At 46.5% G+C, this 230,686-nt stretch carries 195 protein-coding genes, 4 tRNA genes, 1 rRNA gene and 4 pseudogenes (1 of these 204 cut by a window edge); 140 read left to right on the top strand and 64 right to left on the bottom strand.

From position 1 onward, the window contains the following. From PRUB_RS03670 to PRUB_RS03635, 9 genes and pseudogenes are all read left to right on the top strand, one after another. A protein-coding gene (locus PRUB_RS03670; RefSeq protein ID WP_010383669.1) for an RHS repeat-associated core domain-containing protein crosses the window boundary here: on the top strand, positions 1-5,557 show its end. It extends 5,699 nt beyond the left edge of the window; 5,557 of the gene's 11,256 nt are visible here — the last part of the coding sequence; the start codon falls outside the window, past its left edge; it ends in the stop codon at positions 5,555-5,557. Positions 5,558-5,989: 432 nt separating this feature from the next. After that, positions 5,990-6,109 (top strand): annotated as a pseudogene (locus tag PRUB_RS26395) (transposase); the annotation flags it as partial. 94 nt (positions 6,110-6,203) lie between these two features. Continuing rightward, positions 6,204-6,431 (top strand): annotated as a pseudogene (locus PRUB_RS03665) (transposase); the annotation flags it as partial. 143 nt (positions 6,432-6,574) lie between these two features. Next, entirely contained in the window at positions 6,575-6,868 is a 294-nt protein-coding gene (locus tag PRUB_RS03660; protein WP_010383666.1) for a hypothetical protein, read from the top strand. A 287-nt stretch (positions 6,869-7,155) separates the two neighbouring features. Then, positions 7,156-7,914 (top strand): hypothetical protein, encoded by a 759-nt coding sequence (locus PRUB_RS03655; protein WP_010383665.1) that lies wholly within the window; start codon positions 7,156-7,158, stop codon positions 7,912-7,914. Between the two features lie 17 nt (positions 7,915-7,931). Next, positions 7,932-8,366, top strand: a complete 435-nt coding sequence (locus PRUB_RS03650; RefSeq protein WP_010383664.1) for a hypothetical protein — start codon at positions 7,932-7,934, stop codon at positions 8,364-8,366. 14 nt (positions 8,367-8,380) lie between these two features. Then, positions 8,381-8,623, top strand: a complete 243-nt coding sequence (locus tag PRUB_RS03645) for a hypothetical protein (protein WP_010383663.1) — start codon at positions 8,381-8,383, stop codon at positions 8,621-8,623. A gap of 134 nt (positions 8,624-8,757) precedes the next feature. Next, on the top strand, positions 8,758-9,459 hold the full coding sequence (locus PRUB_RS03640) for a hypothetical protein (RefSeq protein ID WP_010383662.1): 702 nt from the start codon (positions 8,758-8,760) through the stop codon (positions 9,457-9,459). 310 nt (positions 9,460-9,769) lie between these two features. Then, entirely contained in the window at positions 9,770-10,231 is a 462-nt protein-coding gene (locus PRUB_RS03635) for a hypothetical protein (RefSeq protein ID WP_010383661.1), read from the top strand. 273 nt (positions 10,232-10,504) lie between these two features. Here the strand turns inward: PRUB_RS03635 and PRUB_RS03630 are convergent, their stop codons facing one another. Further along, complete coding sequence (locus PRUB_RS03630) at positions 10,505-13,507, bottom strand: bifunctional diguanylate cyclase/phosphodiesterase (protein ID WP_010383660.1); 3,003 nt, start codon at positions 13,505-13,507, stop codon at positions 10,505-10,507. A 444-nt stretch (positions 13,508-13,951) separates the two neighbouring features. Between PRUB_RS03630 and mraZ the strand changes: the two genes are divergently transcribed. From mraZ to lpxC, 16 genes are all read left to right on the top strand, one after another. Next, positions 13,952-14,410, top strand: coding sequence for a division/cell wall cluster transcriptional repressor MraZ (gene mraZ, locus PRUB_RS03625; RefSeq protein WP_040644569.1), 459 nt, complete (start codon positions 13,952-13,954; stop codon positions 14,408-14,410). Between the two features lie 21 nt (positions 14,411-14,431). Continuing rightward, the gene (gene rsmH / locus PRUB_RS03620) at positions 14,432-15,367 is read left to right on the top strand and encodes a 16S rRNA (cytosine(1402)-N(4))-methyltransferase RsmH (protein ID WP_010383656.1); all 936 of its coding nucleotides are present in this window, start codon (positions 14,432-14,434) and stop codon (positions 15,365-15,367) included. Next, positions 15,367-15,687: a cell division protein FtsL gene (ftsL, locus tag PRUB_RS03615; protein ID WP_010383655.1), complete on the top strand. Its 321-nt coding sequence runs from the start codon at positions 15,367-15,369 to the stop codon at positions 15,685-15,687. The genes rsmH and ftsL overlap by 1 nt, the downstream gene beginning before the upstream one ends. Continuing rightward, positions 15,684-17,498 carry a peptidoglycan glycosyltransferase FtsI gene (locus PRUB_RS03610; RefSeq protein WP_010383654.1) on the top strand — a complete coding sequence of 605 codons (1,815 nt, stop codon included), beginning with the start codon at positions 15,684-15,686 and terminating at the stop codon, positions 17,496-17,498. Before ftsL ends, PRUB_RS03610 begins: the two co-directional genes overlap by 4 nt. Next, positions 17,488-18,966: a UDP-N-acetylmuramoyl-L-alanyl-D-glutamate--2,6-diaminopimelate ligase gene (locus PRUB_RS03605; protein ID WP_010383653.1), complete on the top strand. Its 1,479-nt coding sequence runs from the start codon at positions 17,488-17,490 to the stop codon at positions 18,964-18,966. The genes PRUB_RS03610 and PRUB_RS03605 overlap by 11 nt, the downstream gene beginning before the upstream one ends. After that, entirely contained in the window at positions 18,963-20,366 is a 1,404-nt protein-coding gene (locus PRUB_RS03600; protein WP_010383652.1) for a UDP-N-acetylmuramoyl-tripeptide--D-alanyl-D-alanine ligase, read from the top strand. Before PRUB_RS03605 ends, PRUB_RS03600 begins: the two co-directional genes overlap by 4 nt. Further along, positions 20,360-21,442 (top strand): phospho-N-acetylmuramoyl-pentapeptide-transferase, encoded by a 1,083-nt coding sequence (gene mraY, locus PRUB_RS03595; protein ID WP_010383650.1) that lies wholly within the window; start codon positions 20,360-20,362, stop codon positions 21,440-21,442. Before PRUB_RS03600 ends, mraY begins: the two co-directional genes overlap by 7 nt. A 22-nt stretch (positions 21,443-21,464) precedes the next feature. After that, complete coding sequence (gene murD / locus PRUB_RS03590; protein ID WP_010383649.1) at positions 21,465-22,790, top strand: UDP-N-acetylmuramoyl-L-alanine--D-glutamate ligase; 1,326 nt, start codon at positions 21,465-21,467, stop codon at positions 22,788-22,790. Then, positions 22,784-23,959, top strand: coding sequence for a cell division protein FtsW (gene ftsW / locus PRUB_RS03585; RefSeq protein ID WP_010383646.1), 1,176 nt, complete (start codon positions 22,784-22,786; stop codon positions 23,957-23,959). Before murD ends, ftsW begins: the two co-directional genes overlap by 7 nt. After that, positions 23,956-25,020 carry an undecaprenyldiphospho-muramoylpentapeptide beta-N-acetylglucosaminyltransferase gene (gene murG / locus PRUB_RS03580; protein ID WP_010383645.1) on the top strand — a complete coding sequence of 355 codons (1,065 nt, stop codon included), beginning with the start codon at positions 23,956-23,958 and terminating at the stop codon, positions 25,018-25,020. The genes ftsW and murG overlap by 4 nt, the downstream gene beginning before the upstream one ends. Positions 25,021-25,058: 38 nt before the next feature. Further along, positions 25,059-26,468 (top strand): UDP-N-acetylmuramate--L-alanine ligase, encoded by a 1,410-nt coding sequence (gene murC, locus PRUB_RS03575; protein WP_052026387.1) that lies wholly within the window; start codon positions 25,059-25,061, stop codon positions 26,466-26,468. After that, positions 26,465-27,373 carry a D-alanine--D-alanine ligase gene (locus PRUB_RS03570; protein ID WP_010383643.1) on the top strand — a complete coding sequence of 303 codons (909 nt, stop codon included), beginning with the start codon at positions 26,465-26,467 and terminating at the stop codon, positions 27,371-27,373. The genes murC and PRUB_RS03570 overlap by 4 nt, the downstream gene beginning before the upstream one ends. Position 27,374: 1 nt before the next feature. Next, on the top strand, positions 27,375-28,154 hold the full coding sequence (locus PRUB_RS03565) for a cell division protein FtsQ/DivIB (protein ID WP_010383642.1): 780 nt from the start codon (positions 27,375-27,377) through the stop codon (positions 28,152-28,154). After that, positions 28,151-29,386, top strand: coding sequence for a cell division protein FtsA (gene ftsA / locus PRUB_RS03560; protein WP_010383641.1), 1,236 nt, complete (start codon positions 28,151-28,153; stop codon positions 29,384-29,386). Before PRUB_RS03565 ends, ftsA begins: the two co-directional genes overlap by 4 nt. A 20-nt stretch (positions 29,387-29,406) precedes the next feature. Next, complete coding sequence (gene ftsZ, locus PRUB_RS03555; protein ID WP_010383640.1) at positions 29,407-30,621, top strand: cell division protein FtsZ; 1,215 nt, start codon at positions 29,407-29,409, stop codon at positions 30,619-30,621. A 95-nt stretch (positions 30,622-30,716) separates the two neighbouring features. Next, positions 30,717-31,640, top strand: coding sequence for a UDP-3-O-acyl-N-acetylglucosamine deacetylase (gene lpxC, locus PRUB_RS03550; protein WP_010383639.1), 924 nt, complete (start codon positions 30,717-30,719; stop codon positions 31,638-31,640). Between the two features lie 38 nt (positions 31,641-31,678). Here lpxC and PRUB_RS03545 read toward each other — a convergent pair whose 3' ends face one another. Then, entirely contained in the window at positions 31,679-32,164 is a 486-nt protein-coding gene (locus PRUB_RS03545) for a DUF721 domain-containing protein (RefSeq protein WP_010383637.1), read from the bottom strand. Positions 32,165-32,585: 421 nt separating this feature from the next. Here PRUB_RS03545 and secA point away from each other — a divergent pair, with 421 nt between their 5' ends. The 5 genes from secA to nagP all read left to right on the top strand — a co-directional run bounded on the left by secA (position 32,586) and on the right by nagP (position 42,208). Continuing rightward, positions 32,586-35,294 carry a preprotein translocase subunit SecA gene (gene secA / locus PRUB_RS03540; RefSeq protein WP_010383636.1) on the top strand — a complete coding sequence of 903 codons (2,709 nt, stop codon included), beginning with the start codon at positions 32,586-32,588 and terminating at the stop codon, positions 35,292-35,294. A gap of 76 nt (positions 35,295-35,370) precedes the next feature. Next, positions 35,371-35,778: an 8-oxo-dGTP diphosphatase MutT gene (gene mutT, locus PRUB_RS03535; RefSeq protein ID WP_010383635.1), complete on the top strand. Its 408-nt coding sequence runs from the start codon at positions 35,371-35,373 to the stop codon at positions 35,776-35,778. 39 nt (positions 35,779-35,817) lie between these two features. Then, the gene (locus PRUB_RS03530) at positions 35,818-37,887 is read left to right on the top strand and encodes a M13 family metallopeptidase (protein ID WP_010383634.1); all 2,070 of its coding nucleotides are present in this window, start codon (positions 35,818-35,820) and stop codon (positions 37,885-37,887) included. A 175-nt stretch (positions 37,888-38,062) separates the two neighbouring features. After that, a complete protein-coding gene (locus PRUB_RS03525) occupies positions 38,063-40,648 on the top strand; it encodes a family 20 glycosylhydrolase (protein ID WP_010383633.1) in 2,586 nt (861 codons plus the stop codon). A 258-nt stretch (positions 40,649-40,906) separates the two neighbouring features. Further along, on the top strand, positions 40,907-42,208 hold the full coding sequence (nagP, locus tag PRUB_RS03520) for an N-acetylglucosamine MFS transporter NagP (RefSeq protein WP_010383632.1): 1,302 nt from the start codon (positions 40,907-40,909) through the stop codon (positions 42,206-42,208). A gap of 242 nt (positions 42,209-42,450) precedes the next feature. On the opposite strand, the gene PRUB_RS03515 is transcribed toward nagP, so the two are convergent. Next, positions 42,451-42,526: transfer RNA gene (locus PRUB_RS03515), tRNA-His, on the bottom strand. Between the two features lie 185 nt (positions 42,527-42,711). Here PRUB_RS03515 and PRUB_RS03510 point away from each other — a divergent pair. The 44 genes and pseudogenes from PRUB_RS03510 (at position 42,712) to hpf (ending at position 95,935) form a co-directional block, all read left to right on the top strand. Further along, a complete protein-coding gene (locus PRUB_RS03510) occupies positions 42,712-43,527 on the top strand; it encodes a mechanosensitive ion channel family protein (RefSeq protein ID WP_010383629.1) in 816 nt (271 codons plus the stop codon). A 21-nt stretch (positions 43,528-43,548) separates the two neighbouring features. Further along, positions 43,549-44,349 carry a DUF481 domain-containing protein gene (locus tag PRUB_RS03505; RefSeq protein WP_010383627.1) on the top strand — a complete coding sequence of 267 codons (801 nt, stop codon included), beginning with the start codon at positions 43,549-43,551 and terminating at the stop codon, positions 44,347-44,349. 115 nt (positions 44,350-44,464) lie between these two features. Continuing rightward, the gene (locus PRUB_RS03500) at positions 44,465-47,095 is read left to right on the top strand and encodes a polysaccharide biosynthesis/export family protein (protein WP_010383626.1); all 2,631 of its coding nucleotides are present in this window, start codon (positions 44,465-44,467) and stop codon (positions 47,093-47,095) included. A gap of 31 nt (positions 47,096-47,126) precedes the next feature. Beyond that, positions 47,127-48,074, top strand: a complete 948-nt coding sequence (locus tag PRUB_RS03495) for a Wzz/FepE/Etk N-terminal domain-containing protein (protein WP_010383625.1) — start codon at positions 47,127-47,129, stop codon at positions 48,072-48,074. A gap of 55 nt (positions 48,075-48,129) precedes the next feature. Beyond that, the gene (wecA, locus tag PRUB_RS03490) at positions 48,130-49,173 is read left to right on the top strand and encodes a UDP-N-acetylglucosamine--undecaprenyl-phosphate N-acetylglucosaminephosphotransferase (protein WP_010383624.1); all 1,044 of its coding nucleotides are present in this window, start codon (positions 48,130-48,132) and stop codon (positions 49,171-49,173) included. Positions 49,174-49,201: 28 nt separating this feature from the next. Further along, complete coding sequence (gene wecB, locus PRUB_RS03485) at positions 49,202-50,338, top strand: non-hydrolyzing UDP-N-acetylglucosamine 2-epimerase (RefSeq protein ID WP_010383623.1); 1,137 nt, start codon at positions 49,202-49,204, stop codon at positions 50,336-50,338. 81 nt (positions 50,339-50,419) lie between these two features. Beyond that, positions 50,420-51,589, top strand: a complete 1,170-nt coding sequence (locus tag PRUB_RS03480) for an oligosaccharide flippase family protein (protein WP_010383622.1) — start codon at positions 50,420-50,422, stop codon at positions 51,587-51,589. After that, complete coding sequence (locus tag PRUB_RS03475) at positions 51,558-52,061, top strand: acyltransferase (RefSeq protein WP_010383621.1); 504 nt, start codon at positions 51,558-51,560, stop codon at positions 52,059-52,061. Before PRUB_RS03480 ends, PRUB_RS03475 begins: the two co-directional genes overlap by 32 nt. After that, complete coding sequence (locus PRUB_RS03470) at positions 52,058-53,125, top strand: polysaccharide pyruvyl transferase family protein (protein WP_010383620.1); 1,068 nt, start codon at positions 52,058-52,060, stop codon at positions 53,123-53,125. The genes PRUB_RS03475 and PRUB_RS03470 overlap by 4 nt, the downstream gene beginning before the upstream one ends. A gap of 1 nt (position 53,126) precedes the next feature. Then, positions 53,127-54,254 carry a glycosyltransferase family 4 protein gene (locus PRUB_RS03465; protein ID WP_010383619.1) on the top strand — a complete coding sequence of 376 codons (1,128 nt, stop codon included), beginning with the start codon at positions 53,127-53,129 and terminating at the stop codon, positions 54,252-54,254. Further along, complete coding sequence (locus tag PRUB_RS03460) at positions 54,221-55,384, top strand: hypothetical protein (RefSeq protein WP_010383613.1); 1,164 nt, start codon at positions 54,221-54,223, stop codon at positions 55,382-55,384. The genes PRUB_RS03465 and PRUB_RS03460 overlap by 34 nt, the downstream gene beginning before the upstream one ends. Beyond that, positions 55,375-56,235 (top strand): ATP-grasp fold amidoligase family protein, encoded by an 861-nt coding sequence (locus tag PRUB_RS03455; RefSeq protein ID WP_010383612.1) that lies wholly within the window; start codon positions 55,375-55,377, stop codon positions 56,233-56,235. The genes PRUB_RS03460 and PRUB_RS03455 overlap by 10 nt, the downstream gene beginning before the upstream one ends. Then, on the top strand, positions 56,225-57,037 hold the full coding sequence (locus tag PRUB_RS03450) for a glycosyltransferase (RefSeq protein ID WP_010383611.1): 813 nt from the start codon (positions 56,225-56,227) through the stop codon (positions 57,035-57,037). The genes PRUB_RS03455 and PRUB_RS03450 overlap by 11 nt, the downstream gene beginning before the upstream one ends. Then, positions 57,037-57,915, top strand: a complete 879-nt coding sequence (locus PRUB_RS03445; RefSeq protein WP_010383609.1) for a glycosyltransferase family A protein — start codon at positions 57,037-57,039, stop codon at positions 57,913-57,915. Before PRUB_RS03450 ends, PRUB_RS03445 begins: the two co-directional genes overlap by 1 nt. Before the next feature lie 466 nt (positions 57,916-58,381). Further along, positions 58,382-59,548, top strand: a complete 1,167-nt coding sequence (locus PRUB_RS03440) for a nucleotide sugar dehydrogenase (RefSeq protein ID WP_010383607.1) — start codon at positions 58,382-58,384, stop codon at positions 59,546-59,548. Between the two features lie 14 nt (positions 59,549-59,562). Continuing rightward, entirely contained in the window at positions 59,563-60,567 is a 1,005-nt protein-coding gene (locus PRUB_RS03435) for an NAD-dependent epimerase (RefSeq protein WP_010383606.1), read from the top strand. 988 nt (positions 60,568-61,555) lie between these two features. Beyond that, positions 61,556-62,677, top strand: a complete 1,122-nt coding sequence (locus PRUB_RS03430) for a polysaccharide export protein (protein ID WP_010383604.1) — start codon at positions 61,556-61,558, stop codon at positions 62,675-62,677. Positions 62,678-62,688: 11 nt separating this feature from the next. Further along, positions 62,689-63,123 (top strand): low molecular weight protein-tyrosine-phosphatase, encoded by a 435-nt coding sequence (locus tag PRUB_RS03425; RefSeq protein ID WP_010383603.1) that lies wholly within the window; start codon positions 62,689-62,691, stop codon positions 63,121-63,123. Between the two features lie 14 nt (positions 63,124-63,137). Then, on the top strand, positions 63,138-65,375 hold the full coding sequence (locus PRUB_RS03420) for a polysaccharide biosynthesis tyrosine autokinase (RefSeq protein ID WP_010383602.1): 2,238 nt from the start codon (positions 63,138-63,140) through the stop codon (positions 65,373-65,375). Between the two features lie 265 nt (positions 65,376-65,640). Then, a complete protein-coding gene (gene wecB / locus PRUB_RS03415) occupies positions 65,641-66,756 on the top strand; it encodes a non-hydrolyzing UDP-N-acetylglucosamine 2-epimerase (protein ID WP_010383599.1) in 1,116 nt (371 codons plus the stop codon). Positions 66,757-66,817: 61 nt separating this feature from the next. Next, positions 66,818-68,083: a UDP-N-acetyl-D-mannosamine dehydrogenase gene (wecC, locus tag PRUB_RS03410; protein WP_010383597.1), complete on the top strand. Its 1,266-nt coding sequence runs from the start codon at positions 66,818-66,820 to the stop codon at positions 68,081-68,083. Further along, entirely contained in the window at positions 68,080-69,357 is a 1,278-nt protein-coding gene (locus PRUB_RS03405) for a nucleotide sugar dehydrogenase (RefSeq protein ID WP_010383596.1), read from the top strand. Before wecC ends, PRUB_RS03405 begins: the two co-directional genes overlap by 4 nt. Positions 69,358-69,372: 15 nt before the next feature. Beyond that, positions 69,373-70,329 (top strand): Gfo/Idh/MocA family oxidoreductase, encoded by a 957-nt coding sequence (locus tag PRUB_RS03400; RefSeq protein WP_010383595.1) that lies wholly within the window; start codon positions 69,373-69,375, stop codon positions 70,327-70,329. A gap of 3 nt (positions 70,330-70,332) precedes the next feature. Beyond that, the gene (locus PRUB_RS03395) at positions 70,333-70,908 is read left to right on the top strand and encodes an N-acetyltransferase (RefSeq protein WP_010383594.1); all 576 of its coding nucleotides are present in this window, start codon (positions 70,333-70,335) and stop codon (positions 70,906-70,908) included. 19 nt (positions 70,909-70,927) lie between these two features. Further along, on the top strand, positions 70,928-72,004 hold the full coding sequence (locus tag PRUB_RS03390; protein ID WP_010383592.1) for a DegT/DnrJ/EryC1/StrS family aminotransferase: 1,077 nt from the start codon (positions 70,928-70,930) through the stop codon (positions 72,002-72,004). Then, a complete protein-coding gene (locus PRUB_RS03385) occupies positions 71,997-73,238 on the top strand; it encodes a lipopolysaccharide biosynthesis protein (protein ID WP_010383591.1) in 1,242 nt (413 codons plus the stop codon). The genes PRUB_RS03390 and PRUB_RS03385 overlap by 8 nt, the downstream gene beginning before the upstream one ends. Next, positions 73,239-75,110, top strand: a complete 1,872-nt coding sequence (gene asnB, locus PRUB_RS03380) for an asparagine synthase (glutamine-hydrolyzing) (protein WP_010383589.1) — start codon at positions 73,239-73,241, stop codon at positions 75,108-75,110. Positions 75,111-75,177: 67 nt separating this feature from the next. Beyond that, on the top strand, positions 75,178-76,353 hold the full coding sequence (locus PRUB_RS03375; protein WP_010383588.1) for a carboxylate--amine ligase: 1,176 nt from the start codon (positions 75,178-75,180) through the stop codon (positions 76,351-76,353). Positions 76,354-76,655: 302 nt separating this feature from the next. Further along, positions 76,656-76,802 (top strand): annotated as a pseudogene (locus PRUB_RS26710) (DapH/DapD/GlmU-related protein); the annotation flags it as partial. Positions 76,803-76,929: 127 nt separating this feature from the next. Beyond that, a complete protein-coding gene (locus PRUB_RS03365; protein ID WP_155946225.1) occupies positions 76,930-78,216 on the top strand; it encodes a polysaccharide deacetylase family protein in 1,287 nt (428 codons plus the stop codon). Continuing rightward, a complete protein-coding gene (locus PRUB_RS03360) occupies positions 78,203-79,483 on the top strand; it encodes a hypothetical protein (RefSeq protein WP_010383584.1) in 1,281 nt (426 codons plus the stop codon). Before PRUB_RS03365 ends, PRUB_RS03360 begins: the two co-directional genes overlap by 14 nt. Beyond that, entirely contained in the window at positions 79,476-80,507 is a 1,032-nt protein-coding gene (locus PRUB_RS03355) for an acyltransferase family protein (protein WP_010383583.1), read from the top strand. The genes PRUB_RS03360 and PRUB_RS03355 overlap by 8 nt, the downstream gene beginning before the upstream one ends. Then, a complete protein-coding gene (locus PRUB_RS03350; protein ID WP_010383582.1) occupies positions 80,504-81,649 on the top strand; it encodes a glycosyltransferase family 4 protein in 1,146 nt (381 codons plus the stop codon). The genes PRUB_RS03355 and PRUB_RS03350 overlap by 4 nt, the downstream gene beginning before the upstream one ends. A gap of 1 nt (position 81,650) precedes the next feature. Then, complete coding sequence (locus PRUB_RS03345) at positions 81,651-82,799, top strand: N-acetyl sugar amidotransferase (RefSeq protein WP_081694278.1); 1,149 nt, start codon at positions 81,651-81,653, stop codon at positions 82,797-82,799. Continuing rightward, positions 82,796-83,419 (top strand): imidazole glycerol phosphate synthase subunit HisH, encoded by a 624-nt coding sequence (gene hisH, locus PRUB_RS03340; RefSeq protein ID WP_010383580.1) that lies wholly within the window; start codon positions 82,796-82,798, stop codon positions 83,417-83,419. The genes PRUB_RS03345 and hisH overlap by 4 nt, the downstream gene beginning before the upstream one ends. Beyond that, positions 83,413-84,198, top strand: a complete 786-nt coding sequence (locus PRUB_RS03335; RefSeq protein WP_010383579.1) for an AglZ/HisF2 family acetamidino modification protein — start codon at positions 83,413-83,415, stop codon at positions 84,196-84,198. Before hisH ends, PRUB_RS03335 begins: the two co-directional genes overlap by 7 nt. Before the next feature lie 141 nt (positions 84,199-84,339). After that, positions 84,340-86,472 (top strand): bi-domain-containing oxidoreductase, encoded by a 2,133-nt coding sequence (locus tag PRUB_RS03330; protein WP_040644567.1) that lies wholly within the window; start codon positions 84,340-84,342, stop codon positions 86,470-86,472. 97 nt (positions 86,473-86,569) lie between these two features. Continuing rightward, positions 86,570-88,138, top strand: coding sequence for a heparinase II/III family protein (locus PRUB_RS03325; RefSeq protein WP_162144638.1), 1,569 nt, complete (start codon positions 86,570-86,572; stop codon positions 88,136-88,138). Positions 88,139-88,143: 5 nt separating this feature from the next. Then, complete coding sequence (locus PRUB_RS03320; RefSeq protein ID WP_162144637.1) at positions 88,144-89,262, top strand: glycosyltransferase; 1,119 nt, start codon at positions 88,144-88,146, stop codon at positions 89,260-89,262. After that, complete coding sequence (locus tag PRUB_RS03315) at positions 89,259-90,170, top strand: NAD-dependent epimerase/dehydratase family protein (RefSeq protein WP_010383571.1); 912 nt, start codon at positions 89,259-89,261, stop codon at positions 90,168-90,170. Before PRUB_RS03320 ends, PRUB_RS03315 begins: the two co-directional genes overlap by 4 nt. 17 nt (positions 90,171-90,187) lie before the next feature. After that, positions 90,188-90,736, top strand: a complete 549-nt coding sequence (locus PRUB_RS03310) for a sugar transferase (RefSeq protein ID WP_010383570.1) — start codon at positions 90,188-90,190, stop codon at positions 90,734-90,736. A 302-nt stretch (positions 90,737-91,038) separates the two neighbouring features. Beyond that, the gene (locus PRUB_RS03305) at positions 91,039-92,988 is read left to right on the top strand and encodes a polysaccharide biosynthesis protein (protein WP_010383569.1); all 1,950 of its coding nucleotides are present in this window, start codon (positions 91,039-91,041) and stop codon (positions 92,986-92,988) included. Between the two features lie 244 nt (positions 92,989-93,232). Continuing rightward, entirely contained in the window at positions 93,233-95,368 is a 2,136-nt protein-coding gene (locus PRUB_RS03300; protein WP_010383568.1) for a YjbH domain-containing protein, read from the top strand. Between the two features lie 210 nt (positions 95,369-95,578). Next, positions 95,579-95,935: a ribosome hibernation-promoting factor, HPF/YfiA family gene (gene hpf / locus PRUB_RS03295; protein ID WP_010383567.1), complete on the top strand. Its 357-nt coding sequence runs from the start codon at positions 95,579-95,581 to the stop codon at positions 95,933-95,935. A 46-nt stretch (positions 95,936-95,981) separates the two neighbouring features. On the opposite strand, the gene trmL is transcribed toward hpf, so the two are convergent. Continuing rightward, entirely contained in the window at positions 95,982-96,446 is a 465-nt protein-coding gene (gene trmL, locus PRUB_RS03290) for a tRNA (uridine(34)/cytosine(34)/5-carboxymethylaminomethyluridine(34)-2'-O)-methyltransferase TrmL (RefSeq protein WP_010383566.1), read from the bottom strand. Positions 96,447-96,644: 198 nt separating this feature from the next. On the opposite strand from trmL, the gene PRUB_RS03285 reads away from it, so the two are divergent. Continuing rightward, positions 96,645-97,535, top strand: a complete 891-nt coding sequence (locus PRUB_RS03285) for a cation diffusion facilitator family transporter (protein ID WP_010383564.1) — start codon at positions 96,645-96,647, stop codon at positions 97,533-97,535. Here PRUB_RS03285 and PRUB_RS03280 read toward each other — a convergent pair. The 3 genes from PRUB_RS03280 to PRUB_RS03270 are packed head-to-tail and all read right to left on the bottom strand — an operon-like array spanning position 97,528 to position 100,565. Further along, on the bottom strand, positions 97,528-98,508 hold the full coding sequence (locus tag PRUB_RS03280) for an alpha/beta fold hydrolase (protein WP_010383562.1): 981 nt from the start codon (positions 98,506-98,508) through the stop codon (positions 97,528-97,530). The genes PRUB_RS03285 and PRUB_RS03280 overlap by 8 nt on opposite strands. After that, entirely contained in the window at positions 98,498-99,877 is a 1,380-nt protein-coding gene (locus PRUB_RS03275; protein ID WP_010383560.1) for an ATP-binding protein, read from the bottom strand. The genes PRUB_RS03280 and PRUB_RS03275 overlap by 11 nt, the downstream gene beginning before the upstream one ends. A gap of 1 nt (position 99,878) precedes the next feature. Continuing rightward, positions 99,879-100,565 (bottom strand): response regulator transcription factor, encoded by a 687-nt coding sequence (locus PRUB_RS03270; RefSeq protein ID WP_010383559.1) that lies wholly within the window; start codon positions 100,563-100,565, stop codon positions 99,879-99,881. A gap of 207 nt (positions 100,566-100,772) precedes the next feature. On the opposite strand from PRUB_RS03270, the gene PRUB_RS03265 reads away from it, so the two are divergent. After that, positions 100,773-101,282 carry a Spy/CpxP family protein refolding chaperone gene (locus PRUB_RS03265; RefSeq protein WP_021032730.1) on the top strand — a complete coding sequence of 170 codons (510 nt, stop codon included), beginning with the start codon at positions 100,773-100,775 and terminating at the stop codon, positions 101,280-101,282. A 70-nt stretch (positions 101,283-101,352) separates the two neighbouring features. Here PRUB_RS03265 and yacG read toward each other — a convergent pair whose 3' ends face one another. The 7 genes from yacG to nadC form a co-directional block, all read right to left on the bottom strand. After that, positions 101,353-101,595: a DNA gyrase inhibitor YacG gene (gene yacG, locus PRUB_RS03260; RefSeq protein ID WP_010383557.1), complete on the bottom strand. Its 243-nt coding sequence runs from the start codon at positions 101,593-101,595 to the stop codon at positions 101,353-101,355. Positions 101,596-101,666: 71 nt separating this feature from the next. Continuing rightward, the gene (gene pilB / locus PRUB_RS03255) at positions 101,667-103,343 is read right to left on the bottom strand and encodes a type IV-A pilus assembly ATPase PilB (protein WP_010383556.1); all 1,677 of its coding nucleotides are present in this window, start codon (positions 103,341-103,343) and stop codon (positions 101,667-101,669) included. 108 nt (positions 103,344-103,451) lie between these two features. After that, positions 103,452-104,063 carry a dephospho-CoA kinase gene (coaE, locus tag PRUB_RS03250; protein ID WP_010383555.1) on the bottom strand — a complete coding sequence of 204 codons (612 nt, stop codon included), beginning with the start codon at positions 104,061-104,063 and terminating at the stop codon, positions 103,452-103,454. 4 nt (positions 104,064-104,067) lie between these two features. After that, positions 104,068-104,943, bottom strand: a complete 876-nt coding sequence (locus tag PRUB_RS03245; RefSeq protein WP_010383554.1) for a prepilin peptidase — start codon at positions 104,941-104,943, stop codon at positions 104,068-104,070. A 22-nt stretch (positions 104,944-104,965) separates the two neighbouring features. Beyond that, positions 104,966-106,198, bottom strand: a complete 1,233-nt coding sequence (locus PRUB_RS03240) for a type II secretion system F family protein (protein ID WP_021032729.1) — start codon at positions 106,196-106,198, stop codon at positions 104,966-104,968. Between the two features lie 53 nt (positions 106,199-106,251). Further along, a complete protein-coding gene (locus PRUB_RS26570; RefSeq protein WP_010383551.1) occupies positions 106,252-106,713 on the bottom strand; it encodes a pilin in 462 nt (153 codons plus the stop codon). Between the two features lie 398 nt (positions 106,714-107,111). After that, complete coding sequence (gene nadC / locus PRUB_RS03230; protein ID WP_010383550.1) at positions 107,112-107,951, bottom strand: carboxylating nicotinate-nucleotide diphosphorylase; 840 nt, start codon at positions 107,949-107,951, stop codon at positions 107,112-107,114. A gap of 189 nt (positions 107,952-108,140) precedes the next feature. Here nadC and ampD point away from each other — a divergent pair, with 189 nt between their 5' ends. Then, positions 108,141-108,677, top strand: a complete 537-nt coding sequence (ampD, locus tag PRUB_RS03225; protein ID WP_010383549.1) for a 1,6-anhydro-N-acetylmuramyl-L-alanine amidase AmpD — start codon at positions 108,141-108,143, stop codon at positions 108,675-108,677. 11 nt (positions 108,678-108,688) lie between these two features. Beyond that, the gene (ampE, locus tag PRUB_RS03220) at positions 108,689-109,573 is read left to right on the top strand and encodes a beta-lactamase regulator AmpE (RefSeq protein ID WP_010383548.1); all 885 of its coding nucleotides are present in this window, start codon (positions 108,689-108,691) and stop codon (positions 109,571-109,573) included. A gap of 40 nt (positions 109,574-109,613) precedes the next feature. Here ampE and PRUB_RS03215 read toward each other — a convergent pair whose 3' ends face one another. Next, positions 109,614-112,115 carry a PilZ domain-containing protein gene (locus PRUB_RS03215; protein WP_010383546.1) on the bottom strand — a complete coding sequence of 834 codons (2,502 nt, stop codon included), beginning with the start codon at positions 112,113-112,115 and terminating at the stop codon, positions 109,614-109,616. A gap of 136 nt (positions 112,116-112,251) precedes the next feature. On the opposite strand from PRUB_RS03215, the gene radA reads away from it, so the two are divergent. Both radA and PRUB_RS03205 read left to right on the top strand, forming a co-directional pair. Continuing rightward, positions 112,252-113,622, top strand: coding sequence for a DNA repair protein RadA (gene radA / locus PRUB_RS03210; protein ID WP_040644566.1), 1,371 nt, complete (start codon positions 112,252-112,254; stop codon positions 113,620-113,622). Positions 113,623-113,636: 14 nt separating this feature from the next. Continuing rightward, on the top strand, positions 113,637-114,551 hold the full coding sequence (locus tag PRUB_RS03205; protein ID WP_010383543.1) for a hypothetical protein: 915 nt from the start codon (positions 113,637-113,639) through the stop codon (positions 114,549-114,551). 62 nt (positions 114,552-114,613) lie between these two features. On the opposite strand, the gene PRUB_RS03200 is transcribed toward PRUB_RS03205, so the two are convergent. Next, a complete protein-coding gene (locus PRUB_RS03200; protein ID WP_010383542.1) occupies positions 114,614-115,951 on the bottom strand; it encodes a peptidoglycan DD-metalloendopeptidase family protein in 1,338 nt (445 codons plus the stop codon). A 162-nt stretch (positions 115,952-116,113) separates the two neighbouring features. Between PRUB_RS03200 and tyrS the strand changes: the two genes are divergently transcribed. Further along, positions 116,114-117,313, top strand: coding sequence for a tyrosine--tRNA ligase (gene tyrS / locus PRUB_RS03195; RefSeq protein ID WP_040644590.1), 1,200 nt, complete (start codon positions 116,114-116,116; stop codon positions 117,311-117,313). 56 nt (positions 117,314-117,369) lie between these two features. On the opposite strand, the gene PRUB_RS03190 is transcribed toward tyrS, so the two are convergent. From PRUB_RS03190 to folE2, 4 genes are all read right to left on the bottom strand, one after another. Further along, the gene (locus PRUB_RS03190) at positions 117,370-118,320 is read right to left on the bottom strand and encodes a cobalamin biosynthesis protein CobD/CbiB (RefSeq protein WP_021032727.1); all 951 of its coding nucleotides are present in this window, start codon (positions 118,318-118,320) and stop codon (positions 117,370-117,372) included. Position 118,321: 1 nt separating this feature from the next. After that, positions 118,322-119,029 (bottom strand): 5'-methylthioadenosine/S-adenosylhomocysteine nucleosidase, encoded by a 708-nt coding sequence (gene mtnN, locus PRUB_RS03185; protein WP_010383539.1) that lies wholly within the window; start codon positions 119,027-119,029, stop codon positions 118,322-118,324. Positions 119,030-119,156: 127 nt separating this feature from the next. Then, on the bottom strand, positions 119,157-119,747 hold the full coding sequence (locus tag PRUB_RS03180) for a DUF2726 domain-containing protein (protein ID WP_010383537.1): 591 nt from the start codon (positions 119,745-119,747) through the stop codon (positions 119,157-119,159). A gap of 144 nt (positions 119,748-119,891) precedes the next feature. Next, positions 119,892-120,812 carry a GTP cyclohydrolase FolE2 gene (gene folE2 / locus PRUB_RS03175; protein WP_010383535.1) on the bottom strand — a complete coding sequence of 307 codons (921 nt, stop codon included), beginning with the start codon at positions 120,810-120,812 and terminating at the stop codon, positions 119,892-119,894. Positions 120,813-121,083: 271 nt separating this feature from the next. On the opposite strand from folE2, the gene arcB reads away from it, so the two are divergent. After that, positions 121,084-123,411: an aerobic respiration two-component sensor histidine kinase ArcB gene (gene arcB, locus PRUB_RS03170; protein ID WP_010383534.1), complete on the top strand. Its 2,328-nt coding sequence runs from the start codon at positions 121,084-121,086 to the stop codon at positions 123,409-123,411. A gap of 7 nt (positions 123,412-123,418) precedes the next feature. Here arcB and arcA read toward each other — a convergent pair whose 3' ends face one another. From arcA to trmB (PRUB_RS03145), 5 genes are all read right to left on the bottom strand, one after another. Continuing rightward, positions 123,419-124,138 carry a two-component system response regulator ArcA gene (gene arcA / locus PRUB_RS03165; protein ID WP_010383531.1) on the bottom strand — a complete coding sequence of 240 codons (720 nt, stop codon included), beginning with the start codon at positions 124,136-124,138 and terminating at the stop codon, positions 123,419-123,421. A 107-nt stretch (positions 124,139-124,245) separates the two neighbouring features. Continuing rightward, entirely contained in the window at positions 124,246-124,773 is a 528-nt protein-coding gene (locus PRUB_RS03160; RefSeq protein WP_010383529.1) for a YfiR family protein, read from the bottom strand. Beyond that, positions 124,770-126,392, bottom strand: coding sequence for an ATP-binding protein (locus PRUB_RS03155; protein WP_010383527.1), 1,623 nt, complete (start codon positions 126,390-126,392; stop codon positions 124,770-124,772). Before PRUB_RS03155 ends, PRUB_RS03160 begins: the two co-directional genes overlap by 4 nt. A 187-nt stretch (positions 126,393-126,579) precedes the next feature. Next, on the bottom strand, positions 126,580-127,617 hold the full coding sequence (locus tag PRUB_RS03150; RefSeq protein ID WP_010383526.1) for a methyltransferase: 1,038 nt from the start codon (positions 127,615-127,617) through the stop codon (positions 126,580-126,582). A 49-nt stretch (positions 127,618-127,666) separates the two neighbouring features. Continuing rightward, positions 127,667-128,392 (bottom strand): tRNA (guanosine(46)-N7)-methyltransferase TrmB, encoded by a 726-nt coding sequence (gene trmB / locus PRUB_RS03145; RefSeq protein WP_010383525.1) that lies wholly within the window; start codon positions 128,390-128,392, stop codon positions 127,667-127,669. Positions 128,393-128,522: 130 nt separating this feature from the next. On the opposite strand from trmB (PRUB_RS03145), the gene mutY reads away from it, so the two are divergent. Both mutY and PRUB_RS03135 read left to right on the top strand, forming a co-directional pair. Continuing rightward, complete coding sequence (gene mutY / locus PRUB_RS03140) at positions 128,523-129,581, top strand: A/G-specific adenine glycosylase (protein WP_010383524.1); 1,059 nt, start codon at positions 128,523-128,525, stop codon at positions 129,579-129,581. Positions 129,582-129,615: 34 nt separating this feature from the next. Beyond that, positions 129,616-129,888, top strand: coding sequence for an oxidative damage protection protein (locus PRUB_RS03135; RefSeq protein ID WP_010383523.1), 273 nt, complete (start codon positions 129,616-129,618; stop codon positions 129,886-129,888). A gap of 55 nt (positions 129,889-129,943) precedes the next feature. On the opposite strand, the gene ispB is transcribed toward PRUB_RS03135, so the two are convergent. After that, positions 129,944-130,915 (bottom strand): octaprenyl diphosphate synthase, encoded by a 972-nt coding sequence (ispB, locus tag PRUB_RS03130; RefSeq protein ID WP_010383522.1) that lies wholly within the window; start codon positions 130,913-130,915, stop codon positions 129,944-129,946. A 358-nt stretch (positions 130,916-131,273) separates the two neighbouring features. Between ispB and rplU the strand changes: the two genes are divergently transcribed. The 6 genes from rplU to galU all read left to right on the top strand — a co-directional run bounded on the left by rplU (position 131,274) and on the right by galU (position 135,323). Beyond that, positions 131,274-131,585: a 50S ribosomal protein L21 gene (rplU, locus tag PRUB_RS03125; RefSeq protein ID WP_010383520.1), complete on the top strand. Its 312-nt coding sequence runs from the start codon at positions 131,274-131,276 to the stop codon at positions 131,583-131,585. 17 nt (positions 131,586-131,602) lie between these two features. Next, positions 131,603-131,860, top strand: a complete 258-nt coding sequence (gene rpmA / locus PRUB_RS03120) for a 50S ribosomal protein L27 (RefSeq protein ID WP_010383519.1) — start codon at positions 131,603-131,605, stop codon at positions 131,858-131,860. A 195-nt stretch (positions 131,861-132,055) separates the two neighbouring features. Beyond that, a complete protein-coding gene (gene cgtA, locus PRUB_RS03115) occupies positions 132,056-133,204 on the top strand; it encodes an Obg family GTPase CgtA (RefSeq protein WP_010383517.1) in 1,149 nt (382 codons plus the stop codon). Positions 133,205-133,294: 90 nt separating this feature from the next. Beyond that, positions 133,295-133,786, top strand: coding sequence for a type 3 dihydrofolate reductase (gene folA / locus PRUB_RS03110; RefSeq protein ID WP_010383516.1), 492 nt, complete (start codon positions 133,295-133,297; stop codon positions 133,784-133,786). A gap of 77 nt (positions 133,787-133,863) precedes the next feature. Then, positions 133,864-134,238 (top strand): DUF3718 domain-containing protein, encoded by a 375-nt coding sequence (locus tag PRUB_RS03105; protein ID WP_010383515.1) that lies wholly within the window; start codon positions 133,864-133,866, stop codon positions 134,236-134,238. A gap of 209 nt (positions 134,239-134,447) precedes the next feature. Beyond that, positions 134,448-135,323: a UTP--glucose-1-phosphate uridylyltransferase GalU gene (gene galU, locus PRUB_RS03100; protein ID WP_010383514.1), complete on the top strand. Its 876-nt coding sequence runs from the start codon at positions 134,448-134,450 to the stop codon at positions 135,321-135,323. A gap of 90 nt (positions 135,324-135,413) precedes the next feature. On the opposite strand, the gene PRUB_RS03095 is transcribed toward galU, so the two are convergent. Further along, positions 135,414-136,097, bottom strand: coding sequence for a site-specific integrase (locus PRUB_RS03095; RefSeq protein WP_010383513.1), 684 nt, complete (start codon positions 136,095-136,097; stop codon positions 135,414-135,416). Between the two features lie 134 nt (positions 136,098-136,231). Beyond that, complete coding sequence (locus PRUB_RS03090; RefSeq protein ID WP_010383512.1) at positions 136,232-136,507, bottom strand: ribbon-helix-helix domain-containing protein; 276 nt, start codon at positions 136,505-136,507, stop codon at positions 136,232-136,234. Between the two features lie 13 nt (positions 136,508-136,520). On the opposite strand from PRUB_RS03090, the gene PRUB_RS03085 reads away from it, so the two are divergent. Continuing rightward, entirely contained in the window at positions 136,521-136,916 is a 396-nt protein-coding gene (locus PRUB_RS03085; protein ID WP_010383511.1) for a VOC family protein, read from the top strand. 19 nt (positions 136,917-136,935) lie between these two features. Here PRUB_RS03085 and recG read toward each other — a convergent pair whose 3' ends face one another. Genes recG through asnC form a run of 3 tightly spaced genes read right to left on the bottom strand, consistent with a single transcriptional unit; the run spans position 136,936 to position 140,232 of the window. Beyond that, on the bottom strand, positions 136,936-139,020 hold the full coding sequence (recG, locus tag PRUB_RS03080) for an ATP-dependent DNA helicase RecG (RefSeq protein ID WP_010383509.1): 2,085 nt from the start codon (positions 139,018-139,020) through the stop codon (positions 136,936-136,938). Between the two features lie 2 nt (positions 139,021-139,022). Beyond that, positions 139,023-139,721 carry a tRNA (guanosine(18)-2'-O)-methyltransferase TrmH gene (gene trmH / locus PRUB_RS03075; protein ID WP_010383507.1) on the bottom strand — a complete coding sequence of 233 codons (699 nt, stop codon included), beginning with the start codon at positions 139,719-139,721 and terminating at the stop codon, positions 139,023-139,025. Positions 139,722-139,773: 52 nt separating this feature from the next. Further along, complete coding sequence (asnC, locus tag PRUB_RS03070; RefSeq protein WP_010383506.1) at positions 139,774-140,232, bottom strand: transcriptional regulator AsnC; 459 nt, start codon at positions 140,230-140,232, stop codon at positions 139,774-139,776. A gap of 179 nt (positions 140,233-140,411) precedes the next feature. On the opposite strand from asnC, the gene asnA reads away from it, so the two are divergent. Beyond that, entirely contained in the window at positions 140,412-141,407 is a 996-nt protein-coding gene (gene asnA / locus PRUB_RS03065) for an aspartate--ammonia ligase (RefSeq protein ID WP_010383505.1), read from the top strand. 42 nt (positions 141,408-141,449) lie between these two features. On the opposite strand, the gene PRUB_RS03060 is transcribed toward asnA, so the two are convergent. From PRUB_RS03060 to PRUB_RS03035, 6 genes are all read right to left on the bottom strand, one after another. After that, positions 141,450-143,060 carry a DUF342 domain-containing protein gene (locus PRUB_RS03060; protein ID WP_010383503.1) on the bottom strand — a complete coding sequence of 537 codons (1,611 nt, stop codon included), beginning with the start codon at positions 143,058-143,060 and terminating at the stop codon, positions 141,450-141,452. Positions 143,061-143,291: 231 nt separating this feature from the next. Further along, positions 143,292-143,684, bottom strand: a complete 393-nt coding sequence (locus PRUB_RS03055; RefSeq protein ID WP_010383501.1) for a RidA family protein — start codon at positions 143,682-143,684, stop codon at positions 143,292-143,294. A 10-nt stretch (positions 143,685-143,694) separates the two neighbouring features. After that, the gene (gene spoT / locus PRUB_RS03050; RefSeq protein WP_010383500.1) at positions 143,695-145,797 is read right to left on the bottom strand and encodes a bifunctional GTP diphosphokinase/guanosine-3',5'-bis pyrophosphate 3'-pyrophosphohydrolase; all 2,103 of its coding nucleotides are present in this window, start codon (positions 145,795-145,797) and stop codon (positions 143,695-143,697) included. Positions 145,798-146,057: 260 nt separating this feature from the next. Beyond that, complete coding sequence (gene rpoZ, locus PRUB_RS03045) at positions 146,058-146,333, bottom strand: DNA-directed RNA polymerase subunit omega (RefSeq protein WP_010383499.1); 276 nt, start codon at positions 146,331-146,333, stop codon at positions 146,058-146,060. A 164-nt stretch (positions 146,334-146,497) separates the two neighbouring features. Next, positions 146,498-147,121, bottom strand: coding sequence for a guanylate kinase (gene gmk / locus PRUB_RS03040; RefSeq protein WP_010383498.1), 624 nt, complete (start codon positions 147,119-147,121; stop codon positions 146,498-146,500). A 110-nt stretch (positions 147,122-147,231) separates the two neighbouring features. Next, positions 147,232-148,404 carry a MerR family transcriptional regulator gene (locus PRUB_RS03035; protein ID WP_010383497.1) on the bottom strand — a complete coding sequence of 391 codons (1,173 nt, stop codon included), beginning with the start codon at positions 148,402-148,404 and terminating at the stop codon, positions 147,232-147,234. A 421-nt stretch (positions 148,405-148,825) separates the two neighbouring features. Between PRUB_RS03035 and PRUB_RS26565 the strand changes: the two genes are divergently transcribed. Both PRUB_RS26565 and PRUB_RS03025 read left to right on the top strand, forming a co-directional pair. Continuing rightward, a complete protein-coding gene (locus PRUB_RS26565) occupies positions 148,826-149,011 on the top strand; it encodes a helix-turn-helix transcriptional regulator (protein WP_277925290.1) in 186 nt (61 codons plus the stop codon). 3 nt (positions 149,012-149,014) lie between these two features. Further along, positions 149,015-149,551 (top strand): hypothetical protein, encoded by a 537-nt coding sequence (locus tag PRUB_RS03025; RefSeq protein ID WP_010383493.1) that lies wholly within the window; start codon positions 149,015-149,017, stop codon positions 149,549-149,551. A gap of 993 nt (positions 149,552-150,544) precedes the next feature. On the opposite strand, the gene PRUB_RS03020 is transcribed toward PRUB_RS03025, so the two are convergent. Continuing rightward, positions 150,545-151,147: a DUF4377 domain-containing protein gene (locus PRUB_RS03020; protein WP_010383491.1), complete on the bottom strand. Its 603-nt coding sequence runs from the start codon at positions 151,145-151,147 to the stop codon at positions 150,545-150,547. A gap of 370 nt (positions 151,148-151,517) precedes the next feature. Between PRUB_RS03020 and PRUB_RS03015 the strand changes: the two genes are divergently transcribed. Beyond that, entirely contained in the window at positions 151,518-152,864 is a 1,347-nt protein-coding gene (locus tag PRUB_RS03015) for a HEAT repeat domain-containing protein (protein ID WP_010383490.1), read from the top strand. Positions 152,865-152,980: 116 nt separating this feature from the next. On the opposite strand, the gene PRUB_RS03010 is transcribed toward PRUB_RS03015, so the two are convergent. Next, positions 152,981-153,841, bottom strand: a complete 861-nt coding sequence (locus PRUB_RS03010; RefSeq protein WP_010383488.1) for a YicC/YloC family endoribonuclease — start codon at positions 153,839-153,841, stop codon at positions 152,981-152,983. 245 nt (positions 153,842-154,086) lie between these two features. On the opposite strand from PRUB_RS03010, the gene rph reads away from it, so the two are divergent. The 8 genes from rph (at position 154,087) to trmB (PRUB_RS02970) (ending at position 161,372) form a co-directional block, all read left to right on the top strand. Further along, positions 154,087-154,800, top strand: a complete 714-nt coding sequence (gene rph, locus PRUB_RS03005; RefSeq protein ID WP_010383487.1) for a ribonuclease PH — start codon at positions 154,087-154,089, stop codon at positions 154,798-154,800. A 25-nt stretch (positions 154,801-154,825) separates the two neighbouring features. Further along, on the top strand, positions 154,826-155,470 hold the full coding sequence (gene pyrE / locus PRUB_RS03000; RefSeq protein WP_010383485.1) for an orotate phosphoribosyltransferase: 645 nt from the start codon (positions 154,826-154,828) through the stop codon (positions 155,468-155,470). 192 nt (positions 155,471-155,662) lie between these two features. After that, complete coding sequence (mpl, locus tag PRUB_RS02995; protein WP_010383484.1) at positions 155,663-157,012, top strand: UDP-N-acetylmuramate:L-alanyl-gamma-D-glutamyl-meso-diaminopimelate ligase; 1,350 nt, start codon at positions 155,663-155,665, stop codon at positions 157,010-157,012. A 4-nt stretch (positions 157,013-157,016) separates the two neighbouring features. Then, positions 157,017-157,634 carry a flavin prenyltransferase UbiX gene (locus tag PRUB_RS02990; protein WP_010383483.1) on the top strand — a complete coding sequence of 206 codons (618 nt, stop codon included), beginning with the start codon at positions 157,017-157,019 and terminating at the stop codon, positions 157,632-157,634. A gap of 208 nt (positions 157,635-157,842) precedes the next feature. Further along, positions 157,843-158,763: an ABC transporter ATP-binding protein gene (locus tag PRUB_RS02985; protein WP_010383482.1), complete on the top strand. Its 921-nt coding sequence runs from the start codon at positions 157,843-157,845 to the stop codon at positions 158,761-158,763. Positions 158,764-158,765: 2 nt separating this feature from the next. Beyond that, complete coding sequence (locus tag PRUB_RS02980) at positions 158,766-159,533, top strand: ABC transporter permease (protein ID WP_155946230.1); 768 nt, start codon at positions 158,766-158,768, stop codon at positions 159,531-159,533. A 178-nt stretch (positions 159,534-159,711) separates the two neighbouring features. After that, on the top strand, positions 159,712-160,533 hold the full coding sequence (locus PRUB_RS02975; RefSeq protein ID WP_010383480.1) for a hypothetical protein: 822 nt from the start codon (positions 159,712-159,714) through the stop codon (positions 160,531-160,533). A gap of 173 nt (positions 160,534-160,706) precedes the next feature. Then, positions 160,707-161,372, top strand: a complete 666-nt coding sequence (gene trmB, locus PRUB_RS02970) for a tRNA (guanine(46)-N(7))-methyltransferase TrmB (RefSeq protein ID WP_010383479.1) — start codon at positions 160,707-160,709, stop codon at positions 161,370-161,372. Positions 161,373-161,408: 36 nt separating this feature from the next. Here the strand turns inward: trmB (PRUB_RS02970) and PRUB_RS02965 are convergent, their stop codons facing one another. After that, positions 161,409-163,307, bottom strand: coding sequence for a GGDEF domain-containing protein (locus tag PRUB_RS02965; RefSeq protein ID WP_010383477.1), 1,899 nt, complete (start codon positions 163,305-163,307; stop codon positions 161,409-161,411). 314 nt (positions 163,308-163,621) lie between these two features. Between PRUB_RS02965 and panP the strand changes: the two genes are divergently transcribed. After that, positions 163,622-165,250 carry a pyridoxal-dependent aspartate 1-decarboxylase PanP gene (panP, locus tag PRUB_RS02960; RefSeq protein ID WP_010383476.1) on the top strand — a complete coding sequence of 543 codons (1,629 nt, stop codon included), beginning with the start codon at positions 163,622-163,624 and terminating at the stop codon, positions 165,248-165,250. 146 nt (positions 165,251-165,396) lie between these two features. Then, positions 165,397-166,431 (top strand): sensor domain-containing diguanylate cyclase, encoded by a 1,035-nt coding sequence (locus PRUB_RS02955; protein WP_010383475.1) that lies wholly within the window; start codon positions 165,397-165,399, stop codon positions 166,429-166,431. 32 nt (positions 166,432-166,463) lie between these two features. Here PRUB_RS02955 and PRUB_RS02950 read toward each other — a convergent pair whose 3' ends face one another. Next, positions 166,464-169,892, bottom strand: coding sequence for a PAS domain-containing hybrid sensor histidine kinase/response regulator (locus PRUB_RS02950; RefSeq protein WP_010383474.1), 3,429 nt, complete (start codon positions 169,890-169,892; stop codon positions 166,464-166,466). Positions 169,893-170,258: 366 nt separating this feature from the next. Between PRUB_RS02950 and PRUB_RS02945 the strand changes: the two genes are divergently transcribed. From PRUB_RS02945 to PRUB_RS02895, 11 genes are all read left to right on the top strand, one after another. Next, positions 170,259-170,522 (top strand): DUF4212 domain-containing protein, encoded by a 264-nt coding sequence (locus tag PRUB_RS02945; protein WP_010383473.1) that lies wholly within the window; start codon positions 170,259-170,261, stop codon positions 170,520-170,522. Positions 170,523-170,533: 11 nt separating this feature from the next. Beyond that, positions 170,534-172,258: a sodium:solute symporter family protein gene (locus PRUB_RS02940; RefSeq protein WP_010383472.1), complete on the top strand. Its 1,725-nt coding sequence runs from the start codon at positions 170,534-170,536 to the stop codon at positions 172,256-172,258. Positions 172,259-172,354: 96 nt separating this feature from the next. Further along, positions 172,355-174,193, top strand: coding sequence for a DUF294 nucleotidyltransferase-like domain-containing protein (locus PRUB_RS02935; RefSeq protein ID WP_010383471.1), 1,839 nt, complete (start codon positions 172,355-172,357; stop codon positions 174,191-174,193). Then, complete coding sequence (locus PRUB_RS02930; RefSeq protein ID WP_010383470.1) at positions 174,190-174,807, top strand: 3'-5' exonuclease; 618 nt, start codon at positions 174,190-174,192, stop codon at positions 174,805-174,807. Before PRUB_RS02935 ends, PRUB_RS02930 begins: the two co-directional genes overlap by 4 nt. 157 nt (positions 174,808-174,964) lie before the next feature. Next, positions 174,965-175,978 (top strand): erythrose-4-phosphate dehydrogenase, encoded by a 1,014-nt coding sequence (epd, locus tag PRUB_RS02925; RefSeq protein ID WP_010383468.1) that lies wholly within the window; start codon positions 174,965-174,967, stop codon positions 175,976-175,978. A 31-nt stretch (positions 175,979-176,009) separates the two neighbouring features. Next, on the top strand, positions 176,010-177,188 hold the full coding sequence (locus PRUB_RS02920; protein ID WP_010383467.1) for a phosphoglycerate kinase: 1,179 nt from the start codon (positions 176,010-176,012) through the stop codon (positions 177,186-177,188). 199 nt (positions 177,189-177,387) lie between these two features. Beyond that, the gene (gene fba, locus PRUB_RS02915; protein ID WP_010383466.1) at positions 177,388-178,452 is read left to right on the top strand and encodes a class II fructose-bisphosphate aldolase; all 1,065 of its coding nucleotides are present in this window, start codon (positions 177,388-177,390) and stop codon (positions 178,450-178,452) included. A 477-nt stretch (positions 178,453-178,929) separates the two neighbouring features. Continuing rightward, a complete protein-coding gene (locus tag PRUB_RS02910) occupies positions 178,930-179,868 on the top strand; it encodes a porin (protein WP_010383465.1) in 939 nt (312 codons plus the stop codon). 492 nt (positions 179,869-180,360) lie between these two features. Beyond that, the gene (phoB, locus tag PRUB_RS02905; protein WP_010383464.1) at positions 180,361-181,050 is read left to right on the top strand and encodes a phosphate regulon transcriptional regulator PhoB; all 690 of its coding nucleotides are present in this window, start codon (positions 180,361-180,363) and stop codon (positions 181,048-181,050) included. Between the two features lie 56 nt (positions 181,051-181,106). Next, complete coding sequence (phoR, locus tag PRUB_RS02900; RefSeq protein ID WP_010383463.1) at positions 181,107-182,435, top strand: phosphate regulon sensor histidine kinase PhoR; 1,329 nt, start codon at positions 181,107-181,109, stop codon at positions 182,433-182,435. Positions 182,436-182,511: 76 nt separating this feature from the next. Continuing rightward, complete coding sequence (locus PRUB_RS02895) at positions 182,512-183,480, top strand: PstS family phosphate ABC transporter substrate-binding protein (RefSeq protein WP_010383461.1); 969 nt, start codon at positions 182,512-182,514, stop codon at positions 183,478-183,480. Positions 183,481-183,536: 56 nt separating this feature from the next. Here the strand turns inward: PRUB_RS02895 and PRUB_RS02890 are convergent, their stop codons facing one another. The 8 genes from PRUB_RS02890 to sfsA form a co-directional block, all read right to left on the bottom strand. Continuing rightward, positions 183,537-183,776, bottom strand: a complete 240-nt coding sequence (locus PRUB_RS02890; RefSeq protein WP_010383459.1) for a hypothetical protein — start codon at positions 183,774-183,776, stop codon at positions 183,537-183,539. A 79-nt stretch (positions 183,777-183,855) separates the two neighbouring features. After that, positions 183,856-184,710, bottom strand: a complete 855-nt coding sequence (gene panC / locus PRUB_RS02885) for a pantoate--beta-alanine ligase (protein WP_010383458.1) — start codon at positions 184,708-184,710, stop codon at positions 183,856-183,858. After that, positions 184,710-185,504 (bottom strand): 3-methyl-2-oxobutanoate hydroxymethyltransferase, encoded by a 795-nt coding sequence (gene panB, locus PRUB_RS02880; protein WP_010383457.1) that lies wholly within the window; start codon positions 185,502-185,504, stop codon positions 184,710-184,712. The genes panC and panB overlap by 1 nt, the downstream gene beginning before the upstream one ends. Positions 185,505-185,559: 55 nt before the next feature. After that, complete coding sequence (gene folK / locus PRUB_RS02875) at positions 185,560-186,069, bottom strand: 2-amino-4-hydroxy-6-hydroxymethyldihydropteridine diphosphokinase (RefSeq protein WP_010383456.1); 510 nt, start codon at positions 186,067-186,069, stop codon at positions 185,560-185,562. Then, positions 186,066-187,427 carry a polynucleotide adenylyltransferase PcnB gene (gene pcnB, locus PRUB_RS02870; protein ID WP_081694282.1) on the bottom strand — a complete coding sequence of 454 codons (1,362 nt, stop codon included), beginning with the start codon at positions 187,425-187,427 and terminating at the stop codon, positions 186,066-186,068. The genes folK and pcnB overlap by 4 nt, the downstream gene beginning before the upstream one ends. 259 nt (positions 187,428-187,686) lie before the next feature. Beyond that, on the bottom strand, positions 187,687-188,631 hold the full coding sequence (gluQRS, locus tag PRUB_RS02865) for a tRNA glutamyl-Q(34) synthetase GluQRS (protein ID WP_040644562.1): 945 nt from the start codon (positions 188,629-188,631) through the stop codon (positions 187,687-187,689). Positions 188,632-188,649: 18 nt separating this feature from the next. Beyond that, the gene (dksA, locus tag PRUB_RS02860; protein WP_010383453.1) at positions 188,650-189,093 is read right to left on the bottom strand and encodes an RNA polymerase-binding protein DksA; all 444 of its coding nucleotides are present in this window, start codon (positions 189,091-189,093) and stop codon (positions 188,650-188,652) included. A gap of 260 nt (positions 189,094-189,353) precedes the next feature. Next, positions 189,354-190,061, bottom strand: coding sequence for a DNA/RNA nuclease SfsA (gene sfsA, locus PRUB_RS02855; RefSeq protein WP_010383452.1), 708 nt, complete (start codon positions 190,059-190,061; stop codon positions 189,354-189,356). An 81-nt stretch (positions 190,062-190,142) separates the two neighbouring features. Here sfsA and pepB point away from each other — a divergent pair, with 81 nt between their 5' ends. Continuing rightward, positions 190,143-191,438, top strand: a complete 1,296-nt coding sequence (gene pepB / locus PRUB_RS02850; protein ID WP_010383451.1) for an aminopeptidase PepB — start codon at positions 190,143-190,145, stop codon at positions 191,436-191,438. Positions 191,439-191,480: 42 nt separating this feature from the next. On the opposite strand, the gene PRUB_RS02845 is transcribed toward pepB, so the two are convergent. The 5 genes from PRUB_RS02845 to gpmM form a co-directional block, all read right to left on the bottom strand. Continuing rightward, positions 191,481-191,900, bottom strand: a complete 420-nt coding sequence (locus PRUB_RS02845) for a CBS domain-containing protein (protein WP_010383449.1) — start codon at positions 191,898-191,900, stop codon at positions 191,481-191,483. A 284-nt stretch (positions 191,901-192,184) separates the two neighbouring features. Then, positions 192,185-192,946, bottom strand: a complete 762-nt coding sequence (locus tag PRUB_RS02840; protein WP_010383447.1) for a divergent polysaccharide deacetylase family protein — start codon at positions 192,944-192,946, stop codon at positions 192,185-192,187. 9 nt (positions 192,947-192,955) lie between these two features. Continuing rightward, positions 192,956-194,176: a S41 family peptidase gene (locus PRUB_RS02835; protein WP_010383445.1), complete on the bottom strand. Its 1,221-nt coding sequence runs from the start codon at positions 194,174-194,176 to the stop codon at positions 192,956-192,958. 38 nt (positions 194,177-194,214) lie between these two features. Further along, positions 194,215-195,351: a murein hydrolase activator EnvC family protein gene (locus PRUB_RS02830; RefSeq protein WP_010383444.1), complete on the bottom strand. Its 1,137-nt coding sequence runs from the start codon at positions 195,349-195,351 to the stop codon at positions 194,215-194,217. 3 nt (positions 195,352-195,354) lie between these two features. Beyond that, positions 195,355-196,899: a 2,3-bisphosphoglycerate-independent phosphoglycerate mutase gene (gene gpmM / locus PRUB_RS02825; protein WP_010383443.1), complete on the bottom strand. Its 1,545-nt coding sequence runs from the start codon at positions 196,897-196,899 to the stop codon at positions 195,355-195,357. A gap of 264 nt (positions 196,900-197,163) precedes the next feature. Between gpmM and PRUB_RS02820 the strand changes: the two genes are divergently transcribed. The 6 genes and pseudogenes from PRUB_RS02820 to gpsA (PRUB_RS02795) all read left to right on the top strand — a co-directional run bounded on the left by PRUB_RS02820 (position 197,164) and on the right by gpsA (PRUB_RS02795) (position 200,695). Further along, positions 197,164-197,595: a rhodanese-like domain-containing protein gene (locus tag PRUB_RS02820; RefSeq protein ID WP_010383442.1), complete on the top strand. Its 432-nt coding sequence runs from the start codon at positions 197,164-197,166 to the stop codon at positions 197,593-197,595. A gap of 8 nt (positions 197,596-197,603) precedes the next feature. Next, a complete protein-coding gene (grxC, locus tag PRUB_RS02815; RefSeq protein ID WP_010383441.1) occupies positions 197,604-197,858 on the top strand; it encodes a glutaredoxin 3 in 255 nt (84 codons plus the stop codon). 70 nt (positions 197,859-197,928) lie between these two features. Next, complete coding sequence (gene secB, locus PRUB_RS02810) at positions 197,929-198,411, top strand: protein-export chaperone SecB (protein ID WP_010383440.1); 483 nt, start codon at positions 197,929-197,931, stop codon at positions 198,409-198,411. A 3-nt stretch (positions 198,412-198,414) separates the two neighbouring features. Then, entirely contained in the window at positions 198,415-199,422 is a 1,008-nt protein-coding gene (gpsA, locus tag PRUB_RS02805; protein WP_010383439.1) for an NAD(P)H-dependent glycerol-3-phosphate dehydrogenase, read from the top strand. 112 nt (positions 199,423-199,534) lie between these two features. Beyond that, a pseudogene (locus PRUB_RS02800) lies at positions 199,535-199,684 on the top strand (protein-export chaperone SecB); the annotation flags it as partial. Positions 199,685-199,687: 3 nt separating this feature from the next. Beyond that, the gene (gene gpsA, locus PRUB_RS02795) at positions 199,688-200,695 is read left to right on the top strand and encodes an NAD(P)H-dependent glycerol-3-phosphate dehydrogenase (protein ID WP_010383439.1); all 1,008 of its coding nucleotides are present in this window, start codon (positions 199,688-199,690) and stop codon (positions 200,693-200,695) included. 237 nt (positions 200,696-200,932) lie between these two features. Here gpsA (PRUB_RS02795) and PRUB_RS02790 read toward each other — a convergent pair whose 3' ends face one another. After that, entirely contained in the window at positions 200,933-201,889 is a 957-nt protein-coding gene (locus PRUB_RS02790; protein WP_010383438.1) for a methylenetetrahydrofolate reductase, read from the bottom strand. A 301-nt stretch (positions 201,890-202,190) separates the two neighbouring features. Here PRUB_RS02790 and PRUB_RS02785 point away from each other — a divergent pair, with 301 nt between their 5' ends. The 3 genes from PRUB_RS02785 (at position 202,191) to PRUB_RS02775 (ending at position 206,778) form a co-directional block, all read left to right on the top strand. Further along, entirely contained in the window at positions 202,191-205,064 is a 2,874-nt protein-coding gene (locus PRUB_RS02785) for a M16 family metallopeptidase (RefSeq protein ID WP_010383437.1), read from the top strand. A 202-nt stretch (positions 205,065-205,266) separates the two neighbouring features. Next, positions 205,267-206,088 carry a serine O-acetyltransferase gene (cysE, locus tag PRUB_RS02780; RefSeq protein ID WP_021032726.1) on the top strand — a complete coding sequence of 274 codons (822 nt, stop codon included), beginning with the start codon at positions 205,267-205,269 and terminating at the stop codon, positions 206,086-206,088. Between the two features lie 27 nt (positions 206,089-206,115). Next, positions 206,116-206,778, top strand: a complete 663-nt coding sequence (locus tag PRUB_RS02775) for a hypothetical protein (protein WP_010383435.1) — start codon at positions 206,116-206,118, stop codon at positions 206,776-206,778. Here PRUB_RS02775 and xseA read toward each other — a convergent pair. Continuing rightward, positions 206,775-208,139 (bottom strand): exodeoxyribonuclease VII large subunit, encoded by a 1,365-nt coding sequence (gene xseA / locus PRUB_RS02770; RefSeq protein WP_010383434.1) that lies wholly within the window; start codon positions 208,137-208,139, stop codon positions 206,775-206,777. The two genes, PRUB_RS02775 and xseA, sit on opposite strands and share 4 nt — an antisense overlap. 131 nt (positions 208,140-208,270) lie before the next feature. On the opposite strand from xseA, the gene guaB reads away from it, so the two are divergent. The 7 genes from guaB (at position 208,271) to rimI (ending at position 214,365) form a co-directional block, all read left to right on the top strand. Continuing rightward, positions 208,271-209,740 (top strand): IMP dehydrogenase, encoded by a 1,470-nt coding sequence (gene guaB / locus PRUB_RS02765; RefSeq protein ID WP_010383433.1) that lies wholly within the window; start codon positions 208,271-208,273, stop codon positions 209,738-209,740. Between the two features lie 184 nt (positions 209,741-209,924). Then, positions 209,925-211,499 (top strand): glutamine-hydrolyzing GMP synthase, encoded by a 1,575-nt coding sequence (guaA, locus tag PRUB_RS02760; protein WP_010383432.1) that lies wholly within the window; start codon positions 209,925-209,927, stop codon positions 211,497-211,499. Between the two features lie 274 nt (positions 211,500-211,773). Continuing rightward, positions 211,774-212,415 (top strand): hypothetical protein, encoded by a 642-nt coding sequence (locus PRUB_RS02755; RefSeq protein ID WP_010383431.1) that lies wholly within the window; start codon positions 211,774-211,776, stop codon positions 212,413-212,415. Continuing rightward, complete coding sequence (locus PRUB_RS02750) at positions 212,415-213,245, top strand: hypothetical protein (protein WP_010383430.1); 831 nt, start codon at positions 212,415-212,417, stop codon at positions 213,243-213,245. The genes PRUB_RS02755 and PRUB_RS02750 overlap by 1 nt, the downstream gene beginning before the upstream one ends. Positions 213,246-213,399: 154 nt before the next feature. After that, positions 213,400-213,476 (top strand) — tRNA-Trp (locus PRUB_RS02745). A 107-nt stretch (positions 213,477-213,583) separates the two neighbouring features. Continuing rightward, positions 213,584-213,895, top strand: coding sequence for a hypothetical protein (locus PRUB_RS02740; protein ID WP_010383428.1), 312 nt, complete (start codon positions 213,584-213,586; stop codon positions 213,893-213,895). Continuing rightward, on the top strand, positions 213,892-214,365 hold the full coding sequence (rimI, locus tag PRUB_RS02735; RefSeq protein WP_010383427.1) for a ribosomal protein S18-alanine N-acetyltransferase: 474 nt from the start codon (positions 213,892-213,894) through the stop codon (positions 214,363-214,365). Before PRUB_RS02740 ends, rimI begins: the two co-directional genes overlap by 4 nt. Positions 214,366-214,397: 32 nt before the next feature. Here the strand turns inward: rimI and PRUB_RS02730 are convergent, their stop codons facing one another. Together PRUB_RS02730 and efpL are read right to left on the bottom strand one after the other, a co-directional pair. Beyond that, complete coding sequence (locus PRUB_RS02730) at positions 214,398-217,061, bottom strand: ATP-binding protein (RefSeq protein WP_010383426.1); 2,664 nt, start codon at positions 217,059-217,061, stop codon at positions 214,398-214,400. Positions 217,062-217,249: 188 nt separating this feature from the next. Beyond that, positions 217,250-217,822, bottom strand: a complete 573-nt coding sequence (efpL, locus tag PRUB_RS02725) for an elongation factor P-like protein EfpL (protein WP_010383425.1) — start codon at positions 217,820-217,822, stop codon at positions 217,250-217,252. A 150-nt stretch (positions 217,823-217,972) separates the two neighbouring features. Between efpL and PRUB_RS02720 the strand changes: the two genes are divergently transcribed. Continuing rightward, positions 217,973-218,572, top strand: a complete 600-nt coding sequence (locus PRUB_RS02720) for a DUF6151 family protein (RefSeq protein ID WP_155946222.1) — start codon at positions 217,973-217,975, stop codon at positions 218,570-218,572. Here the strand turns inward: PRUB_RS02720 and PRUB_RS02715 are convergent. The 5 genes from PRUB_RS02715 to recQ all read right to left on the bottom strand — a co-directional run bounded on the left by PRUB_RS02715 (position 218,569) and on the right by recQ (position 224,594). After that, positions 218,569-219,906, bottom strand: a complete 1,338-nt coding sequence (locus PRUB_RS02715) for an outer membrane protein assembly factor BamD (protein ID WP_010383423.1) — start codon at positions 219,904-219,906, stop codon at positions 218,569-218,571. The two genes, PRUB_RS02720 and PRUB_RS02715, sit on opposite strands and share 4 nt — an antisense overlap. Before the next feature lie 78 nt (positions 219,907-219,984). Further along, positions 219,985-220,551 (bottom strand): mechanosensitive ion channel domain-containing protein, encoded by a 567-nt coding sequence (locus tag PRUB_RS02710; protein ID WP_010383422.1) that lies wholly within the window; start codon positions 220,549-220,551, stop codon positions 219,985-219,987. Between the two features lie 57 nt (positions 220,552-220,608). After that, a complete protein-coding gene (locus PRUB_RS02705) occupies positions 220,609-222,333 on the bottom strand; it encodes a BamA/TamA family outer membrane protein (RefSeq protein ID WP_010383421.1) in 1,725 nt (574 codons plus the stop codon). A gap of 119 nt (positions 222,334-222,452) precedes the next feature. Beyond that, positions 222,453-222,755, bottom strand: coding sequence for a DUF3630 family protein (locus PRUB_RS02700; RefSeq protein ID WP_010383419.1), 303 nt, complete (start codon positions 222,753-222,755; stop codon positions 222,453-222,455). Positions 222,756-222,779: 24 nt separating this feature from the next. Then, positions 222,780-224,594 (bottom strand): DNA helicase RecQ, encoded by a 1,815-nt coding sequence (recQ, locus tag PRUB_RS02695; RefSeq protein WP_010383417.1) that lies wholly within the window; start codon positions 224,592-224,594, stop codon positions 222,780-222,782. Between the two features lie 149 nt (positions 224,595-224,743). Here recQ and rarD point away from each other — a divergent pair, with 149 nt between their 5' ends. Further along, entirely contained in the window at positions 224,744-225,649 is a 906-nt protein-coding gene (gene rarD / locus PRUB_RS02690) for an EamA family transporter RarD (RefSeq protein ID WP_010383416.1), read from the top strand. Positions 225,650-225,691: 42 nt separating this feature from the next. Here the strand turns inward: rarD and PRUB_RS02685 are convergent, their stop codons facing one another. Beyond that, positions 225,692-226,069: a MaoP family protein gene (locus PRUB_RS02685; protein WP_010383415.1), complete on the bottom strand. Its 378-nt coding sequence runs from the start codon at positions 226,067-226,069 to the stop codon at positions 225,692-225,694. 86 nt (positions 226,070-226,155) lie between these two features. Between PRUB_RS02685 and PRUB_RS02680 the strand changes: the two genes are divergently transcribed. The 5 genes from PRUB_RS02680 (at position 226,156) to PRUB_RS02660 (ending at position 230,517) form a co-directional block, all read left to right on the top strand. Further along, positions 226,156-227,004: a LysR family transcriptional regulator gene (locus PRUB_RS02680; RefSeq protein ID WP_010383414.1), complete on the top strand. Its 849-nt coding sequence runs from the start codon at positions 226,156-226,158 to the stop codon at positions 227,002-227,004. Between the two features lie 142 nt (positions 227,005-227,146). Next, complete coding sequence (locus PRUB_RS02675; RefSeq protein WP_010383413.1) at positions 227,147-228,076, top strand: porin; 930 nt, start codon at positions 227,147-227,149, stop codon at positions 228,074-228,076. Between the two features lie 564 nt (positions 228,077-228,640). Next, positions 228,641-230,173: ribosomal RNA gene (locus tag PRUB_RS02670) — 16S ribosomal RNA — on the top strand. Between the two features lie 76 nt (positions 230,174-230,249). Continuing rightward, a tRNA-Ile gene (locus PRUB_RS02665) sits at positions 230,250-230,326 on the top strand. Between the two features lie 115 nt (positions 230,327-230,441). Further along, a tRNA-Ala gene (locus PRUB_RS02660) sits at positions 230,442-230,517 on the top strand. Positions 230,518-230,686 lie beyond the last annotated feature (169 nt).

Genomic DNA, 230,686 nt, shown 5'->3' with positions numbered 1-230,686 from the left:
TAAAAAACAGTTTGCTACACCGTTAGGATTAAAGCTCTTCAGCACTGATGATTGGCTTGGCGCAGTGAGTGAAGAGGATGGAGAGTGGTTCCTGACAGATATGAATGCCGATGGTCTGGCTGATATTGTGTCGTTGAAATGTGCTGGTGGTTCTAAATGTGATGACAAGCAGTCAAACAGTGTCTATGTGTTTTACAACCATGGTATAGAGGGCACAGGCACTAACCAGGTACAGCGTTTCAGAGCAAAATCAATTGTCTCCTCTAAAAAAGTGCGCTCGCTACAGCTTAACGATGCCAATGCTGATGGCCTCGTCGATCTGTTATTTTTGGATGTTAGCGAGTGGGATGAGTACAAAGGCGATCAGACAGGTAGCTGGCAGTTGTGGATCAACAAATCTCAGTCTGAGCCTATGTTTGAGCATAACTTTACGTACGATGTTGATCTTGATTTGAGCGATCGTAGTGAAATCCACAAAGATGTCACTACACCCACAGCCATTGATGTGGACCGAAATGGTAAACCAGACCTGTTCTTCCGGGGCAAGCTAGATACCAACTGGACACATTATGAGTGGTCACCAAAAAACAATACGCTGGAGCAGGTCGACAAGTTTGTGCTTCCAACTGCGACTTTACAGTCTCTGGCTGGTGACTATCTGACAACCTTCGACTTCGACTATGATGGCAACAATGATCTGCTATTCAAAAATGGTGGTTCTATTGAAATCCGCTACGATAACAGCATGCTGCCAACCAGTGGCCTATTGAGGACGGTTACACAAGGGTACGGTAGCGTAACTGCAATTGACTATGCCTCCATGACTGATCCAAGCGTATATGAGGGCAACGTAACCTTGTTTACGCAAGATGAAAACGTAAAACGTTCTGATCTTAAGGTGAGCAAGTATATAGCGCCATTGCAGCTGGTCAGCGAGGTCACAACGGACAGCCCGAACAGTAATAATGTTGGTACGGTTTCTGTCGATTACTTTTATGAAGGTGCACGGGCGCAATTTGGTGGGCGCGGTATGCTGGGCTTTCAGTCTCTGACTACAACCACCTATAAACAAGAACAGCTGACAGATGAACAATATGCCATTGTTACAACAACGCGTTATTTGCAGCACTTCCCGTTCACAGGCATGCCTTTATCGACTGACAAATACTTCAAAAAAGCGGGCGAAGCGGATTCGATTATTTCAACAAACCGATATCTGAGCCGGGCTTACAATACATACAAGTATGTTGAAATCGAACATCGTGGTGGTAAGGCGTATCAGGCCCTGCTGCAAAATGCCCGTGAATGTGATGCGCGATTAAATAGCAATTATACAATCAGTGGTTATGGATGTAGTGAAACGGACATGACCTATGATGAGGATAACAATGCGAATCTGATCGAGTCTGTTGTCACTAAATTCAATGTCAGTGCTGCGGGTAGTCATACTTTCGTTCGTTCTGGTAGTGGTGGAACAGCACTGTCTAAAGTCACCACCACCAATGAATATACCGGCACGGCACAAGCCAAACGCTTTGGCCGGATCACTAAGGCAACAGCAACACATGCGGATGGTAGCGGTAATAACGGCATTAGCAAGACATCAGCGTTTGTGTATTACGGTGCAAGTGACACACATCCGTACATGCTTAAGCAGGAAATCATTGCCCCGGGCGGGAGCTGTGATGCGCAATTGACCAAAACGTATGTCTATGATGACGTGGGGAATATCAAACGTACTGAGACAAGTAACGACAGTGATCAATGTGCGATTGAAGACAAGCAAACGCGAGTGACCGAGCATGTGTATGATGCGGATGGTCGTTACCTGCGTTATAGCTTGCAAAATGTGGATGCCGCTCCCGCTGACTTGAGTGCCGGGCTGGAAAACTCAGGCGCTCTGGTAGCAAAAAGTGCAGAAATCCTGGTCCGTAACGGACATGGTGCACCGACTCGTATTCTTTCTCCGGGCGGGGTATATACCTATAAGCTGTATGATACGTTTGGCAGTGCCATTGGCCAGTATCAGACGACTGGTGCGCATAGTTATACTTATCTGAGTGAATGTACTGAGCTCCAGTGTTCAGTGAAGTCACAGCGTTACGTTAACGGTGAGTTGCTCGAAACACAGTATCTGGATAAAGCCGGCAGACCTTATAAATCGATTGTACCCAGTGTGAAAGGTAGCACACTGGAAATGAAGAACTTCTATGACAAATACGGCAGATTGCTTCACACTGAGGCCCATAAGGCTGAGCCGGTAAAAACCTACCATGATATTTTTGATCGGGTTCAGAAAGTCGTAGATGAAAACTCCGGCATGACAACGGCAACGACGTTCAATGGGTTGGAATCGACAACCACGATCCGTGGTCATATTGGCGATGAATCTGATGCTTCACAATCGACGACGACGACCAAGAATACACTGGGTCAGGTCGTTCAGGTCACTGACAGTATGGGTAACACGCTTACCTATACTTATGATGTGATGGGCAATCAGGATACCGTTTCTTCGTCAGCGGATAATGGTCGTGTCCTGGTAGACAATGAGTACAATGCGCTTGGTCGCAGAATTGAGCTGAAAGATGCTGACAGAGGCACCTGGACATACACGTATAATGCGTTCGGTGAGCTTACAAGCCAGACTGATGCGCGTAAGGTCACTCAGTACTTTACCTATGATTTACTGGGTCGTAAAACACATCAGAGTCAGGTACTAGGGGCGGAGCCCGGCGGTAAGGACAGTGCGGCTTATCTGCAAACTGAACGACTTTCAGAAGGGGACAGCGTCTGGGAATACGGTCAAAGCCCCGCTAATGTGCATCAGTTAATTTCTGCTTCTCAGGGGCAGGACTGGCGTCAGTTTTATTTCTACGATAATTTTGGCCGCGCGGTTGCGACCCTGACATCGCTCGAGCGCGCAAGTGCTTGTGATAAAAACGATGTTGAGCTGGATACCAACCACTATGATTTACGTATCAAAGTATCAGATCCGGACAACTTACCGGCTATAGCTGATCCTTTAACTTCATTGTGTGTCATTCAGCAGCAAGCCTATGATGCTCATGGCAGACTAGCCTTCCAGTTTGATGACTACCGCCGTATGAATAACGGTGGGGAAGACAAATATATTGAAGCCAGAGGTGTGAAAAATACCTATCAATATGGTCAGTTGTTTGAGCGAAGGGAAGCTCGTGAAGGAAGCAGAGGACGTATCTACTACCAGGTTAAGTCCTTAAATACACGCGGACAGGTGAGCCAGTACATCAAAGGTGGTAAGACGATGGCAATCACCTATGACCCTGTTACCGGAGATCTGACTCATATTTCAGGTGAAGGAGAGCTTGAGGCCGTCCAGTCAGACAGTTATGCCTTTGATGGTCTGGGTAACCTGATCAATCGCACCCTGACCGGGTTTGAGCTGGAAACGTTTGGCTATGATGATCTCAATCGGGTGACGCATATCAATGGTACACAACAGTTTGAATACGATAGCAATGGTAACCTCACAAAAATAGGGAAATGGCATCAGCAATACGGGCAACATGGTGCAGCCCTCCATGCGCTAACTTCCAGAAGTAACTTTGTGAGTGATGATGGTAATGGCGTGCCTATCATTCTTCCGCCACCACCTCCAAAGTTTGATACCTGGGGTAGTGAGGAAGCAAAGAGTCCGTTGATGGAGAATCGTTTTTCTGCCTCGCTTAGTAGTGCCAGTGTGAGTGATGATGTACGTGTAACAGAGTCTTATTTCTACGATGCTAACGGTAACCAGACGCGCATGAAGCGTGGTTTATCCACGATAAGGACCCTGAAATACAGCACCCGTAACAAAGTGAAGGAAATCGAAGGCCGTAATGAAACCGTGATCTTCGACTACGACATTAACAACCGCCGCTATAAGCGGGTGGATGGCAATCAGACTGTTTACTATGTGGGTGCGCTGGAGTTAACGACCAAATCGGGCAATGACAAGCAGGCTTACATTAAGCGTTATGTGGGTAATGACGCGACGATAAAGTACACCTCGGGCGATGAACAAGCTCAGGGAAGCACGATACAGTGGCTGTTTACAGACCATCAGGGATCGATTGTGGCCATTACTGATCAGTATTTTAATGTTGTAAAGCGGATGAGCTACGACGTGTTTGGCCAGTTGCGTACCTCAGAATCTGAAACGGAAAAAGCTGCGAAGGCGGTTGGGTTGCACCCTGATCTGGCGTTCCTGTTTGATATTTCTGACAACACCCGCGGTTATACCGGCCATGAGCCAGTCTCGGTTGACGGTGAAAGCCGCATCATACATATGAATGGTCGTATTTATGACGCACTCACCGGGCGTTTTATGCAGCCGGATCCAATTACGCAGGCACCGGGCAATTTGCAAAACTACAATACCTTTAGTTATGTGTATAACAATCCGCTGTCTTACACCGACCCGAGTGGTTATGTTATTAAGCCACTGAAAAAGCTGACGCGAAATATCATTCGTGCTTCTGCTAAGGTGTTTGGTAAAGATTTAACGCATATTGCGGGTTCTGTTGCATCGGCATTCTGCGGGCCAGGTGCACCAGCCTGTTCAGCAGCTTGGAACTATGAATATAACCGGGCGATGGGCGTCCCATCTGAATATGCCAGAGAGTCTGCTTATATTGCCTATATGAGCGCGACTGTATTGAATGCAATTGGCTCCAACTTCTCTAAGATGGGAGCACAAAACGTAGATGACGTGGTCTTTAATGGTGCTCAATATTCTAATTACATCGACTTTGGTGGAAATTTACTGACATCCGGTCAGGTTGCAGGTCAAATCACGGCACATGCTATGATTGGAGGGATATCTTCCGTCATGGCAGGCGGTAAATTTGGCCATGGTTTCTTTAGTGCTGGCGTAACGAAAGGAGCTGGTGGCGCTTACTTGCCAGGGGGCAGTGATCTGACAGTTGGTCAGGTTGCACAGGGCACCGTTATTTCAGCTGTTATTGGCGGCACTGCGTCCGTTGTGTCAGGTGGCAAGTTCTCTAATGGTGCGCGTTTTGCTGCTATGCAGTACTTGTATAATCAGGCTAAAGACGTGGATTACGGAAAAATCTGGGATGATGCTACTCGTACGTTGGGAGAGTATTGGAGTGGCGTGTATGAGCAAGAGTATAAGGCTGCTCAAGAAGTTTTAGGTACTGAAAACCTTCACAGGCTATCTCAAGGAGCGGCAGGAGTTGCTGAAATAACTGGTGCGGTTGCCATTTGTGGCTCGACTAGTGGGATAGGTTGTGCTGCTGGAGGGGGTCTTATGTTTATGCATGGCGCGTCTAATCTGTATGAAGCTATGAGTGGACGTAATCCAATGGCGCATGCATACGGTGGTTTTGGAGCAGACCCTGAGTTTGGAAAAAAGGCATTTATCATTATTGATGCAGGCATGGCAGGAGCAAGTGGTGTGAACACTCTTCGTATTGGAACTCCATATTCACCAGCCGGCTCCCTGAATCGTGCAGAAAAACTGTGGATCGGTAATGATGCTTACCAGGTCTATAAAGGTGTGTTTGGTAACTAAAGAGGTTTTAATGATCTTAGATTTTTTCATATTTTTGTATTTAGTTTTCTGCGCAGTCCTTTGGCAAGTTGACATAACGCGTTCAAAATTAATCAATAGAATATTTGAGGGTGTACAGATTTCTGGAATACTAATCGCTTTGAGTTTCACTGGGATATATTTTTTCTCAGGTCAGCTAATTAAGTTGATAGCTATTTTACCTTTTACTATTTATCTACAATCAAAGTTTAAGAAGTTCAAGCAAGAAGACTAGTCAAAAAAAGCTGAATGGATATATATGGACGTTCCAGCGATTTCAAGCCGAGTAGGCCTGTGTGGAAAGTTACATGGAGGAAAGTTGGGAAAGTTACATGGACAGCCACCTAAAATTGGCGTACAAAATGTACGCCGTCTACCTTTAGACAATACTCAATGGATTGAGGATGCTAGATTATGCCAATGGCAAGGAAGAAGCAGGTCAGCTTATCAGATACTAAGTACTACCACTGTATATCCCGGTGTGTTCGCCGGGCATTTCTATGCGGTAAAGACCGTGTCACGGGCAAGTCTTATGTGTGAAGTTACATGGACAGCCACCTAAAATTGGCGTACAAAATGTACGCCGTCTACCTTTAGACAATACTCAATGGATTGAGGATGCTAGATTATGCCAATGGCAAGGAAGAGACAGGTCAGCTTATCAGACACTAAGTACTACCACTGTATATCCCGGTGTGTTCGTCGGGCATTTCTGTGCGGCAAAGACCGCGTCACGGGCAAGTCTTATGAACATCGGCGAGATTGGGTTGAGGAAAAATTGCAGACCCTTGCGAAGGTGTTTTGCATTGATGTGTGTGGCTATGCCGTTATGAGCAATCACACGCATATTGTGTTGTAAGAGTTATATGGACAGTCACCTAAAATTGGCGTGCGGATTGTACGCTATGTTTTGCGTCCTTGGAGGATGTCACTTAAAACTATATCTAAATTATACTAAGAGTCCCTGGGGCTTGTTAAAGGTGGTGCAGGAGTTAAGGTTTGACAGATTTAATATTTTTTATAAGTTTCTTTTTTGTAATGGGCATATCGATAAGGGGCTATTTTCTGGCTAGTAGGCTGAGGGATGAGCTGGATATAGAAAAGGGCACAATGGAGCTTTATTATTTGATTAACTCAGAAGCATTGGGTAACTCCAAGCAATCATTCCTCAAGCTTGATAGTAGCAAAAAACTGGCTTTATACCGCTCTTGTATAAAAAACACGAGGCTTTCCATGGTTGTTATATTTTCTTGCACACTTTTCGTAATGCTCGCAGAGGCTGGTGGTTGGTAGTTGAGTGGTTTTACCTTCATTGCAAGTGTGAGATTTCCCCTTATCTGTGGGCGCTTTTAAGATTTAAAACTAAAAGTATTGTAACCGTACCACTGTGATTATGTTGCAACCATTGGGCTTTCGTGTGGAGCTTAATCGTGGAGCATGGCTTTTATTTACAACAAGGTTCGCATTGTGCTCAGTTGCCTGATTTCAGATAACAAGTGTGACATTTATGGGGTACATAGAAGAGGGAGCCATTGCTGAAAGTGATATGCTCTTTTTATTGAGACAAAAAGGAATAAGCTGTGCAGTTTGGGTTTTTAATGCGTACTTTGGGTGATGACATGATTAGAACAGGAATGAGTTATAGGGGCTTTTTTACCCCTGCTGTTTTTTATATCGTATGTTCTTTATTCGTGCTTCATGTACATGCGTTTGATTTGAATGTTTCGATTCCTTCAAAAACGTTTTGTCAGAAACTGGAAGAAGGTGGGGCTATGAATCAGAAGGAGCCTGATTTAAACCGGCCACACATGAATGATCTTTTTATAAGTCAATTGAATACATTTGGTAGGTGCCTATATAAAAAAGGAAAAGAAAAGGAGGCGATTGAGTTTTGGCTACTTGCGTCGTCTTATGGCTCTGAACATGGCGCTGAGCTTGCCGGTAGTTACTTGTTTAATCATGCCAGCAGCGCGACAGAGCTATTGTCGGCGATGTCAATTCTGAGAGGGGTGGGCCAGTCAAACACAAAGGCGCTCAATCGGTTTCATATTCAATCAGCGCTGGCGATACTAAAAGGTGAGTATCTTAATAAAAGTAATAAACAGGCACTGTACAACCTTTACACTGCGATGAAAAATGGCTCTGCTGAAGCCGCCTATCTTATTGCATACTTTAAAGAGACAGGGATTTTTCCAAATAAAAACAAGCAATACTCAGAAGAGTATTGGATAGCGATCGGAGACAAGTTACTTGGGGAGCCTGCATATAAAGTGTTTACCCATGAGGCGATATTGAGTGATTTGTATGGGGCGTCACTAAGGCAGCTATTAGAGAAATAGGGCAAAGGCCGTTTGTAATGTTATTAAAAGATAAATTAACGCTGATAGGCCTGGCATTTGGGGCAATTGCTATGATTGTATATTGGGGCTTTATAGAAAGTAGAGAGCCTGTTTCTGCCACTGGTACGCTGCAGCAATATGAGTGCAGGTATTTTGGGGGGAAGGGTAAAAAGTTTATACATGAGTTTCTAATAGAAGGGGATGAATATACCTTTACTTCCAAAGCAGCTTGTGAAAACTTTTCTAAGCCGATAGTTGGAAATCAATATAGCTTTTATTATTTTGAGAGGTTGCAGGGAGCATCGGACATTGTTTTCTTTGAGAGTGTGATATCTAAAGCGCAGGGAGAGAAGGAAATTGGACGGTCCAAACAAGCAATCGTGCTTATGGCTCTGATGTTTACTGTCTTATTTTGTGTAAAGCTCTGTAAAGTGAAAGCGGGAGCCGAGTAGGCAAGAGCGGTGAAATGATGTTAGATTTTTTTATCTTTTTGTACTTACTCATTTGTACAACACTCTGGTTTGTGGATGTCACACGTTTTCATTTCATTCAGCGCAGCTTTGAAGGTATCCAAATTGCCGGTATATTAATTTCGGTGAGCTTTTCCGGGATATACTTTTTCTCAGGTCAGTTTGTTAAGTTGATACTTATCTTACCTTTTTCCATCTATTTGCAATCTAAATTTAAGAAGTTCAAGCAGGTCAGCTAAAAGTCAGTAACTCAATGGTGCACATTGATGTCCTTATTGAAGTCTGTGTTAGATATATAACGACTGTGCCTGAAAAACTGATATGTTTTGGGAGCCCAAAGGAGCTTACTGGATAAGTTATTAGGAATTGAGATATGAAGCTTATTTTTGCTGTTTTGCTTTTATTCGTTGTCCTTGCATCGAAAGTAGTTAATGCAACCAGTTTCGAGGGTGATATTTTGACACCTACAAAAGAGGTGTGTGATAAGTTCATTGAAGAGGGAGTTAAGCAAAGAGAACCAGATTTATCCAGGCCCTATGCCGATTCGCTTTTTGTAAGCCAGCTAGATACTGTTGCACGCTGTTTGTATAAAAGGGGTCGTTCTAAACTTGCGATAGAGTTTTGGCTGCTGGCGTCTTCTTATGGCTCGACTTCGGGTGGAGAGCTTGGTGGCGTATTATTAATTGTACATGCGGAAACTGCGCTTCAGATGCATTCAGGTGTGGCCTTGTTGCGTCAAACAGCTGAGCATAGTGCTCAGGTGATGAACCGATACCATGTTCTTCGAGCGCTGGCGTTATTACAGGGAAAATTTGAAAAGAGAAACAGGAAGCTGGCGCTTAAAAATCTGGTGGATGCCTGGAAAGCGGGCTCTGCTCAGGCCACCTATTTAATTGCCTACTTCATTGACACAGGGATTTATAAAAAGAGTGAAAAACTGTCGAGTGCATACTGGAAGAAAGAGGGGGATAAACTGAGTGGAAATATTGGTTATGACCACTTTATTGAGAATGCGCTTTTGAGTGATGTATATGGGCCCCTTCTTAAGGGAATTAGAAACGGGCAATTCGATTAATAATTGATATTTGCTGTAGCACCCGCCCATGTTTCACTGTGGGGAGGGGTAACTGCTTGTTGCGATTGTCTTTAACGGTTGGTGGCCATAAACACAGCAGTTTTGACTGTGTCACTAGTCGACACGCTAAAGTGATTAGGTTTATCTGTAGTAAAATTAATCGGGTGTTCCATCGCTTTTGCCGATAAAGTATCGACAGTGCGCTCTGTTTATCAAAATCTGTCTAATCATAGAAATTAATCCAATACAAACCTGAGGTCTTGCTTGGGTGGCTTAGATAAACAGCGGGTTAGATAGAGGAGTCTTGGGTTTGGTACAGATTGATAAAATAAACTTGGGTAAAGTGCTTCAGTCTTTATTGTTGGTGTTTTTGTTATGTTTTTTTATACCTGCTGCAAATAACTTTTCAGTCAAGAGTATAAATGAAGGTAACTATTACTCCGAAAATTACACTAGGGTAATGGAAAAGGGGTATGCCACCGAGCTGGAAATGAAATTCCTCGAGGAAATGGAAGAAAAGTACCTGGCAGACTCAGAGCTAAGAAATAGTATGAGAGCCGAATATTATTCGATTCTGATTTTTAGTTTATTTTGTTTATGCTCGATAGTGTTTTTTCTTGGTTTGAAAAATATTTTAAATTTACCTTTTTATGTTTTTTCTACAATTTCAGTCTTGGCTATTTTGCTGTCATCTTCTAGTTTTGGTCAGGGAATAATATGGTCTATTTGCGTTTGTTTTAGTTTTGCTTTTTCTCAGGTGAGGAAAAATTAGTCTATTCTAAGGCGGCGACTGTTATTATGTGCGTGATTTGACTTGTCAGTTACTCATAATCGCAAGTCATTTCAGATTGTGGACTATGCTTCATGACGGTGAACAGTCCACAATGTTTGATGGATGAGAGCCCGTGCAGTGGTTGAATTTTGCAGGATCTGCTGTCAATAAAACTCCATGCTTTAGGCTGTGTTACGCCGCTAGGCAGCACTCATATTCCTTCCCCATTAATTCTCACGGGTAAACTTTAAAGTGGGTCAAAGTCGTGCTTCTTTATTGCCGCTGCTGTGACTTTTCTAACAGCAAAGCCTCTAAATCTGCCTGACTCATAGGTTTGGCATAAAAATACCCCTGGCCAAAGTCACAGCCTGCCTGCTTGAGCAGTTCATGTTGCGTGGCGGTTTCTATTCCCTCAGCAATCACTCTGAGCCCCAGCTGGTGTGCCATCATGATCATGGTTTCACACAGCACCAGGTCGTCTTCGTTGTGTTCTATGCCGTCAACAAAGCGTTTGTCTATCTTGATAAAGTCGGTGTCCATTTGCTTGAGATAAGCCAGGGAGGAATAACCAGTTCCAAAGTCGTCCAACGCAATTGAAAAACCTTGCTGGATCAGCTGACCAAGTCGAGCCTGACTGCGGCCTTCTCCCTGCATCATCAGGCCCTCTGTGATCTCAATGACGACATCTTCGGGCTGCAAATCAGCGTCGTTAAGCTGATCCTGCCATTTCAGTAAGCTGGTATGCTTAGCGTTGAATTGCACCGGCGATACATTCAGGCTGATCTGAAAGGCACCGTGTTGCTGCTGCAAGTGACTGAGTGTCTGCAGAGTTTGCTGGAAGGCAAACTCGCCGAGTTGATGGATCAGCTGGGTTTCTTCCGCCAGCGGAATAAAATGTCCCGGGCTGATCATGCCTTTGTCGGGATGTTGCCAGCGGATCAACGCTTCGGCTTTGTGGATCTGCTGATTGTGCATGGTCACAATTGGCTGATAGTACATTACAAACTGTGCGTCGGATAAGGCCTGACGCATGTCTCTGAGCATCAGTAGGCGTTGTTCGCTCTGTTGGCGTAAGGCGGAGTCGAAACAGGCATAACCATTACGACCCAGAGCTTTCGCCCGATACATGGCCTGATCTGCGGCCTTCAGCAGCAGCTCACTGCTATCGCCGTCTCTGGGGCTGAGCGCAATACCTATACTGGCGCCTATGTGACAGTGCTCACCGTCGAGGGTAAAGTCTTGCTTAAACAAGTTGAGCACGCGCTCTGCCAGCGCAATGGCATCGTTTTCAGTACGGCAGTGTTCACAGATAATGACAAATTCATCGCCTCCGATCCGTGACAAGGTCACGCCGGGTTGCTCCAGTGATTGTAATACTTTAGCAACCTGGGCAAGTAACTGATCGCCATAATAGTGCCCCAAAGTGTCGTTTATATCCTTAAAGTGATCGAGATCCAGTAACAGGATGGCCAGCGATGTATCGGGTGTTGCAAGCAAAGTATTAAGGTGTTTTTTCAGGCTGTTTCGATTGGGGAGATCGGTCAGCGAGTCATAGTGACTTTGTCGCCAAAGTTGCTCATCTTTCAGCTTGTTGTCGGTAATATCCGTAAAAATGGCCACTCTGCGATAGGGCGAACCTTGCTCATCATAAACCGTATCTATGGTGAGCCATTCCGTATACAGTTCGCCATTTTTGCGTTGGTTAACTATCTCACCCTGCCAGCGACCTGTTTCGTTGAGGCCGTGCCACATCTGGCGATAAAAAGCGCGATCATGTTTACCTGAGTTGAGAATTGCGGTGGTTTTTCCAATCGCTTCCTGCGCAGAGAATCCGGTCACGGTCTCAAATGCCAGATTCACATCCAGGATGTAGCCATGGGCATCGGTGATGACCATGCCTTCACTGGAGTTGTTATACACCAGCGCTGCCAGGTTGAGTGCTTCTTCCTGGCGCTTACGGTGGCTGATATCACGGATCACGATAACGGCCTCTTCACCGTGGTTCATACCCTGAACACGTACTTCATACCCTTGCTGGTTGTCACCCTGGGTGTATTCCAGCAACAGATGCGGTTGATCTTTGAGGAGTGTCAGCGCAACCCGGATCCGTTTATGGATATGATTCGGAAATAGCTCGCTCAGTGTATTGCCTTGTTGTACCAGGGAACCATGTTTTGCGAGTACCTGGCCTTGTGAATCAACCCGTAAATAACTGTCGGGCAGTGCCGAGAGCAGCGTTTGCAGTTCGGTGTGTTTATGGCTTAACTGTTGCTCGGTGTGCAGGCGCACTTTGGCCATGCTTTCAAAGTGTTCACCCAGCTTTGCCAGTTCCTGCGGCATAGTATGACTGGTGAGGTCGACTGAACGCCCCTGTCCCAGTGCTGCGATGGCTTGTCTGAACTGGGTCAATGGTTGTAACAGGGTTTTGTGCAGGCGATGACGAGCCAGCCAGATAAGCAGGCATAACAACACAAAAAAGCTGCTCAGGACCAGCGCAAAGTGGCGTTGTGTTTGTTGCCACGCGGCTTCAAACGGAAATGCAAAATAGATGGTCAGTTCGCCGCGCGCGGCGAGTAAAGGCAGCCGAATATAGACATGGTGGTGGCCATTAGCATCACTCAGCAGCACCGCCTGTTCATTCAGGCCATCAGGCCAGTCTTCGGCAACGGCTCTGCCCAGTGGTTCATTGCTGTAGGGGTATTCGGCGACAATGGCACGGGTGTGGTCGGCAACCATCACGCGGGTGCCCTGGGGCAGCGTCAACCTGGACAGTGACCGGCTCCAGTGCGATAGACGTTTTACTGCAATGATCACCATCGCGAGCTGACCATCCTGATAAACCGGGTGGGCAAAGTTCAGTGTGGCAGTGTTGATACTTCTGTCATGCTGATACTCACCAATGCTAAAGGTTCCTTCATCGATCGCCTGCTGAAAATAGGGGCGATCAGCGATCGAAATGGGACCCGATATCTTTGACAAAGAACAGGTGACGGTGCCATCGGGTGTTGCCAGGCCAAAGTTAGCGAAGCTGGGCGACAGGTGCTGTGCACTCGACAGCAACTGTGGGCAAAGGCCGCGTTGGTGTTGCAGATTTTTGGGCTGATAAGCAAGTTGTTGCAGCAGTCGGCGTGTTGCGGCGATTTCGGCATGTTGCAGGGTGGCAACCTGATTGGCATACATCAGGGCTTGCTGCTCTTGTAGTTGCAGCATATTGCTGCGTTGTGCGAACAGCAACGCCAGGATCAGCAAAAGACCAGGCAAACTGAGCACTAGCATCAATCGGTAAAATCGCTGTTTTATTGATATTTCTTTAATAATAAAAACTCGCCTGGGTTTGAGGTGGCGGCATGATACAAGCGCACGGCGCTTTAACCAACCCGTTTAAGCTAAATACTAGTCGAGAGTTATTAATTTTTCGGCCTTTTGGTAACACCATCGTGCCTAAAAACGTCATGAATGAAATATTCTTTAGTAATCAAAAAAGGGACGTTTTTGTGTGCAAAGATCCCAGATTATTTGTCTGCCCACATTTTCCCACCGATTTCATAGAGTTCCGCAAAACCCGCGATTTTTCTGGCCTGTAGGCGAGTTAAGCCGTGTGATCCAACTTGACAAAAAGGCTTGTCAAGCCCTAGACTGTCATCCTGTGGGAAAATGTGGGTTAGAGTGGATCAAATTGGATCAAAGATTAGCTTATCGCAACAGGCCAAGCGGGTAGTTATGTTCCGCGGCGCAAACTCTCTGAGTCTCGATGACAAAGGGCGCTTTTCGATACCTACCCGGTATCGCCAGCCGCTGTTGTCTGAAGAACAGGGCGCCGTGATCTGTACTATTGCGATCAACGAACCATGCCTGTGGCTCTATCCGCTGTCTGAATGGCGCGAAATAGAATCCCGATTACAGCGGCTATCCAATACTAACCCCAGAGTCAGACGCTGGCAGCGCATGTTGTTAGGACATGCAGAAGAATATCAGCTGGACAAAAATGGCCGTATTTTACTGGCGCCCACGTTGCGTGCCCATGCTGGTCTTGGCAAAAAGCTGATGCTGGTGGGATTGCTCAACAAATTTGAGATTTGGGATGAAGCACGCTGGTATGAGCAAATGCAGGCCGATACCGAGATAGAGCGCAGTGGTGACGTGGAAGCGTGCCCTGAGCTGGACGACTTTTCTTTATAACTGGGGTGAAAACCAAACTTTATGGCGACAGAATGGCAACATATTTCAGTGCTGATGGCTGAAACGCTGGATGCATTGAATATCCAACCCGATGGCACCTATATCGACGGCACATTTGGCCGCGGAGGCCACTCGGGTGAAATACTGAAGCGGCTGAACGAGCAGGGCAAATTGCAGGCCATCGATCAGGATCCGCAAGCGATTGCGGCCGCTCAGAAATTTGCCGACGATCCGCGTTTTAGTATCGCCCATAATCGCTTCTCGCACATTGAGAGCGTTGCCCTTGATGCCGGCCTGTTGGGTCAGGTCGATGGTATTTTGTTGGATATTGGTGTGTCGTCACCTCAGCTGGATGACGCTGAGCGTGGCTTTAGCTTTATGAAAGATGGTCCGCTGGATATGCGGATGAACCCGACTGCCGGTCGTAGTGCTGCACAATGGCTGGCGGAAGCCGAGCTGGAAGATATGGTGTTTGTGATCAAAAAATATGGCGAAGAAAAGTTTGCCCGTCGGATTGCGACCAAGATCATTGAAACCCGTGAACATACTGAGATCACTTCCACCAAGCAGCTGGCCGAGTTAATTGATGAAGCGGTGCCGGTCAAAGACAAGCACAAGCACCCGGCAACACGTACCTTTCAGGCTATCCGCATTTACATCAACAGTGAGTTGGAAGAAATTCAGACGGCACTGCAGGCCGCACTGGCTGTGCTGAAACCAGGTGGTCGCCTGGTAGTGATCTCGTTCCACTCTCTGGAAGATCGCATCGTTAAGCAGTTTATCAAGAAACAAAGCAAAGGGGAGGCTGTACCTCGAGGTTTGCCACTGACAGACGCGCAGTTAAAACAAAACCTGACCTTAAAGGCGGTGGGTAAAGCCATTAAGCCCAGTCAGGCTGAAATTGATGCCAACCCGCGGGCACGGAGCTCGGTACTGAGAATTGCCGAGAAACTGTAATGAAAAAACATCAGCGTCAGCCGAAATTGTTCATAGAGATGTGCCAGTTACTACTGGCCAACAAGCTGACGTTTGTCCTGCTGGCGGTGACCTTAGGGTCGGCACTAGCTGTGGTACAGGTGACCCACCTGACTCGCCAACAGCTGATAGAGCAGGACAGGTTGTTACAAAAACGCGACGAGCTGGATCTGGAGTGGCGCTATTTGCTGGTTGAGGAAGAGTTTTACTCACAGCATGCACGCATTGAAGAAGTGGCCAGAACCCAGTTACAGATGAAGCGGCCAACCAGTAAAGAAGAGCAGGTGATCATACTACCATGAGTCCGGCGAAAAAGACCTCAGTCAATCTAATCAGCTGGCGCTTTGCGCTGGTCAGCGTGATGCTGGTGCTGGTATTTGCTGCGCTGATCGCCCGTGCTGCCTATTTACAGGTGATTGAGCCCGATAAAGCTCGTTCGGAAAACGCTAAACGGACAGTCCGGGTAGAAACTGTACGGGTGCAGCGCGGTATGATCTTCGACCGTAATGGCAAGGAGCTGGCAGTCAGTGTGCCTGTGGTCAGCGTCTATGCCGATCCTAAAGCGCTGGATAAGGCATTGTCGAAAAAAGTGCTGAGAAAAGCTCGGCGCAACGGTGAAGATACGCAAGCTTTGGCCGATAATGCGGTTGAACTGAGTGCCCGTAAACAGGCATTTTATCAGGACGAAGTGCGCTGGCGTGAGCTGGCAGATGTCCTGCAAATCAAACAAGAAAAGATAGACAAACGCCTGCGCGACAATCCCAAGCGCCGTTTTGTCTACTTAAAGCGCCAGGTGACGCCTGCGGTCGCCAATTATATTCGTCAAATGCGCCTGCCGGGGATCCACCTGCTCGATGAATCTAAGCGTTATTACCCCAATGGTGAAGTGACTGCGCATGTACTGGGTGTGACCAACATTGATGGTATCGGCATCGAAGGGATTGAAAAACTGTATGATAAAGCGATGACAGGTACCGAAGGGCGCCGCACCATTCGTAAAGATGCGCAGGGACGTGAGGTCCAGGTATTGGCTGAAGAAGAACGGGTAGAGCCGGAAGATGTCCACCTGAGTATCGATCTGCGGATCCAGGCTATCGCATATCAGGCGCTGAAATCGGCAGTACTGACCTATCAGGCAACATCGGGCTCGGCTATGGTGGTTGATGTGCATAGCGGCGAGATCCTGGCAATGGTCAACAGTCCGAGTTTTAACCCCAATGACATGAGCGATGCTGCGCCGTATAAACGTCGCAACCGGGCCATTACCGACCTGTTTGAGCCGGGCTCAACACTTAAACCTTTGGCTGTTTTAGCAGGTCTGGATCATGGGGTTATCCAGGCAGACGACACCATAGATACGTATCCGGGCTGGATGCGTCTCAATGGCGGACTGGTCAAGGACGAGCGCAATCACGGCGAAATGACACTGCGCGAAATTCTTAAAATTTCCAGTAACATGGGTGTCGCTAAAATCAGCCAGATGTTGCCCAAAGAGTATTTTGTTGGCCTATATCAACAGGTTGGCTTTGGCGAAGACACCGGCACTATGATGATTGGCGAAAGCTCAGGCTTGTTCTATCCTAATCGCCGTTGGTCAGACTTTGAGATTGCAACTTTATCTTATGGCTACGCTGTTTCCGTTAGTACGGCACAAGTGGCCAGACTCTATGCGACGTTTGGCGCTGGGGGGATCTCCCGGCCGCTAACCATTATGAAGCAGGATGGACCGGTACCAGGCGAACGGCTGTTCCGTGAAGAAGACGCCCTGGCAGTCGTTGAGATGATGGAGTCGGTTTTTGAAAAAGGGGGCACCGCATCCAATGTGATTGTTGATGGTTATCGGGCTGCTGCTAAAACTGGTACGTCAGAAAAGGCCATTGCAGGCGGGTATGGTGACGAGTATGTGGGTTATTTTGCCGGTGTCGCACCGGTCAGTGACCCTCGTCTTGCAGTGGTGGTTATGATCAATGAACCTGGTGGTGATGTTTATTACGGGGGTCATACGGCTGGGCCTGTGTTTGCTGAGATAGTCTCTAATGCACTGAGGATTTTAAATGTGGCGCCGGACAAAGACCGCGTTGCTTATTTATCGAGGCCTGACAATGACACGTGACTTGAGCCAGGCACTGGCTAACATCGGGGTTTCATACCCAACGATCGTGATTAATGAATTGCGCCTGGACAGCCGAGAAGTGGGTCCGGGCGATTGCTTTATTGCTCTTCGCGGTCATCAACAAGATGGTGGTCACTATGTTGCTGCGGCATTGAGTCGTGGTGCTGCGTTGGTGTTGGCAGATGCAAACTGTGCTGTCGATGTGGCAGATGCGCGCGTTTTGCAGATCACCGCTCTGGCAGACAAAGTGGCTAAGCTGGCCGCGACATTCTATGGTGACCCCAGTCATGGCATGACCTTAGTGGGTGTGACGGGGACTAACGGTAAGTCCACTACAACGGCGATGATAGCGCACCTGGCCAGTGCGTGTGGTTTGCCAGGTGGCGTGATTGGTACTTTGGGATATGGGGCGCCTGATTCGCTTACTCCATTGCATAACACCACGCCGTCTCACGTGGATTTACAACGTATTTTAAATGAGTTGCGTCACAGTTATCAGCTGGCTGCCATGGAGGTGTCTTCTCACGGACTCGTGCAGGGACGGGTGGCTCAGTGCCAGTTTGATGTAGCCGTGTTTACTAATCTCAGTCGCGACCATCTGGATTATCACGGCACTATGGAAAATTATGCCGAGGCGAAGCTGCAACTGTTTAGCGAATGCCAGCCGCACTATGGGGTGGTTAATATTGATGATCCCTGGGCACAGCGCTGGCTGCAAGCGGGTAAAATCGGCCACCCGGTAGGCTTTGGCCGCAAGCCGGTTGATGACCGCTTACACGAAACGTTACAACACTTTGTGTACTTTAGTGAGGCGCAATTTAACAGTCAGGGGATACATTGCAGGCTGCATACCAGCTGGGGTGACGCTGAGATCAGTACCCCCTTATTTGGTGAATTTAACTTGTATAACCTGAGTGCAGCATTTGCAGTACTGCTGACTCAGGGGATCCCTTTAACGCAGTTGGTTAAAGGGGCGGCACAATTACAGCCCGTAACTGGTCGCATGCAAGCGATTGACGTGGCTGGACAGCCAACATGCGTGGTGGATTACGCCCATACGCCAGATGCACTGGCACTGGCACTGCAGGCACTGCAGCTACATGTACCAGGCAAAGTGACCTGTGTGTTTGGTTGTGGTGGGGAGCGCGACAAAGGTAAGCGCGCGCTGATGGCGCAGGCGGCTGAGCGCTATGCGGATACCCTGGTGATCACCAGTGACAATCCGCGCGGGGAAGATCCACTCGCCATTATTAACGACATTAAGGCTGGGCTCAGTAAGCCTGAGTATGCTCTTTGTCAGCCTGATAGGGCAACTGCCATACGCGAGGCAATTCAGGGCGCTGATCAACATAGCGTGATCCTGATCGCCGGTAAAGGGCATGAGGACTATCAGATCATAGGTAACCAACGCCTGGCTTTTAGTGATATTAGCTGGGCTCAGACAATTTTATCAGGGGAAAGTGCATGATCAAGATGGATCTCTCTTGGCTTGCGGATGTACTGAAGGCCCCTTTTGACGGGCAAAACTGCAGTGTTTCCAATATAAATACAGATACACGTACAATTAGCGAAAACGAAGTGTTTCTGGCACTAAAAGGGCCAAATTTTGATGGCCATAAGTTTGTTGCCCAGGCGCAACAAAAAGGCGCAATTGCCGCCATTGTGGACCATCCAGTCGACGTTGATATTCCTCAGCTGGTTGTAAAAGACACCAGGCTTGCGCTGGGACAACTTGGTCAGGCTGTTATACGTCAGGTGTCGCCAAAAACCCTGGCGATTACTGGTAGTGTGGGCAAGACCACGGTGAAAGAAATGTCGGCGGCGATTCTTTCTCGTCTGGGCAAAGTGCTGGCCACAGCCGGAAATTTTAACAATGACATTGGCGTGCCACTGACCTTGTTAAGACTCAGCGAAGACGATGAGTTTGCGGTCATTGAACTGGGGGCAAACCACATCGGTGAGATAGCGTATACCAGCAACCTGGTAAACCCTGATGTGGCCGTGGTGTGCAATGTCGCACCGGCACATATCGAAGGCTTCGGCTCGATAGAGGGCGTTGGTCAGGCTAAAGGAGAAATTTTCTCCGGACTCAAAGACAACGGCGTCGCTGTGTTGAACTGCGACTGTCGCTTTGCGCCAATGTGGGAGCACACTCTGACCACCCAGCGGACCAGTCGTTTTTCCATGGCACAACAGCTTGATCTGTGGGTAGAGGAAATCAGCCTGGACACACTGGGCCGCGCGACCTTTGCTCTGTGTCAGGGAACGCAACGCGTCACCATCACACTTCCATTGCCTGGTGAACACAATGTTATGAACGCCTTGATTGCGGCATCCTGCACCGTGCAGTTAGGTGCGACGCTGGAAGATGTCAAAGGTGCGTTAGAAAGCATGGCTGAGGTGAAAGGGCGCGTTAACCTGATTGAAGTGTCTGAGACGTTGCGGGTAATAGATGATAGCTACAACGCCAATGTGCGCTCCGTTAAAGCGGCTATAGACTTACTGGCCGGCATGCCGGGCTATCGGGTGTTTGCGCTGGGGGATATGAGCGAGCTGGGCGAAGAGGCACGGCAATATCATGAGGAAGTAGGTGAATATGCCAAAGAAAAAGGCATTGATGCGCTGTTTTCTCTGGGGGTGCTGAGTCGCTATGCCAGCGATGTGTTTGAAACTGCGAATCGTCACTTTTCTCAGCGCGAACATATGTTACTGGCAATTAAGCAATTACTGGCTCAGCGCGATGACATCTGCACTGTGGTGGTGAAGGGGTCGCGCAGTGCGCGTATGGAGCTGCTGGTTGCCGACCTGGTCGAGGCTTCAAAAGTGAATAACATCGACGCTGATAGTGAAGAGGAAAAACCATGTTAGCCTGGTTAGCAGAATATCTGACGCAGTACTATAGCGGCTTTAACGTTTTCTCCTACCTGACGTTGCGCGCGATCCTGGGGATCCTGACGGCGTTAATGATCTCTTTGTATTTCGGGCCTAAATTGATCCGGGGCTTACAAAGAATGCAAATTGGCCAGACTGTCAGAGACGACGGTCCGGAATCACATTTATCTAAGTCAGGCACACCCACCATGGGCGGGTTATTGATTTTAGGGGCTATTTTTGCCAGTACGCTCCTGTGGGGTGACTTGGGCAACAAATACGTCTGGGTCACCTTGTTCGTGATTGGTTCATTGGGTGTCGTCGGGTTTGTTGACGACTATCGCAAAGTGATCCGCAAAGACAGCAAGGGCCTGATAGCCAGATGGAAGTATTTCTGGCAGTCAGTGATTGCCATTTCTGTGGCTGCGTTTATCTATTTCACTTCTACGGACCCGTCTGAAACGGTGCTGGTGGTGCCCTTTTTCAAAGATGTACTTCCTCAGCTTGGGCTGTTTTATCTGGTGATGAGCTATTTTGTGCTGGTGGGCACCTCTAACGCAGTAAATTTGACCGATGGACTTGATGGCCTGGCCATTGTGCCGACCATTTTAGTGGCATCCGCACTCGCCATTATCGCCTATGTAACCGGTAATGCTGTGTTTGCAAATTATCTCCACATTCCTCATATAGCCTCTGCCAGCGAGCTGGTGGTGGTCTGTACCGCGATTGTTGGCGCGGGACTAGGGTTTTTGTGGTTCAACACCTACCCAGCACAAGTGTTTATGGGCGATGTCGGCTCACTGGCGTTGGGTGGCGCACTGGGTATCATCGCTATTTTAGTACGTCAGGAGTTAGTGCTGGTCATTATGGGTGGCGTATTTGTGATGGAAGCCTTATCGGTGATTTTACAAGTGGGCTCTTATAAGCTGCGGGGACAGCGAATATTCCGGATGGCCCCGATCCACCATCATTACGAATTAAAAGGGTGGCCGGAGCCCAGGGTGATTGTGCGATTTTGGATTATTTCAATCATATTAGTGCTGGCGGGGCTGGCAACGTTAAAGATCCGCTAAAGCAGTACACTAAGGTGTTGATATGGGTTATTTAGAAACCTTAAAAAACAAACACATTACCGTGCTCGGACTGGGTGTAACCGGTCTGGGCATTGTGCGCTTTTTGGTGCGCCATGGGATCACACCTAAGGTTGTAGACTCTCGACCAGTGCCGCCAGGGGCAGACTGGATGAACCATAATCTGCCAGAGTGCGAAGCGGTATTTGGCCCGCTTGCAGAGGCTGCACTGAGTGCCACCGATCTGGTTGTGATCAGCCCTGGAGTACCGTTATATGAGACTTGTGTTGCGCAGGCTATCGCCGCTGGCGTCGAAGTGATCGGTGACGTGGAGCTATTTGCACGGCTAAATGAAAAACCTGTGATTGCCGTGACTGGTTCGAATGGTAAATCTACCGTTGTGAGTCTGGCTGCTGAAGTGTGTCAGCAAGCTGGCCTGAAGGTCGGGTTGGGTGGCAACATTGGTACATCCGTGCTTGACCTGCTGGAGCAGGACTTTGATGTGTTTGTACTGGAACTGTCGAGCTTTCAGCTAGAAACGACGCACAGTTTGCACTGCCTGAGTGCGATGATCCTCAATATCACCGAAGATCACATGGATAGATACCCGGACTTTGCCGCGTATTGTGAAGCAAAATTACGTATCTATCAGCAGGTCGATTGTCTGGTCTATAACGCTGAAGACCCGCGTACCTTTGTACCTCATGACAACGCATTGAGCGTGGCACTTGATAAGGCTGATTGTTGTTTAGCAGAAGAAGGTGAACAGACCTACTTTGCATTACATGGCAACAAGCTATGTCCGACAGAGGCGCTGGCAATGCCAGGCAAACACAACCAGTTTAATGCATTAGCTGTGATCGCACTTTTGTCTCCGCTGGGGCTGCCAGATAGCGCTTTCATTGCGGCCTTTGGCACTTTTAAAGGGTTACCACATCGCTGCCAGTTGGTTGCTGATGTGCAGGGCGTACGCTATTTCAATGACTCTAAAGCAACCAATGTAGGCGCGACCGTCGCGGCGTTGGAAAGCCTGGCGGGTGAACAAGGCCAGATCCTGTTGATCGTGGGGGGCGACGCCAAAGGGGCTGACCTGTCTCCACTCAAGACCCCCTTACAGCACTACTGCAAAACAATTTTCTGTTTTGGTAAGGATGGCGCTGACTTTATGCCATTACACCCCCGTAGCCAGAAGGTCGATAATCTGAGTGAGGCGGTGGCACTGGCTGCTCAGCAGGCAACGGCCGGGGATCTGGTATTACTGGCACCGGCTTGTGCCAGCATTGATATGTATGCCAACTATATGGCCCGTGGTGAGGAGTTCTGTCGATTAGTTGAGGGGCAGACATGCTGAGTATGACCGCACTGCGGCACAACTTCACCCCAACCTCTTCGGATTCGTTGTTCGATGTTCCGTTGTTGTACGCCATGTTATGCCTGGTTGGGATTGGGTTTGTGATGGTGACCAGTGCTTCTATGCCAGTGGCGGAGCGCTTGTATGATAACCCGTATCACATCGTAACGCGTCATAGTATGTTCCTGGTAATGGCAATGGTATTGTTCTGGCTGAGCACCACAGTGCCCATGACCTGGTGGAAACGGTTTAATCCATATTTACTCTTGTTGGGCCTGGTCTTATTGGCCGTTGTGCTGGTTGTGGGACGCGAAGTGAATGGTTCAAAACGCTGGTTGCCCGTTGGTCCAATCGGTTTTCAAGTCGCTGAAGCCGCAAAGCTCTTTTTCTTCAGTTATATTGCCGGCTATCTGGTCCGTAAACGAGATGAAGTACAGGAAAACCTTAAAGGGTTTGCAAAGCCCATTATTGTGTTTGCTGTGTATGCATTTCTGATCCTGATGCAACCCGACCTGGGGACCGTCGTGGTGATGTTTGTCACCACTGTCGGGCTGTTGTTTTTGGCGGGTGCAAAACTTTGGCAGTTTTTTGCTCTGATGCTGACCGGTGTGTTGCTGGTGGTGATGTTGATCATTTTTGAACCTTATCGTATGGCGCGTGTGGTGGGTTTCCTGGAACCCTGGGAAGATCCCTTTGGCAAAGGTTACCAGTTAGTGCAATCGCTGATGGCTTATGGTCAGGGGGGCTGGTTTGGTCAGGGGCTGGGTAACAGTGTTCAGAAGTTACAGTATTTACCGGAAGCACATAACGACTTTATTTTTGCTGTGGTCGCTGAGGAACTTGGCTTTATCGGCGTTTTTTGTGTCCTGATGACGCTGGCCACACTGGTTTTCAGAGCTTTACTCATCGGACAAAAAGCACTCAAAGCGGGTAAAGAGTACGAAGGGTATTTGGCACTGGGTATTGGGATCTGGTTTGCATTCCAGACCGTGGTTAATGTCGGTGCCAGTGCGGGCATGCTGCCGACCAAAGGGCTGACTTTGCCCTTCATCTCCTATGGAGGCTCAAGCTTATTAATCATGACCATTGCAGCTGGTCTATTACAGCGCATTGACTTTGAAACTAAGCTGTCAACGCGTCAGGCAACCTCGCGTGGAGGTAAAAAATGACCAAGCGCTTATTGGTGGTCGCAGGCGGAACTGGCGGACATATTTTCCCGGGAATAGCGGTGGCCAAAGTGCTTGAAGCTCAGGGCTGGCAGATATCCTGGATCGGCACCGCAGATCGGATGGAGGCACAAGTGGTGCCTGCGCATGGGATTGACATCGATTTTGTTGATGTCAAAGGCGTGCGTGGTAATGGCATTAAGCGTTTGCTCAATGCCCCTTTGATGGTGCTCAGGGCCGTTTTTGCGGCTAAAGCGATTATTCGCCGCCGCCGTCCGGATGTGATTCTGGCAATGGGTGGCTATGTGACCGGACCTGTTGGCCTTGCCGCCAAGTTAGCCGGGGTCCCTTTGGTGATCCATGAGCAAAATGCAGTGGCCGGATTGAGCAATAAATTGCTGGCGCGTATTGCAAGCAGAGTATTGGCCGCATTTCCCGACGCTTTTGCCGAGCGTCGTCATGAGGTTGTCGGTAATCCTGTGCGCTTAAGTGTGGCTCAGATCAGCCCAAAGCGACCAGGTCAGGCTGTTAACGTGTTAGTGGTGGGCGGTTCTTTGGGGGCTAAGGTGCTGAATGACACCGTGCCTGAAGCGATGGCACTGCTTATTGACACGACATCGTGTGATTTACAAGTCTGGCATCAAAGCGGCAGGGGGAATGATACCGGCCTTGAGGCTGATTATCAGCGTTATGGCCTGAATGCCAAAGTAGCAGAGTTTATTGATGATATGGACCAGGCCTATGACTGGGCCGACGTGGTTGTGTGTCGCGCAGGTGCTTTGACGGTCAGCGAAATTGCGGCCGCAGGCAAAATGGCAGTGTTCGTGCCTTTGCCTCATGCCGTGGATGACCATCAGACTGCCAATGCGCGTTTCTTAGTGGATGAGTCGGCGGCCTTGTTGATCCCGCAGTCCGACTTATCTGCACAGCATTTATGTGACACTTTGGTACCTTATTGTCGTGATCATGCCCTGATCTGGGAAAAAGCGAATAAAGCAAAAGCCTGCGCTCAGTTGTCTGCAACTCAGTCAGTCGCAGCCATTTGCGAAGAAGTAACGAATTAAAAGAGATAACAGTGAAAGAAATTAACAGACGCAGAGCCATGAGGCGCATTAATACCATCCACTTCATCGGAATAGGTGGTGCTGGTATGGGTGGTATTGCGGAGGTACTGGCCTTTGAAGGGTACCGAATTACGGGCTCTGACATTGCCCAGAATGCGATGACGGAGCGTCTTATTCGTGCTGGGGCTGAAGTGTTTATTGGCCATGATGAGAATAATATTAAGGATGCCGACGTCGTAGTGGTCTCCAGTGCCATCGATACCAGCAACCCTGAGATCCAGGCGGCCAAGCGTGCCCGGGTGCCAGTCGTACGACGTGCCGAGATGTTGGCTGAATTGATGCGTTTTCGCCATGGTATTGCAGTGGCGGGCACACATGGTAAAACCACAACGACCAGTTTAATTGCCAGTATTTTTGCTGAAGCCAGGTTAGACCCCACTTTTATTATTGGTGGCTTACTTAACAGCGCCGGGAGCAATGCGAAGGTAGGGAGCAGTGATTACTTGATCGCAGAGGCGGACGAAAGTGATGCGTCATTTCTGCATTTGCAGCCTATGGTCTCAGTGATCACAAACATCGAAGCGGATCATATGGATACATATGATGGTGATTTCGAAAAGATGAAAGACACCTATGTCGAATTTGTACATAACTTGCCATTCTACGGCCTGGCAGTAGTGTGTACCGACTCGGAGGTAGCCAAAGAGCTATTGCCACGATTCGCCAGACCTGCAATCACCTATGGGGAAAATCCCGAGGCGGATTACCGTATGGTGGACTTTGAACAAACGCAGAATCGTAGTCGCTTTAAAGTGGTGCACAAATCCGGTGAGCAGCTCGAGGTGACGCTGAGTATGCCAGGTAAGCACAATGCGTTGAATGCCACAGCGGCCATTGCAGTGGCAAAAGATCATGATATAGGGAATGAGGCTATTTTAGCGGCTCTGGATAAATTTGCCGGGATTGGACGCCGCTTCCAGCACTATGGCTCGTTCCAAAATGAACGTGGTGAAGTGATGTTGGTTGATGACTATGGTCATCACCCGTCAGAGGTGGCAGTGACTATCCGTGCTGCGCGTGCAGGTTGGCCGGATAAACGTTTGGTTATGTTGTATCAGCCGCATCGTTATACTCGTACCCGCGACCTCTATGAAGACTTTGTTAAAGTGCTTAGCGAAGTAGATCAATTGTTGTTGTTAGACGTGTATAGTGCGGGTGAAAATCCCATTGTTGGGGCTGACAGCAAGAGTTTATGTCGTAGTCTGAGGCAACGCGGTGTGGAACCAATCCATGTTGTGGATGGCCAGGATTTAAAAGCGGTTCTGGCAGATGTGCTGCGTGATAATGATCTGGTGATCACTCAGGGTGCAGGGAATATTGGGCAAATTGTAAAACAACTGGCAGCAACAGAGTTGTCGGTCGAAAAGCTGAAGCAAGGTGCATTATGAGTAAGTTTGGCAAAGTCGCGGTGTTGCTGGGTGGCTTGTCTGCTGAGCGAGAAGTGTCGTTAAAGTCGGGTCAGGCAATTATCAATGCACTGGAAGAAGCGGGTGTTGACGTCGTGCCATTCGATCCGGCCGAGCGTAATTTGTGGGAACTAAAAAGCCTGCAAGTAGATCGAGTCTTTATTGCTTTGCATGGTCGTGGTGGTGAAGATGGCACTGTGCAGGGCGCGCTGGAATTTATGGGTTTGCCTTATACCGGCAGTGGGGTGTTGGGCAGTGCACTAGCGATGGATAAAATCCGCTGTAAACAGTTGTTTGAGTCTGCCAAGTTGAGTACGGCTCGCTATTGTGTGGTCAAGGCGGAACAAGAAATAGATACCACGGCACTGATGGCTAAGTTCGGAAAGGTCATGGTTAAGCCCAGTCATGAAGGGTCAAGCATAGGTATGACTCAGGCGGCGTCGGCGCAGGAGCTGCAAGACGCGCTCAACGAAGCATTTAAATATGACGATGAAATTCTGATTGAGCAATGGATTGACGGCCGGGAGTTTACCGTTGCCATGCTGGGGGAAGAGGCGTTACCTGTGATAGAAATGCGCACGCCTCGAGGGTTCTATGACTATCAGGCTAAGTATCAGGTTAACAGTACGGAGTATTATTGTCCGGCAGACATCAACACTGCTTACACTGAGCAGTTACAGGTAATGGCTAAGCATGCGTTCGAATTAGTGGGCGCAACAGGCTGGGGCCGAGTGGATGCGATGCAAGATGGGAATGGCCAGTTTTATTTGCTGGAAGTGAATACGGTCCCTGGCATGACAGAGAAATCACTGGTGCCGATGGCCGCGAAGCAAAATGGGTTGTCATTTAAGCAATTAGTTATTCGCATTTTGGAGCAAACCCTTTAATATGCGTGCTCTTTTGGGAAAAATCGTCGCAATAAGGCAGAGTGTCAACTGGTCTTTGCTGTTTGGTGTCGGCTTTTTCCTGATCGTGCTTATTGGTCTGATGCAAAGTGGGTTGTGGATCCGAGACTGGTTGACCCAGCACAGAGACACCCAAATTAAGACACTGACAGTGCTTGGTCAGCCATATTATACGGCCGAAAATGACATTGTATTGGCGATCCGTAAAACAGATCTGTCGAGTTTTTTTGAACTGGATGTTAAGGCAGTACACGATGCGGTACAAGCACTACCTTGGGTAGCCACCGTTTCAGTCAGGAAGCAGTGGCCTGATGCCTTGCAGGTGTATGTGGTAGAGCATCAACCGGTTGCATACTGGAATAGTGACCTGTTGTTAAATCATGCTGGTGGCGTATTTCAGGCTAACAGCACGCGGCTGCCAGAGACTTTACCGGAGCTCTATGGCCCGGAAGGCAGTGAAGTGGAAGCCTGGCAGACCTTTTTACAATTAAAAGAAATGCTGGCTGTAAATCAGTTTAATTTGGTCAGTCTGGCACTCTCTGAGCGCTTTGCCTGGCAGCTGTGGTTGGATAATGGTATACGGCTTAACCTCGGTCGGGAAGACAAAGCACAGCGTGTGCAAAGATTTATAGATGTTTATCCGAGGCTGGAAAAGCCAGAGGGAGCTCAGGTCGATGTAATTGACCTGAGATATGATACGGGACTGGCGGTTAGCTGGAAGTTCAGCCAGAACGAAGACAATAAAGATAAGAGTAAAGCATGACCAAGTCGGCAGAGAGAAACTTAGTGATTGGACTGGATGTGGGCACTGCTAAAGTGGTCGCAACGGTTGGGGAGATCACCGCAGACAACCAGTTGAGCATTGTGGGTGTCGGGAATCAGGTTGCCCATGGTATGGACAAGGGCGGCGTGAACGACCTGAACCTGGTGTCTGACTCCATCAAACGGGCAGTTGATGAGGCCGAGTTGATGGCTGATTGCCGAATTAGTTCCGTCTATCTGGGGATTTCGGGTAAACACATTCAGTGCCAAAACGAAAGTGGCGTGGTTGCCATAAATAATAATGCTGAAATCACTGATGATGACATTGCCAATGTGATCCACATTGCTCGTTCAGTGCCTATGTCTGCCGAGCGTAAGATGCTGCACTCATTACCCCAAGAATACAGTGTGGACATGCAAGAAGGCATTAAAAACCCACTGGGTATGAGTGGTGTGAGGATGGAAGCGAAGGCGCACATTATCACTTGCTCAAATGACATGGCAAAAAACATTGAGAAATGCGTTGAGCGTTGTGGTTTACAAGTCGACCAGCTGACCTTTACGGCACTGGCATCCTGCTACTCTGTGCTTACTGAAGATGAGAAAGAATTGGGTGTGGCAGTGGTGGATATTGGTGGCGGTACCATGGACATAGCAATCTATGTCAATGGCGCGCTACGTCATACCGCCGTGATCCCGGTTGCTGGCAATCAGGTGACGGGTGACATTGCGAAAATTTTCCGCACTCCTATTTCTCACGCAGAATCGCTGAAGGTACAATATGCCTATGCCAGCAGCCAGATGGCCAGCAATGAAGAAACGATTGAAGTACCCAGCGTGGGGGGACGACCTGCGCGAATTATGTCTCGACATACCTTATCTGAGGTGGTCGAGCCCAGATTTCGAGAGCTGTTTGAGCTGGTGCTTGAAGAGATCCGACGTTCTGGATTTGAAGATCAGATTGCCGCAGGGATCGTACTGACCGGCGGCAGTGCAAAAATGAAAGGCGCACTGGAAGTGGCAGAAGACATTTTCCAGATGCCCGTTCGTGTTGGTAAGCCAGTAGGGATAACTGGGTTAACCGATTATGTTGATGATCCGGCATACGCAACAGCGGTAGGTTTGTTACAATACGGCCGAACGCTGCAAGTCAAGAATGCACACAGGACAAAAGCGGATGCCGAAGATGGTTGGTGGAACCGGATCACTAAGTGGTTCCAAGGTGAGTTTTAAGCTCAAGTCGGAGAGTGAAGATGTTTGATATTATGGAACAACACGGCGAAGAAGCCGTTATTAAAGTCATCGGCGTCGGTGGCGGTGGTGGTAATGCCGTAGAGCACATGGTAAAGCAGGAAATTGAAGGCGTTCGCTTTATAGTGGCGAACACGGATGCGCAGGCATTACGCAAATCCTCAGCCGATGTGACCGTGCAGCTGGGTACTCAGATAACCCAAGGTCTGGGTGCCGGTGCGAATCCTGAAGTAGGTCGCAGCGCAGCAGAAGAAGACGTTGAGGCTATCAAAGCCAGCCTGGAAGGCGCCGATATGGTGTTTATCGCTGCCGGTATGGGTGGCGGAACAGGCACAGGTGCAGCACCGGTTGTGGCACGCGTTGCCAAAGAGCTTGGGATCCTGACCGTCGCTGTTGTAACGCGTCCTTTCGACCTGGAAGGCAAAAAGCGTATGGCTGCGGCTGATCAGGGCATAGGTGAGTTGTCAGAAATTGTAGATTCACTTATCACAATTCCTAACAACAAGTTACTTAAAGTTTTGGGTAAAGGCACTACATTATTAGATGCCTTCGCTAAAGCAAACGACGTATTGTACGGCGCGGTACAGGGCATTGCTGAACTGATCACCCGTTCAGGTCTGATCAATGTGGACTTCGCGGACGTACGTACGGTTATGTCAGCGATGGGTACCGCAATGATGGGCACCGCGGCGGCCAGTGGTCCAGATCGGGCACAGGAAGCGGCTGAAGCTGCGATTTCCAGCCCACTGCTTGAAGATGTTGATTTAACGGGTGCTAAAGGCATCTTGGTTAACATCACCGCAGGTATGGATATCACAATCGAAGAATTTGAGATTGTGGGGAACCATGTGAAAGCATTGGCGTCTGAAAATGCAACTGTGGTTGTTGGTGCGGTTATCGACCCTGAAATGAGTGAAGAGCTGCGCGTGACCGTTGTTGCAACTGGACTCGGTGGTGAGCGTAAACCGCAATTTGGCATTGTCGATAATGGCCTGAAAAAGGCGGTTGGCTCTGACAGCGAAGGCGGTAAAGGGCAGAATATGTTTGTGCCAAGCTTTACGCAAACAGCGAGTGAAGGTAGTGAGCCTGAGCAAGGTAGCGCTGCACCATCTGAGCCTAAATCGCCAAGTACACCTGCATCTTCGAATAACGCTGGTGGCAAGGAAAAAGGGGATTACTTTGATATCCCTGCGTTTTTACGCAAACAATCTGATTAACGTCAGGTTAAAAAACAAACGATTGGCAGCTGGTTCTATCTGTGATAGAATTTGCGGTCTATTTATTCATTAACCAGTCAGAAGCGGACGAACCTATGATAAAACAACGAACGATTGCTGAAGTCGTTAAAGCCACAGGTGTAGGATTACACAAAGGTGAAAAGGTCACGATCACTCTCCGACCTGCGAGCGTAAATACGGGGATCGTATTTCGTCGCGTGGATCTCGACCCGGTTGTCGATTTTGAAACAACCCCTGAAGCTGTGGGCGACACGCAATTGTGTACTTGTTTGACCAACAAAGACGGGGTTCGTCTGTCAACAACGGAGCATCTCATTGCTGCTGTTGCTGCACTGGGGATTGATAACCTGATCGTTGAGCTGGATAGTGCAGAAGTACCAATTATGGACGGTAGTGCATTACCTTTCATTTACTTGCTGCAAAAAGGTGGGATCGCAGAGCAGAATCAGGCGAAGCGCTTTATTCGTATTAAAGAAAAAGTGCGCGTGGAAGACGGCGATAAGTGGGCAGAAATTGAGCCTTATGACGGTTTCCATATTGATTTTGAAATTGCGTTTAACCACCCGGCTATTAATGCCAGTCGCCAACGCATTGGTCTGGATATCACAGCGCAGAGCTTTACTGAAGAAATCAGTCGAGCACGTACTTTTGGTTTCATGAAAGACATCGAGTATATGCACGCCAATAACCTAGCATTAGGTGGCAGCATGGACAACGCGGTAGTTTTGGATGAGTTTAAAGTGCTGAACCCGAATGGCTTACGCTACAAAGACGAGTTTGTGAAGCATAAGATACTGGACTGTGTGGGTGATATGTTTATGGCTGGGCACAACATCTTGGGCAAGATCACGTGCTTTAAATCAGGACATGGTCTGAACAACAAGTTACTACGTCAGGTTATGGCGACAGAATCTGCCTGGGAATGGGCAACGTTCGACGAACCAGTCACTATGCCGGCACCAGGCATGGAAGTGGATTCGACTCTCGCCACTGCGTGAAACGCAAATTAAATTAAAAAAAATGACGCTTTTTAGCGTCATTTTTTTTGTCCGCCATGTTTAGCAAGGCGTAGTAATTTTTCCTTTAACCCGGCCGGAGCAAGCTCGGCAAGCGCCATTAGATCGTCTGCCGTTTGTGCACTCATATGGCGCCCGGTATACGTTGCCTGTGGTGCCTTTACCTGGTTCACAGGCTGAGTCAGGCGCTGTTGTGCCTCTGGGTTTGTGCCTATTTTCACTTGGCAACAATCGTGTAAACCAGCAGCACGAAAACTGCTCAGGATCTCCATTTTCAGGTAATTTAATCGGGTTGCTAAGGTCGCTGATGCGGCTTCAACGTACAGGGTTCCGTCTTGATAGTTAGCAACACGGCATTTTTTACTGAGCACAGGACCTAACGCATTGTGCAGAGGCTGTTGTAATTCAGCGATACCTTGTGCTTTTTGCATATACCCATGCAGTTTATCCGACCAGCTGCCGGCTAACTCGTCCAGGGGTTTAGGATCAAATCGGTTTTTACTCATAGTAACAACTCACTAGCGTGTACCTTACAGACAATCGGCCACTTCCTTTCAAGTATAACGCGTGCGCGTCATTACAGATAGCACAATGCGCCTGTGGTGATGGTTGAAATACGCAGACATCGCCCACATAGATAGGGTTAGTACCTCGAAAACTGTGTCTCCTTTCTTTTTCTGGAAGCCGTTAATGCGGCATTGCCGGTGTGTCATTAGATGGTTTGGGTGTGTTTCCCCGGACTTGTATGGTTAAATAGGAACAGATTACTTTTTGATGGTTTGCAGACGCGCATAGTCTGGTATGATAGGGCACAAATTTAACTCGGCACACAGCAAGGTCCGACTTTGTCGCCAACAGGACGAGCGAGCGTGATAACCGCGTTACCCAAGTAGGTGCTCGCAAATAGATGAGTGAAATGGTTTAAACATGATAACGAAAATTTTTACCAAGATTTTTGGTAGCCGCAACGACCGAATGATTAAAAATCTGAAAAAAACGGTCGCCCTGATCAACGCCCTAGAAGAACAATACAAGGCGCTGTCAGACGAACAACTGCAAGCTAAAACCGCGGAATTCAGACAAAGATTTGAGCAAGGCTCTAGCCTGGACGACATGCTTCCTGAGGCCTTCGCAACGGTGCGAGAAGCCTCTAAACGGGTATTTGGCATGCGTCACTTTGATGTGCAAATGATCGGTGGTATTGTGCTGCATCAGGGGAGAATTTCTGAAATGCGCACAGGTGAAGGTAAAACACTCACCGCGACCCTGCCTGCTTATTTAAATGGTCTGACGGGTAAAGGCGTACACGTCATTACTGTTAACGACTATCTTGCCAAACGTGATGCTGAGAACAATCGTCCACTATTTGAATTCCTGGGCCTGACTGTAGGCTGTAACGTGCCGGGTATGATGCCTGCCCAGAAAAAAGAAGCGTATGCGGCCGATATCACTTATGGTACCAACAACGAATTTGGCTTTGACTATCTGCGCGACAACATGGCATTTAGCATTGAAGAGCGTGTTCAGCGTCCATTACACTACGCCGTTGTGGATGAAGTTGACTCCATCCTGATCGATGAAGCGCGTACACCGCTGATCATCTCAGGTCCAGCTGAAGACAGCTCAGAGCTGTACACCAAGATCAATACTATCGTGCCTGAACTGACCTTACAGGAAAAAGAGGACGAGGAAGGGGTTGAAGGTGATGGTGACTTCACACTAGATGAAAAGAGCAAGCAGGTTCATTTAACTGAACGTGGTCAGGTTAAAGTAGAAGAGTTACTGGTCAAGAATGACCTGATTGAAGAAGGCGACTCGCTGTATTCAGCAGGTAATATTACATTGCTTAGCCATGTCTATGCGGCGCTGCGTGCACACAAGCTGTATCAAAAAGATGTCGACTATGTCGTGAAAGACAATGAAGTCATCATTGTTGATGAACACACAGGTCGTACGATGGAAGGACGTCGCTGGTCAGAAGGCTTACACCAGGCGGTGGAAGCAAAAGAGAGTGTGCGTATTCAGAATGAAAACCAAACGCTGGCATCCATTACCTTCCAGAACTATTTCCGTTTATATGACAAACTGGCTGGGATGACAGGTACCGCTGATACAGAAGCGTTTGAATTCCAGTCGATCTACGGATTGGATACAGTGGTTATCCCAACCAACAAGCCAATGATCCGTGATGATCGTGCCGACCTGGTTTATCTGACTCAGGATGAAAAGTTCGAAGCGATCCTGACTGATATCCGCGATTGTCAGAAGCGTGGTCAACCTGTATTGGTTGGTACCATTTCCATCGAAAGCTCTGAATACCTGTCGCACTTCCTGCGTAAGGAAAAAATTGAACACAATGTCCTGAATGCGAAATTCCACGCACAGGAAGCGGATATTATTGCTGATGCCGGTTTGCCTGGCACCGTAACAATTGCAACCAACATGGCGGGCCGTGGTACGGACATCATGCTGGGTGGTAACTGGCAGAATGACGTGTCCAAGCTGGATAACCCAAGCGACGCGCAGATTGACGACATTAAGGCGCAGTGGCAGAAGCGACATGACGCCGTTTTAGAAGCAGGTGGTCTGCACATTATCGGTACTGAGCGTCATGAATCTCGCCGTATTGATAACCAGCTGCGTGGTCGTTCTGGTCGTCAGGGTGATGCGGGTTCAAGCCGTTTCTACCTGTCAATGGATGATGCGTTGATGCGTATCTTCGCCGGTGAGCGTATGACTAACATGATGCGTAAACTAGGCATGCAACGTGGCGAAGCGATCGAGCATCCATGGGTAAACCGTGCAATTGAAAATGCGCAGCGCAAAGTAGAAGCACGTAACTTTGATATTCGTAAACAGCTGCTTGAGTATGATGATGTTGCCAATGACCAGCGTCGAGTGGTGTATGAGCAACGTAATGAATTGCTTGAAGAAGGGGATATTTCGGAAACGATTTCAGCTATCCGTGGTGATGTCATCAATAGTGCGATTGATCAGTACATTCCGCCGCAGAGCCTGGCTGAAATGTGGGATATTCCGGGCCTTGAAGAACGCCTGAAGAATGACTTTATGGTTGAGCTACCGATTGCGCAATGGCTTGAGGAAGACAACAAGCTGTACGAAGAGCGTTTACGCGAGCGTATCGGTGAAGAAATTGATGCTGCTTATAAGCAAAAAGAAGAGATGGTGGGTGCACAGGTACTGCGTCAGTTCGAAAAGGCTGTGATGCTACAAAGCCTGGATCAGCACTGGAAAGACCATCTTGCAGCAATGGATCACTTACGTCAGGGTATCCATTTACGTGGTTACGCACAGAAAAACCCGAAGCAGGAATACAAGCGTGAGTCGTTTGAATTGTTCTCTGAAATGCTGGAAAACCTGAAGGTTGATGTGGTTGGGGTGCTAAGCAAAGTGCAGGTGCGTGCTGAAGAAGATGTTGAGAAAGTTGAAGAGCAGCATCGTCGTAGCGAGCAGGCTCCGCGTCAGTATCAGCATGAAGAGTCTGAGCCTGTGGGCGGTGAAGCACCACAAGGTGCAGCGGTTGCTGCACGCACTGAGCCTAAAGTTGGACGTAACGAACCGTGCCCGTGTAAATCAGGCAAAAAGTACAAGCAGTGTTGCGGTAAGCTGAAATAAGCTTTCAGCAACCCTATGAAAAAGCGACCTAGAGTCGCTTTTTTTATCTCAGAAAAACAGAATATTTGAGTTAGATATGACAAAGAAAATTGTGAATGTAGCGGTCGGTGTCATCATTCGGGATGCACAGTTTTTTGTATGTAAACGCGCAAAAGAGCAACATCAGGGGGGACTATGGGAGTTCCCGGGTGGAAAAATTGAAGCGCAGGAGACGGTGACTGAGGCCTTGGCCAGAGAGTTAAAAGAAGAAATCGGTATTGATGTGCATAGTTCTGAACATTTACTGACGATTGAACATGACTATGGCGATAAACAGGTTAAACTGGAAGTGCATAAGGTCGAAGATTTTTCGGGACACGCAGAGGGTCTGGAAGGGCAAGCCAGCCAGTGGGCAAACTGGAATAAACTAAATCAACTGGCTTTCCCGGCAGCCAATGTGGCTATCCTGGAAGCGCTGGCGCAACAGTATGGCGCGGATCAGTAACAACGGCCGTTGAGCAAATTTGATGTGAAGGACATAAAAATGAAAAATATAGCAGTTACTGCCGCCGCGGTTGCACTTGCATTGGGTCTGACAGCGTGTAGCGAGCCCGTCAAAACCGAATCGCAATCAGAAGTTACGCAAGCTGAGAGTCAGCTAAACTCAGGGATCGCATTGAACAATATTGACAGTGCCGTTCGTGCACAGGATGATTTTTACTATCACGTTAATGGCAAGTGGTTAGCGCGCACAGAGATACCGGCAGACAAGTCGAACTATGGTTCATTCACCGAACTGTATGATGCATCACAAAAAGCACTGCGCAAAACACTGGAACAGGCTGCGAGCAACGATCAGGCCAAGCCAGGATCGGACGAAGCTAAACTGGGTGACTTCTATCGCAGCTATACGGATGAGCTGGCTCGGGAAGAGTTGGGGACAACACCGCTGCAGTCTTATCTGGCACCATTTCAGGCATTACAAAGTAAATCTGAGTTGCCTGCCTTATTTGCCCGTGCTTTATCTCAGGGTGGTACTACGCCACTTAGCTGGTATGCAAATAACGATGCCAAAAACTCGACCGTGAATACACTTTATCTGTGGCAATCGGGTCTGGGTTTACCCGACCGCGATTTTTATCTTCAGGATACGGAAAAGTTCACACGCATTCGGGCCGAATATAGCCAGTATATTGAGCGCTTGTTACAGGTCATGGGCTATGATCAGCCTCGTGCGGAACAGGCGGCTAAGCACATCATGGCACTTGAAACCGCATTAGCTGAAATTCAGTGGTCACGGGTTGAAAGCCGGGATGCGGATAAAACTTACAACAAGTTTCAGGTTGATGCGCTGAATGCACAACTGCCACATTTTGATCTCTCAGCCTATCTGGCAGGGTTTGGTTTGAATACCAAAGAGCTGGTTGTGACCCAGCCCAGTTATCTGGAAGGCTTATCTGCTTTGATTGGCACTACTGAGGTAGCTGCCTGGCGTGATTATCTGACTTTTCACTTTGCCAGCGATTATGCGCAGCTGCTACATAAAACGGCGGTTGACCTGAAGTTTAACTTCTATGGCAAAACGCTACGCGGGCTGGAAGAGCAGGCTCCTGTATGGAAGAAAGCGGTGAATGCCAGTAATGATGTACTGGGCGAACTGCTGGGTAAAATTTATGTCAAAGAGTACTTTCCGCCAGAAGCCAAAGCCCGCATGGGAGAGCTGGTCGACAATTTGATTAAAGGGTTTGATCAGTCCATTGACGAGCTGGAGTGGATGAGTGCTGAAACAAAGCAGGCCGCGAAGGTCAAGTTAAGCAAGTTTACACCCAAAATTGGCTATCCGGACAAATGGCGTGACTATTCAGGTCTGGAGATCAATGCCGACGATCTGGTGGGTAACTATGTTCGCTACAATGAATGGGCTTATCAGGACATGGTGGGCAAGGTCGACAAACCCGTTGATCGCAGTGAGTGGTTTATGACACCGCAAACGGTGAATGCCTACTATAATCCGGTGAACAACGAAATTGTGTTCCCTGCGGCTATATTACAACCCCCATTTTTTAACCTGGATGCGGACGATGCCGTTAACTATGGCGCGATTGGTGCCGTGATTGGTCATGAGCTAGGGCATGGGTTTGACGATCAGGGTGCTAAATATGATGGTGATGGCAATTTGCGTAATTGGTGGAGTGAACAAGATCTGGCGCAGTTCCAGGCGCGCAGTCAGAAACTGGTTGAGCAATATAATCAGTATCGGCCGTTTGAAGACGCAAATGTGAACGGCGAACTGACGCTGGGCGAAAACATTGGTGATTTGGGTGGCCTGAGTGTGGCGTTAAGAGCCTACCAATTATCCCTTGAAGGCAGGCCTGCACCGGTGATTGATGGTTATACTGGTGAGCAGCGCTTCTTTATGGGCTGGGCACAGATCTGGCGTCGACAATATCGTGATGAAGAGTTACGCAACCGTCTGATGACCGACTCGCATTCACCCAGTCACTATCGTGTCATTGGGGTGCTGCCAAATATGTCTGCGTTTTATGATGCATTTGATGTCAAAGAAGGCGATAAAATGTATCTTAAACCGCAAGAGCGGGTCAAAATCTGGTAAGTGTTTACTGCTATTTTAGCCGCCAGACAATGGCGGCTTTTTTGTATTAACCAACTGATAAGGTTGAATATAGAGATCTTGTAAGGAAAAATTGATAGCGCTGTCATTTTTTCTTCTATATGATGGTATTTACAACAATTTGAAGTTTGCGCTCAGCGCAGGTTAAGGAGCCGGAATGAAAATACAGAAAAAACTGCTCACCCGGGCCATCGCGGCCACGCTTTTAGTCCCGATGATGGCCAAAGCCGCCTGGGATAGCTCGCAACTGCAAGCCTTTACTGATAACACCACCTTTATGTTTGCGGTAGAAAATAATCACCATAATGGCAGCAGTAGTTTTCTGGCTTCTATTACCTTACAAAACAACTCCAAAATTGCCCTACCGGCCGGTGAAAGTGACTGGCAGATCTATTTCCACTCAATCAGGAAAGTTGCTACGCAGCAGGCCGCGGGCCTGAAATTCGAACATGTGAATGGCGACTTGCATCGCTTGGTACCGACTAAAGCATTCGCCGGGTTAAAGCCGGGTGAAACATTGGAAATCCCTTATGAAGCGGCTGCCTGGATAGCAGCGTATACCGATTTTATGCCCCGGGCATTTATGGTTAGCGGTGACGCAAAGCCGGCCGTATTCGCCAACACAGACAGTGAGAATATGCTGGATTTTGTCGCCCCAATTGTGCGTGATAACCAGTTGGATCGTCATGCCGAGCCAGAGGATTTATCTCCACGCGCCACAGCTACATGGCGTTATGAGCAAAATCAACAGGCTGGTAAACTTTCACGCGAAGATGCCCTGAAACGCATTATTCCCAAACCAATGGATGTTGACTTTAACCGGGGTTATGCTGAGCTCAGCAATCAATGGCAGATCCGCTATGCGGGCAGATTACAGAGCGAAGTGACGGTATTTCAAGAAGATTTAGCCGATTATGGACTGAAGCTGGACGCTCAGCCAGACCACATCAGTGCCGGCAAGATTAAGACCATTTATTTGCGTGTGGCAGAATTAGCCGACCTGGGCAGTGAAGGCTATCAGCTCGAAGTAGACGACGACAAAATTGTGATCACAGGCCATGACAATGCCGGTGTGTTTTATGGTATTCAGAGTTTGCTTGCTTTATTCCCGGTTGAGCAACAAGGCCAGATCAGCGTGCCTAACGTTGACATCAAGGATGCTCCGCGTTTTGGTTGGCGAGGCATGCACTATGATAACGGCCGTAATTACCATGGTAAGGAGGCGCTGTTCAAGCTGGTTGAGCAAATGGGGCGTTACAAGCTGAACAAGTTCCACTGGCACTTTTCTGAAGATGAAGGATGGCGGCTGGAGATCCCGGGTTTACCTGAGCTGACCGACATAGGCGCATATCGCTGCTTTGACTTAAGTGAGCGTGAGTGTTTACTTACTCAGCTTGGTACAGGCCCTCATAAGTCAGGCTCGGGTAACGGGTATCTGACCAGAGACGAGTTTGTAGAATTACTTAAATTTGCCAAAGCGCGTCATGTACAGATTATTCCTGAGATTGAAGGCCCAGGTCACGCCAGAGCATCGATCAAGGCAATGGAAGCGCGTTACCATACACTCATGGAAGCAGGTAAACCTGAGCAGGCACGTGCTTATTTACTGAGCGATCCTCAGGACACTTCAAAGTACATCACAGTGCAGAATTATACTGATAACTCTATGAACGTGTGTCAGGACTCGACTTATGCATTCATTGAAAAAGTCACTTATGAATTGCAAGGTATGTATCGAGAAGCGGGTACCCGTCTGACAAATCTGCACTTTGGCGGAGACGAAGTCGGGGCTGGCTCCTGGGTGGACTCTCCTGTCTGTCAGGCTATGTTTGCTGATCCTAACAACGGGGTTGCAGGCCCTGCCGATCTGAAACCTTATTTTACTCAGCGCGTTGCAACGCTGCTTGCAAAACGTGGGATTGCCCCGGGCGCATGGGAAGATGGTCTGATGTATGACAGGGTCAATCCGTTTAACCGCGATGCATTTCCAAATGAAGTTTTCACAGCAAACGTGTGGGACAATATCTGGGAATGGGGGGTTGCTGATCGGGCACATCGCCTGGCAAATGATGGTTACCAGGTGGTGTTGTCACATGGCACGCACCTGTACTTCGATCATCCTTATGAGCCGCACCCGGCTGAACGCGGATATTATTGGGCCGCGCGCTATACAGACAGCAAAAAAACGTTTAGCTACATGCCGGATGATGTTTATGCCAACGCTGATTTTACCCGCAGTGGTGCACCGATTGAAAATTTAGAGGCGCTGGTTGGTCGCGCGATGCCTGCACTTGAAAAGCCAGAAAACATCCTTGGCATTCAGGGCCAGGTCTGGAGTGAAACTATCCGTACTGAAGCACAGGTACAGGCGATGGTGTTCCCGCGTTTACTGGCAATGGCAGAGCGAGCCTGGCACAAAGCGGGTTGGGAAGGCAAGCGTATTGATAAGAAACGCTTTGCTCAGGACTGGCACGGTTTTTCAGCTGCACTGGCGTTAAAAGAACTGTCTAAGTTGGCTAAAGCCGGTGTTAACGTGAACTTACCTGTGCCCGGAGCAAAAGTGATTGACGGTCAGCTGCATGCCAACAGTGCATTTGAGTACCTAACGATTGAAGTCAGCCTTGATAAGGGGGTGAGTTGGCAAACTTACACAGCTCCGATGAGTGTAAGTAACACTGATGGCGTATTATTACGTACCCGTTTAGGCGATAAAAAGTTCAGTCGTACCACCCAGTTAGATTAATCGTCTGGTTACTTTGTTGTGGGGAAGGTGTTATTACCTCCCCATAATGAGAACAGTTGATTACAAAACTAACTAGAAAAAGGCTAAACTTTAACGTAAAGTTAAATGTCAGCGCTGTCATTTTGATTCTGAGTTGTTAAAAGCCGTCATCATGATGCGACTGTCTGGGCCGATAGCACAGAAAATAATAATCCGGATTACTTTTAATTCGTTTTAATCCGACCTGTATTAATCTTAATTAGCAACAAGAAGAGTTTTATGGAAGCGACAGTGGAAAAAGATGACCTCGAAAAGCAGAGTGTCTGGTTACCTATGACACTTGCTGGCTCAATGTTTTTTATATTGGGCTGTATCACCTGGTTAAATGGTGCTATCACACCATTCCTTCAGCAAATGCTGGAACTGAGTCCGCTACAGGCCTCTTTCATTATTTCCTCATTTTATATCGCCGTAACCGTTGCGGGGATCCCCTCAGCGATGCTGATAAAGCGAGTTGGGTATAAAAATGGCATGGCGATTGGTTGTGCAATTATGGCGTTGTCCGCGCTGATGTATATTCCGGCAGCGAAGATGCAAATGATAGAGATCTTCTTGTTTGCACAGCTCATGATAGGTGTTGGTCAGACGGTGCTTCAGACCGCGGTAAATCCGTATGTGGTTAAAATGGGCTCAGAACGTTCCGCTGCTGTACGTGTATGTATCATGGGCTTGTTGAATAAATCGGCGGGCGTAATTGTTCCGATCGTATTCGCTGCTGTGGTTGTAAGCGGTGTTGTAAACGAGGGCGAATCACTGAGTCAGGCTCAGAAAGATATGATGGCGAATAGCCTGATTGCACCTTACCTGGGTATTGCTGGGTTGATTTTCTTATTTGCGGCATTTGCTAAATTTTCGCCACTGCCAGACTTAGTGTTTGAAGAGGAAGGTCAAACCAGTAAAGGGGAAGTGAAAGAAGCCCTGAGTCACCCTCATCTCGCTTTAGGTGTGATCGGTATTGCATTGTATGTTGCGGTAGAAGTAATCGCAGCAGATACCATTGGCTCCTACGCTTTGCAGTTAGGGATTGCTGATTACTCTGTAATGACTTCTTATACTATGGGCTGTATGTTGATTGGTTATGCAATAGGTATCGCCCTGATCCCGCGTTTTATGTCACAACAAAATGCACTCGTCATGTCTGCAATCGCTGGTATTGTTACCGTTTTTGCTGTAGTTTTAGGGGACAATGAATCGACTGCGCTAGCAAATTTATTGCTCGTTCCATTTGGTGGCCCTCAGCTACCGGATCCGCTTCTGTGTATTGCTCTGTTAGGCTTTGCAAATGCGATGGTGTGGCCTGCTATCTGGCCTTTGGCACTTGATGGTTTAGGGCGTTTGACCGGAACAGCATCAGGCCTGTTAATTATGGGTATTGCAGGGGGCGCGTTAGGACCGCTATTGATTGGCGTCGGTAATGTTGCTGGCCTTGGTGCTCAAGGTGCGTACAGTTTAATGCTACCCAGCTATCTGTTTATTCTATTCTATGCCCTGAAAGGCCATAAAATGAGAAGCTGGAAATAGCAAAAAGAATTTCTATCTGTAAAGTAGAAATAATCCCGTGTGTAATGCCACCGTAAGGTGGCATTTTTTATGCCTGAAAATCGACATAATCATTGATATGTAACGAAAATGTGTCTATATCTAGCATGAAGGAAATAGTTATGTAAACCTGAGACAAACGGACACTTGGAACTTGGGAAGCAATATAAATGCGTATAAGGCGTTTGTGGAAATAAATAAAGGAATTAACAGAAAGGAGGAAGTGGGGCGACTGACGAGGCTTGAACTCGCGACAACCGGAATCACAATCCGGGGCTCTACCAACTGAGCTACAGCCGCCACAAAATAGATAACACCTTTGTTGGTGTGGCGCGCATAATACATAAAAACACGGGCTTTGCAAAGGGTTAAATTGAAAAAAATCTCAAAGAAGTCTGTTGAGGATCCTAGTCTGTAAAGCGAATATTCATACTGGCGGAGTACACTCACCCCGCTATCTCACTCAAGTGCACACAGGAGTCACTATGGAATCAATCGTTCATTGGGTCGATGATAACTCTTCTCTTATCATTCACTACCTTTTGCAAGGGCTATTAGCGCTTGTCATCTTCTTTGTAGGTATGAAGCTGGCGAAGCTTGCTGCAAACCTCACAGAAAAGGCGTTTAACAAGCGTAAGGTAGATAAAGCTGTTGGGGCGTTTGTTGGCAATATTGCATACAGTATTGTTTTCGCTGCGACCTTACTTATGGCGCTTTCACAGGTAGGCATAGAAACGACCTCTTTTGTGGCTATTCTCGGTGCAGCTGGTTTGGCAATTGGTTTAGCGTTGCAAGGCTCGTTGTCGAATTTCGCTTCAGGTGTTTTGATTATTATTCTCAGGCCATTTAAGTCAGGAGATTATATTGAAGCAGGTGGAAAAGGTGGCAGTGTACAGCGCATTGAGATTTTTTCGACCGAACTCAGAACACCGGATAACAAAGTTATCATTATGCCAAACTCAGCGATTATGTCGGGCGCAATCGTCAATTACTCTCGAGAAAAAACACGCCGTATCGATTTAGTTATCGGTGTAAGTTACGAGGCTGATCTCAGAGAGGCAAAAAATGTGTTAAAATCCGTGCTGGACAAAGATCAGCGGATCCTGAAAGAGCCCGCGTATACGGTCGCTGTATTGGAAATGGCGGATTCAAGTGTCAATTTTGTTGTGCGGCCCTGGGTGGCGACTTCTGATTATTGGCCTACTTACTTTGACCTTGTAGAGAATATAAAATTAGCATTAGATGATGCTAATATCGAAATTCCATTCCCACAAATGGATATTCACCTTCACAAAGACTAATTAATGACAGGTTTATAGGCAATGAAATTAAAATTTTTATCTCTGTGCGTATTGGCAGCGATTAGTACGAATGTTGCTGCAGAAGACGCTCCTGCAACGAAGCCAAAACAGGAAAAAGCCTGGGATATCACCAGTGAGGTGGGCGCCATCATTACCAGTGGTAACACTGAAACTACAACGCTTAAGGGCGCGCTTAAAGCCAAGCATAACCTTGAAAACTGGCGTAATGAGTACAAACTGGACGGGATCTACAAGGAAGATGAAATCGAAAATGATGATGGCGAACGTATCAGCGAGCGTACCAATGAAAAGTACTCAGTGTCGATGCAGGGTAACTATAAGCTGAACGAAGACCACAGCCACTTGTTTATCTACGGCTCCTACGATTCGGATTACTTTGGCGCCTATCGAAGCGAAACTGTTGTGTCAGTGGGTTATGGCTTACGCCTATTGAGCCTGGACACAATGTACCTGGATGCTGAAATTGGACCTGGTATGAAACGTTTTGAGTATCAGGACGATAGTACTGAGGTTGATGAAAATGGTAACCCGCTTGCTGGCACAACGGATAATGAAGTGATTGGTGTTGCCAAGGTTGATTTTGAGTGGCAAGTATCAGATAACGCGCGCTTCACTCAAGTGGTTGGCGTGGAGTATGGTGATACCAATACCAAAACAACTTCCGAGTCAGCATTAATGACGAAGATCAACGGTTCTTTGCAGATGAAGGTGGCGTACAATATTACCCATAACTCAACAGTCGACGAAGGCAAGGAAAATACTGATACCGAAACATCTTTGACCTTAGTTTACAGCTTTTAACATAATTAACTAAAGTTATATCAAAAAAAGGGCGATAAGCCCTTTTTTTATGGCGTCATTTTTATGTAAAATACGCAATCTTTTTGGCCAATTGTGAAACAGGATACAAAACCGGATGTCTTTTAAACGTATTTTTGCAGCAACCTTGCTGGTGTTTAGTGCGGTTTCTATTGCTTTTACACCGACAGCGCAACAAATAGAACAGTTTAAAAAATTGCCAAAAAGCCAGCAACAAGCACTGGCACAACAATATGGTTTTGATTTATCCAGCATATCTAATAGTCAGCCGCAAATTGACAACACGTTTAATAGTGCACAAAGCGTTTTCCCACGCGAAGAGATGAACGAAGAAGATGAGTCAACAGATCCTATGGCACCGCAAGAAGAGCGGTTGACTCCTTTCGGGTATAACCTGTTTTCTGGTGAGCCAAGTAGCTTCGCTCCGTCAGAGATGCAGACCGTGCCAAATGACTATGTCATTGCAAGTGGTGATTCAGTGACCGTCAACTTGTATGGCAAAGTGACTTCATCATATACGGTGATGGTTGATCGTGAAGGTAGATTGAGTATTCCTGAATATACCCCGGTCAATGTTGTTGGGTTGACATATGCTGAGCTGAAAACTCTGTTAGTCGAAAAAATCAAAAGTGAATCAATTGGCCTGAATGCATTTGTCTCAATGGCTGAGTTACGCAGCATTCAGGTGCTGGTCGTCGGCGAAGCGTACCGCCCGGGCAGCTATACCCTTTCCCCTTTATCCAATGTGACACACGCATTATTTGCCAGTGGCGGTCTGACCGATATTGCTTCATTACGTAATATTGAAGTGAAAAGACAAGGCAAGACAGTAACTACGCTTGACCTTTATGATTTGTTGCTCAAAGGAGATAGCAGTGGCGATGCAGCATTGCAGTCTGGCGACGTTATTTTTATTCCTTCAGTCGGGCCACAGGTAAAAGTTGAAGGTCAGGTAAAGCGTCCTGCAATTTTCGAATTGAAACAAGGAGACACTGCTGAGTCATTGACTCGTATGTTTGGCGGATTCAAAGAAGATGCCTATTTACAAAGTGTACAAGTCAATCGCGTATTGAACGCAGCAGTAAAATCGACCGTGTCTGTCGATTTCAGTGATGCGCAGGTGAGCTATACACCTCAAGGTGGTGATGAAATTAAGGTCCATGCCATTAACGAAGGGATAGTGGATTCAGTCACTTTAATAGGTGCAGTGGCCAGGCCTGGGTATTATCAGTGGTACGAAGGCGCGACATTGGGTGACTACATTTCTGAAATGAAGACAGATCTGCTTCCACAAGCGGATTTAAATTACTCTATTATTGTCAGAGAAGGGGAGCGACTTGGAGAAATAGAGGTCGTTCAGTTCGCTTTAAAAGAAGCCCTAACTCACAAACCTATTCCGTTAAGAAAAAATGATGAGATCTACATCTTTAGTCGCTTTAACTCGCAGCAAGAGGAAGAAAAGGCACTAAAGCAATTAGCCATTACAGCCGAAGAAAAAGCGTTACAAGAGAAAGTAAAGTTATGGCACCTCTATGAACGTCGTCAGTTTGAGCAAACAGTCACCTTTGATGAGGCCATCAGCAAACTTCAAAAAGAAGAAGCGGGTGTAGAAGAAGATGAGCCAGTTCCAGGCTATGGACTGAAAGAGGGTGACACTGCTACGGTATTTGGCCGAGAGTCTTTACTGTCTCCTATTTTGGCTCAACTTGAGTATCAATCTTCCTCAATGAAAGAGAACTTGACTATCAACATTGCGGGTCAGGTTCGTTTCCCTGGGGCCTACCCTGTTTCTGTTGACATGACGACCTCTGCTGCGATTAATGCAGCAGGAGGACTGCTCGAGTCTGCGTATACTAACTTTGCGGAAATTACGCGAGTGAATAAGCGTGGCGAAATCAAACATATTAAGTCTTCTCTTATTCCCGGCACTGACGGCTACAATATTGCGCTTACTGGTCGCGATACCATCAATGTACTCATTCAGCCGAACTGGCAAGACAGCTATAAAGTGCAGCTAAAGGGCGAAGTCGTATTCCCTGGCGAGTACATTATTAAGCGTGGCGATACTATGATCGACGTACTTAATCGCGCAGGTGGCCTTACAAAATACGCTGAGCCAAAAGCCGCGGTCTTCACGCGCGAATCTATCAGAGAGCAAGAGCGTAAGCAGCTGTTCAGGTTGTCTGATGAGCTGAGAAAAGATGTGGCTGCGAGGAGCTTTCAAAAGTCGATAGGGGTGAATAATACTCTGAGCTACAGCGAGACGAATAGGTTACTTAATGACTTAGCCAATGTAGAGCCTGTAGGCCGCTTAGTCATCGATTTACCATCTATCCTGGCTCAGTCTGAATCACTGAGACTACAAGATGGTGATGCCTTATACATTCCGGGCCAACGTGATTCTGTTTCCATCATCGGAGAAGTGAACTATAGCTCTTCTCACTTATTCAAAGCTGGTACGTCTATCGAAGAGTACATCAATTTGAGTGGTGGGGTACGAGATCGTGCTGACGAAGAGAAAATATACGTGATCAAAGCAAATGGTTCAGTGCTGATCCCCAACCGAGGTTCATGGTTTGCTGTGAACAACGGTGTTGAGTTGGAAGCCGGTGATACCATTGTAGTTCCAATGGATTCGTCGCATATGGATAATTGGACGTTATGGAGCACAGCAACGCAGATTTTATATCAGTTAGGTGTTGGTGTTGCAGCAATTGCAAGAATATAAGCTAAACTAAATTGGTTTTAGGAAGTCAGTAGTGAAAGATTACATTTCAAATCAACAGGATTTTTCTACCAGCGATAGTTTTACTTTGCGGCAGTTGCTAGAACAGCTATGGCTTGGAAAGTGGATAATTATCGTTGTGTGTGCTTTAGCTTCAGTTGCGTCTGTTTTTTATGCATTGAATGAGAAAGACATATATAAAGCAGAAGTTTTACTAGCGCCTGTATCTGAAAATAACGGCGCTGGGGTCGGCGGGTTAATTTCAGGTCAACTTGGTGGTTTAGCGAGCCTTGCAAATATAAACCTAGGCTCAAATACAACGGTGAACAAAACACAGTTGGCAATGCAAATCATCAGTTCAAGAAAATTTGTTTCTGAGTTTGTTGAAAAGTACAAAATACTGCCTGACCTCATTGCCGCAAATGGATGGGACCGCACTTCGGACCAGGTTACCTATGATAGTGAGGCATATGACACAGCTAATGAACGCTGGATCAGACAGGTACCTTTCCCATTGACACAAATTCCCTCTCATCAAGAAGCACATCGGGCTTTTTTGAGAATTTTTAATGTTAATCAGGATAAGGAAACTGGCCTTATTTCAATATCTGTTCGTCATTACTCACCTACAATAGCGAAACGCTGGGTAGACAAGCTTGTGGTAGAGATAAATGAGGTAATGAGAAAGGCTGATATTTTAGAAGCTGAGAAAAGTATTTCGTTTCTGGAAAAAGAGCTTAATAAAACAAAAGTAGCAGATTTTAAAAATGCATTTCATAGCCTGATCGAAGAGCAAACGAAAACCATCATGTTTGCTAAAGTCAGGGATGAGTATGTATTTAAAACGGTCGATCCGGCTTTAGCTCCTGAACAAAAGGATGGCCCTAACCGGGCATTTATATGTGTATTAGGGTTTATGGCAGGGCTATTATTTGGTGTGTTCATAGTGGTTGCTAGGTTTTTTAGTCGTCTTAAAGACTGAGCTGAAAGAGTGTAATTTTATGAGTAATTCTAGTATTGTTCAGGTGTTATGATTTATGAGTGATATCCTACCTTTAGTTACAGCATTCTCTTTTTGCTTTCTCGTAATAAGGTTTGCACAACCTTTCGCGATTAGAGCCGGACTCGTCGATATACCTTGCTCACGGAAAAAGCATGAAGGAAGAGTTCCGCTAATTGGTGGTGTTGCAATATATATTGGTGTCTTAATTTCATCACTATTTTTCTTCGAATATTCATATCAGTATAAAGTTTACTTGGCGTTGGCGTCTTTTATCCTGGTGTTAGGTGTATTGGATGATAAGTTTTCCCTGAGCGTGCGTTTGAGGGTTGTCGCGCAGATCTTAATTGGTCTTGTGATGATCTACGAGGGAGAACTGGTACTGAGTAGTTTTGGATACATATTTGGTTTCTTCGAGCTTAATTTAGGTGTCGCTGGAAATATAGTGACTGTGATTGCGGTCATAGCAGCGATCAATGCATTTAATATGGTTGATGGCATAGATGGCCTTGCAGGTGTTTTAAGCATGGTTGCATTTGCTGGTTTAGCTATTATGTTGAGCGCGGTCAACTCTCACTGGTATTTACTTCCCGTTTTATTTATTGCCGCTATCGTTGCATTTTTGCTATTCAACTTGCGCTGGCCAAAGAAAAGCATGAATAAAGTTTTTATGGGTGATGCTGGCAGTATGTTGATTGGCTTAACTATGGTGTGGCTGTTAATCATCGGAACGGATCCGGATGTACAGGCATTTAAACCTGTTACAGCTCTTTATTTAATAGCAGTACCATTGATGGACATGGTCGCGATAATGTATCGACGAGTTAAGAAAGGGGTTTCTCCATTTAAGCCTGACAGAGAGCACTTACACCATATATTCGAGCGCGCAGGGTATACCAGGAAGCAGTCCCTTATCAGAATCGCCTCTATGTCTATTTGTCTAGCATCGCTAGGATGCTTTTTGGATAGTATAGATACACCTGATTGGATCATGTTTTCTATATTTATACTCATTTTCTCAGTTTATATCTATAGCTTACTTCATGTTTGGCGCATTCTAAGCTGGCTTAGAAAACACTAAAAGTTACATCTCGATTAGGTAATATGCAATGACAATTAAAGTTCTGACAGTCTTTGGCACCAGACCCGAAGCGATAAAAATGGCGCCTTTAGTTAAGGGACTGGAAGCAGATACCAGGTTTAATGCTAAAGTTTGTGTAACTGGCCAACATCGTGAAATGCTTGATCAGGTTCTTGAGCTATTTAATATTGTTCCAGATTTTGATTTAAATATTATGAAATCTGGGCAGAGTCTGTCAGATATTACTGCGAGAATATTGGTTGAAATGTCTCCTGTACTTCAGTCATTTCGTCCAGATATTGTCCTTGTTCATGGTGATACAGCCACGACATTTGCTGCCAGCTTAGCGGCTTATTATGAACAGATTGCTGTAGGCCATGTCGAGGCTGGTTTAAGAACTGGTGACATTTATTCCCCCTGGCCTGAAGAGGCAAACAGAAAGTTAACTGGTGCGTTGACGAGTATTCATTTTGCACCTACCGAATCATCGCAAGCAAATTTGCTGGCTGAGGGGTATGGAAAAGAGCGTATTATTGTAACGGGAAATACCGTTATCGATACTTTATTACTGGTCAAGAATAGACTAGATACGGACGCTGACTTACAGGCTGAGTTCTCGGACTCCTACTCATTCATTGATGAATCAAAGAAAATGATTTTGGTAACAGGCCACCGCAGAGAGAGCTTTGGACAAGGGTTTGAGAATATATGTAAAGCCCTGTGCTCGGTTGCAAGAGCAAACCCGGACGTCCAGGTCGTCTATCCGGTGCATTTAAATCCAAATGTTCAGGAGCCTGTGAATCGCATGCTAAAAGATATTGATAATGTCTTCTTGATTGAACCACAACAGTATCTTCCTTTCATATATTTAATGGATAAATCCTATCTAATATTGACCGACTCAGGGGGGATACAAGAAGAAGCCCCTAGTCTAGGTAAACCTGTACTGGTGATGCGAGAATCAACAGAGCGACCAGAAGCTGTGAGTGCCGGCACTGTAAAGCTGGTAGGAACAGATCCAGAGAATATAATAAATGCTGTTAATGAGCTAATATCAAACGATACTGAATACAAAAGAATGAGTGAATCACATAATCCGTATGGTGATGGTAAAGCTGTTGAGAGAATATTGAATAGCATTCATGACGTATTAAATGACAACTAATAAACTCGACTATATCGCTTTTTTAAGCAATTTATGGACCTGCCGTAGTTTATTTTTAAAAGATAATACGAGATGTGATAAATGGTTCTGCTAAAGGCTGTATTTAATATTGGTGCATCTAGGCTGATATCTGCATTCATCGCTTTTTTGATTTCAATGGTAATAATGTCTAAGTTGTCAGTTGAGAGCTTTGGACACTTTTATTTTTACCTTTCAATTATTACTTTAGCTACGACGCTGCCTGCTATTGGAATTAATAATAGCTATGTATTTAACAGCGATAAAAGCCTAGAAAGCCAGTTTATATCATTAAAGTTAGTTATGACTTTAGTTTATAGTCTGGCTTCGTATCTATTGTATTTATTAGGGTTAATATCTGACACATTGGTATTGGTTTGCTTGTGTACAGGCTTTCTTTTTTCATTTTTTGACAGTCATTTGTCAAACTTTCAGTGTAAAAAGAAGTTTAAATCATACGCAATTCAGTTACCAATAAAGAATCTGTTCATATTGTCTATTGCAATTTTCTTTCTATCATACTTCGAAAACGCAATATACATATATAGTTTGATATCAATAGTCATTTTCTTTGGATTGATATTTTATTACTTAAAGTCGTTCACTTGGAACTTAGACCTAAAGAAGTTTCAGTTAATGGCTGGCGGATTCTACTTTTTTGAAATATCGTCTTTGATAATGATAAGATCGGAGACTTGGTGGCTTAAGTACTTCACAGAGTCAGGGGCGATCAATGCAGATAGTCTGGGCATTTTTGGTGCGGCTTTTACTGTATGTACGGTAGTTTCTATTGCCTCTACAGCCATCAACTCTGCTTTGCTGCCATTTATTAAGAAAGACCATACACTACTGAGTGTTAAGAATATATTTTTCTTTTCTATAGCTGCTGTTTTATTTCTATCTGTTTACTATTTTGCACTATACTTTGTTGTTGAGATATTTTTTAAAGAGAAATTTCAAGACTCCTTGACTTATGTTCCACTTATTTTGTTGGGCATGCTTTTTAGCTTTTTAGCAGGGATTATACGCTTGGACTTAATTAGAAGGGAACTGCTTTCTTATTTGAACAAGGTATACATTGCACAGCTACTTTTGACAATTATAGCGGGATGTATCTTAATTTACCTTTATGGTATTAAAGGTGCAGTTATTGTTTTCTTTGGTGTTCGATTAATCGGTTTTATATTAATAGCAATTAAATATGATTTTAAAACGCATAAAACGTTTTCTTAGACCCTATAAGTTTAAGGCATTGGGTACCAATTCAATAGTATCCGAGGGTAAGTTTTTTGGACAAGAGAACATTTCCATCGGCAAAGCCTGCTATGTAGGGCCTGAAGCATATTGGTACGGCGCTGGCGGCATTGTTATTGGAGATGGAACCATTTTTGGCCCTCAATCAGTTGTCTGGAGCGCAAATCACGACTACGAGTCGAAACTACTGGTCCCCTATGACAGCGGTATTACAAACAAGCAAGTCGTTATTGGTAAAGCTTGTTGGATTGGCTTTGGTGCTAAAATTTGTCCTGGTGTCAGGTTAGGTGATGGGGTCGTTGTTGCTATGGGAAGTGTAGTAACAAAAGATTTTCCTGATTATTCAATTATTGGCGGAAATCCAGCTAAGGTGATTGGGTCAAGAAAAGAAGTTGAAAGCTTTAAAGCCTTATTAAAGTCAGAAAGTTACTATATAGAGTCTAAGAGATGAAAAAGTATAAATGTCTAATTCGCGGTGCTTACGGAGCTTACAACTTTGGTGATGATGCCCTTCTCGATGTCATTTACACAAAATTACTCACAAGATTTGAGCCTGCTGAAATAGGTATCTGGGGAAGCAGTGAGTCGTATATTCCAAATTGGTACCCGCAAGCAGGTGTGATATCAAAGAAAGACTTGTATAAAGTTAGCTGTGAGAATCTGATTTACGGTGGTGGAACGCAGTTCTATGACTTTGGGAAGCCTAGAAATAAAAAGCAGATCTTAGGTTTCCTAAAAAGTCCTGGTTATGCTTTTAACAAGATACAAAATAAGCTGTTTAATAGCGGTAAAAAGCCAGTCGAATATAATAATGAGATCTATATGGCTGTCGGGCTGGGTCCGTTTAAAGAGGGCTCTAAGATCAAAGAGGATACGCTTCGCAGAATGGAGCGTGCTAAGTTTGTAGCGTTACGCGATGAAAAAAGTATCGCTTATGCTGCGACGAGAGAGGTTGATATAATACAAACCGTCGATCTTTGCTTATCGAAAGAGGTTGATGAGGGCGCTAAAGATTCAGGCAGAATAGCTGTAATACTGAGAGACTGGGCGCATACCGACTCCGACTATACAATCGAGCACCTATATGCGCAACTCAGTCAACTTGATTTGACTAGAGTCGATTTTGTGACTTTTGGTAAAGATAGCCAGTTAAAAGAGTTTATTAAAGATAAAGGGCTTTCTCTCTACGAGTGGGACCCTTCCTCGATGACACTAGATACATTTCTTAAGAAATTAGGTCGTTATGAAATGATATTTTCTAGTCGCTATCATGGTGTTATTTACTCTGTGTTACTAGGTGTGCCCGTAGTCGCATTGCCTATTGAACCAAAGTTGATCCAAGCCAGTAAAGAGCTGGATGGTGTCCTTTTGTTTGATCCAAACAAACGTTTTACCGATTATGTTGATTTGATAACAGACAATTATGAAAACATCGTGTCTACGCTGCTGGAAACCAAAAAATCTAAGAATCAAGAATCAAATAAAACGATAAACTTGATGCTGGAGTCACTTTAGTATGAAGCATTTTATTATTTTGATTGATCGGTTGTATTCGTTGGATGGTGAGAGGATAACAATCGGAGGTATCCAAACATACCTTAGCGCATTGTCTAAAGTTATCCATGATAACTTTGGTGTTAAAGCTTATATATACCAAAGTGCGCAGAGAAACTTTGAAATAGAAGCTGAGCATTTCATTGTTAGGGGCGTGGATACGCAAGGGAAGATCAACCCTAAGCAAACAATGAACGCAATTAAAGAGCGCTTTTCTCCTGCTGACACACTACTTATTTGGGGATCTGATCAGTACTCGCTGCCTCAAAATACCTTTAAGTCTATAAACATTCAGCATGGGATCGGCTTCGATACTGAGGCGATGCACACGCCGATTAAAAAGCTCATGGTGAATGCAGGTTTCACTTGGCTGTATAAACTGATGCAAAGGTATAAAGCGATAAAGATTTTTGAAAATACCTCAGCTGCAGTCTGTGTTGATTATAATTTTCTAAATTGGTACAGAACGTTTAGGTCGTCCAAGCAAATTTCAAAAGATGTGTATGTGATCCCTAATTTCACAGACATACCAGACGCGCCTTTTGCTAAATCCGGCGATAGAATTAAAATTGTCTTTGCTCGTCGATTTGTCGCACGAAGAGGGGTTGATATTGCAATCCCGCTGGCGCGCTATTTGGTTGAAAAGTACGAAAATGTGGAGTTTCACTTCGCCGGGGATGGACCTAAAAAGCAGGCCGTAGAAGCTTTGGCGCAGAGCCACGAAAGGATTTTAATGACTCGCTTTGAGAGTTCAAAGTCTTTAGAGTTTCATTCAGATTATGCTATTGCCCTCGTTCCGTCAGTTGGGTCTGAGGGCACGTCATTGTCTCTGTTAGAAGCCATGGCTTCGAATTGTGCGGTGGTGGCATCGAATGTTGGTGGTATGACAAACATAGTGTTGAATCAGTTCAATGGCTCACTGGTACCGCCGACATTGGAAGCTTTTAAAGCAGAAGTTACCTCGCTCATCGAAAACCGCGAAAAACTGAAAGAGTATCAAAACAACGGGTTCAAGACGGTCAAACAGGCGTTTTCAAAATCCAAGTGGGAATCGGAATGGGTAAACGTTATTCGTTCAGTGCTGAAGTAATACTATCTAACCTGGTTTTGATGTGGATCTTCATGGCGTTGTTTCTTCCATCCATGAAGTTCTTTTTTTTCAGCCCAGTGTTAAATTTTTTGTGCCTGGCAATCGGGGTTGCCATTGCAATAACTGGCATCAAATACTTCAAAGTTGATAAAGAGGGTTTATTGGCCCTCATGATATTTTCACTTTTTTTTGCTTTATTAACGTCGTCGTTTTGGCAGGGCTACAGTGATCCCGATGCCTCATATGCAATGAAGCTCATTAGCATCGTCATGTTCGTATTTCTTACCGTCTACTTTGCGAACAAGACAGATACGTCCGGCGATTTCTTATTAAAGCTTTCCGTATGCTACGGCTTGGCGTTTTGTTTGTTTAAGTGGGTTGGCATTATTAAGGCATCTAGCGCCGGCGCTCTGAGCTACCTCAATTTGGCGTTGCCAATTGGGATGGCAGTGATCGGTGCCTATTTAATGCTCTTGAGGTCGAATGGTGGCTTAAAAAAGGCAGTAATATTACTCGCTCTTTTGTTCCTGTTGGTCTCTATGCTGACGACACCCGCCAGAGGCGTGTTATTAGGTACTTTTTTGATACTTGTTTTCATGAGTTTTCGCTATCAAAGAAAACGGCATATTGCCTATTTGGCATTATGCTTTACGCCGGTGTTAGTTTTGTATTGGGAACAGATCCAATCTGTATCCACTTTCTTTCTTTCGAAAATGGAGCGGTTGATTTTCTCTATCGAGGAAGAAGCGCGGTATAAATATTATGTAGGTGTATTTGAACTGGTTTCCGAACAGCTTTATGGCTTTGGCCTGCGGTCTTATTCCGTGTTGCTTGGTTTTTATCCACATAGCCTTTCTTTAGAGATGCTGATCGTCGGGGGCTTTGTCCTTGCCGGCGTGTTTTGGTTTATAATTTTTCTCTCTTTTACGAAAATATATAAGCTTTTAGGTTTGAAACCTGACCTAGACTACATTTATTTATTAACTGTGTACTTTTTAATTCAGTGGCACCTTTCTTATGAGTTGAGCTCAGCCTATGGGGTGTTTATTTGTCTGAGCTTCATTTTGAGTAAGTCAGTGAAGCTTCCTAGTAAAACAGAAGCTTATCCTGGGGGGAAACTTTGCGTTTAAAATCTATAGTAGCACTTTTACTTAAGCCTATTTCGGACAGAACTTTTTCTGTATTGAAATACATTATTTATCGCAAGCAATTCCCAAATTTAAATGGTCACAGCTTCAATGAGAAGATCTTGCGTAAGAAATGTGGTTTGATTTCAGAGGAAGAAAAGTCTCTGAGGGAAGTTTCCGCAGATCGCCTGCTAGTGAGAGATTACGTTGAAACTTTGAAGAGTAATGTTGAGCTGATCCCCCTGTTGTGGAGTGGCAAAGTGCTCATGAAAGAGGATTGGGAGAGCCTGCCTGATAAGTTTGTCATAAAGGCTCGACATGGTTCTCAGATGGTGCTCATTGTTGATAAGAAAATTCATAGTTATGAATTTGTACTAAAGAAAACAGAGCAGTGGAAGAAAAATGACTACTACTTACTGGGACGTGAGTGGGTATATAAAAATACCCCCAGAGAACTGGTCGTTGAAGAGTTCATTACTTTTGAGTCTGACGTTCCACCAGACTATAAGTTTTTTTGTTTGAACGGACGTGTAGAGTTGGTGCAAGTAGACCTAGATCGATTTAGTTCACATTCCCGGAATTTGTATAATCGTCACTTTGAACTACTAGATGTAAAGTTCAAATATGAGCAGGGCGAAAAAATTGCCAAGCCAAACTTGTTCGATGAGGCTGTGGAAATTGCGACCAACTTATCTAAAGACTTCGACTTTATTCGTGTCGACCTTTATGTATTAGACGATAAGGTTTATTTTGGTGAGTTAACAAACTTTCCGGAGAATGGCCTGGGATGCTTTTCACCTCAAAGCTTCGATCAAGAATTGGGAGCTAAGCTGGAGTTGAATCATGTCAAATAAGATTGCCGTCCTGATGTCAGTATATAAAGCGGACCGGTTAGAGTTTTTGAAGTTATCTGTTGAGAGCATTCTAAATCAGACTTGCCAAGATTTTCACTTCTACATCGCTGTTGACGGCCCTGTTTCAGAGCAGGTAAAAGCCTATTTGGAAGACGTGAGCTTGAACACGCAAGTGTCTATACGCTTTTATGATGATAATCGGGGGCTTGCGAGTCGTCTGAACTTATTGCTTGAAGAGGTGTGTCGTGAAAATTATCGTTATATAGCACGCATGGACGCCGATGATATCTCAGAACCAGAACGCTTTACTAAGCAATTGAGTTATATCGAGAAATTTAATGTTGATGTGCTAGGCACAGATGTGACTGAAATTGATGAGCTTGGTCAGTTTAAGCAATACAAGTCAATGACCGCCAAACACGTTGAGATCAAGGATAAGATAGTCCGGCGATGCCCAGTCAATCACCCGACAGTGATGATCAAGGCAAACTGGTTTAGAGAGAAGGGCTTCAGATATGACGATTCTCTCATGAATACTCAAGATTATGAGCTGTGGTTGAGGTTAATGAAGGCGGGCGCCGTTTTCTCAAATGTGAACGAGTCTCTTCTACAATTCCGCGTGGATAAGAATTTTTTCAAAAGAAGGAATATTAAGAAGGTGTTCAATGAAGTTAGGTTTAAGTATCTAGCCTACGTTGAATTTTCAAAAAGAATCTCTGATCTGATTTTTATTGGTGCATTTTTTATTTTGAGAGTTTCACCTAAGTTTATTCAGAAAATTGCATACAAGAGGCTTAGATAATGGGCATTTCAGTCGTAATAACCACTAAGAATAGAGTTGAATACCTGCAGCGTGCGGTTAACTCAGTGTTTGAACAGACTCTAAAGCCAGATGAGCTCATTATTGTTGATGATTTCTCTGATGTTCGTTTATCGGACAGAGTATTGAGCGACTTTGAAAATACAGCAACAGCTCACGATATACGTTTCTTGTATATCTATAACGAGAGTCCTAAAGGGGGCAATTACTCCAGAAACCTCGGGGTTTATGAATCTCAGGGAGCGTACGTTCATTTCTTAGACGATGATGACGTGTGGCTCGAGAATAAAATTGAAATTCAGCAACAAGTGCTACAAAAGAACGAAAAGCTTGGAATTGTCTATACAGGAAAGCAATTCGTCAAAGATACGGCCCTGGATACTTGTTATCGAAAGAGTAGCCATAGTGCGCAGGCGGAGTCTATTTGGAGCGGTAATTTTATAGGGTCTACGTCAGGCGTAGCTGTCAGAAGATCGGTATTTAATCTTGTGGATGGATTTGATGAGTGCTTAAAATCACTGCAGGATTATGATTTATGGATCAGAATGCTTAAGCACAGCGAAGCATGCTGGGATGGTCAATTCAATTTAATCTACACGGTGCATTCTTCAGTTAAAGGTCAAATTACCGGTAATGTGGATAAGCATATTGAAACCGTAAACTACTTGCTTGATAAGTATAAAGAAGACCTGAACGCTTTGCCAAAAAAGCAACGCAGTATTTTTGAGTCGAGACTGCAACATGTGTTGGCAAGGGCATACAGGTTGCAAGGAAATAAGTTGTTTTTTAAACACTTCATGAAGTCACTGACTTTGCGCCCTTCTCTGAGAACACTCGCACTAATATTTAATGTGCGCTGATATAATCCATTGTTTTATAGTGGTATTAGTGAGTAGTTAGTCGGGAATGCATTTTTAACTGTAAAATGGCGAAGCATGATGCTTATCTTAACTAATGTATATCACAAAGCTCTGACTGGTCGCATTTAGTATGTAAATTTGCGAGTGATGTTGCTCACATGAGCTTAGCTGCATCATTTTTATGGTCAGAACTCTAAGCATAGTTGCACGTCAATCGCTCCACTCAGTATCCACCTAAAGTCGTTAACTTGTTTGGATAGCCAGTCTACACAGCCAGGAGTTATAGGGTCGTGAGCACCGAGAAAAAGCAGCATGAATGTGATATATGCCCCGTAACTACTGGGCTATAGTTATACGGTGAGTTATCTGAAGTAGAAGATTACAGCCTCTACTTTGTTTGCTACAATGATATTTTTGAACTAGCGATAGAGTTGGTTGATTTAACTGTAAAGTAGGTTTTTTTAGAATGAAAATTACTGTCGTGGGTACTGGTTATGTTGGATTGTCTAATGCGCTTTTACTAGCCCAAAATAATTCAGTAACTGCTCTAGACATAGATGTCGAAAAGGTAAGATTGCTGTGTGAGCGAAAGTCTCCGATTGAAGACGCGCACATCTCTGAGTATTTGCAAAATGAGTCTCTGGACTTTGTTGCGACAACAGATAAATTTTCAGCATTAAAAGGTGCCGAGTTTGTAGTCATTGCAACACCAACGGATTATGATCCCGATACGAATTACTTCAACACGTCGTCAGTTGAAAGCGTGGTTAAAGATGTGCTTGAGATTAACCCTGACGCCGTTATGGTAATTAAGTCAACAGTGCCTGTTGGTTACACAGAGTCGATTAAGGACAAGTTCGACAGTGAACAGATTATCTTTTCCCCTGAATTCCTAAGAGAAGGTAAAGCACTTTACGATAACCTACATCCCTCCAGGATCATTGTCGGTGAACGCTCTGAAAGAGCAGAGACATTTGCCAGGTTGCTCGTACAGGGTGCTGAAAAAGAAAATATAGATATTCTGTTCACTGACCCGAGCGAAGCTGAAGCTATTAAGTTGTTTTCTAACACATATTTAGCGATGCGTGTCGCCTATTTCAATGAACTTGATAGCTACTCAGAATCTCATGGTCTGAATTCAAAGCAAATTATTGAAGGGGTGTGTTTAGATCCTCGGATAGGCAATCACTATAATAACCCGTCATTTGGTTATGGTGGTTATTGCTTACCCAAAGATACCAAGCAATTGTTAGCCAACTATAAAGATGTGCCGAATAATATAATTCAGGCTATCGTGGATGCTAACACTACCAGAAAGGACTTCATTGCTGATTCAATTATTAAGAAAGACCCTCAAGTAGTCGGTGTATATCGATTAGTGATGAAAAGCGGGTCTGATAATTTTCGGGCTTCTGCAATTCAAGGCGTGATTAAAAGAATTAAGGCTAAGGGTATTGAGGTGGTTATTTATGAACCAACCTATACTGAGAGCGAGTTTTTTCACTCTAAAGTTGTCAAAACAGTGGAAGAGCTAAAATCTGTTTCCGATGTGATTATTTCGAATCGACTGTCTGATGATCTAGCTGATGTCGCAGACAAGGTGTACACCAGAGATTTATTCGGTATCGATTAGTAAAAAGGTTTAATGTGAAATATCTAGTTACTGGCGCAGCAGGGTTTATCGGTGCTGCAGTCAGCAAAAAGTTGGTTGAGTTAGGGCATGATGTTGTCGGTGTTGACAACATAAACGATTATTACAGTGTTGAACTTAAACACGCAAGATTGAAATTGCTGTCTGATGAAGAGGCATTTAAGTTTATTGAGCTGGATATAGCGGATCGCAACTTGATTGAACAGTTGTTTGCTGAACAAGGGTTTGACAAAGTTATTCACTTAGCAGCACAAGCTGGGGTGCGTTATTCGTTAGAGAACCCTCACGCATATGCTGAAAGTAACTTGACTGGACATCTGAACATACTTGAAGGGTGCCGTCAAAATGCGGTAAAGCATCTAGTATATGCTTCTTCTAGTTCTGTATACGGGTTAAACGAAAAAACGCCATTTAGTACAGCTGACTCGGTTGATCATCCAATTTCTTTGTATGCAGCCACAAAGAAATCGAATGAATTGATGTCGCATAGCTATTCTCACTTATACGACCTGCCGACAACAGGCTTACGCTTCTTTACCGTCTACGGACCTTGGGGAAGGCCTGATATGGCCCCATTTATTTTTACAAATAAGATACTCAATGGAGAGCCTATCAATGTTAACAATAACGGTGATATGTGGCGAGATTTCACATATATCGATGATATTGTTGAGGGAGTGGTTCGAATCGCAGATGTTATCCCAGATAGACGTACGGGCTGGAAAGTAGAATCAGGCACACCAGCTAGCAGTTCAGCACCTTATAGTGTCTATAACATAGGGCATGGCAGTCCAATCAATCTAATGGATTTCATCGAGGCAATAGAAAGTGAGCTGGGCGTTACCGCGAATAAGAATTTTCGAGGCATGCAGCCTGGGGATGTTTATAAAACTTATGCGGATACCAGCGACCTGTTCGAGGCAACCGGCTATAAACCTCAAGTTGATGTGAAAGAAGGCGTTAAAAGGCTCGTGGATTGGTACAAAGACTTCTACAGTTAACGTTCTTTGAGTGTTCATACAACACGGTTTGAGTTTACTCTGGTGCCTTAATTTGGGTGTGTGCAAGAGTTCGATGGGGAGTGTGGTATGGGTCGCTTAACACTCTTCCCCTCAATGTACACGCAGCGTGGTGAGTGAACTCTCAGTGCTGGGAGCTAGACTCAAGTGATAAAGTTAGTATAATAAAGCCTATCATTATTGGGTTCTCAATTTGAAAAGTCCGTGCATGGAAAGCAATTAGTCATACGATATAAAGTCTGAATAGACTTATATTGGGTTCAAGGATGTGAAACTACTCTATCCTATCTATGCCCTTGTAGTGCCAGAGGTAGTCCTTAGCGCACAATATTCGTTCATTTGCTCCGATTCTGACTTCATCTTAGCTTAGTGATTGTATGATTTATACTTTATTCTGGTAGAAAGCTTTGAAGACTCAGCACTTTGTAGTTTGGTTACATTGCTAACACGGGCAGTAAAAGGTGACATGTTATGAGCAAGTATCCCTTAGGGAGAGTGCTTGTATTTTATTGCGATTTACGAACTAATTAAACGCTATGTTAATGTGAGTTCTAATTCTTTAGGGTGATTTTGTTAGGGTTGAATGGACACGATGTTTATTTTTCCTCAGGTATTTTTGGCGTTATCTAGAAAAACGAATAGCCGAATACTCCTGTCGTCTAAAGGAGCATTGCGCTTAGTTTGGTCGGATGAATATGATAGTCTCGATGTGGTAATATTTGGGTCATATAGTGGGATAGAAGCCCTTTTTAACTGAAAGTTTGTGGAGTTGGTACTTTAAGTTAGTAGGTCTTCATTTATGAATTCTGCAGAAGTAAAAGAGAGCATCGCAAAGCCTCCAGGGTAAGCAGCGCGGGCATTGGTGGATTTGTCACTTGCGATTAACAATCGTGCATGCTTTAATTGGTGCTGCGAAATATCACACCATTAAGAACTGAAAGAAATAACTATATATTTTTGGGAAAAAATAATGGCGCTAAGCTGTAAAACTATCATTGCTTCTACTCTATTTCTTGCAATGACTGGCTGTTCGATTGTTCCCGGCGGCCATTTTGAAGGAATAAGCTCAAGTGAGCAGACCGCAAGTTTGCAAAATGACCTCGAGAATATCAATATCCATTTGATTGATGCTCAACTCATTCAGGAATACAAAAGAAATCAAAATCAAGGTGATATAAAACCTATTCAGCTTAATAAAGGGGTTGATGTATCAGGTTTTGAATACCGCCTTGGTGTCGGAGATGTACTTACTATCGGTGTCTGGGACCACCCAGAATTAACAATTCCAGCTGCAGTTCAACGTACTGCTGAATTTGATGGTTTCAGAATTCAGGCTGATGGCACCGTTACTTTTGCTTATGCGCCGAATATTCCGGCTGCAGGTCGCACTGTTACCGAGTTACGTGCTGAACTGGTAGAACGGTTGAGTCGAGTCATCGAAGACCCTCAAATTGATGTTAAAGTTGTGGGCTTTAAAAGTCAGAAAGTTTACGTCACCGGCGAGGTAAACAAGCCTAACGTGTTACCTATTACTGAGACCCCGCTTACCTTGATTGACGCAGTAAACCAGGCGGGTGGATTGACCGAACACGCTGACTGGGAAGTCGTGAACTTTACTCGTGGCAATGTAACAGAGCAGATCAAGCTTGACGAGTTTTATAGTAACGGTGATATCTCTCAAAACCGATTGTTGCAACATGGAGATCTCATCCACGTGCACCGCAATGATAAGCGAAATGTTTATGTGCTGGGAGATGTAACCAAAGCAGGTAAAGTCAGCATTAATCGCTATGGTCTAAGTCTCGCAGAGGCGCTCTCTGAGGTGGGCGGGATTAATGAACGCACTGCAGACGCTAATGGTGTCTTTGTTTTGCGTAAACGTGATTTAGACAGCGATGGTGTTGTTGCAGATGTATATCAGTTGCATGCCAGAAATATAGCGTCTCTAGTGTTGGCAGAACAGTTTGAACTGGAGCCACAAGATATCGTTTATATTACTAGCGCCCCTCTTGCTAGATGGAACAAAGTTATCAGTCTCTTATTGCCTTCACTTGCAACAGTGGATGCACTACAAGATATCGACAATCAATAGTGTGAAAATTCATGTTTGATAGTGTTTTAATGGTATGTGCCGGGAATATTTGCCGTAGCCCCACGGCAGAATATGTCTTGAAGAATAAACTCAAAGGCCGAGATATAAAAGTAGCTTCAGCGGGTCTTACGGCTTTAGTTGATAAACCGGCAGATCAGATGGCTAAAGAGCTTGCATCGCAAAATGGCATTGATATGTCTGCGCATAAAGGGCAGCAAGTTAACACATCATTGGTTGCCCAGAACAGTGTGATATTGGTGATGGAGCAGCGTCATCTAGAAGACCTTTGCTCTCGTTACCCGCAAGCACGAGGAAAAACATTCTTGCTAGGGAAATGGTTAGGAGATAAAGAAATACCTGACCCATACCGTCAAAGCCGCGAAGCTTTCGAGCATGTATATGATTTAATCGATAGCGCGTGTGGCGCTTGGCAGAAGTATTTATAAGGATGAAAGAGTCAATGAATGCTCAATCAAACCTATTGAGTGGAGTGCAACCAAAGCAAACCACACAACAAGCGCAAGAAATCGATCTAATGGCATTACTAGGTGCTTTACTCGACCGCAAATTATTCATATTCGGTGTAACAGTGTTGTTCATGATAATAGGTGTCGCAGTAGCTGTCTTTAGCGCACCTGTTTATCAAGCCACGGCAATGATACAGGTTGAAGAAAAAGGGGGCTCAGTTCCTGGTTTTGACGAGCTGGGGGGAATGTTTGAAAGTACTTCTGCTGCAGTCACTGAAATTGAGCTACTTAAATCACGGAGCATTATTGGTGAGGCGGTCGATAGCCTTAAGTTAGATATCGTAGCAAAGCCAAAGCTTTACCCAATAGTCGGCGGCCGTGCGTTTCGTCAATTTACACCTATGCAGCCGGGGGATTTGGCCGAGCCGAGTTTCGCAGCATCTAGCTATGCGTGGGGTGGCGAAAAAATTGATATCTTTAAATTCTCAGTTCCAAATACCGCAATTGATCAAGAGTTTACTTTGGTAACGCTTGCAAATAATCGATTCAAATTATTAGGTGGAAATGATGAGGTTATTCTCGAGGGGGCAGTGGGAGAAGAGGTATCAAATGGTACATTCACTCTGACACTTAAAACCTTAACTGCCCGTCCTGATACCGAATTTACCTTGGTCAAACGTGATCGTTTAAACACGATTATAGACTTGCAAGCGGCCATTGGTGCAAGCGAAAAAGGCAAAGATTCGGGTATAATTAACTTAAGTTTACAAGATCCCAATCCAGAATATGCCGAAGCAGTGCTCAACAAAGTGGCGAACATATATGTGCGTCGAAATGTAGAGCGTAGCAGTGCGGAAGCACAAAAGTCTTTAGACTTCTTGGAATATCAGTTACCACAAGTTAAGAAGCAGCTAGAGGCAGCTGAACAACGTTTTAACGACTACCAGGTAAAGCAGCAGTCTGTGGACATTACGTTGGAAACCGAAGGTGTGTTAAAGCAACTGGTTAAGCTGGAGACTCAACTGCAAGAGCTTGAGCTGAAAAAGCTTGAGCTTGGGCGCAAATTTAAGCAAAGCCATCCAAGCTATCAAGCTGCGGTTGAGCAGATTGAAGCGGTAGAAAATCAAAAGCGACGCTTAGCAGCAGAAGTTAAAGTGTTACCAGAGACACAACAAGAGTTGCTACGTTTAACCAGAGATGTCGAAGTCAATAATGAAATCTACACTTTGTTACTGGCCAAAACTCAAGAACTAGATATTGTACGCGCAGGTACAGTTGGTAATGTACGTGTTATAGACTTGGCTGAAGTTAACACCTCAAAACCAGTTAAACCCAAAAAAGCACTGATTGTTGTCATGGCGATTATGCTCGGTGGCATGTTGGCAGTGGGCATTGTATTGGTCCAAAAGGCTATGCACAAAGGTATTGAAGATCCTAGTGAAATCGAAGCATTGGGCCTGCCAGTCTATGCGAGTGTACCTTATTCTGAATATCAAGTTAAACTAACTGGCTTTGCTAAAGCACGTAAAGGTAAAACGGCTAAAGCGAAATCAATTCTTGCTATGGACAACCCAGCAGACCTTTCTATAGAAGCGTTAAGAAGCCTTCGCACAAGCCTGCATTTTGCAATGATGGAAGCTAAAAATAACGTAATAGCTATTTCGGGCCCCAGTCCTGGCGTAGGTAAATCATTTATTTCGGTTAACTTAGCAACGGTTTTGGCACAAAGTAATAAGAAAGTGCTTATCATTGATGCAGACATGCGTAAAGGCTATCTGCAGACCCAATTTGGGATGCAATGGGACAATGGTTTAAGTGATTACTTATCGGGTAGGATCAGCCTGGAGGAAGCAATAAAGCAAAGCCAAGTTCAAGGCTTAGAAGTAATGACCCGAGGTCAAATACCGCCGAATCCATCTGAATTGCTAATGCACGCTAATTTTACCAAATTGATTGAAGAAGTGAGCGCAAAGTACGATCTTGTCATTATTGATACTCCACCAATTCTAGCAGTAACAGATCCTGCTATTGTTAGCGCTCATGCGGGAAGTACTTTACTCGTCACTCGCTTTGGGCAAAACCACGTAAAGGAGCTAGAAATTACGCGCAATCGTTTCGAACAAAATGGCATAGACGTGAAAGGCGTTGTATTTAACGGTGTAGTGAAAAAAGCCAGTAATGCCTATGGCTATTATGGTTACTACAACTACGAATATAAATCAGACAAATAGCAACCTTGCGATCCTGAGCTTGTCTCAGGATTTAAAATAACATGGCAACATCAGCTTAAGCCGGGCAGGCTTAGGTAAGAAATTATGAGTTTGTGAGATGAGTGATAGCTCTTATTTTGTCGAAGCAACAGAGTGAACGCAATAGCTAAGATTTAATAGTCTGACTATTTAAAGTCTTGAAACTCATATTATTTCAAATAGAAAGTAACAGAAGAAGCCACAACGTTTCTTCACAAATATGCACCAATAAAATAAAGGAACACCTGTGAAAGTTCTTACAGTTTTCGGCACTAGGCCAGAAGCAATCAAAATGGCACCTCTTGTACATGCTCTAGAGATGGACAAGCGTTTTGAAGCTAAAGTGTGTGTCACCGCACAGCACCGTGAGATGCTAGACCAGGTTTTAGAGCTTTTCAAAATCACGCCTGACTACGACTTAAACTTGATGAAAGCTGGGCAAACTTTGCCAGAAATAACCAGTCGTATTTTATTAGAGCTAACACCAGTATTAAAAGAGTTTAAACCCGATGTTGTACTAGTCCATGGTGACACGGCAACTACTTTTGCTGCAAGCCTTGCGGCATACTATGAGCAAATTGCAGTTGGTCATGTTGAAGCTGGATTACGAACAGGTGACATCTATTCGCCCTGGCCAGAAGAAGCAAACAGAAAGCTGACAGGTGCATTAACTAAGTTTCACTTTGCTCCAACAGAAACATCCAAAAATAACTTATTGGCAGAAAACTACAATGAGGAAAATGTTTTTGTGACGGGTAATACTGTGATTGATGCTTTATTAATGGTTAAGACACAAATTGAGCAAGACAGCGGTTTATCATCAACGCTTGATGCTCAGTTCCCATTTTTAGATCGATCAAAAAAGCTTATCTTAGTAACTGGTCATCGCCGTGAGAGTTTTGGTGGTGGTTTTGAGCGTATCTGTGAAGCCTTAGCTCAAACAGCGAAGGCCCACCCAGAAACACAGATCCTTTACCCTGTGCATCTGAACCCCAATGTACGAGAGCCCGTAAACCGCATCTTAAAAGATATTAATAATATTCATCTAATTGAACCTCAACAATATCTACCATTTGTTTATTTAATGAACCGTGCTCACATAATCCTAACTGACTCTGGTGGTATACAAGAAGAGGCTCCGAGTTTAGGTAAGCCGGTGTTGGTAATGAGAGATACTACAGAACGCCCGGAGGCGGTTGAGGCTGGCACTGTTAAGTTGGTTGGCACAAATATAGAGCTAATCACCTCATCTTTAACTAAGTTGCTAACAGATGAAGCTAGTTTCACTGAAATGAGCAGAGCGCATAACCCTTATGGTGATGGCAATGCATGTCAACGTATTTGTGATATCTTAGCTAGCTAATTAATACAACTTTAAATTCAAATTTCGCTTATAGCATACAGACTTTAGAAAAAGGGATACCATGTCTTTCAATACAATTTCGGTTATCGGCCTTGGTTATATTGGCTTGCCTACAGCGGCAATGTTTGCCTCTCGAAAGAAAAAAGTAGTCGGTGTTGACGTTAACCAACATGCTGTTGATACAATTAACCGAGGTGAAATTCACATAGTTGAACCTGAGCTCGATATGATTGTTCATGCAGCCGTCACAGAAAACTATCTGAAAGCGACAACGGTTCCTGAAGCTGCTGACGCTTTTCTTATTGCTGTACCTACTCCTTTTAAAAACAATAACTCTGAAATACCTGAGCCTGACTTATCTTATATCCAGTCTGCTGCCTTAGCTATTGCCCCCGTTTTGAAAAAAGGTGATTTGGTTATACTTGAGTCGACTTCGCCTGTCGGTGCGACTGAGCAAATGGCTGAATGGCTTGCAGAATCAAGAACTGATTTAACATTTCCACAACAGAACGGGGAAGAATCAGATATTCGTATTGCGCATTGTCCTGAGCGAGTGTTACCTGGTCATGTTGTACGTGAATTGGTTGAAAATGACCGTGTAATAGGTGGGATGACAGCTAAGTGCTCTCATATGGCTATCGAACTTTACAAAACGTTTGTAGAGGGGGAGTGTGTAACTACGAATGCACGTACAGCGGAAATGGCCAAATTAACTGAAAACTCTTGCAGGGATGTTCAAATTGCATTCGCTAATGAACTTTCGGTAATTTGCGACACATTAGACATTGATGTTTGGGAACTTATTTCGTTAGCAAATCGCCATCCGCGTATTAATATTCTTCAGCCTGGTCCTGGTGTAGGGGGGCATTGTATAGCCGTAGATCCTTGGTTCATCGTAAGCAAAACACCTGACGAAGCGCGGATCATCCATACTGCAAGACAAGTCAATGATTCAAAACCTGACTGGGTTATAAATAAAGTGAAATTAGCAATTTCTGACTTCTTACAGAATAATCCAAGTAAAACAGTTTCAGATGTCACAGTCGCTTGTTATGGTTTGGCGTTTAAACCCGATATTGATGATTTGCGAGAAAGCCCCGCGATGCTGATTATGAACAGCATCTCAAAAATGCATCAAGGACCAACCATAGCTGTTGAGCCCAACATTGACTGTGATCAGAAAGAACTTGGCACTGCTAAATTGGCTAATCTTGAGTCTGCAATTCAAGAGGCGGATATTCATGTAATGCTAGTTGATCATAAACAGTTTAAACAAATTTCAGCCCCTAAGGGCTTGATCGTTGATACTAAGGGGATCTGGTCATGAATCTAACAAGGGATACTAAAATTGCCATCATCGGCTTAGGTTATGTCGGTTTACCATTGGCAGTTGAGTTATCGAAGAAGTTTAATGTGTTAGGTTTTGACATTAACTCTGCTCGTGTTGAAGAGTTGCAATCTGGCCACGATTCAACGTTGGAAGTGTCAGATGATGCGTTGCAAGCTGCAGCATCATTGCGTTTTTCTAGCAATAAAAACGAACTGGCAGACAGCACGGTTTACATAGTAACTGTCCCGACTCCAATTGATGATAATAACGCACCTGATTTAACACCGTTGCAAAAAGCGTCAGAAATGCTCGGTGAGTTTGTCAAACAAGATGATATTGTCATTTATGAGTCGACGGTTTATCCAGGCGCAACAGAAGAAGTGTGTTTGCCAATTATAGAGAAGGTGTCAGGCTTAGAGTTCAACAAAGGTTTCTTTGCAGGCTATTCACCCGAACGTATTAATCCAGGTGATAAAGTTAACACGCTAACGAAAATTGTGAAAATTACGTCGGGTTCGACTCCTGAAGTTGCGGATTTTGTCGATGCATTATATGGAACGATAGTCGAGGCTGGAACACATAAAGCAAGTTCTATCAAAGTGGCTGAAGCTGCTAAGGTGATCGAAAATACGCAGCGTGATCTGAATATTGCGATTATTAATGAGTTTGCAAAAATCTTTAATCGCCTGGGTATTGATACTGAAGAGGTCCTAAATGCAGCAGGGACTAAATGGAATTTCTTAAAGTTTAAACCTGGTTTAGTTGGGGGACACTGTATTAGTGTCGACCCTTATTATCTGACATACAAGGCCCAAGAAGTTGGCTATCGCCCTGAAGTCATTCTAGCCGGGCGTCGTATTAATGATGGTATGGGGGAATATGTTGCTACTCAATTAGTTAAGAAGTTATCCAGTAAGAAAATTCATATTGATGAAGCAAAGGTACTGATATTAGGGTTTACCTTTAAAGGTGATTGTCCTGATGTTCGCAATACAAAGATTATCGATATTGTTAAAGAATTAAGAGACTTCAATATGTCGGTAGACGTATACGACGATTGGGCAAATCCAGAGGAAGTGAAGCACGAATACGATATTGACCTTATCAATGAGTTAGATGAGGGTAAATACGATGGTATTGTGCTTGCAGTCGACCACTCAGAGTTGAAGAAAATGGGTGAAAAGAAGCTGCGGTCATTTGGTAAGAAAAATCACGTACTGTACGATGTTAAACATGTATTAAAACCATCTGAAGCAGATATAAGACTTTAAGGAACTTGTTGTAGCATGAAAAATTTTGCATTAATTGGTGCGGCGGGTTACATCGCACCACGTCACCTTCGCGCCATAAAAGATACCGGAAATAACTTAGTTGTTGCGATGGATATTAATGACTCAGTAGGTATTATGGATAGTCATTTTCCAGACGCTGAGTTTTTCACTGAATTTGAAGACTTCACAGCGTATGTTGAAGATCAGGCTTTACAAGGTAATAAGCTTGATTACATCGCAATTTGTAGCCCTAACTACCTTCATGCACCGCATATGAAGTACGCTTTAAAAAATGGTATTGATGTTATTTGTGAAAAGCCATTAGTTCTACATTCACAAGATATGGATGTTTTAAAAGGGTACGAGCAAAAATATAGCGCTAAAGTAAATTCTATTCTTCAATTACGTTTGCACCCATCTATTATTGCCTTAAAAGAAAAGGTGGCTGCGGCTCCAGCAGATAAAGTATTCGATGTAGACCTAACTTACATGACCTCGCGTGGTAAGTGGTATATGAAATCCTGGAAAGGATTTGATCATAAGTCCGGCGGTGTAGCAACGAATATCGGTGTTCACTTTTATGACATGCTGCACTTCATCTTCGGTGAGTTGAAAAGCAATGAAGTGCACTTTAGAGATGAGAAAACATCAAGTGGCTATCTGGAGTATGAACGAGCGCGTGTAAAGTGGTTTTTATCAATCGATGCCAACAACTTACCAGAGAACGCTATCCAAGGTGAGAAGCTAACTTACCGAAGTATCACCATTAATGATGGTGACAACACTGAAGAGTTAGAATTCTCAGGTGGATTTACCGATCTACACACGCAAAGTTATCAAAACATTCTTGCAGGCAACGGCTTCGGTATAGATGAGAACCGTATAGCCATTGAAACTGTTGAAAATATCCGAACTCAAAACATTGTTGAAGCGGGCGATAAAGCGCACCCACTTTTAAATAAGGTACTTTAGTCTATGAGCTACCATGTACATGAAAGCGCTATCGTAGACGAAGGTGCGCAAATTGGTGCAAACACACGTATATGGCATTTTGTACATGTATGTGGTGGTGCTCACATAGGTGAAGGTTGTTCTTTGGGCCAAAATGTTTTCGTGGGCAATAAAGTTATCATAGGTAACAATGTAAAGGTCCAAAACAACGTTTCGGTATACGACAATGTCTATTTAGAAGATGATGTTTTTTGTGGGCCAAGCATGGTGTTCACTAATGTTTATAACCCTCGTTCATTCATCGAACGCAAAACAGAGTATCGTGACACGATAGTAAAGCGAGGCGCAACACTGGGCGCAAATAGCACTGTTGTGTGTGGAGTTACTATCGGTGAATATTCTTTGGTCGGAGCCGGTGCTGTGATAAATAAAGATGTTAAACCGTTTGCATTAATGGTTGGTGTGCCGGCGAAGCAAATTGGCTGGATTAGTAAATATGGTGAGCAGCTAGAGCTGCCAATAGAAGGAAATGGTACTGCGATCTGTGAGCACACAGGTGAGCAGTATCAATTAGAAAATGGCTTTGTTTCAATCAAATAATTATTACAAGTAATTAAAAATGCAATTTATAGATTTAGCTGCGCAATATCAGCACTTAAAAGACAAAATTGACGCCCGAATTCAAACCGTATTAGATCACGGTCATTACATTATGGGACCTGAAGTTCAAGAGTTAGAGCAGCAGTTGTCCGAGTTCGTTGGCGTTAAACATACGGTGAGTTGCGCTAATGGTACCGACGCATTAACACTTGCGCTGATGGTACTAGAAGTTAAAGCGGGGGATGCCGTTTTTTGTCCAACGTTTACGTTCTTCGCTACGGCGGAAACTATCGCATTTGAAGGGGCAACACCGGTTTTTGTTGATTCAAATGCGCAAACATTCAATATTTGTCCGGTGGACTTAGAGAAGCGTATCGAAGCGGTAATAGCGGAAGGTAAATTAAAACCAAAAGCAATTATTGCGGTTGATCTGTTTGGTTTACCAGCTGATTATCCCGCGATAAGAAAAATTGCGGACAAGTATGATTTGAAAGTTATCGAAGATGCTGCGCAAGGGTTCGGCGGTGAAATCAACGGTAGGCGTGCAGGTTCATTTGGTGATATTGCTACCACCAGTTTTTTCCCGGCGAAGCCCTTAGGTTGCTATGGTGATGGTGGTGCGTTATTCACAGATAATGATGACTATGCAAAGCTCCTAAGATCATACCGTGTGCATGGTAAAGGCAAAGATAAATACGATAACGTGCATATTGGTATGAATTCTCGCCTTGATACCATTCAAGCTGCAATTTTACTTGAAAAGCTAGCTGCATTTCCCGAAGAGTTAATTAATCGCAATCAAGCTGCAGAAAGGTATTCTTCTGAATTAGCTGGAAAGTATGAAACGCCAGTTGTGCCAGAGGGCTATTTAAGTTCCTGGGCACAATACACGCTAAAGACAGAAAACCGTGACGCAGAAATGGCGAAGTACAAAGATCAAGGTATTCCGACCATGGTTTACTATGGTACATGCATGCATCAACAAACTGCATTTAAGGAACTTGGTTACCAGGAGGGAGACTTTCCTGTTGCAGAAAGCTTAGCAAAAACGGTATTTAGCTTGCCAATGCATGGTTATATGCAAGTAAATGGGTAACTCATATCTTAAAAAAGTTGCCACTTTAGTTAGTGGCACAGTTTTTGCTCAAATGTTCTCTCTTGGAATTTACCCCCTACTGACGAGATTATTTGATGCAGAACAATTCGCTTTATTTGGTGTTTTTCTTTCTATTACAAGTCCTCTGGCCATTTTTCTAACATTACGTTACGAAGCATCTATCGCTTTGCCGAAAAAGCCTGTGGACTCACTACATTTGTGGGCCGGTAGTCTACTACTGGCTGCTATGATAGCTCTCTTGTGCTTTATCATTACAAGTATATTTAGCGAGTCAATAATAAGCCTATTTTCTGGGAGAATTAGCGCTGATGCTCTTTATCTAGTACCTCTGGGCGCTTTTACAATTTCGCTGTTTCAGGCAACTACATATCTTGGCATTTCTAAATCAGCATTTGTATCAATCTCTAAATCCAAAGTGGTGCAGAGCGTCACTATCGGTTTAAGTCAGATCGCGCTAAGTGTAGTGTTCTTCGACTCTCTATTGTATGGCTTTATTTTGGGTCAAGTTTTTGCAAGTGCTTATTTAATATATGTACTTAAACCAGATATAAACAAGGTGGAAAGTCACTTGTTGAAGCATAACGGGGTAAAATATATTGATTACCCCAAGTATAATGCGCTTCCATCTTTTATCGATACCTTTACCTTGCAACTGCCTGTATTACTTATTGCAACAGGTAGTGACTTTGCAGTGGCTGGTTTTTTTACATTGGTATTTAGAATTCTCGCTGCGCCTTCAGCTGTTATCGGCCATGCGATTGGGCAGGTATATCTCAAAGAAATAGCAGATAGATTAAATTCTGGTAGTACATCGCTAGCGGATGTCGTATTTCCGACTCTAATCAAATTAGTCATTTTGGCCATACTTTCATTCACTCCCGTTGTATTTTTTGGTGAAGAGCTATTTGGTTTTGCTTTTGGTGAAGAGTGGAAAAGAGCAGGAGAATATGCTGAGATAATTGTTTTTGCTATTGCTGCACGATTTATTGTTTCCCCATTAAGTACTATCTTAGGGGTAACAAACCACCTTAAGCTGGGAGCAATATGGAAGGTACTCTATTTTTTAAGCTCTTTTGTTATCTTATCACTCTCAATTGATAAAGGGACTGAAGAGTTTATCTTTTGGTTTGTCGTTAACGAGCTTGTAATGTATGGATTATATTTATGCGTCATCTGGTACGCGAGCGTAAATATCAAGGTTAGGAATGTTTAAATGTGCGGTTTAGTTGCTGTTATATCTAAAAATAGGAATATTAATTTACAAAATCTGGTTTCAATGAATGATGCCATTGAACATAGAGGACCTAATGACGAAGGTTATTTTTTCCTTAATACAGCTGATAGTCAGTTGGATGGGAAAAAAGCAAAATTTTTAGAGCATGACTCAATTTCGGCATCTATCGGCTTTGCTCATAGGCGCTTGTCCATACAGGACCTAAGTGATCTCGGACATCAACCAATGTGTTATATGGACCGTTATTGGATTGTTTATAACGGAGAAGTATATAACCATATTGAGATAAAGGAAGAGCTAGAAGAAAAGGGTTATACATTCAAATCTCATTCAGATACGGAGGTTATCCTAGCTGCGTACAGTGAGTGGGGAGAAGATTGTGTAAAGAAATTCAACGGTATGTGGGCTTTTCTTATATTTGATACCAAAGATGAAACTGTATTTGTTTCCAGAGATAGATTTGGTATTAAGCCACTTTATTATTATGAAAGTGAAGAATCTTTAGTTTTTGCATCTGAAATAAAGTCTTTAATGGAATATGAGTCGATAATTACGGAGCCGTGTAAATCATACTGCGAAGATGTTATTGATAGTGGTTCTCAGGAACATATTAAGCAGACTGCATTTGAAAATATATATAGGTTTGATTTCTCTTCTAATGCAATAATAAAGTTAAATGATACTAAACTGTCTTTTTCTGAGTCTCGTTTTTGGGACTATGAAGTCAACTTATCAAATGAGAAGTTTTGCGAGAAGAAAGCAAAAGAAATCGCTGATGACTATTACGAACTTCTAAAAGATGCTGTCAGGCTGAGACTGAGAGCCGATGTTCCTTTTGGCAGTGCTCTTTCTGGTGGCCTGGATAGTACCGCGATAGTTTATTTAATTGAAGAAATATTGAAAGAGCAGGATTCAGCTTATAAGCAACAAACATTCTCAACAGTTTACGATAAAAAGGAAGATAAAGAGTGTGACGAAAGTTATTACATAAAACTCATAACCGATAAGTTAGGAATTAAATCTAATACTATTGTTCCGACTGAAGATGAGTTTTTAGAACTGCATGAGTTAGTTGTCAAGAATCTAGAGAGTCCTAGTGCTGGCACGGGGATGGGGGGGATCTCTACATATACCCTTATTAAAAACTCAGATGTAGTTGTTACACTTGACGGTCAGGGGGCGGATGAACAGCAGGCCGGTTATCTATATTATATTAGTAATTATCTTTTTAATATCCCTTTAATCGAGGCAATTAAGCAGTCGTTAAAGTTAAAGTCCATACCTATGGCTAAAACACCTATTGCACTGGGCCTTTCAGCATGCCTAATGAGATGCGTTATTGGTAAAAAGCTTAGTGAAAAGATATTATCCAAAGTATTAAAGAGAGACATGTCTAGATTTTTAATACCTCTTAATGAGCTTTTGAAAAAAGAATCTAACAGTAACTTGATTAATTTAATTCATTACTCAGATAGTCGCTCAATGTTATTTTCAATCGAATCTAGAATGCCTTTTATGGACTATCGACTGGTCGAGTTTACAGCGAAAATTCCCGCTTGCTATAAAATACACAATGGTTGGACAAAGTACTTCGCTCGCTTAGCATTTGATAAACGTCTACCTGATGAAATTTGCTGGAGAAAGGATAAAATGGGTTGGCCTGTTCCAGATAAAAGATGGTTCAATGGTCCTTTAAATACCTTTGTCAATGAAAGCATTAAGCAGTGCCCTTTAGTTAACAGTATCAAGGAATTGGAACTGGAAAAAGACATTGTGACGACGTACGGTGTTGATAGCTCGGTTAGACTACTCAATGTGTCATCATGGAATAAAGTATTTTTTGGTAAGTAACAAATGTATTTTTTAAAACCAAAAAGCTTAAATAATTTTATAAATATCGATTAAAGGATGCTCTCTAATGAAAGGTTGTGCACTTATTCTGGGTGGTCATATTAATGGATATTCAATAGTTAAAGAACTTTCTCAGGACAAAGAAATCGATATCCTACTAATGGATTATGGTCATTCGATTGCCAAATATAGTAATAAGTGCACCTATCACGGGTCTATTCCGGGTAATGATGACGATTTTATTAAAAAGGTCCGCTTGTTATTTGAATGCCACGGAAAGGTTGTTATCTACCCAACAGATGATGAACAATTGGAGTTACTACATAGAACTTATGATGCTCTAGTGCAATATGCATATGTTCCAGTAAATCCAACCAACTTATTGGATAATCTTGATAAGTCAAATCAGTACAGTTTATGCGAGGATATTGGAATACCGTATCCCCGCTCAATGACAATAGAGACTGTTTCTGACTTAGATGAAGAGGTTAATTTGATGTTTCCTCTTTTAATCAAGCCAAATACTCGAAAGGACTTGTCAATTCCGGTCTTTAGGAACAAATATTTTGAGAGTCATGAACATTGGCTAAATGCTAAACAAGAAATTGCCGACTTTATAAGTCAGGGAGTGACTTTCTTGCTATCTGAGTTCATACCCGGTGATGACACTAATATTTATGCCTACACATGCGTACAAGACAAAGATTCAAAAGTTAGAAATGAATGGATTGGAAAAAAGCTAACTCAGTATCCAAACGAATACGGTGTTTTCTGTAGCGCTAGTAATGACTCGCCACAAGTAGTACTCACGCAAGGAAGAAAGTTGGTGGAAGCTATGAGAAATATTGGTGTTTGCGAACCTGAGTTCAAGTATGATCATCGTGATGGTTTGTACAAGTTAATGGAAACTAACCTGAGATCTATGATGTGGCATAGAGTGGGATGTATAACAGGTGTGAACTTACATTTAACTCAATACTACCTAGCTACCAACCCCGATAAAGTAAAACATGAACAGCAAGAGCTTGATGAACCTCAGCACTTAGTGTTGATGTTGCATGAAATACCAAACCTAATTGCAAGAAAGGGATACTTCAAGCACTTCAAAGCAAATATATTTGGTAAAGGAAAACGGACCTGGGCTGTTTTAGACAAAACAGACTTAAAACCTTTTTTTGTTAGTATCCCTTTGCTTTTTAAAATGATGGTATCAGCATGCCTAAGACGTTTAAATCTTCGATAATTCAAATTGTAAAAAGATATAGCCTTAGACTCAAGGGAGTATTTTTATACAATAATACAGTTTGTAGTAATGTGGAATTTAGGGGGACTGCCAAAATAGAACCTTATTGCAGGTTAGTTGGTGCTCCTAAGATATCATTTGGTAATAATTTCTATGCCAATGCACATTGTCACTTTCTTGGTGAAATAACGTTTGGCGACGATGTAATGATAGGGCCAAAAACCGTTATTTGGGGACGTGATCACGGAATTGAATTAGGGAAGCCAATGAAGAGTCAGCCGCATATTAATGCTCCAATTAATATTGGAAATGACGTTTGGATAGCTGCTAATGTAACGATTCTAAAAGGTGTGACTATTGGCAATGGAGCAGTTATTGGGGCTGGTAGTGTCGTCACAAAAGATGTTCCTGAGAATGCGATAGCAGTGGGTAACCCGGCAAAAGTAATTAAATATCGAACCTAAAATGAAGCTTATAATAACAGTCCCAGAAAATAGTATTCTCGAGCTAGAATATAGCTTGGAAGTTGTTTTTCAGAATATATTATCTGTTGAATATGAGGTTAGAACTCATGGAATGGATAATTTAGTAATACATAATCAAGAAGATGATAGTAAGCGATTAGTATTTAGCTTATGCTTTTTTAAACTACTGTCCGGAATAGCTTATAGTGAAAGTTTGACACCAGATGAAGTGTCATATTTGGACCTGAGTAATTACATTTCAGACTATAAAGAAAGAATGCTGCCCGTTTTTTTTGGTGAGGCTTCAGTCGAAGTTGGTGAAGAGATTTTTATTAGGTTTGACCTTTTCGGAACCATATTCTTTATGCTGAGTGGTCTGGCGTCCGCAAATAATACTGGTATAGATAAGCATGAAAGGGAGATTGGGGGTAGTACTTTTTTACATAGGAATGGTCTAATTTCTCGACCTGTAGTAGATGAGAATGTTTGGTTCTTGCTGTCGTTGTTAAAATCACATCTAAATGTTGATATAAAACGAGTTCGTCAGCCAAAAATAACTCTCACCTGCGACGTCGATCATCCTTTTTACAGAACAGGTGGTAGCCTTTCCAGGTATATCAAGGCCTTTGCTTCAGATCTATTGATTAGAAAGCAGCCTGCACTGTTCCTTAAGCGCTTTGCTAATTTGATTTGCTCAAACTTTAGCTGCTATAAGTTTGATCCTTATTATACTTTTGATTGGTACTTAGAACAGCTGGGTAAGAATAAAATAAAGTCAAGTTTTTATTTTATTTGCGATCATACACATGAACAGTTAGACGGATTCTATGACATCAATGAGGTGCCGGTGGGAAACCTTATTCTGAAGCTTCACAAAGCAGGGCATAGTATCGGTGTACATAGTAGTTATAATTCGATACTTGGTATAGAACAAATAAAAAAAGAAAAAAAGATTTTTCAAGAAAGGACCCAAGCCCTCGGAATTAACTTGAACTCATATGGCAACCGTCAGCACTATTTACGCTGGAAGCCCTACTCCACACCTGATTATCTTAATGAAGCTGGATTTGAATATGATAGCACAGGCTCATTTGCTGACTTATGTGGGTTCAAGTATGGTACGTCTTTTTCCTTCCCAATGTGGAGCTTATCAGCAAAGAAAAAATTAAAACTCATTCAAAAGCCTTTGATATTGATGGAAGCTTCTTTGCTGTCTGAAGATTATATGAATATGGGTTATGAAGAATCAGTGCCCTTTATAAAGGAAATGTATGAAACCTGTGTTTATTATGGTGGCTGCTTTAGAGTGCTCTGGCACAATTCACATTTAGTTTCTCAAAATGACAAAAGGCTATTCGAGTATATCTGTAAGCTAAGTGGGTCTTATGAAAGTAGATAAAAACACTATTGCATTTTTTACTTCTGTTGTGCTGTTTCGAGTTATTCTCGAAGTTTCATACGTATACCTTATCCATCCGATCTATGGCGATAGCTACTTACATTTTGGACTTTCCTTTGAAACAGTATCATATACACTAAGTTGGGCTCTTTTTATATTCTCATTAAGGTTCTTGAAGCCAAATATGAATAAAGTGAGTGACTTCGCTTTGTTGACGATTATAGTTAGTGTTTTAACTCCAGTGAGTGTTATTTCTGCATATGACTCACAAAGAAGCTTTATTCCTTTTGTTTTGCTATTCATACCTATCATATTAATATGGGCTTTTTGCGATAAGAAGCTAGTTAAGCCAATAAAGGTACCACAATTTAAAAATAGCGTTCTAATTCTTAAAGTTGTGTCCTGGGCAATGGTATTGTATTTGGTTTTTTTGTATATAGTAACCGGGGCAGTTTTTAATGCTAATCTGAATTTTACAAAAGTATATGAGTTTAGAGATGTTAATTCCCAGCTTACAGATGTTGGAGTATTAAGTTACTTGAATATCTGGGCTTATAAAGTTTTTGCCGCCTTCTTGTTTTGTTATTTTTTACTGAAAAGAAAGTTTGGTATTTGTTTATTTCTTTTTGGTGTATATACCTTTTTCTATTCTATTAATAATCACAAAGCTGTATTCTTTTTGCCATTTTTACTGTTCTCCATTTGGTATTATTTTAAGAAAACCAATTCTGCGCTGGTTATTCCTTTGGGGTTAAGCTTTCTAGTCTTCAGTGTTTTAGTAGTAAATATATTTGTAGATATTCAGTATGTGGCTTCTATGGTAATCCGTCGCTTGTTTTTTGTGCCTTCCGGAATGACTTTTGATTACTATGAATTCACAAATATATATGGCTACGTATACTGGAGAGATTCAGTTTTGTCTTTTCTAGGTGGCTATCAACATGATCTTCCTTTAAGTTTTGCCGTTGGTAAGCATCTCTTAAGTAGTGAGCTAGGCGCTAATAATGGTTTTGTGAGTACAGGCTATGCGCATGCTGGGGTCTTTGGAGTCATATTTTACTCGATGATGTTTGCATATGTACTTAGGTTAATAGATCATGTAACCGAGCGAGGTTTACCTTTGTGGTTGGCATTCGCACTTACTGCAATACCGATAAGGGCTATGGTAATTTCTAGTGATTTTTTCACTGTGATGCTTACCCATGGACTTCTTTTGTCAACTTTAATTGTTTTACTTTTACCTAAAAATGAACAAAGCGATGATTAAAAAAGAAAATAATCTGGAGATAATAAGACTTTTATTAGCTGTCCAGGTAATGATAGTGCATGTCTTCCATCATATAGACAACACCTATTTTCATTTTTTAGAAATGGTGCCAGGTGTACCTGCGTTCTTTTTCTTAAGCGGATTTTTAATTTATGCCTCTTATGAGAAATCAAGCAGCCTATACAGCTATATGAAGAATCGTTTCTTGCGGCTGTTTCCAGCCCTCTTCTTTGTTACAGTTGCATCCAGCATCTTAATTTATTTCTTTAGAGTCAATAATGGCTTGTATGACAACGACTTCATTCCGTTGTGGACCATCGCACAGTTTACTTTAGGTCAAGCTTATAACCCCCATCAGCTTAGAGATTTTGGTGTAGGTGTTTTTAATGGTTCACTTTGGACCATCACTGTTGAGATTCTATTTTATATTGCAGTTCCTATAATTGCTTTTCTGTCTAAAAAAGTTAAAGGAACTCTTTACATTTTAGGTGTATTGTCTTTTTTGATATATGCGTTTGGTCCAGATTACTTAGGTTTTCAATTTGCAATGGGTAAATCGCTATATGACTTTCTGAGTATCACTCCAATAGTGTGGGGTTGGATGTTTATTTTAGGCATTATTACATACAAAAAGTTCTACTTGATCGAGAAGTACATAAAATACTTTTGGCTTTCTATAGTGCCGATTGTCGCCTTTGCATTTGCTGGGGGAGAAGGCGTGCTATTTGAGAATCAGGGAAATAGACTTGGCGTAATATACTTTATATTTTACGTGGCATTTATTGTCTACCTTGCGTTTTCCATTAAGCCGATCCCATTAAAAATTGATTTAAGTTATAGCCTCTACATATGGCACATGCCAATCGTTAACTTTTTATTAGTGATGAATTTAAGTAATGTTTATTATGCGATGGCTGTAACTTTAGTTATTTCCGTTTTTTCTTGGTTCTATATTGAAAAGCCGTCACTCAAACTTAAAAGAAGCGGTCTATTACGCTCTATTAATAATCAAGGTTCTGTATGAGAATACTGCATATTTGTCTATCAAACTTCTATATCGATGATGTGTCATACCAGGAAAATATGCTTGTTAAAGAGCATGTCCAAGCTGGTCACGAAGTTAAGATTTTGGCGTCTACAGAAGTGTTCGATAAAGATAAGAAGCTAACTTACGTAAAGCCTAGTACTTACACTTGTGCCGAAGGTGCAGAAATTACCAGGATTGATTACTTAAACATTCTGCCCAGAAAGTTAATGGCGAAATTAAGAATCCATTCCGGCGTCTATGACTTTATCAAAAGTTTTGATCCAGAAGTAATTATGTTTCATTCAATGTGTGGTTGGGAGCTTCTCACTGTATGTAAATATATAAAGAATAATCCAAATGTAAGAGTGTATTTTGATAGTCACGAGGATTTTAATAATAGTGCACGAAACTTTGGGTCTAAATATTTGCTACATTATTTGTACTATCGTCCAATCGCTAAAATTGCTAGTAAATATGCGCGAAAGATTCTCTGTATCTCTTTAGAGACAATGGATTTTCTAAGTGACTTTTATGGAATAGACAGAGACCGTCTCGAGTTTTATCCTCTCGGAGGCGTAATTAAAAGTGAGCAAGCGTATTTGGACTCACGACAGAAGGTTCGCGAAAGTCTTCAAGTGACGGATGAGCAGATTGTTTTCATTCAGTCTGGAAAGTTCACAGCAAGAAAAAAATTAATGGAATCACTTACTGCATTTACAAAAGTAAGAGATGACAATTTTGTTTTTTTGATAGCAGGTATCCTGGACACTCCTCTAGAGAATGAAGCTTTGAAACTTATCAGATCAGATAGTAGAATTCGCTTTCTAGGTTGGCAATCTCCTGATGATGTTGATGGCCTGCTTGACGCCGCGGATGTTTACCTTCAACCAGGTACGCAATCTGTGACAATGCAGGCTAGCTTGTGTGCTAGATGTGCAGTGATAATTGATGATGTTAAGAGTCATAAGCCATATCTGAAAAATAATGGCTGGTACGCGAACAATGCGGATTCTATTGTCGAGGTGTTAACGAGTATCAGTGAACAAAAATGCAGCATTTCCTCTATGTCAGAAGAGTCATTCAAAATTGCGAAAAGCTTGCTAGATTATAAACAACTTGCACTTAGGGTTTTAAACTAAAATGAATACAGATACAAAATCGCAACATACAATTTGTACAAATTGTGTGATGGATACAACGGACTCTAAAATTACATTTGATGAAAATGGAGTGTGTGATCATTGTAATACCTTTTATACGGATATAAAGCCAAATTGGCATACTGACGAAAAAGGCTGGGCTGAGATATCAAAAATTGCAGAAGATATTAAGAAGGAAGGTCAGGGGAAAGAGTTTGACTGTATTATCGGTATGAGTGGTGGTATCGATAGTTCATATTTAGTTTACTTGGCAAAGGTGAAATTGGGGTTACGTCCCCTGGTATTTCATGTTGATGCAGGGTGGAACTCTCAGCAGGCAGTGCATAATATAGAGCAAATAGTTGACCGTCTGGGCTTAGATCTGTACACCGAAGTGATTGACTGGGAGGAAATGAAAGATCTCCAGCTATCCTTTTTTAAGTCTGGGGTTTCTCATACTGATACGCCTCAAGACCATGCGTTTTTCGCGACAATGTATAAGTTTGCGTCAAAGCATAAAATTAAACATATATTAACTGGTGGTAATTACTCCACTGAATGTATCAGAAATCCCATGGAGTGGATGTATTTTCAATCAGACTCTAGACAGATTAAAGATATTCAGAAAAAGTTTGGTACCAAAAAGCTCAAAAACTTTCCGTTGACAAATATTCTTTGGCATAAAGTATATTTGCCTTATATAAAAGGTATAAAAGTTTACAGGCCACTTGACTTTATGCCGTATGATAAAGAAGAAGCAACCCAGTTTCTTGTAGACAACTACGGTTATCAACGGTATGCCCAAAAACACTTTGAATCACGCTTTACAAGATTCTATGAAGCTTATTGGCTTTATGAAAAGTTTGGTTATGACACTCGCAAGGTGCAGTACTCTAGCTTGATCGTAACAGGTCAAATGACGAGAGAGGATGCATTAGAGCGACTTAAAAAACCACCATATGATCCAGAAACAATTCAGGATGACTTCAACTATATTGCAAATAAACTAAGCATTACACCTGAAGAGCTGAAAGGCTATTTAGATGCTCCCAATAAAACGTATAAGGACTATAAGAACCAGCAGTCTATCTATAACATTGGGGCAAAGGTTATGCGTAAATTGGGTCTAGAAAAAGGCGGTAAGCGATGATTGCTATAGTTGATTATGGCTCCGGCAATATTCAAGCTATTCAAAACATATTTACCAAGCTTAAGATTGAGACCTTTTTTGCAAGTACGCCAGAAGACTTGAAGAAGGCTGATAAGATCATCTTGCCAGGGGTAGGCGCTTTTGACGAAGCGATGACACAGCTTGAAAAGTCAGGCATGAGAGCAGCGTTAGATCATTTTGCAATGGTTGAAAAAAAACCTGTTCTTGGGATTTGTGTTGGATTGCAGGTAATGGCCAAGGGGAGCGATGAAGGTGAATTACCTGGGCTTGGTTGGTTCGATGCTACGGTCAGAAAGTTTGATGAATCAAAGATAGAGTTTAAGCCAAAGCTGCCGCATATGGGGTGGAATGAGATTGAACCGACAGAAGCGCACCCGCTATTGAATGGGATAGATTGCGAAAAAGGGTTCTATTTTATCCATTCATATTATTTCGATGCGCATGATTCAACAGATGTCATGATTAAAGCCCACTATGGCATGGACTTTTGCTGCGCTGTGAGAAAGGACAATATATTTGGGTTCCAGTTCCACCCTGAGAAAAGTCACTCGAATGGAATTAACTTATTTAAGAATTTCGCTGAGTTTTCATTATGTTGAGATCAAGAGTATCCCCATGTTTGCTCGTTCACAATAAAGGGCTAGTTAAAACTGTAAAGTTTCAAGACGCAAAATATGTTGGGGATCCAATCAATGCGGTTAAAATCTTCAATGAAAAAGAAGTTGATGAACTGATTGTTTTAGACATTGATGCGACGGTTGAAAACAAATCACCGGATTATCAAATGATTAAGCATTTGGCTAACGAAAGTCGTATGCCATTATGTTATGGAGGGGGCATTAAAACTCCTCAACAAGCACAAGAAATCATTAAGTTAGGTGTAGAAAAAGTCGCTATTTCTAGCGAAGCGCTAAGAAATCCATCGGTTCTTCGCGAAATGGCAGATATAATTGGCAAACAAAGTGTGGTTGTCGTTTTAGACGTCAAGAAATCCTTATTTGGTAGTTACGAAGTTTACACTCATAACGGAAAGAAAAAAGTTAAAAAGAAGCTCGAGCAAGTAATTTCAGAGTTAGAGCAAATTGGGATTGGTGAATTAGTCATTAATTCAATCGATCAAGATGGAATGATGAAAGGCTACGACATGAAGTTGGCCGAAAAAGTACGAGATCTTGCAAATGTACCGCTCACAATACTAGGTGGAGCGGGTTCTCCAGATGATGTTTTGAAGCTAATTGAGAAGTTTAAAATTATAGGCGCTTCAGCTGGCAGCCTTTTTGTGTTTAAAGGCGTGTACAAGGCTGTTTTAATTAGCTATTTACCAGAACCAATTTTATCGAAAATAAGAGAGATTGCACATTTAGGGAAGCGAAACTGATTTTTCTGAAGGTTAGTTAGCTTTCTTTTAGTGATGCCAATACTTTGCTAGCAATTTGGTGTTGATTGTGACCGGTTAGGTTCCCAGCACCAAGAGCATCATAAATATCAATAATATATTAGGACAAATTGAGGATTTACTGTGTTACAAGTACTCCAAGACTTAGAGAAAGGCGGAACTTCTATCATCGAAGCACCTGTACCTCAATCAAAATCAGGGCATTTGATTGTTAACACCTCGGCGAGTTTAATTTCTGCGGGAACCGAAAGAATGCTGGTAGAGTTTGGTAAAGCCAGCTATCTAGATAAGGCCAGACAACAACCCGAAAAAGTAAAAATGGTGCTTGATAAAGTCAAGACTGATGGATTAATGACAACATATGATGCTGTTAAAACAAAGCTAGGCCAGCCTTTGCCTCTTGGTTATAGTAACGTCGGGGTCGTTGCCAATGTAGGAAAAGGTGCAGATCAGTTTAAAGTAGGCGACCGAGTTGTATCGAATGGTCCTCATGCAGATGTTGTAAGAGTGCCTAAAAACCTATGTGCAAAGATCCCTGATAATGTCTCGGATTATGAGGCAAGCTTTACGGTCGTTGGTAGTATTGGTTTACAAGGTATTCGTCTAATTCAACCTACTTTAGGTGAGGCTATCGTAGTAACAGGTGTTGGCCTGATTGGTCTGATGACTGTGCAGTTACTTATAGCGCAAGGATGTAGGGTTCTTGCAATTGATTTCGACGACGCCAAATTGGCACTTGCTAAGCAGTATGGTGCAGAAATTTGCAATCCTGGAAAGGGGGAAGACCCCGTTGCTACTGGTATGGCTTTCAGTCGTGGCAATGGCGTAGACGGAGTCGTTATTACAGCATCTACTAAATCAAATGATCCAGTTACTCAAGCTGCCAGAATGTGCCGTAAGAGAGGGCGAGTTGTTTTAGTTGGTGTTGTCGGTTTGGAACTAAATCGTTCTGACTTTTATGAAAAAGAAATTAGCTTTCAAGTTTCCTGCTCATATGGCCCTGGTAGATACGATGAAGAGTATGAAGATAAAGGGAATGACTATCCTTTAGGTTTTGTGCGCTGGACTCAGCAACGAAACTTTGAAGCAGTACTCGATATGATGTCTAGCGGTAAACTCGTTATCGACGAATTGATAACAAAGGTGTTTGAGTTTGAAAACGCACAAGATGCATACGAATTACTTACAGTAGATAAATCTGTTTTAGGGTTGATACTGAATTATCAATCAGCGGTCGATAAGCGTCATACTAATATCCTACGTTTAGCAGAAGAAACTGCAAGGCCTGTTTCTGCAAACCAGCCTTCTGTTGGTTTTATTGGCGCAGGTAATTATGCTTCCAGAACTTTAATACCTTCATTTAAAAAAGCGGGTTGTAGGTTGCATTCGTTATCTACTTCTGGAGGTGTTAATAGCTCTATTTACGGCAAAAAATTGGGGTTCGAAAATGCAATTAGCGACACCGATTCTTTGTTTACGAATGATGAAATAAACACTCTAGCAGTTGTTACTCAACATAACTCTCATGCTCACTTTGTCTGCAAAGCTCTAGAGGCTGGCAAGCATGTTTTTGTTGAAAAGCCGCTGGCTTTAACATACGAAGAGCTTGATAAAGTAAAAAGCGCATATGAAGGTTCTTCGGCAGCTCTGATGGTGGGCTTTAACCGTCGTTTTTCACCACATGTTCAAAAAATGAAATCTTTGATTTCTTCTGTAAATAAGCCAAAGACCTTTATTATGACCATGAATGCAGGTGATATCCCCGCAGAGCACTGGGTTCATGATATCGAAAAGGGCGGTGGGAGAATTATCGGAGAGGCATGTCATTATATTGATCTAATGAGGTTTTTAGCCAATTCTGAAATTGTCTCCGTGCAAGCCAGACGGGTCGGAGAACAATGTGATGGAAGTATTGTAGAGGATAAAGCCGCTATTATCTTAGGCTTTAAAGATGGTTCTCTAGGTACAATTCATTACTATGCAAATGGCTCTAATAGCTTTCCGAAAGAGAGGATTGAAGCTTTCGTGGACGGCAAAGTTCTTCAACTTGACAACTTCATTAAATTGAAAGGTTTTGGCTGGTCCGGTTTTAATAAAATGAATTTGTGGAAACAAGATAAAGGACAAGACGATTGTTCGAAACTGTTCTTGGACGCCATCGAGCAAGGTCGTGAAATGCCTATTTCTAGTCAAGAGATTTTTGAGGTTGCTAAAGTATCAATTGATATCGCAGAGCAATTGAGGAATCAAGATTAGCATGTTGACTAAGCTTTCTCGATTATTTTGGACGGTGAGATACCTCACCGCCAAACAAGTATATTATCGTCTTTACTACCGTTTTAAGAAGCCGTCTGTGCTAACTTTAGAAGCATTAGAAGAGCAGTCTGATTTTAATCAGATTGGCGGTGGCTTTGAATGGGATGGTGTTTGTTATAAAGAACGGTTAATAACCAGTTGTGATGAAGCGACCTTCCTGAATAAAAAAGCAAGTATCAAAAGCAAAGCGATTTGGAATGATACAACGCTTGAAAAGCTTTGGCTTTATAATTTGCATTACTTTGATGATCTCAATTCTTCGGACGCATATGATAGAGTTGCTTTCCATACATCACTTGTTCATAGGTGGATTAATGAAAATCCCGCCTGTGCAGGAAATGGCTGGGAGCCTTACACTCTTTCATTGAGAATCGTAAACTTTATAAAATGGGCATCAAAGTTTAAGTATAGAGACGGCCGGTTTTTAGGCAGTTTGCTCCAACAATCAGAAGCATTAATGCAGCAATGTGAGTATCACATATTAGCTAATCATTTATTCGCTAATGGAAAAGCCCTCACGTTTGCTGGAGTTTATTTCGGACCTTTAGGTAAAAGCTATCTGCAACGAGGTTTAGAGATATTGGATGCCGAGTTCAATGAGCAGTTTTTAGAAGATGGTGCGCATTATGAACTCAGTCCTATGTACCATAGCGTTATGTTATGGGATGTTTTGGAGTTGATAGAGTTAGCTCTATCTTCAGAGCAGGAACTACTTCTCGATAGAGTGGAGAGCTGGAAAGGCATTGCAAAGAAAGGACTTTCGTGGCTTGAAAGCATGTTACATCAAGATAATGAAATATCTTTTTTTAACGATGCTGCCATTGGAATCGCCCCGAGCCCGGCAAAGCTGTTTGAATACGCTGAGCAATTGCAAATATCGACAGAAAGAACAAAGCCCGAAATATACACACATCACAACGAATCTGGTTTTTCTGTAATAAATGGCTCAACTTATAAAGTTATCATTAATCATGCAGAGATAGGACCGTCATATCAGCCTGGTCATGCACATGCAGACTCCTTAAGTTTTGAGTTTTCCTTAATGGGAAAGAGAGTTTTTGTTAACTCTGGCACATCTATGTATGGTGTTTCAAAAGAGCGAGAGGCTGAAAGGGGCACTTCAAAACATAATACTGTCAGCATAGAAAATATAAATTCTTCTGAAGTGTGGAGTGGTTTCAGAGTGGCCAGACGTGCTCATTCTTCTTGTGAGCTCCTGGATAAGTCTGCAGACCGGATTACACTTAATCTTAGCCACGATGGTTACGCTAGGATAAACTCTAACTATATACATACAAGAAAAATATGTTGTGGTGCTTCAAGTTTAGAAATTGTTGATTCCATACCTGTAAAAAACGAAGAAGGGGTTTTTGGTCATTATCATTTGCACCCTGATATTATTGTCACTGAGATTAATGACTTCAATTTTAGGTTGAAGCATAAGGGCTCGAGTGACATAGATGTATTAATTGAAGTAGATAATGCTCAGGTCTCAACAGAAAAATATGATTATCACCCAGAGTTTGGTATATCAATTACTGGTACTAAACTTATTTTAAAGAGTATTGATTCCAAGAAACCTTTCTCAATTTTGGTGAAATGGTGAGTAATATGAAACCTAAAATCTGCTTGGTTACTAATTTAGCTCTTAACGATGAGCCCACAGTTGAAAATAGGCTCCTCCCATATATTGATTGCTTAGGGGATAAGAAAGCGGATGTGACGCTTTTTAGTGCTGACTCTGTACTTAAGCAAGATATTGGTAAGAAAGTAAAACACGCCTCTATATTTTCTGAGCGAGAACGACCGAAGTCATTTATCAAAAGAGCTATTTTTGAGTGGCGTGAATCAAGGCGTATACTAAAAAAAGCCTCCATAGAGGGGTTTGATTTATATATCGTTACAATACCTTCCATGTTTCTCTTGTTTAACCTCTATTTGTTGAAAGGGAAAAAGGTTTGTTTGGATGTCAGAGACTTAACTTGGGAATATTTGGACGATGGGAGTTTAGTACAAAGACTTTCTAAGTTTTTATTTCGAATCCTTGCCGATGTCAATGTCAAGTACTCTAGCTATCAGATAGTAACAAACGACACCGAATATGAATATATGTCTAAGAGGCGCGGCGAAGTTCTTAAATACTCAAACGGTGTTACCGAGAAACAGTTTAAAGAACTTAACAATTTGAGTGCACCATCTTCGGACTCTGTTTTCACAATAACGTATTGTGGGAAAGTTGGTGTAGCACAAAATCTATCAATATTTATTGAAGCGGCAAGCCTGTTACCAGACTTTAATTTTAAGATTGTAGGTTACGGGCCTCAAACAGAAGAGATGGAAGCTCTGGCTAAAGAAAAAAAGTTAAGTAATGTTGAATTTACAGGTCATGTTAGTTGGTCTGAAGTATTAGAACATTATAATGCTTCTCATGTTCTTTACGCTCAGTTAGGACCACTGTTTTCTGGGGCAATGCCTTCTAAGCTCTTCCAGTATTTAGCTACAGGTCGCTATGTTATTTATGGTGGTGAGGGTCAAGCTGCAGAAACATTAAGGCAGTTTAAAATGAGCCGTGTGATACCTTCAAATGATGTCACCGAGTTAGTTGAAGCGATCAAGTTGGCAAAGTCACAACAGCTCCTTCACTCTGAGTCTGAGTTCAATAAGTCTTTAATTGCCGAAAGGTATGTGCGAGAAAAAAACGTAAATCGAGTACTTGAGACTATTTTATGAAAGTGATCATAACGGGCGCAGCTGGCTTCATTGGCAAGCATTTGCAGCAATTTTTGTCAAACAGTGGCTTTGAAATAATTCCTATAGTAAGAAATAAGGGAATAGCGGGTTGTGAAGGTCATGAGTGTTTAACATATGAAGAGTTTTATCGGTTAGATAAAAATGACTTACAAGGTGTTGATGCGGTAGTCCACCTCGCCGGTGCGGCTCACAAGGCCTTTTCTGATGAAGAGGCTAAACAAGCAAATGAAACACTGACTCAGAATATTGTTACTCAGTCAAAATCCTTAGGTGTAACAAGGTTTATTTTTATTAGTAGCCTTGGTTTGTACCAGGAACAATCTGGAAAAATAGATTTAAACACAATACCTACTAATACGATAAAAAATACTAACTATTATAAGTATAAAGCTGAAAGTATTGTTAAAAATGGATTCTCAGATTGTTCTACGGATTATGTAATACTACGATTGCCTCTGGTTTATGGCGAAGGTGTAAAGGCTAACTTTGCTGCTTTAATGAACGCGGTAGGTAAAGGCTTACCCCTGCCATTTCGAGGGATTAATCGTAACAAACGAAGCCTACTCTCCGTCTATAACTTGGTTGATTTGATTAAAGTGTGTATTGAGCACCCAAAAGCATCTAATCAGATCTTTTTAGCCAGCGATGATCAGGATCTTTCTACGGCAGAAATGATTGCCCTAATGGCAAAAGTGCAAGGAAAAAAGAACTGGTCAATCTATATACCGGCTCTGTGCTTTAAATTTCTTGGAAGGATTTCGGGTAAGCAAGACGTAGTTGATAGGCTTACAGGATCCTTACATGTCGATGTTACACACACTAAATATACATTAGAGTGGCAACCTCCTTACTCTGTTGAGCATGGCTTTAGGCTTGCCGCTAAATAATAACTCTTGGGATTTTTATGATACGTTTTCTCGATTTTTGCTTTGCTTTCTTAGGTTTGGTTTTTGCCTTTCCTATACTGGTTATTTTATTTTTAGTTGGGTTATTTGACACAGGCTCACCTATTTTCATGCAAGAGCGTGTGGGCAGAAATAAAAAGCCTTTCACACTCGTTAAATTTAGAACAATGAAAGTCGATACGGCTTCAGTTGCCAGTCACCTAGCGAGTACTGCTTCTATTACTCCTTTTGGCGGGTTCCTGCGCAGAACTAAATTAGATGAATTGCCACAATTATGGAATGTTCTTAAAGGAGAGATGAGCTTAGTCGGTCCTCGACCAGGTTTATTTAATCAGGAAGAGTTAACAATCGCTCGTGATGACAAAAAAATCTTTGATGTGCGACCTGGTATCACAGGGTTGTCTCAGGTCAATGAGATCGATATGTCTACACCGGAGTTATTGGCCAGAACCGACAGAGAGATGATCGATACTATGAGCATGCGCAACTACTTCAAATATATTTTTATGACAGTTGCAGGGAAAGGGTCTGGTGACCGTGTCAAGTGAGCTGTATGTTTGATTTGTTCGTAACAACGGTAAAGCGTTTTGGCTAACGGGTAGAGGAGCTGGAGAGCTACTCCTTTGGTCGTCCGAGTTGAGTGATAAGATTAAATGACTCCGAAATTTAGCACCTAATCCAGACGGTCTTGATGGCTATTTAAGTGCGGTAGTTAACGGAGCGATCGCTCATAGGACTCGCGTTGTTTAACAATTCTGCAATGACAGTTTTTGAAAATTTGTGTATATTTAGAGACTATGACTAAATCATTAGTCTAAGTGGTTGAAAATTTATAGCTCAAGGATTTACAGTGGATAGTTGGTTCCGTACTCTTCTTAATGTATCACGTTCAAAAAAGCGACTGATCACTTTATTTATTGATTCAATTTTTGTTTTTAGTGCTTTTTGGTTGGCGCTGGTCGTTCGGTTGGATAGTTTAGTTCCATTTTTTGAAGTGGGAAATTGGCTGCTACTTTCTCTTGTGTTACCGATTAGTATATTTGCCTTTATCAACCTTGGGCTATATCGAGCCGTGCTGCGTTACGTAGGCGCACATGCCATTGGGGCTATTTTGATTGGTGCTATAATTAGCACGGTCGTTCTCGTGATGGCTTCCTTTTTCACCCATGTCACTATTCCTCGTACAATGCCTGTCATTTACGCTTGGCTTTTGGTCTTGTCCGTTGGTGGTTCCCGCATTATGGTGCGAGCTATGGTAGGTCGTTTGGCGACTGTGAATAAAACACCGGTTGTTATTTATGGAGCAGGCTCTGCTGGTCGGCAACTTGCACCTGCTATTGGGGCCGGTGAAGAATATTATGTAAGCGCTTTTATTGATGATGATAAGACTAAGCAAGATTCGATACTTCAGGGTATCCCTGTTATTGCATTTGACGGTTTGTACACGTTAATTGAGCGTAAAAGGGTAAAAAAAGTATTACTTGCAATGCCCAGTGAAAGTAGGGCAAGAAGGAAAGAAATACTGGCTCAATTAGAGAACTTACCTGTTGAAGTTATGACGATCCCAGGTATGGCGGATGTTGTAGAGGGACGAGCAACATTAGACGAAATTAAGGATGTTGAAATTGAAGACCTGCTTGGTCGAGATCCTGTCGCCCCGAAGCAGGCTTTGCTGAATGCAACGATTCTGGGTAAATCAGTAATGGTTACTGGTGCAGGCGGCTCTATAGGTTCGGAATTGTGTCGACAAATTATCAAGCAATCACCATCTAAGCTGGTGCTGTTCGAACTGACTGAGTTTGCTCTATATTCAATCGAAAAAGAGTTGAGTGAAATCATAAAAACCAAGGGGTTGGACATTGAGTTGATACCCATAATGGGCTCAGTGCAACATATTAACCGTCTAGAGACATGTATGATGGCCTTTGGTGTTCAAACGGTTTACCACGCTGCTGCTTATAAGCATGTCCCTTTAGTCGAGCATAATGTGGTCGAAGGGGTGAGAAACAATGTTTTTGGTACCTATTACTCAGCAAAGGCAGCTATCAACGCAAAAGTAGAAACGTTCGTTTTGGTCAGCACCGATAAGGCTGTTCGTCCGACTAATGTGATGGGAACGACGAAACGTATGGCCGAGCTTTGTTTGCAGGGCCTTGCTCAGAATAAGGAAAGAGGACAGCACAACACGCGTTTCTGTATGGTTCGGTTTGGTAATGTGTTGGGATCTTCTGGATCGGTCGTACCTCTGTTCCGTAGACAGATAAAAGAAGGTGGCCCTATTACGCTAACACACCCAGAAATCACCCGCTTCTTTATGACTATCCCAGAAGCTGCGCAATTGGTTATTCAGGCCGGTGCTATGGGGAGAGGAGGTGATGTGTTTGTTTTGGACATGGGCGAGTCTGTAAAAATCAAAGACCTTGCAACTAAAATGGTTCACTTGTCAGGCCTTGAAGTGAAAAGTGAAGCAAATCCGCATGGAGATATAGAGATAAAATGCACTGGATTGCGGCCTGGGGAAAAGCTATATGAAGAGTTGTTGATCGGTGATAATGTTGAGCAGACATCACATGAAAGGATTATGACTGCGAAGGAAGTTATGTTGCCATTGGGTGATCTTGAAGAGATATTAAGAGTTTTGGATAAAGCATGCCATGAGTTTGATCACCAAGTTATCCGGCAGCTACTACTGGAGGCGCCAACTGGATTTAATCCAACGGATGGAATTTGCGACTTAGTTTGGAACGCCAGACAAAAGCTTGAAGCGATGCCTGAGACAAATATTGTTAATTTAAAGTAATATACGTTGCTTGGTATGGAAGTACACTTAGTGGACCTTCTAACCAAGCACACAGACTGTGAAGTCAAGAGTAGATTAGCCACATGGAAGTTTAACGAACCTGAATGCTCTGTTTTTCACGAAGTAAAAAGTCTTTGAAAAGTTATCGATTCTTGTGAACATTTCATGCATAACCGTAATCACCTAGATGATATAGTGCGGTTCATTCTTTATTTATTGTAATCTTTTAATTGGGCAGAAGACTATGTCTAAACTAACTCCTATTTTCGCAAGTGGCTTGTTGACTTGCTCTTTTATCACTGTTGCGCAAGAGTCACCTAAGCATTATCAGAGCTTCACAGGCTTTACTGGCTTAGTGAACACGCCTTCTGCAGAAGTCTTAGAGATGGGTGAAATTGATATTGGTTACAACAACCAACTTGATTTTAGGGGCTTAGAGTTCTTAGACGGTCACAATTACATTTTTTCTGCGGGCATATGGCAAGGGTTAGAAGTCAGCGGTCAAATTGCAGCCAATACGATGCACGATAACATGTTCAGGCCTGATGTATTACGTGAAAATCAGATTAGAGACCTATCTTTCAACGCGAAGTACCAAATTCCATTTATTCCGAGTAACTGGTTTAATGTAGCTATTGGTGGAAAAGATATCGGTGGAGCCGCGAATAAGTATGAGTCATATTTTGTTGTCGCCTCAAAAGATTGGCTAGATTTTCGTTTTTCGACCGGAGTAAGCACCAGTAAAAGCAACATAGGCATGATGGATGGGGTGTTTGCGGGCGTTGAATGGCAACCTTTAGAATGGTTTGCGTTACAAGTTGAGCATGATTCGGACGCGGTAAACGCGGCGGCGCGTTTGACGGTCCCTCGTGCCTGGCTATTTGATTTGGGCACATTGACGCTAACCAGCCGCTTCTATAGCAATACTGATCACAGTGAAAAAGATACCTATTATGGTTTCAACTTTTCGATGCCTTTATCCGAACAGTCACGTCAGAATTATCAGGAAATTAAACCGGCACCCGACAATGCTGGAGCGATAGCGCACTTATCTGAGCAAGGAGTGCAATCAACTGGTACGCGCAAACCTATGGTTGCTGAGGCTGCCGCTCTCGATACTCAAGTCCAAAGTCGTGAGCAGGGTGTCACACGAAGTGTGAATATCGGTGAATTGAATACGGAGATCCGTGCACTTAAGCAAGCACTCGTTGCGGATGGGTTCGAAAATGTACAAGTGGGTACGAATCGTGAACCTGTTATCATTGTGAAGTTTGAAAACCCGGTATTTAACCGCAATGATATCGATGCAATTGGTGTTGTATTAGGTCGAGTTGCGCAATATATCAGTGCTGACGATGCAAGGTTCTCAGTTCAGCTGGGTAAACATGATATTCCTTTGTTGGCACTGTCCGGGCGAGTCAGCAATTACCGACAGTTTATAACTGACGGAACTGCGCCTGGTTTGGTTATTCGTCAGGGGATGATGGATGTACCTGGTGGTGTTGCATGGATTGGAGATGGTGCTACGAATAGTCCATACTTCAAGCCGCGCCTGACTGTCAGTCCTGCTCTCAGTTCCACGTACGCTACTGAGCTGGGTGTGTACGACTTTTCTTTGGCATTAAGAGCGGATCTCGAAATTCCGGTATGGCGCGGTGCTGGTATTAACATTACTGCACAAACTGTAGTTGCAGACACCGAAGACTTTGAACCTGGCGATACTTTTGATTCGCGCCGCGAGCGAAATGGCTTGGAACGTGCTGTTTTCTACCAAACGTTTGATTTGCCTTTTGGCTTTTACAATCAAACTCAGGTGGGCTTTTTCCGGGAATACTATGATTACACCGGATTAATTAACGAAACGGCCTGGGTGAGCCCCTCAGGACGTCACAAGCTTTACAACAATTATGGTTTCTTCGATTACGAAGACTTTGATGGTGATCGTGACTATCACGTAATGGGATATCAATACCACTGGGTTGAGCAGGATATGACCTTCCATCTATCGGGTGGTGAGTTCTGGCAAGAAGACAAAGGTATGAAGGTAGAAACCAAGTTCTGGTTTGGTGACAGCTATGTATCACTATACGCCTATGATACAGATGTGCGAGTTGCTGGTGTTTCTTTCAGTATTCCGCTCACACCGAGAAAAGACATGGCCGTGTCGGAGTATGGTCAAATCAAAGGTAATCAAGCATGGCGTCACGGCGTGAGTACGCGCATTGGTGATGATCATAATGCGCTGGTTTACAAAAAAGGCTATACCCCGGAAACGTCTATTAGCTTGGATCGCACTTACTTTAACCAGGGGCGTTTGTCCGGTAGTTATGTCTATGCAAACCTTGCCAGATTGCGTGAGGCATACCTTACCTATAAATAAACCTGCTCACATGAAGTCAGGCTGTTCAATGCAGCCTGACTGAATACTATACATGCGACCTGCCTGTGCGCGCTTTTCCGCCATGACGTCATTAAGTGTGATCTATCACAAATAAATTCAGTTTGATGACAAAAATCTGAAATTTCTGCTTGAGAATTGTGTCTTTCGCTCCAATACTTAGTTATAGGTAAACAACAAAAGGGAGCGCTTATGAAAATTAATCTTTCAGGCCACCATGTAGATATGACAGAAGCCGTTAAGCAACACGTTGATGAAAAGTTTGCCAAAGTAGCTAATCACTTCCCGTCGCTGTTGTCGATAGACGTCATAGTCAGTAAGGAACACAAGAAATTTTACACTGAGATCAACACCAATTATTCAGGAGCCAGGATATCTGTAAAAGGAGAGGATGACGTCATGTATCCGGCTATTGCACAGGCTGCCAAAAAGCTGGATGCTGCACTAAAACACAGAAAAGGTCAGCTCAAGGCCAACAAACATGAAAAACCTGTGAGTACGACCCCGCCAATTGCTCATGAAATTATTCAGGAAATGAACCTGAATTAGAGATAAAAAAGAAGCCACTTTAAAGTGGCTTCATTCGTAATGGGGTTTAAACAGCCCCATCAAAGCCCATCTGGCGCCACGATTCATACACAAACACAGATACCGCATTGGATAAATTCATGCTTCTGCTATCGGGTCGCATCGGGATCCGCAGGCGGTGCTCTGCCGGCAAAGAGAAAATCAGGTCTTCCGGTAAGCCTCTTGTTTCCGGACCAAACAGCAGACAATCGCCGCTCTGGTAGTCTGGCTCGTGGTGATAACGTGTGCCCTTAGTCGTGCAGGCAAATACGCGATTTGGTTTGCGTGCCTCCAGATAGGCGTCCAGAGATGGGTAGCGTTTTACTTCACTGAATTCGTGATAATCCAGGCCGGCGCGCCTGACGCGTTTGTCGTCCCAGTCGAAGCCCAAAGGCTCAATCAAATGCAAAGAAAATCCGGTGTTTGCACACAGGCGAATGATGTTACCTGTATTAGGGGGAATTTCAGGCTGATACAGTACGATGTCTAACATGGATAACCTCAAAATAATATTGCTTGCAGTATAGCGCATCCAGTATAAAGGCTAAAAGTGGTGGTGAGCTCTTCTGAGCAGTAGGGAGCGGATAGTGTGTCCATATTATTATGCCAGCGTCACTAATTTTTCATTTTCATGACTTACACTATAAGATAAGCCTAACTCGGAAGTTTAATCAGGTTGTAGAGGTAATAGGTGGCCCATAATTATAACTTTTTAGTCCGATTTTCCAGTATCTTTACATTGGTGATGGCAGCGCTGATGATTGCAGCCAAGACCTGGGCCTGGCTGGCATCAGGTAGTGCGGCCATGCTGGGGTCGCTGACAGACTCTTTACTCGATGTCAGTGCATCTATGATGAGTTTTTTGGTGCTGAGCTATGCGTTGCGTCCTGCTGATGATGATCATCGCTTTGGTCACGGTAAAGCGGAAGCTCTGGCGGGTCTCGGGCAATCTGCATTTATTGCGGGATCTGCCTGCTTATTGACCTTTCATGGTATTGAGCGTTTGTTTAACCCGGTAACCATTCAGCATAGTCTGCTTGGCGTCTGGGTCAGTCTGTTTGCTGTCGCCTGCACATTCGCTGTGGTTGTCGTACAGCATCAGGTTGTTAAGCGCACTCAGTCCATCGCTATCAAAGCTGATTCGTTGCACTATAAAGGTGATATTTTACTCAATCTCGCCGTACTGACTGCATTGTTACTGAGCCATTGGCAGGTCCAGCATGCCGATGCATTGTTTGCAATAGGGGTGGCGGCTTATCTGCTTTACAACTGCTGGGAAATCGCCCGGGAGAGCGCGGACCATCTGATGGACAAAGAACTCCCTGATGAAGAAAAAACCGAGATTATTTTGTTGGCTTCCAGCCATGAAGACGTTTATGGCGTTCATGATCTCAGGACCCGCCAAAGTGGTAAAGTGAAATTTGTACAGTTGCACCTGGAGCTGGACGATCATATTCCATTGGCGCGGGCGCACCAGATCAGTGATGAAGTGGTGGCACATATTAAAGCGGCTTTTGAGGCCGAAATGGATATACTGATCCATCAGGATCCAGTGTCCTTAGCGGTATCACCAACTAATTAGTTGCACTGAGTGACGGCGTTTTAGGCTTATCATACCCAATGAGCTGAACGGCAAAGGTATAAAATTGCTCTAGTACAGCCCGTCTTATGGTGTCGACTTCGCATAGTAGCTCGTGCTTGCCGGGGTAATGAGACAACTGGCAGGCATCATTATTGGCGGCAAACATGGAATGTGCAGCAGGGCAGACAATACTGTCTTGTTGTGCACTGGCAATGCTCAGTGGCAGATCAATGCGCAGCTGTGCCAGGTTTGTGGTAAATGTCAGTGCCTGTTGCAACCAGCGAAAGCTGACCCCTCCCAACTGTAATGCTGAGTGTTCTTGATATAGCCGCCTGAACACAGCATAGCGTTGTTCGCATTGCGTGAGCTCGTTGTCAGCAAAGGCTTTTGGCTGGTAACCTGTCTGGCCAATGGCATAGCGTTTACCCAGCCCCAGGTTGCAGGCCAGTGAGGCAATTCCACGGGCAAACCAGGCAGGATAGGGCGCAGTATTGATTGCAAACATGGGTGCACTGAGGAATGCGCCCGCAACCGGGCTGCTAAATCGGGATAAGTAATCGCATGCAATAGCTCCTCCCATAGAATGGGCCAGGATGACGCTCTTGCCCTGCCACTTAGGTAAGACGACCTCGGTGAAAAACGCGTCCAGACAATCGCCATACTGCGTAAACCGCGGTATATAACCAATGTGTTCATTGTCCAGAAACCGCCCCGACAGACCCTGTCCCGGGTGGTCAAAGGTAAACACGGCAATCCGGTTATTGGCAAGCTCCCACAACAACTCCTGATATTTGTGCGCTGATTCAATCCGGCCGTTAACCAGTATGACCGCAAACTCTGCCTGATCGGGTATATGACAGGCATAAAAAAGTGCTCCCAGCGGGCTTTCAAAAGTGCCCTGGTCACAGCGTTTCCAGTGTGCCTCTATATGAGGCAGATTATCAATTAAGTGATTGCTATCGCTATAAAACATGCTGGTCTATTGGCAGCTCTACGGTGACCCGCAGGCCATTGTGATTGTTAAACTGAATACGGCCATGATGCACTTTTATGGCATGTTGCGCAATTGCCAGCCCCAGTCCAAACCCACCGGGCTCTGCCGTGTCTTCTGGTGTCCTGGCCTGTGACGCCCTGAAGAAGGGTATGCAGAGCTTCTCTAGCATGGCCTCACCTACGCCGGGGCCATCATCACAGATGGTGACGATCAGCGTGTCGCCCTGGCGTTGTGCTGTCAGGCTAACCTGTTTATTCGCGTATTTAATGGCATTGCGCAATATGTTTTCAAACGCGCGGCCAAGCAACATAGCATCAACAGTTAAAGTCAGCTCGGGTAGGGCTTTCCAATCCAGCTGTTTACCTAGTTGCTGGCTTTCAAATTGACCATCATCAAGAATTGGCCCGAGTAATTCTGTGAGTGAAACTGGGTATGGGTTTAGGGTTAACTGCTGAGATTCCAGCCGGGATAGCTGGAGTATATCACTCAGCATTTGCTCAAGTAGATGGGCTTCTTTCTCGACCCTTTGCAGATAGGGTGACAGCGTCTCTGGCGCTTTGTCACTGGCAATGCCGTTTGCCATTTGCAGACGTGTTAAGGGCGACCTTAACTCATGTGAGATGTCGGCGAGCAGGCGCTTTTGTTGTGTGACATGCGCTTGCAGACGACTGGCCATGAGGTCAAAATCTTTACCCAGCTGCCCCAGTTCGTCCTGGCGCGAGGCATTGATGTTGGCTCGTGTATCCAGTTTGCCTTGTGCGAGTGCTGCTGCTGCCTGCTGCAGCTGTCGCACCGGCTTTAACAGGCCACGTGTAAACCACAGGCTAAAGCCAAAGCTGGCCAGGATCAAAGTCAGCAGCTTTGCCCAGGTTGGCATTAAGCGGATCTTTGTCAAAATGCGTGGGTCGCGATGGTCCATCAGTTGAAAAAGCTGATACTTTTCACCTTGTAGCTGAATATCTACGGGACCAAAAGCTCGGTATTGCTCGGTGTCGACAACTTGTGGTGGAGCGTTGGCTGTAAAGTTCAGTAGCGCCAGATCCCACTCCTTGAGCTCCGAGTGGCTCATAACACTGCGTTGGTCGTCGCTGTGCCGTAGGTAGACTTTTGGCCGGTGGCTGCGGTGTCGAGCGGGTAATAAGGTGTACAGGGGTTGGCCGGGGCGGCTTTCAGCACGGCGCTCAATATTACGTTGTAGGTGCTGCAGATTTTTCAACATTGCGGGGCTGATCTGGCGTGTTTCCAGTATATCGGGTTGTAACAGGCTGACACTCATCAGTAGCAATAAAGTGGCGGCAATGGTGCCCCAAAACCATAAGAAAACTTGTATTAGTAAGTACTTCCTCATCTTATGCCTTTAGGAATATATAGCCAGAGCCACGTAATGTCTTGATATAAGTATGCGAGCTGTATAGCGCGATTTTCTTTCTGACATTGCTGACATGCATATCCACCGATCTGTCATAGGGAGCCAAAGGGCGTCCAAGCACCGTTTGTGACAGTGTTTGTTTGGTGACGGTCTGGCCTGCCGATTTGACCAGCTGATGTAACATTTCGTATTCTGTGCCCGTCAGGGGGAGTTGTGTGCCTTTGATGCTGGCGGTACGCGAGGACAGATCCAGCGTCAGGTCATGGTATTCGAAACAGGGTTCAGTTGCATTGTGAAGCAGATGAGCGACACGGCGGGTAATGGCTTTGATGCGTGCCAGTAACTCCCTGTGATTAAAGGGCTTAGGGATGTAATCGTCGGCACCCAGCTCAAGCCCAAAAATACGGTCAAAATCATCGCCTTTGGCCGTTAGCATGATCACCGGGGTCATTTTTTTGGCACGCAGTGCTTTGAGTACTTCAAAGCCGTCGAGTTCGGGTAACATCACATCTAGCAGAATGACATCAAACTCTCTGGTTAAGGCCATGTCCAGCCCGCCAGGCCCTGTATGGGCGGTAATAACATCACACCCTTCACTGTGCAGATAGTCTTCAAGAAGCTCACACAGACCTCGATCGTCGTCGATTATCAGTACATTAGCACTCATACTGTTACTCTTTCACTGTTCCTGCGTTTATCTTACCTTACTATAGAGGGAAGGTGGCTGACTTTACACTTCTTTACGCTCAGGAAGTTAGCTTAAAACAGTGAATGTGTAGTGCTGCAACAGCTCTTGACAAAACTTTACACAGCCTTGACGTTGCTTTGCTCTGGCGTTGCTAAAGTTGAACTCAGCTTAACAGGAGATGCAATTATGAATACACACACTATGAGCAAAGTTCGCAATACAGTGAAAGCCGTGTTACTGGCTTCAGTGATGGCAGGCAGCAGTGCTGCACTGGCAGATAACGACGTGAATGAGACACAGCCTCGGGCAACAAGTATGAAACCAATGAAAAGCATGGGGCATATGTTGCTATCGAAGCGTGCCGTGAAGCACCTGGCGCTGACTCAAAGTCAGCAAGATGAATTGAAAAGCTTGTTTGACGCGCAGCGAGAGCAGGTTAAGAGCCTTCGCGGTGATAAAGTCAAAGGTGAACATCATGAAGCATTTAAATCACTGATTGAGGCGGAGCAGTTCGATAAAGCACAGGCGGAAGTACTACTGGAGCAATTTCAGCCTCAAAAGCGTGAAATGATGCTGATACGGTTAGAAACACAACACAAGGTGTACCATATCCTGACTGAAGAGCAGCGCGCCAAACTTAAGCAGCTGCGTCATAAGCGAATGGCTAAAAAGCACCAGCAAAATCAGTCTTCGTAACGACTATGGCCAGGTATTAAGTGAAATTGGTATTATATAGCCCGGATCATGTCCGGGCTGAAATGATTATCTACTCTTTAAAGAAACTGTCGTCGTTTTTGGCCAGCATGGCTTCTAAATCTTCCACCATATCCCGGGCCGCTTCAGGCGACAGATCCGCACTGTTAAGTGGAGTCGAGATTTTGTTATTCTCTTCAGACCACTCACCTAAATCAATCAGCTGACAGCGTTTTGAGCAAAACGGACGGTGTGGGCTTTGTGCCGACCAGACCACTGCAGCCTGGCAGGTAGGGCATTTTACAGATACAGGCATACATACCTCTGCATAACTAATTTTCTCTATTGTACTGTGCTGCGCGCTGGCAGTCACTGGCACCCGGAGAATTAGTAGTTTGTTACCCGGTTAACCTCCGCGAGTGAGGTGATCCCATCTGCCGCTTTTTTTAACCCGGATTGGCGCAGGTTTGCAAAGCCCTTACTCGTGGCAAGCTCAGCAATCTCCAGTGAGTTACCGCCTTCCATGATAGCATGCGAGATTTCAGGGGTGATCTTCATTACTTCGTAAATACCTACCCGGCCTTTATAGCCATCCGTGCAGTGATCGCATCCTTTGGGCGCATAGAGTGTCATGTTTGCAATTTGCTCAGCGCTAAAACCCTGACGCTGCAATTCCTCTTCAGGCAATTGTTCAGGCTCTTTGCATTTGGGACACAGTCGACGCGCAAGACGCTGGGCAATGATCAGGCTGACAGAGCTGGCCACATTATAGGCCGGCACGCCCATATTGAGTAAGCGGGTCAAGGTCTCTGCGGCTGAATTGGTGTGCAGGGTGCTCATCACAAGGTGACCAGTTTGTGCCGCCTTGATGGCTATCTCCGCGGTTTCCAGATCCCGGATCTCACCGACCATGACAACATCGGGGTCCTGGCGCAGGAATGCCCGTAGTGCATTCGCAAAGGTCATGTCCGCTTTGGTATTAATTTGGACCTGATTGATGCCTTCCAGGTTAATTTCGACCGGATCTTCCGCAGTACTGATGTTGCGTTCTGGTTTATTGAGTATATTCAGACCGGTGTAAAGCGAGACTGTTTTACCTGAACCTGTTGGTCCGGTGACTAGGATCATGCCCTGAGGTTGATCGAGTGCATTTAGATACATGCTTTTCTGATCTGCTTCATAGCCCAGAGCCTCAATGCCCAGTTTGGCGGCGGATGAGTCGAGGATCCGCATTACGATTTTTTCGCCCCACATGGTTGGCAGGGTACTGACACGGAAATCGATGCTTTTGCGCTCTGAAATTTTCAGCTTGATGCGGCCATCTTGTGGTTTTCGCTTTTCGGCGATATCCAAATGAGACATGACCTTGATACGCGCCGACAAGCGGCTGGAGAGCGCATGCGGAGGGCTCGCCATTTCATGTAATAAGCCATCGATCCGAAAGCGCACCCGATATTTCTTTTCATAGGGTTCAAAATGGAGATCCGAGGCACCTTTTTTTATCGCATCCATGAGGATCTTATTGATATAAACAATAATAGGCGCATCGTCTTTTTCTTCATCGGTGTTTTGTTGTTTGGGCTCGTCTTCGACATCCAGGCTGGCAAACTCTTTAAACTCGTCTTCACTGAGGCTGAGAGAGCTATTGTCGTCAAAGAGTTGGTCAATCTTTTGATCGAGCAGCTTGTAGTCTACGACCACTACCTCGCATTGCAGGCCTGTGCTGAACTCAAAGTTCTCGAATGCGCCGTAGTCTGTGGGGTCAGAAGTCGCAATAAACAGTTTACGATCTTTTTTGACCAGAGGCAGTAAGTGATGCTGACGGATTAATTTTTCTTTGACCAGCTCTTTTGGTACCTGGGTAATGTCAAAGCCGTTTAAATCAAAATAAGGTACTCTGAACAAGTCCAGGCATTGCTCTGCCATCTCCTGACTACTCATGCCACTACACAGACAGATGAGCTCAGCCGTTGAATGGGCGTCGGCTTGTTTGGCTTTGACCTGCTCGGCAGTGAGTTTGCCAAGGGTAATAAACTTTCTCAGTAACGGAGAGTGATGTTCCATAATGCTCTTAAGACTTCAACGAGTTACACTAAATGTAGCAAAAAATGCTTGGATACGGGTAGCGAATTGGTCGCAAACTCTGCTTTGTGTGGGCCTGCATCGTGTAGATCAGGCACATTTTTTTTCAGCCAGCTGCAAAAACACTTGATGTAAGGCGGCAAGTTCAGTTTGCATCGCCTCAAGGGGTTGATTGTTATCGAGAATAAAGTCGGCTTTTTTGCATTTATCGGCTCTGCTCATTTGCGCTTCAATAATGCGCTCAACCTGCTGCTGGTGGGCGTTGTCTCGCTTACAGGTTCGTGTGAGTTGCACTTCAACAGGCACATCAACAAGTAGGGTTTTATCACAGTATTGCTCCAGTCCATTTTCAAACAGCAAAGGTGCAGATAAAATCACATAATCGCTGTCAGCATGGGCTAGTTGGGCAAGTAATTGCGTGCGGATCAGCGGGTGCAGCAAGGCGTTCAGCCAGTTTTTTTCGCTTTCATCCGCGAAAATGATGCTGCGCAGCATAGCGCGGTCCAAAGTGCCCTCATCTGTCAGGATCTGCGCCCCAAAATGCGCCACAATGGCATTTAATCCCTCGCTGCCAGGCTCGACCACCTCTCGTGCCACTACATCGGCATCCACAACACATATTGCTAATTTGTTCAGGTAGTCGGATACCGTTGTTTTACCCGCACCGATACCGCCTGTTAAGCCTAAGATCCAATTGGCCATAACCCTATACTCCTAATAACGACAAATACCAGCGGCTGAGTTGCTCACCATATAATAGCGTTAGCCAGCCCGCAATTGCGAGGTACGGACCAAAGGGGATAGGGCTGGCTTTATCTTTGCCTTGCACAGCGAGTTGTGTTGCGCCAATCACCGCGCCAACAACACTTGATAGCAACACGATGAGCAACAGTGACTGCCAGCCCATCAGAGCCCCAAATACGGCTAAGAGTTTAAAATCACCAAACCCCATGCCTTCTTTGCCGGTTAGCAGTTTGAACACCCAGTAAATGCTCCACAGACTCAGATAGCCAACGGCCGCACCTACAATGGCTGCGGATGGAGGAATGGTTACGCCTGCCACGGCTGCCAGAAGAGCAAACCACAGTAAGGGGAGGGTTAACTGATCGGGGAGCAGCATATGATCGATATCAATGAAGATCAGTGCGACTAATACCCAGGTGACCAGAATGTACACCAGTGCCTGAGGTGTGGCTGAAAAATGCCAGGCCAGCCAGAGTGATGCCGCCCCAGTGAGTAGCTCAACCAACGGATAACGCTTTGGAATTGGTGCGTCACAGTAAGCACATTTTCCACCGAGTAATAACCAGCTGAGTACGGGAATATTATGATGAATTTTTATCTTAGTATTACATTTAGGGCAGGTAGAGCCGGGAGTCACCAGATTGAAAGTGGCAGGCTCAGCTTGCTGTGGTGCCTGCTCCAGAATGATCCGGCATTCGGCTTGCCAGTTGCGTTGCATCATAACGGGTAAGCGATAAATGACAACGTTTAAAAAGCTGCCGATACACAAACTGGTCAGTGCGACAGTCAGCAACCAAAACCAGGTTTGCTGCTCCATAAGGTGCCAAACTTCTTGCATAAATAATGTCTTTGTTATTGTGTTAAATGACGGTGCCGAGCTGGAATATAGGTAAATACATGGCGATAATCAAGCCGCCAACCAGCACGCCCAGGATCACCATGATCATAGGTTCAAGTAATGAGGACAGTCCATCGACTGCGTCATCCACTTCCTGCTCATAAATACTGGCGACTTTGGCCAGCATACTGTCTAATGCACCGGACTCTTCACCAATGGAAACCATTTGCACTACCATATCGGGAAAAATTCTGGCATTGCGCATTGCCCAGTTCATTTGGTTACCTGAACTGACCTCGCCCTTAATATCCAAAATCGCATTTTTGTAGATGATATTGCCGGAAGCACCTGCGGCGGAATCCAGCGCATTGACTAAGGGTACGCCTGCCGCAAAGGTGGTAGACAGGGTTCTGGCATAACGGGCAACGGCTGCTTTTTTCAGGATTTCGCCAATTGCCGGGATCCGCAGTACCATACGGTCGTTAAAATGGCGAACAGCGGGACTGCGTTGCAGGGCCTCTTTGTAGGCATAGCCCGCACCGCCCATGCCAATAAGGAATAGCCACCAGTACTCCTGCATAAACTCAGAAATACCCAGCACCATCAGTGTAAAACCTGGTAATTCAGCGCCAAATCCGGTGAAAATCTCTTCAAATTGTGGGACCACAAAAATCAATAAGATGGAAGTCACGATCAGGGCGACTGATAGTACAGCTATCGGGTAAAACATCGCTTTTTTAATTTTCGACTTTAGTGCCTCTGCTTTTTCTTTATACAGGGCTACCCGGTCAAAGATGCGATCCAGCGCACCTGACTGCTCACCCGACTCAACCAGGTCGCAATATAATTCGTCAAAATATCTGGGGTGACTACGCAGAGATTTGGCCAGCGGCTGGCCTGCTTTTACTTCATCGGCAATGTGCGTGATGAGCTTACTGAGGCTTTTGTTTTTGGCACCCGAGGCTATCATATCCAAAGCCTGTACCAGGGCAACACCTGCGGTCAGCATAGTGGCAATTTGCCGGGTCACAACGGCTATGTCTTTGGGGGTGATTTTTTGTGTGCTACTGAACCCGAACAAAGGTTTCGGTTTGCGCTTTACTTTAGAGGGGGTGATCCCCTGCTTGCGCAATTGTGCTTTGACCAGGGCCACACTGGTGCCAGTGAGTTCGCCTTGCAAACGTTTACCACGGGCGCTGACGCCTACCCAGATAAAGGTATCGACTTTGGCAGAGTTTTTGTCGGGTTGATTCATAGAGTCTAAAAGCAAAGAGGGAGCTGAGCTCCCTCTTATTCATTGTTATCAGATTAAGTAGTAGATACTGTGCAGGTTGCTGGCAACCAGGCTGTCTTGGACGCATCGTCTACCGTCGCTGTACATCTCCACTCAGAGATAGTGAAACCAGCCGTGAAGTTCGCCGCAGACGCCGCAGTGTCGCCGTTAAACGGAGTTACAACTACGACAACGCCGTCCATGTCTGATTGGCCTGTGATTGTGATGGCACCTGTAGCACCAACTACAACTGAGGCGACCATTTCAGTTTCCTCGCCAGTGGTGGCAGAAGCACAGTTTGCGGGCGCGCCACCAACCTGTGAAATTTCTGTCACACACGCTTTTGGCATGGTTGAAGCAGCCATCAGCTCAGAGGCTTTGGCACGGTTGATGTAGTCTTGGTATGCCGGCAGGGCAACGGCAGCAAGAATACCAATGATTGCGATTACAATCATTAATTCAATAAGGGTAAAACCACCCTGTTGTCTTTGCGTCATGATGTGTCTCCTAAAGGATATTAGACCCGATGCCAGCAACCACTCACACCAGGGGTTTATTAAATTTTTGCTCTCAGAATCGGACCAAGTATAGGCCTTTATTCCTATAATAAGTTTGTTGTAAATCAAAGCTGAGGATCATCGCTTTATCCTAAGTCATCATGACTAGTGCCGCTCATCAGTATACAACATTACTATGACAGTTTTGAGTTTTTAACCGTCTGGCAACTATCGAACTTTGTTGCCATATATCTTACTCGCTCTGTTAACACAAAGAACTGGCTTGGGTTCGAGTGCAAGAATTACTGAGCTGCTAATTCTTTGTTCGTATTAAAAAGAGTTTTCTCATTCTTGTCAACGAACGGGCTTTGTATTTTCTTACAAAGCCGTTACACCTGTTACTCGAAGCGCATAGATAAGTCTATACTCTGCAGGTGTTTCGTCAATGCACCACTTGAAATGTAATCCACACCAGCCTGCGCATACGTCGCCAGTTTATCTAGGGTCATATTACCCGAGACCTCCAGCTTAGCTCTACCGGCAGTTTGTTTAACGGCAATTTGAATGTCCTCAACGGTAAAGTTGTCGAGCATAATGATATCAGCGCCCGCATCAAGTGCCTGTTGCAGCTCATCAAGGCTTTCTACTTCGACCTCAACGGGCTTATCCGGGTGGTTTTGTCTGGCTTGCGCAACCGCTTTGGCAATTCCACCACAGGCCGCAATATGATTCTCTTTGATCAGGAAAGCATCAAACAAGCCGATGCGGTGGTTTTTGCCCCCACCACAAGTCACAGCATATTTCTGCAATGCGCGCAGGCCCGGGATGGTTTTTCGCGTATCCAGCAATTGCGTGTTGGTATCTGCGAGTGCCGCAACAGAATGCGCTGTGGCTGTGGCCGTCCCCGACAGGGTTTGTACAAAGTTGAGTGCGGTGCGCTCCGCTGTGAGGATCGCACGTGCACTGCCTGTTGCTTCAAAAATGCGCTGATTGGGCTGCAAGGTCTCACCATCGCTGACCAGCACATTGACTTCAACTGTGGGGTCCACTTGCCTGAATACCTCAAGGATCAAGTCTTTGCCGCAAAATACGCATGCTTCGCGTGTGATGACATAGGCTTTAGCTTGTTGAGAGGCGGGGATCAGGGCTGCGGTAATATCACCATCGGCGGCGCTTTGGTTATTCAGGTCTTCATCAAGTGCCAGCTTAACCAGCTGGGGGATCTGTTCGTTTAACATGGACTATCTTGGCTTTGCTATTCAATAACCTAATTCTACTGCGTTACGCCAGTTAATGACAATGTCGTTTATAGCTGGTCTCAAGGGCATACTTTGCGATGGTCTGTCCCCGGTGTCAAAATAACATAGTGAAAGTATGGCAAACTTGCTAAGGTAATAGCATGACAAAGTGGCTAAGTGATTCTATTTATGAAGGTAAATTGGCTGCCCGGTGCACATCAACGGCACTCGCCCCATTATAACGAACGCCCGGCAGGGTGTGCTCCCTCATTACTGGTGGTGCATTGTATATCCTTGCCGGCGGGGCAGTACGGTGGCACCTATATAGATGATCTGTTTATGGGCACGCTGGATTGTCAGGCTCATCCCAGTTTTGACTCCCTGCAAGGGGTGAGGGTATCGGCCCATTGCCTGATCCGTCGGGACGGAGTGGTCATTCAGTATGTGCCGTTTGATAAACGTGCCTGGCATGCTGGGGTATCTGAGTTTGCAGGACGAGATAACTGCAATGATTTCAGTATCGGTGTGGAGCTGGAGGGGACTGATACGACGTCGTACACTGAGGCACAATATCAGGCTTTGGCTCAGCTCACGATATGGTTACAGCAGCAGCTCCCTCAGCTGACCAGGGAGCGTATTGTCGGACACAGTGATATTGCACCTGGTCGTAAACACGATCCAGGCGTAGCGTTCGACTGGGACAAATATTTTGCATTGATAAGATAAGAGTAACGGACATGATGTTAATTTCTATCATAATTGCTTTAGTTATTGAGCGCCTTGGTGCCCGCTCAGAACATTGGCAGATTGACTTCTATTTGGGCAAGTACCTGACGTGGAGCAAACATCAGCTTCGTGAAAAGGGGATTTTCGGCTCTGATCTTGGTGTGATGATCTGGCTGATTCTGCCCACGGTGCTGATTGCCATGGTGTTCCACCTTTCTGACTTTATTATCTTCCAGCTGGTAATGAATGTACTGATCTTACTGGTATGTTTTGGCTGTGGGCGTTACCGTCGTTTGTACAAAGGTTATCTTAACGCATTGACGCGAGGGGATTCCGAAGCGGTGACACTATATGCATTACAAATGGGACAGGAGCGGACTGAGTCAGAGCGAAATGGTGAAACTTTCGGGCAAACGCTGGTGTGGATTAATTTTCAGCATTATTGCGCAGTGATGTTCTGGTTTGTCGTACTGGGTGCTCCGGGTGCGGTGCTGTATGCAACGGTGCGATACCTGGTTACAACACTCACAGGACGTCAGGAAGATGACCTGCCTGAGCAGGTTGCGTTGTTGCGCAGAACATTGGGGGAGCAAACACAGCGCTTTTCTAGGTTGCTATTCTGGCTTGATTGGCTGCCAGCCAGGGTTGCCAGCTTTGGTTACTTGATCATCGGTAATTTTACCAAAGGCACTGGCTGTTGGCTCAAGTACTTATTGGATTTTGACACCCCCAACAGACGTGTGGTGAGTGATATTGCACTGGCTGCTGAACAAATAGAGCAGCAATTTTTTGGTTGTACTTATGAGGCGACCTGCATGATGCGCCTGGTTAAACGTAATATCCTGTTCTTTTTGGTCCTGACAGCACTACTGACTTTGTTTGGTGGTCTGAGTTAACAGCGAACCGACCCGACAGTTAACGCTGTCGGGGACACGTTTATCCTGGCTGAGCAGTTAACCAGGTGTGTTTACGCTCGGTCATTGCCGCCAGCTGATTTGGCTGAACATCCAGCGTAGACAGGAGCTGGTCTGTCACATCTATCAGATCGCATACCCCGGCCACATTCCACAGTGCTTCTTCCAGGCCTTTGGCTTTGTGAATGGCATAATGGCTGACATATCTCAGCTCGTTGGCCAGGTAATCCATATCAGGGCGGCCTGTCTTGGAGATATACAGATGAAATACAAACAGTAACTCTTTTTTAAGCGCTCGTTTGATGAATAAAAACAGCGGATCCAGAGACTCACCAGCCGCGACACATTGGCTTTTCAGCGCTTCTTTCAGGTCCGTGGCTTGAGGGTCAAAACGCAGGAACACCGTATATTGTAGGGGTTTATCCTGGCGTGATTGCTTGCGTAAGCGCTCACTCAGATAGTCTCCAATAAACTCGCTCGGTAATAACCCTTCACTCTGGACATACTCCTGATGATTATGGTGGTACACCTGACTGAGTAACACTTTGTGTAGCGCAGTCGGGTAGAGTCCCTGAGCAACGGCGCCAATTCTAAAATGGGCCGCAGACTTGTGCAGATACAAAGGAAACTGGCAAATGCTTTTAGTAACCATGTTGCGTAGTGCATGCGATAAACCGGGGATCCTGGGGGCTTCTTCACATGGCTGAAGCTTATTCTTATTGCTCTCAATCAGGACCTTAAAAAAAGTGATGGCAGTATGCTGGACGTTGCTGAGAATATTGACCTTCAGATTGATGATGGTTTTTGCTTTGTTGACGGCCATGACCTCATATCTGAGTTTGGTCAGATTGTGTTGCTTGGTGATTTTTTGCAGCTCGGGCAGGTCGAGATGCACAATATCCCCTTTTTGCAGTGTCGCTGGTTCTTCAAGTGCGACTTGCAGACCCATAACCGAAAAATCCCGGGTATGACCATGCAGCGCCTGGCCATCCTCTTGGATCACCGTCGCTGCGGTCTTATACAGATAGCGTTTGTGTGAGCGCAGGTTGATATACTCAAGTGCGACGACTTCCAGAGGGGGAGGTACTTTGGCTTTGCCATGGCCAAACTGCTTGATGAGATTAACCTGCTCTTTTGGATAGTCCAGCGCCTGGTAATACGCCGTTTGCTGCTCAGTGGTAATATCGCTGAGGGTCATCAGGTATTTCACGTTTTCAATCAGCCCCTGTACGCGTGGTGTTGGGCGTTTGTTGAGCTTCTCAACATTCTTGCCAGCGCTGGAGGGCAAAGAAAGCGGTATAAAGGCGTCTTCATGGTGACTGGGCATCAGCTGGACTTTAAAGATCCGCCAGCTGTCTTTCTGACTGCCAAAGCCCATAAACAGATCACGTAATTCAGCGGACTTTTTAAGCTCCCAGTCAAAAGCTGAGTAGAAATAAATTTTGCCATTCTTGCCATGGGTGAATGTGTAACAATAGGCTTCTTTCACCGGCTCAGGGCGTAGCAACAGCATATCAAGACGCTGCTGATTAAACACACTGTAAAGCGAAGATGTTTTTCTCTCATCTTCAAAGTAATAGTTGATGTGTGCGTTGTTTTCATTTGTGAGTACCAGGCTCGGGTAGAGCATGGTTTTAGCCTGGCTAAAAAACACAAACAGTGAATTAACGCGGGGCAGATAGTATTGCTCATACCCCTTACACACGACGGCATCCATGGTGTTATCCAGGTTGATCTTGTAGCGACGTTTATTGCCGTGGATAAAACTTTGTAGAAAGTCATCAAACCCACTGTTATTTTCTACAAAAGTGCGCTTGAGGCGAACGTGATTATACTCACTGGAGACCGGATCAACGGCGACCACTTCGTACTGGATCCCACTTTTCAGGCCCAGTTCAAAATCCTGCTCAAGACCGACCAGTCGCAGCGATACTAAATCGCCCTTGTGTAAATGGTAGTTTGGTGCCAGCTTTATTTTCGCGCCACTGAGGGAAATATCTGAGGTACTGGCATTGGCGATACGCTGATTGCCAAACTCGACCGTGATCTTGATGGAGTAATTCATCCGCTCTTCTATACGACTCTCGTATGAAGCAAAGCGGATGTACTGAGTTGACTGAGAGAGGTCCAGCCCGGGCGTATCTTCCTCTTGCTGCTGGGCCGCCTGCTTTTGCATGACCTTAAAGTTATTGTCGGTGTTCATAACCGCTTCGTAAACGGCTAAGGTATACCCGCCGTAACGTGCGACTTCTTGCTCAAATACCCGGATTGCAACATCGTCCATAAAATGTTGCTTCCCGTCATGCTCATAGGGTTTTACCTGCCCGGACACTTGGCCACGCAAGTCAATAAAGCGTGCTACGGGCTGAGATAGCCGGGTCATTTCCATCTTCAGCAGGAACTGGTCAGGCTTACTGAGTTGCGCCGTTTTTTGCTTGAAGATAAAGTCAAAATTTGGATCGCCGAGATCAATCTTTAATTCATCTATTAAGTCTTGGTATTGTTGTAATTTATCTTCAGCCATAGGTACACATTTTAAATCAGCAGATCTTACCCGGTTATTGTTTCAGCCTTTGCCAAATTTATGTCAGTATTAACGCTTACTGTTGAACTAAGCTTAATTGAGTTTTAATTTAAGCAATAACTATGCCTTGATTTTTATGGGAAAAAAGAAAACCGCATTTGTCTGTAGTGATTGTGGAGCGGAATTTGCTCGATGGCAAGGGCAATGTTCTGAATGTAAAGCCTGGAATACAATTACTGAGTTCAGGGTGCCATCAGTGAAAGCGGCACCGCGTGGCGGAACGATGGCCGGATACGCTGGTGTCGTCGAAGCGAAGGTCCAGACGCTGGATGAAGTTAACCTTGAGTCGTTACCTAGATTTTCTACTGGATTCAAAGAGTTCGACCGCGTTCTAGGTGGTGGTGTGGTGCCGGGCAGTGCCATCCTGATTGGTGGTGAACCGGGTGCTGGTAAGAGTACTTTGCTGTTGCAGACTATGTGTTTGCTGGCCGAATCCATGCCGACTTTATATGTAACGGGTGAGGAATCTTTGCAGCAAGTGGCGATGCGTGCAAAGCGGCTGGGTCTGCCAACCAATAAATTGCGCACATTGGCCGAAACGAATGTGGAAAGCATCTGTCAGCTGGCCTTGCGTGAAAAGCCTGCCATTATGGTCATTGACTCGATACAGGTGATGCACATGAGTGATGTTCAGTCGGCGCCTGGTAGCGTGTCTCAGGTGCGCGAGAGCGCTGCTTACCTGACCCGATTCGCCAAGCAAAACCAGGTTGCCATTATTATGGTAGGCCACGTGACGAAAGATGGTTCTCTGGCGGGGCCTAAGGTGCTGGAACACTGTATTGATTGTTCTATTCTACTGGAAGGCAGCAGTGACAGCCGCTTCAGAACGCTGCGTGGCAATAAAAACCGCTTTGGGGCGGTCAACGAGCTTGGTGTATTCGCTATGACAGGCCTGGGCCTGAAAGAGGTGAATAATCCGTCTGCTATTTTCCTCAACCGTGGTGAGGAGCAAACGCCTGGCTCCTTGGTCATGGTCATCTGGGAAGGCACCCGGCCGCTGCTGGTTGAGGTCCAGGCGCTGGTCGACTACTCTCAGCTGGCCAACCCTCGCCGTGTGACTGTCGGTCTGGAGCAAAATCGTCTGGCAATGTTGCTTGCGGTGTTACACCGTCATGGTGGATTGCAGGTCGCCGATCAGGATGTCTTTGTAAATGTCGTCGGCGGCGTCAAGGTATCTGAAACCAGCGCCGATTTGGCGTTAATTGCTGCTTTGGTGTCGAGTTTCAAAAATCACGCATTGGAACGTCAGATGGTGGTGTTTGGAGAAGTCGGGCTGGGAGGAGAGATCCGTCCGGTACCCAGTGGCCAGGAAAGACTGCGCGAAGCCGCGAAACATGGCTTCAAACGTGCTATTGTACCTATCGCGAATAAACCAAAGGACGCCATTGAGGGAATGGAAGTGGTTGCCGTTGCCAGCCTCAGTGATGCGCTCGAAGCCTTGTTTTAAGGGAATCCACAAAAATGAAAAAATCTACGATTATGTTGGCAGTGGCGGGTGTGCTGTCTGCTGCTGTTGTTGGCGCACACTTTTATGCTAATCAACAAGCAGAGTTGGTGGTACAGGAGCAAATCACACAATTTGCTGAACAATCTGAGCTGCTTATTGAGCATCAGGGGTCGTCCTACAATTTGTTCACCAACACAATAAAAGTACAGTCCTTAGAGATCAAAGATGCTGCGGAGCAACAGGTCCTGCTGAACATTGGTGAATTTAGCTTACAGGGCTATGAAGCAGATAAGGTCAGTGAGTTTACTGAAGTTAAGCTGGCCAATGTGACATTCAGCCCTGTGCTGGCAGCGGAACTGGAACAGCAATCAGCCACGCTGGCTGGTACAAGTTATGCGCTTACGTCCTCTTTACGGTATAACCCGGACAATGGCAACAGTCAGTTCAAATCTTCCGTTGAGGCGGATGGCGTAGTGGGTGTTGAGTTTAACTTCGACCTGGGCAACAGTGCAGATCTGATGGCTACTTCTCTGGAGATGCAGCAGAGCACAGAGATGACGCTGGAGCAGGAACTGCAAATGCAGAGCAAGCTGATCTCAGCGGTACAGTCACTGCAGCCACAAACCCTGACATTTGCCATTGCTGGACAGCCGAAGTTAGATGCTTTGGTGACCGAGTTGCTGGCCAACCAGGGGTTAAGTAAAGAGCAATTTCAACAGATGCTGACCATGCAACTGGCGCAGGTGCCGGTTTCTGAAGAAGCCAAGCAGGGGCTCAGTGGTTTTGCCGCTGGTCTAAATGCGCTGGAGGTCAATGTGTCGTTAGATGAGGCAATGGACTTCAATGCATTTTCTCAGCAAGTTCAGTCTCTGGCCGCTGATCCTGAGGCACTTGAAAAGTTCTTAAATCTGAAAATAACGGGCTCATAAGCCAGGTTGTTAAACAGCAAAAAGCCACCTTTCGGTGGCTTTTTTTGTATTAGAGCGTTTGATTAATTATTTAATGCCAGCATCAGCTCGCGATTACGTTCCAGCTTGGCGAGCATCTGCTGTGCAAGCGGTTTAAAGGTGGCGAGTTCAGCCGCAGGTAAAGGCTGTGACTTAGGCAGCTTGACTGTGCGCGGGTTACGGTGCACGCCATCTACCAGAAACTCATAATGCAGATGGGCACCCGTTACGCGGCCCGTTGCACCAACGGTACCAATTTTCTGGCCCTGCTTGACCTTCTGGCCTTTTTTGACATGGCGCTTATGCAGATGCAGGTACTTGGTCACATACTGACTGCCGTGCTGTATAAATACATAGTTACCATTCAGGCGGTTGAAGTCTGATTTAATGACTTTACCATTACCGGCGGATACCACAGGGGTGCCAACTCTGGCGGCGTAATCTATGCCGCGGTGTGCCGACACGCGGCCCGTGACAGGATGCAGACGGCGCGGGTTAAAGTTGGAACTAATATATTTGAAATCAACCGGTGCACGCAGGAAGGCCTTTTTCATGCTGCGGCCTTCAGGGGTGTAGAAATCGCCGTCGGAGTGACGTATCGCTGTATAACGTTCTCCCTGATTGATGAACTCAGCAGCGATGATTTTGCCAGTTCCTATCTCTTCACCATCTACAAAATGTGATTCATAGATCAAAGAGAATTGATCGCCTTTGCGAATATCGTTGGCAAAGTCGACATCCCAGCCAAAGATGTGGGCAAAGTTCATGATCTGACGCTCAGACAAGCCAGCCGTAATACCGGCTGTCCAAAAGCTGGATTTGATTTCGCCGCCGGCTGACTTTTCGACGGTTTCTATCTCTTTACTTTCGATCCGCGTGGCGTAGTTACCTTCCTCATTACGGCTGACCAGTAGTGTATCTGTTTTCGATAGCACATATTTCAGCTGTAACAATTCACCTTGTTCATTACTGGCAAAGCTCAGCACTTCACCTGGATGGATCTTGGTGAGTTTACGTGTTTCGGCGTTGGTATTGACGAGCTTATGTAGTGTTTGTGCTGAAAAGCCGGCGCGCTTAAAAATCACCGCCAGGCTGTCGCCATTGCGAACCTGGTGATCGACGAAGTCATACTGGGGGGCGTCAAGAGCCTGCGGCTGTTCGATGATTTCGGGCGCTTCACTGAGCTCTGTCAGTTGAGGTTGTTGCTCATCAACATTCAAAGGCAGCTCATAGCGCTTGCCGACTTCGAGCGCGTCTTTGTCGTGATCTCGGGAGGCTGTTGCCTTCTCAGACGGAATGAGTGCAATAGCGACCATTGCTGACAGCAAGCCCAGGATCAGCAACTTGTGTTTTTTTGGGAGTTTGTGCACTGCATGTACCATAACGTGCCTTTTCCGCTGTCAAGAATTATTGCAAATAATAGTGCAGCATATACGTAATAATGCGCAAATACCAGTCTTTTATACATTTAAACTACCCCAAATATACGCTAAAATCGAGCGATTAACTGATTAAATTGTTGGAGTGAGGTTGGCGTGACAACTGTGGACATAGATACGGCATTGGCAGAGATAAAGCGCGGTGCTGAAGAAATTCTGATTGAAGAAGATTTAAAGGAAAGGCTGAAGTCAGGCAAAAAATTGCGGATCAAAGCGGGTTTCGATCCAACAGCCCCGGATTTGCACTTGGGTCATACGGTCCTAATCAACAAGCTAAAAACTTTCCAAGACTTAGGACATGAGGTTATTTTCCTGATCGGTGATTTCACCGGCATGATAGGCGACCCTACGGGTAAAAATGTCACTCGTAAACCGCTGACCCGTGAAGATGTACTGGCTAATGCTGAAACCTATAAAGAGCAAGTGTTTAAGATACTGGATCCGGCAAAAACCACTGTGGCGTTCAATTCTGAATGGATGGAAAAATTAGGCAGTGCGGGTATGATTAAGCTTGCAGCGCGTCAAACGGTTGCGCGTATGCTTGAACGTGATGATTTCAAAAAGCGTTATGCAGGTGGTCAGTCAATTGCTATTCATGAATTCCTCTACCCGTTGGTACAGGGTTGGGATTCTGTGGCACTGGAAGCGGATGTCGAGCTCGGTGGCACCGATCAGCGCTTTAACCTGTTAATGGGCAGGGAGTTACAAAAAGAAGAAGGTCAGAAGCCGCAAACCGTACTGATGATGCCATTGTTGGAAGGCACCGATGGCGTGCAGAAGATGTCTAAGTCACTGGGTAACTATATTGGTATCACAGATGCGCCAAACGACATGTTTGGTAAAGTGATGTCGATTTCTGACGAATTGATGTGGCGTTACTACGAGTTGCTAAGCGCTAAGTCACTGGAAGAAATTGCAGGCCTTAAAGAAGAAGTGGCTGGTGGCCGTAATCCACGAGACATTAAGATTGAGTTTGCTAAAGAAATGATCGCACGTTTCCACAGCGAAGCCGATGCAGAAGCTGCACATCAGGATTTCATTAAGCGTTTCCAGAAAAATGCCCTGCCTGATGATATTCCAGAAGTAACCATCACCATTGCTGAGCCTGCGACTTTCATTACCAATGTATTAAAAGAAGCGGGCCTGGTTGCCAGCACCTCAGAAGCGATGCGTATGATTAAACAAGGCGCGGTTAAGCTTAATGGTGAAGAGAAAGTCACCGACTCTAAGCTGAGCGTTGAAAAAGGCTCTACAGCGATTTACCAGGTAGGTAAACGCAAGTTCGCCAAAATCACTGTTGAATAATCGACTGCGTTAATGAAGTGAATTCAAAGTAAGGGCGGCCATTTGGGTCGCCCTTTTTAATGGGTGAGAATATTAATGGTTAACCAGCACAGACACAGTGCGCAGAGGAAGAACCAGCGCATGGTTGCCAATAACTTGAGCATCAGGCTTATGGTCTCCGGTTCTGGCGGTCTGTCGCTGCCAATGCGCATATTGTCAAATCGCTGCTGTTGATAAAAGCGTGGCCCGGCTAGCTGGGTATTGAGGCTGGCTGCGAACAAAGCCAGGATCCAACCTGAACTGGCAGGGCGGTAGAACTGACCATAGTGTTTTAGGTAGTGGAGTGTTTTTCCGAGGTTTTGTGTCAGCGCCATCATTAAAACGAACAGCCTGACGGGCAACCACTCGAAAATCGCCAGGCTCAGTTGCAGCGGTTTAATAAATGCTGAGTCTGGTCGCATTTTGCTGCGCCAGGCGTGATCGCAGAGCAACATCAATTTATAGCTCAATGCCAGCAGGGGGCCACCGATCAGATAAAACACCATCACCAGATAGAAATGCCGCATGCCCCGCAATGCCAGGCTGTCCAGGCATGCCTTACATATGCCCATCAATGACAGTTTCTCGACATCCCGGTTTACCATAGCGCCAAGTAACTGGCGTGCGGCTGCTTTTTGCTGTTGTTTAAGTAGAATCGCAATCCGTTTTGCACGCCGTTCATGTTGGATATCGAGGCAGAAAAATAACACCAGGCCACCCAGCCACTGAGGGTAGAAAGACAAATAGCCCAGTGCGGCCAGAATAAGCAGGATAGTCAGCATTGGCAGGATATATGCCAGGCTACCGGATAGCCATTGATAGCGATTGGGCGCCTTAGGGCGATAAACTTTTTGGGCCAGGTTAGTAAACAACAGCGTCATGACGACATTGGGGTGATACAGGCTGGAGGTTCTGAATCCTATCGCGCTGAGTGTTGCCAGTAGAAAAATCAGCAAGCCCGTGTGGGCTTGCAAATGTTCAGTTAACACCTTACAGCGAAACCTGATCCAGCTTTGCCAACAGGGCAGTAACCAGCTTAGAAGAGTTTACAGAGGCAACTTCCAGGTAGGCGTCGAATGATTGCGGCGATTCTTTGCCGGCGATGTCAGACAGTGAACGGATCACAACAAATGGTGTGTGTAAAACATGACAGGCCTGAGCAATCGCGGCGCCTTCCATTTCAACCGCTAGCATGTGCGGGAAATCCTGACGCGTCTTGTCGATGCGGACTGGATCGCACATGAATGAATCACCGGTACAGATCTGACCCACTTTTGTCTGAATGTCAGTCAGTTCACCGACACTTTGCTGAGCGGCTTCAACCAGCGCAGAGTGCGCACTAAAGCCCGCTGGCATTTGCGGTACCTGACCCAATTCATAGCCAAATGCTGTGACGTCAACATCATGATGTCTTACTTCAGACGAGATCACGACGTCGCCGACGTTCAGTTCAGGATCAAAGCCGCCAGCTGAACCGGTATTGATAACGCAGTCAGGGCTGTAGTTGTCGATAAGCAGCGTTGTTGCCACTGTCGCGGCCACTTTGCCAATACCAGACTGAACCAGAGTTACTTCGTGACCACCCAGTTCGCCGTGATAAAAGGTGAAACCGCCTTTGGTTGCGGTTTGTGTATTGTTCATTGCGTCACGCAGGATCGTGACTTCCTGTTCCATCGCGCCAATAATACCTACTTTCATAATCTTCTCTTATTTTTTAACCGTGTTGCTCATTATATATCAAAACTGGCGTTAGAAAATATGGTGTTAGGCAGGTTAAGAGGTTTTGCTGTCAGCCCATGTTGGGCCGACAGTAAAGGGAGGCAGGCTAAATTTCTGCCAGTTGGGTTGCCGCAGCTTTGGCCTGAGACGGTGAAAGTACTGCAGGTTTGTAATTGCGATTGCGTGGCTTGCCCTGTGGTTCTGGTTTCTTGCCTAGTTTAAACAGGATGGCAGCCCGCACTTCAGCGCTTTTGTAACCGCTTTTTACCTTCATACGAATATGTGGGATCCCGGCTGATTCCAGCGCACCGCTGACGAACCAGTCTTTTTGCGCTTTGTGGCCATTTTTATTGGCGTTGTTAACCAGATCAACGGCAGCGACAATATTGAGCGTTTCTTTGTCAACCAGCACATAATCGAGCTGCTTGTTTTGTGCTTTGGTGATGGCAGCCCGACGCGCTTTTTTAGACAGGCCAGGTTTACACTCGATGATTTCAATCAGCTTAACCCGGCTGACAATCTTAAACTTGTCCCCTACTGACCGTTCTAACAGCTGTAAGAAGGAGGCTTCGACTGTTGTGAATACAGACTCTTTTCGATTAAACGGATAGGGATTACCGCCGTTATCCGTATATTTTGAAATAACAATGGAAGCAATAACGACCAGCGCCAGAATAGATAATAATGTTAGTTCCATAAATCACTCCACGACAACAATTTGACTTGGAGACTATTAAGCAAAGAGCGTGCCTAAAGTGACTTTTAAGGAGAGTTAAAGATTAAATACGCTCGGCGTTTTGGGACGGCCGAGCGTTTAAGAAAAGCAAATTGCCTGACTGGATCAGACGCGGTAGCCGTCTTTCAGGCCTTTTACGGCATACGCAACGGCATCGTGTGCATGCAAAGATTCGTAGTGGTTTATCTTTATATAGTAGTCTGGATAATTTTCTGCTTCAAACAAGGCTTTGAGCTTTCTGGCGGCATCTTCACAGAACATCAGGTTTTGACCGTTAAGGCGGGCAAATTCTTGCTCATCTTCACGTTTAACTGCAGCCTGTACAGGCGTTTTCAGTTCATCTTCTACCATGTTGACCAGGCCCAGGATGTCAAACTCCTGACAATGCTCATCCAGTTTGACCTTGATATTCGTCACTGAACGCTGTGAGTGCGGTGTTGCCAGGATACCTTCGGTGGTGCCTAACCAGGCGTGAACACTGGCATGATCGAGAGACTGATCGGCAAACTTTTCTTCAAAGGCGTTTTGGATCAGCTGACGGGCAAGCGCAGCAGAACAAGGACAGGTTGATGAATAAGTGACATCAACGGCTAATTCCAGATTAAACTGGCCGTTTGTCAGGTTCGCTGTGATCACAACCGGGTAGTTTTTCCAGCCTTGTTTACCACTTAATAAGGAAGCACGGCGCAGTGGTAATTCGAAATGAAACGTGACTTTAGCGCTGTGGCTCAGTCCTTCATGACTGGTGATAAAGCTATCCAGAACCGAGCGAATCGTCGCGGGTGTCAGCGTCTGCTCACAGGACAACGAGTCGAGTGCCAAAAATAACCGTGACATATGGATACCTTTCGCATCTTCTCTGTCCAGGCTGACAAACGCATCCGCTTTGGCTGTGACGGGTGTATCATTCATCCCTTTGCTGGATAACAATAAAGGTAGCTCGATATTTCCCATTCCGACCCAGTCTAGCTTACCTTCTTGTAAAGCGTCCGCAGAATGTGCAATGTCAGGCATTGAAGTTGGCATTTGAACTCTCTTAATCACGACTATCAGGGTGGGGCATGTTACACCAAAATGTCACAACTTGCCGAGCCCGTTGGAAAATTTCTGGTAAAAAAATCGCCCAAGTGTGCAAAAATTCATACGCTGATGTCGACTTTCTAAACATCAACAAAAGACACGGAATACGGGCGCTACAGAGGTTATTTTAGTTTGTGCAATGTCGCCTGCGACCTTTGGTCACTCGCTTCTGTGTTTTGGTCAGGTATAATGTAGGGGTTAACTAGGTGATTTTATTATGCTTGACTCTTCATTTGGGACTTGGGCCCGAATTTTATCGAATTTGATTAAAAACTACGGAGACCGCTGGGCGGGGGTTGTGGCCTACGCTTTTGTGCTGATCGTGTCTCTGGTGTTGGCGTGTATGTTTTACTACGTGGCGCTCGGTGAAGTCACACTGGTCAATGTGCTGTCTGTGGTGTTATTTGCCGCATTAACCTCCCCATTGCTGCTTTCTGTTGCTATCTATGCAATGCGTCAGCTCGACGCGTCAAAAGAATATCTTGAATCTGCGACACAACAAGAAAAACTGCTCAACCAGACACTCAAAGACAACATTAACCGGCTCAATAACGAAATTGACGAGCGGAAAATGGCGCTGCACGCAAAGCACCGGGCAATAGCAGAATTGCGCAAAGAAATCTCAGAGCGGCGTAAAGCTGAACAAGAGCTGGCACAACAGAGTATGTTACTGCGTAGTATCGTGGACTCCTCTCCTGACTTATTCTATTACCGTGATGAACGGGGCGTATTTGCGGGTTGCAACAAGAAGTTTGAACAAGTCATTGGCAAAACCAGTGAACAACTGATTGGCCATACGGTACAGGAAGTCTTTGGTGAGCAGGATATTCCAAGGGTACTGCAAACCGATGAGCAAGTGATAGAAACCCAGCAATCGATCAATGTTGACGTAGAATACCCGGTTGCCAACGAAAACTGCTGGTTTGAGATGCGTAAACTGCCCTTTATTAATGATGATGGGGAATATATCGGGCTGCTTGCGTTCGGTCGTGATATCACCAGTCGTAAAGAAGCTGAGCAGGCACTGGAAACGGCTTACAAAGATAAAGGGAAATTTATTGCCACTTTGAGTCACGAACTGCGCACCCCGCTCAATGGTATTGTGGGTCTGACACGTATGTTGCTGGACACTGAACTGACAAAACAACAAAAAAGCTGGTGTAACACCGTTTTCTCCAGTGCTGAAACCTTAGGTAATATCTTTAACGACATTATCGATCTGGACAAGATTGACAGAGAACAGCTGGATATTGCTACAGACAGCATCAATGTGTCGGACTTTATCAATGATGTTGTCAACTTTGCGGGCTTGATAGCGGAACAAAAAGCCCTTGAGTTCAACATCAAGCGCTCCGGTATGCTGGATATCTATGCTTTATTAGATCCGACTCGTTTGCGCCAGGTGTTGTGGAACCTGATCAACAACGCCGTGAAATTTACCCACCGAGGTGGTGTTACCCTGGAGTGTCGCCGCGAAAACCGTGCAGATGGGCCCTGGTTGTCTATCAGTGTGATCGATACTGGGGTGGGGATCCCTTCTGATCAACAAGACCGCATTTTTGACATGTATTACAAAGCGCCTGATGCCAGTGGTAATAATGCCATTGGTTCTGGCATTGGCCTGGCGGTGACAAAAGCGCTGGTACATGCCATGAAAGGTACGATTCATGTCAGCAGCATGCAAGGAGAGGGGAGCCGCTTTGATGTGGAGCTACCTTTAGAGCTCTGCTCAGCGCCAAACGAGCAAAGCTATGCGGGCCGTAGCCTTTACATTTTGTTGGTAGAAGATGTGCCACTGAATGCTGAAATTGCCACTAACTTGCTAGAACAGCGTGGACACGAGGTGGTCTGGGCAGAAACCGGGGAAGATGCCTTGTCGATGGTTGAAACTGAGGACGAGCTGGATCTGATCCTGCTTGATATGCAGCTGCCAGATATCAATGGTGATGAGGTTGCGCGGCAGATCCGCGCCGATAGCCATTTTGACGAGTTACCGATTGTGGCGTTGACGGCCAATGTGCGGAGCGCAGAGCAAGAGCTGCAAGGCATTGACATTCAGGGCGCACTAGCAAAACCGATCAACACCACAAAGCTGGACAAGATGCTTGCGGAGCTGTTTGGGATAGAAGCAAGCAAAGACAAACAAGCTTCGCCTCAGTCTGAGCCTTTGCAATTGAGTGAGCAAGAGCAGGCTTTACTGGATGTGGAGACAATCACTGATTTTGTATCATCTATGGGTATAGAGCCCTTTAAGCGCAGCTGTGACTTATTTGCCCGCCTTAACCCGACTTATTACAAAGAGCTGGATGAGGCTAATCAAAATGCGGATACTGAGACTTATGTGTCTGTGGCACATAAACTCAAAGGCGCCGCAGGATCTGTTGGTCTGCAAAATGTGCAATTACATGCTAAAACGATGGAACTGGAAGGTGCTCAGGTAGACACAGAGCAGCGTGCAGGTTGGCTGGATGAACTGGAAGTGAAAATAAGAGAAGGGCAATCTGCCCTTCACTCATTAATTGCAAAGCTCGCTGAAAACTCGTAACGCAAACTTATTGGCTATCGATCTTACCGATGAAGCGGTAGCCTTCACCATGGATGGTGCTGATCAGTTCAGGCGTGTTGTTGTCGGTTTCAAAGTGCTTACGGATACGACGAATAGTAACGTCTACCGTTCTGTCGTTGGCACGCAGCTCACGACCTGTCATGTGCTTGATCAGCTGCTCACGACTGAAGATACGACCCGGTGAGTCCAGCATAAGACGCAGTGCACGGTATTCGCCCTTCGGCAAACGTTTTGCTTCACCTGTAGGTGAAGTTAGGCAGCGGCTATTCTCATCCAGTTCCCAACCGTTAAATGTAATGACGCCATTGCTGTCAATACTAGACTCCTCCGGGCTTGAGCCGGTACGAGTGATCAGGTTGCGCACGCGGATTGTAAGTTCACGTGGGTTGAAAGGCTTGGTGACATAGTCGTCGGCACCGATCTCCAGACCAAGAATACGGTCGACATCGTTGTCACGACCGGTCAAGAAAATAAGACCGATGTTTTTCTTCTGGCGTAACTCACGAGCCAGGATAAGGCCATTTTTACCAGGCAGGTTAATATCCATGATCACACAGTTGACATCGTCGTTTGACGTCAATTTTTCATGCATATCATCGCCATCAATGGCTTCAATTACCTTATAACCTTCGGCTTCAAATAAACTAACGAGGTTCAGTCGAGTTACGTCTTCATCCTCAACAATTAGAATGACTGGCGTTTGCATTATTAATTAACCTTTTCGGAATATTGTATTTACAAAATCATCGGCGTTATATAATAAAACCGAATGTTAACGATTATAGGAGTATATTCAATTGTTAACAAGTAAAATCAGTTAGGATAAAACTTGGAGACGGCAAGCAACCGGGAAAGCACTTTAAAGTTGTGCTGAGTGACTTCTTGCTTATTTATATACAGCCTTATCTTACTCCCTTCCTGGACCAAGGACGCAATCCCACCCCCTTCCAAAAATTCGATACTTTCGCCCACAGTTACCATACTTAGGGCCATTGTATCGGTCCAAGCGGGCAGTATATCATCTTCCAATGTTTCATCAATGTATGTGATATCACATCTTTGGGAAAGTTCCCGCAGAGAGTCAGACTTTTTTACTTCTATTATTTCAATCGGCTTCAAACGTATTTTTAAGGTACGGTTACTATATAAAACAGCACCTGGTCCATTTTTTATGTCATAAAAACAAAACCGAGTCGTTTTCTTATTCTTTTGCTCAGGAAAATCAATGAACTTTGCCATTTGATATAAAAAGGCCGAACGGATTTCTTCGGGCGATTTCGCATAACTAAACGTAGAAAAAAGTGAAAGACAGCAAAAAATAAATAGGTACATAAATCTCATTGTGTACCTCCTTTCAGAGGCAAACTGATCACAAATTGAGTACCTGATTTATAGTCTTCCTGCAGTGTGATGCTCCCACCCAGTGCCTGAGTGACCAGGTTATACACTAAGTGCATGCCCAAACCACTACCACCTTCTCCCCGGCGTGTGGTAACAAATGGGTCAAATATGCGCTTTTTGATGGCATTTGGCACGCCGATACCATTGTCGCTGTATACAATCGTTAATTGCTGATCTTCTCTGTTCACTTTTATAGCAATTTCGTTATTTTCATTGCTGGTAAATCCGTGTAACAGGGAGTTTGAGAACAATTGTTCAAACACCTGTTGCAGCAAGCCTGACTTACTTCTGATGGTGAGTTCCTCAGGACAGTCCAGGTGAATTTGTGGCGCTTTGAGCTCCAGTTCGGTGCGCATTGCACCCATTACAGCATTGAGTAGTTTAGTAATATTGACGTCCGAATTGATCTCTATATCCTGACTGACCGCGACTTTCTTAAAACTGGAGATCAAATCTGCAGCCCGATTGAGGTTACGATAAATGAGATCCAGATTCTCAATCCCTTCTTTGATGAATCGTTCCAGTTGTTTAGAGGTGAGCGTTTTTTGCTGGAAGGCTACTTCAATATCACTGAGTTTATCGCGTAATAATGTCGATCCTGTGACGCCCAGCCCAATAGGCGTATTAACCTCATGCGCTACCCCAGCGACCATCTGACCTAGTGATGCCATCTTTTCATTTTCAACTATCTGGTTCTGATACTGGTGCATACGTTCGAGCGTATTGAGCAATTCCTGGTTTGCTTCTCTGAGTGCGATGGTTCGTTGATTGACTTTCTCTTCCAGGCTCTGGTTGAGCTGTTTTATTTCCAGCTTGTCTGCCTGATGGCGCTCAAGTTGATTTTGCGTCCGGGTCAGCATGATATTGAGGTTGTTCGCGAGGATATTAATTTCCTCTATGTCGCTTTTCTCCGCCCGGGTGGCATAGTTATGATTCTTTGAAACGTCCTGCAATAGCACAGATAATGATTCTATCGGGCTGGCAATCCGCTTTTGGATCCCTCGGGCAACAAACATCACCAGTACCAGTACAAACAGAGTCAGAGCGATATCGACCAGTATTTTTCGGTTGATGTATTCGGCCAGATGCTCAAGCCCACCGCGCAGGTATACGTAACCTTCAATGTTACCTTCATATTCAACGGGCAAAATCAGTTCGATATAGTCTTCGGAAATTTTTGGGGTTCGGAGTTCCTCTATCTGATTGACCTTGAGCGGCACGGGTGGTGTTTTACTGGCATTGTAGCTGGTGAAAAAGACGGGCCGATTAGTGACGTCATCGATGGCATAGATGTGGATGTTTTTCACCAGTTCGACTTTATCAAATGATTTGAGCCGCTTTTCTTCCGTTTTTCTGTCGTCAAAAATCAGCGTTACCTGAGCGTTAAATGCAATGATCTCGGCGATCATTTCCAGCTTATTAATGATCAGCTGCTTTTGCTTTTTAACATCGAGATAGGTTGAAATTGAGATAGACAGGGACAAAGACAGCGCCGTTACTAGCATGACGGCACTGATCAGCACTTTTCTTATACTTGTTTTTGTTGCGTATTTACCCATTGGGAGACCACAAATCCCGCTTGCCTGCTATTCACTCACTTTAGTTTAGCAGTATAGAACACAAAAAAGCTCACATTTTACGAAACGATTCAGCACTTTGCTGGCCAGCGGCGGTTTAACAGTCGGTGCAGGCAGGCGCAACAAGATAAATATGGCCAGTTCATAGTGATATTGAACTGGCCGACACTTAATTTTTGCGGGCCTGATAAACGGCAAATTTGGTATTTTTGGCCAGTGTATTGCACTGTCCAAAGCGTGCTTCAATGAGTGGAGGGTACTTCAGAAAGCTATTCGCAACAATGTGTAGTTGTGATCCTTTACCCATGTGATCGGCCACACCTTTGATAAACCCTTCGGCAATATCATAGTCAGTTTTAATACCCGTGTGAAAAGGCGGGTTACTGATAATGGCATCAAAACGACCCTGCAATTGTCTTAGGCCGTCACTGAGCACCAGTTCAGCCTCATGGCCATTCAAGTGCAAAGTTTGTTCACAGGCATAAAGGGCCAGCGCATTCACATCCAGGCAGCTGAAGCGCACTTTAGGTGACTGATTAAGCACAAAAGTGGCGATGATCCCGGCACCACATCCAAAGTCGAGCATACATCCCTTGGCGGGCAGTTCAAGATGCTCCAACAATAACTTAGTACCGACATCCAACTTGCCATGATTAAACACGCCCGGAACACTGACAGCATCAAACTGCTGCCCGGCAACGTTAATGCTAAATGTGTGCTGATAGCTGGCAATGTCAAATTGCGCCAACGGTTGCAACTGGGCAAACTCATATAAAATGCAATGTTTAGCGCTGTCCAGCTTGTAATGCGCCTCACATTTGTCCTGCAGCTGCTTTTCAGCAGATTTAACGCCGCCTTTGTTTTCTCCGACTACCAGTAAGCGAGTTTGCTCAGAGCATAAAGCACGAATATTGTCGAACATCATCTGTGCTTCTGGTTTAGATTTCGGATAGTAATAAATGACCAGGTCAATATTGTCGAGTGCGGGCAGGCTATGTGACACATAACTGGTAATATCAGTTACCTTGTCGGCAATCTGATGAGCGGCAAAGTCATAACTGAATGCGCTGATATTTGCCTGCGGATTCAATTGCTTTAGTTCTGACAAAAAGCCATCGCGTTGGTGATTGATCACCAAGATTTGCTGGCCTGTCAGTTCTTCTTCATTGCGCAGGAGTAATAAACTGGGGTTGGTTAATTTTTGCATCTGAGATCCAGAAAAGGCGGGGCAGGTTGCCCCGAAAAGCAATGACAGATCAGGCTGTACGTTCGAACATCAGATCCCAAACACCATGACCGAGACGATGGCCGCGTTGTTCAAACTTGGTTAGTGGGCGGAAGTCAGGACGTGGCACATAATCATTGTTGTCAGACTGGTTTGCAAATCCTGGTGCGGCCTGCATGACTTCGAGCATGTGCTCTGCATAGTTTTCCCAGTCGGTTGCCATGTGGAATACACCACCAATTCGTAGTTTAGTGCGCAGTTTCTCGACAAACTCGGCCTGCACGATGCGACGTTTATGGTGACGTTTTTTATGCCATGGGTCCGGGAAGAATAGCTGCAGCTTGGCCAGGCTGGCGTCCGGGATGCAATCTGCCAGTACCTCAACGGCATCGTGCTCAAATACGCGCAAGTTAGTGACACCTTGTTCATCCGCTTCCATTAGACAGGCACCCACACCCGGGCGATGTACTTCAATGCCAATAAAGTTTTGTTCAGGCGCATTTTTAGCCATTGCTACCAGCGATTTACCCATACCAAAGCCAATCTCAACGACGACATCATTGTCGTTGCCAAACACCTCGGTAAAGTCCAGGCGACCCTGAGCATGCTCCAGGCCCATCGTTGCCCAGCATTTTTCAATGGCGGCAGCTTGCCCTTTGGTCAGGCGGCCTTCGCGTTTTACAAAGCTGCGTACTTTGCGAATGTATTTGCCTTCCTGTTCGGCTTGTTCCAGAGCGGTTTTACTCGATTCGTTCATGGTCTTCATCTTCGGTGTAAAAAATGGGCGCACATTATCGCTATTCACAGCGCCAAGTACAAGAGCTTGACCTTTGAAAAAAGCTTCATACACTGGCGCGTGTATTAGCAAGTAAAAGCAGAGTCTAGCAATGACAGTAAATAATGAGCAGGCCCAATGGTTTGCCAAACAGGTTGTCGATTGGTACCAGTTACATGGGCGTAAAACCTTGCCCTGGCAGCTTGAGAAGACCCCGTATAAGGTCTGGGTATCTGAGGTGATGTTGCAGCAAACTCAGGTGGTTACCGTGATCCCATATTTCGAGCGTTTTATGGCGCGTTTCCCAACCATCATAGATCTGGCCGATGCGCCGGAAGATGAGGTGTTACATCACTGGACGGGACTTGGGTATTACGCACGCGCGCGAAACTTACATAAAACGGCCAAAATAGTCCGCGATGAATATCAGGGCAAGTTTCCGCAAACATTAGAAGCGGTGATGGCCTTACCTGGAATTGGCCGTTCAACAGCCGGGGCTGTACTCTCTTTGTCTTTGGGTCAGGCACACCCCATTCTGGATGGCAATGTAAAACGTGTATTGGCACGTTTTTTCATGGTGGAAGGCTGGTACGGCGTCAAAAAGGTCGAAAACCATTTATGGGCCCTAACCGATGCACTGACACCGAAAGATCGTGTTTCAGAATATAACCAGGCGATGATGGATTTAGGAGCGAGTCTGTGTAGCCGTAGTAACTTTGACTGTGAGGCATGCCCTTTAGTCAGTCGTTGTCAGGCGTATCAACAGGGCAGAGTGAAAGAGTTTCCTAATTCTAAGCCGAAAAAAGCCAAGCCGAAGAAAGCTACATATCATCTGATAGTGCGGGCTGATGATAAAGTACTCATGGAGAAGCGCCCAAGTAGCGGCATTTGGGGTGGTTTGTTTGGTTTTTTTGAATTCAGTGAATTAACAGAGCTGGAAACTTTTTTGGCACAACAAGGATTATCGGGTAGTCAGCAAACGTTGTCGCCATTTGTGCATATATTTACGCATTTTGAGCTGACTATTACGCCTGTGGTTGTCGAATTAGATACAACGCCGGATTGTGTCCACGATAATCCGCTCTTGTGGTATGAGTTGGCACAGCCTGCTGAAGTGGGTTTAGCAGCACCGACTAAAAAGTTGGTTAAAGTCTTAAAGGCAATGGGGTAAACTTAGCTACAACAAATGTATAAAGGGTAAAGAGATGGCACGTACCGTATTTTGTCAAAAGTTACAAAAAGAAGCTCCAGGGTTAGATTTTCAACTTTATCCTGGAGAAGTTGGCGAACGCATCTTCAATAACATCAGTAAAGAAGCGTGGCAGCAGTGGCAGCATAAGCAGACTATGCTGATCAACGAAAAGCACTTGAATATGATGGATCCTGAACATCGTCAACAACTGGAAGAGCAAATGGTAGGTTTTTTGTTTGAAGGTAAAGATGTTGAAATCGAAGGTTACCGTCCAAAAGACGCATAACCTAGTTGATTAAAAAAGGCTGCCCGGCAGCCTTTTTTAATGTCTCATTATCGCCTTAGTAGCTGCGTTCAACAGCGAGTTTTGCCAATGAAATCAGGGCCGTTTTATGCTCTGATTCGGCCAGAACGCTGAGTTGTTCAATGGCTTTTTGCGACTCTGTTCTTGCGCGTTCCATGGTATGCTCCAGCGCTTCTGTTTGCTCAAGCGTGGCCAGAATCTCCGTCAGGTTATCGAGCCCGTTACCATTGGCAATGGCATCGCGGATCTGTGCAACCTGGGCTTCACTGCCGTGGCGCATTGCATAAATTAACGGCAGTGTTGGCTTGCCTTCGGCCAAGTCATCACCGATGTTTTTACCAAGCTGCTCAGCGTTGGCACTGTAGTCGAGGACATCGTCTACGAGTTGAAAAGCAGTGCCTAAGTGCATGCCATACAATTTAAGTGCTTCTTTGGTCTCTGCTGATTGATCTAATACAACAGCCGGCAGCATAGTTGCCGCTTCGAATAATTTGGCTGTTTTACTGTAAATCACCTGCATGTAGCTTTGTTCAGTTGTATCCGGATCATTACAGTTCATCAGCTGTAATACTTCACCTTCAGCAATCACGTTGGTTGCATCAGCGAGGATCTGCATCACTTCCATATTTTCCAGTCCGACCATCAACTGAAATGAACGCGTGTATATAAAGTCACCAACCAAAACACTTGCGGCATTACCAAATTCAGCGTTGGCAGTTGGTTCACCACGACGCAGAGCAGACTCGTCAACCACATCATCATGCAGCAAGGTTGCGGTGTGGATAAATTCTATGATGGTCGCCAGTGTAATGTGCTTATCGCCCTGATACCCCAGTGCTTTGGCCACCAAAAGAGCCAGCATAGGGCGGATACGTTTGCCACCACTATTGACTATATATAAGCCAAGTTGATTAACCAGTGCGACGTCAGATTGCATTTGGTCGCTGATAAGTCGATTAACGGCAAGCATGTCTTGCTCAATCAATCTCTGGATCGCTTTGATATCCATAACGCTCCGAGCTAAAGCCTCATTCAGGGATGTTCGAGCCGCAAGTGTACATTAAAATTCACCGTGACTCGATAACTTGCCGTAATAGAGGTTAAAAAATCAGTGCTTTTGTATGTTTTTTGCACTTGCAGGCTGTTTCTGATCAGAATTCCAGTGTTGAAAAGCAAAAAAAGAGCTTGGCTTATCACACCTATTCGTTAGAATAAATGAAAATATTATTACGCCCTCAAGTTAGCTATTTTTTATTCATTTATTTGCGATCTAGGGCTTGCGCGAAGTAGCACATTAGCGTAAACTTCGCGCCCTATTGAAGAATATTAAGTTGCGTCGATTTGAGGGCGCACAGACGGAGTTAATTATGTACGCGGTTTTCCAAAGTGGTGGTAAACAGCACCGTGTGACTGAAGGTCAAACAATTCGTCTAGAGAAACTAGACGTTGAGACTGGTGCATCAATTGAATTTGATTCAGTACTTCTTGTAGCTGATGGTGAAAAAATCGAGATCGGTGCGCCGTTCGTAAACGGTGGTAAGATTACAGCTGAAGTTGTATCTCACGGTCGTGGCGAGAAAATTAAGATCGTTAAATTTAGACGTCGTAAGCATTCTCGTAAGCAGATGGGCCACCGTCAGTGGTTCACTGAAGTTAAAATCACTGGCATTAGCGCTTAATTTAGAGGTACAGAAAGATGGCACATAAGAAGGCAGCTGGTAGTACTCGTAACGGTCGCGATTCAGAAAGTAAACGCTTAGGTGTTAAGCGTTTCGGTGGTGAATCTGTACTAGCGGGTAACATCATTGTTCGTCAACGTGGTACTAAGTTCCACGCTGGTACTAACGCAGGTATCGGTAAAGACCACACAATCTTCGCAAAAGCAGACGGTAAAGTTGTTTTTGAGCAGAAAGGTCCTTTAAACCGTAAATACGTTAGCATCATTGCTGAGTAATCGGTAAAAAGAATACTGAAAAACCCCGCTTAGGCGGGGTTTTTTGTTTTTATAGAGCAGAGCCTGAATTTTGCTCTAACCTTATTCCTGTCAAATACGCGCCACAGACCGGTAGTTAGGCATTTGCCCATGCTGATCAAGCCGCTATGAACTTGCTATAATAGCAGGTGCTGAACAACCAGTAAGAGAGTAACCATGAAGTTTGTCGATGAAGTAGAGATCCGCGCGGAAGCCGGAGACGGTGGAAGCGGTGTCGTTTCATTTCGCCGCGAAAAATTTGTACCCGACGGTGGCCCTGATGGGGGCGACGGCGGAGACGGAGGTAGCGTTTATCTTGAAGCAGACGAAAACCTTAATACCCTGATCGATTATCAGTTTGAGCGTTTCCATCGTGCTGAGCGAGGCACCAATGGTCATGGCCGTAATATGACGGGTAAAAAGGGCACCGACTTAATCCTGAAAGTACCCGAAGGGACGCGCGTGACTGACGTTGATACGCAGGAATGTCTGGGTGACTTGACTAAGCATGGACAAAAACTACTGGTCGCTAAAGGCGGTTATCATGGTTTAGGTAACACACGCTTTAAATCGAGCACAAACCGTGCGCCAAGACAAAAAACACTGGGAACGCCTGGCGAGGTGCGCAATCTGAAGCTGGAGCTGATGCTGCTGGCCGATGTTGGGTTGCTAGGTTTGCCCAATGCAGGTAAATCAACCTTTATTCGCAGTGTGTCGGCGGCAAAGCCTAAAGTGGCAGATTACCCATTCACGACTTTAGTGCCTAACCTGGGGGTGGTACGTGCAGAAGCAAACAAATCGTTCGTGATTGCCGACATTCCGGGTTTGATTGAAGGCGCATCAGATGGTGCTGGCCTGGGGATCCGCTTCCTGAAGCACCTGGAGCGTTGCCGTGTGTTGCTGCACGTTGTCGACGTCATGCCAGTCGATGGCACAGACCCAGTTGATAACGCGTTTGCAATCATTAATGAGCTGCATCAGTACAGCCCTAAGCTGGCTAACAAGCCGCGGTGGTTGGTGCTGAATAAAATCGACCTGCTTGCAGAGGATGAATTAGAAGAGGTTTGTCAGCGTATTGCCGAAGAGCTGGATGCTGAACATGTGTACCGTATCTCCGCTGCCAATAAGTTTAATACACAGCAGTTATGTTACGACATTCAGGGTCTGCTGGATAGCATGCCACGCGATAAGTTCGAAGAGCAGGAGCAAGAAGAAGTCGAGTTTAAGTGGGATACTTATCACCGCCAGGCAACTCAGGATAACGATGATGACTGGGATGACTGGGACGAAGATGACTACGACGTAGAAGTCGTCTACGAAAGATAAGCGCAATCCGCATTAGTGTCTGACTAAGCGGGTTGGTACAAAAAGGGCCTTTGGCCCTTTTTTAGTATAAAAGTATGAGTGGAGTGTATTGTGATAATATCAATGATTGCAGCGATGGCAAATGGACGTATCATTGGCGATGATAACGCTATGCCCTGGCATCTACCGGCTGACTTGAAACATTTTAAAGCCGTCACCTTGAATAAACCTGTGGTTATGGGGCGCAAAACATTCGAATCTATTGGTCGTCCTCTGCCTGGCAGACGAAACATTGTAATTAGTCGAAACCAAAATTACTGTGCTGAAGGCATTGAGGTCGTTTCATCACCACAAGATGCTTTGGCTTTGGTTGACGGGTGTGAGGAAGTTATGATCATTGGAGGTGGAAATATTTATGAACAGTTTCTACCCTTAAGTAATCGGCTTTATTTAACATACATCGACTTGGAAGTTTCTGGCGACACGCGCTTTCCTGACTACACTCAGGCCGGTGAGTGGCAAGAAATCGCAAGCGAAGCATATGAAGCAGATGAGAAAAATTTGTATAGTTATAAGTTCGTAACTCTAAATAAAGGAATATAACTTTGTTGCTAACAATTGTATTGGTTGATACAATATTGAGCGTTTGTTCTTACGAAAAAAGTACTAGGTGATTGGTGATGAAAGTAATTCCTTTAGTTATTGGTGTGAGTCTTGGCGTTTCGGCATTAACCGTAAGTTTTGCGAGCAAAGCAAACGATCAGTTAGCAGTGTCTTTGTGTGAATATATTGCGGCTGACGACAAAAGACGTATCCGCAGCACGCTAAAGAGCTCACGGGTTAAAATCCGTAACGTATACGATTCAGTTCAGTGTAATGGTAACAACATGCTACGTCATGCAATCGCTAACAATGCGGTAGATGCGGGCGAGTTTATCGTCAAAAGCTTACCTAAAAGCGCATTATCTGATGGCGCTGACATCGCCTGGGCTGAGAGCAACGGCCATGGTGGTTCAGCTTTGATCGCAGCCATTAAAAAGCGTGCTGGTCTGTAAGAATTCTATCGGACTTAGCGTCTGATAATATTAAAGTATTTGAAAATGCCCGACACTGTTAGTGAGCGGGCATTTTTTGTTGGTGCAAGTATGAAAGGGATATGACTAAACTTGCACTAACAGCGTATTATATTAAAATAGTCTGTCACGTGGTTACTTATTAATGGTGGGAAAATATTCCGCCATCTCAATGCAATAATGGATGATCTATGAAAGCAGTAATACCTGTCGCAGGACTTGGTACGCGCATGTTACCTATGACGAAGGCTATCCCCAAGGAGATGTTGCCTGTTGTCGATAAACCTCTCATTCAATACATCGTAAAAGAGTGTGCAGCTGCAGGCATTTCGGAAATTGTACTGGTTACTCACTCTTCGAAGAATGCGATTGAGAACCACTTTGATACCAGTTTTGAACTGGAAGCGACACTGGAAATGCGGGTTAAGCGTACTTTGCTTGAAGAGGTCCGTTCAATTTGTCCGGAAGGTGTTACTATCATGCATGTGAGACAGGGCGAGGCAAAAGGGCTTGGTCATGCGGTATTGTGCGCAAAGCCTATTGTTGGTGATGATGATTTTGTGGTTGTTTTGCCTGATGTGATTCTGGATGAATATACGGCAGATCAAAGCAAAGAAAATCTGGCAGCCATGGTTCAGCGCTTCTCAGATACTAAGCTAAGTCAGATCATGCTTGAACCGGTACCACAGCAAGACGTGAATAAATATGGCATTGCGGACATCCAGGGCGTTGAACTTTCACCAGGTGAGAGTGCACCAATCAATCATATGGTCGAAAAGCCGCCTGTTGATAAAGCGCCTTCCAACTTAGCCGTTGTTGGTCGTTATGTTTTATCACGTAATATCTGGCCTCTGCTGGAACGCACACCTTTGGGAGCAGGAGGCGAGATCCAGTTGACTGACGCGATTGATATGCTGATGGAAAGTGAAACTGTTGAAGCGTTTCACATGAGTGGCCGGGCACATGACTGCGGTGATAAGTTGGGTTATCTGAAAGCCATCGTTGAATACGCAATGCGTGATGAAAAACTAGGCAAAGACTTCAGTGAGTTTGTAAAGGCACTGTAACCTTACCTTTTATGATATGACAGCCCGACATAACGTCGGGTTTTTTGTGCCTGGTATTCAGTTCAGGCTAATCGCACAGCGCTTGCCCTATTATTGTCCATGACGCTCTGTAAAGCGTTGCCAGTGAATGTTGGGATTAATGACTCTTACTTGGGTAAGCACTTGTTTGAGCTGATGTGCCTTGGGCTGGGTGAGGATCTGACCTTCCTGTTTTAGACCTAGCAAATAGAGCATAGCGGCTTTGTTGCCCTGCTGAATGGCTGATATGTGTATTTGCTGCTCAAAGTTCAATCTCAGGCTGCTGATGGCAGTTTTCATGCCTTGCTGATCCACATTGGGCAGACCGCACTTTTGCAAATAGCCAAGACGCTCGCCTTCTCCGGAAAACCAGATCCTGACTTTCTCACTGAAGCGGCCCGACTTGGCTGGCAAATCAAACATCAGCCGGGTCTGGCCTTGTTGTTCTACAAAGTGCAGGTAATCTTGTAATCCGGCATGCCACAGAGCTGGGTGGATTGGCACAAAGCGGGCCTGTAATTTACCGTGCGTATGGAATGTGAAACCATGAACCTGGTCTTGTTTACTGATATCAGAGAGCGTCAGGTTGCCAATTTCGTCACTGTAGGCACCGGTATAGTATGCCAGCACAGGCAACCAGAAGTGCCAGTGTTTTGGCTGCTCACGCTTTTGCTTTTCATCACCATAAATGTAGCCGTTGAACAGGGTGTACAGCTCCATGTTGGAAAATGCGCGTCGGCCTAAATGAGATTTCATATGAGTGTGCTATACCTTGTGCCTAAATAGTTCACACAATTCAAAGGATTACTAAGAATGAATCGAGATCAGTGTATCGGCTTTTGCCAATAAGCAAAAGTCTAATATCAATGTAGTAACCAGATACTACCCCTTTAACGGCGATCAGACGTAAGATCGGATAAGTAAGTCAAACAGGTGATCCGCAACAGAGAAGCCAGGTTTTTTACTTCCCCCTGGCGCACCAGTACTTCCTGATAGAGGGTGGAAACAAATTCGGCCACACTGAGCTGCTCTTTGGTGGCGATCTCCTGTAACAGATCCCAGATCCGACGCTCTAGTGCGAGGCTGGTCACAGCCCCTTGAATCCGCATTGAGCGGCGTATTACTTCATAGCTGGCGGGATTGGCCGCGGCATACAATTCACACATAGAGGACTCCTTGATGGCAAAACTCATTCACAGCATGGTTCGGGTAATGGATCTGCAAAAATCTTTGGCATTTTATCATGATGTACTGGCACTCGGCGAGCGCAGGCGTATTGAGTTTGAACACTTTAGTCTGGTTTACCTGGGTAATGAAGAAGCGGAGTTTGAACTGGAGCTGACCTGGAATCATGATACACAGCAGCCATATGAATTAGGCAATGGCTATGGTCACATTGCGGTTGTCGTGGATGACTTATCACCTGTGCATGCAAAGGCAGAGGCGCTAGGCTACCAGCCTAAGGAGATGAAGTCGTTTTACAATGGCGATACTCTGGTGGCACGTTTTTTCTTTGTTGCCGACCCTGATGGTTATCAGGTTGAAGTGATCGAGCGTTCTGAGACGTTTAAATAAACCTGGCTTAGTCCTGTGACTAAGCCATGGCAAACTCACTGCGGTCAGGCAACCAGCGCTGAACCAGCGGTTCAACGGCTTGCGGGTGCTGTTGGAGTATAGTAAAGGCCAGACTGCGAACTTGTGGTAGCAACACTTTGTCCCGGCTTAAGTCGGCAATTTTCAGCTCAGCCAATCCCGTTTGGCGAGTGCCAAGGACCTCACCCGGTCCGCGGATCTCCAGATCCCGCTCGGCAATCACAAAGCCATCATTACTGTCACGCAGCACGCCCAGGCGCTTTTGCGCTGTTGCTGACAAAGGTGCATGATAAAGCAGTAAACAATGCGAAGCGATATCGCCCCGGCCAACGCGGCCTCGTAACTGATGCAGCTGCGCCAGTCCCAGACGCTCCGGATTTTCTATAATGATCAGGCTTGCATTGGGGACATCTACCCCGACTTCTATCACAGTGGTTGCAACCAGCACATGGCTTTTTGCCTGCTTGAAGTCTTGCATGATCTGCTGTTTTTCTTGTGCTTTCATACGGCCATGAACCAGTGCAATATTCAGCTCTGGCAGCGCTTTGGTGAGTTGTTCTGCTGTGTCTTCTGCGGCCTGGCATTGCAACGCTTCGGACTCATCAATCAAAGTACATACCCAGTAAACCTGGCGCTGTTGTTCGATACAGGCACGTCGAACACGCTCAATCACCTCATCGCGGCGAGTATCCGGGACTGCGACGGTTGTGATTGGTGTGCGCCCGGGTGGAAGCTCATCGATCACAGAGGTTTCCAGATCGGCATAGGCAGTCATCGCCAGCGTGCGTGGGATGGGTGTTGCCGTCATGACTAGCTGGTGTGGGTAGCAGTCGTTAAACTTGCCCTTTTCGCGTAACGACAGGCGCTGGTGAACACCAAAACGGTGTTGTTCATCAATGATGATCAGGGCCAGGTTACTAAACTGCACTTGCTCCTGAAACAGTGCATGCGTACCAACAACCATTTGCGCCTGGCCTGAGCTGATGCGTTCCAGTACGCGCTCGCGCTCTTTGCCTTTGGTCTTGCCTGCCAGCCACACCACTTCTATGCCCAGTGCGGCAAACCAGTTCTGAAAGTTGATATTATGCTGCTCTGATAAAATCTCTGTGGGGGCCATCAGAGCGACCTGATAGCCTTTGGCAATGGCCGTGAGTGCACTCAGTGCTGCAACCAGTGTTTTACCTGAGCCTACGTCACCCTGTACCAGCCGCATCATCGGAAAAGGATGTTGCAGATCCCCTTTAATTTCAGCCACGACCCGACTTTGTGCTGAAGTGGGTTTAAAGGGCAGCTGGGCCAGAAACTCTGTTTCTAACATATTATTCGGCGGCAGCGATACCGCCTTGACGGCCTGACCTTGCTGTCTGAGTTGCAGCAGGCTAAGGTTTTGCGCCAGCAACTCTTCAAACGCCAGTCGTTGTTGCGCCGGGTGCTGACCCAGTTCCAGCTGATCCAGTGCCACATTCTGGGGCGGCTGATGGAGTGTGAGTAAGGCTTCTTTCAAGCTCAGTTGGTTAGGCCTGAACTGAGCGGGCAGATGATCTTCAATGTCGTATTTTTGCAGCAAAGCGATAGCTTGCTCGGCAATGGCACGAATGCTTAGTTGCTTCAGCCCTTCAGTGGTTGGATAAACCGGCGTGAGTGTATCCGCGCCTTGTGGTGTTTCACTGAGCTCGTCGCGAATACTGTATTCAGGGTGAGCCATTTCCAGACCGACCCGGCCACGGCGCACTTCGCCAAAGCAGCGCATGATTTTACCGCTTTGCATGGCGTTTTTTTGCGCGGCGCTGAAGTTGAAAAAGCGCAGGGTAATACGGCCTGTTCCATCGTTGATCTGGCATACCAGCATACGGCGTTTTCCGAAGGTGATATTGGCCTGCTCGATTTCGCCTTCAACACTGACATGGGTATGTGGCATCAATTCGGCGATGCGATAGGTTCTGGCTCTGTCTTCATAACGCAGTGGCAGATGAAAGAGCATATCCTGAACACTGCGGATCCCCAATTTGGCCAGCCGCTCTGCGGCCTTCGGGCCGACTCCCTTGAGATCGGTCATGGCGTACTGGGCTAAATTGGGAAGAGACATAATTATCCTTTTTGACTGAATTTCAGTGTGTTCCAGAAAGCATCATCGGCCACGATTTCACCCACCTCATCCAGAGCCGGGTAGGGCAGGCCTTTTTCAACACAGCGATTAGCAATGATAGGGTGACAGCCTTCGAACAAGAGTTTGTGTTTAATCGCCGGGTCGAGCATATCGTTACGCTGATATAGCCCCGCCGCTTCGCGCTGACGCTGTGCTTCATATAAGATCAATGCTGCAGCCACCGAGACATTTAATGACTGTACCATACCTGCCATTGGGATCACGATGTGCTGATCCGCGTGCTCGAGTGCCCTGTCTGAGATCCCCAGACGCTCCTGTCCCACAATAACGGCCGTTGGCTTAGTATAATCAATCTCACGAAAATCCACGGCTGTATCACTCAGATTGGTGGCCAGCAGCTGGATCCCCGGGTTTTGTGCACGGATAGTGGCAACGGCCTGATCGATGTCATCGTGCATATGGGTTTCTACCCAGTTTTTACTGCCACCGGAGGTGTTATTGGTCAGGCGTCTTTGCTCCTGCGGCCATACCGCATGAACATGATGGCAGCCGACCGCATCGGCTGTACGCACTATGGCCGACAGATTGTGGTGCTTGTGGACTTCATCCAGGCACACAGTTAAATCAGTCTGGCGTTGATCCAAAATGCGCTTCACGCGCTGAAAACGGTTTTCTTCCATCATTACAGCTCTTAACTACAAAATTGCCGCGATTATAACAAAAAGCACTTCGCTAAGGCATTACTTCGCGCATTATTGGTGCCTGCAGGGAGATCAGGGTCTCTGTTGACTGAATCGCTTCGATTGTCTGGATCTTGTTGATCAGCACGTCCTGAAGATGGTCAATAGAGCGTGCCATGACTTTGATAAAAATGCTGTAGTTGCCTGTGGTGTAATAGGCTTCAACGACTTCTTCAAAGCCTTCCAGCTGCTCAATGGTTGCCGGATAATCCCGTGCATGTTTGAGGTTTACGCCGATAAAACAACAGACATCATAACCCAGCTGTTTGGCATCTATGCTAACCCGTGTGCCGACGATAATACCGGCCTGTTTCATTTTCTCGACCCGCACATGAATGGTCCCGGCACTGACGGCAAAGCGCTTGGCCAATTCGGCGTAGGGGGTTCTGGCATTGTCCATTAAGGCATGAAGGATAGAACGGTCGAGATTATCGATTTGATAATTTTCCATGGATATTTCGCACGCTAATTATTGATTCAACAATTATTAAAGCTAATTTTTGATGAAAAAAATAGTGTAAAGGTGTTTTTGTTGTGGACTATTGAATCTTTGCTCGTTTTTGTTGAGGATGGATTTAACGCAGCAAGCCTGCACCGTTATTCAACACCATTGGGAATGAGGAAACCGATATGTTGCAACAGTATCTGCAAACACAACAACAAATAGCCCGTGCGAAAGCACTTTTTTCACAACAACTGACTGATAAGTTAGGCCTGATCGAAGTACAAGCGCCTATCCTGGCAAAGGTGGGAGATGGTATTCAGGACAACCTCAGTGGCACCGAAAAAGCGGTGAAGGTTAAAGTTAAAACGCTCAGCGATAGCGACTATGAAGTGGTTCATTCACTGGCGAAGTGGAAGCGTAAAACGCTCGGCGACTATGGCTTTGGCGCAGGACAGGGACTGTATACACATATGAAGGCACTGCGTCCGGATGAAGACAAGTTGTCTCCAATACACTCTGTGTATGTTGACCAGTGGGACTGGGAGCAGGTGATCTGTGCTCAGTCTGAACGCTCTTTAGACAAGCTTAAAGACACAGTTCGAACCTTGTATGGCGCTATTCGTGAAACTGAACTGCAACTGGCTTCTGAGTATGGGCTGACACCGTTTTTACCGGAGCAAATCACCTTTGTACACAGTGAGGCACTACGCCTCATGTACCCCGACTTTAGTGCTAAGCAAAGAGAAAAAGCGATTGCGCAGGAGTACGGTGCTGTGTTCCTGATTGGTATCGGTGGTGAGTTGGGAGATGGCAAGATCCATGATGTCAGAGCACCGGATTATGACGACTGGTCAACACCAACGTGTGAGCAGTATCAGGGGCTGAACGGTGATATTCTGGTCTGGAACCCGGTGCTCGAAGATGCCTTTGAAATTTCTTCTATGGGGATCCGGGTGTGTCCGGACAGCCTGCAACGCCAATTGAGTCTGACGCAGGATGAACAAAGGTTAGAGCAGGACTGGCACCAGAGCCTGCTGGCCGGCGCATTGCCGCAAACCATAGGGGGTGGTATTGGTCAGTCTCGTTTGGTGATGCTGTTATTACAAAAGCAACATATTGGTCAGGTCCAGGTTGGTGTGTGGCCTGAGCATGTTAAAACTGAAGTTTCTGGGTTACTTTAGAGGCGACGGCGACACACGGTAAGGGAGCCTCCAGGGGCTCCCTTACATCTTAAATTCAATTTCTATTTTGCCTTCGAGCAGTCTGGCGCTGCACGGCGGGTAGCTGCGGGTGGTTTTATAGACCTTATCGAAAATATGGATCTCGACACCTGAGTGCAGGGAGGTGTTCACCACCAGCTGGGTGTGATCGAGTAAATCATGCAGAGTATGGTCTAGTTCTGACAGCTGATGTTCCAGCGCCTCGGCTTGCTTACAATAGTGCTCCTGTGTGGCCCCTATTTTGGCCAGCAAGGTTTTTTTCTTTTCAGCATCCTTTACGTTATCGGCTTTTTCGACCGCCTTTTGCAAGTTGGTGATCTGCTCATCAGTTTGAGTGAGTTCTTTGAGACACAGATCGGTACGTTCCGTTATCTCCATGCCACTGCGTGCCAGGTATATAGCCATGGTCGCACCAGAGCTGCTGCCAACTTCACCCGCCACCAGCATCTTGGCATCAAAAATGGTGCCGCCGACCAGCTTGCCTTTGGGTGATTCGTCCAGGCCAACCTGTAACAGGTTACGTGCTTTGATATCACAGTGGTTACTTTGTTTCTGGATAAAGACATTTTGTCCTTCCAGATAGGTGTACTGACCATGGGTGATCTGGACATCGCCTTTGGCAATTAAACGGCAGGTGAGCCCCTGATCGTCGTTGCGATGATCCAGGTGACCAATCACACCGCCACGTACTTCGATGTTGCCATCGGAAATTAATTCTCCTGATTCTACGGTTCCCATGACGGTGATATCGCCGTGCGCTTTGATCTTCATGCCCGGGTCGACATTATGGGTAACCAGCACACTGCCGCTAAATTCAATGTGGCCGCTGCGCACGTTGACGTCACTAATGGTAAAAATATCGTCTACCCGCATGCCATTTGGCACATCGGACGGACAACCTGCAATGGTTGAGACCAGCTGCAGAGGGTTAGTTGGGGAAATCTCGGTACCTTCGCCAGCCACCAGCTGAAAGCTATCTCCGGGCTTAGGTGCAATGCTGTCTCCGGTAACCGTAAAGCCTTCTTTGCCTGGGGTTGCTGGTCTTTGCGTGACCAGTAAGGTGCCAGGGGCAACACTGGCCAGTGCGCCAAAGTCGCGCATATCGACGGTGCCGTCTTCACGTAACTTGGGTTGTTTCAGGCGTTCTTTAAGCGTTTGTACATGTGGCATCAGCTTGGCTGGTACGCCGTTTTCGGGCGGACGCCCCTGAGCAACGATGCCGGTGACTTCTGTGCCTGGCAGAGACTCCAGTTGCTGTTTGAGTAAGTTTTCCAGATAAACTTGTTTGTAGCCCCGGGTGACGCCCACTTTGACTATGGCACGTTTGGCATCCTCGAGGCTGATCATTTTGCCGCCCTGTGCGGTGGTGAGTTTGGCGATGGCCTGCATTTTGTCGTCGCTCAGTGCGACTTCGATATGGGCATCTTTTTGCTGTGCCACAATCAGCTGCGTGACAGGCGTATCTTGTTTGAAATAGGCGGCAATGGATTCATGATCAATTGCGCAATCAGCATAGGGAGAGCGTTCGAGTGCTTCAACCACAAACGCTGCACTGGGGGGCGACGCTGCCGCGACGTCCATCAATATATTGCCATTTTTTGCGAGTTTAAACACAGGCTTATCCTTATTGCTTTAAACCAACTACGATAATGAATACCTCAAATTGCCAAAAAGTGCGGCGATACCAGAGTTGCACGAAGCGTCTTACATATCACCAGATTGCTAAATTAATAGTATGCGGTCAAGTGTTTAAGATCAAAGTTAAGGGCATGAAAAATCATTGTACAGATAAGTAAAAGCCCGCATTAAGCGGGCTTGAGCAATATAACTAATAGGCACGGCGTCTTAGTTGGTTGAAGGCAGCTCCATGATGCCATCAATCTCAATTTGTACGCCCTTAGGCAGCTCTTTTACGCCGATTGCAGCACGTGCCGGGTAGGGCGTTTTAAAGTGCTGACTCATGATCTCATTGACGGTAGCAAAGTTACTTAAGTCAGTCAGGAAGATGTTAACCTTGACCATGTCCTGCAACTGGCCGCCCGCTTCTTCACACACGGCAGTCAGGTTTTTAAATACCTGTTGTGTTTGCTCTGCAAAATCTTCTGAGATCACTTCCATTGTTTCAGGCACCAAAGGGATCTGCCCCGAAAGGTAAACCGCCGTACCGACTTTAACTGCCTGACTGTAGGTGCCGATTGCTGCCGGCGCCTGATCGGTTGAAATAATGGCTTTATTCATTGTCTTTCCTTTATCGCTTCCTGGTTACACGTTGTACATCTGGCATTACCCGGATCCGGCGCATAATATTTGCAACGTGGATCCTGTCTTTAACGGTAACGCCCAGGTCAATCACGTACAGGTTGCTCTCTTTTTCTTCGGTTGCAATCTCCACAATATTAGCTTGTGTACTTGCAACCACATTGGTTAATTTGGCCAACGCACCCTGGTGGTTGATGATCTCAACCCGCAGTGCTGCGATGTATTCTTTTTCGGGGTTATCTTCCCACTTTACCACAAAGTACTTGGCACGTTCATTTTGCCAGCCTTTAATGTTTTTACATTCCTGGCGGTGGACCATTAAGCCCTTGCCCTGGCTAACATAGGCGGTGATGTCATCACCCGGGACAGGTCGGCAACACTTGGCATAAGTGACCAACATGCCTTCTGTACCAATGATCGGCGCTTTGGCTTTTTGTGCCAGGCTTTCGATTTCATCATCGGCTTGTAGCAGGCGCTTTGCAACCAACATACTCATGATGTTGCCGTTGCCAATTTCCACTAACAGCTCAAGTACGGTGTTCAGGTCATGCTCTTCCAGTACTCTGTCTATCTGTTCGGTGGGAATATCATCCAGCTTATGCTCACCCAGTGCGGAGTCAAGTAAGCGTCGACCCAGCAGGATAGACTCTTCCTGGTGCTGGCTCTTAAGGTAGTTACGTACACCCAGGCGTGCTTTACCTGTGACAATAAAGTTTAACCAAGTGGCATTGGGGTGTGCACCAGAGCTGGTGATCACCTCAACTGTTTGCCCGGTGTCCAGCGCCTTGCTGAGTGGATAAGGCTTACGATTGACGCGCGCGCCAACACAGGTGTTACCGACGTCGGTATGAACGGCATAGGCAAAATCGACGGCAGTTGCGCCCATAGGTAATTCAATGATGCGCCCATCCGGCGTAAAGACATAAATTTCTTCCGGGAACAGCTCGGTCTTTACGTTTTCGACAAATTCAAACGATGAACCCGCACTTTGTTGTAACTCAAGCAGGCTTTGCATCCATTGTCTGGCGCGTTGCTGTGCGGTATGGCCCGCTGTGTCACCGGACTTTTTATACATCCAGTGCGCAGCAACCCCTTTATCAGCCATGTGATCCATATCATGGGTGCGAATTTGGATCTCTACCGGAATACCATGCGGCCCGACCAAAGAGGTATGCAGTGATTGATAGCCATTGGTTTTAGGTACAGCAATGTAGTCTTTAAAGCGGGTTTCTATGGGCTTATACAGGTTGTGCGCCACACCCAGCACCCGGTAGCAGGTATCTATGCTGTTGACGTTGATGCGAAAAGCGTAAATGTCCATCACTTCGTTGAACAGCAGCTCTTTGTTGAGCATCTTTTTATAAATGCTGTAGAGGTGTTTTTCACGGCCACTGACCGACGCATCAATGCCTGCTTCTTCCAGACGAGACTCTATCTCCGACTGGATATTGCTGATCACTTCTTTACGATTACCTCGCGCTTTGGCTACTTCTGATTTGAGCGCTCTGTGACGCATCGGGTATAAAGCCGCAAAGCCCAGATCTTCAAGTTCGTTCTTAATATCGTGGATACCAAGACGGTTGGCGATAGGCGCAAAGATTTCCAGGGTTTCACGGGCTATCCGGCGGCGTTTTTCCGGGCGTAAAAAGCCCAGCGTGCGCATGTTGTGAGTGCGGTCGGCCAGTTTGATGAGGATCACCCGGATATCCTGGGTCATGGCCATGATCATTTTACGGTAGTTTTCGGCCTGAAACTCTTTTTTATCTTTAAAGTCGAGCTTGTCCAGCTTACTGACACCGGCCACCAGTTCGGCAACTGTATCACCGAAGATTTCGGCGAGATCGGTCTGGCTGAAGTCGGTGTCTTCAATCACATCATGCATCAATGCTGCCATCAGTGTTTCGTGGTCCAGCTTCATGCTGGCCAGGATCTGGGTGACTTCAACCGGATGAGTAATATAAGGCTCGCCGCTGGAGCGGGTTTGCCCTTCATGCGCTTCGCGGGCAACCACGTAGGCTTTTTGCACCAGTTCCACATCTTCGGGTGACAGATACTCTGATATTTTTTTCTTTAAGCCTTCAAACAGATACATTCACACTCCAATGTTCCAGCGAAGTTATATCAAATGCGTATTAACCTACCTGCAGTCAGGCTATAACACCTTTACCTTGGTTGGTATGACATTTGATTGGTATTAATAATAAGTTAAGTACTGAATATACGATGAATTGACGTCGAAGCCAATCGACTAACACATTTATTAGTCTAGATAGAGGTGTTCAGTGACCTGTGCTGCAGAAACAATAACGCCAGCTATAAAGCTGGCGTTATTGTCGTACTGGTCGCAGTGGATTAGCGATTGCCACCCACAATTGCAGCAACAGCAGCAAGCTCTGCAGCTTCCTGAGTTTGTTGCTCTTCGCGATCGATCATGTCCAGTGAATCGCTGGTGACCATGCCTTTTTCGATTTCGCGCAATGCGATTACGGTTGGCTTGTCATTTTCAGCTTCAACCAGAGGGTCTTTACCACCGACTGCAATCTGACGAGCGCGACGCGCTGCAACAAGAATTAGGTCGAAACGGTTACCAATTTTATCTACTGCGTCTTCTACTGTTACGCGAGCCATCGAAGCACTCCAAAAAATTCAATACATTTAGCAAAGGGCTAGTCTACTAAAAAGCGCCGGATTCGCCAAGTACATGGTTAAAAAATATCGGGTCGTTACGGCTTTATGTGGCTACAATCTTTGCAGCCAGTGTGAAACCCGGATCAGTCAGCCGCGGACGTGACTTACTTCAGCAGTTCTGCTATCAATGCCTGCTGGCTCACCTGTTGCTTTTTCAGCTCCAGACGTGCAGCCACGACGATGTGCTCCAGTTCATTCAGGGCAGTCTCAAAGTCATCATTGACCAGCAGATAGTCGAATTCATTGTAGTGAGAGCATTCAGACTTGGCCTGCTCCATACGCGAGGCAATGATTTCCTGAGAGTCCTGCCCCCGGCTATTCAAACGCTCTTCCAGCGCCTGCTTTGACGGCGGCAGAATGAAGATGGTTTTTACTTCAGGCAGCAGCTCGCGAACCTGACGGGCACCTTGCCAGTCAATGTCCATGAACACGTCAATACCTTGTGCAAGCTGGTTTTCGATGGCCTGTTTAGAGGTGCCGTAGTAGTTATCAAAAACCTGCGCCCATTCGAAAAAGTCATTCTGGTTGATAAGCGCTTTAAACTCATCCACAGAGACAAAGTGGTAGTGCTCGCCATTATTCTCACCCGGGCGAGGCGCACGAGTTGTATGTGACACCGAGACCCTGACTTTATCTTGTCTTTCCAGCAGGGCTTTAATCAAACTTGACTTTCCGGCACCAGAGGGTGCTGAAAGAATAAACAAATTACCGCGATTTTGATGTGGCATACGTCAGACCTATAGGGTTGCAGTACAGCGATGTGAATGTGGCCACACCGCTGGTTGTCCAAAAGAGTTATTTTAAAGCCATATTATCTAACTTACCAGCCTCACCGTGTTCAATCGCTGCGTTGCAGCACAAACATCTGGTAGCCAAACTCGCCCAGATAACGCTCGTAGATGGCAATTTCCCGGGCCATGTCCTGAAGTGCAGCGGAATTCGGCTGGTGGCTCAGTCGCTGTGCAACTTCAGCTGTGAGTGGTCCATAATAGTCTGCCCAGGCCTGTGCACTTAGCGTAAAGTGGTTTAAGACCCGGAAACCGGCCTGCTCAATCTGTGCCAGTCTTACAGCAACTGTCTGCATATCCGGGTATTCCTGTTGCCAGAAGGTGATTGCCTCCTGAGAGGGCGTCTCGTTTAACCACACCAAATCGCTGACCATCAGGCAGCCGGCTGAACGCAGCAGCGGGCGCCAGGCATTCAGCGCCGCTTCAAAGCCCATTATGTAAGCGGAGCTTTCAGCCCAGAGCAGATCAAAGCTGCCGCTCTGGAAGGGTAAAGCAGTCATGCTGGCACACAGAGGGGTAACACGTTCGTCCAGTTCCACGTGTTTTAGCCGCGCCGCCAGACTGTCGATTGCCTGAGCTTCATTATCCACCGCCGTGATCTGCGCCTGTGTCTCTTGTGCCAGTAACTCAGTAGCAAAGCCTTTACCACAGCCAATATCCAGCACGGTGTGCGGTGTAAAAGGAATGTGTGTTAACGCCTTGCGTGTATCGGCATTACTGCCGGGTCCCCAGCGTTCCAGCCGATGAAAGACCGCCATAAAGTCGGCCATATAAGTATCGTGTTCGTTCATGTCTTTTGATAACCATTTTAAGTACAGAGTTTGTTGTTCATCAAACCCTTGTTGTTCGAGCCAATTTCTGTGTGCATCGGGTGCCAGTTTATCGGCCTGTGCATGCCAGTCGCGCAGTGAACCGCGCCCAAGCAGCGCAGACAACAAAGTATGCGCCTGCTGCTTATATGCAATTTCGCTTTCCAGCTCAGCGAGCCTGTTGCTGAGTACGGTGCGATCTAGCTTGGCCTCCAGCGCCTGTTTGCATTCACTCAGCGTCAGTCCGCCAGCCTGTAGCTGTTGCAGCAGTCTGAGCTTTTGTAAGTCCTGCTCGCCATAAACCCGATAACCATTGCTGGCCCGGCTGCCACAGATCAGCCCCCGCTTTTCGTAATACAACAAAGTAGAACGCGCTAAACCCAGCTGCGCCGCCAATTCAGAAATCCGATACACCAAATCCGGCTCCTCTTTTACATATGCCAGACTGGCCAACAATAAGCGCAGTCAGGCCGTAACAAACGAAAACGATAAACTATGAAGTTATAGACAGGTCAATGGGCGAGGGCAAATAAAGGGTAAGGTTACTGCTCAGGGTTCAGGTTTGGGGCTGTTACCGGGGTGAGGATAAACACGGATGCAAAGTGGAACAGGTTATAAAAGTATTCATAAAGGGTAGTTGAGTGTGTTAATTTTGTTTCTAAAATGTTGTATTTTATGGTGTGGCTTGCTAGGTTAGCCTCAGGAATAAATAGGGAGATGCATGCGCGTGAAGAACAGTCCTGATAGGCGCAATCACAAAGTGGAGAACTTCAGGCGCTATGTGCAGCGCTCAATCCGCCAGTTGAGACACCACAGAGGCTGGTCCCAGCAATAGCTGGCCAGGCGGCTTGGTGTCGACCAGGCCACCATCAGCAACTATGAATCCGGCAAAACCGATATGAGTTACGCCCAGATGTTCGAGTTGTTTTTGGTTTTTGGTAAAGACCTGACTGGCGTACTGAACTTAACCGACTTTGAAGAACAAAGTCCTTCACCCGACGAAAAACCAGAAAAGGAGTAGGTTATGAAAGAAGTATACGCCATCATGGAATATGCCCCTCTTTTCGTTATTTTTCTGGGATTGCTAATTAGTTGGAATGTTGCGACGGCCCGTTGGTTTTTGCTGGCTTATGGCCTTTTCGAAATTATTGACTTAGTTACGCTCCCTATCACATTACAGTGGAGCACACATTATTATCTTGCTGACATTGGCATGAGCTTGATTTTCGTTTTACCCATAGTGTATCGCAGAAACTTGGCCTTGCGGCTTTATGTCTTGTCTGGCAGTCAGTATTTTAAGAGAGTGTACAGACTACAAACGTTATCAGCGCAAGAATGTACAATATTGCTGCTCATTGCCTTGATGTGTCTTGCTAATTTAATCACCTGGCTAGAAGTCTTAGCTTACAAATATTACGTTATTGACTCGGCGCCATTCAAACTTTATATCAGAGACAACTTTATGTTGGTGGCCCATATCGTGCTGTGTCTGAGCATGTTTGCGTTTGCTATGAATGCACAGGTAAGAGAAAAATACGCTGAGCGAGAGAGTGTTCTTTAAGAGTGTTTCTTGCCCCACATTGATTGATGTGGTCGGCTTATTCATGTTTGGTACAGGCCTTGTGTCTGCTTTGGAAGCATGATCATCTAAAACATCGACTGACTGAGTCGAGTATTTACGGAGGCGTCATTAAGTATGGAGCAATTACACTTAGACAAATTGAAAAGTGTGAAAGGTGGGGCGGGGATTGGTAGCCCTGATTTACCTAGTCGAGTCCAAATGGCTCACCCGGTTCCTAAAAAGAGCTGTGGCGGCTAAAGCCAGCTTAATTGCTAAAACAAAAAGCGCGTTCAGCGCTTTTTTTATGAAGATCTACATAATCGCACCTGGACCTATGATAAGTGCTGGACAATCAGCTAATAACCTGTCTTAGCAGTTTTTATGCTTTACACACGGAATTGTTGCAGCGAGTTATCAAGACTGGTTAGGCTGGTTTTGAAGCAACCAGCTGGAACGCATGAAATATGCTAACTATAACCAACCTAATTAATATTTTGGCAGCCATTGCGCGCTCAAGTAGGTTTCTTTTCCGTAAAGCCGTGAAGAGCAACATGGACAGCCACCCCAAACTGGCGTAAAGGCTTTGAGGCTGGTTCGACTTTGAGACTGCCCACAATTGGTCTGTGAATTTATCAGTGGGTGTCAGCTAATAATTCCAGCTCATGGTGTTTGTGGTACCAATAGAAAGCGAACTAAGCCAGATGGTGCTCGCAAGCCTGCCCAGTGTCATTTTATTTATGTTGAGTTCGCTGTTTTTCCACTTTATGTATAAGCAGGCCAAGCGCCGGGATGTGGTAACTCAGCTGTAACGGGTAAAGCCTGCGCAAAATAGCCCAAGTTTATTGGGCATTTTGCTCTGCCAGATACGCCTGTACATCTTCGTTTTGAACGCGCAAATAGATGTCCTCAACCGCAATGGTGAAGTCAATGGAATCAAAGTGGATCTCTGTGCCTAAAATAATGTGGCATCGACTAATGTAGATGCCACAGCTATTAATTCCAGTTGAGCAGAGCGATATTGGCGTTACCTTCGTAACGGAAGGTTAGATTTACTTTGGCACCTGTTTCTCGCATAGAATATAAATGGTCACAGTCTACATATTTGGTGCAGCTGAAGGGCTTACCCAAGAAACGATAGCTTTGTTCTTTGTCATCATACACCAGTGTATCTGGCTGTAAATTTACGTCTGACAGAATATATTCAGTCCCAATACTATCCTCTTTTACCGAGCTAATGGCTTTGAGTTGAATCTTTTTGCTTGAAGCGTCGGCAGGCGGATTCTTTACGTCAGACTCTGTCACCTCTAGCTGGTAATGGTGGCCCCATTGATATTCAAACCCTTCAATCAAGCCATAATGCAATGAATAGCTTTCCTCATCAGAGTATTTGACCCTGAGGCATAATTGTTGTGCCACTCCGGTACAATGTTGAGCGTAAGCATCAATGTTCCAAACCTGTGTTCTTGTTTCTGCACGCTCATTTTTATTCTGTACCGATGGTGCTGTGTTGGAGTCTGATGAGCCGCAACCTGAGAGATAAAGCACCGCTACGCTGGAGATGAGAGCTTGCCTGCTGAGTAACGTTATTTTTGTCATGTCCATATTCCTTTTTATTTGACTGTACGATGATGTTAACTGTACCCCTTTTGTGTTTCAATTGGTGTGGCCATCTGAATCGAATAAAAAAGCATCATGTAAAGTTGTCACTTCCTGCCATGCCTGGATGATCCTTACTCATTTTCAGGCACACATTGTTTTGCAATTATTTTGAATTCCACTAGGTGGAGCAGATGATATCTGAGCTTCTACCTCAGTACGGCAAAGATTAAAGGTTTAGGGCGTGATTGGAGGCACTCGTAGACCGGTTTAGAGGAAAACCACAGTAGACTTGGCGGAGTTTATTGTTATGCCTTGTTGCGTTAGGCTAGCCGACAGATTAACCGGGTATATTTAAAAAGGCACTATTGTGTATGACTTGCAGCAATTATTCAGTCAGTTGAAAAAAATAACCTTAAATAGAAATACTCAACCTGAGCTGGTAGCAACCATTGAAGAGCTTATTAAGTTGAGTCAGGATCATGACGGTCACAAACGAGAAAATGCCGTTTTAAGACTAGGTATGATGGGCGACCCGGTGGCTTTTCCCTGTCTAATTATTCGCGTGAATGATTGGGTGCCTCAAGTTCGAGATGCGGCAGTAAAAGCGTTGAGCAAGTTGATGGTAGATGAAAATGTTGAAGCCATTATTCAGTGTCTTCCTCAAGTATATCATCTTCAGAATTGCTACAGGGCCAATCATCAAGATGTTATTCGGCAAGTGGAGGCTTTGCTGTTAACAGAAACAAACCGAGGCCATTTGTTGGCAGCTGTGCAAAGCGCAAACAGTTATATAGCCAGGCTCTGCTTGAATTTAGTCATTGAACATCAGGTTGTTGATGCCCAAACGCTGTTGCCAATGGCCTTTGCGAGTAAAGATGCCTTAGTCAGAGTTCAAGCTTTTCGCTGGTCTGGCGTTCACTATCCACAAGTGCTGGAGACGCACTACCTAAGCTTATTAAATGATAAGTTTATGCCAATCCGAAAAGCCGCATTAAAGCACCTACTAATGGCCACCAATAATGCTCAGGAGGCTGAAAAAGGATTAGTTGATCGCCATTCCTCGATACGTGAGCTGGCTGTAAAGCACTGCCAGGAAAATGGTAATGATGTTGTGGCATTTTACAGGGAGCATCTTACTAAAGACATAAGTACTAAGGCGGCTATCTGGGGGCTTGGCTATCTTAAGTGTGTTGGTGATCTGGATAAAATAAAATACTTTCATAAGCATGGTACACCTTCTCTCAGAAAACAGGCGCTAAACAGTCTGTTGAAGTTAGACTCCCACAATAGTTTGGTATATCTGTTGAACGGGCTAAGAGATCCCTCTCCTTCAGTATGTAAGGAGTCAGCAAGGCTGATGGTAAAAACACGGCTCTACCTGAATGCGAAAGCGTTGATGGATGTCATTTGTGATTCAGAACACCCGCATACCGCACGAGCATGTGTCGCGCTGTCTCATCAAATCAATAAGTGGGAAAGAGTGGTATTTTTACTGATGCTAATGTCAAACGAACAGGTCGTTTCTATGTTTGATGAAGGTCAGATTAAATCAGAGCTGGCGAATTGGGGGGATGACTATAACCGTTCATTTAACCAGCCTACGCAAGCGCAAATCGATGAGATCGGCGTATTGATGGCGGGAGTACCCGCAACCAGGTTTAGTGAACACTTCGGCAGTTTTGCACACGCCCTTAAAACTTTGGGTATTCACTAAAGAGCTTAAGAATCATTGTGTTATATTTGCACGAAGGGCGGCAGGGGAAATTAAATGCGGAAGTGTTGAACAAAAAAGCCCCAACAGCTGGGGCTTTTCAATGAGTTTAGTTTTTATCACTCAATATTCTGGATCTGCTCGCGCATTTGCTCAATCAGTACCTTGAGTTCAACGGCGGCGTTGGTGATCTCGGTATTGATGGATTTAGATGCCAGGGTGTTAGACTCGCGGTTGAACTCTTGCATCATAAAGTCCAGACGTCGGCCACAGGCGCCGCCTTTTTTCAGGATCTTATGGGTTTCTTTAACGTGTGACTTGAGGCGGTCGAGTTCTTCTGCCACGTCCTGTTTTTGCGCCAGGTAGATTAGCTCCTGCTCCAGGCGGTTCTCGTCGATTTCGGCTTTCAGGTCTTCCAGCTTAGCGGTGAGTTTTTCACGCTGCCATTTAGCCACTTCTGGCATGTGACCCTCAACAACGGCAACCTGATCCAGAATACTATCCAGACGGGTGGTGATCATGGTTTCCAGGTTGTTACCTTCGCTTGCGCGCGCGGCTTTAAATTCTTCAACCAGGGCATCAAAGCCTTTTAACAGCTCGCTGTTCACTGTGTCCAGATCCACCTCTTCGGCTTCCATGACGCCTGGCCAGCGCAGGATGTCTGTTGGGTTGATCTCGCCACCGCTGTGCGACTGCACCCACTTGGCATTTTCGATCAGCTGCTTACTCAGGGTTTCGTTGATCGACAGCTGACCTACGTGCGCCGGGTTGGCGGTGAACTTCAAAAATACTTCCACTTTACCGCGCTGTAAGTGTTTGCGCAGGCGCTCGCGAATAACCGGTTCCAGGCCACGGAACTGTTCCGGTGCGCGGATAAAGGTTTCAAGATAGCGTTGGTTGACGGAGCGGATCTCCCACACACCGGTGCCCCAGTCGCCCTTGATCTCTTTACGGGCATAAGCGGTCATACTATGGATCATATAAGTTCCTAATTTAATTTAAGGTTGCGGCGTGTCTGCATGTGGCTACCTAATGTACAGCGCTGTCGTTGGTGAACACACACATCGCCATGAACGAAACATCGCCATTATAGCTGAAACATCGCCATTATAGCTGAAACATCGCCCAGCTCTAGTGGCTGGGTGTGAATTATTCGCGATCCGCATGGCATAGCGCCTGGGAACCCTTTATAATATCGCGAAACTTTGATGATAGGGGAAGGTGGATGCGTCCAAGCGAAAGAACTGCAAATCAAATCAGACCGGTAACTTTTACACGTAACTATACTATGCATGCCGAGGGCTCGGTGCTGGTAGAGTTCGGCAACACTAAAGTGTTGTGTACTGCCACGGTTGAAGCGGGTGTACCGCGTTTTATGAAAGGCCAGGGCAAAGGCTGGATCACTGCAGAATACGGGATGCTTCCGCGTTCTACTCACACGCGTAATGGCCGTGAAGCGGCAAAAGGTAAGCAGGGCGGACGTACCATGGAGATCCAACGTCTGATCGCCCGTGCATTGCGTGCTGCGGTTGACCTGAGCGCATTAGGCGAAAACACCATTACCATCGATTGTGATGTGTTACAGGCAGACGGTGGTACACGTACTGCATCGATCAGCGGTGCTTGTGTGGCATTGGTTGATGCGCTGACGCACATGCGTGCCAAGGGCATGATCAATGCTAACCCGCTGAAGTTTATGATTGCAGCTATCTCTGTGGGTGTTTACAACGGCGAAGCCATTACCGATTTGGAATATCTGGAAGACTCAGAAGCTGAGACCGACATGAACGTGATCATGACGGAAACCGGCAAACTGATTGAAGTGCAAGGCACGGCCGAGGGCGAACCTTTCTCATTTGAAGAACTGGATGAGCTGCTGGCACTGGCCAAGCATTCAATCCGTGAGATCATTGACCTGCAAAAACAGGCTCTGGCATAAGCATAAGTAAATAAGAAGGTATCGCATGAAACAGTATCAAAAAGACTTTATTGAATTTGCCCTACAAAAGCAGGTGCTGAAGTTTGGTGAATTTACGCTTAAATCTGGCCGTACCAGCCCTTATTTCTTTAATGCAGGTTTATTTAACACCGGTCGTGATTTGGCGCGTTTAGGTCGTTTTTACGCAGCCGCGTTGGAAGATGCTGGCATTGCGTACGATGTCCTGTTCGGCCCGGCGTATAAAGGGATCCCAATTGCGACGACCACGGCTGTTGCACTGGCAGATCATTATGACAAAGACGTACCTTACTGCTTTAACCGTAAAGAGAAAAAGCAGCACGGTGAAGGTGGCAACCTGGTAGGCTCTGAGCTGGCTGGTCGTATTATGCTGGTGGATGATGTGATCACGGCGGGTACGGCTATCCGTGAATCGATGGAAATCATCGCTGCCAATGACGCAGATCTGGCGGGTGTGTTGATTGCCCTTGATCGTCAGGAAAAAGGCAAAGGTGAGCTGTCTGCTATTCAGGAAGTTGAGCGCGACTTTAACACCGCTGTGGTGTCTATCGTGAAGCTGGCTGATCTTATTACTTACCTTGAGCAACAAGGTGATATGGCCGAGCACCTGGAAGCGGTTAAAGCGTATCGTGACCAGTACGGTGTTGCTTAATTAAGTAGCTCGCTAAAATCGTATTTAAAAACCGGCTTAGGTGGTGCACTTAAGCCGGTTTTTTCATGTCTGTTGCCGTGACTTTGCACCAGCTGCAAAAGTGTTTTGTGTGGTTCTGCTCACAAAACCAGCCAAGGTTCAGGCGAGTATGTTAACCTAAGCGGGTTAGTCAGCTAATTAATAAATAAAATCATGCATATTCACATTCTTGGGATCTGCGGCACCTTCATGGGTGGCATTGCGGCCATTGCAAAATCGCTGGGCCATAAGGTGACGGGATCCGATCAAAACGTTTATCCCCCTATGAGCACTCAGCTGGAGTCGCTTGGTATTGAATTAACTCAGGGCTACGATCCGGCTCAGCTGGATCCGGCACCCGATATGGTGGTGATTGGCAATGCCATGAGCCGTGGTAATGCCTGTGTGGAATATGTGCTGGAACGCGGCTTACCTTACACCTCAGGTCCCGAGTGGTTAAAACATCACGTCTTGCAAAACAGTTGGGTACTGGCAGTGGCCGGCACCCACGGTAAAACGACGACTGCCAGTATGCTGGCCTGGTTGCTGGAATATGCTGGATTGCGTCCCGGTTTTCTGATCGGTGGCATAGTACAAAACTTTGGTGTATCGGCGCGCACCAGTGATACCCCGTTTTTTGTCATTGAAGCCGATGAATATGACACGGCGTTCTTTGACAAGCGCAGCAAGTTTGTCCATTACCTGCCGCGGACCTTGATCATGAATAACCTTGAATTTGATCACGCCGATATTTTTGCCGATTTGGCTGCAATTCAGACCCAGTTCCACCACTTGCTTCGTACTTTACCTGCGCAGGGTAAAGCAATTTACCCGGCAGCGGATAAACCCCTGTGCGAAGTGATAGACAAGGGCTTCTGGAGTCAGCAAGAAACGCTCGGTGGTGACTGGGATTATCGTCTGTGCAAAGCAGATGGCAGCCAGTTTGAGGTGCTGCTAAACAACGAAAGTCAGGGCATGGTGAATTGGCAGGCCATTGGCGAGCACAATGTTAAAAATGCGCTGATGGCCATTGCGGCTGCGCGTCATGTGGGCATTCCTGTGTCTGTCAGTATTGAAGCGCTCGGTGAGTTTAAATCACCTAAGCGACGCATGGAGTTGTTGGGTGAGGTCAATGGAGTCTGTGTGTATGACGATTTTGCTCATCACCCCACAGCAATTGAAACCACTCTGGCCGGACTGCGTGCCAAGGTGGGTGACGCCCGTATTACAGCGATTCTGGAACCGCGCTCCAATACCATGAAAATGGGGGTTCACCAGCAAACCTTGATGGACTCACTGGCGGCAGCCGATGAGGTGCTGTTGTTTGAGCCGCCTAAGCTGAGCTGGTCATTACAAGAAGCGGCTCAACAAGCAGGGTATGGGTGTTACCACAACACTGATGACATTGTGGCGGCGGTGGCTGCTCAGGCAAAGCCGGGTGAGCATGTCTTGATCATGAGCAATGGTGGGTTTAATGGGATCCATGAGGCAGTGTTAAGTGCACTGCGCGAAAAGAGGTCATAAAGTTATGTCACAATTTAAGCCAGCTATCACACTGGCGTTCAGCGGGGCGTCGGGTGCGCCCTACGGGTTGCGTTTACTCGAAGTGCTGGTGGCGCTGGATTATCAGGTTTATGTGTTGATCTCCAGTGCTGCCCGCGTGGTGCTGGACACTGAATCGAATATCAAACTGTCTGGCAATGAAGACAAGGCCACGGCGCAGCTCAGCGAGCTCTATCAGGCCAAAGCCGGACAGATCCAGGTGTTTGGTAAAGACAACTGGTTCAGCCCGGTGGCATCGGGCTCTGCGGCCCCTAAGAAAATGGTGGTGTGTCCGTGTAGCGCTGGAAGTGTCTCCGCCATTGCCATGGGGGCGTCAGACAACCTGCTGGAGCGTGCGGCCGATGTGGTGATCAAGGAGCGTGGTGAGCTTATTCTAGTGCCCAGAGAAACCCCGTTCAGTGCCATTCACCTGGAAAATATGCTCAAGTTGAGCAGGCTGGGGGTCACTATTATGCCTGCGGCTCCTGGTTTTTATCATCAGCCACAAAGCATTGAGGACTTAGTCGATTTCATGGTGGCGCGCATTTTAGATCATCTGGGTATAGAGCATCGGTTAGCAAAGCGCTGGGGCTACGGCGACTAAACCTCAGCAGCGGTAATACATCACAGGCGCAGAGGGGTTAAAACTTATCATGACCTGGGTTGAAAATGACGTATTCAGAACCACTGAATAACCAGGTCGAGACTTCTCTGGCGCTAAGGTGTTGCGCTTTTTACCAGACTGGGTAACAAAGCGTATTGGTACAAATAAGTGAAAACAACAACATGGGGATGTGAGGAAAAACAATAAGATGACAAAGGCATTAAATATATCAGGCCTGCGCAAGGTCTACAGTAACGGCGTTGAGGCCGTCAAAGGGATTGATTTACAGGTTGAGCAGGGCGACTTCTTTGCGCTGCTGGGCCCTAATGGTGCCGGTAAGTCGACCACCATAGGTGTGATTTCATCTTTGGTGAATAAAACGGCGGGTCAGGTAGAAGTATTTGGCCAGAGCATAGACACCGATTTGGAAGCGGCTAAATCTCATCTGGGCCTGGTGCCACAGGAATTTAATTTTAATCAGTTTGAAACCCTTAATCAGATTTTGGTCAATCAGGCGGGCTATTATGGTGTGCCGCGTGCCCAGGCCCATGAACGCGCCGAGAAATATCTAAAACAATTGGGGTTACTGGATAAAAAAGACAAGCAGGCACGGACTTTATCAGGCGGTATGAAACGCCGTTTGATGATTGCCCGTGCGTTGATGCATGAGCCTAAACTGTTGATCCTGGATGAGCCAACGGCTGGTGTTGATATTGAACTGCGCCGCTCAATGTGGGATTTCTTACGTGAAATCAATGCTCAGGGTATCACCATTATCCTGACCACCCATTATCTGGAAGAAGCCGAGTTGCTGTGTCGCAACATTGCGATTATCGATCAGGGCAAGATTGTAGAACACACGACCATTAAGGCGTTGCTGGCTAAGCTGGATAAAGAAACCTTTGTACTGGACCTTAAGGCGCCCATTAATCCGGTTAACCTGGCAGGCTACGAGTTTGTTTTGACAGACGATCATACGCTGGAAGTTGAAGTCGCGAAATCTCAGGGGCTCAATGGGGTATTCACCCAGCTGAATGAACAGGGTAATACCGTGCTGAGTATGCGAAATAAGGCAAACCGCCTGGAAGAGTTATTTGTCGGATTGTTGGAACAGGGGCGCAGCGAATGAAAATCTTAAACTACGGCGTGGCACTGAAAAGTATCTGGATCAAAGAGTGTATTCGCTTCCTGCGAATTTGGATACAAACCCTGGTGCCACCGGCCATTACCATGACCTTGTATTTTGTGATTTTTGGCTCTCTGATCGGCTCACGCATTGGTGAAATGGGCGGGTTTAGCTACATGGAGTTCATTGTGCCGGGTCTTATCATGATGTCGGTGATCACCAACTCCTACTCAAACGTAGCATCCAGCTTCTACTCGACTAAGTTCCAGAAAAGCATTGAAGAGTTGCTCGTGGCACCGGTGCCCAACTACATCATAGTGCTGGGTTATATGGGCGGCGGTATGGCGCGGGGTATGCTGGTGGGTCTGATAGTGACTCTGGTCAGCCTGCTGTTTGTGGATATTCAGATTCACAATCTGGCGGTGATTGTATTGACGGTTTTACTGACTTCGGCTGTGTTTGCATTGGGTGGTTTGATCAATGCCGTTTTTGCCAATAGCTTTGATGACATCAGTATCATTCCAACCTTTGTGCTGACGCCACTGACGTATCTGGGCGGGGTGTTTTATTCTATCACCTTGTTGCCGGAGTTCTGGCAGGGGGTGTCTCAGATTAACCCCATCATCTATATGGTGAATGCGTTCCGTTATGGCTTCCTGGGGGTGTCTGATGTCAATATTACCCTGGCGTTTGGGGTATTGCTGGGTTTCATCACCGTGTTATTTGCGGTTGCACTGAACCTGATCAAGCGCGGCGTCGGCTTGCGTCACTGAGCATTAGGCTATCGAGGTGGCAGGGGGAGACTCTGCCACTTACCACTTCAAGCAGCAGCTTTTTAATATTTGTCATTTTTTGTGTTGCTATTTTGTTGTGGTATTGTTTCTCTTGTTTTCATTTGTTAGTATCCTTTTTGGGTAATGTATCCAAATGAAGTTATGACAAGGAAATTATATGTTTAGAAGTTTATTAGTTGCGGTACTGGGTTTATCGTCAGGGTTGTTTTCCCAATTCTCTGAAGCGTCCAAAGTGGGACGTACATTCTATCTGTCTCAGGGCTATGAGATTGAAGTGAGAGTGACTGATGTCGGAAGGGAAGCGATCGCAATTGCGATGGAACAAAAATGTGCAAACAAAAATGCATGTCTCGGTCGCTCTGCGAACAAGCAACTGGTCGAGGATCTGGTTCGGGCAGTACGTTACAATCGCCTGTATACCTACCGAATGGAGTACTATGACCCATGCGAACGAGAGATGTGTACGCCACACACGATAGATCCCGAGCTGTATGATATTGTCGCACCGGAAGCACTGAACAATTTGGATGGTGATATAGACGTACAGGGTATTCGGCAAAGAGAAGCGCCCACAACAACCAGGAACTCTTTTTTAACTAAAGTAATAGACGGGGCGGCAGCCCAGATCGGGTCCAGTACAGTTACAGAACTAAGAGACAGGCTACTCAAAAACAGCAAAAATGGAAAACTGCCGTTAACGAGCTTTATGTACTACGAAGAAGGCAGAAGAAAAATACCGATCGCGGCATGCACCTTGGATGAAGGTGGTAATTGTAAATTGAACAGAAAAGTTACGGTGACTAACTACACAAATGGCAGCATTGGAGTCAGCTACCCTCATGATGGTTCTGCGGAAGCTGCATACAGAGAAGCAAGCCTTGTTGAAACGTTAAGCAGCTGGAGCTATACGTGCACCGTTGTGTACACAGGTTCATTTGGCAGTATGACAGCCCAACGGGTCTGTTATTATCGACCATAACTGAATTTGGTTTATTTGCTTTAATTCTAATGCCGTGACCTTTGGTTGGCGGCATTGCTGCATCGCGAGTGCTGTTCGCGCCGAAGTATTTGTAAAGCAGGTTTCAGTTAGCTATTTACTTTGATTTCTGGGGTTATAGAATTGCCACTTTCTATAGCTAACGAAAAAATACTATGTCAGACGCCAATTCCAGAAGCATCACGAGTAATCAGACCGGACTGCATGAAAAGTTAGACGAGGTAGTACAAAAGCACCTCAATACGCCATTCAAAAAACCCATTGCTGCCCATACCCAACAAGCCTTCGAACAGGTGAATGAGAAAGTACAGGCATTCGATGGTCCGATCATTCTGGATTCTTGCTGCGGGGTGGGGGAAAGTACGGCGAATTTAGCCAAACTACACCCGAATGCGTTAGTCATCGGTATTGATAAGTCAGAGCATCGTCTTGAAAAGCATGACATTGAATATAAGCAAACAGAGTCGGGTCAATACATTCTGGTTCAGGCAGATCTGAATGATTTCTGGCGTCTGGCCTGCGAAGCTAATTGGCAGCCAAGTCACCATTATTTACTGTACCCCAACCCCTGGCCTAAAGCGAAACACCTGCAAAGGCGCTGGCATGGTGCCGCTGTATTCCCTTATATCGTAAAGCTGGGGGGGCGGCTTGAACTGCGCAGCAACTGGTCTATTTATGTTGAGGAATTTGCCCGCAGCCTGGCGCTTGCAGGCGCTCAGGCAACGGTAAGTGACTATGAAAGTGACACAGCCATGACGCCGTTTGAGCGCAAGTACTGGGCCAGCGGTCAATCAAGTACTCGCCTGATTGCTCAGTTATAAGCGTTTCCGGTCACCTGTGCTCTGGCAGGTGACCGGTCAGGCACTGGCCTGTAAATCCTTGCCCATATTGCTCTGGCTGACATTGATGTGTGGGCCAGGTGCGCCAATCAGACTTCCTTCAACTAACTTAACGTTGCAGCTTAGCAATTGATCCAGTTGATATTTACTTTGTACACCATCAACCAACAAGGTGATTTGGCGCTCATGGCAGAGTCTGGCAATGTGTTCAATGTACTCATGCAATTCAGTCTCTTCACTTAGTTGTTCAATGACGCTGGAGGTCAGCTTAACGCTGTCTATAGTGAGTTTCAGCACCCGGCTGATGGTCAGCAAACCACTGTTGCTTGACGCCACCATGATATTTACCCCTTTGCTTTTTAGCACATTGATATAAACCCGCATATCGGCAAAATGCTCAATCACTTCTTGCTCTTCCAGTTCAAAGGTAATTTTGGCGGGCTGTGGGTAGCGTCTGATCTGCGCAAAGATAAACTCCATGATTTGCGGGTCGGCCAGATCCTGCCAGCTCAGTTGCATGCTCCAGGCATGATGTGATTTTCGAAAATGTGCGGTGCACAGCTCAAGCATGACTTTGGTTAGCTGAGAGCTCAGTCTGGAGTGGCGGATCACTTCTGAGAAAGATTCAGGACGTAAGATCAGGCCCTGCTCTGTGAGTACTCTCGGGGTGCAATGATATTGTTCGACGGCTTTGCTCTCAGTGCCCATACGGGGCGTAAAGTAGGGCAGAATACGATGTTGTTCAAACGCACTTTGAACTGTTTTTGCAATGGCAATATGGGATTCCTGAATGGTCTTGATCTGCGTTGGATCCTGGCCATAGATGCACACTCGTTGCTGTTTTTGTTGTGCCTGACGACATGCGATAAACGCATTCTCCAGTAACAGGCGTTTATTGCCACTGGCTATGCCGGCGGTTACCTGAATGTACAAATGTGGGTCCTGTAAAATCGGCGTTGTGGCAGGAAATTCATTGATCAGGCTACTCAGATAATGCTCCCCTTTGTTGGCATCGCTCAATAGCACCAACTTGGCAGTGGCAAGACGATACACTTTAAATGGGGCGGTAAATTCACTGAAGTGGCTCATCACTCTGCGTATGATTTCATCACCGACATCGGTGCCATAAAAGCTCACTATCTCTTCCAGCTCGTTGATTGCGATAATTGCCAGGCTAAGGTGCTGAGTGGGGTTTTTGGCCAGATCCTGTTCTAATGCCAGACGATTGGGGAATCCGGTACGCGGGTCGGTTGTCAGGGTTTTCCTCAGTATCAGTAAATACATCCCTGCTACCAGTAAAGCAATGGCAAAGAAAAAGCACGCAGTGAACAGAGCCTCTTTAACGCTTTTTGCCAGTTCGGTTTGGATGTGTGATGTCTTAATATCGGCCCCGGTCAGGAAGACCTTGCCGTCACGTGTGACGTGGGGAATAAAAATGGTTTTAAAATGGCCCCATTTATCTTCGGACACTTCGTATAATGGCTGTGTTGAGCGAAACGCGCTTTTGTTAACCGAAGTTGCCTCCGGGTACAGGTCGAGCATGCGCGTGACTTTGTCCTGTAATACGTCATTTTGGGTGTAACTAGAGGCACTGAAACGCACATAGGGCGCATCATAGACCATAGCATACACATACTCGACACCCAGGTGCTGTGCCAGTTGTGATAACTGCATACTCTTGTGGCGATATTCATCGCTGTTAATTTCGTTGAGTCGGTCATGGTAGTCTTCCCCCAATATCAGCTGGGTACTGCGGGCCGCCATGAGGAGCTTTTGATCTATGCTTTGTACTATGGTGGTACGGGTCTGATGATAGGTGTAAAGCACATAGGCGGACAAAGAGGCAACAAACACCACAAAGCCGATGACTATCCAGGTCAGAGATAAGGCCCTAAGCGCAAAATTCCGTTTATTCATTGTCAGTTTCCGTTTGAGTCTGCAAGTCTGGTGGGACGAATTGTTCCTAATACTATCCATTTCTGGCAATGCTGACAAAATATTTAACGAATCTGCCTTATTTTTGAACCCTATTCCTTACATGCATCGTACTAAATACTGGGTTTACTGTGCGATGCTGTGTCATCAGAGGTTCATCAAATTATCAAGCAGAGTTCATTTTTTTTGACTGCATTGCAGACTTTCCCATCGCTTTACAGTAAAGTTAGTCATTTCGTATCAACTTGGCAAGGTAACTCCCCACATCAGTTACCCACGCATGATTAGGTATTAAAATGGGTCCAAAGCGTTGTGCAGTCGCTTCTGAAGAAAGCTTAATGCGTATCTTTACCGTTCCAGAAGCACCCAGCTCCACGTTAAGTGTAATTGAGCAGGAAATTTCCAGTAATCTGGCGGGCTTTCTGAATGAAAATATCGCAGCAATTGAAAAACCATTGCATGAGATAGAAAAAGACTTTCAGTCGGCAATGATCCCGGAAGAACCGATGTTTGTCTCTGACTATGCTCAGGATATTATGGAACAGCTGGTTGCACACTCTGTGCATACTGCGTCGCCAAGCTTTATCGGGCATATGACCTCAGCGCTGCCGCATTTTGTTCTGCCGCTGTCAAAGTTGATGGTCGGTTTGAATCAGAACCTGGTAAAAATAGAAACTTCAAAGGCCTTTACGCCATTGGAGCGTCAGGTGCTGGGCATGATGCATCATCTTGCTTATGGCGAAGATGATGCCTTCTATGAAAAATGGATGCACAGTGCCAAGACCGCACTCGGCGCATTTTGCTCTGGGGGTACCATTGCCAATATTTCGGCTTTGTGGATCGCCCGCAACCGATTGCTCGGTCCGGATGGTGACTTTAAAGGGCTTGCCAGTGAAGGGATCATGGCTGCCATGATGCATTATGGATACAAAGGCCTGGCCGTATTGGTATCTGAGCGTGGTCACTACTCATTGGGTAAAGCGGCCGATGTGCTGGGCATTGGGCGCAGTAATTTCATTGCTGTCAAAACCGACGAGAACAACAAGGTTGACGTTGAGGCAATGCGCGCTAAGGCACAGACGCTGAGTGAGCAGGGTATTAAGGTCATGGCGATTGTTGGTGTGGCCGGTACTACTGAAACAGGCAACATAGACCCCTTACCCGAAATGGCGGCGCTGGCTCAGGAGCTGGGGTGTCATTTTCACGTCGATGCCGCCTGGGGCGGAGCAACTTTGTTGTCCGCGAATTACCGCCATTTGCTCAAGGGCATTGAACTAGCTGATTCGATTACCATTGATGCGCACAAGCAAATGTATGTGCCAATGGGCGCAGGCATAGTACTGTTTAAAGATCCCACCGCAACCGATGCCATAGAACACCATGCGGAATACATTCTGCGTAAAGGCTCAAAAGATCTGGGTAGTCATACTCTGGAGGGCAGCCGCCCTGGTATGGCCATGCTGGTTCATGCATGCTTACGGGTGATAGGCCGTAAAGGGTACGAAATGCTGATCGACAAAGGCATTGAGAAAGCCCATTATTTTGCAGAACTGATCCACGAAGAAGACGACTTTGAGTTGGTCTCTGAGCCGGAGTTATGCCTGCTGACCTATCGCTATGTGCCCAAACAGATCCGCCAGGCGATTGAACAAGCCGATGAGCAGGAGCGCATCGACATTTATGCGGCGTTAAATCGATTTACTGCCAGTATGCAGAAACGGCAGCGTGAATCAGGGCGCTCTTTTGTGTCACGGACGCGTTTAACCCCCTCGCAATACCAGTATCAGCCTACCGTGGTATTCAGAGTGGTGTTGGCCAACCCGCTGACCTCAAAGCAGATGCTAAAAGAAATTCTGGCAGAACAAAAAGGACTGGCGCAGAGCGATCCGGTATTTAAAAAGTACCTGGCAAAATACATGGCTTAGTGTATCTGTTTTCAGTTTTGGGTATGTCTGGACTAAAGAAAACAGTGCATTTTGTGACAGGCGCTATACTATTAGAGTATGACAACGATATGGCATCACATTAAGATGGTGCCTGATTTCAACAGCTTTGCGACTTGGTAGTACCTTTGAATCGATTAACCCAGAGCACGCAAAAATTGCGGCGGATCAGCTCGCAAGAAGTCGATGTTTCAGGTGAACATCAGAGCTTTCTGCGCGATATCATTTTTGAGGCAAAATCTTTGCTTCAGGTCGATCGTGTGTCGGTGTGGTTGTTTGACGACATGCACAAGCCGGGCAAGTTGCTCAATTACGCCAATACGGATTGGCAGACCGTGCCAAGCCAGCTGCCGGAGCTGAGCATTGATGATTTTCCCGTTTACTTTGCCACCATTATTAGTGGCCAGTCGATAGCAGCAGACAATGCCTGTACAGATCCTCGCACCTGCGAATTCACCGATATCTATCTCAAGGCGCATAATATCGCCACCATGCTGGATACTGCCATCTTTAAAAATGGCATTGCATTGGGTGTGGTGTGTTGTGAAGGACGGGCTGATGTGCGCCAGTGGCAGGAGTGGGAAGTAACAATCACAGAAATGGTCGCAGATTGCTGTAGTCGGCGTTTGTTGGTACATGAGTTGTATCAAATGCAGGAAAAGCTTACCAAAATGGCCTTTCAGGACATGCTTACGGGCCTTAACAATCGCCGCTTTCTAATGGAGCATGCCAAGCGTGAAATGAGCCGTCATCAGCGCACAGAGCGTCCCATGAGTCTGATCATGATGGACCTGGACAGGTTTAAACGGATCAATGACGATTTTGGTCATGATGCCGGTGATAAAGTGCTGCAAAAGTTTGCGCAGTGTTGTCTGGACGTGGTGCGCATTGAAGATTGTTTTTGTCGGCTGGGCGGTGAGGAATTTGTGGTCTTACTGCCAGAAACCTCGGTCAGTGATGCACATATGGTAGCAAACCGGCTATGCACTGCGATCCGTGAGATGGAAGTGCGTCAGGAGAACACGCTCATTCATGTCACGGCCAGTTTTGGGGTGGCCGAAGTCAATCCCAGCATGCCTTTTAGTCATGCCCTGAAAATGGCCGATCAGGCCGTTTACCGTGCCAAGGCCAATGGTCGTGACCAGATCCAGCTTGCCTATTAGTGACTTTTGGCATCTGTTCTGAAGTGCGCCTCTCAGGTACTGTGGTTGAGCAGTGCTTTCAGCTTAGCCGGTTTAAGAGGTTTGCTCAGATAGTGGATCTGGGCCTGTTTAGCCTGTAATTTTAAAGGTTCGTCACGTACTGCCGTGATCAGTACCGCCGGGATCGGGGCGTTCCAGCATTGCCGTAATTCCGTGATCAGATTAACCCCATTTTCATTGTTATCGAGCTGATAATCCATCAGGATAAAGTCCGGTGCCGGGCTTTGCGCTGCATACTGTCTGGCTTTGTCTGCCCTTTCAAACATCTGATAACTAAACTGCCATTTATCAAGTAAGCTGGCCATCGCAGCCAGGTTCTTCGGATCGTCGTCAACCACCACCAGATTCAGGCGGGTTTTTGCGCTTGGTTTTTGCTCTGACTGTGTGGTTTTTTGCTGGACTTGCTGTTGGTCGCCCAGAGGCACTTCGACACAAAAACGGCTGCCCTTACCTGGAATTGATTGTATCTCGAGTGGCATACTGAGCAATTCACACAGTCGCTTTACAACGCCCAGCCCCAGCCCGACCCCTTTGTTGTCGCCACTCTGAATGCGGTAAAAGTCGTTAAATATTTTCTGCTGTTCATGCTCCGAGATACCCGGGCCTGTGTCCCACACTTCAATGCGGACACTGTGACTGCGACGACGACAGGCCAGTAAAACCCGGCCTTGCTCTGTGTATTTTACTGCATTGGAGACCAGGTTTTGCACGATACGACGCAGATAGGTAATGTCGCTATGAATGATTTGGTGACTCGTGCGCACTTGCAATGACAGGCCTTTTTCCTGACACAAAATGGCGTATTCATTGGCCAGTGGCGACATAATGTCGTTGATATCAAAATGGCGGGGGGTTGGCTTCATAGCGCCTTGTTCCAGCTTGGCAATATCCAGCAATGCCGACATCAGGTGCACGGTTGAATCGAGGCTGGCACCCAGCTTTTCCAGGTTGCTACGATCATTGCCTTGCAGCTTATCTTCATCAATGGCCGCCAGGTAGAGTCGCGCAGCATTGAGGGGCTGCAAAATATCATGGCTGGCCAGGGCCAGAAAGCGGGTTTTACTGTCATTAGCGCGTTCTGCTTCTTTTTTAGCGCCCACCAGTGCCTGTTCGGTTTCCTCCCGGCTGGCGATCTGAGCCTTCAGATCCTGGTTGATCAAACGGATCTCCTGGGTACGCGCCTCGATGCGGTTTTCCAGATCCATATTGACCTCTTCAAGTGCGTTTTGGGTGTCGATATGGCTGGTGATGTCAGAGAAGCTGGTAACAAAGCCACCTTCTGGCAACGGATTACCTGTCATCTCGAACACCTGGCCATTACTGCGGTGACGAATAAAATGGTGGGGCGTGCCATTTTTCAAATGCCGTACACGTTTCTCGACTAGTTTTTCTAATTCTCCGGGGCCACATTCACCGCGCTCGGCGTTGAAGCGGATCACTTCCTCAATGTTCTGGCCTACTTGTAAAAAACCATCCGGATATTCGAACATTTCGTGATAACGGCGGTTCCAGGCAACCAGGTTGAGATCTTTGTCGACGACAGAGATGCCATGACTGAGGTTTTCCAAAGAGGTAAATAACAGGTTTTGGTTGAACTGCAATGCCTGCGTGGTTTCGTCAAAAAAGTTAACTACTTCTTCAAAGGCGAGCTGCTTACCCGACGAGACGGCATGGATCAGGGCGCGGGCTGAGGAAGCGCCCAGTACGCCGGTCAGAGCCCGCTCACAAAAGGCAATGAAATCAGCACTCGGATAGGCGTTACTGTCTTCAATATCATGATTAATAGCGTAATGGCTGAGTAACTGCTGACTACGCTGGATCCCCAAAAAGGTCTGTAGTAATACTGTAAAGTCGTACACCGTGGCCTTAACGTCTTTGTTAAGCCGTTTAGCTGCGCTGGCTTGTTCCCATGGGCTCACAAACGCGGCTGCCTGGATCTTATCAATGAGGCGCTCATATGCACCTAATGAGAAGCTGATATAACAACTGATATTGGCCAGTAGCGCCAGTAAAGTGCCCCGGGTGATGATGGTCTGGCGGGTATCAAAATCCAGCGCACTGCCGGCTTCTATGACGGGAAACATCAGAAATAACATCCAGCACAAAAAACCGGCCAGTAACCCGGCATAGACGCCATAAGCATGGCCTTTTCGCCAGTACAGTCCACCGACAATGGCTGGTAATAACTGAGTGACCAAAGAAAACGCCACCAGGCCCATGTTGGCGAGCGCTTCGCCATGGCCAAACCATTGCTGATAAAGAAATGCCAGCACCAGGATAGCCGCAATGATAAAGCGACGGATAAGTAAAATTCGGGTTTTATAATTGCTGGTGAGGCGGTTTTTCTTAAACTTGCGCTTTATCAGCAAAGGGAGCACCACATCATTGGAAAGCATGGTACTGAGCGTCAATGTGGCGACTACTATCATGGCGGTGGCTGCCGACAACCCGCCGATGAATACAAAAGTGGTGATTAACGGGTGACCCTGCATCATTGGCAGAGCCAGTACAAAGCTGTCTGCTGCGACGGTTTGGCCGATATTGGGATGAATGGCTGCTGTGGCAATCGGCAAGATCATTGCAGCGATCAGGATAAGGTATAGCGGGAAAGCCCAGCGGGCAGTGCGGAGGTGACGGCTATCCTGGTTGTCGACCACAGTGACATGAAACTGACGAGGTAAGCAAATGATGGCTGCTGCGGCCATCAGTGTCTGACCGACAAAGTTGAAATTGGTAAAATCAAATCCCTGCCAGTGGGCAAATAGCAAGGTCGTCGAGTCGCTCTGGGTTAGCAGTGCTTTTATGGCGATCACAGCCACAGCGACCAGCGCCAGCAACTTGATGAGCGATTCAAATGCGACCGCCAGCATCAGTCCGGAGCGATACTCGGTAACATCGACTTTGCGGGTGCCAAAAAAGATCGCAAACAGGGCCATTAACAAAGTGCCGGTCATGGCCAGCATGCCCCCGGAAATTGGGGTGCCCTGTTGTAACAGTAAAAAGCTGCTGCTCAGTGCCTTGAGCTGCAACGCAATGTAGGGAATGGTGGCCAGCAAGGCTATCATAGTGACCATCACCGCGGTGGTCTGGCGCTTACCATAACGTGCTGAAATAAAGTCGGCGATGGTGGTGATGTTTTGTTTTTTACTGACCAGGATCAGTTTGCGCAAGAAGCCCTGACCAAACATAAACAGTAGGGCAGGACCCAGCAGAATGGGTAAATAGTGCCAGCTGCTGTTGGCGGCGGTGCCCACAGAGCCATAGTAGGTCCATGAGGTACAATAAATACCCAGTGCGAGGGCATAAACAAAAGGATGATGGCTGATCCGTGTTGCAGCCGGCGTTGTTTTATCCCCCCAGTTGGCAAGCCAGAAGAGTAAGCCGATATAGGCGATGGCAACGAGGATCAGTGCAGCCGTCATGATGAGCCCTTGTGTTAATTCTTGTTATTGTCGTTGTGCCTTTAAAGTAGCATCACTTGCAAAATATCCAAAGTGACATAATCACCTGATTTTACATAATTATTCGATTTTTATTGAATTAATTAGACTAATGTCTTATCCCTGAGGTATGCGTTCCTTTAATCGTCCTAATCTCTTGCTAAATTAATTAAGCTGTTGATTTTAAAATTTTTATTGGTCCTTAATGTACACTTCTATCGCAGTTTACGTAAACGTAACCTTGTTGTTACGACTAAGGTCTCAATTTCTTCTTGACGACCCATTGCTACAGTCAAAAGGTCATTAACACCAGCACATCGGCAACAGGTGTGTGAAAGGGGACTTATCATGGCTTTTAAAAGTGAAGAACAAGCAAAAGCATATTGGTCAGAGAATCTAGCCTTAATGTTTAAGCTATTAGTAGTGTGGTTTGTGGTGTCTTTTGGATGCGGCATTCTGCTGGTTGATGTACTCAACGAGGTCCGCTTCTTCGGATTTAAATTGGGTTTTTGGTTTTCGCAGCAGGGCGCAATTTATACCTTCGTTGCTTTGATTTTTGTCTATGTATTCAAAATGGATGCGCTGGACAAAAAATACGGCGTGGATGAATAAGGAGCGCTATGATGGATGTTCAAACTCTCACCTTTTTAATTGTTGGGCTTAGCTTTGCCCTGTACATCGGTATTGCCATCTGGGCGCGCGCCGGTTCAACCAATGAATTCTATGTTGCTGGTGGCGGTGTGCCGCCGCTGGCAAACGGTATGGCAACGGCCGCCGACTGGATGAGCGCAGCATCGTTTATTTCCATGGCGGGGATCATTTCATTTGCCGGTTACGACGGTGGTGTGTATCTGATGGGCTGGACCGGTGGTTATGTGCTGCTGGCACTGTGCCTGGCACCTTATCTGCGTAAATTTGGTAAATTCACTGTGCCGGACTTTATCGGCGACCGTTATTACTCGCAGGTAGCACGGGTTGTGGCCATACTGTGCGCAATCTTTATCTGTTTTACCTACATCGCAGGGCAAATGCGTGGCGTAGGCGTAGTGTTCTCTCGCTTCCTCGAAGTTGACATCGAAACCGGTGTGTATATCGGGATGGTGATTGTATTCTTCTATGCGGTATTGGGTGGTATGAAAGGCATTACTTATACTCAGGTTGCGCAATACTGTGTGCTGGTGTTTGCTTATTTGGTACCCGCTATCTTTATCTCTTTGATGATGACTGGCCACTTACTGCCGCAAACAGGCTTTGGCGGTACGCTGGCGGACGGCTCCGGAACCTATTTGCTGGATAAACTCGACGGACTCAGTACCGAACTCGGCTTTGCGCAATACACCGAAGGGTCCAAGAGTATGATTGACGTCTTTGCTATTACGGCTGCTCTGATGGTCGGTACGGCTGGTCTGCCACACGTTATTGTGCGTTTCTTTACTGTACCAAAAGTAAAAGATACTCGTATCTCAGCAGCCTGGACCTTAGTGTTCATCGCCATTGTTTACACCACAGCACCAGCGGTTGCGTCATTTGCCCGGGTGAATATGATTGACACGATTAATGGTAAAGATGGCAGCGGTACGGCGTATGCCGAGGCGCCTGAGTGGGTGAAAAACTGGGAAAGAACGGGCCTTATCACCTTCAATGATAAAAACGGCGACGGCAAGATGTTCTATTCCGCTGGTAAGATTGACGACCCGGCAAGCCGTAATGAAGTCAAAATCGACCGTGACATCATGGTACTGGCGAATCCGGAAATTGCAGATTTACCAGCCTGGGTGATTGCGCTGGTCGCCGCTGGTGGCATAGCCGCAGCACTGTCGACAACAGCAGGCCTGTTACTGGTGATCTCCACCTCGGTCTCCCATGATCTCCTCAAACGCACACTTAAGCCGGATATCAGTGATAAACAAGAGCTGCTGGCCGCACGTTTGTCGGCAATGGTGGCCATTGCCATCTCGGCTTACTTTGGTATTAATCCGCCCGGATTCGTGGCGTCGGTGGTGGCCTTTGCCTTCGGTCTGGCGGCAGCAAGCTTCTTCCCGGCGATCATTATGGGGATCTTCTCTAAACGCATGAATAAAGAAGGTGCCATCAGCGGTATGGTGTGTGGTATTGGTTTTACCGCCGCTTACATCATCTACTTTAAATTTGTCAGCCCGGAACTGAATACGCCAGCGAATTGGTTATTTGGTATTTCACCTGAAGGGATTGGCATTATTGGTATGTTAGTGAACTTTGGAATTGCTGCCATTGTCATGAAGCTGACGGCTGAGACGCCACTTGAAGTGAAGCAAATGGTAGATGGGATCCGTAACCCGAAAGGATCATCTGCAGCACATGCGCATTAAAGCGCAGCCTATCAGGTAGGGGTACTTTCTGATAGCAAAGAAACCAACTACTTCATGGCGAAAGCTGTGGAGTAGTTGTTATTTTTGGGAGGGGTTATGACGGCTCAGGTACAGGATGTGCTGACCTTTGTGCAGCAACAGGCGCCATTTGCTCAGCTGACCGACAGCGCGGCAGATTACTTTGTTGAACACCTGGATATCATTTATGTCAGCGCACAGAATCAGGCCCAGTGGTTCAAAAGCGATCTGCCCCAGCTATATCTGGTGCGTTCCGGTCACTTTGATTTGCGTTCAGATCGGGGAGAATTGGTCACCCGGCTCGCTGAAGGGGATTACTTTGGTTACCCCTCGTTGTTAACCGGTGAGCCAATCAGCAATCAGCTGGAAGTGGTGCAACCTGGGCTGGTCTATGTATTGCCACAATCGGCGTTTGATTTTCTCCGTCGTGAATATAAGCCTTTTGAGCAGCATTTTGTGCGTGCTCATGCCAAACGTCTGCTATCCAGTCATTATAAAGAATCGGGAAACAGCTGGTCTGAACATCCTGTCAGCGAGTTAATGAGTCGGGCTGCGGTGACCCTGATGCCTGATGCCAGCATTCAGGAAGCGGCCAAAGTCATGAAGAAGCATCGGGTTTCTTCGATCATGGTGACTGAGCACGAGCAGTTAGCCGGTGTTGTGACGGATCGCGATTTGCGCAACCGGGTGCTGGCAGCAGGTCTTGATCCTGCCCGGGCTATTGGTGAGATCATGACGGTCAAACCGAAACACATTTTCGAAAACAACCGGATCTTTTCGGCATTGCATTTAATGCTTAAGCATAATATTCATCATCTCCCTGTGCTCAGTGAAGATCGCACGCCGATAGGCATGATCACCAGCACCGACCTTCTACGTCAGCAAAAAAGCGATCCGGTGCAGTTGATTGGCCGGATCTACAAAGCATGTAGTTATGCCCAGGTGAGGCAGTTGGCAAAAGAGATCCCGGATCTGTTGAGTGATTTTGCCAACAAGATCGAGGATATTTCATTGATCGGCCAGTTACTCAGTGGGCTCAGTGATGCACTAACAGGACGTTTGATCGACCTATATCAGCAGCAGCACGGCAACGCCCCAACCCCGTTTGCCTGGATCTGCTTTGGCTCCCAGGCGCGTGAAGAGCAAACCCTGCATTCTGATCAGGACAATGGTCTGTTGTTGCCCGAAGGGGTGACAGATGAACAAAGACAGTATTTTGCCCAGCTTGGCGTATTTGTTTGTCAGCAGCTGGATGAGTGTGGGATCCGCACATGTCCGGGTAATATCATGGCAAGTAATCCGCAGTGTCGGGGCACGCTCAGTGAATGGTGCGAGCGGTTTATGAGTTGGATCGATGCGCCGACACCTCACGCTATGCTCAACTGTAAGATCTATTTTGATCTGCGCTTTATTACGGGATCGGATGTCTTGTTTGGCCAATTCCAGCATCATTTGAGTGAGATCCCGAAAAATGAGTTGTTCTACGCCGCAATGGCCGCCGATATCAATGTAAATACAGTCCCAATTGGTTTGTTCCAGCAATTTAAGTTGCAGCAGGACAAGCATAAGCACAAATATCTGGACTTAAAAAAGCGCGGCGTGGTGATCATCAACGATGTTGTTCGTCTTTATGCGCTGCAAGCTGGGATCCGTAAAGCCAATACTCTGCAACGCTTACAGGCGCTGAAAGGGCACCGAGTGCTCAGTGCTGAAGACATTGCTAACTTGCAAGATTGCTGGCGCTTTTTAACTCAGTTGCGTTTGCGTACGCAGATTGACCAAGAAGGCTTGCCAGAAAATTGCATTAATCCGGAGCATCTAAGCTCACTGGAGCGGCATCAGCTCAAAGAAGCCTTTCATTTGATCAAGCAGGCACAGCAAGCATGTGCCTTCAAATTTGCCAGAGGTAGCCTGTGAGCTGGCTAACCCGACTACGTAATTGGCATACTTACCGTCACCTTAGACTGGATGATGCCAACCTGATCGTATTGGATCTGGAGTTGACTGGATTAGACCCGAAACGAGACGAAATTGTCTCCGCCGCCTGGGTTGAGATCCGACAGGGCCGTATCACGCTTAGCACAGCCCGGCACATATTGAATAAGGAAGTACGTCAGCTGGGGCAAAGTCCTGTGATCCATGGTGTGGACGAGCGGGCATTAGCACAGGGAACCAGTTTGCGTGTATTACTACAACAACTGGCCGAGTCGTTCGAACGGGGTGTATTGGTATGCCACAACGCTATACTCGACTGGGGCTTTCTCAAGCGAGCGTTGGCGTCTCATGATATCTCTGTGCGTCCTGAGTTGATCCTGGATACCATGCAGATTGAGAGAAATCGTTTGCTCAGACAGGGGCAAACGCTTGCGGCAGATTGTCTGACTTTGTCTGCCTGTCGTCAGCGCTATGGGTTACCGTCAGCTTGTGAGCATCATGCACTGAGTGATGCGCTGAGTACTGCGGAGCTTTTACTCGCACAAAACAGCCAGTTTGGAGGGGCACATGGGGCGTTACTCAGGCAACTGACATAATTATTTTTGCATATCTCTTACACATTTGTGCCTGGTCGATTACAATAGCGCCATCTTAATACGGAAAGCTTGGGAAATTTATTCGCGTGCGGTTTATACACCGCATATGCAGCAGGATTGAGCCCAATTTTTCACAACGTGGTGGATCTTCAATTTAATGACTATCAAACTGGCTATAAATGGTTTTGGTCGTATTGGTCGCAATATAGTGCGAGCTTTGTATGAATCTGGTCGCCAGCATGACATTCAAATCGTCGCCATAAATGAACTTGCGGATCCGCAGGGCATTGCACATCTGCTGAAATACGATACCTCACACGGGCGCTTTTCTTTTCCTGTTCACCTTGATGCGCCTTATCTGACGGTTGGAGAAGATAAAATCCAACTGTTTAGCGAAGCCGATCCCAGCCATTTACCCTGGCATGCCCTTGATGTTGATGTGGTTCTAGAGTGTACAGGTGTATTTCATTCCCGTTTTCATGCTCAGGCACATTTGCGCGCGGGTGCTAAGAAAGTGTTGTTCTCTCACCCGGCTGACGCGGACGTCGATGCCACCATAGTGTATGGTATCAATGACAAAGAACTGCGTCCTGAACATACCATCGTATCAAATGGTTCATGTACCACTAACTGTATTGTCCCTGTCATAAATGTATTGGATGATGCTTTTGGGATTGGCTCGGGCACCATCACAACGATCCATGCGTCTATGCATGATCAACAGGTGATTGATGCTTATCATCCTGATCTGCGGCGCACCCGCGCTGCAAGTCAGTCAATTATCCCGGTGGATACTAAGCTGGCCCGCGGGATCGAGCGGATCTTGCCTAAATTTCATGGCTGTTTTGAAGCCATTGCAGTGCGGGTACCCACCATTAATGTGACGGCAATGGATTTGAGCGTGACCCTGAACAGTGATGTGACGCTCGAACAAGTGAATAATGCATTACAACAGGCCGCTTGCGGTCCGTTACAAGGGATACTGGACTACACTGAAGAGCCGTTGGTCTCGGTGGATTTTAATCATGATCCACATTCCAGTATCATAGATGGTACCCAAACACGCGTCAGCCAGAAACGGTTGGCGAAGTTGCTGGTGTGGTGCGACAACGAGTGGGGATTTGCAAATCGCATGCTCGATACCGCCACAGCAATGACACAAGTTAATTAAAAACTCAGTATCGTTCTTGAAGGAGATGTCAATGTCAGTCATTAAGATGGCGGATTTAGATTTAAACGGCAAACGCGTTCTGATCCGTGAAGATCTTAACGTACCGGTGAAAGAAGGTAAGGTTACATCAGATGCCCGTATCAGAGCGTCTTTACCTACCATTAAGCTTGCCCTGGAAAAAGGTGCCAAGGTTATGGTGATGTCTCATCTGGGTCGCCCAACGGAAGGGGAATACGATGCGCAGTATTCACTACAACCAGTTGTTGATTATCTTGACGACGCACTAGATCAAAATGTGCGTCTCGTTGACAACTATCTGGATGGCGTTGATATCGCAGACAATGAAGTTGTGGTATTCGAAAATGTCCGCTTCAATGTTGGTGAAAAGAAGAACGATGAAGCCCTGTCGAAGAAGCTGGCAGCACTCTGTGACGTGTATGTGATGGATGCATTTGGTACAGCGCACCGTGCTCAGGCATCAACGCATGGCGTTGGCTTGTTTGCTGACGTTGCCTGTGCAGGTCCGTTACTGGCGGCAGAGCTGGATGCATTAGGTAAAGCACTAGATAACCCGGCACGCCCTCTGGTTGCTATTGTGGGTGGCTCTAAAGTGTCTACTAAACTGACAGTACTTGACTCACTATCAAAAGTGGTTGATCAACTGGTTACTGGTGGCGGTATTGCGAATACCTTCATCGCTGCAGCAGGTAATCCGGTAGGTAAGTCTCTGTATGAAGCAGACCTGATTGATGAAGCGAATAAATTGAGTGCTGCTGCTCAGGCCAATGACGGAGATATTCCTGTGCCGACTGACGTGGTAGTGGGTGACGAGTTCTCAGAGTCTGCGGTTGCAGAGATCAAAGATGTGGCGGAAGTCCGTGACACTGACATGATCTTCGATATTGGTCCTGAAACTGCTAATACGCTGGCTAAGATTATTGCCAACGCAGGTACTGTGGTTTGGAATGGCCCGGTGGGCGTATTCGAATTCGATCAATTCGGTAATGGTACTGAAGCGATTGCCAATGCGATTGCAAAGTCCAGCGCTTTCTCGATTGCTGGCGGTGGTGATACCCTTGCTGCGATCGATAAATACGGCGTAGCAGATGAAATCTCATATATCTCGACTGGCGGTGGTGCGTTTTTAGAGTTCCTTGAGGGGAAAAAACTGCCAGCAGTCGCTATGCTTGAACAAAGAGCGAAAGCGTAATTCAAGCACGATGCTGCGCAATACGTCGCAGCATCACTTTTTTGGGCCGCTAGTTTGGTCCGGTTTTGAGACTCTCTCACATTTACTCTCAAAACAAATTGAGTGTGTAGCACTTAAAAATTTATCCCGTTCAAATCGATGAGTAAGAGCGCTGGTTTGGAAATATCAGCTTCACTCATCAACAATTGGAGAAAGCACAATGGCTTTAATCAGTATGCGTCAATTGCTGGATCATGCCGCAGAGCATGGTTACGGCGTTCCTGCCTTTAATGTAAATAACCAAGAGCAAATGCGCGCTATCATGGAAGCGGCAGACAAAACCAACAGTCCGGTGATTGTTCAGGGCTCGGCAGGCGCACGCAAGTACGCAGGGGCACCGTTTATTCGCCATATGATTTTGGCCGCAGTGGAAGAATGGCCACATATTCCGGTTGTTATGCACCAGGATCACGGTACGTCTCCTGGCGTCTGTCAGCGTTCAATTCAGCTTGGCTTTTCATCTGTTATGATGGACGGTTCTTTGATGGAAGATGGTAAAACCCCATCTAGCTATGAGTACAATGTTGATGTAACGCGACGTACTGTAGAAATGGCACACGCTGGTGGTGTTTCGGTTGAGGGTGAGCTGGGTGTTCTGGGTTCACTAGAAACAGGTGAAGCGGGTGAAGAAGATGGCATTGGTGCAGTGGGTAAACTCTCTCATGATCAACTACTGACCGATCCTGAAGAAGCGGCTGATTTCGTTAAGAAAACGGGTGTTGATGCACTGGCTATTGCTTGTGGTACTTCTCATGGTGCATACAAGTTTACGCGTCCACCAACGGGTGACATCCTGGCAATCAACCGTATCAAAGAGATCCATGCACGTATCCCGAATACTCATTTGGTCATGCACGGCTCTTCATCGGTGCCACAGGAGTGGCTGGCCGTGATCAATGAATTTGGTGGCGAGATCCCTGAGACTTATGGTGTACCCGTTGAGCAGATCGTTGAAGGCATCAAGCACGGTGTGCGTAAGGTGAACATTGACACAGACTTACGTTTGGCTGCGACAGGCGCTATCCGTCGTCACCTGGCACATAATCCTGCTAACTTCGACCCTCGTAAGTACCTTGCTGAAGCAACCAAAGCAATGACAGAGATTTGTGTTGCCCGTTACGAAGCGTTTGGTACTGCGGGTCATGCAAGCCGCATTAAGCCAATTTCTTTGGACGATATGCACCTGAAATATCTGTCAGGTGAGCTGGATCCTCAGATCAAATAAATACTAACACGACACAATTGGGTGAGTGTTAAATGCCGCAGGCGCTGTACTGCGGCATTTTTGTTTGTGCTGATTGCCTCTGGCAGGTGCGTTGATCCTGTTGGGATCAGAGTTTTACCTACCCATGCAAAGTGGGATCAGATCTTGACTAAGTGACAGAGGTTTAAACGTCTCGGGATCGTGATCTTACTAAGTCAGAGGAGGATCTGAGCGTTTTATCCCCTTGGAACCGATCTAAAATCAATAAGTTAGCCCGTTTGCCGCATTACGCCTGCCAAAACAGATCATTTTGCTTAGTAAAAATATGATCCCGATCGGATCTTGTTGGTATAAATGTGATCTCTGACATTTTAACTTAGAAAAACTTTGATCCAGCGGTACACCACTTGATCTCTGATACAGAGCGTCTAGCTTTAAATAATACTCTATTCTGCTCACATTGATTTTTATTGGGGTCAAAGTATGAAGAAATGCTTTATGGCTGCCCTTATTGGGTGTTCTGCGCTGGCTTGCATGGAAGTACAGGCTGAAGAGCTCAAGGTTTACGGTCGCGCCCATTTGGGTGTAGCAAACAGTGACACGGGAAGTGGCTCAGACACATCTGTTGAGAGCTATGCCTCCAGGATGGGGATCAAAGGCGGAGCGGACATAGACACCGGGATCTCCGCATTTTATAAGCTGGAATTTCAGGTTGAAATGTCTGAAAACGATAACGACGGTAAGTCTGAAGAGAACATTACCGCACGCTCACAGTATGTGGGTGTCAAAGGCCGGTTTGGCCAGGTTTTGGTGGGGCGGGCTGACACGCCTATGAAGAAGTCTCAGGGGAAAGTGGATCTCATGAACGACTTCAACGCCGACATCAAGAGCTTTTTTGTTGGTGAAAACCGCCTTGGTGATACGTTGCAATATACAACCCCTTCATTGAATCACCTTAAATTCACAGTCAGTTATATCAGTGAGGATAACAGTAAGCAAAATGGCGAAAGCGGGTTGTCTATGGCGGCCTCTTATGGTGACAGTAAACTGAAAAAAACCGCGATTTATGCCAGTGTGGCACGCGATGAAGAAGTTGCAGGCCAGGATATTACCCGCATTACTGTACAAGGCAAAGTGGCTAAAGTGACCTTAGGCGCCAGCTATCAGCAAAGTGAAGCGATTGACAGTAATGACACGGTAGACAGTTATATGGCCAGTGCATCACTGAAGTTGGACAATGGTTACAAGTTGCTGGCGCAATATCAAAACTCCGATGGTGCCTCCGGCAAGCTGAAGGACTCTGGTGATGCAACTTCCATCGGGGTTGAGAAAAGCCTGTCAAAACAAACAAGAATGTATTTGTGGTACAGTAAAATCGATCTCGATAACGAAGCAGATCAGGATCATATGGCACTGACATTAAGGTATGACTTTTAGCGTACAGAGTGGGCTGATACTCAATAGCACCACTTGATTAAGTATGCATTTTATAGCGTCATGCAGGAGGGACTGTGTAACATTGCAGAGTCCTCCCGGGTTAATAGGATTCAGTGACCCTCATATGACTGGATTCAAGGTATCGTTATAACCCGGTCTGAGCGTATTGTTCCTGAGCCATTTTGCTCTGGTTTGTAAATGAACTTAAATGGCCCGTATGTCTGGCGTTACGTGGCCTTTACAGCGTTCGTTTTACATCTTGTGCACGCAAACCGACAAAACAAACCTGACTAAACAAGGATTTAACCCATTTACCGGTCAAAGTAAGTCTGCATTTGGATGAAACTTACGTTTTTTCAGTATTATAGCTTTGTATTTGTTTGGCCCTATTTTTTTCCCAATTGTCATCTTTTATCACTTGGTATTTCATAAAACTGTCATACTTAGTCATAATAATGAAACCCACTTCGGTAACGTAAGAGATAAATGGGAATGTCACGTAAAGTACTGGTAGTTGATGACGAAGCGCCGATCAGAGAAATGTTGGTGTTTGTGTTGGAACAAAATGGTTTTCAAGCCATTGAAGCTGAAGACTATGATTCTGCAATTGCAGCTATGGTTGAGCCTTATCCTGATATGGTGTTATTGGACTGGATGTTGCCAGGTGGCAGCGGTATTCAGATTGCCAAGAAGTTTAAACAAAGCGAATACACCAGACAAATCCCGATTATCATGCTGACAGCACGTGGGGAAGAAGAAGATAAGGTCAAAGGATTGGAAGTGGGTGCAGACGACTACGTTACGAAACCTTTCTCTCCAAAAGAATTAATGGCACGTATCAAAGCAGTGATGCGACGGGTTTCTCCAACGTCACTGGAAGAGGCTATTGAAGTGCACGGGTTACGTCTTGATCCGATTTCACACCGCGTAACCTCTGCTGGTAATGAGCTGGAAATGGGGCCTACTGAGTTCAGGTTGCTGCATTTCTTTATGACACACCCGGAGCGTGTTTACAGCCGAGAACAGTTGCTGGATCACGTTTGGGGCACTAATGTGTATGTTGAAGATCGTACAGTGGATGTTCATATCCGTCGCTTACGCAAAGCGATTGCACCATTGGGCCATGATCGCCTGGTACAAACCGTACGCGGTGCTGGTTATCGCTTCTCGAGTAAGCTGTAAAGCACCTGGCGCTATGGTAGGCTAACCATGGCGCATTTTCTTTAGGATCATTTTGTATGTATAGGGTGATTGATAAACAGGCGTTATTGAAACGCCTGTTTTTGTATTTCCTGCCATTAACCCTGATTGGGATCTTATTAGGCGCACCGTTTGTATTACTCTTTATCGGTGCCATGGTGCTATTGATTTGGCATTATCAACAACTGTATCGACTGAGTGACTGGTTGATCAATCAGCGCAGCTTTAACCCACCTGAAGGTTCGGGCGCCTGGGAGCAGATCTTTGAAGGCATCTACCAGTTACAGCACCGCAACCGCAAAAAGCGCAATGAGTTGGCTGAATTGATCCGACGTTTTCGTGAAGGCGCCGAGGCGGTGCCTGATGCTGTGATTGTGATGCAACAGGATCTCAGTATTGTCTGGTGTAACCAACTTGCCCTTAAGGTGTTGGGTCTGCAATGGCCGACAGATCATGGCCAACGCCTGGATAACCTGATCCGCGATCCTAAGTTCGTCAAATATATGCAAGCTCATGATTTTCATGATCCCCTGGAGATGGAGTCGGGACATGGTGGAGAGCGTGTATTAGAGTTTCGGGTCATGCCCTACGCAGAGCAGTTAATGATGGTGGTGCGTGATATCTCCAGACTGAAACAGCTCGAGCAGATGCGCAAAGACTTTGTTGCCAATGTATCTCACGAGCTGCGTACGCCACTGACAGTGGTGACGGGTTATCTGGAAATGATGGAAGGCGACAACATGCCGCCGCCGGCAATGTGGAACAAAGCACATCATACTATGATAGAGCAGTGCAAACGGATGGATAGCTTAGTGAATCAATTGCTCTCCTTATCCCGCATTGAAGGGCAGCGTAATCAGGACAATGACAAAGCGGTGAATGTGCCAGCCATGCTGACTCTGATCCAGACTGAAGCCAATTCGCTGAATCAGGATAAGCATCATGAGATTGAGTTTAACGTTGATCAGGCACTGGATATTAAAGGGTGTGTTGATGAGTTGCGCAGCGCCTTTTCAAACCTGGTGTTCAATGCCATTCATTACACTAAGCCTGGTGGAAAAATCACCGTGAACTGGTTTCTGGAATCAGAGCGTGCCCGTTTTTCTGTCATTGATAATGGTGATGGGATTGCGCCTGAGCACATAAACCGGCTGACCGAGCGTTTCTATCGTGTAGATAAGGCACGTAGCCGCAAAACCGGGGGTTCCGGGCTGGGTTTGGCCATCACCAAACACGTATTGTCACGCCATGACTCACATCTGGAAATTGACAGTACACTGGGCAAAGGATCGTGTTTCTCATTTGCCTTTGAAAAAGAAAAACGCATTTTTATGACAAATACTGAAAGTCATAAAAGTGTCATTTGAGAGTAATTTTATTGTCATTTGTTTTCTGCACAATGTGCTCAGAAATTAAATGGGAAGAACATTTGGAGTGACCCCAATGAAATTTAAAAGCTTAGTTGCCGCAATGGGTGTGGCTGTAACAACACTGGTATCTGCTCAAGCCTCTGCACTTGATAAGAATCTACCTGAGTACAACAAAACCAGCGGTATCTCAGGTAACTTTTCATCTGTGGGTTCTGACACACTGGCTAACATGATGACGTTCTGGGCTGAAGAGTACAAACGTATTTACCCTAACGTGAACATTCAGATTCAGGCAGCAGGTTCTTCTACTGCGCCACCGGCTTTGACAGAAGCGACAGCCAACTTCGGCCCAATGAGCCGTAAGATGAAGTCGAAAGAAATCGAAGCGTTTGAAAAGCGTTATGGTTATAAGCCGACTGAAGTACGTGTTGCTATCGATGCATTGGCCGTATTTGTACACAAAGATAACCCAATTCAGGGTCTGCGTATTGACCAGGTTGATGCTATCTTCTCATCAACACGTAAGTGTGGTGCGTCTGAGCAAGTTGAACGCTGGAGCGACTTAGGTCTGTCTGGTGACTGGGGTAGCAAAGACATTCAGTTGTATGGTCGTAACTCAGTATCAGGTACTTATGGTTACTTTAAGAAAAAAGCCCTGTGTAAAGGTGACTTCCGTAACAACGTAAACGAACAGCCAGGTTCAGCCTCAGTGGTTCAGTCAATCTCTTCATCAGTGAATGCGATTGGCTACTCAGGCATTGGTTATAAGACATCAGGTGTGCGCACAGTACCGCTGTCGAAGAAAGGCGACAACTTTGTTGATGCGACGCTGGACAATGTTGCAAAGGGTAAATACCCACTGTCTCGTTTCCTATACCTTTATGTAAATAAGCACCCGAACAAGCCGCTTTCTCCAATTGAAGCCGAGTTCCTGAAGATGGTGCTGTCAAAAGAAGGTCAGAAGATCGTAGAGAAAGATGGTTATGTACCACTTTCAAGCCAGCTTGCAAGCAAAGAGCTTAAGAAGCTAGGCCTGCTATAAGCATTGCACAGAAAGAAAAAACCGCTCTAGGAGCGGTTTTTTTATGTCTAATTTTTTTAATACAAGGTGCTATTACGCTGCTGCTGAGTGAGCTGCTCAGCCTGCGCCTTACATTGGTTAAACGACTCAATACATCCATCGCTACACACCTGCATGGCCATTGACTGAGGGTTCGCACGTTGCTCGCAGCTTTGTTCGCATTGATAGTTTTGTTGTGCGCACTGGTTCAGTTCGGGGGAATTGGTGTTACTACAGCCTGCCAGTAGCAAGGCGATAATCGATATCTGTGGTTTCATGAGACAGTCCTGCAAGAGAGTAATTTAAATTAGGATCCCACAGCGCTGTGCGCCGAGAACTCAGGGATCCTATACATTGTTATGCGTCGGTGAGGACCTGGATATTATCGATTAGTCTCACCTGGCCGAGATAAGCCGCAGCCAAAATGACAAACTCACCGTCTTCCAGTGTAGCAGGTTTTAGGCTCTGTCTTTGTGCGATAGAAAAGTAATCAGGTTGAAGTCCCGCGTCTTCGAGGACAGATTTGGCTGTCTGCTCCAGCTTTGCATAATCGCGTACGCCGACTTGCAGTTGCTGTGCGGTATCATTTAATACCTGATACAGCACCTTCGCGGTATCTTTTTCTTGTTCAGACAAATAGCCATTACGTGAACTCATTGCCAGCCCGGAAATTTCCCGCTGAGTCGGCACGCCAATAATTTCGATAGGCATCGATAAGTCGCGTACCATGGTTTTGATAACCTGGAGTTGCTGATAGTCTTTTTCACCAAAGCAGGCAAAGTCAGGTTGTACCAGGTTGAATAACTTGGTGACGACAGTAGCTACGCCCCTGAAGTGACCGCTGCGACTGCCACCGCAATAACCTTCGGATACACCGGGGACATCGACATAACTTTGTGTGTCGAGCCCGTTTGGATAGATAGCATCAACACTGGGGGTGAAGACAATGTCTGTATCCAGTTCCGCTAATCCTTGTTTATCCTGAGTCAGTGTCCGCGGGTACTTGTCCAGATCTTCGTTGGCACCAAATTGCATTGGATTGACAAAAATACTGACCACTACTTTGTCCGCCAGGGTTTTGGCTTTCTCAACCAGTGAAAAATGTCCCTGATGCAAATTGCCCATAGTGGGGACAAAGGCAATGCTTTGCCCTTGTTGTCGCCAGGCCTTGATTTGGCTGCGCAGAGATTTGATTTCTGTAATTGATTGCATTAGTTAAACTCGTGTTCCTGAGAGGGGAATGCTCCGCTTTTCACATCGGCGCAAAACTTTTCGACCGCTTCAGGCATGTTGCCCGTCTCGGCGAGGAAGTTTTTCGAAAACTTAGGAATATAGCCTGCAGAGATACCGACCAGGTCGTGCATAACCAGGATTTGACCATCGGTGTCTTTACCCGCTCCGATACCTATGACCGGAATACTCAGTGCTTCGCTGATGCGTTTGGCCAGTGAAGAAGGAATGCACTCCACAACCAGCAGCTGTGCACCGGCTTGCTCTAACGCAATCGCATCGGCAATCATTTTCTCCGCCTGTGCGTCTTCCCGGCCCTGAATTTTAAAGCCACCAAAGACATTTACGGACTGCGGTGTCAGGCCTAAATGACCACACACAGGGATGCCTTGCTGGGTGAGCAAACGAATAGAATCAAGCAGCCATTCACCGCCTTCCAATTTGACCATATTTGCGCCTGAACGCATTAATGTCGCTGCGTTTTCGCATGCTTGGGCCGGGTTAGCGTAGCTCATAAAGGGCATATCTGCGATCACAAATAGTGATTTGCTACCCGCGCGAACACAGCGAGTATGATAGGCGATATCAGCGGTGGTGACTGCCAGGGTATCTTCGCCGCCTTGCAGTACCATACCTAATGAATCGCCGACCAGGATAATGTCAACGCCGTTGTCGTAGAACAGCTTGGCAAAGCTGGCATCGTATGCGGTTAGTGCCGTGATTTTTGTTCCTTCACGTTTTTTCTTGGCCAATGTTGAAACAGTTACTTTAGCCATATTTCCCCCTTTGTGTTCAATTCGATGCTGAGCGCACTGCGGTGCTCAGGTCATGCTATGCAAGCGGTGCTGCAACAGGATACTGACTAATGGCAGTCAGCCCGTTACGTGGTAACCTGGTGGCGATGTCTGCCAGTACCTGGCCTGTGGGCAGAGTGAGTTCGGGTGCAATCTCCAGTAATGGAAAGACCACAAATTCACGTTCACATAACCCATAATGCGGCACGGTTAATCGTTGCGTGGTTATCTGGGCATCGTTGTATAACAGAATATCCAAGTCTAAGGTACGTGGACCCCAACGTTCGGCTTTGCGTACCCGGCCATGTTGCAGTTCAATCTGCTGCAGCAAATCGAGTACCTCAATGGCGGGTAGATCCGTGATAAGTTTGGCAACGGCGTTCACATAGTCGGGTTGGTCCTGCGGACCCATAGGTTTTGAGGCATAAAAGCTGGAGACCTGCGCGAGCGTCAGTACAGGCGATGTGTTCAGGGCATCCAGCGCATTACGTAGCTGTGCCTCAGGGGCGTTAAGATTCGCCCCCAGTCCAATATAAACGGTGTTCATGATTCAGGATTAGGTTTTCTGCGTGGTTTGTTTCTGGGACGGCGTCTGCGTCTTTCTGAGCCTCCTGAGCGTTGACCCAGAGCTTTCACCATCTCTTTTTGTCCGGAAACGTCCTGTTGTAGATAGTCGGTCCACCAGTTTGCCAGTTCTTGTTGCTCTGTCTCGCCACTTTCAACCCGTAACAGCAGGAAATCATAGCCCGCTTTGAATCTGGGTTGCAGGCTGAGACGATAGGCACGTTGGCCACCGCGTTTATCGAGGCGCTGTTGGATGTGCCAGATGTCTCGAGCACCCAATGTAAAACGTTTGGGCACGGCAATATGACGCGCGTTTTCGGCCAGAACCTGACTGATCGCCTGCATAAAGGCATCATACTCGTTCATACCTTCCGCTATCAGCGAGTTGCAACGATCGCGCAGTGGGAACCACAACAGGGCTGCATAAATAAAGGCCGGCGTGACCTTTTTATCTGCGTTGATGCGATCGTCCGTATTGGCAAACATTTTTTGAATAAAGGTAATTTCAAATTCACTGTCAGCGCTATCCAAAATGGCATCCACGGCCGGAAATAGCTGTTTAAACAGACCATATTTTCTCAGCATCAGGAAGTTAGCTTCGGCCTTGCCACCCAAAAAGAGTTTCAGGGTTTCTTCAAACAAGCGTGCTGGTGGAATGTTGCCAAGTAGCGGAGCCAGTTCAGCAATCGGCGCTTCCGTTGGGCCGGCAATGCTCATATCCAGCTTAGTGGCGAAACGCACCGCTCGAAGCATTCGAACCGGATCTTCGCGATAACGGGTTTCAGGGTCGCCGATGAGTTCTATTTTACGGTGCTCAATGGCCGCAATACCACCGGCAAAGTCTCGGATGCTGAAGTCGTTAATTGAATAATAAAGTGCATTAATTGAGAAGTCGCGGCGCTGTGCATCTTCTTCAATGGTGCCATACACATTATCGCGCAGTAGCTGGCCCTGGTCGCTCGACTGACTGGTCGGATCCGGATTGTCCTGTGCCTGATGGTGTCCGCGCATGGTGGCCACTTCGATGATTTCCCGGCCGAAAACGATGTGTGCAAGGCGAAAACGGCGGCCGATCAAACGACAATTACGAAATAGCTTTTTGACTTGTTCAGGTGTGGCGTTGGTTACCACGTCAAAATCTTTCGGCTCAATCCCTAACAAAATATCACGAATACAACCACCAACCAGGTAGGCGTCATAGCCGCCATCTTTAAGTCGGTACAGCACTTTGATTGCATTGGGGCTAAATTGTTTACGCGAGATTGCATGCTCACTGCGTGGTATCAACACAGGTGTAGCGCTGCATGTCACGGTTCCTACCGGATCTTTGCCTTTAACTATCTGGCGGCAAAGCTTAATAATTTTGGAAATAATAACGACTCTCCTAACGACCCTGAACAATCAATATTGCGTGCATTAATGCATACACACTCGCCATACGGCCATAGAACTTGTTTTAGTTTGTATAGTGTAGGCGAATTAACGAGGCCCGCTATCATATACTCAAATGGGGTCAAATTGAAGGAGCGGGCGTGGATTCATGATTAAAAATCCAACATGAGATTGAGTGCCAGGACCTGGGGGAAAGGTGGCTGCGGCCTCAGGCGGTTAACCGGGAAAAATCATAGTGTCCATTGCTTAACATGGAAACCTGGATCTCACGATGACGTGGTAAGGCCTGTAAGGTAAATTGCTGTTCGGCCCAGCACAGAATGGTCGGTACTGAGTCGTGTTGCAATTCGTCCGGAACAGGTAAGCCCAGAAAGCGTAGCGCGGCACACAAAGCAGGTTGTGGTTTGGTATTGTCGATCGCAGGGGCATGGTTTTGCTTGGACAGTTTAAAGCCGGGCTGTGCCACGGCAAGCGAGACATGAGCATAGTCTGGCGCGTCGCCAATAAGCTGTCTGAACAAGCTGATCTGGCGTGCGGTGGGCTCCAATAGATCGGCACCGCGCACAATGCGGGTAATTTGCTGGTCAATGTCATCGACGACCACGACTAACTGGTATGCAAACAGGTCATCACGGCGTTTTACGATATAGTCTTCTTCAGCCAACGCGCTGCTCAGATGCACTTCACCCTGAAGCAGATCGGTGAATGAATAAACGGGTTGAGTTTGAGTGAGTCTCAGTGCATTGCCTTCGGGTGTGAGTTGTCGCGCCCGACAATGGTTATCATAAATGCCACCGCGCTGCTTGAGCGCTTTGCGGGTGCAGCTGCAAGGGTAGATCAGATCTGCGGCACTAAGCTGCGCCAGTACATCCTGATATAAGTCGTGACGCTGGCTTTGATAAACCACTTCACCATCCCAATGCAGACCATAGGCGTCTAAAGTTCGGAGAATGTCATCGGCGGCACCCGCAACCACTCTGGGTGTGTCTATGTCTTCCATACGGACCAGCCACTGACCGTGATTGATTTTGGCATCGAGATAACTGGCGAGTGCGGCGATCAAAGAACCGAAATGGAGCGCACCGGAGGGAGAGGGAGCAAATCGACCTCGATAGCTCCCGGACAGATAGTCGCTATTAAACTGGGGTAGCATAGCTAAGACAAACGTGTGTTAGCCCCGGCCTTGTTGTTTTTCTTTTATTTCAGCGATTGATTTGCAGTCTACACATAGGTCCGCTGTTGGGCGGGCCTCAAGGCGGCGAATACCAATTTCAATGCCACATGAGTCACAATAACCGAAATCGTCGTCTTCGATTAGTTGTAGTGTTTTTTCAATTTTCTTGATCAGCTTACGCTCACGGTCGCGGGTACGCAGTTCCAAAGAAAACTCTTCTTCTTGTGCTGCACGATCGACTGGATCCGGGAAGTTTGCCGCTTCATCTTGCATGTGGCTCTTAGTGCGGTCAACTTCGTTACGAAGATCGCTACGCCACGCTTCCAGTAATTTTTTGAAATGCGCACGTTGTGCGTCATTCATATATTCTTCACCCGGCTTTTCCTGATAAGGTTCTAAACCGGCTTGAGCCAACAACCCTAGTTTTTTCTGGTCTGGCATAGCATTCTCCTAAATCCTTAATAAACAACCCCAGCTAACGCCGGCGGCTATAGATAGCAAAATCTTTACCCCTTGGCAAACACTTTTTGCTTGTTAGACCACTCCCGGTTTGAAGGTATGATCGGAATCACAAAGTCGCGACGGACGGGGGTCTCACTGACATTTGCAGCTATATGGAGGCAAATTTTCTACTTTCAAGCTTAATACTCATTATACTGCACTATTTATGCCGTAAGATCACTGTTGTATAGCGTGCCAGCTTAGTGCGCCGCAAAAGGAAGCGCTTCGGTGAGTATGATTTCCTCGGTTGATACTTTGGCCCGGTAGGCATAGATCTCGACCCCGTGTGCCAGCGCTTCCTCAATCAGTGTGGCGTATTTGCAGTCGATATGAGCGGCTGGTTTAACCTGCTTGATACCGTTGTGCATGACGACAAACAGTAGCACAGCACGCATCCCTTGTTGGCGAGTCTGGATAAGTTCGCGCAGATGCTTTTGGCCTCGTGTGGTCTGGGCATCCGGAAAATAGCCTTGCCCCTGTTCGAGTAGGGTGACAGATTTCACTTCTATGTAGCAGTCTGGTTTGTCCTGGTCCTGAAGTAAGATGTCGATGCGGCTATTCTCTGTGCCGTATTTCACTTCACTGCGTTGTATTTGGTAGCCACTCAGCTCGGGAATGCGGTCCTGTTCAAGCGCTTCTATGGCAACCTTATTGGCCACCGCCGTATTCACGCAGATCAGGTCGCCATCTTGATTTTCTGTCAGTTCCAGCGAGTGAGGATATTTACGTTTCGGATTGTCACTGGTTGAGTAGTAGGCACCAAAGCCAGGGTCAGCACACCCTGTCATTTTACCTGTGTTGGCGCAATGGACGGTGAACTCTTCTTGTGTATCGCTGCGTAAGTCAACCAAAAAGCGTTTATAGCGTTTTAGCAAGGTGGCTTTTGCCAGTGGGGCGTGAAACTTCATAGATTAATCGCATTCATTTGGGGCATTTTGCCCGCTAGTGTACACTGCAAGTAACTAATAAGCGCAAGAGTGAAATCATATATGGCTGACAAATTTATTGTTCGACTGACGGATCAGGCCCCGGCTGCACATTGGGGTGGCAATGCGACTTTATCGTACGATCAGGAGGGTGCGCTGGTGCACCTGAGCGAACACGAGACACTGAAGACCATTCAAAAAGCGGGCCGCAGCGTGGCACAGCAAGGGGTCCTGGCCGTTGAGTTACACGGTGATGCCTGGTGCACTGAATCTCAGTGGGCATTTTATCAGGGGTTTGTAAGCCCGAAGCAACTGGATGGTGTTACCTTCTGTGATAATGCACAGTCTGACCTCAGTGAACTACAGGCACTGAAAACGGCTGCAACCTGGACCCGTCAGATGATCAATGGTACGGCTGAAGACATTTATCCGGAAAGCCTGGCAGGTAAAGCGGCTGAGTTTATTCAGTCACTGGCCCCCGAGCATGTCAGCTACCAAATCATTAAAGGGAACGCTCTGCTTGAACATCAATGGATCGGGATCCATGAAGTGGGCCGGGGCAGTGAACGTCCTCCGGTATTACTGGAGCTGGACTTTAACCCAACAGGCGATGAAGACGCCCCGGTTGCGGCAGCGTTGGTGGGTAAAGGTATCACCTTTGATTCAGGCGGTTATTCAATTAAGCCAAGCGAAGGCATGCTTACCATGAAATGTGACATGGGCGGCGCAGCGACAGTGACAGCTGGCCTGGCTATTGCTATCCAGCGTGGCATAGACAAGCGTATTAAGCTGTTTTTATGCTGTGCGGAAAACTTAATTTCAGGTCATGCTTATAAGCTGGGAGATATCCTGACTTATAAAAATGGTACCACAGTTGAAATTGTCAACACGGATGCGGAAGGTCGTCTGGTACTGGCTGACGGTCTGATGGCCGCGGGTGAAACCGGAGCGCCATTGATTATTGACGCAGCGACTCTGACGGGCGCAGCCCTGGTTGCGGTTGGTCAGGAGTACAATGCTCTGTTTGGCCTGGACAAAGAATTAGTGGGCGAAGTACAACAGTTTGCGCACGAAGAGTTTGAGGCGGCCTGGCCGTTACCACTGGAAAAATGGCACCAGAACAACTGCCCGTCGGCGTACGCTGACACAGCGAACAGCCGCGCACAAAAAGGTGGTGGCTTCGGTGGTGCATCTAATGCAGCGGGCTTCTTGTCTCGCTTTGTGCCCAATGAAGGCCAGGGCTGGGTGCACATCGACTTGGCAGCCTCGTTCCAGAACACAGCAGGCTCGCAATGGGCATCGGGCGCAACAACGTTAGGTATGCGTACGGTAGCACGTACCCTGCAAGCTAAGGCCTGATAGGTCTGAAATGCAAAGAAAAAGCCCCCATCGGGGCTTTTTTTATGACAGTAAGGCGGCGGCCAAACGGACAAAGTCCGATGAGGTCAGAATACCTAACAATTTGCCATTGTCGTCTGTGACCGGCATGCAGCCATGACGGTTATCAACAAAAAACCGCACCACCTCCTGTAAGCTCTGCTGTGGCTGGACACTGGCAAAGTCGGTGGCCATCACTTCAGCAACTTGTTGTTGTTTTTCTTTACGTTCCAGTGCATTGGTGCCGTAGGTGGCAATGATCCCCATCACTTTAGCAATCATGATCTTTTGTGTCAGCATACCAACCAGCATGCCATTGTCGTCTATGACCGGGATATGACGAATGTTCTTTTCACGCATCAGGTTGTGGGCATCATTGAGGGTGTTGGTTTCACTAACCGCCAGCGGATCTGGCGTCATTAAATCGGCAACTGTGGTTAACATAGTACTTCCTTAAGCGAGCATGCTGTTTGAGTTAAGTCTAGCCGACACCGGGCATCAGTGAATGGTCCCAGATCAAATTTTTCTGCCAATTCGCCTCATTAAGGCGTGTCTATCCCGCTGAGGAAAGTCCGTCTCCGGTTATCTTTGCAGTGCTTACCTTTGTACAAGCGTGACGAGAGTTTGCGAGTTTGTCTCCAGGGCGAATCTCAGAATAGCGCGTTTTGAAACGCGCTCAATGGCAGGTTTAAGCGCTGAGATGGGTGATGTATTTATGCCGACTGGCCTTATTCTGAGGTGAGCGGACTACGTTTTACCGCAGCCAGCTGGATGTACTTTTGTTCAACCAGGTGTGACAAAGGAACCAGTTCGAAGCCCTCGTTTGCCAATTCGCCCAGTGCCTCATTAAGAAAGACCCGGGTTTGCGGATAGGGGTGTGCAATCCCGATGGCGTAGCCTTGCTGGCGGGCGAGTGATTTAAGTTCTTCAAACTGTCGACGCAGCGCATCGGGTTGTGTCTGGTTATCTAAAAAGACATGGCGGGCGACATTGGCAACACCATACAAGTTGGCCACATTCTGGGCCTGACTCAGTTCTGTGGTGCGGCTGTCAAGAAAGTACAGCCCGCGTTTTTTTAGTAGCTCCATCGTCCACTTCATTGGTTCGACAGATTGGGTGAGTGCTGAGCCCATATGATTGTTGACGCCTTTGACCTGAGGCAAGGTTGCCAGCGCATGACCTAGCGTAGTTTGCAGCTGCCATTTGCGCATGTCCAGCGTCAGGCCACCAGGTCCAAGGGCTTTGTCTTCAAGCGCCTGCATCGGAATGTGCAACAGCAACTCGCGACGCTTATGACTGGCCTGATAGGCAAAGCGCTGTGAAAACGGGGTGTGTGGTAAAATGGCGTAGCTCAGTTGGCCAGGCAGATCCAGCAGTTCTAAGTCACGTTCATGATATCCAATGTCGTCGATGACGATGGCAATCTGGTTGCCATAGCTTGGTGCCGCGCAGAGAATAAGCACCAAAAAGCTTGTTATAAGTAAGCGCACTATCCTGAATTATTGTTGTAAATTATGGTCTTGTAATAGCTGTTCCGCTTCTTGCCAATGTTTATCTAGGTTGGCAACAAAGGTCAGTCTGACCTTTTTTTCACCAGCCATTATAGCGTCTTTGTCCAGTTCTAAAAGTACTTGTTTACTAAAAATCACATCCGGCTGGATCCCGGTTCCTTCTATGGACTGGCCTGAGGGCGTGAAATAGCGAGCCGTGGTCAGTTTCAGTGCGGTGGTGCCATTGCCTATGGGGATCAAAGACTGAACGGACCCTTTGCCATACGAGCGGTTACCCAAGATCAACGCCCGGCTATTATCTTGTAGTGCGCCAGCCAGTATTTCCGCTGCTGAAGCGGACTGCTCATTGATCAGCACTAACATCGGGGCACCATTGAGTATATCGCCCTGGGCTGCAAAAAAGCGTTGGTTGGCATCATAAAAGCGTCCCCGGGTGCTGACGATGGTGCCGCTTTGCAAAAACAAATCTGAGATCGCCACTGCACTATTGAGTGTGCCGCCGGGGTTATCTCTCAAGTCGATGATCAGGCCCTTGAGTGGTTCTCCCAGGTGGCTATTGAGCATGCTGATATGACGAGCAATGTCGTGATAGCTGTGATTATTAAAGCTGCTTAGCAACACATAACCGATGCCGCCGGGTAACAGCTGGCTGGAGACACTGCGCAGGGTGATCTCCTGACGTCTGAGTGCCAGTGTGACTTCAGTATTGGCGCGCTCTACAGTGAGCTGTATGGTTGAAAACTGGGCTTCTCGCAGTAGTTTAGAGACCTCCGCAATGGATTTGCGTTTCACATCGTGGGTGTTGATGGCCAATAATTTGTCACCGCCCTCAATGCCTGCGGCCTCTGCCGGAGAGCCAGGTAGCGTATCGACAATAACGACGCCATCCTCGACTTCTTCTACCTCAATACCCAGTCCGGTGTAGCGGCCATTGGCTGCGCTGAATAAGGCTTCGAGTTCGTGCTCGTCAAGGAACTTAGAATAGTCATCAAGTTGGGTGAGTAATTCACCAAAGTTGTCTTTTTTTACATGGCTAAGCGGCAGATCTTCCACATAATAGGTGTGGATATGGTAGAGAATTTCGTCGATTTGCTCGCTGGATAGCTGTTTGGCACTAAGCGGTAAACACAGCAAACCGAGCATCAGGCCGAGTGCAAACAGCCAATGCCTGGGGCGGTTTTTATCAGGTTGAACACATGGAGTCATCATATGCTGCTCCTCACTGGGGGGCAGCATCGGTTAGTCAGTTAACTGGATCTGCACCATTTTACTGGATCAACAGCGCTTCCCTTATGCCGTATTTCGAAGTATAGACCAGGATCGGTTTGTCCGCCGCTTTGCCCAACCAGGGCGATGGGCTCGCCTGGCATAACCTGATCGCCAACGTCTTTAAGCAGGGTCTGGGCATGACCGTACAGGCTCATAAAGCCTTCCCCATGATCCAATACGATGACCCAGCCAAATCCGTTCAACCAATCGGCATAGACCACCTGACCCGGTGCAACACTATTAACCGGTGTGCCATTGCTGCCGCGGATCACGACGCCTTTCCAGTTCATACCAACATGTTTACGCTGACCAAACCTGTGTTTCAGACGGCCATCGAGAGGCCAAGCAAGCTTGCCCTTTAACCTTTGTAATCCTTGCAGTTGCGCCACATATTGTTCGGGGCTACTGGCCTGCTCTGAGGCTAAGGTTTCGAGGGTGGAAATTAAGGTTTGCTCGTTTTCTTCAAGGTAAGCGATGGCCGCTTTTGCCTGACTGAGCTTATCATTGAGTTTGGCCAGGTGGGTTTTGCGGGCGTTTTGCGCCAACATTAATTCGTCCCGACGGGCGGTTTGCTGCTCCTGTAATGCAAGCAGCTGTTTCTTTTTACGCTCCAGTTGGGCTCGGTTTTCTGCCAGTTTGGCAAACACCGATTTGAGGGCTTCGAGCTGTGCGATACGCGCCTGGTTAAAGTAATCGTAGTAACTAATAGTGCGCTCTAATGCTGCGGCATGTTGCTGGTTCAACAGCATTTTTGAGTAATCGTGACTGCCTGTGACATAGGCACTTTTGAGTTGTGCGGCGAGCAGCCGTTGTAAGCGCTTTTTTTGCAGCTCAAGCTGCTCAGCTTCGCGTTTTAGCGTGTATTGCTGTTGTTTGTTTTCGCTGATCCCTTGTTCGGTGAATGCCAGTGCCTTGGCACTTTTGGCTATCTCCAGTTCAAAGGATTGCAGGGTGCTTTTGAGTGCACTAAAGCTGGCTTGTTGTTGTTGATAGGCGGCCTGACTCTTTTTGAGCTCAGCCTGCACCGCAGCCAGATCGGCTTTGGTGCGGGTTTCATTTGCCTGCCCAAGTAAAGGCAGCAAACAGACCGAGATTACAGCAAGCGTATGGCGCATAAATTACTTCAGCAGCATGACGGGAGAACCAGTCATTTCCTCTGGTTGTGCCATACCCAGCAGGTGTAACATAGTCGGTGCGACATCGCTGAGGGTTTTACCGGTTTGTGGCTGTGCATCGCGGCCGATATAGATGAAAGGTACAGGCTCGCTGGTATGTGCCGTGTGGGCCTGGCCCGTTTTACTGTTGACCATTTGCTCGGCATTACCGTGATCGGCTGTGATCAGTGCTTCACCACCAACTTCTTCTAAAGCTGCAACAACGCGGCCAATACACGCATCGACGGCTTCACAGGCTTTCACGGCAGCATCAAATACGCCGGAGTGACCGACCATGTCACCATTTGGATAGTTACAGATGATCACGTCGTGTTCGCCACTGTGAATGGCGTCAATAAGTGTGTCGGTCAGTAAGGCCGAGTTCATCTCAGGCTGCAAATCATAAGTAGCAACTTGCGGTGATGGGATCAGCTCGCGCTTTTCGCCTTCAAAGAGGTCTTCACGACCACCACTGAAGAAGAAAGTCACATGGGCATATTTTTCAGTTTCAGAAATGCGCAGCTGCGTTTTATTGTGCTTGGCTAACCATTCGCCTAATACATTGGTGAGCTTCTCCGGCGCAAAGGCGATAGGGGCATGAATGTCGGCAGCATACTCTGTCATCATCACAAAACCACTCAGCACTGGCGCTTTTTGTTTGTTGAAGCCATCAAAATCTACATCCACAAAAGCCCGGCTCATTTGGCGAGCGCGGTCAGCACGGAAATTGAGGAAGATCAGCGTATCGCCATCGTTGATGGCGGCTGCTTCCTGGCCCTCTGCGGCAATCACAGTGGCGTTAACGAATTCGTCGTTTTCATCGCGCTCATAAGCGGCGTTCAAGGCACTGACACCATCGGCAAAACGGTGCTCAGCCTGGCCACAGACCATCAGGTTATATGCGGCTTCAACACGCTCCCAGCGGTTATCGCGGTCCATGGCATAGTAACGACCTACAATTGACGCCAGACGACCACAGCCCAGCTTGGTGAAGAGCGCTTCAATACGCTCAATAGAAGCCTGTGCACTGCGAGGAGGGGTATCACGACCGTCCAAAAAGGCGTGGAAGTAAACCGCTTTGGCACCGCGCTTGGCTGCCAGCTCGATGGCAGCAACAATGTGATCTTCGTGACTGTGTACACCGCCTGGGCTCAGTAGTCCCATCAGGTGGACCGCCTTACCGGCAGCAACTGCTTTGTCGATGTTGTCAACCAGTGCGGGATTATGCTCAAACTCGCCATCATCAATGGCTTTAGTAATACGGGTAAAGTCCTGATAGACGATACGACCGGCACCGAGGTTGACGTGGCCCACTTCTGAGTTACCCATCTGACCATCTGGTAATCCCACATCCAGGCCTGAACCAGAGATCAGCGTACGCGGACGTGTTTGCCATAGTTCATCTAATACCGGCGTGTTGGCTGCCAAAATAGCATTGCTCTCAGCATCTTCGCGGTATCCCCAGCCATCTAGGATCATTAATACCAGAGGTTTTTTCTTCACAGTCATTTGGGCTCCTGAAACGTGCACGAAATCTGGCCATAGGATACCCTGTTTTATATGAATATTCAGCCCTCTGGGCGTGATTTATCCTCAACCACTTTAAAATTCACATGAGCCATTGGCTAGGGGGGGCACTCTGCTTTGCTAAGTGCTGTAGGGGGATTGAGCTGTGCCAGTGGAATGAGCGATTACGTCACAGATGTTTGTACCAGCGCCCGTAAGAAAGTATACTCGCGAGCAATTTCATTTTCCCGGTTGGATAAGAACAATATGGAACAATACATCGAGTTTTTAGGCAGAAACCCCATTCTCAGCATCATCTGGCTGGTTTTAGCAGCTATGTTGGTCTCTAGCTGGTTGAAAGGCATGTTTTCTAAAATCCGTCAGATCAATCCACAACAGCTCACTATCCTGGTGAACCGTCAGGAAGGTCAGGTGTTTGACATGCGTGCAGTGAAGGAGTTTAACGGTTCGCGCATCGCGGGCAGTGAGCACATGAATGTGGAAAAAGCCAAACAAAATGATTTCGCAGGACTTGAAAAGTTCAAAACTAAGCCCATTATACTGGTGTGTAACACCGGCATGACCGCCTCTGGCATTGCCAGCAATATGTACAAAGCGGGCTTTGAGCAAGTATACGTTTTGTCGGGTGGTTTTGGTGCCTGGCAAACAGCCGGTCTGCCAACCGCCTCGGGTAAATAGGAGTAAATATGAGCCAAGTTGTTATTTATACAAAGGATTATTGTCCTTACTGTCATCGCGCTAAGGCGTTGCTGGATAGTAAAGGTGTCACATATACCGAGTACGATATCGGCGCGCAACCCGAGCTGCGTGAAGAGATGATCAGTAAAGCAAATGGCGGTCATACTGTGCCGCAGATTTTCATCAAAGAGCAGCACATTGGTGGTTGTGACGACATGATGGCACTCGAAGCACAAGGTAAGCTGGACGCATTACTGAAATAATTTTTGGCATCCCGGGTACCACCCGTGATGCTGCCCCACATTAAATAAAGACGAATAATTAGGAAGAACAATGACAGAGCAAAACAACGCAGCTGCTGCAGAAGAACAACAAGGTCCACAATTTAACATTCAGCGCATCTATACCAAAGACGTGTCTTTCGAAACGCCTAACTCTCCGGCTATCTTCCAGAAAGAGTGGACACCTGAAGTAAAACTGGACATGGACACGCGTTCTGCCAAGCTGGACGAAGGTGTATATGAAGTTGTTCTGGCACTGACTGTGACTGCGTCATTGGGCGAAGAAACCGCATTCCTATGTGAAATCCAGCAAGCAGGTATCTTCTCTATCGGTGAACTGGAAGAGCTACAAATGGCACATATGCTTGGTGCATTCTGCCCGAACATCCTGTTCCCATATGCACGTGAAGCGGTATCTGGCCTGGTTAACCGTGGTACTTTCCCACAATTGAACCTGGCACCAGTTAACTTTGACGCGCTATTTGCTCAGTACATGCAGCAACGTGCCGCGCAAGAGCAAGCTGCTGACGCATAAGTGATGAATACAGCACATTCAGCTGTGACCGTATTAGGGGCGGGGTCGTATGGCACCGCCCTTGCTATTTGTTTTGCCCGCAACGGTCACCAGGTTACTCTTTGGGGACGTGACAGCACTGCCATCGCGCAGTTAGCCAGCTCGCGTCAGAATGCCCGTTATCTGCCAGACATTGATTTCCCAGCTTCATTGCAGCTGGAAGCTTCACTGACCAAGGCCGTTCAGGCCAGTCAGCTGGTCCTGGTGGTGGTGCCCAGTCATGCGTTCGCGCAAACTCTGGAGGCAATTAAGCCACACTTGTTACCTGGAACCAAGGTCGCCTGGGCAACAAAAGGGCTGGAGCCAGATACCGGTCGGTTGTTGCAGGATGTTGCGCTGGACGTACTCGGTGAGCAGGTTCCGCTGGCTGTTTTGTCCGGGCCAACCTTTGCAAAAGAAATGGCGGCCGGGTTACCCACCGCGATTTCAGTGTCATCTCGTTGTGAAGCATTCAGAGGTGAACTGGCTAAGCTGCTGCATTGTGGTCGCTCATTCCGGGTGTACAGCAATGATGACTTTATCGGTATCCAGTTAGGTGGTGCAGTGAAAAACGTCATCGCCATTGGTGCGGGCATGTCAGATGGTTTTGGCTTTGGTGCCAATGCCAGAACAGCCTTGATCACCCGTGGCCTGGCGGAGCTCTGCCGGCTGGGGTTATCGCTGGGTGCTCGGTCTGAAACCTTTATGGGAATGGCGGGACTGGGCGATCTGATCCTGACTTGTACTGACAACCAATCCCGTAACCGACGCTTTGGTCTGGCGCTGGGTCAGGGTAAAAACGTTGAAGAAGCCATGCAGAGCATTGGCCAGGTGGTTGAAGGATATCGCAACACCAAAGAAGTATACTTGCTGGCAAAGCGTACCGGCATTGAAATGCCTATCACGGAGCAGATCTATCAGGTGCTGTATCAACAAAAAGACGTCAAAGAAGCGGCCATGGCACTGCTTGGCAGAGAGCAAAAGTCCGAATAATCTGATGTCTGAAAATAAAAAAACCGAGCCAGTGTGCTCGGTTTTTTATTGGTTCCAAATTATACCAATTTGCTTAATTAAGTGTTTTATTTTGAGGCGAGAAAATAGGGGCATCCTGTTCCCATATGCACGTGAAGCGGTATCTGGCCTGGTTAACCGTGGTACTTTCCCACAATTGAACCTGGCACCAGTTAACTTTGACGCGCTATTTGCTCAGTACATGCAGCAACGTGCCGCGCAAGAGCAAGCTGCTGACGCATAAGTGATGAATACAGCACATTCAGCTGTGACCGTATTAGGGGCGGGGTCGTATGGCACCGCCCTTGCTATTTGTTTTGCCCGCAACGGTCACCAGGTTACTCTTTGGGGACGTGACAGCACTGCCATCGCGCAGTTAGCCAGCTCGCGTCAGAATGCCCGTTATCTGCCAGACATTGATTTCCCAGCTTCATTGCAGCTGGAAGCTTCACTGACCAAGGCCGTTCAGGCCAGTCAGCTGGTCCTGGTGGTGGTGCCCAGTCATGCGTTCGCGCAAACTCTGGAGGCAATTAAGCCACACTTGTTACCTGGAACCAAGGTCGCCTGGGCAACAAAAGGGCTGGAGCCAGATACCGGTCGGTTGTTGCAGGATGTTGCGCTGGACGTACTCGGTGAGCAGGTTCCGCTGGCTGTTTTGTCCGGGCCAACCTTTGCAAAAGAAATGGCGGCCGGGTTACCCACCGCGATTTCAGTGTCATCTCGTTGTGAAGCATTCAGAGGTGAACTGGCTAAGCTGCTGCATTGTGGTCGCTCATTCCGGGTGTACAGCAATGATGACTTTATCGGTATCCAGTTAGGTGGTGCAGTGAAAAACGTCATCGCCATTGGTGCGGGCATGTCAGATGGTTTTGGCTTTGGTGCCAATGCCAGAACAGCCTTGATCACCCGTGGCCTGGCGGAGCTCTGCCGGCTGGGGTTATCGCTGGGTGCTCGGTCTGAAACCTTTATGGGAATGGCGGGACTGGGCGATCTGATCCTGACTTGTACTGACAACCAATCCCGTAACCGACGCTTTGGTCTGGCGCTGGGTCAGGGTAAAAACGTTGAAGAAGCCATGCAGAGCATTGGCCAGGTGGTTGAAGGATATCGCAACACCAAAGAAGTATACTTGCTGGCAAAGCGTACCGGCATTGAAATGCCTATCACGGAGCAGATCTATCAGGTGCTGTATCAACAAAAAGACGTCAAAGAAGCGGCCATGGCACTGCTTGGCAGAGAGCAAAAGTCCGAATAATCTGATGTCTGAAAATAAAAAAACCGAGCCAGTGTGCTCGGTTTTTTATTGGTTCCAAATTATACCAATTTGCTTAATTAAGTGTTTTATTTTGAGGCGAGAAAATAGGGGCGATAACCAGACAAAAATTTGTGAACCTATGTCTAAGGTATAAGGTTCTAAATGAGAAATTTTTAACGCCGTTAGCGTCCTATTTGCTCCTTCAAATAGAACAGGTATTAAGTGAAATTGGTACTATTAAGCGATCTGCTTTTCCGCCAGCGTCAGCTCCATGGTGGCCTTGAGCAGGCGATACAGGTTGATAGACGCATCGATCTCTTCTTTGCGGTTCGTCAGGCTTTCTATGTTCAGTCCCAGCGGAACATCCAGGTGAGCACAACTACGCAGAATTGAATCCAAATTCTCACGACAAATGCGGATTGATTCACTCAGGGTATTATCTGCATCCAGCATGCGCCATTTGGTTGCTTCAGGCACCGAAATGCCCAGCCATTCCATAAATTGCAAGGTTTTCTCACCGCCGCACGGGGTGAAAGTCAGGATCAGCCGCTTAGGTGCAATGCCTTGCTGTTTGCAGGTGCGCGCATAGCTGGTGATCAAGTCTATGGTGGCTTGTGCATCATAAACGGCCTGAGAAATAAAGAACTCGCAGCCCTGGGTGGTTTTTTCAATCAGTCGCTCGTGCTCATTGCGCTTTGATGCATGGCGCTCCGCAATGGTAACCCCACCGAGGAAAAAGTTTTCTTCGTGCTGGGCCAGCGCCTGATACGCTTCTGGCAGTGGTAAATTGATTTTACCTTGCGAAGACGGCGAGCCAACCAGTACTAAGTTATTCAGACCAAACTCTTGTTTAGCGGTGCTGAGCCACTGGTTAAATTCAGCGCTGTCACGTTGCGCCACACTTTTATAGGTGATGACGTCCAGCTTTGACAAAGACTTGACCAGGCGGCTGTATTCACAGGGGTCAACCGTTTCTTTAAACGGAAAAGGACGAGGCACATTGGTGCGACTGCTTTCGTCCTGAATGTCGTAAATGATGACACCGTCGTATTCAATTTCGTGCAGACGGTCGAGCAGCTTAGTGGCAATACGCTCAACTTTGTCTTGCTCCGTACCGGATTTGGGCGGAGTCGTACCAATCAAATATACCCCTTGGTTCGGGTCTAAGATTTTCTCTTGTAGTGATAACGCCATGATCTTGGCTCCGGCAAAAATTCAGTTTCTGGGATCTAATATAGCAGCCATTTAGACGTCTAGATAGATTTTTTTCTTGAAACAAATTCAATATCCATGAAATTCTTTCATATGATTTTGCACCTTTGGAGCAAGCCGTTGTTTTGCCGATAGCTTTATCTGGGTCAATCCAGTTCATATTTTTTTACATAAAATGAGCGCGTAAAGATGAATTCAAACGGGATTGCGGCATAATTGGGAACGATGCGCCTCACTCGAGCGAGGCCAAAAATAATAATCACTACAGATTTAAGGGAAGCATATGAAATTTAAACTACTGGCGACCAGCCTGGCGGTGTCACTGGCACTGGCCGGGTGCGTAACCTCTCAGCAATCGACTGAGCAGACGCCAGGCCAAGTTCAGGCCCAGGCAAGTAACAAGGTGTTTGCGCAGGACTATGTCCTGGAAGAACTGGATAATGGCCTGCGTGTCATGGTGGTGAAAACCGATTATCCAGATGTCGTTTCACTACAGATCCCCGTGTCTGTCGGTTCGCGCAACGAAGTTGAACCGGGTCGCACCGGATTTGCGCACTTTTTTGAGCACATGATGTTTAAGGGCTCAGAGAAATTCCCTCAAGATGTGTATGCCGACATTCTGAAAAACTCAGGTGTAGATAACCGTGCTTACACTACCAATGATTATACTAACTACCATCTGAACTTCTCTAAAGAGCACCTGGACAAGGTTTTAGAGATCAAAGCGGATATCTTTCAGAACCTGAGCTACAGCGAGTCTCAGTTCCGCACCGAAGCCTTAACGGTAAAGGGCGAATACCTAAAGAACAACGCCAGCCCTATCCGTAAGCTGTTAAGTGCGGTGCGTAAAGAAGCGTTTGATAAACATACCTATAAGCACACCACGATGGGCTTCTTCGAAGATATCGAAGCCATGCCCGATCAGATGGCGTATGGACAGGTCTTCTTTGAACGATTTTATAAGCCGGAATATGTCTCGATTGTGATTGTCGGCGACGTGGATCCACAGGAAACCATGAAGATGGTTAAAAAACACTGGGGTGGCTGGCAGCGCGGCAATTACGTTGCTGATATTCCGGTTGAGCCAAAGCAGCAGCAAGCCAGATACGTACATGAGCACTATGACGGTTTGCCGGGTCATTGGCTCTTGGTCTCATACAAAGGCACAGCGTGGGAGCCGCAGAAAAAAGATCGCGCGGCACTGGATTTGATCTCACAACTGTATTTCTCTGAAAACTCAGAGCTGTATCAAGAGCTGGTAGTCGATAAGCAAATTGCCAGTCAGATGTTTACCTACAATGCCGAGACCAAAGATCCGGGTCTGCTGCATGTCTTTGTGAAGGTGAATGAAGAAAGTGACCTGGCCGTCGTGCGTGATGCCATTAACCGTACATATGCGACTGCGCGCACTGAGCTGGTCGACAGCGACAAACTCGCAGCACTTAAATCTAACCTTAAATACAACTTTGCGAACGGGCTGGACTCATCACAGGCGATTGCCAGCATGCTGGCGGAGTACATGCATTTTGAGCGCGATCCGGAAGTGATTAACACGCTGTATGCGACCAGTGATTCTGTGAGCGCCGAAGACATTCGTGATGTTGCTAACCGTTATTTTGTCGACAGCGGTCGTACCACAGTGACCATGTCTGATCTGACCGAAGTGGCGGGTTTCGACAAAGAAGTTGAGCTGGATAACCTGGTTGCCCAACTCAGCCAGCCAAAACAACAATATTTCTCAGTACTGGACAACACCAATGCATCACCGCTGGTGGATGTAAACTTGTTGTTCTACACCGGCGCGGCGGCCGATCCGAAAGGGAAAAAAGGCGTCGCAGCACTGACCGCAGCCATGATTGCTAATGGCGGCTCGCAGAGCAAGTCGTATAAAGAAATTCAAAAAGCACTCTATCCGATTGCGGGAAGTTTCGACTATCAGATCGACAAAGAAATGCTTTCTTTACGCGGCCGGGTGCACAAAGACAATGCGGCACAGTGGTATGCGTTAGTCAGTGAGCAGTTACTCAACCCGGGTTTCCGTGAAGATGATTTCAAACGTCTGAAAAAAGAGATGATTGACAACATCAAGGCGGGCCTCAAGGCATCTAACGATGAAGAACTGGGTAAAGAAGTGCTTTACCACAAGCTATATCAGGGTCACCCGTATGAGAGCTACAACCTGGGCGATTTATCGGATCTGGAAGCACTGACACTGGATGATGTAAAAGCCTTCTATCGCAGCGAGTTTACGCAGGCTAAACTAAATGTCGGTATCACAGGTGCGCTCGATGATAAGCTTAAAGCGCGTATGCTAAGTGACCTGGCTCAACTGCCTAAAGGTGAGGCGTCTCGCCTGACTATTCCGGATGCACCGGCACTGACTGGCCGTCACGCGACCATCATTGAAAAGAGCGCTAAATCAACAGCGGTCTCCTTTGGCTTCCCCATTGATACCATCCGCAGCAGCAAAGACTGGACTGCACTGTGGTTAGTACGTTCTTACTTTGGTGAGCACCGTAACTCGAATGCCTATCTGTTCCAGCGTATTCGTCAGGTGCGAGGCATGAACTATGGTGATTATGCTTACATTGAATATTTCCCGCGTGGTATGTTCCAGACTAAACCGGATGCGAACCTGGGTCGCTCTGAGCAAATTTTCCAGGTGTGGCTGCGCCCGTTGCGTTCAAATAACGATGCGCATTTCGCCACGCGCGTCGCGCAATATGAGTTGGATAAACTGATCAATGACGGTATGACTGAGGGTGACTTCCAGGCAACGCGTAACTTCCTGAGCAACTTTGTGCCTCAGATGGTTGCCAGCCAGGACCGTCAGCTGGGTTATGCACTGGATAGCCAGTTCTATAACACCGATGAGTTTGTCAGTTATGTGCGCAACCAGTTGGCATCTTTGACCGTCGAAGACGTGAATCGGGTGATCCGTGAAAACCTGCAAAGTGACAATATTCACTATGTGTTTGTTACGGGCGATGCGGCGGATATGAAAGCGCGTTTGGCTAATCAGACAGAGTCGCCAATGCACTACAACGCCGAAAAACCGCAAACGCTTATAGATGAAGATAAGCACATTGCCAACTACAAGCTGGCTATCCCTGCTGCGAACATCGACGTGATGAACGCAGAAGCGGTATTTAAGTAACACCAGAGTGGAGTCCCATCGGGACTCCTTGCTTGCTCAGGCGGATCTGTGATCCGCCTGCCTTTCATCCATCCCCAATTCGCTGTTTCGGGTTATAATTAATAACAAATTGATGCAAGAAGCATTTGACTATCACTGCTAATTTACGCATTTGCAGGGTAAGATAGAAAAAGGCCTTGGAATAATTGAAATAGTGCAGTTTATGAGACACGAGATCTGGCAAAAGCTTCGTCAGGAAGCAACCGAATTAGTAGACCGCGAGCCGCTGCTCGCCAGCCATGTTTACTCAAGTATTTTAAATCATGATTGTCTGGGCGCAGCATTGAGCTTTATTGTTGCCAACAAGCTGGCAGACGCCGTGGTATCGGCATTTACTATTCGTGAATTGTTTGATCAGGCCTTTGTGGATTGTGATCGTATGTTGACTCATGTGGCGCATGATATAAAAGCCGTTAAAGATCGTGACCCGGCGGCCGATAGTTACCTTAACGTTATTTCAAACCTTAAGGGCTTCCATGCAATACAAGCACACCGACTCGCACATTGCTTATGGCGACAAGACAGAAAAGAGCTCGCCCGTTTTGTCCAAAGTCGTTCATCCGAAGTATTTGGTGTTGATATCCATCCTGCTTGTAAAGTCGGCCATGGCATTATGTTTGACCATGCGACTGGTATAGTCATAGGTGAAACAGCCGTTATAGAAAACAACGTCTCAATCTTGCAGTCGGTAACCTTAGGGGGAACCGGTAATGAGCAAGGCGACCGTCACCCTAAAATACGCGCAGGCGTATTGATAGGTGCTGGGGCAAAAGTACTGGGCAACATCGAAGTGGGCGAGGGGGCACGCATAGGTGCAGGCTCCGTGGTCCTTAAAGCAGTCGATCCACATACAACGGTGGTCGGTGTGCCTGCCAAGGTTGTGGGTAATCCGCCTTGTGCCTGCCCGGCCGAATCCATGGATCAGAACTTTCTTGATGAAGATTTGATTGCCCGTAACGAATCTCACACCAGCGCGATGCTCTAGCATCTGATCGACTTCAGGGCGGGGCAGATGGATAACCTAGGCCAGAAAGTGTGCTGGATGCTATTGGGGGCGGCGATTGCTGCACCGCTGACCTGGTGGGCTGCAACCCCTATCTCTGCTCCACTGACAGAATACGTGGAGCCCGATTCGCCCCGGATTCAACAGACATCTTCCTCTTTGCCAGATACGCTCTCTTACAGAGAATCCCCCGACAATGCGCAAGACAAGGCTGAACTCATTGCATTGCAGCAACAGGTTCAGCAGTTACAAGGGGAGCTGGCGCAGGCTCAGGCACGTGTCGACTCGGTGTCTGAGTCACCGACACAGCATCAGCAAACGGCATCGTCTAGCAACATCAATCGTCAACTGGCGGATATTTTTCGCACGGAAGCTCGTGACCCTGTGTGGGCCGGCGAACTTGAGTTACAGCTCGGTGATTTTCTTTATACCAGTGACTTAAGTACTTACTTCGCATACGCCAGCTACGGTTGTAAGCGCCATGTGTGTCAGTTAAGTTTTGTACCGCGCAGCCAGGACGTAGATGCCATGCAATGGCAGCGCCTTAACGACAGCCTCTTCAACAGCCCCTGGATAACACACTTTAAGGTCAGCTCGGCGCAGCAAACTGCGCAAGGGATGCAAGTGCATTTGAGCACAAAAAGCATCCGTCAATTGAACACAGAGTATTAATCGTTCTCTTTGTTGTCAGTGTGGGGGTGAAGCTTTAGCACTTGTGTCTGTACGCGACCATCATGCAACTCCGTCATCAGCACGTCACCAACGGCCACATCCTGGGTTGATTTGACGACTTGCTCACCTGATTTGGTAATGCTGTAGCCACGAGACAATACCGCCAATGGGCTGACGCTATCGAGTCTGGCTGCCAGTAAAGCGAGTTGTTGCTGGTGTTGCTGTTGCGATGTTTGCATCGCACGTGTGAGCTTGTCTTTCAATCCATCAAGGTGTTGGCTGGCATAACGCAGCTTTTGCTGTGGGTGGAATTGTTGTAAGCGGTGTTGTGCCAGTGAAACCCGGCTTTGTGCACGGTGCTGCTGGTGGCTAATTGCCCGGTGCAGGCGGCCACTCAATTCATCTACTTTTTGTGCCTGTTGCATTAGCTGCGTTTGCGGGTGTTGCAGCAACAGGCGCTGATGTGCATTGTGCAATTGCTGCGCTTGCTGAGCCAGGTAACGCTGCATGGCACCTTCAAGACGCTGTTTTTGTTGACGTAATTGAGCCAAAATCTCTGCCCCATCGGGGCTGACCAGTTCTGCAGCAGCGGAAGGGGTGGGGGCACGCAGATCGGCTACATAATCGCTGATGGTGGTGTCGATTTCATGGCCGACGGCACTGATCACCGGCAGCTGGCTGGCAAATACTGCTCTGGCCACAGTTTCTTCATTAAAGCACCAAAGATCTTCGAGCGAACCACCACCACGGCCGACGATCAACACATCCACTTCATTACGGCGATTGGCGAGGGCGATTTGTGCGGCAATTTGCAGGTGGGCCTCCTGACCCTGCACTTGAGTCGGATAGATCACCACTTCTAGCTGGGGGGCGCGACGTTTCAGAACTGACAAAATGTCTCTGACTGCGGCCCCGGTTGGTGAGGTCACGACACCCACCCGGTTTATACGTGCAGGCAATGGTTGCTTATGCTGGCTGCTGAACAAGCCTTCACCCGCCAGGCGTAGTTTGAGGGCATCGAACTGCTGCTTTAATAAGCCTTCGCCTGCCGGTGCCATGTGTTCAACGATGATCTGATAGTCACCGCGGGGTTCATACACGGATACGCGAGCCTGGACCAATACCTGCTCACCGTTTTGTGGTCGGTAGCGGCAGTAGCGGTTGTTGCCGCGCCACATGGCGGCTTTTACCTGCGCTTTGTCATCTTTTAAAGAGAAGTACCAGTGCCCGGATGCCGGCGCAACAAAGTTAGAGATCTCGCCGGTCAGCTGTAAAGAAGCGAACCCCTGTTCCAGCAAACTGCGGATCTCACGATTCAGGCGTGAGACCGAATAAACTTTTTCTTGTTGTGGCAACGACATACTCAGCTCCATAAAAAATTCACGCACACTCTAACATATTTTTGCTAAATTTTATTTACTCGCATAAGGAACGCTGATAAAATGCGCACGCAATTCCTTATACTCAGTTTCACTTGAGAGATGCCGCACACATGCTAAGAATTGCAAAAGAAGCCCTTACCTTTGACGACGTACTTTTAGTACCAGCTCATTCGACTGTTCTACCACACACTGCGAACTTAAAAACACGCCTGACTCGTGGTATTGAACTTAATTTGCCATTAGTTTCTGCCTCTATGGACACAGTAACTGAAGCACGCCTTGCAATTGCTCTTGCACAGGAAGGTGGCATCGGATTCATCCATAAGAACATGACCATTGAAGAACAAGCGCGCAATGTACGTAAAGTAAAAGCGTACGAAGCGGGGATTGTTTCTTTCCCTGTGACTGTGACCGCGGACAAAACCATTGCTGATACACTGGCACTGGCTGAAGAAAACGGTTTTTCAGGTTTCCCTGTGGTGGGTGAGAACAACCTGCTGGAAGGCATTATCACCAGCCGTGACATGCGTTTCGAGACCAAACTAGATCAACCTGTTTCATCTGTGATGACACAAAAAGCGGATCTGGTAACGGTAAAAGAAGGCGCATCACGTGAAGAGATCCTGGGCCTGATGCACGAGCACCGCATTGAAAAAATCTTAGTCGTTGATGATGCTTTCAAACTGAAAGGTATGATCACGGTTAAGGATTACCAAAAAGCGCAAGAAAAGCCAAATGCCTGTAAAGACGAGCAAGGCCGCCTTCGCGTAGGTGCTGCTGTGGGCGTAGGCGCAGGTACCGACGAGCGCATTGAAGCTTTGGTTGCTGCGGGTGTGGATGTACTACTTATCGATACGTCACATGGCCATTCTCAGGGGGTTATCGACCGTGTTAAGGCAACCCGTGAAGCGTATCCGGATCTGCAAATTGTGGCGGGTAACGTAGCAACAGCTGACGGCGCAATCGCATTGGCTGACGCTGGTGTAGATGCTGTTAAAGTGGGCATTGGTCCAGGTTCAATCTGTACTACACGTATTGTAACAGGGTGTGGTGTTCCTCAAATCACAGCAATTTCAGATGCCGTTGATGGTCTGAAAGGGCGTGACATTCCGGTTATCGCTGATGGTGGTATTCGCTTCTCAGGTGACATTGTTAAAGCACTGGTTGCTGGCGCATCGTGTGTCATGGTGGGATCAATGCTGGCCGGTACTGAAGAAGCACCAGGTGAAGTTGAACTGTATCAGGGCCGTTACTACAAGTCATACCGTGGTATGGGGTCACTGGGCGCGATGAACCAAAAAGAAGGCTCATCAGACCGTTACTTCCAGAAGAGTAACTCAGCTGAAAAACTGGTACCAGAAGGCATTGAAGGCCGTGTGGCTTACAAAGGCCCAATCGCCACCATTATTCATCAGCAAGTGGGCGGGATCCGCAGTGCCATGGGCCTGACAGGATGTGCCACTATTTTGGAACTGAACACTAAACCGCAGTTTGTCCGCGTGACTTCGGCGGGTATGGGTGAGTCGCACGTCCACGACGTACAGATCACCAAAGAGGCTCCAAACTACCGCATGGGCTAATCCCGGCGGGCTAAAAGTGGGCTGGCGGTTGCCGGCCCTTCTTAATTTTAGTGTCTGCCTTTATCTGGCGGATACAAATAATCAAATACAATGCGTTGGGCAGGCAAACTTGCCCGGCCATTTAGGTAAAGTATTTTTCTTATGCTTTACTAGTTTTATCGCTTCCTAACAAACGAGATTATCAATGAGCAAAGACATCCATGATTCCCGTATTTTGATCTTAGATTTTGGTTCTCAATACACTCAATTGATCGCCCGCCGCATCCGTGAGATCGGCGTTTACTGTGAGCTATGGGCCTGGGATGTAACCGAGGAGCAGATCCGCGAATTTAACCCGCAGGGTATCATTCTGTCTGGTGGTCCTGAGTCAACGACTTTAGAAGGCAGCCCCCGCGCTCCAGAATATGTGTTCAACGCAGGTGTGCCTGTGCTTGGGATTTGTTACGGCATGCAAACGATGGCGTCACAGCTGGGTGGTAAGGTACACAGCTCAGATAAGAAAGAGTTTGGTTACGCGAAAGTTGAAAAAGTCGGTAACTGTGCCTTGTTCGAAGCGATTGAAGACCACATCGAAGACGGTATTGGCAAACTGGACGTATGGATGAGCCACGGTGACAAGGTCATCGAGATCCCAGAGCAGTTTATTACGTCTGCAAAAACAGACACGTGCCCGCACGCTGCTATGTCTTGGGAAGAAAAACGTTTCTACGGTGTGCAGTTCCACCCGGAAGTAACACACACGCAACAGGGTCTGCGCCTGCTTGAGCGTTTTGCGACGGATATCTGTGGCTGTGAAAAGCTCTGGACGCCGAGCCAGATTATTGAAGATGCGGTTGCTCGTATTAAAGAGCAAGTGGGTGACGATGAAGTTATCCTGGGTCTGTCAGGGGGTGTTGATTCATCTGTGGTGGCGATGTTGATCAACCGTGCTATTGGCGACAAGCTGACATGTGTATTCGTTGACAATGGTCTGCTTCGTTTGAATGAAGGCCAGCAGGTCATGGATATGTTCGGTGATAAATTTGGCCTGAACATTGTCAAGGTGGATGCTGAAGATCGCTTCCTGGATGCACTGAAAGGCATTGATGATCCGGAAGACAAGCGTAAGGCGATTGGCCATACTTTCATTGAAGTATTCGACGAAGAAGCCGGCAAACGTGTTAACGCAAAATGGCTGGCACAGGGCACCATCTATCCGGACGTGATCGAATCTGCGGCATCAGCCACAGGTAAAGCACATGTGATTAAGTCTCACCACAATGTAGGTGGTTTGCCGGAAGACATGGAGCTGGGTCTGGTGGAGCCGCTGCGTGAGCTGTTTAAAGATGAAGTACGTAAGATTGGTCTGGAGCTGGGCTTGCCGTATGACATGCTATATCGCCACCCGTTCCCGGGTCCAGGTCTGGGTGTACGTGTGCTGGGCGAGATCAAGAAAGAATACTGCGACCTGCTGCGTCGTGCCGATGCTATCTTCATCGAAGAGTTGCATAAAGCCGACCTGTATCACAAAGTGTCACAGGCTTTCACTGTGTTCCTACCGGTGCGTTCAGTAGGCGTTATGGGTGATGCGCGTAAGTACGACTGGGTTGTCTCTCTGCGTTGTGTAGAAACCATCGACTTTATGACGGCGCGTTGGTCACACCTGCCATATGAGTTCCTGGGTCAGGTGTCAAACCGTATCATCAACGAAATCGACGGCATTTCTCGCGTAGTATATGACATCTCAGGTAAACCACCTGCGACGATTGAGTGGGAATAATTCCCGCCAGATCGGTAGACATATCATCTATGAATAAAAAGAACCCACTGTAAAAAGTGGGTTTTTTTACCTCTAAAAAACCTCTCTGTAGCAATCAGCCAGCGGCACTAAGGCAGGTCGCTGAATGTGTTGTTACCCATCTAGATGACGTGAATGATTCACTAACCTGACAGGTTAACGTCGGAACAACGAAACTGGTAAGACGTTGTTGTGCTCTAATATGTGCAAAGATACAGAGTGAGCTGATTGTTCAATGTACTGGGAGGTCTATGAAATGCAGTATCTAAAAGTAGTAGCCGGACTATTAGGTGTCTGGTTGGTGATATCAATCGCTTTAACTCTCTATCATGGTGAACTGGTGCGCAGTATGCCAGGTGTGCTGGGAATAGATTCAGCTGCTATGAGTACGGTTGCTGTGTCAAAAGCGGAGTTGGATCAGGTGTTTGACCAGATCCGTGAGCATATGCTGCAAAGCAACGCCTGGGGGAATCGCTATAGTACAGCAGATAAATTGCTGGCCTGGGTTACTATCTTATGTTCGGCTATTATTGCTTTTCTGGCAGGTCTTTCGGGTCAGGCTCAGAGTTTATCGGACAATCAGAATCCCAATGCAACAGACAGTCAGGCGCTTAATGTGTCGGATGATCAAAGTCCTCATGTATCAGATGCTCCGTTGGGTGTAGGAACCGGTAACAGACCTCAACGGTACGTTAAATTGATAGGCTGGGTCGCGGCAATCAATGCGGTCTGTGTTGTACTTAATAGTCCTATACAGGAGCAAAAAACCGCTTCATATCAAAAGGCGGACAGGCTTTTAACGCTCTTAATATCCACACGTAAAGCAATATTGGAATCGAATGATCCCATTGAGCAGAGTAACTTATTGGATAAACTTCGTCTTGAGGCGCAGCGGTGATGGGGAAAACGATTGTACTGTGTTTAACTATGATGTTGGCGCTTGCTTGCTCTAAGCCGTTTGATCCTGTTGAGTATTATGGGCTTGAGTTAACCCGGGAAGAAAGAAGCCTGATCGAGCTGTCTATTGATAAATTGAATCAGCTAATTCCCCCCCAAAAGCAGCTTAATTTGTATCTGTTTGACACGCAGTTGCAAGCGGATGGTGTTGCGATACTCTGGGTTAATGATACTAACTTGGCTCATAGCCCTACTGATATGATGTTTGTTCTGAGTGGGTGTGCCTGTGTTGTAATCCAGCCACAGGTTTTTTTGCAATGGCTGGATACTCAGGCCGCTGGCACAGCACAAAGAAGAGGTAGCGAAATATTGAGCTATTTTATCCTGCATGAACTTGGCCATCTTGACCGGGGGCATGCTGGTCGCGCAGCGTCTGTTGACACTGACTATTATAATCGTGACGAGAATGTGCAGAAACATCGAGAGCAAGATGCAGATAATTTTGCTTCAGAGTTACTCAAATCGCATTTGGGTGAAGGAGGCAGTTGGCAGCGCAGGCAGATCGCTATGGATATCCAGTTAGCATTGGGATTTCTCTCGTTTGATTTGCAGGGCAAACGGATCATTGATAATTTTGCGTGCAGTGCATTGAACGCCCCTTGTGCCTTTCATGACATGGGAGATACGCATCCGAATTTAGAGCTGAGACTTTTAAGAGCAAACTGCAACCTGGATGATGCCTATTGCGATCTCTTGCGAGATTACGAGGAAAGACGACATTCAGATGGCGTTTTCTCTGATGCCATTCTCTATGATGGTCGCGGCATGTAAGCTGGATGCCACACTAAGTGTGTCGTTTTTAAGCTAAAACTGGGTGAATAGGGTCACTACTCGCCCTTTTTGTTGATAAAAGCAGCAAACAATCAGAAAGTTGATTTTTTTTCTTTACCTTTTCAATTAGCTCATTATAATGCGTCGACATTGCAGGGGCGTAGTTCCAATTGGTAGAACAGCGGTCTCCAAAACCGATGGTTGCGGGTTCGAGTCCTGCCGCCCCTGCCACTTCTTTATTTATTCCTTAGTAATTCCCTTATTTAACACAATTCAGATTGCAGTCGTTGCACGCATATTCTAGAATCCTCAGCATTTAATTTTTCCGGTATTTTTGCATGCATGCAGCTCAGGCTCAGTTACTTGGTGTAATGCCACTTAAACTCAAATCTGCTTTTGATCCCAACCCACAGCCTGGTGCGCCTGTGTCTCAGCCTGTGGAGCAAGCCGATGTTGGCCTGACGCTCAGCGTGCGGTTGCAACAGGATATCTGTGCAGCAGCCAATGCCAGCGAACTTACTGTCGTTGCAGGCGATACCATCAGCTGGACGTGCCACGCACAGCAGGCACACCTGGTTATACCGGATACGCAGCTAAGTGCGACGCAAAAGCGGGCATTGTGGCAGCAAATCTGGAGTGGGCAATCATGACCACCTCTATCAGACCTGATCACCTTGCTGCTTTGCCATTGCAGCAGGTTATGGATATTGAACAGGCCTGCCATACGCACCCCTGGACCAGCAAGACCATGCAGTCGTGTTTGAGTGGTCGTTACTTCAATGCGGCCCTGTATCGGGATGAGCAGCTGGTTGGCTTTTATGTGGGTGAGCGAGCGGGTCCGGACTTCACGCTGATGGACATCTGTATCACGCCTGCTTGTCAGGGGCAGGGCCTCGCCAGTCAGTTGTTGGCGCATTTCATGGCACGCTGTGAGCAAGACCGTGCCGAGAATATCTTTTTAGAAGTGCGCGTCGGCAATGAAGCTGCCATTGGCTTATATCACAAGGCGGGTTTTACTGAGATGGGTGTGCGTAAAAACTACTATCCTAGCGCGGATGGCAAAGAGGATGCGTTGTTGATGGGGAAAGTGCTGTTTGACCCTGAACTCATGGATCATTAAGTACATTTGCTTGCAAAACTGACTCGTCAGAGTCAGGCGTGTTCCTGTTCCAACGTATACCTGATAGCCTGTGTCAGCGTCAGCATGGCATATTCCCACTTTGTTGGGTTGTCTTCTCGCAGGCAGGTTTCCAAATCGCCGGCGGCACTGTGAATGTTGGTAAAGCCAAAACACCCCGCGCTGCCTTTGAGACTGTGCGCCAAGGCTCTGAGTGATTCCCATTCCTGATCCCCAAACAGCTGTTCCAGCTGAATGAGTTGGTCGGGCAGTTTTTCCACGTAGTTGCGACTGATCTGTAAGTACTTTTCACTTTTTAAAAGTGAATTCCACTGGGAGTTTTTGTCCTCTTCCAGCTGTAAGTAGTTAAGCAGGACTGCACCGAGCTTTTCACGGTCAATGGGTTTGGCAAGTGTTGCATCACACCCGGCAGCCAGGTAGGTATCAATGTCATGTTTCATAACATTGGCTGTCAGCGCAATGATAGGGCCATCATAAGCGGCATGACGGAGCATTTCAGTGGCTTCCAGACCACCCATGACTGGCATTTGCATGTCCATCAGGATTAAATCGTAATCGTTGACCAGTGCCATCTCTACGGCTTGTGCGCCATTACTGGCAATATCCGGTTTGAGTCCCCAGGCTCCGAGGAGTAAGGTCAGCAGCTCCTGGTTATCCGGGTTATCTTCGGCGAGCAGAATTTCGGCCTCCAGCTGGGTTTGATCCAATTGCTGGGCTGCTACTACATGGTCGTGTGCCAGCTGGTCTTCATCGTCAATCCAGGCAAAATCTTGCGTCGGATGGTTGGCTGCAACGCTAATGTTAAAGCAACTGCCGACGCCCTGCGCACTTTCTACGCTGACGTCTCCACCTAACAGTTGAGCCAGGTTTTTCGAGATACATAATCCCAGGCCTGTGCCTCCGAACCGTCGAGTAGTGGTGGAGTCCGCTTGTTCAAAGGGTTTAAACACACGAGACATCTCGCCCTGTGACATACCAATACCACTGTCTTTGACTTCAAATTCAAATCGGGCTGTGTCTGAGCGGTAACGGGCACTGATCTGAATACTGCCTGTTTCAGTAAACTTAACCGCATTTGTCGCGATGTTAAGCAGGATCTGTTTGAGGCGGGTTTCATCACTGAAGAGTTGCTGAGGCAAAGGTAAGGCATACTGAACGGTGAAATCCAGCTGCTTTTGTTCAGCCATGGGAGCAATAATGGACTCTACGTCTTTCAGTAAGTGGAGTAATTCTATGGGGTCTTGTTCAACCGCCAGCTTCTCAGCTTCAATCTTGGACAAGTCGAGAATGTTATTAATTAATTCCAGTAAGTGTCTGGAGTTGCGCAAAATGGTATCCAGGTGCAGCGCTGAGTTGGTGGCATTGGGGTAATGCAGTATTTGCTCGGTAAAGCCCATAATTGCGGTTAACGGTGTGCGTATCTCGTGGCTCATATTGGCCAGGAAACGGCTTTTCAGCTGGCTGGCTTGTTCGGCTTCGGCAATCGCTAGCTCCAGTTGTTGATTCATTTCTTCCAGCGCCCGGGTGCGGTTTTCGACTTTTTCTTCCAGATGCAGTTTGTAGTCTTCCAGCTCCCCCTGGAAATCGCGGATCTGTTTGATCATATGATTAAAGTCATCAAACAAAATGCCAACTTCGTCATCATCATGGGCGGGTAGCGCAACCGATAAGTCGCCATCCCCAACACGGTGGCTGGCTTCCCCGAGCAGTTCTATGGGGGTCAGCAGTAAGTTTCTCACCACAATGAAGATCAGAATGGGGAGTGTAATGACAGACAGGATAACAATCAGGGCCGTTGTCAGACTGATCGCTTTACCTGACTGATATAAAATTGTTTTAGGAATGGTGGAGATATAATAATAACCGCCACTGAGCTGCGCGCTGTAGGTCATGCGCCGCAGGTTATCAATGGACGGTAGCACTAAAGAGTCCAGCTTTCCTTTATCTGCCAGGCCATTGATCTGTGCCATTTCCTCAGCGCTCAAAAAGCTCTGATTAAAATGACTGTCGGAGCTGAATAACACTTCGCCCGAAGCTGACACCAGCAGATTCAATGTGTTGTCATAGGGGGCTTCCAGAATACTACTGCTGATGATTGACGGGGCAACCTGAACAATAATGTAGCCCTCACGCTGAGGCCGGTTTAGGTTGAAATCCACCCCATAAATCTGCTGCACGAAATACAGCTGTGTGCCGCCATTATGTGACGCTTGCATAAACTGCTGTTGACGTAAGTTGCTCTGTCGGACCTGGGCAAAAAAGGGATAGGACTGAGGTGCCCGGTTCAGGTTGCTGGCATAAAAGGCATGACTCTGGCCATGTTCATTAACCAGGTTGATACTAATGATATCCGGATAGGCTTCGCTGTAACTGGCAAACACATCCATGAGTGCACCCAGACGTTGTGTTTTTTCCTGAGCTTCGTCTTCTGGCAGGCTTAAAAAATCACTGAGTACCGGGGAGGTAGACAACAGTTTGGTCGTGGATTGATAGATTTCCATGTAGTTGAACATTTTTTGCTGTTGTTGTTCAACGAAGCGACTGACAATAAGTTTTGCCTGCTTTTGGGTAGAGCTGGTGACATTGGTCAGTGTAAAGCCGCCGAGCAGTAGCAGCGGCAATATCACCAAGGGGGTGATATACCATAATAGCCTGATACTCAGCTTACTTGTCTTCATCCGTGTTTAATTCCATCTATCAACTTGGTGCTGAAGCACCCGAGTATGACCACAAACGTGTCCGATTAGTGAGTTATTGTGGGCTATATTACCGATTTTTGCACAAAACGGCTATGGTATCTCATAAATAGGTTGAACTTTAAACACATCAAAGGGATGCCCGCCTGTGTCCGGCGGGCACCATTAACTTAGCTGTCTGCGCGGCTCATGAACTTAGATTCTGCGGTGTTGATTTTAATTTTATCACCGCTGGAAATGTGCTCAGGTACCTGTACGACTAAGCCTGTGGTTAATGTGGCCGGCTTAGTACGGGCACTGGCTGATGCGCCTTTGATAGAGGGTGCGGTTTCTTCGATCACCAGCTCAACGCTTGAAGGCAGATCCAATGATACTGGCGTGCCTTCTACGACAACGATCAGCAGGCCTTTGGTTTCTTCGTTGATGAACAGAACTTGCTCAGCAATCGAGTCTTTATGGATGTGATAAGGGGTATAGTCCTCTTCATCCATGAACACGTATTCATCACCATCAATGTAAGAAAGCATTGCCGGGCGACGTGTTAAATCGGCCAGTTGCAGCATTTCCTCGGCTTTAAAGGTTTCATCGACTTTTCCGCCATTGACGACATCGTACATACGCATACGGTATAAACTGCCGCCAGCACGACCTTGCGGTACAGAGCGCTCAATATCTCGGACGATCATTACGCGACCATTATAATCAATCGCGGCGTGTTTTTTTATTTCACTGGCTTTAGGCATAAAATGCTTCCTGTTAGTCTAAACTGAGCGAGAAGTTAGCATGAAGTCGGGATCTCGCCAAGTGCTGTGTTCCCAATCGGTTTGTTCTACAATGTATGCCCGATAGGAGAGGCTGTCTATGTACAGGGAAATTTAGGTGAGGATAGAAAAGTGAGATCAGGCATGATGGTTGAAGGGTTCAAACTGGGTTGTCAGTGTGGTCAGGTTACCGGGCGCATTGCAGCACACCCACACTGGCAAGGGAATCGCCTGACTTGCTATTGTCAGGATTGTCGTGCGTATCTGCATCACCTGGAACAGGCTGACTCCCTCAACGACTTTGGCGGAACGGATATTTATCAGGTGCCACCGGCGCACGTAAGTATCTTAACGGGGCGTGAGCAGCTAGCCTGCTTGCAGCTGACCAAGGGCGGCGTTTACCGCTGGTACACTCAATGTTGTCACACTCCGGTTGGCAATTGTTTTAGCCCCTTTTGGCCCATGGTCGGGATCATACATAGCTTTGTGCGCGAGCCGCTCGATATTTTAGTGGGTCCGACTTCGGGGAGTGTCTATTGTCGCGGTGCGCTGGGTCGTTTACCAGATGAGCTCAAAGGCACACGCTCACAAAAGGTGATGGTGCTGCGGTTGATCACTAAGTTGCTGGCCTGGAAGCTGTGTGGCAAAAACTCACCTTCGGTATTTTTTGTTAACGGCGAACCGCTGGCAGCGCCACAGCAGCTTTATTCCAGTCCTGCAGATAAAGGCTAAAGCGAGTAGAGACTCGACATCGCCTGGTAACTTAGTCCAAAGTGCTGATTAAACCAGTTATTGACGTAATCATGTTGCGGTGCAAGCTTGGCGCAGCGCAGTACATATTCGCCATCGGCTGCACCGAGTTGGTCTTCGCAATAGGTTTGCAGCCACACGCGATCCAGATCTGCGACAAACTGAGCGTTTAGCTCTGTGAGCTGTTTCTCTAAATGCGTGCCGACATCCAGAAATTGGGCTTGTTGTGGCTCCAAATCTAAATCGGGGAAGTCTGCATAATGGCTTTGCGTATGATGCACCTGACTATCGTCCACTTTATGCTCTATGTGTTTTCCACCCAGGCGGCCAAGATACATCATATCCAGACTGTAATGTTCTGTGAATTCAGTGACCGGATACTGATAGGTTTGCGCTACCTCAACGTCAATAAAAGAGCCCGGCTCGTTCGGATCAGGCTGTGGTTGTTCCAGCGTGTAGTGCTTTTGCCTGTTCACCAGCTTGGTAGTGCGGCTGTGTTTGAACGTGGCATGGACGTTGAGCGTGAAGGTCCCCTCACCTTGAGGGTGATACCATAAGCTGTCCCGAAAAGCGTCATTTAGCTGAGATAAGACAGTCTGAAGGCGTTGCTTTTGTGTGCTTGTGTCGTGCAGCTGCACGGTGAGCTTTGGTGCTATGCGGATCTCGGAATATAAGGCCCGGGCAGTCACTTGTTTAGCAGGCTGGCTGGGGATATTCCAGGCCTGGCAATATTTGCGATAAAAGCGCTGTAAGAACAGGCGATCTTTGCTCTGTGATGCGCTGAGTTTTTCACACTGGCGCTCTGCATTGACTTGCAACTGCGCCTGATATTGCGCAAAGGTGTTGCCCAGTCTGGCATTGGCAATTAAAAATGCATAACGCATTTCAAAATATCGAAATGGATCCGGAAAGGCTGAGCGCGACAGTGACAAAGCTTCTTGCCTGAGCCAGCTGGTTGCATATTGCAGCTCTTCATTTTGGGTTTCAGCCATGGGCCCGACGGGTTCTATATGCCAGCTTACCTGGTTACGCAGTAAGCCCTCTAGCTTGAGTGCCGCGCCGGTATGGTTGCCAGACAGACGTAACATGCGCACGTCAATGAGTCCACGGTCGATGATTTTATTGCGTGCCAGGGTGAGCCGCTGACGTGCCTCCACATCCTGGGGATCCTCTGCGAGGGCTTGTTCGTAGAATTCGGCAGATTGATCATACATGCCGGCCTCATACAACTTGTCTCCTTTTTGAACCAGACTTTTACAGCCTGATAAGAGTAGTACGCCCGCAATCATAATGGCATACCGTTTGTGTGACTTCATCGTTCCTTCCTTGTTCACTTTGAGATACCTTCGTATATCATGCGTTATGTCACTATTATATGACAATCGCAGTTTTGGTTATTTTTTAGGACCTAGCACCCGTCGCTCAGTGATGTTTTTCGGTTTGGCCGGCGCTTCGGTCAACACCCAGACTGGACGCGTGACGAACAGATTGTTGGGATAGACCACTTTATGGCCGTCGACATGACGTAACACTACATTCATCAGTCCCATTTCGACAATACAGCCTTCGATGGCATTGGCGCCATCTATTACTCTGACCCAGTTGCCAAGGCGAAAGTCATTTTGCACAAACATGATTAAAAAAGCGGTCAGGTTGCTGAGCAAAGACCAGGCGGCAAACAGGGCAACGCCGAGCATGGCGAATAGAGAGGAGCCCAGCACTAATAAACCGCGCAACTCGATCCCCCAGAACACCAGTAACAGGCATAACAATACAGTACCAACCAGCCCTTTGAGCAGTAGCTCAGCCCGTTGTTGACGGTGCAGATCGATTTTACCCCGGGTGATACGATGGAGTATTTTGATAGCCAGTTTGAGCAACAAAGGAAACAGGAAAACGAACAGCAGTGTGACGATCAGTTTGTACTCAGTGAGCAGGAATGTCGTAATTGCTTCAGGCACGTGGCAGACCTATTTAAATATCAATAAAGCGCGATGATATCAGGGAAATTCAGCTGTTTAAAAGCGGTTTTTAACGGTAAATAGCCACTGTACTGAGTCGATGTTGTCCGGGCCATCAAGGGGCGCCGCGACGTCCAGATGCAGCACCAGTCCCGAGTTGGCCCGACTGGGAGCAAGCCGCAGTCCAACACCGATGTTTTTTAGAAACTGGCCCTGAATTTGATGTGTTAACGCGTGTTGTTGTAGGTCCGTTAGAGTGTTCGGCTCGTCGAGGCTGCCTGGCAATGGCGGTGGTATCGGGCGGCCATCAACGCGGCCAATATCAAAGTAGGCAGCACCACCCACTTTAAACAGGTGCAGTAAATCATATTCCCAGTAATAACGCTTCTCAAGGTTAAGCAGGATCCGCCGGTTGCCTTGCAGGTAATTGCTGGGATAACCCCGCAAACCGGTTTCTCCACCCAGCGTGATCTGTTTATCGGCACTGAGGTGTTTACCATATTGTACTTCAAGCTGGGCATACCAGGACTGGCGTATGCTGGTATTGAGATAATATTGCAGTCGTGAACTGAGCAGCAGGTTTTCAGCCTGATCCTGACGTTTGTTCCAGTAACCATGTAAGTTAAAGGCAAATCGAAGCAAACTGTCTGCAGAGGTGAAGTGGGCTTTGTTGGCATTGAATGCCAGCAGCCAGCGGCTGTCATCATCACTGAGCCCACTGTCTGAATAGCCAAGCTGGGCATTGATATTCCAGCCTAAATTTAAATCCTCAGTGCGATAGATAGAATCAAAATTACGGACCTTAATATAGGCATCTTCGAACCACTGTGCCTGAATATAGGGGTAGCGTAGCGTCCGGTTTTCAGCAATGGGTAAAGTGGTACCGCGAAGGCGGGTAAATTCTTGCTTTTCATCCTGATATCCGAGTAAAAGCCGACGCGTCCAGTCGTTGTCGAGTGCAAAGGCGCGGCCAATGTAGAGGTTGGATATTTCACTGAGTTGTTGATACTCCGAGATCTCTTCACCCAAGTTGTACAATGACTCAACCCGACGATTACTTAAGTTACTGATACCGTAACTATAAGGTGTGGAGATTGAAAAAAACGGGTATTCAACGCCGACGTAATGTACTTTTCCATCATCGTTGTCTGCGTATTCAAGGCGTCCCCGGTAACGGCTCGACAGAATTTGGGGGTCATCATAAACAAATAAATAGCCACTGCGATCCGGGTCGGAAATATGCGTCAGTGACAGGCGTTTACCATAGCCCAGCAAGTTGGACTCACGAAAGCCAAGACGGCTTGAATTATCGCCGCCGCTGCGGCTGAAGCTGATATCGGGTAGCAAGGTCCAGAGGTCGCGTGTAATGACTGTGACCGCCACCTCGCCCTCGCAAGTTTGTTCGGCAAAGATCCTGGCATCATAGATATAGGGCTGTTGGCGCAATAGTCGCTCTGACTCTCGCAGCAATTTGGGGTCATATTCACCCCCTTGGGTAAACAGCAATAAATTGCGGATCACCTCAGGTTTCGTTTTGACGTGCGCCCGATTTGCAAAGCGAAATACGGCATTGTCTTCCTCCGGCAAAGAGGTATCAAAGACATTTAATTGCCTGAGCTCAATGCTGACCACAGAGGCATTGAGTAAATCGGGTAAGGTGTCGGTGCTATCTAACTGGCGGTGGAGGTTATCGTCCTCGGGCATAGTGGGACGGTTGTTACTGCAATGTTCGGAAACGCCTGATGGCGTACTGGCAGCAACTTGCACTGACGTGGTTACCATCGATGTGAATACTGCTAGTATTGAAGTGCGAACAACCCAACCCATAGAACAGCCTGTCGTTAATTAACGTGCTTTTAATTATGGCCTATGTTAGCCATAGCTGCTCAACTAAGTCTATATTATTGTTGTAAATTTAACCGCAATAATGTTACCAGGTTCGGCAAATGTTCAGTGGCACCAAGGCCTTCCGGCGCGATCCAGATACTCTCACTATAGTGCTCAAAGTTGAGGTTGTAGGGGTGTCCTGCATAATTGAAACGCCATTGATGGCGGTCAGCACCCTGATGAAATTCCAGTAAGGTAAGGCCATCCAGGTGCAAGAAAATTTGCCCCCAGAGCTCAAACTCATCTGCCTCAGGGAGCGAGCTGGGGGTTACAAGAATGTGGTTCTGATCTGGTAAATGATCGATGCGCGTTGTCACTGTGGCTCCACTTAAGCAGTTGGGTTAATCTGTGTCCAGGTAATTACGGATCAGCTGCATAAAAGGTGCGCCGTATTTACTGAGCTTGGTAAAACCAACTCCCGACACTTTCAAAAATTCGCTATCATTGGTCGGTGTTAGTTGTGCCATTTCCGCCAGGGTCTTATCACTAAATACCACATAAGGTGGTACATCATCCTGATCGGCCAGCTCTTTACGCAGGCTGCGCAATTTGGCAAACAGCTTTTTATCATAATTGAACTGCGCCAGTTTATCCTGGTAAACGTGCTTAGCTTCAAGTCGTGGTTGCGCCAGTTGCAGGGCATATTCCCCACGTAATACTGAACGAGCACCTTCGGTCAGGCGCAGTGCGGCGCCCTGGGTAATGTCTTGTGCAACCAGGCCATGGTGTATGAGCTGTCGCAGAATACTCAGCCAGTACTCGTTGCTGTGCTCTTTGCCAATTCCATAGGTGCTCAGGGTGTGGTGTTGATTGTCCCGGATCCGTGCGGTATTTGCGCCGCGTAACACGTCCACAATATAACCGAGTCCAAAGCGCTGCTCTGCCCGGTAAATACAGGATAAGGCTTGCTGAGCAACCAAAGTGCCGTCAAATCGTTTTGGCGGGTTCAGGCAGATGTCGCAGTTGCCGCACGGTTCGCGTTGATATTCGCTGAAATAATTGAGCAGGATCTGGCGTCGGCAGGTTTGTGCCGAGGCAAAGCTGGCCATTGAGCTAAAACGTTGCTCTTCGACTCTGCGCCTGTGCTCATCCTCAATGTCTTCAAAAAACCGCTTAACCCGGCCAATGTCTGCGGGGTCGAAGTACATGATGGCTTCAGCTGCCAGGCCATCCCGGCCGGCACGGCCTGTTTCCTGGTAATACGCCTCGATACTCTTGGGAATGTCATAGTGCAGTACATATCGCACGTTCGATTTATTGATCCCCATGCCGAATGCCACCGTTGCAACCACAATTTGAATGTCATCACGCGCAAAGGCATTTTGTACGAACTGGCGTTGCTCATTGCTCATCCCCGCGTGGTAAGCAGCAGCATTAAAGCCGGCTTCAACCAGTTTTTCGGCGATGTCATCAACACGTTTACGGCTGGAGCAATATACAATGCCGCTTTGCCCTTTTTGCGTGCGCAGATAGCGCATCAGCTGAGATAACGGCTTGAATTTCTCTTCGATGGTGTAACGAATATTCGGTCTGTCGAAGCTGCCCGTATGAATAAAAGGCGTCTGCAATCCGAGCTGGGTGACAATGTCACTGCGGGTGGCCAGATCGGCTGTGGCGGTCAGCGCCATCATAGGGACTGAAGCAAAGCGATGCTTTAATTCATGCAGACGACAGTAGTGCGGTCTGAAATCATGCCCCCAGTGTGATACGCAGTGCGCTTCATCGATGGCGAACAAGCCCAGCTGGAGGTGACTCAGGCGCTCAATAAATTCGGATTGCAGTATTTTTTCCGGCGCCACATACAGGAGTTTGATTTCCCCCTGGTGCAGGCGCTGGTAGATGGCCTGTTGCTGAGCCCGGTCGAGGCTGTTATTGATAAACTCGGCCGAGATACCCAGAGCCTGTAGCTGTGCAACCTGGTCTTGCATTAAAGAGATCAGCGGAGAGACCACCACGCAGGTGCCAGGCAAAATTAACGCAGGTACCTGATAGCATAAAGATTTGCCGCCACCGGTTGGTAGCAGTACCAAGCTATCGCGCCCGTCCAGGCAGGCCTGAATGACGTCGAGTTGCCCGTCACGAAAGTCACTGTAGCCAAAAACTTCTTTCAGTACGCCGTGCGGTGTGTCGATTGAGTGAGTTGCAAGATTTTCCATCGAGCGCATTTTAGTGGGTTTTGCAGCAGAAGTCTTTTGTTTTTGATCACAGGAAAATCATACGGGCAGGTACAGATTACGGTATACTGCGCGCTTGGCATCTGTGGGAACAATCAGAAGACCAATTATGTTGTGCTTGGGAGAAATGAATGGGAACGAGTAGTGAAACGAAGCAGGGGTATACCTTTGCCGTTTTAGCATTTTTGATGTGGGGGTTGGCGCCCATCTATTTTAAATCGTTGGATCAAGTGGATGCGCTTGAAATTCTTATCCACCGTGTGGTCTGGTCGGTACTCTTTATTGCCTTGATCATCGCCGTAAAACTTAACTGGGACAAAGTGGTTGCTGTGCTGCGTCAGCCAAAACTCATGCTGATGCTGACGGTTACGGCCTTATTGCTGGGGTTTAACTGGGGCTTGTTCATCTGGTCGGTGAATAATGGCCATATGCTGGATGCAAGTTTGGGCTACTATATTAACCCTTTACTCAATGTGCTGTTGGGCATGCTGTTTTTGCAAGAACGCCTGCGGCCTCGTCAGCAGTTTGCGGTTGCGCTGGCTGTTGTTGGGGTAGTACTGCAATTGGTTAGCTTTGGCTCGTTTCCGGTGATCGCCTTTTCTTTAGCCGGGTCATTTGCGATTTATGGGTTATTGCGTAAGACCATGGCAGTTGAGTCTTTGCCTGGTTTGTTGATTGAAGCCGTTATTTTGCTGCCCATCGCACTGGGTTACTGGTGGTGGTTAACACCCAGTGAAACCAGCAATATGATGCTGAATGACTGGGTCACTAATGTGTTGTTGATTAGCGCGGGGGTTGTAACGACCTTACCTTTATTGTGTTTCACCGCTGCCGCAAAACGTATTCCCTATTCAACTTTGGGCTTCTTTCAATATATTGGACCAAGTTTGATGTTTATTCTGGCTGTAGTGTTTTATGGCGAGGTATTTAGTGCTGAGCGGGTGTTAACGTTTGCCTTTATCTGGTCTGCCCTGGCACTGTTTAGCTTTGATTCTTACCGTTCGGGTAAAGCGCAGCGCCGTCTCGCGGCTGCGTAATGATGTTGGGGGCACTGAAGCAGTCAGGCCCCCGGTAATACATTACATTTCGTCGTCTGCCTCCACGGCAACGGCTTCGACTTCTTCTTTATTTGTCTCAACCTTAGAGCGGCCAAACAAAGTATGGAACTTGGTTTTGCAGGTGGTGAGTTTCAGGTATTTAGTCCAGGTTTTTTCCATTACATTGTCTGGTGTTTGTCGTCCCTCCATGACCTCGACAAATTGTCGTTGAAATTCATTTTGTGGCTGGCTAGCTTTGGTGTATAAGCTCTTTAGTAGTGCACCATGGTTTTCCAGTACATCAGACTCCTGCAAAGTGAAGTGTCCGCTGCGAGAAAACCCTCGAGGAAAGTTAAGATCATCATAGAAATGTTTAGATGTAACAAAAGCTTCTTTCAAGGTCGCTAAATTTTGATTCATGGTGAAATCCTCAGCATTGTTTGGCAGGAGTATGGACCATAGAGAACAAATAATTAAACGAGTTTTTTTTATCGTAAGGGGGGTATGTGGACCTAGATCTATTAAAAACTTTTGTCGAAGTTGTTAAGACGCGTCATTTTGGTCGCGCTGCGGAAAATCTATATATTACTCAATCCGCTGTCAGCTTTCGGATCCGCCAGTTAGAACAAAGCCTTGGCGTTAATTTGTTCATCCGCCAGCGTAATAATATTCAACTGACTGCACCGGGCGAACGTTTGTTACCTCATGCCAATATGATCCTCACCGGGATGCAGCGTGCCAAGGTTGACGTCGCACTTGCCAATAATATGCATAAACAAGTGTCACTGGCCGGCACGCCGAATATTTGGGACGCTTTTTTACAGTTTGGGATCAACCACATTGTGGCGGCTATGCCTGGGGTATCGCTGGTGGCTGAGGTTAAAGCGCAGCAGGAGAGTACTCGCTTGTTATTGGAGCGAACGCTCGATATTGCCGTGCTATTTGATCCACCTAAAGTAGATGAACTGGTCGTGAAGCAAATTAAGCATCTGGCTATCATCCCGGTCAGTACAATGGCGCAAACCACTAATGAAGATTTTTTCGACAAGCAATATGTTTACGTTGACTGGGGAACGGCTTTTTCATTGTGGCATGCGAAACAGTTTAACGGCAGCACACCGCCTTATTTCAGAACCAGTACGGGCCGTATCGCGCTGGATTTGATCATGCAGTGTGGTGGCTCAGCATTTATACCCCGTGCACTGGCTGTTGAACCGATTGAGAAGAAGCAGCTATTTCATATTGAATCAGTGGAGCAAAATGCGCGAGAGATCTATGTTGCTTATCACAAGGATAATGAGCAGATAGAACAAATTGAGACAATTGCCAGTCTTTTGGCATCTTTACCTGATTAGGTTACAGATTATTGAATTATTTATGATGGTTGGCTGACAGTTAAATGTCACTTTTATTTTAAGTGTAATATTTCTGTCACGTATCACTGGCAGACTGCGCCTGTCTAAAAAATTACGTGTTGCGATACTTGAGGAAATACACATGAAATTATCCAAATCAGCATTATTTGTTTCTGTTTTCGGTGCTTTGTCTGCGAGCGCTTACGCTGATGTTGATGTATATGGTAAAGCGAATTTGTCTGTACAAAGTTCAGATGAAGGTGAAGGCTCATTCACAGAAGTGAAGAGCAATGCATCACGCTTTGGTTTCAAGGGCTCAGAAAAGCTGGACTCTGGTCTGGAAGTTATCTACAAATTGGAGTTTCAGGTTGATGTATCTGATGCTGACTCTAAAGGTGATGATGACAACATTACAGCACGTAATCAGTATGTGGGCCTGAAAGGCGGTTTCGGTGAAGTTGTGATTGGTCGCAATGACACAGCATTCAAACAGTCGCAAGGTAAACTTGACCTGTTCAACGACCTTGAAGCGGATATTAAGAATCTGTTTAAAGGTGAAAACCGCCTGGGCGACTCTATTTCTTATAAGTCAGCCAGCTTCAATGGTTTCAAAGTGCTCGGTACTTTTATCGCAGAAGACAGCACTGAGGGTGAAAACGGTTTCTCGGCAGCCCTGACTTATGGTGATGCAAAGCTGAAGAACACTAACTTCTACGCTGCAGTTGCAACAGACAGTGAAGTAAAAGGCTACGACGCAGTACGTTTTTCAGTACAAGGTAAGGTAGCAGACTTCAAACTGGGTGCAATGTACCAGATGCAAGAGAAAGTAGATGGATCTGATGAAGCTGACGGTTACATGGTAAACGCGGCATATGGTTTCGGCGCGAATACCCTGAAGCTACAGTATCAGGTTATTGACTTTGATAAAGGCGATAAAGTAGATGGCATTTCTGTGGGTATCGACCACAAGCTGAGCAAAGCGGCAAAACTATACGCATTCTACTCAAGTGTTGATGAAGACAACGGTGTAGAAGAAGATTACCTGGGTGCCGGTATCGAATATAAGTTCTAAGCATATCGCAATCTAATAGAACAGATTAAAAAGGCCAGTCAGAATACTCTGACTGGCCTTTTTGCGTAAAACGTACCGAAAAGCCAGCCAATTTAAGGTGTTTAATGTCAAAAAACACTCGTTTTGCTGTAATTTTGTCCGGATGCGCTGTTTTTCTCACTTTTCTTCAAAAAAGGGGTTGCGCTGGGTTTCGATTTCCCTATAATGCGCATCCACCGACACGGGGCACAACGCTGAAAAGCAACGAGCCAGCGAGTTGGGAGTCAAATAAAACTTGGTTCTGAAATTTTTCAAAATTAAGTGTTGACATAAAATGGGAAGTGATTAGAATGCACAGCCCTCAGCGCTAACAGCGCAGCGATAACAAGTTATCGCACTGTTCTTTAAAAATATGAAGCAATCATCTGTGTGGGCACTCGTACAGATTGAGTTCTAACAGCGTCATTCAGTTTACTGAATGACGCACAAAAATTTAGAGTCTCAATTTCTTATGAGTGACTAACATAGTCAATTTATACAGAATTCATTGAGCGCGTTTGAAGTTTACTTCGAACAAAAAACTTTTAATTGAAGAGTTTGATCATGGCTCAGATTGAACGCTGGCGGCAGGCCTAACACATGCAAGTCGAGCGGTAACATTTCTAGCTTGCTAGAAGATGACGAGCGGCGGACGGGTGAGTAATGCTTGGGAACATGCCTTGAGGTGGGGGACAACCATTGGAAACGATGGCTAATACCGCATAATGTCTACGGACCAAAGGGGGCTTCGGCTCTCGCCTTTAGATTGGCCCAAGTGGGATTAGCTAGTTGGTAAGGTAACGGCTTACCAAGGCGACGATCCCTAGCTGGTTTGAGAGGATGATCAGCCACACTGGAACTGAGACACGGTCCAGACTCCTACGGGAGGCAGCAGTGGGGAATATTGCACAATGGGCGCAAGCCTGATGCAGCCATGCCGCGTGTGTGAAGAAGGCCTTCGGGTTGTAAAGCACTTTCAGTCAGGAGGAAAGGTTAGTAGTTAATACCTGCTAGCTGTGACGTTACTGACAGAAGAAGCACCGGCTAACTCCGTGCCAGCAGCCGCGGTAATACGGAGGGTGCGAGCGTTAATCGGAATTACTGGGCGTAAAGCGTACGCAGGCGGTTTGTTAAGCGAGATGTGAAAGCCCCGGGCTTAACCTGGGAACTGCATTTCGAACTGGCAAACTAGAGTGTGATAGAGGGTGGTAGAATTTCAGGTGTAGCGGTGAAATGCGTAGAGATCTGAAGGAATACCGATGGCGAAGGCAGCCACCTGGGTCAACACTGACGCTCATGTACGAAAGCGTGGGGAGCAAACAGGATTAGATACCCTGGTAGTCCACGCCGTAAACGATGTCTACTAGGAGCTGGGGTCTTCGGACAACTTTTCCAAAGCTAACGCATTAAGTAGACCGCCTGGGGAGTACGGCCGCAAGGTTAAAACTCAAATGAATTGACGGGGGCCCGCACAAGCGGTGGAGCATGTGGTTTAATTCGATGCAACGCGAAGAACCTTACCTACACTTGACATACAGAGAACTTACCAGAGATGGTTTGGTGCCTTCGGGAACTCTGATACAGGTGCTGCATGGCTGTCGTCAGCTCGTGTTGTGAGATGTTGGGTTAAGTCCCGCAACGAGCGCAACCCTTATCCTTAGTTGCCAGCGATTCGGTCGGGAACTCTAAGGAGACTGCCGGTGATAAACCGGAGGAAGGTGGGGACGACGTCAAGTCATCATGGCCCTTACGTGTAGGGCTACACACGTGCTACAATGGCATATACAGAGTGCTGCGAACTAGCGATAGTAAGCGAATCACTTAAAGTATGTCGTAGTCCGGATTGGAGTCTGCAACTCGACTCCATGAAGTCGGAATCGCTAGTAATCGCGGATCAGAATGCCGCGGTGAATACGTTCCCGGGCCTTGTACACACCGCCCGTCACACCATGGGAGTGGGTTGCTCCAGAAGTGGATAGCTTAACCTTCGGGAGGGCGTTCACCACGGAGTGATTCATGACTGGGGTGAAGTCGTAACAAGGTAGCCCTAGGGGAACCTGGGGCTGGATCACCTCCTTATCGACTTAGAACTAATTTGTTCGAAGTGTCCACACAGATGATTGTTGATTAGAATTAGAGAACACAAACATTGTTTGGGTCTGTAGCTCAGCTGGTTAGAGCGCACGCCTGATAAGCGTGAGGTCGGTAGTTCAAGTCTACTCAGACCCACCACTTCTTCCCGATGCTGCGTTATTAAGCTCGTCGTTTAGAAAACACTAAACGTCCTCACTTAATGCCTGGCCTCAAAAAGAAGCTCGGTTCAAAACAATGTTATTCCTAGTAATGTGGGGCTATAGCTCAGCTGGGAGAGCGCCTGCCTTGCACGCAGGAGGTCAGCAGTTCGATCCTGCTTAGCTCCACCACTTTACTACCTACTCCTCATAGATAAACACTCTTACCTGTTCTTTAAAAATATGAAGCAATCATCTGTGTGGGCACTCGTACAGATTGAGTTCTAACAGCGTCATTCAGTTTACTGAATGACGCACAAAAATTTAGAGTCTCAATTTCTTATGAGTGACTAACATAGTC

The sequence above is a fragment of the Pseudoalteromonas rubra genome, assembly GCF_000238295.3.
GTDB lineage: Bacteria > Pseudomonadota > Gammaproteobacteria > Enterobacterales > Alteromonadaceae > Pseudoalteromonas > Pseudoalteromonas rubra.
Note: the sequence above shows the minus strand (reverse complement) of the source record. Positions and strands in the feature narration are given on the sequence as shown.

Excerpts from the sequence above, each read along its gene's own strand:
- PRUB_RS03650 (WP_010383664.1), top strand. The coding sequence starts at position 7,932 with ATGTTATTAAAAGATAAATTAACGCTGATAGGCCTGGCATTTGGGGCA.
- PRUB_RS03645 (WP_010383663.1), top strand. The coding sequence starts at position 8,381 with ATGATGTTAGATTTTTTTATCTTTTTGTACTTACTCATTTGTACAACA.
- PRUB_RS03640 (WP_010383662.1), top strand. The coding sequence starts at position 8,758 with ATGAAGCTTATTTTTGCTGTTTTGCTTTTATTCGTTGTCCTTGCATCG.
- PRUB_RS03630 (WP_010383660.1), bottom strand. The coding sequence starts at position 13,507 with ATGCTAGTGCTCAGTTTGCCTGGTCTTTTGCTGATCCTGGCGTTGCTG.
- mraZ (WP_040644569.1), top strand. The coding sequence starts at position 13,952 with ATGTTCCGCGGCGCAAACTCTCTGAGTCTCGATGACAAAGGGCGCTTT.
- rsmH (WP_010383656.1), top strand. The coding sequence starts at position 14,432 with ATGGCGACAGAATGGCAACATATTTCAGTGCTGATGGCTGAAACGCTG.
- ftsL (WP_010383655.1), top strand. The coding sequence starts at position 15,367 with ATGAAAAAACATCAGCGTCAGCCGAAATTGTTCATAGAGATGTGCCAG.
- PRUB_RS03610 (WP_010383654.1), top strand. The coding sequence starts at position 15,684 with ATGAGTCCGGCGAAAAAGACCTCAGTCAATCTAATCAGCTGGCGCTTT.
- PRUB_RS03605 (WP_010383653.1), top strand. The coding sequence starts at position 17,488 with ATGACACGTGACTTGAGCCAGGCACTGGCTAACATCGGGGTTTCATAC.
- PRUB_RS03600 (WP_010383652.1), top strand. The coding sequence starts at position 18,963 with ATGATCAAGATGGATCTCTCTTGGCTTGCGGATGTACTGAAGGCCCCT.
- mraY (WP_010383650.1), top strand. The coding sequence starts at position 20,360 with ATGTTAGCCTGGTTAGCAGAATATCTGACGCAGTACTATAGCGGCTTT.
- murD (WP_010383649.1), top strand. The coding sequence starts at position 21,465 with ATGGGTTATTTAGAAACCTTAAAAAACAAACACATTACCGTGCTCGGA.
- ftsW (WP_010383646.1), top strand. The coding sequence starts at position 22,784 with ATGCTGAGTATGACCGCACTGCGGCACAACTTCACCCCAACCTCTTCG.
- murG (WP_010383645.1), top strand. The coding sequence starts at position 23,956 with ATGACCAAGCGCTTATTGGTGGTCGCAGGCGGAACTGGCGGACATATT.
- murC (WP_052026387.1), top strand. The coding sequence starts at position 25,059 with ATGAGGCGCATTAATACCATCCACTTCATCGGAATAGGTGGTGCTGGT.
- PRUB_RS03570 (WP_010383643.1), top strand. The coding sequence starts at position 26,465 with ATGAGTAAGTTTGGCAAAGTCGCGGTGTTGCTGGGTGGCTTGTCTGCT.
- PRUB_RS03565 (WP_010383642.1), top strand. The coding sequence starts at position 27,375 with ATGCGTGCTCTTTTGGGAAAAATCGTCGCAATAAGGCAGAGTGTCAAC.
- ftsA (WP_010383641.1), top strand. The coding sequence starts at position 28,151 with ATGACCAAGTCGGCAGAGAGAAACTTAGTGATTGGACTGGATGTGGGC.
- ftsZ (WP_010383640.1), top strand. The coding sequence starts at position 29,407 with ATGTTTGATATTATGGAACAACACGGCGAAGAAGCCGTTATTAAAGTC.
- lpxC (WP_010383639.1), top strand. The coding sequence starts at position 30,717 with ATGATAAAACAACGAACGATTGCTGAAGTCGTTAAAGCCACAGGTGTA.
- PRUB_RS03545 (WP_010383637.1), bottom strand. The coding sequence starts at position 32,164 with ATGAGTAAAAACCGATTTGATCCTAAACCCCTGGACGAGTTAGCCGGC.
- secA (WP_010383636.1), top strand. The coding sequence starts at position 32,586 with ATGATAACGAAAATTTTTACCAAGATTTTTGGTAGCCGCAACGACCGA.
- mutT (WP_010383635.1), top strand. The coding sequence starts at position 35,371 with ATGACAAAGAAAATTGTGAATGTAGCGGTCGGTGTCATCATTCGGGAT.
- PRUB_RS03530 (WP_010383634.1), top strand. The coding sequence starts at position 35,818 with ATGAAAAATATAGCAGTTACTGCCGCCGCGGTTGCACTTGCATTGGGT.
- PRUB_RS03525 (WP_010383633.1), top strand. The coding sequence starts at position 38,063 with ATGAAAATACAGAAAAAACTGCTCACCCGGGCCATCGCGGCCACGCTT.
- nagP (WP_010383632.1), top strand. The coding sequence starts at position 40,907 with ATGGAAGCGACAGTGGAAAAAGATGACCTCGAAAAGCAGAGTGTCTGG.
- PRUB_RS03510 (WP_010383629.1), top strand. The coding sequence starts at position 42,712 with ATGGAATCAATCGTTCATTGGGTCGATGATAACTCTTCTCTTATCATT.
- PRUB_RS03505 (WP_010383627.1), top strand. The coding sequence starts at position 43,549 with ATGAAATTAAAATTTTTATCTCTGTGCGTATTGGCAGCGATTAGTACG.
- PRUB_RS03500 (WP_010383626.1), top strand. The coding sequence starts at position 44,465 with ATGTCTTTTAAACGTATTTTTGCAGCAACCTTGCTGGTGTTTAGTGCG.
- wecA (WP_010383624.1), top strand. The coding sequence starts at position 48,130 with ATGAGTGATATCCTACCTTTAGTTACAGCATTCTCTTTTTGCTTTCTC.
- wecB (WP_010383623.1), top strand. The coding sequence starts at position 49,202 with ATGACAATTAAAGTTCTGACAGTCTTTGGCACCAGACCCGAAGCGATA.
- PRUB_RS03480 (WP_010383622.1), top strand. The coding sequence starts at position 50,420 with ATGGTTCTGCTAAAGGCTGTATTTAATATTGGTGCATCTAGGCTGATA.
- PRUB_RS03475 (WP_010383621.1), top strand. The coding sequence starts at position 51,558 with ATGATTTTAAAACGCATAAAACGTTTTCTTAGACCCTATAAGTTTAAG.
- PRUB_RS03470 (WP_010383620.1), top strand. The coding sequence starts at position 52,058 with ATGAAAAAGTATAAATGTCTAATTCGCGGTGCTTACGGAGCTTACAAC.
- PRUB_RS03465 (WP_010383619.1), top strand. The coding sequence starts at position 53,127 with ATGAAGCATTTTATTATTTTGATTGATCGGTTGTATTCGTTGGATGGT.
- PRUB_RS03460 (WP_010383613.1), top strand. The coding sequence starts at position 54,221 with ATGGGTAAACGTTATTCGTTCAGTGCTGAAGTAATACTATCTAACCTG.
- PRUB_RS03450 (WP_010383611.1), top strand. The coding sequence starts at position 56,225 with ATGTCAAATAAGATTGCCGTCCTGATGTCAGTATATAAAGCGGACCGG.
- PRUB_RS03445 (WP_010383609.1), top strand. The coding sequence starts at position 57,037 with ATGGGCATTTCAGTCGTAATAACCACTAAGAATAGAGTTGAATACCTG.
- PRUB_RS03440 (WP_010383607.1), top strand. The coding sequence starts at position 58,382 with ATGAAAATTACTGTCGTGGGTACTGGTTATGTTGGATTGTCTAATGCG.
- PRUB_RS03430 (WP_010383604.1), top strand. The coding sequence starts at position 61,556 with ATGGCGCTAAGCTGTAAAACTATCATTGCTTCTACTCTATTTCTTGCA.
- PRUB_RS03425 (WP_010383603.1), top strand. The coding sequence starts at position 62,689 with ATGTTTGATAGTGTTTTAATGGTATGTGCCGGGAATATTTGCCGTAGC.
- PRUB_RS03420 (WP_010383602.1), top strand. The coding sequence starts at position 63,138 with ATGAATGCTCAATCAAACCTATTGAGTGGAGTGCAACCAAAGCAAACC.
- wecC (WP_010383597.1), top strand. The coding sequence starts at position 66,818 with ATGTCTTTCAATACAATTTCGGTTATCGGCCTTGGTTATATTGGCTTG.
- PRUB_RS03405 (WP_010383596.1), top strand. The coding sequence starts at position 68,080 with ATGAATCTAACAAGGGATACTAAAATTGCCATCATCGGCTTAGGTTAT.
- PRUB_RS03400 (WP_010383595.1), top strand. The coding sequence starts at position 69,373 with ATGAAAAATTTTGCATTAATTGGTGCGGCGGGTTACATCGCACCACGT.
- PRUB_RS03395 (WP_010383594.1), top strand. The coding sequence starts at position 70,333 with ATGAGCTACCATGTACATGAAAGCGCTATCGTAGACGAAGGTGCGCAA.
- PRUB_RS03390 (WP_010383592.1), top strand. The coding sequence starts at position 70,928 with ATGCAATTTATAGATTTAGCTGCGCAATATCAGCACTTAAAAGACAAA.
- PRUB_RS03385 (WP_010383591.1), top strand. The coding sequence starts at position 71,997 with ATGGGTAACTCATATCTTAAAAAAGTTGCCACTTTAGTTAGTGGCACA.
- asnB (WP_010383589.1), top strand. The coding sequence starts at position 73,239 with ATGTGCGGTTTAGTTGCTGTTATATCTAAAAATAGGAATATTAATTTA.
- PRUB_RS03375 (WP_010383588.1), top strand. The coding sequence starts at position 75,178 with ATGAAAGGTTGTGCACTTATTCTGGGTGGTCATATTAATGGATATTCA.
- PRUB_RS03365 (WP_155946225.1), top strand. The coding sequence starts at position 76,930 with ATGGATAATTTAGTAATACATAATCAAGAAGATGATAGTAAGCGATTA.
- PRUB_RS03360 (WP_010383584.1), top strand. The coding sequence starts at position 78,203 with ATGAAAGTAGATAAAAACACTATTGCATTTTTTACTTCTGTTGTGCTG.
- PRUB_RS03355 (WP_010383583.1), top strand. The coding sequence starts at position 79,476 with ATGATTAAAAAAGAAAATAATCTGGAGATAATAAGACTTTTATTAGCT.
- PRUB_RS03350 (WP_010383582.1), top strand. The coding sequence starts at position 80,504 with ATGAGAATACTGCATATTTGTCTATCAAACTTCTATATCGATGATGTG.
- PRUB_RS03345 (WP_081694278.1), top strand. The coding sequence starts at position 81,651 with ATGAATACAGATACAAAATCGCAACATACAATTTGTACAAATTGTGTG.
- hisH (WP_010383580.1), top strand. The coding sequence starts at position 82,796 with ATGATTGCTATAGTTGATTATGGCTCCGGCAATATTCAAGCTATTCAA.
- PRUB_RS03335 (WP_010383579.1), top strand. The coding sequence starts at position 83,413 with ATGTTGAGATCAAGAGTATCCCCATGTTTGCTCGTTCACAATAAAGGG.
- PRUB_RS03320 (WP_162144637.1), top strand. The coding sequence starts at position 88,144 with ATGAAACCTAAAATCTGCTTGGTTACTAATTTAGCTCTTAACGATGAG.
- PRUB_RS03315 (WP_010383571.1), top strand. The coding sequence starts at position 89,259 with ATGAAAGTGATCATAACGGGCGCAGCTGGCTTCATTGGCAAGCATTTG.
- PRUB_RS03310 (WP_010383570.1), top strand. The coding sequence starts at position 90,188 with ATGATACGTTTTCTCGATTTTTGCTTTGCTTTCTTAGGTTTGGTTTTT.
- PRUB_RS03300 (WP_010383568.1), top strand. The coding sequence starts at position 93,233 with ATGTCTAAACTAACTCCTATTTTCGCAAGTGGCTTGTTGACTTGCTCT.
- hpf (WP_010383567.1), top strand. The coding sequence starts at position 95,579 with ATGAAAATTAATCTTTCAGGCCACCATGTAGATATGACAGAAGCCGTT.
- trmL (WP_010383566.1), bottom strand. The coding sequence starts at position 96,446 with ATGTTAGACATCGTACTGTATCAGCCTGAAATTCCCCCTAATACAGGT.
- PRUB_RS03280 (WP_010383562.1), bottom strand. The coding sequence starts at position 98,508 with ATGTTTTATAGCGATAGCAATCACTTAATTGATAATCTGCCTCATATA.
- PRUB_RS03275 (WP_010383560.1), bottom strand. The coding sequence starts at position 99,877 with ATGAGGAAGTACTTACTAATACAAGTTTTCTTATGGTTTTGGGGCACC.
- PRUB_RS03270 (WP_010383559.1), bottom strand. The coding sequence starts at position 100,565 with ATGAGTGCTAATGTACTGATAATCGACGACGATCGAGGTCTGTGTGAG.
- PRUB_RS03265 (WP_021032730.1), top strand. The coding sequence starts at position 100,773 with ATGAATACACACACTATGAGCAAAGTTCGCAATACAGTGAAAGCCGTG.
- yacG (WP_010383557.1), bottom strand. The coding sequence starts at position 101,595 with ATGCCTGTATCTGTAAAATGCCCTACCTGCCAGGCTGCAGTGGTCTGG.
- pilB (WP_010383556.1), bottom strand. The coding sequence starts at position 103,343 with ATGGAACATCACTCTCCGTTACTGAGAAAGTTTATTACCCTTGGCAAA.
- coaE (WP_010383555.1), bottom strand. The coding sequence starts at position 104,063 with ATGGCCAATTGGATCTTAGGCTTAACAGGCGGTATCGGTGCGGGTAAA.
- PRUB_RS03245 (WP_010383554.1), bottom strand. The coding sequence starts at position 104,943 with ATGCAAGAAGTTTGGCACCTTATGGAGCAGCAAACCTGGTTTTGGTTG.
- PRUB_RS03240 (WP_021032729.1), bottom strand. The coding sequence starts at position 106,198 with ATGAATCAACCCGACAAAAACTCTGCCAAAGTCGATACCTTTATCTGG.
- PRUB_RS26570 (WP_010383551.1), bottom strand. The coding sequence starts at position 106,713 with ATGACGCAAAGACAACAGGGTGGTTTTACCCTTATTGAATTAATGATT.
- nadC (WP_010383550.1), bottom strand. The coding sequence starts at position 107,951 with ATGTTAAACGAACAGATCCCCCAGCTGGTTAAGCTGGCACTTGATGAA.
- ampD (WP_010383549.1), top strand. The coding sequence starts at position 108,141 with ATGAAGGTAAATTGGCTGCCCGGTGCACATCAACGGCACTCGCCCCAT.
- ampE (WP_010383548.1), top strand. The coding sequence starts at position 108,689 with ATGATGTTAATTTCTATCATAATTGCTTTAGTTATTGAGCGCCTTGGT.
- PRUB_RS03215 (WP_010383546.1), bottom strand. The coding sequence starts at position 112,115 with ATGGCTGAAGATAAATTACAACAATACCAAGACTTAATAGATGAATTA.
- radA (WP_040644566.1), top strand. The coding sequence starts at position 112,252 with ATGGGAAAAAAGAAAACCGCATTTGTCTGTAGTGATTGTGGAGCGGAA.
- PRUB_RS03205 (WP_010383543.1), top strand. The coding sequence starts at position 113,637 with ATGAAAAAATCTACGATTATGTTGGCAGTGGCGGGTGTGCTGTCTGCT.
- PRUB_RS03200 (WP_010383542.1), bottom strand. The coding sequence starts at position 115,951 with ATGGTACATGCAGTGCACAAACTCCCAAAAAAACACAAGTTGCTGATC.
- mtnN (WP_010383539.1), bottom strand. The coding sequence starts at position 119,029 with ATGAAAGTAGGTATTATTGGCGCGATGGAACAGGAAGTCACGATCCTG.
- PRUB_RS03180 (WP_010383537.1), bottom strand. The coding sequence starts at position 119,747 with ATGGAACTAACATTATTATCTATTCTGGCGCTGGTCGTTATTGCTTCC.
- folE2 (WP_010383535.1), bottom strand. The coding sequence starts at position 120,812 with ATGCCAACTTCAATGCCTGACATTGCACATTCTGCGGACGCTTTACAA.
- arcB (WP_010383534.1), top strand. The coding sequence starts at position 121,084 with ATGCTTGACTCTTCATTTGGGACTTGGGCCCGAATTTTATCGAATTTG.
- arcA (WP_010383531.1), bottom strand. The coding sequence starts at position 124,138 with ATGCAAACGCCAGTCATTCTAATTGTTGAGGATGAAGACGTAACTCGA.
- PRUB_RS03160 (WP_010383529.1), bottom strand. The coding sequence starts at position 124,773 with ATGAGATTTATGTACCTATTTATTTTTTGCTGTCTTTCACTTTTTTCT.
- PRUB_RS03155 (WP_010383527.1), bottom strand. The coding sequence starts at position 126,392 with ATGGGTAAATACGCAACAAAAACAAGTATAAGAAAAGTGCTGATCAGT.
- PRUB_RS03150 (WP_010383526.1), bottom strand. The coding sequence starts at position 127,617 with ATGCAAAAATTAACCAACCCCAGTTTATTACTCCTGCGCAATGAAGAA.
- trmB (WP_010383525.1), bottom strand. The coding sequence starts at position 128,392 with ATGAACGAATCGAGTAAAACCGCTCTGGAACAAGCCGAACAGGAAGGC.
- mutY (WP_010383524.1), top strand. The coding sequence starts at position 128,523 with ATGACAGTAAATAATGAGCAGGCCCAATGGTTTGCCAAACAGGTTGTC.
- PRUB_RS03135 (WP_010383523.1), top strand. The coding sequence starts at position 129,616 with ATGGCACGTACCGTATTTTGTCAAAAGTTACAAAAAGAAGCTCCAGGG.
- ispB (WP_010383522.1), bottom strand. The coding sequence starts at position 130,915 with ATGGATATCAAAGCGATCCAGAGATTGATTGAGCAAGACATGCTTGCC.
- rplU (WP_010383520.1), top strand. The coding sequence starts at position 131,274 with ATGTACGCGGTTTTCCAAAGTGGTGGTAAACAGCACCGTGTGACTGAA.
- rpmA (WP_010383519.1), top strand. The coding sequence starts at position 131,603 with ATGGCACATAAGAAGGCAGCTGGTAGTACTCGTAACGGTCGCGATTCA.
- cgtA (WP_010383517.1), top strand. The coding sequence starts at position 132,056 with ATGAAGTTTGTCGATGAAGTAGAGATCCGCGCGGAAGCCGGAGACGGT.
- PRUB_RS03105 (WP_010383515.1), top strand. The coding sequence starts at position 133,864 with ATGAAAGTAATTCCTTTAGTTATTGGTGTGAGTCTTGGCGTTTCGGCA.
- galU (WP_010383514.1), top strand. The coding sequence starts at position 134,448 with ATGAAAGCAGTAATACCTGTCGCAGGACTTGGTACGCGCATGTTACCT.
- PRUB_RS03095 (WP_010383513.1), bottom strand. The coding sequence starts at position 136,097 with ATGAAATCTCATTTAGGCCGACGCGCATTTTCCAACATGGAGCTGTAC.
- PRUB_RS03090 (WP_010383512.1), bottom strand. The coding sequence starts at position 136,507 with ATGTGTGAATTGTATGCCGCGGCCAATCCCGCCAGCTATGAAGTAATA.
- PRUB_RS03085 (WP_010383511.1), top strand. The coding sequence starts at position 136,521 with ATGGCAAAACTCATTCACAGCATGGTTCGGGTAATGGATCTGCAAAAA.
- recG (WP_010383509.1), bottom strand. The coding sequence starts at position 139,020 with ATGTCTCTTCCCAATTTAGCCCAGTACGCCATGACCGATCTCAAGGGA.
- trmH (WP_010383507.1), bottom strand. The coding sequence starts at position 139,721 with ATGGAAGAAAACCGTTTTCAGCGCGTGAAGCGCATTTTGGATCAACGC.
- asnC (WP_010383506.1), bottom strand. The coding sequence starts at position 140,232 with ATGGAAAATTATCAAATCGATAATCTCGACCGTTCTATCCTTCATGCC.
- asnA (WP_010383505.1), top strand. The coding sequence starts at position 140,412 with ATGTTGCAACAGTATCTGCAAACACAACAACAAATAGCCCGTGCGAAA.
- PRUB_RS03055 (WP_010383501.1), bottom strand. The coding sequence starts at position 143,684 with ATGAATAAAGCCATTATTTCAACCGATCAGGCGCCGGCAGCAATCGGC.
- spoT (WP_010383500.1), bottom strand. The coding sequence starts at position 145,797 with ATGTATCTGTTTGAAGGCTTAAAGAAAAAAATATCAGAGTATCTGTCA.
- rpoZ (WP_010383499.1), bottom strand. The coding sequence starts at position 146,333 with ATGGCTCGCGTAACAGTAGAAGACGCAGTAGATAAAATTGGTAACCGT.
- gmk (WP_010383498.1), bottom strand. The coding sequence starts at position 147,121 with ATGCCACATCAAAATCGCGGTAATTTGTTTATTCTTTCAGCACCCTCT.
- PRUB_RS03025 (WP_010383493.1), top strand. The coding sequence starts at position 149,015 with ATGAAAGAAGTATACGCCATCATGGAATATGCCCCTCTTTTCGTTATT.
- PRUB_RS03020 (WP_010383491.1), bottom strand. The coding sequence starts at position 151,147 with ATGACAAAAATAACGTTACTCAGCAGGCAAGCTCTCATCTCCAGCGTA.
- PRUB_RS03010 (WP_010383488.1), bottom strand. The coding sequence starts at position 153,841 with ATGATCCATAGTATGACCGCTTATGCCCGTAAAGAGATCAAGGGCGAC.
- rph (WP_010383487.1), top strand. The coding sequence starts at position 154,087 with ATGCGTCCAAGCGAAAGAACTGCAAATCAAATCAGACCGGTAACTTTT.
- pyrE (WP_010383485.1), top strand. The coding sequence starts at position 154,826 with ATGAAACAGTATCAAAAAGACTTTATTGAATTTGCCCTACAAAAGCAG.
- mpl (WP_010383484.1), top strand. The coding sequence starts at position 155,663 with ATGCATATTCACATTCTTGGGATCTGCGGCACCTTCATGGGTGGCATT.
- PRUB_RS02990 (WP_010383483.1), top strand. The coding sequence starts at position 157,017 with ATGTCACAATTTAAGCCAGCTATCACACTGGCGTTCAGCGGGGCGTCG.
- PRUB_RS02985 (WP_010383482.1), top strand. The coding sequence starts at position 157,843 with ATGACAAAGGCATTAAATATATCAGGCCTGCGCAAGGTCTACAGTAAC.
- PRUB_RS02975 (WP_010383480.1), top strand. The coding sequence starts at position 159,712 with ATGTTTAGAAGTTTATTAGTTGCGGTACTGGGTTTATCGTCAGGGTTG.
- trmB (WP_010383479.1), top strand. The coding sequence starts at position 160,707 with ATGTCAGACGCCAATTCCAGAAGCATCACGAGTAATCAGACCGGACTG.
- PRUB_RS02965 (WP_010383477.1), bottom strand. The coding sequence starts at position 163,307 with ATGAATAAACGGAATTTTGCGCTTAGGGCCTTATCTCTGACCTGGATA.
- panP (WP_010383476.1), top strand. The coding sequence starts at position 163,622 with ATGGGTCCAAAGCGTTGTGCAGTCGCTTCTGAAGAAAGCTTAATGCGT.
- PRUB_RS02950 (WP_010383474.1), bottom strand. The coding sequence starts at position 169,892 with ATGACGGCTGCACTGATCCTCGTTGCCATCGCCTATATCGGCTTACTC.
- PRUB_RS02945 (WP_010383473.1), top strand. The coding sequence starts at position 170,259 with ATGGCTTTTAAAAGTGAAGAACAAGCAAAAGCATATTGGTCAGAGAAT.
- PRUB_RS02940 (WP_010383472.1), top strand. The coding sequence starts at position 170,534 with ATGGATGTTCAAACTCTCACCTTTTTAATTGTTGGGCTTAGCTTTGCC.
- PRUB_RS02935 (WP_010383471.1), top strand. The coding sequence starts at position 172,355 with ATGACGGCTCAGGTACAGGATGTGCTGACCTTTGTGCAGCAACAGGCG.
- epd (WP_010383468.1), top strand. The coding sequence starts at position 174,965 with ATGACTATCAAACTGGCTATAAATGGTTTTGGTCGTATTGGTCGCAAT.
- PRUB_RS02920 (WP_010383467.1), top strand. The coding sequence starts at position 176,010 with ATGTCAGTCATTAAGATGGCGGATTTAGATTTAAACGGCAAACGCGTT.
- fba (WP_010383466.1), top strand. The coding sequence starts at position 177,388 with ATGGCTTTAATCAGTATGCGTCAATTGCTGGATCATGCCGCAGAGCAT.
- PRUB_RS02910 (WP_010383465.1), top strand. The coding sequence starts at position 178,930 with ATGGCTGCCCTTATTGGGTGTTCTGCGCTGGCTTGCATGGAAGTACAG.
- phoB (WP_010383464.1), top strand. The coding sequence starts at position 180,361 with ATGTCACGTAAAGTACTGGTAGTTGATGACGAAGCGCCGATCAGAGAA.
- phoR (WP_010383463.1), top strand. The coding sequence starts at position 181,107 with ATGTATAGGGTGATTGATAAACAGGCGTTATTGAAACGCCTGTTTTTG.
- PRUB_RS02895 (WP_010383461.1), top strand. The coding sequence starts at position 182,512 with ATGAAATTTAAAAGCTTAGTTGCCGCAATGGGTGTGGCTGTAACAACA.
- PRUB_RS02890 (WP_010383459.1), bottom strand. The coding sequence starts at position 183,776 with ATGAAACCACAGATATCGATTATCGCCTTGCTACTGGCAGGCTGTAGT.
- panC (WP_010383458.1), bottom strand. The coding sequence starts at position 184,710 with ATGCAATCAATTACAGAAATCAAATCTCTGCGCAGCCAAATCAAGGCC.
- panB (WP_010383457.1), bottom strand. The coding sequence starts at position 185,504 with ATGGCTAAAGTAACTGTTTCAACATTGGCCAAGAAAAAACGTGAAGGA.
- folK (WP_010383456.1), bottom strand. The coding sequence starts at position 186,069 with ATGAACACCGTTTATATTGGACTGGGGGCGAATCTTAACGCCCCTGAG.
- gluQRS (WP_040644562.1), bottom strand. The coding sequence starts at position 188,631 with ATGCTACCCCAGTTTAATAGCGACTATCTGTCCGGGAGCTATCGAGGT.
- dksA (WP_010383453.1), bottom strand. The coding sequence starts at position 189,093 with ATGCCAGACCAGAAAAAACTAGGGTTGTTGGCTCAAGCCGGTTTAGAA.
- sfsA (WP_010383452.1), bottom strand. The coding sequence starts at position 190,061 with ATGAAGTTTCACGCCCCACTGGCAAAAGCCACCTTGCTAAAACGCTAT.
- pepB (WP_010383451.1), top strand. The coding sequence starts at position 190,143 with ATGGCTGACAAATTTATTGTTCGACTGACGGATCAGGCCCCGGCTGCA.
- PRUB_RS02845 (WP_010383449.1), bottom strand. The coding sequence starts at position 191,900 with ATGTTAACCACAGTTGCCGATTTAATGACGCCAGATCCGCTGGCGGTT.
- PRUB_RS02835 (WP_010383445.1), bottom strand. The coding sequence starts at position 194,176 with ATGATGACTCCATGTGTTCAACCTGATAAAAACCGCCCCAGGCATTGG.
- PRUB_RS02830 (WP_010383444.1), bottom strand. The coding sequence starts at position 195,351 with ATGCGCCATACGCTTGCTGTAATCTCGGTCTGTTTGCTGCCTTTACTT.
- gpmM (WP_010383443.1), bottom strand. The coding sequence starts at position 196,899 with ATGACTGTGAAGAAAAAACCTCTGGTATTAATGATCCTAGATGGCTGG.
- PRUB_RS02820 (WP_010383442.1), top strand. The coding sequence starts at position 197,164 with ATGGAACAATACATCGAGTTTTTAGGCAGAAACCCCATTCTCAGCATC.
- grxC (WP_010383441.1), top strand. The coding sequence starts at position 197,604 with ATGAGCCAAGTTGTTATTTATACAAAGGATTATTGTCCTTACTGTCAT.
- secB (WP_010383440.1), top strand. The coding sequence starts at position 197,929 with ATGACAGAGCAAAACAACGCAGCTGCTGCAGAAGAACAACAAGGTCCA.
- gpsA (WP_010383439.1), top strand. The coding sequence starts at position 198,415 with ATGAATACAGCACATTCAGCTGTGACCGTATTAGGGGCGGGGTCGTAT.
- gpsA (WP_010383439.1), top strand. The coding sequence starts at position 199,688 with ATGAATACAGCACATTCAGCTGTGACCGTATTAGGGGCGGGGTCGTAT.
- PRUB_RS02790 (WP_010383438.1), bottom strand. The coding sequence starts at position 201,889 with ATGGCGTTATCACTACAAGAGAAAATCTTAGACCCGAACCAAGGGGTA.
- PRUB_RS02785 (WP_010383437.1), top strand. The coding sequence starts at position 202,191 with ATGAAATTTAAACTACTGGCGACCAGCCTGGCGGTGTCACTGGCACTG.
- cysE (WP_021032726.1), top strand. The coding sequence starts at position 205,267 with ATGAGACACGAGATCTGGCAAAAGCTTCGTCAGGAAGCAACCGAATTA.
- PRUB_RS02775 (WP_010383435.1), top strand. The coding sequence starts at position 206,116 with ATGGATAACCTAGGCCAGAAAGTGTGCTGGATGCTATTGGGGGCGGCG.
- xseA (WP_010383434.1), bottom strand. The coding sequence starts at position 208,139 with ATGTCGTTGCCACAACAAGAAAAAGTTTATTCGGTCTCACGCCTGAAT.
- guaB (WP_010383433.1), top strand. The coding sequence starts at position 208,271 with ATGCTAAGAATTGCAAAAGAAGCCCTTACCTTTGACGACGTACTTTTA.
- guaA (WP_010383432.1), top strand. The coding sequence starts at position 209,925 with ATGAGCAAAGACATCCATGATTCCCGTATTTTGATCTTAGATTTTGGT.
- PRUB_RS02755 (WP_010383431.1), top strand. The coding sequence starts at position 211,774 with ATGCAGTATCTAAAAGTAGTAGCCGGACTATTAGGTGTCTGGTTGGTG.
- PRUB_RS02750 (WP_010383430.1), top strand. The coding sequence starts at position 212,415 with ATGGGGAAAACGATTGTACTGTGTTTAACTATGATGTTGGCGCTTGCT.
- PRUB_RS02740 (WP_010383428.1), top strand. The coding sequence starts at position 213,584 with ATGCATGCAGCTCAGGCTCAGTTACTTGGTGTAATGCCACTTAAACTC.
- rimI (WP_010383427.1), top strand. The coding sequence starts at position 213,892 with ATGACCACCTCTATCAGACCTGATCACCTTGCTGCTTTGCCATTGCAG.
- PRUB_RS02730 (WP_010383426.1), bottom strand. The coding sequence starts at position 217,061 with ATGAAGACAAGTAAGCTGAGTATCAGGCTATTATGGTATATCACCCCC.
- efpL (WP_010383425.1), bottom strand. The coding sequence starts at position 217,822 with ATGCCTAAAGCCAGTGAAATAAAAAAACACGCCGCGATTGATTATAAT.
- PRUB_RS02715 (WP_010383423.1), bottom strand. The coding sequence starts at position 219,906 with ATGAAGTCACACAAACGGTATGCCATTATGATTGCGGGCGTACTACTC.
- PRUB_RS02705 (WP_010383421.1), bottom strand. The coding sequence starts at position 222,333 with ATGGTAACCACGTCAGTGCAAGTTGCTGCCAGTACGCCATCAGGCGTT.
- recQ (WP_010383417.1), bottom strand. The coding sequence starts at position 224,594 with ATGGAAAATCTTGCAACTCACTCAATCGACACACCGCACGGCGTACTG.
- rarD (WP_010383416.1), top strand. The coding sequence starts at position 224,744 with ATGGGAACGAGTAGTGAAACGAAGCAGGGGTATACCTTTGCCGTTTTA.
- PRUB_RS02685 (WP_010383415.1), bottom strand. The coding sequence starts at position 226,069 with ATGAATCAAAATTTAGCGACCTTGAAAGAAGCTTTTGTTACATCTAAA.
- PRUB_RS02675 (WP_010383413.1), top strand. The coding sequence starts at position 227,147 with ATGAAATTATCCAAATCAGCATTATTTGTTTCTGTTTTCGGTGCTTTG.